The organism is Bifidobacterium mellis (assembly GCF_000967265.1).
Taxonomy (GTDB): Bacteria; Actinomycetota; Actinomycetes; order Actinomycetales; family Bifidobacteriaceae; genus Bombiscardovia; species Bombiscardovia mellis.
In genome coordinates this window covers 1,478,522-1,709,207 of the sequence record NZ_KQ033885.1, presented here as the reverse complement: position 1 = coordinate 1,709,207, position 230,686 = coordinate 1,478,522, and the positions used below count along the sequence as shown (strand labels likewise).

189 protein-coding genes, 9 tRNA genes, 3 pseudogenes and 1 CRISPR repeat array (2 of these 202 cut by a window edge) are annotated in these 230,686 nt (G+C 61.4%); of the genes and pseudogenes, 156 read left to right on the top strand and 45 right to left on the bottom strand.

From position 1 onward, the window contains the following. On the bottom strand, positions 1-314 hold the beginning of the coding sequence (locus JF70_RS07305) for an RCC1 domain-containing protein (protein WP_269420792.1). 3,370 nt of this gene lie to the left of the window's left edge; the window shows 314 of its 3,684 coding nt (coding positions 1-314); it begins with the start codon at positions 312-314; its stop codon lies off the left edge, out of view. A gap of 232 nt (positions 315-546) precedes the next feature. Between JF70_RS07305 and JF70_RS07300 the strand changes: the two genes are divergently transcribed. Then, a complete protein-coding gene (locus JF70_RS07300) occupies positions 547-903 on the top strand; it encodes a chorismate mutase (RefSeq protein ID WP_045935817.1) in 357 nt (118 codons plus the stop codon). 65 nt (positions 904-968) lie between these two features. Here JF70_RS07300 and JF70_RS07295 read toward each other — a convergent pair whose 3' ends face one another. The 5 genes from JF70_RS07295 to JF70_RS07270 all read right to left on the bottom strand — a co-directional run bounded on the left by JF70_RS07295 (position 969) and on the right by JF70_RS07270 (position 12,642). Beyond that, positions 969-6,455 (bottom strand): RCC1 domain-containing protein, encoded by a 5,487-nt coding sequence (locus JF70_RS07295; RefSeq protein ID WP_082069453.1) that lies wholly within the window; start codon positions 6,453-6,455, stop codon positions 969-971. Positions 6,456-6,773: 318 nt separating this feature from the next. Further along, positions 6,774-9,515 (bottom strand): valine--tRNA ligase, encoded by a 2,742-nt coding sequence (valS, locus tag JF70_RS07285; RefSeq protein ID WP_045935814.1) that lies wholly within the window; start codon positions 9,513-9,515, stop codon positions 6,774-6,776. A gap of 44 nt (positions 9,516-9,559) precedes the next feature. After that, positions 9,560-11,092: an ABC transporter substrate-binding protein gene (locus JF70_RS07280; protein ID WP_045935813.1), complete on the bottom strand. Its 1,533-nt coding sequence runs from the start codon at positions 11,090-11,092 to the stop codon at positions 9,560-9,562. Positions 11,093-11,102: 10 nt separating this feature from the next. Beyond that, positions 11,103-11,750: an endonuclease III gene (gene nth / locus JF70_RS07275; protein WP_045936220.1), complete on the bottom strand. Its 648-nt coding sequence runs from the start codon at positions 11,748-11,750 to the stop codon at positions 11,103-11,105. Between the two features lie 61 nt (positions 11,751-11,811). Then, positions 11,812-12,642, bottom strand: a complete 831-nt coding sequence (locus JF70_RS07270) for a winged helix-turn-helix transcriptional regulator (protein WP_045935812.1) — start codon at positions 12,640-12,642, stop codon at positions 11,812-11,814. A 163-nt stretch (positions 12,643-12,805) separates the two neighbouring features. On the opposite strand from JF70_RS07270, the gene JF70_RS07265 reads away from it, so the two are divergent. Next, entirely contained in the window at positions 12,806-13,468 is a 663-nt protein-coding gene (locus tag JF70_RS07265) for a hypothetical protein (RefSeq protein WP_045935811.1), read from the top strand. A gap of 1 nt (position 13,469) precedes the next feature. Here JF70_RS07265 and JF70_RS07260 read toward each other — a convergent pair whose 3' ends face one another. The 4 genes from JF70_RS07260 to JF70_RS07245 all read right to left on the bottom strand — a co-directional run bounded on the left by JF70_RS07260 (position 13,470) and on the right by JF70_RS07245 (position 16,037). After that, positions 13,470-14,033: a manganese efflux pump MntP gene (locus tag JF70_RS07260; protein WP_045935810.1), complete on the bottom strand. Its 564-nt coding sequence runs from the start codon at positions 14,031-14,033 to the stop codon at positions 13,470-13,472. 267 nt (positions 14,034-14,300) lie between these two features. Continuing rightward, the gene (locus JF70_RS07255; RefSeq protein WP_029678190.1) at positions 14,301-14,945 is read right to left on the bottom strand and encodes a DUF421 domain-containing protein; all 645 of its coding nucleotides are present in this window, start codon (positions 14,943-14,945) and stop codon (positions 14,301-14,303) included. 3 nt (positions 14,946-14,948) lie between these two features. Next, positions 14,949-15,395, bottom strand: coding sequence for a DUF3290 family protein (locus JF70_RS07250; RefSeq protein WP_015022498.1), 447 nt, complete (start codon positions 15,393-15,395; stop codon positions 14,949-14,951). A 150-nt stretch (positions 15,396-15,545) separates the two neighbouring features. After that, positions 15,546-16,037 (bottom strand): inorganic diphosphatase, encoded by a 492-nt coding sequence (locus JF70_RS07245; RefSeq protein ID WP_015022497.1) that lies wholly within the window; start codon positions 16,035-16,037, stop codon positions 15,546-15,548. A gap of 157 nt (positions 16,038-16,194) precedes the next feature. Between JF70_RS07245 and JF70_RS07240 the strand changes: the two genes are divergently transcribed. Next, entirely contained in the window at positions 16,195-20,100 is a 3,906-nt protein-coding gene (locus JF70_RS07240; RefSeq protein WP_045935809.1) for an LPXTG cell wall anchor domain-containing protein, read from the top strand. A 9-nt stretch (positions 20,101-20,109) separates the two neighbouring features. On the opposite strand, the gene JF70_RS07235 is transcribed toward JF70_RS07240, so the two are convergent. Further along, complete coding sequence (locus tag JF70_RS07235) at positions 20,110-23,898, bottom strand: glycosyl hydrolase 115 family protein (protein ID WP_156149641.1); 3,789 nt, start codon at positions 23,896-23,898, stop codon at positions 20,110-20,112. A gap of 166 nt (positions 23,899-24,064) precedes the next feature. Between JF70_RS07235 and JF70_RS07230 the strand changes: the two genes are divergently transcribed. Then, positions 24,065-25,069, top strand: coding sequence for a LacI family DNA-binding transcriptional regulator (locus JF70_RS07230; RefSeq protein ID WP_045935807.1), 1,005 nt, complete (start codon positions 24,065-24,067; stop codon positions 25,067-25,069). A 444-nt stretch (positions 25,070-25,513) separates the two neighbouring features. On the opposite strand, the pseudogene JF70_RS07225 reads toward JF70_RS07230, so the two are convergent. Both JF70_RS07225 and JF70_RS09015 read right to left on the bottom strand, forming a co-directional pair. Beyond that, positions 25,514-26,521 (bottom strand): annotated as a pseudogene (locus JF70_RS07225) (aldo/keto reductase). 321 nt (positions 26,522-26,842) lie between these two features. Next, complete coding sequence (locus JF70_RS09015; protein ID WP_156149640.1) at positions 26,843-27,370, bottom strand: hypothetical protein; 528 nt, start codon at positions 27,368-27,370, stop codon at positions 26,843-26,845. Between the two features lie 765 nt (positions 27,371-28,135). Here JF70_RS09015 and JF70_RS09010 point away from each other — a divergent pair. The 3 genes from JF70_RS09010 (at position 28,136) to JF70_RS07215 (ending at position 30,179) form a co-directional block, all read left to right on the top strand. Next, entirely contained in the window at positions 28,136-28,534 is a 399-nt protein-coding gene (locus JF70_RS09010) for a hypothetical protein (RefSeq protein WP_156149639.1), read from the top strand. A 118-nt stretch (positions 28,535-28,652) separates the two neighbouring features. After that, complete coding sequence (locus JF70_RS09210; protein WP_045935806.1) at positions 28,653-28,874, top strand: hypothetical protein; 222 nt, start codon at positions 28,653-28,655, stop codon at positions 28,872-28,874. Between the two features lie 42 nt (positions 28,875-28,916). After that, complete coding sequence (locus JF70_RS07215) at positions 28,917-30,179, top strand: DUF2130 domain-containing protein (protein ID WP_231578883.1); 1,263 nt, start codon at positions 28,917-28,919, stop codon at positions 30,177-30,179. A 173-nt stretch (positions 30,180-30,352) separates the two neighbouring features. Here JF70_RS07215 and JF70_RS07210 read toward each other — a convergent pair. Continuing rightward, positions 30,353-30,429: transfer RNA gene (locus JF70_RS07210), tRNA-Met, on the bottom strand. A gap of 95 nt (positions 30,430-30,524) precedes the next feature. Here JF70_RS07210 and JF70_RS07205 point away from each other — a divergent pair. The 15 genes from JF70_RS07205 (at position 30,525) to JF70_RS07135 (ending at position 43,923) form a co-directional block, all read left to right on the top strand. After that, entirely contained in the window at positions 30,525-31,571 is a 1,047-nt protein-coding gene (locus tag JF70_RS07205) for a homoserine O-succinyltransferase (RefSeq protein ID WP_045935804.1), read from the top strand. A 191-nt stretch (positions 31,572-31,762) separates the two neighbouring features. Beyond that, positions 31,763-32,578: a F0F1 ATP synthase subunit A gene (gene atpB / locus JF70_RS07200; protein ID WP_045935803.1), complete on the top strand. Its 816-nt coding sequence runs from the start codon at positions 31,763-31,765 to the stop codon at positions 32,576-32,578. 131 nt (positions 32,579-32,709) lie between these two features. Then, positions 32,710-32,937 (top strand): ATP synthase F0 subunit C, encoded by a 228-nt coding sequence (gene atpE / locus JF70_RS07195; protein WP_015022486.1) that lies wholly within the window; start codon positions 32,710-32,712, stop codon positions 32,935-32,937. Between the two features lie 50 nt (positions 32,938-32,987). Next, positions 32,988-33,524 (top strand): F0F1 ATP synthase subunit B, encoded by a 537-nt coding sequence (locus JF70_RS07190; RefSeq protein WP_045935802.1) that lies wholly within the window; start codon positions 32,988-32,990, stop codon positions 33,522-33,524. 48 nt (positions 33,525-33,572) lie between these two features. After that, entirely contained in the window at positions 33,573-34,400 is an 828-nt protein-coding gene (locus tag JF70_RS07185) for a F0F1 ATP synthase subunit delta (RefSeq protein WP_045935801.1), read from the top strand. Positions 34,401-34,446: 46 nt separating this feature from the next. After that, positions 34,447-36,105, top strand: coding sequence for a F0F1 ATP synthase subunit alpha (atpA, locus tag JF70_RS07180; RefSeq protein ID WP_045935800.1), 1,659 nt, complete (start codon positions 34,447-34,449; stop codon positions 36,103-36,105). A 3-nt stretch (positions 36,106-36,108) separates the two neighbouring features. Then, positions 36,109-37,059, top strand: a complete 951-nt coding sequence (locus tag JF70_RS07175; RefSeq protein ID WP_045935799.1) for a F0F1 ATP synthase subunit gamma — start codon at positions 36,109-36,111, stop codon at positions 37,057-37,059. An 8-nt stretch (positions 37,060-37,067) separates the two neighbouring features. Beyond that, positions 37,068-38,552, top strand: a complete 1,485-nt coding sequence (gene atpD / locus JF70_RS07170; protein WP_045935798.1) for a F0F1 ATP synthase subunit beta — start codon at positions 37,068-37,070, stop codon at positions 38,550-38,552. 2 nt (positions 38,553-38,554) lie between these two features. After that, positions 38,555-38,851, top strand: coding sequence for a F0F1 ATP synthase subunit epsilon (locus tag JF70_RS07165; protein WP_045935797.1), 297 nt, complete (start codon positions 38,555-38,557; stop codon positions 38,849-38,851). A gap of 88 nt (positions 38,852-38,939) precedes the next feature. Continuing rightward, on the top strand, positions 38,940-39,743 hold the full coding sequence (gene nucS / locus JF70_RS07160; RefSeq protein WP_045935796.1) for an endonuclease NucS: 804 nt from the start codon (positions 38,940-38,942) through the stop codon (positions 39,741-39,743). Between the two features lie 236 nt (positions 39,744-39,979). Beyond that, entirely contained in the window at positions 39,980-40,222 is a 243-nt protein-coding gene (gene nrdH, locus JF70_RS07155; RefSeq protein ID WP_015022478.1) for a glutaredoxin-like protein NrdH, read from the top strand. A 523-nt stretch (positions 40,223-40,745) separates the two neighbouring features. Next, positions 40,746-41,399, top strand: coding sequence for an amino acid ABC transporter permease (locus JF70_RS07150; RefSeq protein WP_045935795.1), 654 nt, complete (start codon positions 40,746-40,748; stop codon positions 41,397-41,399). Further along, positions 41,386-42,060: an amino acid ABC transporter permease gene (locus JF70_RS07145; protein WP_045935794.1), complete on the top strand. Its 675-nt coding sequence runs from the start codon at positions 41,386-41,388 to the stop codon at positions 42,058-42,060. The genes JF70_RS07150 and JF70_RS07145 overlap by 14 nt, the downstream gene beginning before the upstream one ends. Next, complete coding sequence (locus JF70_RS07140) at positions 42,053-42,928, top strand: amino acid ABC transporter ATP-binding protein (RefSeq protein ID WP_045935793.1); 876 nt, start codon at positions 42,053-42,055, stop codon at positions 42,926-42,928. The genes JF70_RS07145 and JF70_RS07140 overlap by 8 nt, the downstream gene beginning before the upstream one ends. Positions 42,929-43,011: 83 nt before the next feature. Further along, positions 43,012-43,923 (top strand): cysteine ABC transporter substrate-binding protein, encoded by a 912-nt coding sequence (locus tag JF70_RS07135; RefSeq protein WP_045935792.1) that lies wholly within the window; start codon positions 43,012-43,014, stop codon positions 43,921-43,923. A gap of 103 nt (positions 43,924-44,026) precedes the next feature. Here JF70_RS07135 and JF70_RS07130 read toward each other — a convergent pair whose 3' ends face one another. After that, positions 44,027-44,962, bottom strand: a complete 936-nt coding sequence (locus JF70_RS07130; RefSeq protein ID WP_197069113.1) for an FKBP-type peptidyl-prolyl cis-trans isomerase — start codon at positions 44,960-44,962, stop codon at positions 44,027-44,029. Positions 44,963-45,044: 82 nt separating this feature from the next. Here JF70_RS07130 and JF70_RS07125 point away from each other — a divergent pair, with 82 nt between their 5' ends. The 3 genes from JF70_RS07125 (at position 45,045) to JF70_RS07115 (ending at position 48,214) form a co-directional block, all read left to right on the top strand. Then, complete coding sequence (locus tag JF70_RS07125) at positions 45,045-46,103, top strand: hypothetical protein (RefSeq protein WP_045935791.1); 1,059 nt, start codon at positions 45,045-45,047, stop codon at positions 46,101-46,103. Further along, positions 46,100-47,131 (top strand): DUF8094 domain-containing protein, encoded by a 1,032-nt coding sequence (locus tag JF70_RS07120; protein WP_198178313.1) that lies wholly within the window; start codon positions 46,100-46,102, stop codon positions 47,129-47,131. Before JF70_RS07125 ends, JF70_RS07120 begins: the two co-directional genes overlap by 4 nt. 117 nt (positions 47,132-47,248) lie before the next feature. Further along, complete coding sequence (locus tag JF70_RS07115) at positions 47,249-48,214, top strand: tetratricopeptide repeat protein (RefSeq protein WP_045935789.1); 966 nt, start codon at positions 47,249-47,251, stop codon at positions 48,212-48,214. A 12-nt stretch (positions 48,215-48,226) separates the two neighbouring features. Here the strand turns inward: JF70_RS07115 and JF70_RS07110 are convergent, their stop codons facing one another. Continuing rightward, on the bottom strand, positions 48,227-48,856 hold the full coding sequence (locus tag JF70_RS07110) for a CYTH domain-containing protein (protein WP_045936218.1): 630 nt from the start codon (positions 48,854-48,856) through the stop codon (positions 48,227-48,229). A gap of 366 nt (positions 48,857-49,222) precedes the next feature. On the opposite strand from JF70_RS07110, the gene JF70_RS07105 reads away from it, so the two are divergent. From JF70_RS07105 to JF70_RS07065, 9 genes are all read left to right on the top strand, one after another. After that, positions 49,223-49,295 (top strand) — tRNA-Arg (locus tag JF70_RS07105). 420 nt (positions 49,296-49,715) lie between these two features. Further along, entirely contained in the window at positions 49,716-50,561 is an 846-nt protein-coding gene (locus tag JF70_RS07100) for a hypothetical protein (RefSeq protein WP_045935788.1), read from the top strand. Positions 50,562-51,742: 1,181 nt separating this feature from the next. Next, positions 51,743-53,497 (top strand): pyruvate oxidase, encoded by a 1,755-nt coding sequence (gene spxB, locus JF70_RS07095; protein WP_045935787.1) that lies wholly within the window; start codon positions 51,743-51,745, stop codon positions 53,495-53,497. A 103-nt stretch (positions 53,498-53,600) separates the two neighbouring features. Next, positions 53,601-53,990, top strand: coding sequence for a Rid family detoxifying hydrolase (locus JF70_RS07090; RefSeq protein WP_045935786.1), 390 nt, complete (start codon positions 53,601-53,603; stop codon positions 53,988-53,990). 43 nt (positions 53,991-54,033) lie between these two features. Then, the gene (gene argS / locus JF70_RS07085) at positions 54,034-55,791 is read left to right on the top strand and encodes an arginine--tRNA ligase (RefSeq protein ID WP_045935785.1); all 1,758 of its coding nucleotides are present in this window, start codon (positions 54,034-54,036) and stop codon (positions 55,789-55,791) included. Between the two features lie 27 nt (positions 55,792-55,818). Then, the gene (locus tag JF70_RS07080) at positions 55,819-57,390 is read left to right on the top strand and encodes a diaminopimelate decarboxylase family protein (protein WP_045935784.1); all 1,572 of its coding nucleotides are present in this window, start codon (positions 55,819-55,821) and stop codon (positions 57,388-57,390) included. 111 nt (positions 57,391-57,501) lie between these two features. Beyond that, the gene (locus JF70_RS07075) at positions 57,502-58,842 is read left to right on the top strand and encodes a homoserine dehydrogenase (RefSeq protein WP_045935783.1); all 1,341 of its coding nucleotides are present in this window, start codon (positions 57,502-57,504) and stop codon (positions 58,840-58,842) included. After that, on the top strand, positions 58,842-59,894 hold the full coding sequence (gene thrB, locus JF70_RS07070) for a homoserine kinase (protein ID WP_045936217.1): 1,053 nt from the start codon (positions 58,842-58,844) through the stop codon (positions 59,892-59,894). The genes JF70_RS07075 and thrB overlap by 1 nt, the downstream gene beginning before the upstream one ends. After that, a complete protein-coding gene (locus JF70_RS07065) occupies positions 59,884-61,233 on the top strand; it encodes a Maf family nucleotide pyrophosphatase (protein WP_082069451.1) in 1,350 nt (449 codons plus the stop codon). Before thrB ends, JF70_RS07065 begins: the two co-directional genes overlap by 11 nt. A gap of 23 nt (positions 61,234-61,256) precedes the next feature. On the opposite strand, the gene JF70_RS07060 is transcribed toward JF70_RS07065, so the two are convergent. Then, positions 61,257-62,201: an AEC family transporter gene (locus tag JF70_RS07060; RefSeq protein WP_045936215.1), complete on the bottom strand. Its 945-nt coding sequence runs from the start codon at positions 62,199-62,201 to the stop codon at positions 61,257-61,259. Between the two features lie 144 nt (positions 62,202-62,345). On the opposite strand from JF70_RS07060, the gene dapE reads away from it, so the two are divergent. From dapE to rplA, 12 genes are all read left to right on the top strand, one after another. Then, positions 62,346-63,575 (top strand): succinyl-diaminopimelate desuccinylase, encoded by a 1,230-nt coding sequence (gene dapE, locus JF70_RS07055; RefSeq protein ID WP_045935782.1) that lies wholly within the window; start codon positions 62,346-62,348, stop codon positions 63,573-63,575. 236 nt (positions 63,576-63,811) lie between these two features. Next, positions 63,812-66,487: an Rne/Rng family ribonuclease gene (locus JF70_RS07050; RefSeq protein WP_045935781.1), complete on the top strand. Its 2,676-nt coding sequence runs from the start codon at positions 63,812-63,814 to the stop codon at positions 66,485-66,487. 155 nt (positions 66,488-66,642) lie between these two features. Further along, positions 66,643-66,951 carry a 50S ribosomal protein L21 gene (gene rplU / locus JF70_RS07045; protein ID WP_024626855.1) on the top strand — a complete coding sequence of 103 codons (309 nt, stop codon included), beginning with the start codon at positions 66,643-66,645 and terminating at the stop codon, positions 66,949-66,951. Positions 66,952-66,983: 32 nt separating this feature from the next. Beyond that, on the top strand, positions 66,984-67,235 hold the full coding sequence (gene rpmA / locus JF70_RS07040) for a 50S ribosomal protein L27 (protein WP_015022457.1): 252 nt from the start codon (positions 66,984-66,986) through the stop codon (positions 67,233-67,235). Positions 67,236-67,376: 141 nt separating this feature from the next. Further along, on the top strand, positions 67,377-69,056 hold the full coding sequence (gene obgE, locus JF70_RS07035; protein WP_045935780.1) for a GTPase ObgE: 1,680 nt from the start codon (positions 67,377-67,379) through the stop codon (positions 69,054-69,056). Beyond that, positions 69,053-70,195 (top strand): glutamate 5-kinase, encoded by a 1,143-nt coding sequence (gene proB / locus JF70_RS07030; protein WP_045935779.1) that lies wholly within the window; start codon positions 69,053-69,055, stop codon positions 70,193-70,195. The genes obgE and proB overlap by 4 nt, the downstream gene beginning before the upstream one ends. 43 nt (positions 70,196-70,238) lie before the next feature. Next, on the top strand, positions 70,239-71,447 hold the full coding sequence (locus JF70_RS07025) for a pyridoxal phosphate-dependent aminotransferase (protein ID WP_045935778.1): 1,209 nt from the start codon (positions 70,239-70,241) through the stop codon (positions 71,445-71,447). Between the two features lie 120 nt (positions 71,448-71,567). After that, positions 71,568-71,643 (top strand) — tRNA-Trp (locus JF70_RS07020). Between the two features lie 44 nt (positions 71,644-71,687). Beyond that, positions 71,688-71,912: a preprotein translocase subunit SecE gene (secE, locus tag JF70_RS07015; protein ID WP_029678149.1), complete on the top strand. Its 225-nt coding sequence runs from the start codon at positions 71,688-71,690 to the stop codon at positions 71,910-71,912. A 30-nt stretch (positions 71,913-71,942) separates the two neighbouring features. Continuing rightward, positions 71,943-72,785, top strand: coding sequence for a transcription termination/antitermination protein NusG (nusG, locus tag JF70_RS07010; RefSeq protein ID WP_045935777.1), 843 nt, complete (start codon positions 71,943-71,945; stop codon positions 72,783-72,785). A gap of 138 nt (positions 72,786-72,923) precedes the next feature. Next, positions 72,924-73,355: a 50S ribosomal protein L11 gene (gene rplK / locus JF70_RS07005; RefSeq protein WP_045935776.1), complete on the top strand. Its 432-nt coding sequence runs from the start codon at positions 72,924-72,926 to the stop codon at positions 73,353-73,355. 64 nt (positions 73,356-73,419) lie between these two features. Further along, positions 73,420-74,109: a 50S ribosomal protein L1 gene (rplA, locus tag JF70_RS07000; protein WP_029678147.1), complete on the top strand. Its 690-nt coding sequence runs from the start codon at positions 73,420-73,422 to the stop codon at positions 74,107-74,109. Positions 74,110-74,183: 74 nt separating this feature from the next. Here rplA and JF70_RS08605 read toward each other — a convergent pair whose 3' ends face one another. Beyond that, positions 74,184-75,416: a PucR family transcriptional regulator gene (locus JF70_RS08605; protein WP_052690790.1), complete on the bottom strand. Its 1,233-nt coding sequence runs from the start codon at positions 75,414-75,416 to the stop codon at positions 74,184-74,186. Then, positions 75,413-77,305 (bottom strand): DUF6020 family protein, encoded by a 1,893-nt coding sequence (locus tag JF70_RS06990; RefSeq protein ID WP_156149637.1) that lies wholly within the window; start codon positions 77,303-77,305, stop codon positions 75,413-75,415. The genes JF70_RS08605 and JF70_RS06990 overlap by 4 nt, the downstream gene beginning before the upstream one ends. 522 nt (positions 77,306-77,827) lie before the next feature. Here JF70_RS06990 and JF70_RS06985 point away from each other — a divergent pair. From JF70_RS06985 to JF70_RS06945, 8 genes are all read left to right on the top strand, one after another. Next, positions 77,828-78,589 (top strand): biotin--[acetyl-CoA-carboxylase] ligase, encoded by a 762-nt coding sequence (locus tag JF70_RS06985; RefSeq protein WP_052690788.1) that lies wholly within the window; start codon positions 77,828-77,830, stop codon positions 78,587-78,589. Between the two features lie 66 nt (positions 78,590-78,655). Next, a complete protein-coding gene (locus JF70_RS06980; RefSeq protein ID WP_045935775.1) occupies positions 78,656-80,491 on the top strand; it encodes an acetyl/propionyl/methylcrotonyl-CoA carboxylase subunit alpha in 1,836 nt (611 codons plus the stop codon). Continuing rightward, the gene (locus JF70_RS06975) at positions 80,488-82,059 is read left to right on the top strand and encodes an acyl-CoA carboxylase subunit beta (protein ID WP_045935774.1); all 1,572 of its coding nucleotides are present in this window, start codon (positions 80,488-80,490) and stop codon (positions 82,057-82,059) included. The genes JF70_RS06980 and JF70_RS06975 overlap by 4 nt, the downstream gene beginning before the upstream one ends. A 51-nt stretch (positions 82,060-82,110) precedes the next feature. Beyond that, positions 82,111-91,515, top strand: coding sequence for a type I polyketide synthase (locus tag JF70_RS06970; RefSeq protein WP_045935773.1), 9,405 nt, complete (start codon positions 82,111-82,113; stop codon positions 91,513-91,515). A 931-nt stretch (positions 91,516-92,446) separates the two neighbouring features. Beyond that, a tRNA-Gly gene (locus JF70_RS06965) sits at positions 92,447-92,520 on the top strand. Positions 92,521-93,340: 820 nt separating this feature from the next. Beyond that, a complete protein-coding gene (locus tag JF70_RS09005) occupies positions 93,341-93,820 on the top strand; it encodes a hypothetical protein (RefSeq protein ID WP_156149636.1) in 480 nt (159 codons plus the stop codon). Then, the gene (locus tag JF70_RS08600; RefSeq protein ID WP_156149635.1) at positions 93,765-94,256 is read left to right on the top strand and encodes a hypothetical protein; all 492 of its coding nucleotides are present in this window, start codon (positions 93,765-93,767) and stop codon (positions 94,254-94,256) included. Before JF70_RS09005 ends, JF70_RS08600 begins: the two co-directional genes overlap by 56 nt. Positions 94,257-94,452: 196 nt before the next feature. Next, the gene (locus JF70_RS06945) at positions 94,453-94,704 is read left to right on the top strand and encodes a hypothetical protein (RefSeq protein ID WP_156149634.1); all 252 of its coding nucleotides are present in this window, start codon (positions 94,453-94,455) and stop codon (positions 94,702-94,704) included. Positions 94,705-96,474: 1,770 nt separating this feature from the next. On the opposite strand, the gene JF70_RS09205 is transcribed toward JF70_RS06945, so the two are convergent. Beyond that, entirely contained in the window at positions 96,475-96,729 is a 255-nt protein-coding gene (locus JF70_RS09205) for an RDD family protein (protein WP_269420743.1), read from the bottom strand. Between the two features lie 811 nt (positions 96,730-97,540). Here JF70_RS09205 and JF70_RS06935 point away from each other — a divergent pair. The 11 genes from JF70_RS06935 to JF70_RS06890 all read left to right on the top strand — a co-directional run bounded on the left by JF70_RS06935 (position 97,541) and on the right by JF70_RS06890 (position 114,780). Next, positions 97,541-98,011, top strand: a complete 471-nt coding sequence (locus JF70_RS06935) for a holo-ACP synthase (RefSeq protein WP_082069499.1) — start codon at positions 97,541-97,543, stop codon at positions 98,009-98,011. 417 nt (positions 98,012-98,428) lie between these two features. Next, entirely contained in the window at positions 98,429-101,596 is a 3,168-nt protein-coding gene (locus tag JF70_RS06930; RefSeq protein WP_045935767.1) for a CRISPR-associated helicase/endonuclease Cas3, read from the top strand. A gap of 66 nt (positions 101,597-101,662) precedes the next feature. After that, on the top strand, positions 101,663-103,426 hold the full coding sequence (gene casA, locus JF70_RS06925; protein WP_082069450.1) for a type I-E CRISPR-associated protein Cse1/CasA: 1,764 nt from the start codon (positions 101,663-101,665) through the stop codon (positions 103,424-103,426). Next, positions 103,423-104,178 (top strand): type I-E CRISPR-associated protein Cse2/CasB, encoded by a 756-nt coding sequence (casB, locus tag JF70_RS06920; RefSeq protein WP_045935765.1) that lies wholly within the window; start codon positions 103,423-103,425, stop codon positions 104,176-104,178. Before casA ends, casB begins: the two co-directional genes overlap by 4 nt. A gap of 90 nt (positions 104,179-104,268) precedes the next feature. Next, complete coding sequence (gene cas7e, locus JF70_RS06915; RefSeq protein ID WP_045935764.1) at positions 104,269-105,405, top strand: type I-E CRISPR-associated protein Cas7/Cse4/CasC; 1,137 nt, start codon at positions 104,269-104,271, stop codon at positions 105,403-105,405. A 2-nt stretch (positions 105,406-105,407) separates the two neighbouring features. Further along, entirely contained in the window at positions 105,408-106,121 is a 714-nt protein-coding gene (gene cas5e / locus JF70_RS06910) for a type I-E CRISPR-associated protein Cas5/CasD (protein ID WP_045935763.1), read from the top strand. 9 nt (positions 106,122-106,130) lie between these two features. After that, positions 106,131-106,820 carry a type I-E CRISPR-associated protein Cas6/Cse3/CasE gene (gene cas6e, locus JF70_RS06905; protein ID WP_045935762.1) on the top strand — a complete coding sequence of 230 codons (690 nt, stop codon included), beginning with the start codon at positions 106,131-106,133 and terminating at the stop codon, positions 106,818-106,820. 14 nt (positions 106,821-106,834) lie between these two features. Continuing rightward, complete coding sequence (cas1e, locus tag JF70_RS06900) at positions 106,835-107,803, top strand: type I-E CRISPR-associated endonuclease Cas1e (protein ID WP_082069449.1); 969 nt, start codon at positions 106,835-106,837, stop codon at positions 107,801-107,803. Further along, positions 107,803-108,186: a type I-E CRISPR-associated endoribonuclease Cas2e gene (gene cas2e, locus JF70_RS08830; protein ID WP_082069448.1), complete on the top strand. Its 384-nt coding sequence runs from the start codon at positions 107,803-107,805 to the stop codon at positions 108,184-108,186. Before cas1e ends, cas2e begins: the two co-directional genes overlap by 1 nt. A 205-nt stretch (positions 108,187-108,391) precedes the next feature. Continuing rightward, a CRISPR array of direct repeats spans positions 108,392-113,300; the repeat unit is 28 nt; unit sequence GTGCTCCCCGCATCCGCGGGGATGATCC. A gap of 124 nt (positions 113,301-113,424) precedes the next feature. Further along, positions 113,425-113,712, top strand: coding sequence for a hypothetical protein (locus JF70_RS08825; protein ID WP_231578882.1), 288 nt, complete (start codon positions 113,425-113,427; stop codon positions 113,710-113,712). Positions 113,713-114,063: 351 nt separating this feature from the next. After that, positions 114,064-114,780, top strand: coding sequence for a hypothetical protein (locus tag JF70_RS06890; RefSeq protein WP_156149633.1), 717 nt, complete (start codon positions 114,064-114,066; stop codon positions 114,778-114,780). A gap of 161 nt (positions 114,781-114,941) precedes the next feature. On the opposite strand, the gene JF70_RS06885 is transcribed toward JF70_RS06890, so the two are convergent. The 4 genes from JF70_RS06885 to JF70_RS06870 form a co-directional block, all read right to left on the bottom strand. Further along, a complete protein-coding gene (locus JF70_RS06885) occupies positions 114,942-116,168 on the bottom strand; it encodes a hypothetical protein (RefSeq protein ID WP_045935759.1) in 1,227 nt (408 codons plus the stop codon). A gap of 175 nt (positions 116,169-116,343) precedes the next feature. Then, positions 116,344-117,606, bottom strand: a complete 1,263-nt coding sequence (locus JF70_RS06880) for a hypothetical protein (RefSeq protein WP_045935758.1) — start codon at positions 117,604-117,606, stop codon at positions 116,344-116,346. Positions 117,607-117,667: 61 nt separating this feature from the next. Continuing rightward, positions 117,668-117,967, bottom strand: coding sequence for a hypothetical protein (locus JF70_RS06875; RefSeq protein WP_045935757.1), 300 nt, complete (start codon positions 117,965-117,967; stop codon positions 117,668-117,670). Positions 117,968-118,019: 52 nt separating this feature from the next. Next, positions 118,020-118,349, bottom strand: a complete 330-nt coding sequence (locus JF70_RS06870) for a DUF4176 domain-containing protein (RefSeq protein ID WP_045935756.1) — start codon at positions 118,347-118,349, stop codon at positions 118,020-118,022. A 324-nt stretch (positions 118,350-118,673) separates the two neighbouring features. Here JF70_RS06870 and rpsO point away from each other — a divergent pair, with 324 nt between their 5' ends. The 14 genes from rpsO to mtnN all read left to right on the top strand — a co-directional run bounded on the left by rpsO (position 118,674) and on the right by mtnN (position 136,420). Continuing rightward, positions 118,674-118,943, top strand: coding sequence for a 30S ribosomal protein S15 (gene rpsO, locus JF70_RS06865; protein WP_024626835.1), 270 nt, complete (start codon positions 118,674-118,676; stop codon positions 118,941-118,943). Positions 118,944-119,192: 249 nt separating this feature from the next. Continuing rightward, the gene (locus tag JF70_RS06860; RefSeq protein ID WP_045935755.1) at positions 119,193-121,973 is read left to right on the top strand and encodes a polyribonucleotide nucleotidyltransferase; all 2,781 of its coding nucleotides are present in this window, start codon (positions 119,193-119,195) and stop codon (positions 121,971-121,973) included. Positions 121,974-122,082: 109 nt separating this feature from the next. Further along, positions 122,083-122,667 (top strand): LemA family protein, encoded by a 585-nt coding sequence (locus JF70_RS06855; protein ID WP_045935754.1) that lies wholly within the window; start codon positions 122,083-122,085, stop codon positions 122,665-122,667. After that, a complete protein-coding gene (locus tag JF70_RS06850) occupies positions 122,664-124,931 on the top strand; it encodes a DUF2207 domain-containing protein (protein WP_045935753.1) in 2,268 nt (755 codons plus the stop codon). Before JF70_RS06855 ends, JF70_RS06850 begins: the two co-directional genes overlap by 4 nt. 78 nt (positions 124,932-125,009) lie before the next feature. Next, on the top strand, positions 125,010-125,891 hold the full coding sequence (locus tag JF70_RS06845) for an aldo/keto reductase (RefSeq protein WP_045935752.1): 882 nt from the start codon (positions 125,010-125,012) through the stop codon (positions 125,889-125,891). Continuing rightward, positions 125,888-126,868, top strand: coding sequence for a purine nucleoside phosphorylase YfiH/LACC1 family protein (locus JF70_RS06840; RefSeq protein ID WP_156149632.1), 981 nt, complete (start codon positions 125,888-125,890; stop codon positions 126,866-126,868). The genes JF70_RS06845 and JF70_RS06840 overlap by 4 nt, the downstream gene beginning before the upstream one ends. Positions 126,869-126,987: 119 nt before the next feature. Beyond that, entirely contained in the window at positions 126,988-127,779 is a 792-nt protein-coding gene (locus JF70_RS06835) for an IspD/TarI family cytidylyltransferase (RefSeq protein WP_045935751.1), read from the top strand. 22 nt (positions 127,780-127,801) lie between these two features. Continuing rightward, positions 127,802-128,521 carry a pyroglutamyl-peptidase I gene (locus JF70_RS06830; RefSeq protein WP_045935750.1) on the top strand — a complete coding sequence of 240 codons (720 nt, stop codon included), beginning with the start codon at positions 127,802-127,804 and terminating at the stop codon, positions 128,519-128,521. Positions 128,522-128,665: 144 nt separating this feature from the next. Next, a complete protein-coding gene (locus JF70_RS06825) occupies positions 128,666-130,411 on the top strand; it encodes a cell division protein (protein WP_045935749.1) in 1,746 nt (581 codons plus the stop codon). A 205-nt stretch (positions 130,412-130,616) separates the two neighbouring features. After that, the gene (locus tag JF70_RS06820; RefSeq protein ID WP_082069446.1) at positions 130,617-131,633 is read left to right on the top strand and encodes a CPBP family intramembrane glutamic endopeptidase; all 1,017 of its coding nucleotides are present in this window, start codon (positions 130,617-130,619) and stop codon (positions 131,631-131,633) included. A 112-nt stretch (positions 131,634-131,745) separates the two neighbouring features. Beyond that, positions 131,746-133,110 (top strand): C1 family peptidase, encoded by a 1,365-nt coding sequence (locus tag JF70_RS06815; RefSeq protein ID WP_045935747.1) that lies wholly within the window; start codon positions 131,746-131,748, stop codon positions 133,108-133,110. Between the two features lie 171 nt (positions 133,111-133,281). Beyond that, the gene (locus tag JF70_RS06810; RefSeq protein ID WP_420804946.1) at positions 133,282-134,403 is read left to right on the top strand and encodes a 3-deoxy-7-phosphoheptulonate synthase; all 1,122 of its coding nucleotides are present in this window, start codon (positions 133,282-133,284) and stop codon (positions 134,401-134,403) included. Further along, complete coding sequence (locus JF70_RS06805; RefSeq protein WP_082069445.1) at positions 134,400-135,620, top strand: 3-deoxy-7-phosphoheptulonate synthase; 1,221 nt, start codon at positions 134,400-134,402, stop codon at positions 135,618-135,620. The genes JF70_RS06810 and JF70_RS06805 overlap by 4 nt, the downstream gene beginning before the upstream one ends. A 65-nt stretch (positions 135,621-135,685) precedes the next feature. Further along, entirely contained in the window at positions 135,686-136,420 is a 735-nt protein-coding gene (gene mtnN, locus JF70_RS06800) for a 5'-methylthioadenosine/S-adenosylhomocysteine nucleosidase (protein WP_045935744.1), read from the top strand. A 198-nt stretch (positions 136,421-136,618) separates the two neighbouring features. Here the strand turns inward: mtnN and JF70_RS08820 are convergent, their stop codons facing one another. The 3 genes from JF70_RS08820 to JF70_RS08815 form a co-directional block, all read right to left on the bottom strand. After that, positions 136,619-136,933: a substrate-binding domain-containing protein gene (locus JF70_RS08820; RefSeq protein WP_197069112.1), complete on the bottom strand. Its 315-nt coding sequence runs from the start codon at positions 136,931-136,933 to the stop codon at positions 136,619-136,621. Positions 136,934-137,002: 69 nt separating this feature from the next. Next, positions 137,003-137,377, bottom strand: a complete 375-nt coding sequence (locus JF70_RS09000; RefSeq protein WP_156149631.1) for a LacI family DNA-binding transcriptional regulator — start codon at positions 137,375-137,377, stop codon at positions 137,003-137,005. A gap of 53 nt (positions 137,378-137,430) precedes the next feature. Next, positions 137,431-137,850 (bottom strand): DeoR family transcriptional regulator, encoded by a 420-nt coding sequence (locus JF70_RS08815; protein ID WP_269420790.1) that lies wholly within the window; start codon positions 137,848-137,850, stop codon positions 137,431-137,433. A 135-nt stretch (positions 137,851-137,985) separates the two neighbouring features. On the opposite strand from JF70_RS08815, the gene JF70_RS08810 reads away from it, so the two are divergent. From JF70_RS08810 to JF70_RS08805, 9 genes are all read left to right on the top strand, one after another. Further along, positions 137,986-138,309: a hypothetical protein gene (locus tag JF70_RS08810; RefSeq protein WP_082069442.1), complete on the top strand. Its 324-nt coding sequence runs from the start codon at positions 137,986-137,988 to the stop codon at positions 138,307-138,309. Between the two features lie 618 nt (positions 138,310-138,927). After that, positions 138,928-141,069: an alpha-L-rhamnosidase-related protein gene (locus JF70_RS06775; protein ID WP_045935739.1), complete on the top strand. Its 2,142-nt coding sequence runs from the start codon at positions 138,928-138,930 to the stop codon at positions 141,067-141,069. A gap of 225 nt (positions 141,070-141,294) precedes the next feature. Next, the gene (gene rplJ / locus JF70_RS06770) at positions 141,295-141,816 is read left to right on the top strand and encodes a 50S ribosomal protein L10 (protein WP_045935738.1); all 522 of its coding nucleotides are present in this window, start codon (positions 141,295-141,297) and stop codon (positions 141,814-141,816) included. Between the two features lie 103 nt (positions 141,817-141,919). Next, positions 141,920-142,300 carry a 50S ribosomal protein L7/L12 gene (gene rplL / locus JF70_RS06765; protein ID WP_045924837.1) on the top strand — a complete coding sequence of 127 codons (381 nt, stop codon included), beginning with the start codon at positions 141,920-141,922 and terminating at the stop codon, positions 142,298-142,300. Between the two features lie 266 nt (positions 142,301-142,566). Next, positions 142,567-144,138 carry a glycoside hydrolase family 30 protein gene (locus tag JF70_RS06760; RefSeq protein ID WP_231578879.1) on the top strand — a complete coding sequence of 524 codons (1,572 nt, stop codon included), beginning with the start codon at positions 142,567-142,569 and terminating at the stop codon, positions 144,136-144,138. A gap of 53 nt (positions 144,139-144,191) precedes the next feature. Continuing rightward, on the top strand, positions 144,192-145,727 hold the full coding sequence (locus JF70_RS06755; protein ID WP_045935737.1) for a glycoside hydrolase family 30 protein: 1,536 nt from the start codon (positions 144,192-144,194) through the stop codon (positions 145,725-145,727). 259 nt (positions 145,728-145,986) lie between these two features. Then, on the top strand, positions 145,987-147,597 hold the full coding sequence (locus tag JF70_RS06750; protein WP_052690785.1) for a variant leucine-rich repeat-containing protein: 1,611 nt from the start codon (positions 145,987-145,989) through the stop codon (positions 147,595-147,597). A gap of 8 nt (positions 147,598-147,605) precedes the next feature. Further along, positions 147,606-151,316, top strand: coding sequence for a helicase (locus JF70_RS06745; RefSeq protein WP_156149630.1), 3,711 nt, complete (start codon positions 147,606-147,608; stop codon positions 151,314-151,316). Beyond that, positions 151,316-151,549, top strand: a complete 234-nt coding sequence (locus JF70_RS08805; protein ID WP_082069440.1) for a hypothetical protein — start codon at positions 151,316-151,318, stop codon at positions 151,547-151,549. The genes JF70_RS06745 and JF70_RS08805 overlap by 1 nt, the downstream gene beginning before the upstream one ends. 9 nt (positions 151,550-151,558) lie before the next feature. Here the strand turns inward: JF70_RS08805 and JF70_RS06735 are convergent, their stop codons facing one another. The 4 genes and pseudogenes from JF70_RS06735 to JF70_RS06725 form a co-directional block, all read right to left on the bottom strand. Then, the gene (locus JF70_RS06735) at positions 151,559-151,969 is read right to left on the bottom strand and encodes an MscL family protein (protein WP_373564684.1); all 411 of its coding nucleotides are present in this window, start codon (positions 151,967-151,969) and stop codon (positions 151,559-151,561) included. A 718-nt stretch (positions 151,970-152,687) separates the two neighbouring features. Next, positions 152,688-153,026 (bottom strand): annotated as a pseudogene (locus JF70_RS09310) (SAF domain-containing protein); the annotation flags it as partial. A 76-nt stretch (positions 153,027-153,102) separates the two neighbouring features. After that, the gene (locus tag JF70_RS06730; RefSeq protein WP_045935733.1) at positions 153,103-153,315 is read right to left on the bottom strand and encodes an FmdB family zinc ribbon protein; all 213 of its coding nucleotides are present in this window, start codon (positions 153,313-153,315) and stop codon (positions 153,103-153,105) included. A 101-nt stretch (positions 153,316-153,416) separates the two neighbouring features. Next, positions 153,417-154,094, bottom strand: coding sequence for a 5-formyltetrahydrofolate cyclo-ligase (locus tag JF70_RS06725; RefSeq protein WP_082069439.1), 678 nt, complete (start codon positions 154,092-154,094; stop codon positions 153,417-153,419). A gap of 80 nt (positions 154,095-154,174) precedes the next feature. Between JF70_RS06725 and JF70_RS06720 the strand changes: the two genes are divergently transcribed. The 13 genes from JF70_RS06720 (at position 154,175) to rpmG (ending at position 164,400) form a co-directional block, all read left to right on the top strand. Then, complete coding sequence (locus JF70_RS06720; protein ID WP_045935732.1) at positions 154,175-154,828, top strand: GNAT family N-acetyltransferase; 654 nt, start codon at positions 154,175-154,177, stop codon at positions 154,826-154,828. 76 nt (positions 154,829-154,904) lie between these two features. Beyond that, on the top strand, positions 154,905-156,329 hold the full coding sequence (locus tag JF70_RS06715; RefSeq protein WP_045935731.1) for a hypothetical protein: 1,425 nt from the start codon (positions 154,905-154,907) through the stop codon (positions 156,327-156,329). A 178-nt stretch (positions 156,330-156,507) separates the two neighbouring features. Further along, complete coding sequence (groES, locus tag JF70_RS06710) at positions 156,508-156,801, top strand: co-chaperone GroES (RefSeq protein ID WP_015022393.1); 294 nt, start codon at positions 156,508-156,510, stop codon at positions 156,799-156,801. A gap of 120 nt (positions 156,802-156,921) precedes the next feature. Then, the gene (locus JF70_RS06705) at positions 156,922-158,022 is read left to right on the top strand and encodes a histidinol-phosphate transaminase (protein ID WP_045935730.1); all 1,101 of its coding nucleotides are present in this window, start codon (positions 156,922-156,924) and stop codon (positions 158,020-158,022) included. Between the two features lie 178 nt (positions 158,023-158,200). Then, positions 158,201-158,689, top strand: a complete 489-nt coding sequence (nrdI, locus tag JF70_RS06700; protein ID WP_045935729.1) for a class Ib ribonucleoside-diphosphate reductase assembly flavoprotein NrdI — start codon at positions 158,201-158,203, stop codon at positions 158,687-158,689. Positions 158,690-158,754: 65 nt separating this feature from the next. Beyond that, the gene (gene nrdF / locus JF70_RS06695) at positions 158,755-159,750 is read left to right on the top strand and encodes a class 1b ribonucleoside-diphosphate reductase subunit beta (RefSeq protein ID WP_045925134.1); all 996 of its coding nucleotides are present in this window, start codon (positions 158,755-158,757) and stop codon (positions 159,748-159,750) included. A gap of 175 nt (positions 159,751-159,925) precedes the next feature. Continuing rightward, on the top strand, positions 159,926-160,423 hold the full coding sequence (nrdI, locus tag JF70_RS06690; RefSeq protein ID WP_015022389.1) for a class Ib ribonucleoside-diphosphate reductase assembly flavoprotein NrdI: 498 nt from the start codon (positions 159,926-159,928) through the stop codon (positions 160,421-160,423). A 51-nt stretch (positions 160,424-160,474) separates the two neighbouring features. After that, positions 160,475-162,670 (top strand): class 1b ribonucleoside-diphosphate reductase subunit alpha, encoded by a 2,196-nt coding sequence (gene nrdE / locus JF70_RS06685; protein WP_045935728.1) that lies wholly within the window; start codon positions 160,475-160,477, stop codon positions 162,668-162,670. 171 nt (positions 162,671-162,841) lie between these two features. Then, positions 162,842-163,837, top strand: a complete 996-nt coding sequence (gene nrdF / locus JF70_RS06680; protein WP_015022387.1) for a class 1b ribonucleoside-diphosphate reductase subunit beta — start codon at positions 162,842-162,844, stop codon at positions 163,835-163,837. Positions 163,838-163,953: 116 nt separating this feature from the next. Further along, positions 163,954-164,035 (top strand) — tRNA-Tyr (locus JF70_RS06675). Between the two features lies 1 nt (position 164,036). Continuing rightward, positions 164,037-164,108: transfer RNA gene (locus JF70_RS06670), tRNA-Thr, on the top strand. Between the two features lie 4 nt (positions 164,109-164,112). Further along, positions 164,113-164,186: transfer RNA gene (locus JF70_RS06665), tRNA-Met, on the top strand. Positions 164,187-164,232: 46 nt separating this feature from the next. Further along, positions 164,233-164,400 carry a 50S ribosomal protein L33 gene (rpmG, locus tag JF70_RS08800; RefSeq protein ID WP_015022386.1) on the top strand — a complete coding sequence of 56 codons (168 nt, stop codon included), beginning with the start codon at positions 164,233-164,235 and terminating at the stop codon, positions 164,398-164,400. A 164-nt stretch (positions 164,401-164,564) separates the two neighbouring features. Here the strand turns inward: rpmG and JF70_RS06660 are convergent, their stop codons facing one another. Next, the gene (locus tag JF70_RS06660; protein WP_045935727.1) at positions 164,565-165,896 is read right to left on the bottom strand and encodes an O-acetylhomoserine aminocarboxypropyltransferase/cysteine synthase family protein; all 1,332 of its coding nucleotides are present in this window, start codon (positions 165,894-165,896) and stop codon (positions 164,565-164,567) included. 360 nt (positions 165,897-166,256) lie between these two features. Here JF70_RS06660 and JF70_RS06655 point away from each other — a divergent pair, with 360 nt between their 5' ends. Together JF70_RS06655 and JF70_RS06650 are read left to right on the top strand one after the other, a co-directional pair. Beyond that, the gene (locus JF70_RS06655) at positions 166,257-167,489 is read left to right on the top strand and encodes an FAD-binding protein (RefSeq protein ID WP_045935726.1); all 1,233 of its coding nucleotides are present in this window, start codon (positions 166,257-166,259) and stop codon (positions 167,487-167,489) included. Positions 167,490-167,788: 299 nt separating this feature from the next. Then, positions 167,789-169,234 (top strand): tagaturonate reductase, encoded by a 1,446-nt coding sequence (locus tag JF70_RS06650; RefSeq protein WP_082069437.1) that lies wholly within the window; start codon positions 167,789-167,791, stop codon positions 169,232-169,234. 331 nt (positions 169,235-169,565) lie between these two features. Here the strand turns inward: JF70_RS06650 and JF70_RS06645 are convergent, their stop codons facing one another. Next, positions 169,566-170,693, bottom strand: coding sequence for a mannonate dehydratase (locus tag JF70_RS06645; RefSeq protein WP_045935725.1), 1,128 nt, complete (start codon positions 170,691-170,693; stop codon positions 169,566-169,568). Positions 170,694-170,773: 80 nt separating this feature from the next. Next, positions 170,774-172,417, bottom strand: coding sequence for a mannitol dehydrogenase family protein (locus tag JF70_RS06640; protein ID WP_045935724.1), 1,644 nt, complete (start codon positions 172,415-172,417; stop codon positions 170,774-170,776). A 248-nt stretch (positions 172,418-172,665) separates the two neighbouring features. Between JF70_RS06640 and JF70_RS06635 the strand changes: the two genes are divergently transcribed. From JF70_RS06635 to dapC, 5 genes are all read left to right on the top strand, one after another. Beyond that, entirely contained in the window at positions 172,666-173,697 is a 1,032-nt protein-coding gene (locus JF70_RS06635) for a LacI family DNA-binding transcriptional regulator (RefSeq protein ID WP_045935723.1), read from the top strand. A 188-nt stretch (positions 173,698-173,885) separates the two neighbouring features. Next, a complete protein-coding gene (gene uxaC / locus JF70_RS06630) occupies positions 173,886-175,292 on the top strand; it encodes a glucuronate isomerase (RefSeq protein WP_082069436.1) in 1,407 nt (468 codons plus the stop codon). 425 nt (positions 175,293-175,717) lie between these two features. After that, positions 175,718-177,241 (top strand): amino acid permease, encoded by a 1,524-nt coding sequence (locus JF70_RS06625; RefSeq protein ID WP_045935721.1) that lies wholly within the window; start codon positions 175,718-175,720, stop codon positions 177,239-177,241. 57 nt (positions 177,242-177,298) lie between these two features. Then, positions 177,299-177,616, top strand: a complete 318-nt coding sequence (gene fdxA, locus JF70_RS06620) for a ferredoxin (protein ID WP_015022367.1) — start codon at positions 177,299-177,301, stop codon at positions 177,614-177,616. A 70-nt stretch (positions 177,617-177,686) separates the two neighbouring features. Further along, positions 177,687-178,841, top strand: a complete 1,155-nt coding sequence (dapC, locus tag JF70_RS06615; RefSeq protein WP_045935720.1) for a succinyldiaminopimelate transaminase — start codon at positions 177,687-177,689, stop codon at positions 178,839-178,841. Here the strand turns inward: dapC and dinB are convergent. Continuing rightward, positions 178,838-180,109: a DNA polymerase IV gene (gene dinB, locus JF70_RS06610; protein WP_045935719.1), complete on the bottom strand. Its 1,272-nt coding sequence runs from the start codon at positions 180,107-180,109 to the stop codon at positions 178,838-178,840. The two genes, dapC and dinB, sit on opposite strands and share 4 nt — an antisense overlap. A gap of 225 nt (positions 180,110-180,334) precedes the next feature. Between dinB and JF70_RS06605 the strand changes: the two genes are divergently transcribed. Then, positions 180,335-180,421: transfer RNA gene (locus JF70_RS06605), tRNA-Ser, on the top strand. A 139-nt stretch (positions 180,422-180,560) separates the two neighbouring features. Here JF70_RS06605 and JF70_RS06600 read toward each other — a convergent pair. Then, a complete protein-coding gene (locus tag JF70_RS06600) occupies positions 180,561-181,223 on the bottom strand; it encodes an IMPACT family protein (RefSeq protein WP_045935718.1) in 663 nt (220 codons plus the stop codon). A gap of 108 nt (positions 181,224-181,331) precedes the next feature. Here JF70_RS06600 and JF70_RS06595 point away from each other — a divergent pair, with 108 nt between their 5' ends. The 31 genes from JF70_RS06595 to JF70_RS06445 all read left to right on the top strand — a co-directional run bounded on the left by JF70_RS06595 (position 181,332) and on the right by JF70_RS06445 (position 208,968). Continuing rightward, a complete protein-coding gene (locus JF70_RS06595; protein ID WP_045935717.1) occupies positions 181,332-181,964 on the top strand; it encodes an AbrB family transcriptional regulator in 633 nt (210 codons plus the stop codon). A 203-nt stretch (positions 181,965-182,167) separates the two neighbouring features. Then, entirely contained in the window at positions 182,168-182,617 is a 450-nt protein-coding gene (gene rplM / locus JF70_RS06590; protein WP_045935716.1) for a 50S ribosomal protein L13, read from the top strand. Between the two features lie 20 nt (positions 182,618-182,637). Then, entirely contained in the window at positions 182,638-183,129 is a 492-nt protein-coding gene (gene rpsI, locus JF70_RS06585; RefSeq protein WP_015022361.1) for a 30S ribosomal protein S9, read from the top strand. A 309-nt stretch (positions 183,130-183,438) separates the two neighbouring features. Beyond that, a complete protein-coding gene (adhE, locus tag JF70_RS06580; RefSeq protein WP_156149628.1) occupies positions 183,439-186,222 on the top strand; it encodes a bifunctional acetaldehyde-CoA/alcohol dehydrogenase in 2,784 nt (927 codons plus the stop codon). Between the two features lie 286 nt (positions 186,223-186,508). Further along, positions 186,509-186,817 carry a 30S ribosomal protein S10 gene (gene rpsJ, locus JF70_RS06575; RefSeq protein ID WP_006295278.1) on the top strand — a complete coding sequence of 103 codons (309 nt, stop codon included), beginning with the start codon at positions 186,509-186,511 and terminating at the stop codon, positions 186,815-186,817. A gap of 16 nt (positions 186,818-186,833) precedes the next feature. After that, positions 186,834-187,487 (top strand): 50S ribosomal protein L3, encoded by a 654-nt coding sequence (rplC, locus tag JF70_RS06570; protein WP_015022359.1) that lies wholly within the window; start codon positions 186,834-186,836, stop codon positions 187,485-187,487. Between the two features lie 4 nt (positions 187,488-187,491). Continuing rightward, complete coding sequence (gene rplD, locus JF70_RS06565; RefSeq protein WP_045935715.1) at positions 187,492-188,166, top strand: 50S ribosomal protein L4; 675 nt, start codon at positions 187,492-187,494, stop codon at positions 188,164-188,166. A 5-nt stretch (positions 188,167-188,171) separates the two neighbouring features. After that, positions 188,172-188,474 (top strand): 50S ribosomal protein L23, encoded by a 303-nt coding sequence (gene rplW, locus JF70_RS06560; RefSeq protein WP_015022357.1) that lies wholly within the window; start codon positions 188,172-188,174, stop codon positions 188,472-188,474. A gap of 35 nt (positions 188,475-188,509) precedes the next feature. Then, positions 188,510-189,340: a 50S ribosomal protein L2 gene (rplB, locus tag JF70_RS06555; protein ID WP_015022356.1), complete on the top strand. Its 831-nt coding sequence runs from the start codon at positions 188,510-188,512 to the stop codon at positions 189,338-189,340. A 15-nt stretch (positions 189,341-189,355) separates the two neighbouring features. Next, the gene (gene rpsS, locus JF70_RS06550) at positions 189,356-189,634 is read left to right on the top strand and encodes a 30S ribosomal protein S19 (RefSeq protein WP_015022355.1); all 279 of its coding nucleotides are present in this window, start codon (positions 189,356-189,358) and stop codon (positions 189,632-189,634) included. A gap of 21 nt (positions 189,635-189,655) precedes the next feature. Beyond that, positions 189,656-190,015 (top strand): 50S ribosomal protein L22, encoded by a 360-nt coding sequence (rplV, locus tag JF70_RS06545; protein WP_024626790.1) that lies wholly within the window; start codon positions 189,656-189,658, stop codon positions 190,013-190,015. Continuing rightward, positions 190,015-190,860 (top strand): 30S ribosomal protein S3, encoded by an 846-nt coding sequence (rpsC, locus tag JF70_RS06540; protein WP_045935714.1) that lies wholly within the window; start codon positions 190,015-190,017, stop codon positions 190,858-190,860. Before rplV ends, rpsC begins: the two co-directional genes overlap by 1 nt. Positions 190,861-190,863: 3 nt before the next feature. After that, positions 190,864-191,283 carry a 50S ribosomal protein L16 gene (gene rplP, locus JF70_RS06535; protein ID WP_015022352.1) on the top strand — a complete coding sequence of 140 codons (420 nt, stop codon included), beginning with the start codon at positions 190,864-190,866 and terminating at the stop codon, positions 191,281-191,283. After that, positions 191,283-191,546, top strand: coding sequence for a 50S ribosomal protein L29 (gene rpmC / locus JF70_RS06530; protein WP_015022351.1), 264 nt, complete (start codon positions 191,283-191,285; stop codon positions 191,544-191,546). Before rplP ends, rpmC begins: the two co-directional genes overlap by 1 nt. 2 nt (positions 191,547-191,548) lie before the next feature. Further along, on the top strand, positions 191,549-191,815 hold the full coding sequence (gene rpsQ, locus JF70_RS06525) for a 30S ribosomal protein S17 (protein ID WP_015022350.1): 267 nt from the start codon (positions 191,549-191,551) through the stop codon (positions 191,813-191,815). Between the two features lie 78 nt (positions 191,816-191,893). Continuing rightward, the gene (gene rplN, locus JF70_RS06520; protein WP_015022349.1) at positions 191,894-192,262 is read left to right on the top strand and encodes a 50S ribosomal protein L14; all 369 of its coding nucleotides are present in this window, start codon (positions 191,894-191,896) and stop codon (positions 192,260-192,262) included. Between the two features lies 1 nt (position 192,263). Continuing rightward, positions 192,264-192,599: a 50S ribosomal protein L24 gene (gene rplX / locus JF70_RS06515; RefSeq protein ID WP_045935713.1), complete on the top strand. Its 336-nt coding sequence runs from the start codon at positions 192,264-192,266 to the stop codon at positions 192,597-192,599. After that, positions 192,596-193,168, top strand: coding sequence for a 50S ribosomal protein L5 (gene rplE, locus JF70_RS06510; protein ID WP_024626788.1), 573 nt, complete (start codon positions 192,596-192,598; stop codon positions 193,166-193,168). Before rplX ends, rplE begins: the two co-directional genes overlap by 4 nt. Position 193,169: 1 nt before the next feature. Then, complete coding sequence (locus JF70_RS06505; RefSeq protein WP_015022346.1) at positions 193,170-193,355, top strand: type Z 30S ribosomal protein S14; 186 nt, start codon at positions 193,170-193,172, stop codon at positions 193,353-193,355. Between the two features lie 80 nt (positions 193,356-193,435). Then, positions 193,436-193,834 carry a 30S ribosomal protein S8 gene (gene rpsH, locus JF70_RS06500; protein WP_024626787.1) on the top strand — a complete coding sequence of 133 codons (399 nt, stop codon included), beginning with the start codon at positions 193,436-193,438 and terminating at the stop codon, positions 193,832-193,834. A 16-nt stretch (positions 193,835-193,850) separates the two neighbouring features. Continuing rightward, entirely contained in the window at positions 193,851-194,390 is a 540-nt protein-coding gene (gene rplF / locus JF70_RS06495) for a 50S ribosomal protein L6 (RefSeq protein WP_045935712.1), read from the top strand. Between the two features lies 1 nt (position 194,391). Continuing rightward, a complete protein-coding gene (gene rplR, locus JF70_RS06490; RefSeq protein ID WP_015022343.1) occupies positions 194,392-194,763 on the top strand; it encodes a 50S ribosomal protein L18 in 372 nt (123 codons plus the stop codon). Beyond that, positions 194,760-195,521, top strand: a complete 762-nt coding sequence (gene rpsE / locus JF70_RS06485; protein WP_024626785.1) for a 30S ribosomal protein S5 — start codon at positions 194,760-194,762, stop codon at positions 195,519-195,521. The genes rplR and rpsE overlap by 4 nt, the downstream gene beginning before the upstream one ends. Continuing rightward, a complete protein-coding gene (gene rpmD, locus JF70_RS06480; protein ID WP_015022341.1) occupies positions 195,521-195,706 on the top strand; it encodes a 50S ribosomal protein L30 in 186 nt (61 codons plus the stop codon). The genes rpsE and rpmD overlap by 1 nt, the downstream gene beginning before the upstream one ends. A gap of 2 nt (positions 195,707-195,708) precedes the next feature. Beyond that, entirely contained in the window at positions 195,709-196,173 is a 465-nt protein-coding gene (gene rplO, locus JF70_RS06475; protein ID WP_045935711.1) for a 50S ribosomal protein L15, read from the top strand. 184 nt (positions 196,174-196,357) lie between these two features. Beyond that, entirely contained in the window at positions 196,358-197,686 is a 1,329-nt protein-coding gene (secY, locus tag JF70_RS06470; RefSeq protein WP_045935710.1) for a preprotein translocase subunit SecY, read from the top strand. A gap of 248 nt (positions 197,687-197,934) precedes the next feature. Further along, the gene (locus JF70_RS06465) at positions 197,935-198,507 is read left to right on the top strand and encodes an adenylate kinase (RefSeq protein ID WP_045935709.1); all 573 of its coding nucleotides are present in this window, start codon (positions 197,935-197,937) and stop codon (positions 198,505-198,507) included. A gap of 325 nt (positions 198,508-198,832) precedes the next feature. Continuing rightward, positions 198,833-200,638: an ABC transporter ATP-binding protein gene (locus JF70_RS06460; protein ID WP_231578876.1), complete on the top strand. Its 1,806-nt coding sequence runs from the start codon at positions 198,833-198,835 to the stop codon at positions 200,636-200,638. Next, complete coding sequence (locus tag JF70_RS06455) at positions 200,631-202,643, top strand: ABC transporter ATP-binding protein (RefSeq protein WP_045936203.1); 2,013 nt, start codon at positions 200,631-200,633, stop codon at positions 202,641-202,643. The genes JF70_RS06460 and JF70_RS06455 overlap by 8 nt, the downstream gene beginning before the upstream one ends. A 290-nt stretch (positions 202,644-202,933) precedes the next feature. Then, positions 202,934-206,293, top strand: coding sequence for a DUF5107 domain-containing protein (locus JF70_RS06450; protein ID WP_231578874.1), 3,360 nt, complete (start codon positions 202,934-202,936; stop codon positions 206,291-206,293). Next, positions 206,290-208,968: a glycoside hydrolase family 2 TIM barrel-domain containing protein gene (locus JF70_RS06445; RefSeq protein WP_045935706.1), complete on the top strand. Its 2,679-nt coding sequence runs from the start codon at positions 206,290-206,292 to the stop codon at positions 208,966-208,968. Before JF70_RS06450 ends, JF70_RS06445 begins: the two co-directional genes overlap by 4 nt. Before the next feature lie 90 nt (positions 208,969-209,058). Here JF70_RS06445 and gdhA read toward each other — a convergent pair whose 3' ends face one another. Then, on the bottom strand, positions 209,059-210,405 hold the full coding sequence (gene gdhA / locus JF70_RS06440; RefSeq protein ID WP_045935705.1) for an NADP-specific glutamate dehydrogenase: 1,347 nt from the start codon (positions 210,403-210,405) through the stop codon (positions 209,059-209,061). Positions 210,406-210,790: 385 nt separating this feature from the next. Between gdhA and JF70_RS06435 the strand changes: the two genes are divergently transcribed. From JF70_RS06435 to JF70_RS06400, 9 genes and pseudogenes are all read left to right on the top strand, one after another. Beyond that, complete coding sequence (locus JF70_RS06435) at positions 210,791-211,252, top strand: Hsp20/alpha crystallin family protein (RefSeq protein ID WP_045935704.1); 462 nt, start codon at positions 210,791-210,793, stop codon at positions 211,250-211,252. Positions 211,253-211,436: 184 nt separating this feature from the next. Continuing rightward, positions 211,437-211,655, top strand: coding sequence for a translation initiation factor IF-1 (gene infA, locus JF70_RS06430; protein WP_015022331.1), 219 nt, complete (start codon positions 211,437-211,439; stop codon positions 211,653-211,655). A 25-nt stretch (positions 211,656-211,680) separates the two neighbouring features. Further along, the gene (gene rpmJ / locus JF70_RS08795) at positions 211,681-211,794 is read left to right on the top strand and encodes a 50S ribosomal protein L36 (protein ID WP_015022330.1); all 114 of its coding nucleotides are present in this window, start codon (positions 211,681-211,683) and stop codon (positions 211,792-211,794) included. A gap of 132 nt (positions 211,795-211,926) precedes the next feature. Then, entirely contained in the window at positions 211,927-212,304 is a 378-nt protein-coding gene (gene rpsM, locus JF70_RS06425) for a 30S ribosomal protein S13 (RefSeq protein WP_015022329.1), read from the top strand. 86 nt (positions 212,305-212,390) lie between these two features. Continuing rightward, the gene (gene rpsK, locus JF70_RS06420) at positions 212,391-212,789 is read left to right on the top strand and encodes a 30S ribosomal protein S11 (RefSeq protein ID WP_015022328.1); all 399 of its coding nucleotides are present in this window, start codon (positions 212,391-212,393) and stop codon (positions 212,787-212,789) included. A gap of 75 nt (positions 212,790-212,864) precedes the next feature. Then, a complete protein-coding gene (locus JF70_RS06415; protein ID WP_015022327.1) occupies positions 212,865-213,860 on the top strand; it encodes a DNA-directed RNA polymerase subunit alpha in 996 nt (331 codons plus the stop codon). 126 nt (positions 213,861-213,986) lie between these two features. After that, positions 213,987-214,505, top strand: a pseudogene (gene rplQ, locus JF70_RS06410) (50S ribosomal protein L17); the annotation flags it as partial. A gap of 203 nt (positions 214,506-214,708) precedes the next feature. Then, entirely contained in the window at positions 214,709-215,674 is a 966-nt protein-coding gene (locus tag JF70_RS06405) for a tRNA pseudouridine synthase A (RefSeq protein WP_156149627.1), read from the top strand. Between the two features lie 110 nt (positions 215,675-215,784). Further along, positions 215,785-215,870 (top strand) — tRNA-Ser (locus JF70_RS06400). A gap of 180 nt (positions 215,871-216,050) precedes the next feature. Here the strand turns inward: JF70_RS06400 and JF70_RS08990 are convergent. Then, positions 216,051-216,200 (bottom strand): hypothetical protein, encoded by a 150-nt coding sequence (locus tag JF70_RS08990; protein ID WP_156149626.1) that lies wholly within the window; start codon positions 216,198-216,200, stop codon positions 216,051-216,053. Positions 216,201-216,449: 249 nt separating this feature from the next. Further along, the gene (locus JF70_RS08595) at positions 216,450-217,331 is read right to left on the bottom strand and encodes a hypothetical protein (protein ID WP_156149625.1); all 882 of its coding nucleotides are present in this window, start codon (positions 217,329-217,331) and stop codon (positions 216,450-216,452) included. Positions 217,332-217,402: 71 nt separating this feature from the next. On the opposite strand from JF70_RS08595, the gene nusA reads away from it, so the two are divergent. The 5 genes from nusA (at position 217,403) to ribF (ending at position 224,344) form a co-directional block, all read left to right on the top strand. Continuing rightward, a complete protein-coding gene (gene nusA / locus JF70_RS06390) occupies positions 217,403-218,461 on the top strand; it encodes a transcription termination factor NusA (RefSeq protein ID WP_045935701.1) in 1,059 nt (352 codons plus the stop codon). A 183-nt stretch (positions 218,462-218,644) separates the two neighbouring features. Next, on the top strand, positions 218,645-221,416 hold the full coding sequence (infB, locus tag JF70_RS06385; protein WP_045935700.1) for a translation initiation factor IF-2: 2,772 nt from the start codon (positions 218,645-218,647) through the stop codon (positions 221,414-221,416). A 129-nt stretch (positions 221,417-221,545) separates the two neighbouring features. Continuing rightward, positions 221,546-222,049, top strand: a complete 504-nt coding sequence (gene rbfA, locus JF70_RS06380; protein WP_045936201.1) for a 30S ribosome-binding factor RbfA — start codon at positions 221,546-221,548, stop codon at positions 222,047-222,049. Continuing rightward, positions 222,033-223,091, top strand: coding sequence for a tRNA pseudouridine(55) synthase TruB (gene truB / locus JF70_RS06375; protein ID WP_045935699.1), 1,059 nt, complete (start codon positions 222,033-222,035; stop codon positions 223,089-223,091). The genes rbfA and truB overlap by 17 nt, the downstream gene beginning before the upstream one ends. A 119-nt stretch (positions 223,092-223,210) precedes the next feature. After that, the gene (ribF, locus tag JF70_RS06370) at positions 223,211-224,344 is read left to right on the top strand and encodes a bifunctional riboflavin kinase/FMN adenylyltransferase (protein ID WP_045935698.1); all 1,134 of its coding nucleotides are present in this window, start codon (positions 223,211-223,213) and stop codon (positions 224,342-224,344) included. Between the two features lie 29 nt (positions 224,345-224,373). Here the strand turns inward: ribF and JF70_RS06365 are convergent, their stop codons facing one another. The 4 genes from JF70_RS06365 to radA form a co-directional block, all read right to left on the bottom strand. Continuing rightward, on the bottom strand, positions 224,374-225,141 hold the full coding sequence (locus JF70_RS06365) for an amino acid ABC transporter ATP-binding protein (RefSeq protein ID WP_045935697.1): 768 nt from the start codon (positions 225,139-225,141) through the stop codon (positions 224,374-224,376). Continuing rightward, a complete protein-coding gene (locus JF70_RS06360; RefSeq protein WP_045935696.1) occupies positions 225,138-225,995 on the bottom strand; it encodes an amino acid ABC transporter permease in 858 nt (285 codons plus the stop codon). Before JF70_RS06360 ends, JF70_RS06365 begins: the two co-directional genes overlap by 4 nt. A 25-nt stretch (positions 225,996-226,020) precedes the next feature. Further along, complete coding sequence (locus tag JF70_RS06355; protein ID WP_045935695.1) at positions 226,021-226,884, bottom strand: ABC transporter substrate-binding protein; 864 nt, start codon at positions 226,882-226,884, stop codon at positions 226,021-226,023. 125 nt (positions 226,885-227,009) lie between these two features. Then, entirely contained in the window at positions 227,010-228,419 is a 1,410-nt protein-coding gene (radA, locus tag JF70_RS06350; protein WP_045935694.1) for a DNA repair protein RadA, read from the bottom strand. A 90-nt stretch (positions 228,420-228,509) separates the two neighbouring features. On the opposite strand from radA, the gene JF70_RS06345 reads away from it, so the two are divergent. Both JF70_RS06345 and JF70_RS08790 read left to right on the top strand, forming a co-directional pair. Next, on the top strand, positions 228,510-229,163 hold the full coding sequence (locus tag JF70_RS06345) for a hypothetical protein (protein WP_082069435.1): 654 nt from the start codon (positions 228,510-228,512) through the stop codon (positions 229,161-229,163). Between the two features lie 67 nt (positions 229,164-229,230). Then, positions 229,231-229,320, top strand: a complete 90-nt coding sequence (locus tag JF70_RS08790; protein WP_004268639.1) for a 30S ribosomal protein bS22 — start codon at positions 229,231-229,233, stop codon at positions 229,318-229,320. Between the two features lie 135 nt (positions 229,321-229,455). Here the strand turns inward: JF70_RS08790 and rpiA are convergent, their stop codons facing one another. Together rpiA and JF70_RS06335 are read right to left on the bottom strand one after the other, a co-directional pair. Beyond that, entirely contained in the window at positions 229,456-230,154 is a 699-nt protein-coding gene (rpiA, locus tag JF70_RS06340) for a ribose-5-phosphate isomerase RpiA (protein WP_045935693.1), read from the bottom strand. 106 nt (positions 230,155-230,260) lie between these two features. Further along, on the bottom strand, positions 230,261-230,686 hold the 3' end of the coding sequence (locus JF70_RS06335) for a ribonuclease H family protein (protein WP_045935692.1). Its footprint extends 570 nt past the window's final position; only the last 426 of its 996 coding nucleotides appear in the window; its start codon lies beyond the right edge, outside the window; it ends in the stop codon at positions 230,261-230,263.

The window sequence follows — 230,686 nt, the reverse complement described above, 5'->3', positions numbered from 1 at the left end:
AAAGTGACTGTGTGGCTGGTGGTATTCGAGGGGGAAGAGGCGGTTGAGGTCGGCTCCGGGGAACCTGCTGTGCCGGGCGATGATGAGGACGGCGAGGTGGGCGATGTGCTGGCAGCAGGCGATTGTCCTGTTGCCGTCGCACGAGAGCCATTGGCCAGGGTGGGAATGCCGGATGGCGATGATGACGGACCGGGGGAAACCGAAGGAATCTGTCCGGGGGTATTGGCTCCAGTACCAATTGCCCCAGTTCCCTGAGTTGCGACTGCGGTCCCATTGGATTCCGGCGCTGCCTGGCCAAACTGCAGGCCGAGCATGCTGCAGGCGACCAGGACGCAGCATAGACTGACGAGCACTGTGACGCGACGACTACGTACCATCTTCATGTGAAGGCATCCTCCCCCATGCGTCCGGCACTTGTATAGGCAGGTGTAGGCGAACGAGACTCTCCCCAAGAGTCAATAATTCCATCCACTACAATAACACCAGTGTCAAAGTGGAGAGGGGCCTGGCATAGTCGCCTGGGGCGTTTGATTAGACTGGTATTTCATGAGCTCTGAGAAGATGGAAACAGTGATTGATGATCAGGCGCAGGGCGGGGGTCCACGGGCCCAGGCCGCCCGCCAGGTGGAGGAACTGCGTGCCGATGTGGACACCATCGATGCCGCCATTGTCGCCATGCTGGCCGAGCGGTTCAGGGTGACCCACCGCATTGGGTTGCTCAAGGCCCAGGCAGGATTCGCCTCGGCGGATATGCACCGGGAGAGCACACAGATAGCGGCCCTGCGAGACAAGGCTGATGATTACGGGCTGGATCCTGATCTGGCCGAGGCCTATTTGCATCTGGTGGCTGACGCCGCCAAGCGCGACCACGAACGGCTGGCCGGCCAGACCAATTCACGCTGAGGAAATCCGTCGTAGTTTCATGGCCGACGGCTTGGGTCAACTCCTATGCCGTCGGCCATGAAATTTCAGCGCGTGCTCGCTGGAGCCTGATGGGCTGTTTCCAGGTAATGTTGCCTCGCTGCCAGGACTGTCACCGTCACGAAAAGTCCTACAAGCAGTATGACGAGCAGACCCTGGCTGCCGGTCAGGGGCAGAATATCCCTGTAGGTAAAGGGCAGGTTCTCGGTATGAGGATTGCCCTGGCCCACATTCCAGGTGATGTTGACTGTTGTTTGGCCTGCCTTGAAGGCTGGGGTATAGAAGGTCCAGGTATTCCATGATCCCCATGTGTCGGCTGTGCTGCTCCGGGTCAGTTCAAGAACTGATGCAGTATGCGGATCCGTGCCGACTGTGGCCGAGCTGATGGTCAATTGCGGCGGGCAGACCAAGGTGGCCGCCTTGACTGAGTCGCTGTCCAAATTGGTGCCGAGCTGCTTGCCGCCATTGTCACCCCAACCGTAGGCCATGCCGTCGGAGTCGATGGCCAGGACTTGGCGCTCGCCTGCACTTATCTGTATGGTGCTACCGTCCTTGCTCACCAAAACGGGGGATGTGCTGATGGATCCTGAGATGGAGACATTGCCCAGGGCGTTTTGACCGTTGTTTCCCCAGGTGTAGATTCGCCCTTTGTCGTCGATTCCTGCGCAGAACCATCCTCCGGCGCTGATCTCGGTGGGTTTGAATCCATCGCTACCTCCGTCGGGATCGGCCACCGGGGTTGGTATTGCGGCATCATTGGTGTCTCCGGTACCCAGTCGCCCATCGGTATTCGCACCCCAAGCATAGGCTTTGCCGTCTCTGCCAATGGCCAGGGAGTGCGAGCCTCCTGCGCTGACCTGAGTGGCGAAGAATCCCATTGACCCGTCCTCATATTGCACGGGTGACGATACCGACACAGGAGTGGCCTGTGAGGATTTGGCATTGTTGCCCAGTCTACCGCTGTCGCCGTATCCCCAGGCGTAGGTTTGCCCGCTTATGCCGATAATCAGAGAGTGCTGATATCCCGCACTGACCTGTCTAGCCTGGAATCCAGGACTGGTGGCGCTTGCGTTGACAGCTACAGGGGCAGGGGCGTTCCCGCTCGTTTTGCCGTCGCCCACCTGTCCGCCGTTGCTCCTGTCTCCCCAGGCGTAGACCTGATGATCCTTGCCGATGGCCAGGGAATGATAGCCTCCTGCACTTACCTGGGTGTAGGCGAAGTCGGTACCTGCGTCGGATGGCTTCTTCACTTGGACGGGCGTCGTGTTGGTGCCGCCTGCGGTGCCCTTGCCGAGCTGCCCCCTGCCGTTGTCTCCCCAGGCGTAGGCATTGCCGTCACTGCCGAGGGCCAACGAGAATCCATATCCAGCACTTACCTGGGTGTAGGCGAAGTCGGTACCTGCGTCGGATGGCTTCTTCACTTGGACGGGCGTCTTGCTGCTGTCCTTGCTGCCGTTACCGAGCTGTCCCGTGCTGTTGTTTCCCCAGGCGTAGGCATTGCCGTCGCTGCCGACAGCCAAGGAATGGTTTTTGCCTGTGCTGACCTGGGCGAAGCGGATGCCGCGCTGCGAGGGCGGAGTGATGGTGACCTGGTATCCGCCAGTGGACGGACTGACGGTTGGGTCGACGGTCATTTGAGTCGAAAGCGTCCAGTGCGCGACCAGGGTCAACGGGTCCGTTACCGGCTTGCCGAAGTCGTAGGCAACATTTGAACTGCCGTCAGCCGCTTTGACGAACCACCCGTCGAACAGGAAGCCCGTCTTGGCCACGGTCTGTCGGGGTACCAATTCGCCTTCCTCGATGTCTTTGCTTGTCCATGCAGCTCCAGTACCTCCCTCAGGGTCAAGCGTTATGCGTTTCTTGGTCCGATCGAAGGTGTAGTCGAACTGCTGTGTCTGCCTTGAGTCCCCGGCATCGCCGGCAATGTTCCATGTGATGGTGAAACTGGACGGGCCGTACGGGTACGCGGGCGTCACGAAGGTCCAATCCCGGTTTTCATCCCAGGTGTCTTTGCTTGTCTGGGTCAGTTTCGTGGCTGGCTTGGTGCTGCTGGCCATGGTGCCGAAGGTCACCTTGGTCAGGGTGATCTGTGGTGGCTGTGTGGTGCCGGGCCTTGATGCCGATATGCTCTGCCCCAGCTGGTTGTAGTAGTTGTATCCCCAGGTGTAGAGCAATCCGTCAGACCCGATGGCCGTCTGGTGATGGCCGGAGGTGGCTACCGCGCAGGCCTTCACCGATTGGGCCAGAGTGATGGCTTTCGGATTGGTCTGCCATGCATCACTATTGCCGTTGCCTAGCTGGCCGTAACCCTGATTGCCCCAGGTGTAGAGCTTTCCGTTGTCGTCTATGGCTTCGGATCCATCGTCGCCCGCGCTGATGGCGGTGATGTTGACAGCGTCGTCTCCGAAGCTGATCTTAGTGGATCCTTTCGTGCTGACATTGGTATCAGTCGAGGAGCCGACGGCGGTGCTGGAACCCCATCCATAGACGTTATGATCCGTATCGAGCGCCAGCACATGCTGATAGCCCGCGCTGATGGCGATATAGAACCGCGTATCAGGCTGTCCGGTGTTCAGGTCTTGGACGCGTGCCGGTGTCGGATTGTCATTAAGGGTGCCGTTGCCGAGCTGTGCCTTGTCGTTGTGGCCCCAGGCCCAGGCGTGGCCTTGACTGTCCAGGGCAGTACCTGTAGTGAACCCTGCGCTGATGGCGGTGATCCCGGACAGCGTCGTGACCTTGGCAGGGGAGGAATGGCTGCTGTTGTCTGAGCCGCCGTTGCCCAGCTGACCGTACTGGTTGTTGCCCCAGGTGTAGACCGTGCCGTCCGATGCCAGGGCCATGGCGTATGACCGTCCGGCGCTGATGGCGGTGATTTTGGCATTGCCTGTCTGTGCCTTTACTGGTTCGGCTGAGTAGCCTCCTGTGGTGCCGTTGCCGAGCTGGCCTTTGTCGTTGTTGCCCCAGGTGTAGACGGTGCCGTCCGATGCCAGGGCCATGGAATAGGTGTCGCCGGCGCTGACGGCTATGAAGATCTTTCCTTTTATGGCGTCATTTTCAGTAATCCGTACTGGTGTAGTCGCCGTGCCTGAGTCTTTGCTGTTGCCCAGTCCGCCGCTGGCCTGATTTCCCCAAGCGTAGACGTGTCCGTCCGAACCCACAGCCAGGGTGTGGTAGCGCCCGGCGCTGGCCTGGGTGAACCTTACTGCTCTGGGTTTGGGAGGAGTCAGAGTAATCGTGGAGCCACCGGTGTCATCGCCATGGAGGGCATCCGAGGTCTTCCATTTCATGTCTGACGAAGACCAATGCGCTTTCAGATTCAGTGGCCCGGTGACCGGACTGCTGAAGTCGTAGGCCACATTGGAACTGCCGTCTGCCTCCTTGATGAACCAGCCGTCGAACAGGAAACCTGCCTTGGTGACGGTGGGAGGCGAAGCCTGCTTGCCTGCGGTGACGAACTGGTCCGAGGCTGATGAGCCTCCGTCCGAATCAAAGGTGATCTTCTGGGCAGTGGGTGTGAATGTATAGTTGCCAATGCTTTGCCCCTGTTGTGCAGCACCGCCAATGGACCATTGACCGTCGTTGATCCTGATCTTGGTGGTTCCGTAAGTGTGGTGTGGGGTAGTGACCTTCCATGGGGTATTCGCACTCCAAGCGTCGTCACCTGCTGAAGTTCGGCTGATCAGACTACCGCTGTCGGTCTTGGCAACATCAGTCTTGCCAAAGGTCACCTTGGCCAGATCTATCTGGGGTGGGCTGACCGCCGCAGGCTTGGTCTGTGAGCCGCTTTGAGGCCCGCTGCTGCCCTGTCCCAGCTTGCCGCTTTTCGCTTCCCCCCAGCTGTAGGGGAGCCCGTCCGAGCCGATGGCCAGACTGTGCCGGCAGACATCGAATGCGGCGACTGTGACGCCTGTCAGGCTCACCTTGGTCATGATTGATTTAGGATTTGTGGTTCCATCGCCCAGCTGGCCGCTGGAATTGCTGCCGAACATGTACAGGCTGCCCGCAGAGTCGACCACCGCAGAGGAGTAGTCCCCGGCGCTGACTGAAACAGGCGTCGCCGCTTCCGTGGGCCAGCTTAACAGACTGGGGTAGAAGGAGTGAACGCTGTCGGTATTGGCGTCATTGCCCTTGGTCAGGGGATAACCCCAGTAGTACACCTTGCCTGTATTGCTCAGTGCAAGGACGTGCAGGTACCCTGCATCGATGTCGGTGTAGACTGTGCTGTCTGGGTTGCCGGTCGAGTCGCCGTAAATGCGCGATGGAGTGTAGACGTTGGAACCACTGCTGGTGCCGTCCATGGTGCCGATGCTGAGCTGGCCGCCCTGGTTGCGTCCCCAGGCGTAGGCATGTCCTTGGCTGTCCAGCGCCGTTTGAAAATCGTATCCGGCACTGATGGTGGTGAAGGTGACGCCGGATGAAGAGACCGCTGCTGGTGAAGAGTTGACGTTGACGCCCGTGTGCCCGTTGCCGAGCTGGCCGTATTCGTTGTCTCCCCATGTGTAGATCGTCCCGCTGGAGGACAGGGCCATGGCATGCCAGTATCCGGCGCTGATGGCGGTGATGGTGGCATTAAGATTCGCCTTTACCGGTACTGAAGAATTCGTGGTGGACCCGTTGCCGAGTTCGCCGCGACTGTTGTCGCCCCAGGTGTAGACGGTGCCGTCCGAGGCTAGGGCCATGGAGAATGTGGTTCCCGCGCTGACGGATATGAAGGTCTTTCCCTTGATGGCCTCGTTTTCGGTAATCCGCACTGGCGTGTTTTTGTTGGTTGTGGTGCCGTCGCCAAGCTCGCCCTTGCTGTTGTCGCCCCAGGCATAAACGTGGCCATCCGAGCCTACGGCCAGGGTGTGGTCATGACCGGCGCTGACCTGTGCGAATCTCACCCCTCTGGGTTTGGGGGGTGTAAGTGTGATTGCAGAGCCCCCGGTGTCGTCGCCGCTGACGTCGGCCGTCGTCCACTGGGCGTCGTTGACCGATGACCAATGGGCCGTCAGCGACTGCGTGCTGGTGACCGGCTTGCCGAAGTCATAGGCCACGTCGGAGCCCTTCAGGAACCATCCGTCAAACAGGTAACCTGATTTGGCGACGGTGGGAGGTGATGCCAGATGGCCTGAGGTTACTGTCTGGCTCAAGGCCGGTGAGCCGGACGTCAGCGAGCCCCCGTCAGGCTCGAAGGTAAGGGTATATGAGGATGAATCCCTGGTCTGTGGCGACTTGGCTCTCGGTGAGCTGTTCCTGATGGGTTTGTCCGTCTTTTTCTCGTTGAACGGTAGGATGGACTTGAAAGGCGAGGGATTGTTGCTGGCCAGCGGTGATGGTGTGGCGGTCGGAGCAGCGGCCCCGGCCTCTGCCTCGCCGCCCGTCCTGAGCAATGGACTCACGCTGCTGTACGGGCTGGGAGAGGGCGTTTCCGTGGTAGGCGAAGGCGCCGTATCGCCTGTGGTTGCGTATGCTCCTGTTGATGCGCCGATCAGTGCCAACCCAACCATGGCTGTCAGTGTCATCAGTCTGCGGATGCCATGAGCATTCCCCATTCGATTCTTCCTCCCCAAGCGTGCCGATTCCCCAGGTCGTAGCCCCAAAATCTGCGTCGGTGCACACTAAAATAAAGTCCCTCTATAACTTCTACTGTAGCATTGCAATCTTCGAGCAGTTCATAGTGTCGTGATCAGGCCCTTGCAGGACAAATTCGTTGCAAGAGGCATGCCGTTGATTGTGGAAGCCGCACTTTTTGTATGAGCGACGGTGGTTCGATTGGCATTGCGGATTGCCGTTGTCACCAGTGACTCCGATAAAAAACCGGGGCGGTGCCTATGGCTGAACCGCGCCGGTTGCATTGGGAATTGTGAAGCCTACTTGCGAGGCTTCTTGGCGGGGGGCTCGCCCAGCTGGCTGGTGGTCACACGGATGCCCGCCTCATCCTCGCCGGCTCCCGTCGCTTCGGACTGAGCGGTCTCCTCGACCAGATCCAGATCTCCGGTGACCCTGCCCGCTTCGGCTATGTCGTCCAGGGCGGCCTTGACGGCTTCCAGGCCCTCCGGCGCCACGCTCAAGGAGGCTGAGAGGATGGGGGTCTTCATGGAGACCTTGGCCTCGGACTTGATCCGCCGCAGGGAGGCCAAGGCCGTACCTGCCCAGGCCAAAAGAGCCGGATCCTGGCCCTGGGCAGCTGCCCGGTAGGATTCCGGACGTGGCCAGGAGGCGCGGTGGACCGATCCGTCCCCCTGGTGCATCCACTGCCAGGCCTCTTCGGTGGCGAAGGGCAGGAAGGGTGCCAGGAGACGATCCAGAGCATCCAGGACCAGCCCCAGGGTTGTGCGGGCGCTCAGCACCTGGGCCTCGTCAGGGGTCCTGCCGGTGGCATCCGCGGTCCCATAGGCCCGGTTCTTGGCCAGCTCAATGTAGTTGTCGCAGAAGTCCCAGAAGAAGGATTCGGTCGCCTCCAGGGCCTTGGAGTGCTCATAGGCTTCGAGGGCCTTGGTGGCTTGGTCGATCACCTGGGCAAGGCCGGCCAGGACCGCGCGATCCAACGGGACCGTGACGTCAGCGGGGTTCCAGGTGACCTCCGCTGACCGGGTGACCTTATGGTTCTCATCCTCCCGACCGATGGCCAGGGCGAACTTGACGGCGTTGAGGAGCTTGACGGCCAGGCGGCGGCCGATCTTCATCTGCCCCTCATCGTAGGTGGCATCCAGGCCCAGCCGGGCGCAGGATGCCCAGTAGCGCACGGCATCGGCGCCATACTTCTTGATGGGTTCGTCCGGCACCACCACATTGCCCTTGGACTTGCTCATCTTCTTGTGGTCCGGATCCAGGATCCACCCCGACAGGGTGGTGTCGCTCCAGGGCAGGCAGCCGTTCTCCAGGTGGGCGCGGTCCATGGAGCTGAAGAGCCAGGTGCGGATGATGTCCTGGCCCTGGGGGCGCAGGTCCATGGGGAAGGTGGCCTTGAAGAGGGCCTGGTCCTGTTCGCCCGGCTCGGCCCAGTGGGTCACGATCTGGGGGGTCAGGGAGCTGGTGGCCCAGGTGTCCATGATGTCCTTCTCGGCCGTGAAGCCGCCAGGCTGGTCGCGCTGGGATTCCTCGAAGCCCTCGGGCACATCAGTGCTGGGATCGATGGGGAGCCTGTCCTCGGCCGGGGTGATGGGATGGGCGTAGTCGGTCTCGCCGTTCTCCTTGACCGGATACCAGAGGGGGAAGGGGACTCCGAAGAAGCGCTGCCGGGAGATCAGCCAGTCGCCGTTCAGGCCCTCGACCCAGTTGTTGTAGCGCACCCGCATGAAGTCCGGGTGGAAGTTGAGCTCCTTGCCGCGCTCCAGCAACTCCTGGTTCAGTTTCTGGTCGGTGCCGCCGTTGCGCAGGTACCACTGGCGGGAGGTGACGATCTCCAGGGGCTTGTCGCCCTTCTCGTAGAAGTTGGTCATGCGCTTGGTGGGCTTGGGCTCGCCGTCCAAGTCGCCGGACTCGCGCAGGGCATCCACGATGATCTTGCGGGCTGAGAAGGTGGTCTTGCCCTCGGTCTGCTCGAAAATGCGCCGTCCGCCCTCATCGGTGATCCAGTCCGGCACGTCCATGACGATTCGTCCGTTGCGCTGGATGATGGACCTGGTGGGCAGGTTCAGATCCCGCCACCACTGCACGTCGGTCACGTCGCCGAAGGTGCAGCACATGGCGATGCCGGCGCCCTTGTCCATCTCGGCGGCGGGATGGGCCAGGATGGGCACCTCCACCTTGAACAGGGGGGAGTAGACCTTCTGCCCGAAATACTTCTGGTAGCGCTTGTCATCCGGGTGGGCGATCAGGGCTCCACAGGCCGCCAGCAGCTCAGGCCTGGTGGTCTCGATGTATATCGGCGTGCCGTCCGCAAACCGGAAGGCCACCCTGTGGTAGAAGCCGTCGTACTCGCGCGACTCCAGCTCGGCCTGGGCCACGGCGGTCTGGAAGGTCACGTCCCAGAGCCCGGGGGCCTCCTTCTGGTAGGCTTCGCCCCTGGCCAGGTTCCGCAGGAAAGCCTTCTGTGCCACACGGCGGGGATGCTCGCCGATGGTGTGGTAGGTCTGCGACCAGTCCACCGACAGGCCCAGCGACCGCCAGAGCTGCTCGAAGAGCTTCTCGTCCTCGGCGGTCAGTTCCTCGCACAGTTCGATGAAGTTCTGACGGGAGACGGGCACCTGGTCCTTGGCGCTGATCTTCTTGCCCTTGGTCCCATGGAAGGGGGGTTTGAAGTCCGGATCGTACTTGAGCGAGGTGTCCACGCGGACACCGTAATAGTTCTGGACCCGCCGCTCGGTGGGCAGGCCGTTGTCGTCCCAGCCCATGGGGTAGAAGACGTCGTAGCCCTGCATCCGCTTGAACCGGGCGATCACGTCGGTATGGGTGTACGAGAAGACGTGTCCGACGTGCAAATGCCCCGAAACCGTGGGCGGCGGGGTGTCGATGGAGTAGACACCGGAGCGCTCGCGGGTGTTGCGGAAGCGGTAGACGCCGGACTCATCCCAGTCGCGGCACCACTTTTCCTCCAGGCCATCCACGCCCACCCTGTCGGGCAGGGGGGTCAGATGGGCATTGACGATTCCTTGGTGTTCAGCAGACATACCAGCATTTTATGGACGAACAGTGACAAGGGGTGCCGGCCTTTTCACCCTTGGATGCGCAGGTTCCACAGGGGCAGGTAGCGGTCCAACAGAGAGCTGGGCATGCCCTTCAGGCGGGGGGCGGTGAGGACCAGGGGCGTGCGCTGATACAGCCAGTCGCTGGGGGAGAGGTCGCTGACCTGTCGGGCAAAGGCCTTCAGTCGTTCGGCATAGGTGTTCTGGTCGGTGCAGTCCGTCACCTGCTTCCAGGAATTCTGAACATCGACATTGTCGAAGAGCATGGTTGAGTCGGGGTCGGCGAAGCGGTCGATTTCATCATTGTCCATGACCATCAGGGCCATGTCGTAGTCGCGGCGGTTGAGCACCTGGTCGCGGAAGGTGGGCTGATCCACCATGGAGACCTGGGTGGGGATGCCTGCTGCCTTGAGCTGTGTGCGCATCAGCTCGCCCACCTGGCTGCCGAATTCGCGGGGATAGACCAGACGCAGACCGTTCTTAAAGAAGGAGGGGCGGTAGTAGGAGGACCGATGAATCGCCTGGGCCCGGTCGAAGGGGAAGGCCTGCAGGTCAGGATCGTAGCCGGGGCTCAGCTGGTTGAGTGGTCCGCCCAGGGCCTTGGCTCCGCCTCCCTCCAGTTTGGCAATGGCTTCTCGATCCAGGGCGTAGCGGACGGCCTCGCGCATATGCTGGTCGGACAGCGGGCTGGTTGCTATGTTGTTGAAGGCCAGGACCACATTGTCTGTGCTGGGCGTGGCGGTCGGTGCCTTGTGGGCCTGTGCGGCGGTTGCGGAATCCATGTCCACTACAGCGTCCAGGTGTCCCTGGTCCAGATCCTTGATGGTCTCCTGCGGGCTGCCGGTATAGGTGAAGATCACCTTGCCGATGGCGGGCTTGTCCGGGCCTCGGTAGGATTTGTTGGCAGTCAGGGTCAGGCTTGTGCCCGGTTGCCAGTCATCCACCTGGTAGGGGCCTGAACCGGCTGATCGAGTCGAATAGTTGACCCGGGCCTGGCGGTCGTAGACTATGCCCGCCCGACCGCTCAGGGCGGTCAGCAGCCTGGCGTTCGGGCTCTTCAGGCCGATCACCAGTGTGGCATCATCGGGGTTGGTGACCCTGGCCAGTCCGTCCAGGTCCCGATGGCCCTGGTACTGGTGGTCGATGATCTGGTGCAGGGACCAGAGGGCATCCTCCGAGGTCAGGCGGCGTCCGTCGGCGAAGCGGGCGTCATCGCGCAGATGGAAGGTGTAGAGCAGGCCGTTTGCGGAGACCTCCCAGTTCTGGGCCAGGCCGGGCGTCGGCCGACCTTTGGCGTCGGGCCTGGTCAGGGTCTGGTAGACGTTGCCCATCAGGGCCTGGTCAGTGGCGCGTCCTGGCTCGGTGCGGATGTCCAGGGAGACGGGGGCCTGGCGGGCCCGGATGCGCACGATTCGGCCTGAACCCTCCTGGGCCCAGGGCAGCCGCCAGCCTCCTTGGCCCGTCACCAGCGGCCAGGCCATGTAGGTGCCTGCGGTCAGGACCGCCAGTACCAGGAAAAAGATGATTCCGGATCTGATTCGTTTGTGTCTGCCGCGTGCCATGGTCTTGATTCTACCGAGAGGACGGTCCGGCAAGGATCTCGGCGCTGGGACATGTTTCGGCCAACGGGCAGTGGAGGCAGTCGGGCTTGCGGGCGTGGCAGGTGGCCCGGCCGTGCAGAATCAGCCTATGCGACAGATTGGTCCAGTCCTCGGGCGGGAAGCAGTCGCAGATCTCATGCTCGATCTTCACCGGATCAGGGTGGACGCTGCGCCAGTCGGTCCGCCAGCGCAGACGGCCGGTGACCCGGGTGACGTGGGTGTCCACCGGGAATCCGGGGATGTTGAAGGCATTGCCCAGGACCACGTTGGCGGTCTTGCGCCCCACGCCGGGCAGGCTGGTCAGCTCCTCCATGGTCTGGGGGACCTTGCCGCCGTAGTCTTCGGTCAGCATGAGGGAGAGCCCCAAGAGGTGGCGGGCCTTGGCATGGTAGAAGCCCACCGGGTGGATGATGGCCTCCAGTTCGGCAGGCTGGGCCTGGGCCATGGTTGCGGGGTCGGGGTAGCGCTCGAAGAGTTCGGGGGTCACCGAGTTGACCCGCTTGTCGGTGGTCTGGGCGCTCAGGACCGTGGCCACCAGCAGTTCGAAGGGGTTGCGGAAGTGCAGGGCGCAGACCGCCTCGGGGAAGACCTGGCAGAGGATGCGGTATTCCTCGTGCATGCGGGCCAGGCGCCGGGCCTTGCTTTCCCTGCCCTGGGGGCGCTTTCGATTTGATGATGCATCAGTCACTATGATCGGTTTTCTTCTTCTTGGAATCCTGGGGTTGTTCGGTCCGGCTGTCCTTTTGCTCGGCTGGGTCTGGATTGGCCCCGGCATCCGGCTCCGGTTTGGGCACTGAGGTCGTCCTTGCCGAGGAGGGCGGGTCGAACCGGTAGCCCACATTGCGGACCGTGCCGATCAGGTGCTCGTACTCGCTGCCCAGCTTGGCCCTGAGCCGCCGCACGTGCACATCCACCGTTCTGGTGCCGCCGTAATAGTCATAGCCCCAGACCTCTTGGAGGAGCTGCGCCCTGGTGAAGACCCTGCCGGGATGCTGAACCAGGTATTTGAGCAGCTCGAACTCCTTGTAGGCCAGGTTGATGGGACGGCCGTGGATTCGGGCCGTGTAGCTCTCGGTGTCCACGACCAGATCGCCCGAGCGGACCTGACCGGTGGGCACCTGGTCTTCCGCCTCTTCCGGCTGGGCATCAGGCTTGCGTGTCGGGGTCACGCGCTGGCAGACCAGTCGCAGCCGGGCCTCGACCTCGGCCGGGGATGCGGACTGAATGATGACGTCGGCCACGCCCCAGCCGGCATTGACCACAGTGAAGCCGCCCTCGCTCAGAATCAGGATGATGGGCGTGGACAGACCCGAGGCCCGGGTCAGGTTGCAGAGGGTCTTGGCCTCGGCCAGGTCGTCGCTGGCGTCAATCAGCAGCACGGTGTCCTCGGGCATTCTTACCAGGGAGGCGGCATCCAGGGGCAGGACGCGCACTCGATGGGAGAGCAGCGCCAAGGCTGGCAGAACCGATGCCGGGTCCTCGGCGCAGGTCATCAAGGTCAGATCCGTCACGGGGGTACCTTCTTCCCTGTCCGTTCGTCCATAGCGGGGGTGGATTCGTTGAACAGTCGTCATCATTGTACAATCGGCCCGTCACAGGGGCTCCGAGTTCACAGGATGGCCTTGCCCTAGGATGTGACGTATGGCTCCCCGACGGGGACAGGCAGGAGGACCCATGGCGCAGACCGTAAAAGAAACCCGGGATGGACGCGCGCCCGCCCTGACGCAGTTGCTGGCTCTGGCGGCCCTGATTCTGCCGGCCGTGGCGACGGGCTTGTTGGCCGAGCCCCGGGTCGCTCGATGGGTGCAGACCGTTTTGGTTCTGGTGCTGGCATTGGCCATGCTGGTCTCTTGGCCCCTGGTTGGCCGGGGTATCCGACCCGGTCCTGACCGAGCCGTGTTCGGTCTGCTGGCCTTGGTCTCTTTGGTGCCGGCCCTGGTCGTGCAGGGGCCTGGTGCCCTCTGGGCCTGGCTGTCGACTGCGGCATTCCTGCTGGCCCTCCTGGCTGTATTTATGTTTGTTCGTCAGATGCTGCGTCGGGACCGGCGGATGGTCATCCGTGGCATTTCCGCAACCGCCATGGGCGGGGTGACCGCTGTGGCCGCCTCGGGGTGGGTCTTTCTGCCGGAGCTGGTCAGAAGCCTGTATCCTGACCTGATGCCGATTCTGGTGGTGCTTGTGGCCTTGCTGCTGCTGGTCGGGCTCATGACCTCGGGTTACCGTTGGGCCCAGGAGGCAGCTGATCGGCGTGGGGCCGTTGGTCTGGCGCTGATGTCGGTTCTTCTGGCCGGATCCATCATGGTTCTGGCCGCCATGGTTTTGCAGACGACATTCTGAGTCAGGCATTCATCAGGTGGTCCAGAAGGATCTGGATGCCCATGACAATCAGAATGATGCCGCCGGTGATTCTGGCAGGCTTGCGCCAGCGGGACCCGACCGCGTATCCGATGCGCAGCCCCAGAATGGAGGCCGCAGCCGTCACCAGCCCGATGACCAGTGCGGATAGCCAGATGTTGATGCCCAGCAAGGCCAGGCCTGCGCCCACGCCGAATGAGTCGATGCTGGTGGCGATGGCTGCGGGAAGCATCTGCCGCCAGGAGAAGCTCTCCTCGCCGTTCGCCCCCTCCTCTTCGCCATAGACGCCCTCGCGGATCATGTTGACCCCGATGGCCGAAAGGATGCCGAAGATAATCCAGTGATCCACCGCGGCCAGGGAGTCCTGCAGCATGGAGGCGGCGAAGTAGCCCAGCAGGGGCAGCAGCGTCTGGAATCCGCCGAACCAAAGTCCGACCAGCCAATGATGGCGGGCCCGCAGTCGGTCCACGGACAGTCCCTTGCTGATGGAGACGGCAAAAGCGTCAGAAGATACACCTAAAGCGATAAACAACAATCTCAAAAACACGGCATTCCTTGAAAGGGTTCATCCCCGCTGGGATGGGCCTCGACCAGGTCTCCTCAAACCCGCCTACGCCTCGGGAGCGTCGAGCGCGGAACTGCCGATTGGAGTCGGCTTTGAATTCGTTGAATGCCGTTCACATGCTACGCCAAAACAATATGGACATGGATTTTACCTGTCAGCGCTGGAACAATCAAGCATGACATGAAGCCGGATGACCCTGCTCAATGAGCCTTGGTCACCGTCAGGCTGTCTCCCGATGCGTGGATGGCGCTATTGGTCCTGGTAGGTGACGGCGTAGAACTCGCCGTTCTGGTATCGGGCCATGTACACATCGCTGACCTTGTGGATGCCCTGCTTGGCCAGTTGTTCGTCAAGCCAGTCCTCGTCCCGTCCCATGGTGTCAAGAACGTCGGGATTGACCCGCCCGTCCATGACCACCGGGTAGCGCACGTCCTTGTCGCCCTCGGAGATGATGGTCAGGCCGCCGTTCTGCTCGACGATGCCCCGCTTGACGTCGCGGATGTCATTGATGCCCTTGGTGCGCAGCTTGAAGTCCACCTCCTTGGCCGTCAGGTTGACTTTGAGACAGTTCTGGACCAGCAGTTTGCCGTTCTTGATGATGGTGACCGGTTCGCCGTCGATGTACTTGCCCACCGCGTGGATGTGGGTCTTGGCGTACCGGGTGATGAGAATCAGCGCCGCCCATATCAGCAGGATGACAATGTACTGGGCCATTGAGATGCTGTCGCTGTAGATGACCCCGCCGATGATGCCGCCCAGGACGTAGTTCTGCAGCTGGTCCATGGGCGAGGTGGGCGCCAGGTTCCCCTTACCGGTCACATTGATGAGCAGGGTGATGAAGAGCAGCCCGACAATCAGCTTCAGGGCCACGTTGACGTAGAAATTGATATCCATGGGTCACTCTCCGATCACGGTGATGTCTGGGTGGTACAGGTCGGCCCGCTGTAGCAGGAACTCGGAGCCGGAGCTGTTGAATACCAGGGTGTAGTAGCCTTTGGGGGTCTTGATGATCATGTCGTTGTTGCGCGAGGTGTCGTTGATGCTGATCTGCTCGGGATTGACCTTGAGCTTGGCTGCCGACTTGTCGATGACCGTGGTCAGCTGTCCGCTCTGCAGGCTGGCCGTGCGCAGATTGGTGTAGTCGCTGTACTGGATGGCCGCCGCCAGCAGGAGCAGGGTGGCCAGGATGATGGACAGATCTTTGTACTTATGGTTCCAGCGATGGCGGGAGTACATGAATAGGAAGAAGAGGAAGGCCAGGGCCAGAACGACAACCACGATGATCCTGATCATGGTCCAGTTGGTCTGCCCGCCCTTGAGGTATTGGTACGTATAGAAAGTCATAGCCGCTCCTGCCCTTGCGCGCGCACCCGCAATTCGCAATCGTAGACGGCCGGAGGCGTTTTGGGAGGATTTGGGCATGCAAAACCCCGGTTCGGGCGCTCGATTGGGCCCTTGCCGGGGTGGTTGAGACCGCTGGGCGGCCTTGAGAGGTCAGTGCTGGGCGGCCAGGCGCTCGCGTGCAGCCTTGATCTGGGTCTCGGCGGCCTCGGCGTTGGTCCAGTAGTCGCCGGGCATGACCTCCTTGCCCGGTTCCAGAGCCTTGTACTGCTCGAAGAAGTGCTTGATCTCCTGCTTGTGGAAGTCGGAGACGTCGTCGATGTCCTTGATGGCGTCGAAGCGGACGTCGGCGGGCACGCAGAGGACCTTGTCATCCCCACCGGCCTCGTCGACCATGTGGTAGAGACCTACGGCGCGGCATTCAACGATGCAACCCGGGAAGACCGAGTCGGGAATCATGACCAGGGCATCCAAGGGGTCCCCGTCCTCGCCCAGGGTGCCGTCGATGTACCCGTAGTCGTCGGGGTATCCCATGGAGGTGAAGAGGGTGCGGTCCAGCCTGATATGGCCGCTGTCGTGGTCCATCTCGTACTTGTTCCGGGAGCCCCGGGGGATCTCGACCAACACGTCGAATGTCTCTGCCATTGTCCTGTCTCCTTTTCGGTCTGGACGGCATAGGTATGTCTCATACACAGCATAACCGTCCCGCGGCACATTCGACCACAGTCTCCCGCTCACGCATCTATATGCCCGGCGGCCGCTCATACTCAAGGCATGGGGCGGGCGAAGAGTGAGGACGAGTATGAACAAGCATAGGTGGATCGGCCTCTTGGCGGCTCTGGCTGCCCTGGCGACCCTTGCCGGTCCGGTGGCCCCAGCCATGGCTGGCGGGGGATCGGGTCATGCCGGCGGCAGACCAGTGCCCCCCGGTGGCCAAAAGGTCCGGCTCTGGCAGGGCTGGGCCTACAAGGATGACGACCATGGTGCCTTTGGCGGCTATGAGATAGGCAGCGTAGACAGGGCGTTCTCCCAGATGGGGGTGGTGGACGGAGGCAATGCCACTACGGCCCGGGTCAAGCGGCAGGCTCTGGATGAGGCCAACGGCAACTGTCAGGCGCGCTTTAACGAGGCCCATGCCGACCAATCCGGACAGGGACACTGCCGGGTGACCGGCGTGGGCGTGGTTGCCGGCTACCGTGGGTCCCGGCGTATCTTTGACGGGATCTCCGTGGCTATCCACAAGCTTTGGATGGATAACTGGCGCAGCCAGGTGGCCAACAGCACCTTCAGCAACCGTGGGGTGACCTATCGGACCAGCGACTCCTTCTGGGATCAGTCCAACGACAATCTGGACAAATTCGCTGACGAGTATGCGGGCAACGAGAAGGGCATCTCCCTGGTGGTGATCATGCTCAATGACTACGAGCCCAAGCCGGCCGATCTGCCGCCGGATCCACCTGACAAGCAAGTGGATCGTGGCACCAGCGCGGATGGGATGACCAATCGCACCCATATCGTCACTGGAACCGGTCGGGGCGGTCGCGAACTGACCTTTACCGATGTCTTCAACCCTCAGGGCAAGCAGTACCGTATCAGCGGTCAGCATGTCAAAGACCAGACCAGCGGCGAAGACCTGACCGACAAATTCGTTTTCAACACGGCCGAAGGGACCAGACCGCCTGGAGACCGGGCCACAGCCGCCTGGAAGGGCGGTGCTCTGCCGGAGGAACACCGCTGGGCATGGCAGTTGGATGTGACTGTCGACCGGCCGGAGACCGGGGTGATCCTGGACCAGGGAGGAATCCATTGGGAGGGCGCCGCCCGGCAGGTTGACCAGTCGACCCCGGAGCGTCGGACACCCACCTGGAAGCCCAGGCCGGACAAATCCTGGATTCTGCGAGACACAGCCACGGGGGCGTGGAAGAGTGTCGTAGACCCCCAATGGAGTAACGGGACTGGTGCTGACGGACACGTCTTTCTGGACGGCGACCGGGTGGGGTCGGTGGTCAACGCCACTGTCGAAGCCCATCTGATCGAGGCCCCCAAGGTTTTCGCCCTGACCGACGACTGGAGCGCCGCCGACTATCTGGTTGATCAGGATGGGGCTCGGGCCATTCGTATCTTCGTGGCCAAGGCCAAGGCGGATGCAGACGGACACTATCGCCGCAGCAGCCTCGGAGACATCGTGGCCAAGGGCAGGGATGTGACTGACCGTTTCGAGATCAGCGTGACAGGCACTCGGGCGCGGGCCCAGGCCAAGAGCGGGTGGTTGAACGGTCTCAAGGGGATGGAGGAGCCTATGCAGGTCACCATGCTGGTTCCCTTCACGGTCCGATTCGCCAATGGCGGTGGCGCGGCCCAGGTTCGCAAGGATCTGGGCAGAACACCCGACCAGGAGCTGACCTTCTGCAAGGCGCCCGACGGCCATGGCAACCAGGGCGAGGCCCTGACCAACTCAGGCTCCCAAACTGTCAACAGGCAGAGCGTACAGACCAACAAGCCAGGCATCTGCGGGTATCTGCCTCCGGTGCGCAAGGATGTCATCTCGGAGGCCGGCCAGGGCGGTCAGCAGGCCAGTGTTGACGGTAAGGTGGTCTTCCCGGGTCAGCGGCTGGAGTATCAGCTGGATACCCAGCCCAGCCTGTCCGACAATCTTGCCTATCCTGTCAGATCAATCATCCTGACGGATGTATATGACCGCTGGTTTTTGCCCGACAAACAGACCCTTGAGTTGACTGACCTGCAGAGCGGCGATGTCATAGCCAAGACCGGATATGCCACAAAGTGGAAGGACAAGGACCATAGCCTGCGGGTGACCATTACCGACCCCGCCCGTATCAGCCAGTGGCGGGCCGGGGGCCATCCCAGAATCCGTCTGCGCTTCGAAGGCAGGGTTGACCCCAAGGCCCCGACGGACCATCGTGTGGGCAATCAGTGGGCGCTGACGCTGAACGACTCGCTGACTCCCTCCAACCAAGTGAGCAATCCGTCGGCTGACTTCCATCCTTCAAAGAGCGATGTCAGCGTGCACGATTCAGGCATCAGCATCGACGGCAAGGTGCTTTTTGTGGGCGACCGTGGTGTCTATCGGATCAGTCTGGACGCCCGCCGCAAGGACACTGCCTATCCGGTCTGGCGGTTGGGTATGACGGATGCCTACGACGCCCGTCACTTGGATATCGATCCCAAGGGCATCGAGGTTCTGGGTTCCGACGGTCGCGATTACACCAAGGCCTTCAACATTCAGGTGGCTGACGGCATGGTCCTGGTCTTCGCCAAAACCGTAGACACCTATGTTCCGGCCACCGGCGTGACCCTCAAAGGGAATCCCCAGCCAGCCGATCTGGCTGCCTATGCTGCTGCCCGAGGTCATAATCCCCTTAGAGAGCCTGCTATTGACCAAGGGCTGCTGGGGCGCACCTACAATCTGGTTCTGCCCTACACGGTCATCCGCGCGGAAACCGGTCACGTGGTTCGCAACCAGGCGGCCCAGATCGTCAACGACCTGCACAAAGCGACCAACGTGGTCACCAATCCGGTCAAGCCGCTCAATCCCGCCAAGGATGCAGTGGTCGCCGTGGGTGGAGGAAGCGTTCATGGTGGCAGTATCTACCGTGACCGACTCTTCCTCTACCGTCTGGACTCCAGTCTGCTGCCGGCCGGACGTGCCTATCCGCAGGTGAAAACCTGGCGGATTGAGGATCGGCTGGACCCAGCGGTGGATCGGTTCACCGGCCATTGGGCCGTCTACGCAACCCAGGACCTTTACGAGAATGGGCGCATCCTGATTCATCATGGACAGATCATGGCTGGTTCAGACATGTCCGCAGATATCCATGGCGGTCCTTTGTTTACGATGACCGCAGACCCTGCAGGTCTGATCAAAGTGGAGGCTACATCGCGGTATCTGGCCCTGGTCAGCGCTTCAGGCGACCGCCCGGTCGGTTGGAGGGTCTACCTGCAATGCAGGCGGTTGAAGAAGGTGGAGCGTCATGAGAACCGATTCACTGAGTTCTATCAGGACAAGACCCTGGTCTCCAACACGGTCTGGACCAGAACGCCCGATATGACACCGGCCCTGCATATTGAGAAGTTTGACCAGGCAGGCGGTATGCCCAAAGGGGATCGGGATCAGCCGGAACAGGCTCTCCGGACTCATGACGATGTCCCCATTGTCTTCCGAATCACCAATGATTCTCCTCGCGATCCCAGCGATGGGACCGGAGCAATCTTCCCTGCCCGACAGCTTCATCTTGAGGATCAGACAGTCGTGGGGCAGGGACGGGTGACCGGGATCCGCTATCCGGATAATTGGTCGACCCTTATGCTCCGTCCTGGCCAGTCAGTGGACGTGCATGCTAGGGTGACGGGCATATCAGGTCGGCACACCGACAGGGCCAGGGTGATCGGCAGTCCTCTTGTGCCTTGTCCTGTAGAAGCTGAGGCGTCCCTTCCTGAAAGGGAAGATACCGGCAAGGCTTCTCTACAGCCTGATTCCCGGGGCGTGAAGGTCGACGGACGTCTGCTGTGCTCGGATCGGGCCGTCCGTTCCAATAGCGACGATTGGAACGCCCTGGGGGAAGCACTGCCCAAGACCGGGGCAGCTGTGGCTCTTCCTCTGGCCATCGTTGCAGCGGCAGTCGTGACCGGCTCGCTCCTCACCGGCCTGGTCAGGCGGATGTCCAAGGGCCATAGGGGACGGCAGTGACCGCTGATTTCAGGCGTCCAGCCCATGTGCGCCCCCTGGTCTGTCATCTTGCTGACGGGGCCACTGCTCATCCAAGGGCGGCCGGGATTCGTCGCAGGCCAGGTAGATACGGGCGATGCGCATACCGGCCCGTTCCGGCTCCAAGGTCAGGACGTGCCGACCGCCGGTCAGCTGGACGGCGGTCACTTCCGACCATCCCCAGACATGCTCGGTGGCAAAGGTCATCAGTCTCCCTCCTCGGGGGAAGAGGTCGGTCCGGGCCAGCGGGTCGCCGTCCAAGATTACATGGCAGGAGTCCTCCAGGTCGGAGGCGAACTGGGCCAGCAGCCAGATCCGGTAATTGCCTGGCCTGCCAACCTGGAAGGACAGGTTCATGCCGGGAGCTCGACCGGCATCGGGCCAGAGCTGTTGTCTTGGCTCGGCCCGCATGGCCAGGCCCCGGCCCCTGTGAGTGGGGGCGTCGGTGGGAACCCAGCAGCCCTTCTGAGGCATGCCGTTTTGTGGCCCATCCTGTGACAGCCAGGCGTTTTCGTCCTGTCTCAGGCAGTCGGCGGCCTCAAGGTAGATGCGCTCTGGAGTCTTGTTGGTGTCCTTGTTCTGGCTGAGCTTTTGCTCATGCTGATGTCCGGCAGGCCAGACCAGCTTCGGCCGGGTATACAAACCGCCGTGCAGCCAGTAGTCCTGGTCGAAGTAGGGTACAGGTTCGTTCGGAGCGTGGTCCGGATCGGTTCCGTAGTCTCCAATAGCCAGATTCCGCAGGGGGCGGTCCAAGGCCTCGGCCGTGGGCGTTGGCTGATGGTCCGTAATCTGATTGCTGGTCTGAGCCCTGTCCATGTCAGATGAGTGAGAGCTCCCATTATCAGCCTGTTGGGAGGGCCGGCCGTCCGCCACCCAGGTACTGAAGGCCGGTCCCAACCGGCTGGTCCGTTCGCGACCGGTGTTGATCACGATTTTGTCGATGCCGAAGGAGTCGTCCACGGCGATCAGCTGCAGCCGGTGGGGTCCTGCCTTCAAATAGGGCAGGATCATGGTCAGTTGCTCGGCGTTGTATACGATGGTCTCCTGCCAATCGCCACGGAACTCGTCAGTGGTGGGCGATTCCAGGATTTCGCCCCGGGTGCCATCAAGGCTGACACGCAGTCGAATTCGCCCACGTGAGTTCAGGGTGGGCAGCCGGTGGGCCTCCAGACGATGGCGGCCGGGGGTCTTCAGCCAAAAGTCCAGACTCAGGCAAGCCCCGCTTCCTGATTCCGGGTCGCTCCATCCCCGGGTCTGCATCAGGTCCGGGCCGAAACGCCCCAGGTCTTGGGTCGCCAGCCAAGTAGTGGCCCCCGTGAGGTCGTGGTTGACGCGTCCGCGTGAAGGGTCCATGCTTATGTGGCCGTCCGCCTCGACGTAGCCAGTGAATCCTTGTTTGAGGCCAGGATTCTCACCTACCAGAACATCGACTCTGATTGGGTCCGACCAGGCTTTTTCGGTTGTCTCCGGGTTGCAGGGACGGGTGATGATGTTTAGCGTGCCCTGACGACCCGCATGGGTTGAGGCGTTATCGACCCGTACATGGATTCGCCACTCGTCCCCGACGATTCGCCGCTCCTCTGGCAGACGGATCCAGTCCTGATCGGCGCTGAGGTACACTTCCTGGGCAGGGCTGCCCATGAGGTCCAAGTCAATCCAACGGTCGGTGATGCCATAGGGATCAAAGACCAGCTTGACGCGATCGTTATCGCCGGGGACCATGGCACCCTCCTGTGCTCCTTGTGGCGTCAGGATCAGCCTCCGGTTCGGTTGGACCTTGACCGGTCTGCAAGCCGGGTACTGAGGCAGCGTGGGGGGAGGGAACCTGTTTGGAGTGAGGATGCCATCCCAGCAGCCCTGGGCAAGTTCCTTGTTGTACCAATGGAGCAGAGCCCGGATCATCCCCTGGAAGAGATGGAAGATCCTCATCTGCCTGTCGGCGGCCGGCAAGGCGCCCCGGGAGGCCTCAAGACGGCTGCGGTCCGCATGGTAGAACTGGGCGTTTACGTAGTAGACCATGGCGATCTTCAGATCCACCAGAGATCGGTAGGCTTCGCGAAACTCCGGCTTCATGCTCTTGCCAAGACTGTGCGAGCGCTCAGCCAGTTCCCGTAATGCTGCCAGGCGGCCGCCGGCCTCGTCGTCGTAGCCTGTCTGGGTAAAGGAGTCCTCGTGCAGGTGTTCGATTTTGCTTTGATTATTGATCCGGTAGTAGCTCATACACAGGTCGGCAGCCTCAGAGCCGCGATCGTCATCGAAGGTCTGGTCGAACCAGGCGGCCACGAAGTCCCGGGCCGACAGACTGCGGTGATCCTCGTCAGCATTCCAGGCCAGATGGAGGAAGTAGGATCCCTCCAGCTCCAGGCGTTTGATGGCTCCCAGATTATCCACCCATACCCGGCGGATGCCCCGATCCCAGCACTTGCCCAGCTGGTCGTTCATCAGAGCCAGGGGAGTGGATGAAGTACACCGGTAGCTGGTCCTCGGCGGCGCCCAGTAGGAGCTGTGGTAGTAGACTCCATTGCCTCCGCTGCGTGCCTGTTCGTCCTGATTGGGGAAGCGGCGCATATACCCGTAGTTGTCGTTGACCCACATGATGGTCACATCTTCGGGCAGGTCCAGGCCCGCGTCGTAGAGGGGCAGCACCTCCTTGTAAGGAATGAAGAGCTGTGGGACCTCTTGTGGTGATCGACCCAGGTGCTCACGCAGGATGTCCCTCTGGTCGTGAATGATCCGACCGAGCAGATCGACCCGCGCTCGCAGGCGGCCCTCCTGATCCAGGTTCGGATCCTCGTCGATGGCGCGCGTGGTCAGGCCCGTGTCGTGTATACCGCGCATGCCCAGGGTCCAGGTGACCTCGTAGTTCCGGTTCATGTCCACGCTCTGCGACCAGTAGCGCCGAATCATATCCCGGTTGCCTCCTGGCAGCGAATAGTCATAGTCCACATGCCTGCCCTGGGAGGCTACCCAGGGGTCCCACTCATGCTGGTTGCTCCGCAGGAGCATGTCGCAGTGGCTGCTCCCGATGACCACCCCCATGCTCTGGGCAAGCCTCCCGTTGCGCGGATCGGCGTTGAAGGCGTTGACGTGCATGGCCGGCCACAGATAGTTACCACCCAGTCGCAAGATAAGATCGAAGACTTTTTCGTAGGTCGTCGGTCCGATGGTTCCGTCCGGTGTGTGCAGGCGAGCCCAGTCGTCCAGCTCTTCCTCGTCGTTGATGAAGAAGCCCCGGTATCGGACCGAAGGCCAGTCGAAGACGCGCAGGTCGCTGGGCAGGCATATCCGCTCATGGCGGCGGGCCGGCACATTCCCCCACCAGTGCAAGGGTGAGATGCCGATGGCCCGGCTGAGGGCGTAGATTCCGTAGATGGTTCCGCGCCGGTCGGTCCCGACGACATAGAGTGTGCCGTCGACGACCTGCAAGGTGAAGCCTTCCCAGCGATACTCTCCTTGGGGATCCTTGAGTGGAGTCAAATCAAGCTGGTCGGAGCAGACAGCTGAATCGATCCAGCTGGAATGACCCAGAGTGCCCAAGCGGATGTTCGGGCTGCTTTCGTCGATCTGATTGGCCGATCTCTGGGCCCGGCCTGTCACGGTCGCAAAATCACGCATCAGGTTGCCGGCCGCAATTTGCACAGCCGAATCCTCACCATGATCCAGCAGCCAATTAGGTCGGACCCCTGAATCGGCCAGAACTGCGCCCGACACGGCGGTCACTGGGATGGTTCCGGGCTGGGGATGAAACAAGGTGACCATGGTGGCGCTCCCACTGTCCACTGATCAGGCGGATGCTCTGCCGCCCGTGTTCGGACACCCATAGGCTAACACCGGATTAGGAAAATTTTCAATGAGAAAAAATACGACTGTGAGGGTCTGATGACCGCTTCATTCCATTACCATGGTTGGAGACGCTTAGAGTCCAGCAGAGCCGGGAGGCGATCCGATGAGCAAGAAAGTGACGCTGGCCGACGTTGCCGCCAAGGCAGGGGTTGCGGTGTCCACGGCCTCCAAGGCGCTGCGCAACAGCGCACAGGTCAGCGGTCCGACAAGGGCCAAGGTGTTCAAGGCTGCGGCGGAGCTCTCCTTCTCGCTCAACGAGCGTCAGAAGCAGTCCCAGCCTCCCAGCCTGCCCAAGTCGGTGGGCCTGGTCACTTCGGACCTGGACGGCCAATTCTCCATGCCCATCCTGATCGGCGCGGAAAGCTACTTCGGGGTCGAGTCTATTCCTGTTTTTCTCTGCAACGCCGGCAGGGACCCGGCTCTTGAACAGCATCACATAGACAATCTGCTGGCCTATGGTGTCAAAGGTCTGCTGATGGTCGGCTGGCGTACCGATCCGCGGCCAGCGCTGACCGGTTGCCCGGTGCCGGTTGTCTATGCCAACCAGGCGTCCCTGGATCCTCATGACTGCTCGGTCGTCACTGACAACGAGGATATTGGGCGGCTGATGGTCCGGCATCTGGTCGAGGGTGGATCCAGAAAAATCGTGCTGATCGCTGGCGATCCGGCCTTCCAGTCCTCGGTCAGACGACTCAAGGGCGAGATGGCCGAATTGGATAGCCGTGGGTTGGCTGCCGTGCGTACGGTTCGATATGGAGGCTGGAACGAAGAGACTGGACGCCGCACCATGGTTGGCTTGCTGGATGAGGGCATCGACTTCGATGGGGTGGCTTGCGGCAACGACGAGATAGCCCGGGGGTGCCTGGAGATCCTGCATGACCGGCATGTTTCCGTGCCGGATAGGGTATCGGTGGTCGGGGTTGACAATCGGCAGGTCATTGTCGGCAACTCGCGTCCCCCGCTGACCAGCGTCGACCTGAATCTGAAGGCCATCGGCATCAGGGCAGCCAGCTGCCTGGCTGATATGCTGGACGGCCGAGGTCACCAGGGCACCGAATGTGTCAAGGGCACGCTAGTCCAGCGAGCCTCTACCAGAATGCCCTTGTAAGGCCGTTCGCCGGCAGATTTCAGAAGGTCATACAATCGCGATTTCACTGGCACAAGTGAATCTTGAGCCCTTTAATGTACAGAAACTTTTTACTCAACGAACTTTTATCTTCCGATAATGGCCAATGCTGGAGTTGCCGCAAGAAGTTAAGATCGCAGGTCGTCTAGTCTGGTTTCCAATGTGATTGAAATTGATTCCTTCGGTGTCTCGTATCCCGCTCGGTGAAGAAAGGACATACCATGACCTCACACCGCTCAGAGTCGCATTGGGCTTAGATTCCGGCTGATCGCGTTTCCTGCGAGATCGGACCCTTGATGGGATGTCCACCTCATGCTTGGCCTCACTGCTTTCTGTTCTGCACTGCGTCTGATCTCCGCGCGACTGGGGAAGTCGACCTTTGAGCGTCTACTGCAGAAGTCCGGACGCGGAGGGAGGTTGGCGGAATCAATTCTCCTCTGCGTCTAGCAATACCACGCCCTGGGGCGGATTGCTGTCTAAGGCTCCCACGGTCTCATGTGGCAGGTAGGGCTCCTCCATGGAGGCGATTTCTTCGGGTGTGAGTTCCAAATCCAGGGCAGCCGCCGCATCGTCAAGATGCCGGGCCTTTGTGGCACCGATGATCGGTGAAGCAACGCCTTTGGCCCACTGCCAGGCGATGGCTGCCTGGGCCATAGGTACCCCATGCTGCTCTGCCACTTTTTGTACGCGGTCAATGATGGCCAGGTCGTTGCCTTCGGCCCGGTCGTACTTGCCGCGCGAGACCTTGTCTGTGGCACTGCGCAGAGTGTCGGCGGTCCAGGTGGGCCTTGTCAGATGTCCGGCGGCCAGAGGGCTGTAGGGCATGAGCGAGACGTTCGTCTTTCTGCAGAAGGGTATCAGGTCCTTTTCGTCCTCCCGGTAGAGCAGGTTGTAATGGTTTTCCATGGCGCTGAAAGGGGTCCAGCCGTTGTCTTGGGCGACTTTCTGCATATCCTGAAACTGTCTGGCGTACATGGCCGAGGCGCCCAGCGCTCGCACCTTGCCAGCCTGGACCAGATCGCTCAGCGCCTCCATGGTCTCCTCGATGGGGGTTTCATAGTCGAACCTGTGGATGATGTAGAGGTCCAGGTAGTCGGTGCCCAGTCGCTTGAGCGTCCCATCGATCTCCCGATGATGGCCTTGGATGAAAGTCGGCCCTCATTTGAAATAGACCTTGGAGGCGATGACCACCTGGTCGCGGCCCGTATGCCTCCTAAGCGCCTTTCCCAGATAGTCCTCACTGGTCCCGGCGGAGTAGTCGTTGGCTGTATCGAAGAAGGTGATGCCCAGATCCAGTGCGTGCGCAACGACCGTGTCAGTCCCTTCCTCATCCAGTGTCCAGTCGTGCATGGTGCCTGGTTTGCCGAAGCTCATGCACCCCACGCAGATTTTCGATATGTTGATGCCCGTTTCGCCCAGTTGTGTGTACTGCATGATGAGCCGCCTTGGCCTTCCTTGGTGCTGGTGCAATCATGCTAGCAAGTTCGAGTCGGTGGAAGTCTATTTATAAGATAGATGTAGTGTTTAGTTCACTGAGTGGAAGATGATCTATGCTTGATGAACGCTGAAGCCTACTTTGGTGTGCTCCGAGCCAGTTCAATTTGAAAATTACAATGTTTGTGCGTTATCGATATCGACCGTGCAAGCATGCTAATGTACTTCCATTAAAGTCAAAGCGAGCTTTTCAAAATGCACGTTAAGAAGAGTAATGGAAGTACATCGTTTAACTTTTATAGTGTTTCAGTAATTGCTGCATCATTCAATCGCACTTGACCATAAAGACAGATATACGGGAATGTTCCCGCTTATGGGTAGCTTAGTTCCATTAAGCGAGGAAGTACTCTGGTCAATGGACAAAGTAGATTTGAATTCCTTCGCCAGGGTATAAATACCACGGTATAACCAATAAATATGATGATTTTTAGGACAGACGTAATAAGAGAATAAGTGCACTCTGCTTTCTGAAGTTGTATTCAAATAAGGAAGAGACTGACTTATGAAATAGCTGGTTTTAGGAGTATCGGGATTATTAGAAATAGAGGAACGAATTGTATTGTCCTTTCCTGGAAACAGTACAAAGCATGTCTCGTTTTTAGCCGGACCATGTATTCGCCAAGCTACATCACACATACCAGAATCATAAAGTGGTGATTCGTTCGTAATTAGCTTTTCGGCCTCTTTGTTTTCAGTCATGAAATCGATAGCAAGAGACGGCTTTGTGTAAGGCTGATTGACGGGTGGCACATTTATTTCCACTTGTGCATCGACGGAGAATAGTTGCATTGCTTTGCCCCTTTTTTACCATTATGATTTGCTGCATTCATTCGAGTGCTTTTGCAGCATCACTATGAATCGTTGTGATGGTGCAACTCTGCAAATTCAATTATATCGTATCTATATCGCTCGGAAACGCATAATAACCGTGTCTGAATATTTATATTATTAAGCTAAAATGAACTACTGCTGTTTTCGTCTATGGTTAATTATCCATGAACCATGGGTTCGAGACCTATTCCTCGCGCTCAGGCGATCTTAATAGCGCTTTAAGTAAAGATGTGCATCTATTAAGAAGGAGTTTAATAAGAAAGCCGCTTCGAAATTAAAGATCAGCTCAACAGTCATGCAATCAGTCAATATCAAAAGAGGCTAGAGCGAAGAAAATTTTTATAGCTCTATCTATGTAAATGGTCCAGCATGCCAGATTGGCGACTGCATATACCGTTTTACAGAATGCGCTTGTAGGTGCGATGCAGTGTGTAAGCCAAAGGGGCCTGTATCGATCAGATGCCTACAAGAGTCGTGGCAAGCGGGGTCCAGAGCACCCCCCCCCCTGCCCCTGCCTAGTTGTTTGAGGGTGACACTGATGAAAATGCTGGCGATTCCAGCGCACTCGGCCAGAAATCGGTAGCCAGCACAAACGCATTTGCCGGTCTCATAGATGTGACCTGAGCAATGCCATCAGACTAATTGCCAACGACACCTGCCATTATTTCCCGCTGATACAATCAAGATAAAAGTTGAAGTTAACCTTTAATGAGGAAGGCTCATGTGGCAAGTGGAAACGATATGAGCTGTGGTGCTTTTTCGCATTTGTTGCGTTTCAAGCGCTCGCATTACCCGTATTGCGATAAGTATCTCCAAGAGGTGGGCAATTCGCCGGATAGTCATGCAAGGACGGAAAAACAGCATATGGTGCAGTGGTTTACAGATAATGCAACGCATGGATCAGGCGCTTATTCCCGGCAGAAGCCAAATAACAGTGCAAAAAATTGTTATAACAAATTGGAGAATGCTGCATCGTTACTGTGGATTGCCGAGGCAGTTGGCATTGAAAAATCGATTGTAGCAGCAGCTTTCGAGGCTGCAAGACAGGCGGGAGACCATCGCCGAGCCTGCGGCGCAATCCGCAGGATCATCACTTGGTCCATGATTATTGAATCCTTGTAATGGCATCACCGTATATCAAATATAATTTTGATAAGCGTCGTAGATGCTCGGCTTTCAGCGCAGACTGCTTAGAGCAGGGGGTAGTTTTCGACATAGTTTCGGAAAGAAAAGGTCGCATATGCCTGAGATTGTTTGTCCCAAATGCGGAACCGCATTCACCATTGACGAGGCCGGATATGCCGATATCCTGAAGCAGGTTCGTGACAAGGATTTTGACAGGCAGCTTCATGAACGGCTTGAGCAGGCTGACCGTGAGAATAGCAAGATCCGCGAACTGGACCAGGCGCAGGCCGAGCAAACCTTGCAGAAGACCAAAAGCGCCAAGGATGCCCAGATATAGGAGCTGCAGGCAAAGCTGGAATCCGAGCAGGCTGCAAAGGAATTGGCTGTTTCGGAAGCCTTGAGGAAGGTCGAGAAGGAGAAAGACGATCTGAGCGCCAAACTGGACAAGGCCGAGTCGGAGAAGCAACAGACGCTCGATCTGGCAGAGGCCAATTCCAAGAACGAGTTGCAGAAGGCAGCTGCTGACAAAGAGGCCGAGATTGTCAAATTGCAGAATCAGCTTGATGCTTTTGAGTTGCAGAAGAGGCAGGAGCTTGCCCAGGCGCTGAGTCCGGTGGAGAAGGAGCGTGATGATTCCAGGGGCAGGCTTGAGAGGCTGCAGCTTGAGAAGGAGTCGGAGGAGAAGCTCTCCAAGGAGCAGCTGAAGTCGCAGCTGCAGGCGGTCGTCGCGGACAAGGATTCCAAGATAGCGGAACTGGAGAGCAGCCTTGACAAGGCGGAGCTGCAGAGCAAGGTCGAGGCCAGGTCCCTCAAGGAACGTTATGAGGTCCAGATCCAGGATCGCGACGAGCAGATTGAGCGGCTGCGTGATCTGAAGGCGAAGCTGTCCACCAAGATGGTGGGGGAGACACTTGAGCAGCATTGCCAGATCGAGTTCAACAAGCTGCGGTCCACGGCTTTCCCCAATGCCTACTTCGAGAAGGACAACGATGCCAGGACGGGCAGCAAGGGCGACTTCATCTTCCGCGACAAGGATGATTCCGGAACGGAGATTGTGTCTATCATGTTCGAGATGAAGAATGAGATGGACACCACCTCCACCAAGCACAAGAATGAGGACTTCTTCAGGGAGCTGGACAAGGACAGGCAGGAGAAGCATTGTGAGTACGCCATCATGGTCTCCCTGCTGGAACCTGACAGCGACCTGTACAACACGGGTATCGTGGACGTCTCCTATCGCTATCCGAAAATGTATGTCGTCCGTCCGCAGTTCTTCATTCCGATAATCACCCTGCTTCGTGATGCCGCCAAGAACTCTCTGCAATACAAGAATGAACTTGAAGAGGTGAAGGCACAGAACATCGATATAACGCATTTCGAGGAAGAGCTGGACTCCTTCAAGAGTGCTTTTGGACGCAACTACGATATCGCCTCAAAAAAGTTTAAGAATGCAGTAGAGGAGATCGACAAATCCATCAACCACCTGAACAAGATAAAGGACGCGCTGCTAGGTTCCGAGAACCAGCTTCGTCTGGCCAACAACAAGGCGCAGGATGTAACCATACGAAGACTGACCAGAAACAATGAGACGATGAAGGCCAGGTTCGACGAAGTAAAGAAGTCGAAGGCGATAGAATCCTGAGATCGTGAACGGTGCAGTCATGTGAAGGGATGGATATAGACGGCTTTCTTTGATTTTGTAGTCTGGCGGTCCATCCATATCTGACTGCGTCGTGGACCAGCGTGCTGATTTGCTGCAAGTACGCTGGGATAGAAAAAACAACGGCTCGGAATCCAAACGATTCCGAGCCTTACTGGTAGCGGGGTCAGGATTTGAACCTGAGACCTCTGGGTTATGAGCCCAGCGAGCTACCGAACTGCTCCACCCCGCGTCGGCTGTTCAACACAGCAGTTATCTATGTTACGGATTCCGGCGCACTTGTCAAGTCCGTGTGTGGGAAGGCCTGCGCTGGGTCATAATAGAGTCATGCCTATCACCATCCCCACCGGATTGCCGGCCAGATCCATCCTGGATTCGGAGCGCATCTTCGCCCTGGAAAGCCATGAGGCGGAGCGCCAGGAGATGCGTCCGCTCAGGCTGGTCATCCTCAACCTGATGCCTACCAAGGTGGAGACCGAGACCCAGCTGTTGCGACTGATTTCCAAGTCGCCGCTTCAGGTGGAGATCGACTTCATGAAGACTTCCACCCATCAGGCTGTGCATACCAGCATGGATCACCTGGTCAAGTTCTACGAGAATCTGGATTCCTTCCAGGACAACTGTTATGACGGTCTTGTCGTCACGGGCGCCCCAGTGGAGCAGATGGACTTCGAGCAAGTCGACTACTGGGATGAACTGACCCACATTCTGGACTGGGCCTCTACCCACGTCTTCTCCACTATGTATCTATGCTGGGGAGCCATGGCCGGGCTCTACTACCGCCACGGCATCGCCAAGCGCGACCTGGATCGCAAGGTCTTCGGGGTCTTTCCCCAGTATCTGCAGGACGAATACTGCTTCATCACCAATGGCTTCGATGAGATCGCCCTGCAGCCCCACTCCCGCTGGGCCGGGGTGGACGAGGACCAGGTGCGGGCCTGTCCGGATCTGCAGGTGCTGACCTGGGGTCCCCAGTCCGGCCCGGGGCTTATCAGCACCCAGGATTTCTCAGAGATCTTCGTGCTGGGCCACTGGGAGTACGACCGTGACACACTGGCCCACGAGTACCAGCGCGACATGGCCAAGGGCCTGGACCAGGTGCCTTTCCCGGTCAACTACTACCCTCACGACGATCCGACATTGGAGCCGGTCTTCTCCTGGCGGGCCCACGCCAACCTGCTCTGGCGCAACTGGCTGAACTGGGTATACGAGACCACCCCCTACGACTTGGACCAGGTGCCGACTCTGCGGGCTGCTGGCCGGCTAGGCACCGACCGATCCATCAGACACGTCCCTGGCTGCCCACGCACCGACGGTTATCGGCCCTTGACGGGTGACGGGTACGGGCTTATTCCGGGCGCTGTTAAGAGTTAATGACGATTGCATTAAGTTCATCATCGGCCTGTCCACGTCGCGGTGCGGATTGGACCTGCGGCCACTATTTGTGACACACTGGATGAATCTATGATTACCGTGGCTCGTGGTGTGGGCTACACTACCCATACGGTGCAGCCATGAGTCGCATGCGCGCTATAGTGTTCACTGTGTCGTTCAGGAGGCGATAGATGCTAGAGGCAATGGGAAGTGAAGCTTTCAGTCTGGCCATGGCCAAGCCGAGTGAGCTGCCTTCCATCGATGATTTCCTGCCTCCTGAGATTCTTTTCCAGGGAACGCCCTTTGCCATGAACCGGATCATCCTGATCAGATTCGTGGCCATGGTCATCATTCTTCTGGTGCTGGGGATCACTGCCGCAAGGGCCAAGCTGATTCCATCCCGCTGGCAGGGGGCAATTGAGTGGGTCATCGAGTTCATCCGTGACTCGGTCGTCTATGACACCTTGGGCGAGATTCGTGGCAAGCGCTACGTGCCCATGATCACGACCATCTTCCTGACCATCCTGGTCTTCAACCTCTGTGGCATCGTGCCAGGCATGAACATAGCTGCTACGGCCACTATCACCATGCCTCTGGTCTTCGCCATCTGGACTTTCTGCCAGTACATGGTAACGGGATTCCGGGAGCAGGGTGTCTGGGGCTACTTCAAGTCGGAGCTCTTTCCAGCTGGTGTGCCCTGGCCTCTCTATATTATTCTGACGCCCATCCAGCTTCTGGAGATGGTCATCGTCAAGCCGGCCTCTCTGACCATCCGACTCTTCGCCAACATGATCGCCGGCCATCTGCTGGTGGCGGTTACCCTGGCCTTTACCCAGTTCTACATCATCGAGGTCAGCAATAAGGCTTTGGCACTGGCTGGCGTCGGCTGGTTCGTTCTGGGCTTCGCCCTGACGGCCTTTGAAATCTTTGTGGCGGCCCTTCAGGCCTACATCTTCGCCATCCTGACCACGGTTTACATCTCCATGAGTTACCCTGAAGAAGGTTGAGCGAAAAGAACAAGCCGCGGTCGGCGTTTTAAGCGGTCGCAGCCCACATATTCGTTGGTTCCGACCAGTAGACGGGGGTCGGGGCCGAACCACAATCCAAGAACCGGCAACGGTGGAGGAAAGGAAAATAAATGGACATCATCACACTTGCTGAGGTCTCCGGCAATCTGAGCATCCTGGGATACGGCATTGCAGCTCTCGGCCCCGCGCTGGGTCTGGGCATCGCCGTCGGCAAGACCGTCGAGAGCATGGCTCGCCAGCCTGAGATCAGCGGACAGCTGCGCACCACCATGTTCATCGGCCTGGCTCTGATCGAGGTGCTGGCCCTGCTGGGCTTCGTGGCGCTCTTCATCGCCTGAGCCGTGTGATTCTTGCATGATCCGGCTTCGATAAAGGAAAGGAGGAGCCAATGTACGCTCTAGCGGTAGGCAAAGGGATCAAGCTGTTTATTCCTCCGATTTACGACATCTTCTGGTCGCTGGTCATCCTGGTCATCCTGGCCGTCTTCTTCTACAAGTTCTTCATGCCCAAGTTCCAGGCCATCTTCGATGAGCGCTCGTCCAAGATCGAGGGCAACATCCAGAAGGCCGCCAAGGCTCGTGAAGAGGCGGATCAGGCCCGTAAGCAGTATCAGGATCAGCTGGGCAAGGCTCGTGTTGAGGCTTCCCAGATCCGTGATGACGCCCGCGCCGAGGCCTCCAGGATCGTGGCGGATGCCAGGACCCGGGCCGAGACCGAGGCCAACCAGATCACCGAGAACGCCCAGCGATCCCTCAAGACCCAGCAGCAGCAGGCGCTGGTCTCGCTCAAGGGCGAGGTGGGCACGCTGGCTACGGCTCTTGCCGGCAAAATCCTGGGCTCGCAGCTTCAGGATGATGCCGTGCAGTCCTCCATGATCGACTCGATCATCGCGGACCAGGGCTCGGACAAGCGGCAGGCAGGATGACTGATTGGCGGACGATGGGAACGTTGATTCCGCGAAAGGGGAGGTGACATGCGAGGAGAGACTTCGCTGAGCTCCGACAAGGAGACCAGGGCCAAGTATGCCCCTTTGCTCAAGAGCAAGGGGAAGGATGCCCTCCGTGTGGCCATGGAGCTCTATACCTTCGTGACCCTGCTCGATGCCAACAGGCCCCTGGAGCGTGCGCTGACCGACCCCTCCCGTCCTGCTGAGGACAAGTGGCGGGTGATCGACACCATCCTGGCTGATAAGGCCGATCCGCTGACCGTGGATATCCTCCATGATCTGACCGATCATCAGTGGAGCCGTGTGGTGCACATCGCCAACGCGGCCGAGGACATGTCAGTGGATGCCACCGCCTATTACGCCGATGCTCTGGGCATCACCAACCAGGTGGCCGGCGAGCTGGCTGAGATCCATTCGGCCCTGCTCGGGATGCCTCTGGTGCTCTTCCGGCTCTCGGACGGGTACAGTGATTCCAAAGCCCGGGCCGACCTGCTCAGGGCGCTCCTTGACGGGCAGCATATGCATCCGGTCACCGAGCAGATGGCCCTGAACGCCACCATCGACCTGCGCGGACGGCGCTTCCCAGACACTATCGTTTGGTTGGTGGACCGCTTCTCCGAGCATATGGACCAGATCATGGTCACCGTCACCACGGCGGTCTCCATGAAGGACGAGCAGGTCAGCCGCCTTCAGGAGGTCTACGGGCGCAAGCTGGGCAAGCCGGTCCACATCAACTCGGTGGTCGATCCCTCGGTCCTAGGCGGCATGAAGGTCCAGTACGGCTCGGTCTCCACCGACGGCACGGTGGCCACCCAGCTCAAGCACCTGAAGCGGCGAATGGCCGTGGCAGGATAAGCAGGGGACCAACAGACTTGAACAAGAACAGAAATAAGGAGTGATCATGGCAGAAATGACCATTGATCCCGCCGTGGTGCGCAAGGCGCTCGACCAATTCGTCGAGTCCTACAAGCCGACGGACACCCCCACCCAGGAGGTGGGCTACGTCCGTACGGCCGGTGACGGCATTGCGCATGTGGAGGGACTGCCTGGTTGCATGGCCAACGAGCTGCTGACCTTCGAGGACGGCACGCTGGGTCTGGCTTTCAACCTGGACGCCCGAGAGATCGGCGTGGTCATCCTGGGCGACTTCGCAGGTGTCGAAGAGGGCCAGGAAGTCCACAGGACCGGTGAGGTGCTTTCGGTGCCCGTCGGCGACGGCTATCTGGGGCGTACGGTCAACCCCCTGGGCGAGCCCATCGACGGCCTGGGCGAAATCAAGAGCGAGGGCCGCAGAATCCTGGAGGCTCAGGCCCCCGACGTCATGCACCGGCATCCCGTCGACGAGCCCCTGGCCACCGGCATCAAGGCCATCGACGCCATGACACCCATCGGCCGCGGTCAGCGCCAGCTGATCATCGGCGACCGGCAGACCGGCAAGACGGCCATCGCCATCGACACCATCATCAACCAGAAACGCAACTGGGAGTCCGGAGACCCCAAGAAACAGGTGCGGTGCATCTACGTGGCCATCGGTCAGAAGGGCACCACCATCGCCTCGGTCCGCTCCTCCCTGGAAGAGGCCGGCGCCATGGAGTACACCACCATCGTGGCCTCCCCGGCTTCCGACTCCGCGGGCTTCAAGTACATAGCCCCCTACACCGGTTCGGCCATCGGCCAGCACTGGATGTATGGCGGCAAGCACGTCCTGATCGTCTTCGACGACCTGAGCAAGCAGGCTGAGGCCTACCGGTCCATCTCCCTGCTGCTGCGTCGTCCGCCGGGGCGCGAGGCTTATCCTGGCGATGTCTTCTACCTGCATTCGCGTCTGCTGGAGCGCTGCGCGAAGCTCTCCGATGACCTGGGCGGCGGATCCATGACCGGTCTGCCCATCATCGAGACCAAGGCCAACGACGTCTCGGCCTACATTCCGACCAACGTGATCTCCATCACCGATGGCCAGATCTTCCTGCAGTCCGATCTGTTCAATTCCAACCAGCGTCCCGCCGTGGACGTGGGCATCTCCGTCTCCCGTGTGGGCGGCGCCGCACAGACCAAGGCCCTGAAGAAGGTCTCCTCGACCCTGAAGATCTCCCTGGCCCAGTACCGCTCCCTGCAGTCCTTCGCCATGTTCGCCTCGGATCTGGATGCGGCCTCCAAGGCCCAGCTGACCCGCGGTGCCAGGCTGACCGAGCTGCTCAAGCAGCCTCAGTTCACCCCCTACTCCATGGAGAAGCAGGTTGTCTCCGTCTGGGTGGGTACCCACGGCAAGCTGGATGATTTGGACCTGGAGGACGTGCTGCCCTTCGAGTCCGGGCTCCTGGACTACCTGGACCACAACACCGACATCCTCAAAACCATCCGCGACACGGAGGACTTCACCGACGACACCGAAAAGGCCCTGGATAAGGCCGTGGACAAGTTCGCCAAGACCTTCGTGACCCACAAGGGCCAGACCCTGGATGGCCACAAGGCCGATCAGGACCAGGAGCAGCCTGTGGCCGTCCAGCAGGAGAAGCTGGTGGCCGACGGCAAGAGCGGCAGCAAGGCCGGGAAGCGGTAGACCATGGCCTCACAACTCGCATTCAAGTCAAGGATCGCCTCCACTTCGGCATTGGAGAAGATCTTCAATGCCCAGGAGATGATAGCCTCCTCGCATATCGCCAAGGCCAGGACTGTGGCCCTGGAAGCGAAGCCTTACTCCGATGCGATCTTCGATGCAGTCCAGGCCCTGGTGGCCCACACGGACGACATCCGCCATCCCATTGTCAGGAAGGACGAGAAGAACCCGCGCGTGGCTGTGCTGGCGCTGACCGCCGACCGTGGCATGGCCGGGGCCTACACCTCCTCGGTCATCCGCGAGACGGAGTCCCTGCTGGCCCGACTGGATCAGCAGGGCCGACAGCCCCAGCTCTTCGTCTACGGTCGTCGCGGCGTCTCTTACTACCGCTACCGCAACCGCAGCATCGTCAAGACCTGGGAGGGCGACAGCGATCGGCCCGGCGTGGATGTGGCCAGGGAGATCTCCCAGGCACTGCTGGAAACCTATATGACTCCAGCGGCCAAGGGGGGCGTCTCCGAGCTCTACATCGTCTACACCGAATTCATCAACATGGTGGTGCAGAAGGTCCGGGTGCTGCGTATGCTGCCTCTGGAGCTGATCAGGCCGGACCAGGAGCAGCCTGAGGAGGCCATTGATGCCCCCGTGCCGGACGACGAACATGGGCGCCAGGGTGACCGCTATGCGGCCCTCTACGACTTTGAGCCCAACTCCCAGGAGGTGCTGGATGCCGTCCTGCCCAAGTACATTCAGTCGCGCATCCATGAATGCCTGCTCACTTCGGCCGCCTCGGAGACAGCCAGCAGGCAGAACGCCATGCACACCGCCACTGATAACGCCAAGGGGCTGATCGATGACCTGACCCGCAGGCTCAATGCCAGCCGCCAGGCGGCCATCACGCAGGAACTTACCGAGATCGTCGGCAGCGCCGATGCGCTCAACAAAGAGGAAGAGTAGGAACGCCAATGGTTGCACAGCAAGAACAGCCGACCACAGCGAGCCGCAAGCCGGATTCGGCCTCCATGGGGCGCGTCACCCGAGTCCAGGGTTCGGTCATCGATGTGGAGTTCCCGGCAGGTCACCTGCCGGACATCTACAATGCCCTGACCGTGAATCTGAGCCAGTCCTCGAACACCGAGGGCGAGTCGCTGACCACCATCATGCTGGAGGTGGAGCAGCACCTGGGCGATTCCACGGTCCGCACCGTGGCCCTGAAGCCCACCGACGGCCTGGTCCGCGGCGCCACCGTCACCGATACGGGCGGGCCCATCATGGTGCCCGTGGGCGACGTGACCAAGGGGCACGTCTTCGACGTGGCCGGCAACATCCTCAACAAGAAGGAGGGTGAGCAGATCAAGGTCACCGAACGGTGGCCCATCCATCGCAACCCGCCCGCCTTCGATCAGCTGGAGTCCAAGACCCAGATGTTCGAAACCGGCATCAAGGTCATCGACCTGCTGACCCCTTACGTGGAGGGCGGCAAGATCGGCCTGTTCGGCGGCGCAGGCGTGGGCAAGACCGTGCTCATCCAGGAGATGATCCAGCGCGTGGCGCAGAACCACGGCGGCGTCTCCGTCTTCGCGGGCGTGGGAGAGCGTACCCGTGAGGGCAACGACCTGATCGGCGAGATGGACGAGGCCGGCGTGCTGGAGAAGACCGCACTGGTCTTCGGCCAGATGGACGAGCCCCCGGGGACCCGTCTGCGCGTGCCACTGACCGCCCTGACCATGTCGGAGTATTTCCGCGACGTGGAGAACCAGGATGTGCTGCTCTTCATCGACAACATCTTCCGGTTCACCCAGGCCGGCTCCGAGGTCTCCACCCTGCTGGGCCGCATGCCATCGGCCGTGGGCTACCAGCCCAACCTGGCCGACGAGATGGGTGCCCTGCAGGAGAGGATCACCTCGACTCGTGGCCATTCGATCACCTCCCTGCAGGCCATCTACGTGCCGGCCGATGATTACACCGACCCGGCGCCTGCGACCACCTTCGCCCACCTGGACGCAACCACCGAGCTCAGCCGTGACATCGCCTCCCAGGGCATCTACCCGGCTGTGGATCCGCTGGCATCCACCTCCAGGATTCTGGACCCGCGCTATGTGGGGCAGGCCCACTATGACTGCGCCAACCGGGTCAAGGCCATCCTGCAGAGGAACAAGGAGCTCCAGGACATCATCGCCCTGATTGGCATCGATGAGCTGGGCGAAGAGGACAAGACCACCGTCAACCGCGCCCGCAAGATCGAGCAGTTCCTGGGCCAGAACTTCTACGTGGCTGAGAAGTTCACCGGTCGCAAGGGCTCCTACGTGCCTGCGGACGAGACCATCGAGGCCTTCACCCGCATCTGCGACGGTGCCTATGACGACGTGCCCGAGCAGGCGTTCTCCGGCATCGGCGGCATCGACGACCTTGAGCACAAGTGGCACGATATGCAGAAGGAATACCGGTAGTCATGGCGGACACAGGCAAGGCTTCCATGCAGGTCAACATCGTCTCGGCGGACAGGCCCATCTGGTCGGGTCAGGCGCGGTCGGTCACCGTGCCCGGCACCAAGGGGTCCATGGGCATCATGCCCGACCACGAGCCGGTGCTGGCCCTGCTGCAGGAGGGCAACATCCGGGTTCAGGCCACCGATGGCAGTCGTCAGTCCTTCCATGTGGACAGCGGATTCGCCTCCTTCGACAGCAACAAGCTGACTGTGGCCGTGGACCACTACCTGGAGGACGTTGATCAGGGACAGCAGTCCTGACTTCCTTTCCTCTTCTGCCCGGCTGGTGCACTTGCATCGGCCGGGTTTTTCTTTTTCGCCTGGAACAACGACTGATATATTGGCACCTGTGCGAATCATTGTTGCCGACTGCTCCGCCGAATACTCCGGGCGTCTCAATGCCAGCCTGCCGCCGGCCAGGCGCGTTCTGCTGATCAAGGCCGACATGAGCTGTCTGATCTTTTCGGAGTTGGGCTCCTACAAGCCCCTGAACTGGATGTGCGCCCCCTGTACCATCAGGGAGATCGAACCCGAGGAGGCGAGCAGGGACGACGCAGATGCCAAGGCTGATCCCGCGGACGGGACCGGGCCGGATGAGGTAGTCGAAGCCGCCGCGCCCGATGCGCTGATCGCCCAGGAGCAGGATCAGGACCAGGCTCGGCCTGTCCGTAAGGTTCTGCGTGTCTCGGCCGTCAAATCCAGCGATGTACTCACCATCAGGCTCTACCAGGTCTATGCCGACGACAGCTATGACCTTGGCACGGATCCGGGATTGGTCAAGGACGGTGTGGAGGCGCATCTGCAGCGCTATCTGGCTGAACAGATCGACCGGATCGGTCCGGGGGCCACCCTGGTGCGCCGGGAGTATCCCACACCCATCGGCCCGGTGGACATCATGGCCGTGGATGGCCAGGGACGGCATGTGGCCATCGAGATCAAGCGGCATGGGGGCATCGACGGGGTGGAACAGCTGACCCGCTATTGCCGCCTGCTCAATCGCGACCCCCTGCTGGCCCCTGTTCGTGGGATCTTCGCGGCCCAGACCATTACACCCCAGGCCAGGGTTCTTGCCGAGGACAGGGGATTCGAGTGCCTGATCCTGGATTACGAGGCCATGAAGGGCGCTGATAGCGATGAACTGACCCTCTTTTGAGACGGTTTTCAGTCTTGCATGGACTTACATAGTCAATATGTCAGGCAGCTCACATAGATTCTCATTTGGCTCTATAAGACCCGAAAAGCTACTAGATATTGGGGTTTATGGCCTGACACGCCACTACAGGTGGTATTGTGCTTGCGTCTGGGATTGTGTAGAGTGCAAACGACAGGTTCCAAGCAGAGGGCTATAGGGCTTGGAACATAACGGCTACATGTAAGGGAGAGGCGGTCATGTCCATCACGGTCTACACCAAGGCGCACTGTCCCCAGTGTGATGCCACCAAGCGTCAGTTGACCAAGCAGGGGCTGGAGTTCGAGCAGGTGGATTTGACCGAGGATCAGACCTTGATCGACCAGTTTATCGCCCAGGGGTTCAAGCAGACCCCTATCGTAGTCACTGACCAGGAGACGTGGAGCGGGTATCGCCCCGATTTGATCAGGAAGGTAGCACAGAGCGCCAAGGTCTTTGCCTGATCAAAGCACTCGGAGCCCGGTTCACGAATATGTGGACCGGGCTTTTTTCATAGCCTGGCCAGCAGTCGGGTTAGTGCAAATCGCGTTGTGCGCCTACTTGGTTAGTAGATGGTCGGTAGGTAAGTAATTGGCTGATTTTTGTTCTGCAAGTGCTTAATCAGCTGGACTTGTTTGATTGGGCACTGCCTACTTGATAGGTGTTGCAATGACAGAGAGGCCATCTGTGGTTTTGGAGTGTATCCGACAGTTTCAGAAGGCATGATCTGCAGGTGTCGGTTGGCCTTTGCCGACCAGTGGTCATCTCATTGGTGCTCTTTGCTTGCGGCATGAATACGAATCGCCGTCGAAGTTGCTGTGAGAGCGGATGATAACGCGGTATCCGGTATTCGTATATCCAAAAGCAGAGGAAACCGGCTCGCGTTCCCTAGGATGGTCCACTATATGCCGCAGGCGGCAGGAAGCGGGCGAGAAGCAGTGAAGAGGAGACGATGAACAGGACTCAAGCAAGTAGGGGGGTGGGGGCATGAATTGGACCTTTATGGCGCAGAATCTGCACTTCTTCGTCAACGCGGCCTATGTCACGGTCTTCATCTCCTTCTTTGGCGTGGTGTTTTCCATGCTGATCGGGCTGGTCTGCGCCGGGCTGGAGGTCTTCAGGATCCCTCTGCTCTCGCAGGTGGCCAGGGTATACATCGAGCTGTCGAGAAACACCCCGCTCCTGGTTCAGCTCTACTTTCTGTATTTCGGGCTGCCCAAGCTTGGGGTCAATTGGAGCGCCCAGACCTGTGCCATCGTCGGGTTGGCCTTCCTGGGCGGCTCCTACATGGCCGAGGCCATGCGTGGTGGACTGGAGGCGGTGCCTCGGGTGCAGACCGAGTCAGCCCGCGTCCTGGGATTCACGCCAGCCCAGGCCCTGTCCAGAATCGTGCTGCCCCAGGCCCTGAGCAGTGCCATACCGGGCGTGGTGGCCAACATCATCTTCCTGATCAAGGAGTCTTCGGTGGTCTCGGCCATCGCTCTGGCCGACGTCATGTATGTCACCAAGGACCTGATGGGCACCTCCTATGACACCTACGAGTCCCTGACCCTGCTCATCGTCACCTATCTGATAATCCTGCTGCCCATCTCCGTCATCGGAACCGTTCTTGAGCGGAGGTTCGACTATGCACGGCGTTGAGGTGCTCTTCCAGCCAGGGGTCATGCCCAGGCTCTTCCAGGGGCTCTGGGTGACCGTCTGGATAGCCGGCGTTTCGGTCCTGCTCTCCCTGCCCTTGGGCTTGGTGGTCGGATGGCTGATGACACTGCGCAACCGTCTGGTTCGCTTCCTGATGAGGATCTATCTGGACTTCATTCGTATCATGCCCCAGCTGGCGCTGCTCTTCATCGCCTTCTACGGGCTGTCCAGGGCATGGAACCTGAATCTGGATGCCACCGGCGCCTGCCTGCTGGTCTTCGTGCTCTGGGGCGGGGCCGAGCTGGGCGACCTGGTCCGCGGGGCCCTGGAGTCCATTCCCCGTACCCAGGTGGAGTCGGCCTATGTGCTGGGACTGGGGTCCTGGCAGACCTTCTCCAGGATCATCCTTCCGCAGGCCCTGCGCCGACTGCTGCCGGCCAGTGTCAACCTGGCCACCAGGATCGTCAAGACCACCTCCCTTGCCGCACTGCTGGGAGTCATCGAGGTCATCAAGGTGGGTCAGCAGATCATCGATGCCAACCGTTTCGCCTATCCCCAGGCGACCCTGTGGATCTACGGGGTGATCTTCTTCATGTATTTCTTCATCTGCTGGCCCCTGTCCCTGGTGGCCCGGCATCTGGAAAAGAGGTGGGCCCATGACTGAGGGGCAGACGACGGCGAACCAGCCACAGGACGAACAGGAGGAGCGGGCGGTGCTGACCGTCGAGCATCTGGTCAAGCAGTATCCGCAGGCTCAGAGCCCTGTACTCAACGACATCTCCTTCCAGGTGCCCAAGGGCAAGGTCTTTGTGGTCCTGGGTCCTTCGGGCTCAGGCAAATCCACCCTGCTGCGGACCATAGCCGGGCTGGAGCCCATACAGGGTGGCAGGATTCTTCTGGACGGTCAAGTGGTGGAGACCGGTCATCCCCTGGGTAAGCACGGCGGAGGTCCTGGCGGCCTGATGTCGGGCAGCCGCAGCTCCGACCTGCGCACCAGGATCGGCATGGTCTTCCAGAGCTACGACCTCTTCCCCAACAGGACGGTGCTGGACAACGTGACCCTGGCGCCCGTCCTGGTCCAGAAGCGCAAGCGGGACCAGGCACGGCAGGAGGCTCTGGAGCTACTGGACCGGGTGGGTCTGGCCGACCGCCGGGATGCCTGGCCCAGCCAGCTCTCAGGCGGCCAGCGGCAAAGGGTGGCCATCTGCCGGGCGCTCATCCTCCATCCCGAAATCATGCTCTTCGACGAGGTGACCGCAGCTCTGGATCCTGAGATGGTCCGCGAGGTCCTCCAGGTCATTCTGGAGCTGGCCGACCAGGGGCTGACCATGATGATCGTCACCCACGAGATGGCCTTCGCCAGGGGCATCGCCGACCACATCGTCCTTCTGGATGGAGGCACCCTGGTCGAGCAGTCCGACGACCCGGAGGCCTTCTTCACCCACCCGGCCACTGACCGGGCGCAACGCTTCCTGTCCACCTTCACCTACGAGCGCAGGCGGGATCAGGACCAGGATCAGGAGTCCCGATGAGGACTCCGCATATTCGTCCGGCGGCATTCGCCGGAACCGTCCCCAGGGGCGGCCAAAGGAAAGAGAATAGGAAAAGAGGGATCATGACCGCAAGGGTAATGAACCGATTGATACGGGCGGCGCTGGCCACGGGGGCGACGATCGCAATGATGGCTTCCATGGCGGCCTGCGGCCCTTCGGCGGCCACCCCCAGTGAGGCTGGAAGCGGCTCGGGGAGCAACTCCGGCTCCTCGGCGGCATCCGGGTCTGCACGCACCCCGGAGCAGATCACCAAGTCCGGGAAGCTCAAGGTGGCGGTCTTCACCGACAAGGCCCCCTTCGGCTACGTGGACAAGGACGGCAAGAACCAAGGCTACGACGTGGTCCTGGCCGAGCGCCTGGCCAAGGATCTGGGCGTCAAGCCCGAATACACCTCGGTGGACCCGGCCGCCCGGGTGGACGTGCTGTCCAGCAACAAGGTGGACGTGGTCCTGGCCAACTTCACCGTCACCGATGATCGCGCTCGCAAGGTGGACTTCGCCAAGCCTTATATGAAGGTCTTCCTGGGCGTGGTTTCCCCGGATTCGGCGCCGATCAAAGATGTCAAGGAGCTGAACGGCAAGACCCTGATCATCGCCAAGGGGACCACGGCCGAGCCCTACTTCGAACAGCACTACCCGGAAGTCAAGCTACAGAAGTATGACCAGTACGCCGATGCCTACAACGCCTTGCTGGACCACCGTGGCGACGCCATGAGCACCGACAACACCGAGGTGCTGGCCTGGGCCAAGGCCAACAAGGGCTTCTCGGTGGGCATCACCAAGCTCGGGGACGAGGCGGTCATCGCTCCGGCCGTGCGCAAGGGGAACAAGCCCCTGTTGGACTACATCAACAAGGAGCTGGTCAAGCTGGGCCAGGAGCAGTTCTTCCATGAGGACTACCGCAAGACCCTGGAACCGGTCTACGGCAGCGCAGCCAACCCCGATGAGATCGTGGTCGAGGGTGGCAAGGACTGACCCGACCATCTGGTTTATGACAGGGGCCCGAACCCATCCGAATGCGACTGGATGGGTACGGGCCCCTGCTTGTCTGATCTGTCTGAGTTGGTGGATCGGCTGGTCAGTAGGCGGCCAGGATGTCGACCACGAAGATCAGGGTCGAATTGGCCGGGATCTTCTGCTGCTGTTGGCTGCCATAGCCCAAGTCGGGCGGAATGACCAAAAGAACCTGAGATCCCACCGTCTGGCCTGCCAGACCCTGTTGCCAGCCCTTGACCACCTGGTCCAGGCTGAAGTCGCTGGCCTCACCCCTGTCCCAGGAGGAGTCGAACTGCTTGCCGTCGGAGGCCAGCCAGCCGGTGTAGTTGGCGCTGACGCTCTGATGCTCGCCGACCTTGGCCCCCTCGCCCTTGATCAGGGGCTGGACGACCAATCCTCCCTTTGGTTTGTATCCGTTGAGATCCAGGGAGGGCTTGCCCTTGTCGTCCAGGCTGATCCTGGGCAGGTCGCTGGGCAGGTCGGTCACCTTCTGACCCTGGGCGCGGGTCAGGTTCTTGGACCGGGAGACGAAGGTCAGGGCCATAATATAGGAGTCGGTCGCCTGGCTGCTGCCGGAGCCTGACTCATCGATGCCCACGGCCACGGTGGAGTTGACCTTGAGGCCCTTGAAGGTGTCATAGTAGGCCGGGATGGATTTCCTGCTGATGACGATGGAGCACTCCGGGCTGCTCTTGTCCCAGGTGGAGTTGATCACCTTTCCGGTCTTGGCATCCAGGGCCAGACTCCTTGTGCATACGCGGTCCCCGTCGCGGATGACCTCGCCGTTGCCCTCCTGGATGACCTGGTGGGTCTGGTTCTCGACCTTGAAGGGGGTTTTGAAGCTGATGTCGGGCTTGCTGCCAGGTTTGCCGCTGGCTGATACGCCCTGCATGGTGTCGCCCGAGTGCCCGCCTCCGTCAGAGTTCCCGCTACAGGCTGACAGTCCGAGACATAGGGCAAGAGCGGTCATGGCGCCCAGTAGACGCTTGCTGCCTGATTTCCTTGCGATGATGGTCATAAATGACCAGTTTAGGGCTCATGGGTGATTTCCCGGTGCCGGAAACCATCTCATAGGGGGCCGACGGTAGAATGTGGATGATATGGAGCAAGTACCCGAGGAAAAAGATGAGATGACGCGGCCTGGCAAGCCCTCGCGTCACAGCATGATCATGCGCGGCATCGTCACCCCCATCTTCGGACTGCTGGCTGTAACGGCCATTGTGCTGGGTATTCTCAACGCCACGGTCTGGAAGCCTTCGGCTCATGTGGATGCACATGCGCGCACCAAGGCAGCCTATGTAGTGACCGATCCGGGTGTGCTTCCCCTGGTGGACAGCAAAGTGACCATGCGTGTGGATGCGACATCGGCTGGGGCTTCCGCGTCAGCAGATCAGGATTCACAGAAGCCCACCGTCTGTATGGCCCTGACCACGGCCAAGGATGCAGCCGGTTGGACGGCTGGACATGATGTGGCGCGGGTGCGCGGCCTGGATAATTGGCAGACCCTGTCCGTCGGCAGGGACACCAGTCCCGGCAAGTCCGTCAAAAATGATCAGGGCGTGGCCTTTCAGGATTCGGATATGTGGCAACAGGTCACCTGCTCCGACAGCAGCGTGTCAATGTCCCTGAAGACCGACGATCCGCAGGCCGTCCTGTTGGTGGCGGTTCCCCAGGGCGCTCATTCCCTGGGGCTGGAGATGCTCTGGCAGCGTGACAAACTGCCCAACTTCGCCATGCCCTTCTACTTTGCCGGCGGGCTGCTGGCCCTGCTGGCTGTCCTTTCGGCTACGGTCTTCGCCATGGATCCGGCCAAGCGCCGCAAGCAGACCGAATCTGAACAAGAGGATGAAGAGACTCCCGAGGTCAGTGTGGTCCAGGCCCTGGGCAGCGCCATTCTGCCTGGTCTCGGAAATCGGCATACCCCGGCTTCAGGCCGACGCCTGCGTCACGCTCGTGGCCAGGCGCGGCAGGGGGATCCAGGACCCCCGCCCAGGCCGCCTGTGGTGATTGATCCGCGCAATCGGAACCTGGTCGCTGACCAACAGGAGGGTGACGACCGGAGAGCCGACGATGTGTCGTCCACCAGGGTCATCAGCAGCCAGGAGATGGCCTCCTACCTGGCCAGGCTTGCCCACGAGGGGGAGGAGGAGCGCCAATGAGTATGAACAAACCGTTGAACGGGGTGGCGGCTGTAGCGGCGTTGGCTTTGTCCCTGGCCCTTCTGCCGGGTCTATCAGCCTGTGAGGGGCAGGTTCCCCAGGCCCGCCGGACAGAGCCTCAGAGCACTGCAACCACTGCTCCTGCGCCCAACCTGACCCCGGCCCAGGAGGCACGTATCCGCAAGAACATCGGGGCTGTTCTCGATCAGGCCAACGAGGCCAAAGACCCGGCCGGGCTGGACCAGCGGGTCAGCGGCCCCCAACTGGAGATCCGCACCAGCGAGCTGACCATAGCCCGGGCCACCGGGCAGTTGGATCCCAAGACGACCATCCCCACCACCATCGCCCAGACGGTCATTCCCGGTGATCCGGGCTGGCCGCGTTCGGTCTTCTCGATTACCACCACCACGCAGGATCAGCAGTCCAAGCGCCTCTTGGTTCTGGACCAGGAGTCCGCCCATGACAACTACAAGCTCTGGGGGGTGGCACGGCTCTTCCAAGGTGCCCAGCTGCCCAAGTTCCCGGTGGCCACGATCGGCGCCAGGATGGGGCAGGGCGACGATCAGGGGCTCAAGGCTACACCGGTGGAGGCCGTGCGCCGCTATGCCGACCTCCTGCAGAACCCCCAGGGCAGCAAGTATGTCAAGGAGTTCGCCCAGGATGACTTCCGCAACTCCCTGGGCACGCTGACTCAGGTTGTCCAGCAGGGAATCGAAGCCAACAAGGGCAGTCAGTCGCAGACCTTCACCCCGGCACAGGGGCAGCTGCGGGTCATGCACTCCTCCGATGGGGGCGACCTGGTCGTGGCCCGGATCGATTCGGTCTGGACCAGGCAGGCAGGTGAGGGCCGTGAATCCTCGCCGGCCTCGGATGCCGAGACGGCCCTCTTCGGGCAGGGCAAGCCCACCAGCACCATGAAGGTCACCTATGTCAACGTGATCGCCCTTTACGTGCCTTCGGCGGACTCGCATGAGCCCATCAGGGCTGTGGGCGCCGAGCGTGAGCCCATCAAGGTGGAAGCGGTCTGAGGGGCGGGATTGCGCTGGGTGAACGCCCGGGCCTTGGACTAGATTGGCTTTCAGGAGTTTGCAATCGAGGGCGGGCCGGGGCTGCAGTCGGCGACCGCGGGGTTAAGGAGGACTGACATGGCGAACAAGAACGGGCAGGGGCAGCCGGGCGTCTCACTGGCAGGAGCGGTCGACCTGGGTGCGCTCAAGCACCAGGTCGATGCCGAGCCAGGCCAGCAGGGGGGTGCGCCCGCAGCCGGCGGCTATGTGATCGATACCACCGAGGCCAGTTTCCAGGCCATGGTTCAGACCTCGACCACCTTCCCCATTCTGATCCTGCTCTGGGTGCCCACCGATGACCGCCTCTTCCCCCTGGCCACCCGTCTGGCCCAGGTCGTCAACGCCCAGGAGGGGCGCATTCAGCTCTCCCGCATCGACATCGCATCCAATCCGCAGATCGCCCAGACCTTCCAGGTGCAGGGCGCCCCGGCCCTCTTTGCCCTACTGGCCGGCAGGCCCATGCCCGTTCTGCAGGGACTGCCCACCGATGAGGAGATGAGCCAGATCACCGATCAGCTCATCCCCCAGGTGATTCAGATGGCGCAGAAGGCCGGCATCACCGGCAGCGCCCCCTACCAGGAGACCAGCGATCAGGAACAGGACGAGCAGGCCGGCCAGGCAGCGGCTGATGTTATTCCGCCTGCCCATCAAGAGGCCCACCGGCTGGCCCAGGAGGGCGACTATGCAGCCGCAGCCGAGGCCTATGGCAAGCTGGTCCAGGCCGATTCGACCGACGATCTGGCCAAGCGTGAACAGGCCAAGTGCCTGTTGATGGCACGTTCGGCCAAGGCCGATGTCCGCAAGGTCCGTCAGGCGGCTGCCGATGCCCCTGACGACCTGCAGGCCCAGTTGGATGTGGCCGATGTGGACATGATCGGTGGCCAGGTTCAGGATGCCTTCGATCGCCTGCTGGACTTCCTGGCCGGGCACCGGGATCAGACCGATCCCATCCGCCGCCGTCTGCTGGAGTACTTCGTCATTCCTGAATCGACCGATCCTCGGCTGGCCAAGGCCCGTCGCCGTCTGTCCACGCTGATGTACTGAACCGCTCTTGGGTCAGGACTCGCGGTTCCCGTCGAAGTTGGTCAGGAAGCGCGGTCCTTCGGTTTTCAGCTCCTGATCGAAGTCGGCTGACCAGTCGCCAAAGGGGCGGTTAGCCAGCCCATCGTTGGAGAACCGCGGATCGTCGGTGATCTCCGTGGCGCAGAAGTCGGGGATGGTCAGGTCGGTCACCGGCCCGGTCCGCTCCACCTCGGCCACCACCAGGGGGGCGTTGCCGTCCCCGAAGACATCCAGGTTCCACCAGTCCTCGTCCAGCCAGACCCCATACCGGTTCTTGACGATGGGAATGCCGCCGCGCAAAACCAGCTCCAGGGCGATTCCCGGGTCTATGGCCCGTTCGGCCTCGTAGCGGGTGCCGCCGACGGAGGGGCCCTTGGCCGTCATTGAGGCAGCCTCGAAGTGGTCGCCTTCCTCAAGCAGGGTGTGGAGGGCATCGGTCCGGGCCGTCATGGGCACCACCGGGTCCACCTGCCCCTGCAAGCGAACCCGCAGGGCGAAGTTGTCCTCATGCACGTAGTAGCTCTGCACAATCAGGGTCGGCCGACTCTCCCCGAGCAGCTCCCGGGGGAGGTCCCTGCAGAAGAATCTGCGCTCGAATTCGAAATCGTCCTCGTCCTCATTCATGGCCATGCTTTCCATGGTACGGTAGGCCGGTTGCGGCCACCATTTGCTGTCCACAGCCCATTCGAGTTGTCCAGGTATGTGAAGGCCGCTTGTGATGGCCGGGTGAAGGAACTACAGTGGAGACTATCCCGAGAGAAGATCATCCGGGAATGTTGGCGGCTTCGCGCCACCGCATGAGGATGCAATGGCGCAACCGGGGCGGTGGCACGAAGCCTTGCCATCACAATAACTACGAAACGCCTGGAATCCTGCGGCAACACGCCGAGAGTGACTGGAGTCAGACCGACACGGCAAGACGCGCTTAGATGCGTAAAGGCGCAAAGTGTCCTATTATTGTTTCTGGTGTCCACTGTAAGGTGGTTTCTCGGGTTCGTAGCTCAGCGGATAGAGCGTCTGTCTCCGGAACAGAAGGTCGAGGGTTCAAATCCCTTCGAGCCCACTTCGTGATTGTTATTAGGCACGTGACTTTATCAATAGTCTCTTCGCCGTCTTAAAGTAGGACAGTGTTTAGGGATATGTTCGAAACGAAAAGACTGACTGATCTGGCTTATGTCATAGTGGGTGCTCGAATTTGAATGTTTCCGTTGGCAGGATTAATCCACTTGATGGCCGAACGCGATCATTTCACATATACAGTTGGTACTTGTTTGAGCGTCGTCAAAACGGAGATTTGCTCTAGATATTCAGATCTTCTCAAGTTACGGACTTGCGCTTTCTAAAGCTGAGATCTTGCCATGAATTACTAACGAAATCACAGCGATTTATGCGAATGTGTGTATACACGAATATTGGTACCACAGTTGATGTAGTTATGTACTACAATGCGACATATTCGTAATGATGTGATACAATGTAGAGTATGACGACAAACACAGTTAATCTCAAGATGAGCGGTAAAATCACTTATGACGACTCGATTTCTGTTGACCAAGCGGCTAACATCATCCTATTGCTCAACTCTGAAGAGAACGAAGATAACGCTGAAACAAAAATGCCTGTAGCTATAGATAGCTACAGAACCTCAGCTTACAAGAATTCCGGAAGAATAGTCACCAGTGCACAAGATGCGCTTAACCGCTCTAATGCAAAGACAAACCCGGAAAAAATAGTTGCTCTTGGAAAATACATAATGCAGGATGGTGGGAACTCGTTTACGGCGCAGGAAATCAAAAGTCAGTTTCATCGCGCACGAGAGATAGCTCCTAAGAACTTCTCCCGCGACCTCAACTGTGCTATCAGAGAAGGTTGGATTGATGAAGCTACTCCTGGTAATTACTATATTACTAACAAAATTAATGGAATTTTCGACGGTAACTTCAAGTTCCCTAAGGCAGGGTCGCACGTTAGCAGAACAAGGAGCGCAAATAAAGCCACAAAAGAAAAGCCGGAAGTGTTTTCAGAGATAGACGAATTCTCACCTCAGATAGAAGGTATACCCGATTATGCGAAAATGAAAACTGAAGCAGATCGGGTGCTGTGGGCATTATATTTTGCAAAAAATAACAACATCAACGGGCTTAAAACCTCTGCAATTGCTTGGCTGACCAATGAACTAGGAAACGCTGTGGATAGCAAGAATATATCCAGAGCAGCACGTAGTCATCGAGCAGGCAACCGCATAAACCACTCGACAAACGATAAGACGTTACGTATAACAGAGAATGGTGAAGCCTTCCTGAAGGAGATGACCGTCGAAGGAGTATGAAGGAGAATCACACAGAATAGATTGCCCCATGCCTTCAACAATATGGTCTTCGGCTTTGGAGTTTGACACTGAGCAAGCTTTAGTATTGCGTTCTACCGATTGGGCATTCTTCAGTAGGTGTTGAAAATTCATTTTTATATCTAGCGTTGGCGACTCCTCAAAAGGTGAGAAGATTTTTACTCTATCGGCAAAGGAGTGTTTTGGCTAGGCGACCTGGATTGGCAAGTCCGACAGGTACAAAGCGACATCCGAAGGAAAAGATGGGGGTGCTTTCGAAACAACGCAACTAAATCTAGCTCAGTTTGTTTCAGTCTAGATGTGGGAATGTTATATTTCTCGGTCGTTCCAGACAGGCATGGGTTTCGTCGTAAATATCCCGTTCGCTCTGAACCAACTAATCTGCAGTTTCTTGACGATTATTCACTTGGTATCAATTTTATCGGCATGTCCTGTTTCCTGGTTGCAAAGGGGGGTAGGGGGCTGACAGAGATCTAATAAGTTCTGCCGTTGCTGCTGAGTGAAAAAGACTTAGTTCGTGATGCTATAAAATTCTATCTTGCCTCTGACCTGTAATCGTGGATGATTGGTCAGGAAAGCCATTACGCACATGAGGTCTTTAAAAGAAAGTATTGCTCTATTTGAGAATTGAGTGGATTAGAATCTAATTCTTAATCTATTTATTGACGTCTGCGCCCTCATTACAAGTAGTTATTGACTTTTAAAGATTGGTCCAATCAATAAAGATACCTATAGACCTCATGGGAGGGATTGTGTAGCGGACGGCAGGTCTGAGAAACAAAGCTCCTGTAAGAAAAGAAGCATGTCTGGGTTATCGGCGCTTTAAAGCGAGCAGCTTTTATTGTATTAGATAATTATTGAATAAAATAATATAGGCAAAGCATAAAGATAATTTTATGGACGATAAATGAAATTTTGAAGTATAGAAAGCTGGCAGCATTCCTTGATGGATTGAATGGATGCTTAACCATGCAAATTGTAGAAGCTCTTTACACACATCTTATGTGTGGTGAATCACTAAGCTTTTGAGGAACATGGCCCTTGGCCCGCTCGTGTCCTCGTTCTCAGGTGCCATAGTGAAAGGGTAAGACCGAACGTCGGGGAGGACCGACGCTTCCGCGTTGCGGCGGAGCCTCCTTTCCCGGTGAAGCAAAGGAGTTCACATGGCCAATCGAATCAATGCAGGGGATGCTGTCCTTCACGTCCTGGAGCAGTGGGGGGTGCCGCGCATCTATGGCCTGCCCGGCGGTTCCTTCGACTCAATGATGAACGCCATCCACAACGAGCGCGAGCGCATCGACTTCATCCAGGTCCGTCATGAGGAGGCCGGAGCCCTGGCTGCCGCCGGCGAGGCCAAGCTGACCGGCAGGATCGGTGTCTGCTTCGGCTCGTCGGGCCCAGGGGCTGTCCACCTGCTCAATGGCCTCTATGATGCCCGTGAGGACGGCGTGCCGGTGCTGGCCCTGGTGGGCGAGGTGCCCCAGGCCTTTATGAACATGGACTTCTTCCAGGCCATGGATGAGGTGCCTATCTTTACCGATGTGGCCGTATTCGCCCGGGCCGCCACCAATGCCCAGGGGCTGCCGGCCCTGGTGGACGAGGCCATCCGTCGCGCCTACGCCAGCCACGGGGTCTCCGTGGTCATCATTCCCAAGGATCTGGCCTGGGCCGAGATCGACGACCGCCCGGTGGCATCCGCGCCCAACTTCCGCAAGCCGGAGCCTCTGAAGCCTGCGGCAGACCAGGTCAGCAAGGCAGTTGAGATCATTCAGTCCGCCAAGGCGCCGCTGCTCTACTTCGGCCAGGGCGCTGCCGGGGCCCGCGATGAGCTGGTCGCCATGTCCGAGCGTTTCAAGATGCCCATGGTCTCCACCTTCCCGGCCAAGGGGATTGTGGAGGACACCTATCCTGCCTACCTGCAGTCGGCCGGCCGTGTGGCCACCAAGACCGCCACGGAGGCCATCTACACCTCGGATCTGACGGTCTGGGTGGGTTCGGACAACCCCTTCGGGTCCATGTTCGTCACCCCCAACACCAAGGTCATCCAGATCGACCTGAACCCGGTCAAGCTGGGCAAGCGCTTCCAGGCCAATGTGGTCCTGGCCATCCAGGCCGACGCCCGCGAGGCCCTCAAGGCCATAACCGCCGCCGGCCAGGACCAGGAGGAGTCCGTCTTCTACAGGGCCTGCCTGCGCAGCAAGGAGAACTGGGACCAGTGGGTGGCCTCCTTCAACGAAGACACCCGTACACCCCTGCGGCCCGAGCCCGTCTACCACATCATCGATCAGCAGCTTGAGGACAATGACATCGTCATCCCCGACGTGGGCAATGTGGATATTGACTTCCTGCGTCTGCTGCATCTGAAGCCCACCAACCGCTGGACCGTCTCCGGCAAGCATGCCACCATGGGCTACGCCGTGCCGGCCGCCTTGGCTGCCAAGCTGGAGCATCCGGAATCGACCGTCTACTCCCTGAGCGGCGACGGCGGGTTCGCCATGCTCGGTGAGGAGGTGCTGGCCCAGCTCAAGTACCATGCCCCGGTCATCAACGTGGTCTTCTCCAACCGCTCCTTGGGCTACATCGAGGCCGAGCAGCGCGACGACAGCCATCAGCCCCTGAGCGGAGTGGACCTGCCCGACACCGACTGGGCCAAGGTCGGCGAGGGCATGGGTGCCCTGGGCTTCACCGTGCGCACGGTGGCCGATGCCCGCCACGCCTTCTCCGAGGCCCGCAAGGCCGACAGGTCTTCGGTCATCGATGTCAAGCTGACAGGAGCCAGCCCTCTGGATACCCGCTACATGCGGTTCCCGGAGACCTGCTCGGATCCGGACCAGGTCGAGAAATTCGTCAAGACCTACGAGGCCGGAGATCTGCGCTCCCTGGCCTACTGGATGGGTCAGGAGGCTCGCAAGGGCTGAGACCGGTACCGCTTGCGCCGGGCGGGCACTCCTATAGTGGACGGTGTCCGCCCGGGGCTTCGGCCCGTCATGGGTGCGGCGGACCTGAAGAAAGGACGGACCCATGGAAGATGGACCGGAAGAGATCGGCACGCCATATGCGCCCCAGGCCTTGGGAGCCTACAGCCAGGCTGTCAAGGCCGGGGGCTTTGTCTTTGTCTCCGGACAGCTGGGCATCGACCCGGACACCGGTGAGCTGGTGGAGGGCACTGCGGCTGACCAGGCCACCCAGGCACTGAAGAACGTCAAGAATATCCTGGATGCAGCCGGCAGCGGCATGGAGAGGGTGGTCAAGGCCACCATTCTTATGCGGCGGGTGGAGGATTTCACCCAGGTGGACCAGGCTTACTCCCAGGTTTTCATCGGCTCGGTGCGGCCGGCCCGCGTGGCCTTCGGCGGCGCGGACATCCCCAAGGGGGCCCTGGTCGAGATCGAGGTCGTGGCCCTGGCCTGAGACGGGCCGGCTGCTGGTCCCCGCCGTCGCTAGACTTGAGGGCATGAGTCCTGAAGCACTTGCCCGTATCATCTCTTCGACCGCCGCCAAGATGGCCCAGTCAGGCCGCCTGGGAAGCCTGGAGCCAGACATGGTTCCTGACGCCGACCATCTGGCGGTCATGCGCCCCAAGGACCGCTCCCACGGGGACTGGTCCACCAACATCGCCATGCAGCTGGCCAAGAAGGCCGGCATGAGGCCTGCCGAACTGGGGCAGGCCTTGGCCGAGGCCCTGCGGGAGGCCGACGGGATCGCCCAGGTGGACGTGGCAGGTCCCGGCTTCATCAACATAACCCTGGATTCGGCCTCGGCGGCCGCTGTGGTCGATGCGGTCCTGGAGGCGGGAGCCGCCTTCGGGAGCAACGATCACCTGAGCGGGCGCACGCTCAATCTGGAATTCGTCTCCGCCAACCCCACGGGTCCCATCCACATCGGCGGCACACGGTGGGCGGCTGTAGGCGACTCCATGGCCCGCGTCCTGGAGGCCAACGGCGCCAAGGTGGTCAGGGAGTATTACTTCAACGACCACGGCACGCAGATCGACCGCTTCTCGCGTTCTTTGGTGGCGGCGGCCCACGGCGAACCTGTGCCTGCTGACGGCTACAAGGGCTCCTACATTGATGAGATTGCCTCTCGGGTGGTCAAGGAAGCGGCCGACCAGGGGCAGGATATCCTGGCCATGCCCAGGGTGCGCGACGAGGACGGCGCCGAGGGTGACAGCCCCCAGCGTGAGGCCTTCCGCACCCGGGCCGTGCCCATGATGTTCGCCGAGATCCAGCAGTCCATGCGTGACTTCCGGGTCAACTTCGATGTCTGGTTCCATGAGAACAGCCTGTACGAGTCCGGCCAGGTGGACCGGGCCATCGATGAGCTGCGGGCCAAGGGCGACATCTTCGAGAAGGACGGGGCTACCTGGTTCCGCTCCACCACCTACGGCGACGACAAGGACCGGGTGATCATCAAGTCCGACGGTAACGCAGCATACGTGGCGGCAGACATCGCCTATTACCTGAACAAGCGGCGCAGGGCCAAGGATCCCTGCGACGAGGCCATTTACATGCTGGGTGCCGACCATCATGGCTACATCGGCCGGATGATGGCCATCTGCGCGGCCTTCGGAGACACCCCCGGCGTGAACATGCAGATCCTGATCGGCCAGATGGTCAACGTCATCAAGGACGGCCAGGCCGTGCGCATGAGCAAGCGGGCAGGCAACGTGGTCACCATCGACGACCTGGTGGATGCCGTGGGTGTGGATGCCGCACGGTATTCCCTGGCCCGCACCGACTACAACCAGAGCGTGGACATCGACCTGGACCTGCTGGCCTCGCATACCAACGACAACCCCGTCTACTACGTGCAGTACGCACACGCCCGTTCCAAGAATGTGGATAGGAACGCAGCACAGGCGGGCATCGACCGGTCCGGGGCCGACCTGTCCCTGCTGGACACTGCCGCCGACAACGATGTTCTGGGCGTCCTGGCTCTTTACCCCAATGTTGTTCAGACTGCCGGCGACCAGAAGGCCCCCCACCGGGTGGCCCACTACCTGGAGCAGCTGGCTGGGGTATATCACCGCTGGTACAACCTGGAGCGCGTGGTGCCCATGGAGCCCACTGGCCGGGCGGATTTGGACCAGGACGAGGACAGGAATCCACAGCCGGCCCGTGCGGCGGCGCGTCTTCGGCTCAATGACGCCGTGCAGCAGGTCATCGCCAACGGTCTGGGTCTGTTGGGCGTCCAGGCCCCGGACCGTATGTAAACCCTCAAGGTCACCGGGAGGTCGTCGATGGAAACAGGGATGTGCGGGCTGGGGCCCGACGGGTTCTGGCCTGGAGCTCTGCAGCGGGACAGCGAGGGCATGCTGACCATGCACGGGTGCTCCATGGAGGATCTGGCCAAGCGTTACGGCACCCCCATGTATCTGATGGATACCGCGATGATGGCGGAACGGGCCTCGGCCTTCCGTCAGGCGGCCCTGCGGGATCTGGGTGGTGCGACCACCAGGGTCAGCTACGCCGGCAAGGCCTTCCTCAGCAAGGAGACCGTGCGGATCATGCTGCGCCAGGGGCTGGATATCGACACCTGCTCCCTGGGCGAGATGCTGATTGCCCAGGCCGCCGGCGCCCCTGGCCGCCGCCTGGTCCTGCACGGCAACAACAAGTCCGACCAGGAGATCGACCTGGCTGTGAAGGAGGGCTACAGGGCCATCGTCATCGATGCGCCTGACGAGCCTGCCCGAATCGCTGCTGCCGCAAGGGCGCAGGGACGTCGCGCCAAGGTCATGCTCCGGGTGACCGTGGGGGTGCACGCAGGCGGCCACGAGTACATCTCCACTGCCCACGAGGATCAGAAGTTCGGCATTCCCCTGCTGCCCCAGGGCACCGATGTGGGCCTGCTGGACCTTGGGCCTGAGCCTGGTACCTGCGAACAGACTGGGGCAGCGATTTCGGCGGCCACCAAGAACAACGGTTCCTCGACTCCTGTCGATTCCGTACTCTCACCTTCCTCTTCGGCCCTGTATTCCGCTGCCAACGGGCCCCTTGAACCGGCTGATCCCGCCCGGATCAAAGCCATGTCCGTCCTGGCCGACGGCCCGGCCATCGCCCTGCTTAAGGAAATTCGCTCCCACGAGAAGGAACTGGAGCTGGTGGGCATCCACACCCATATCGGCTCCCAGATCCATGACTCTTCGGCCTTCATCGAGGCCGCCCGGCGCATGATGCTGCTGCGGCACACCTTCTGGGCCACCGACGGATACCTGATGCCTGAGGTGGATCTGGGCGGCGGTTTCTCCGTGCCCTACACCCCGGATGAGGATCGGATGGACCTGGACCAGACCCTGACCAGTCTGGGGGCTGACATGGTCGCCATCAACCGTCGCTTGGGCATGCCCATGCCGGTCATCGCCTTCGAGCCCGGCCGCTGGATCGTGGCCCCCTGTGGCATGAGCCTGTACCGGGTGGGCACCGTCAAGCCCGTCCCCCTGTCCGACGGAAGCGTGCGTACCTATGTTTCGGTTGACGGCGGCATGAGCGACAACATCCGTCCGGCCCTCTACGGGGCCGAATACACCGCTGTTCTGGCCAACAGACATGGCAGCGGGGACCGGATCCAGGCCCGTGTGGTGGGCAAGCACTGTGAATCGGGGGATATCCTGGTGCAGGATGTGGCCCTGCCAGCGGACATCCGCCGGGGTGACCTGCTCCTGGTGCCGGTGACCGGCGCCTACGGGCGGACCATGGCCAGCAATTACAACCAGGCCCTGATCGCCGCCGTGGTAGGTCTGGACCAGTCCGGTGCCCATCTGATGCTGCGGCGGCAGACCATGGATGACCTGCTGGCCTTGGACCAGGGATGAGTCCCGTTCCGGATGGAAACGGCCGCCGGGGTGGATACGGGTGTCGGATTGGCTTTCTAAGATGGAGCAACACCCGGTGACAGGCCCCGTTGGGGCGGATGGAGGATCCATATGCCCACGAATACGCAGCAGCAGGAGGCCGTCAGGCCTATCCGCATAGCACTTCTAGGGGCAGGGACCGTGGGTTCCCAGACCGCTCGCCTCCTGGTGGAGCAGAGCCAGGATCTGGCCAGCCGAGTGGGTCGTCCCCTGCAGCTGGTGGGCATCGCCGTCCTCCACCCCGACAAGGTCAAGGCTGATTGGATCGATCCGTCCCTGCTGACCACAGACTCAGCCGGTCTGGTCACCCGGGCGGACATCGTCATCGAACTGATCGGCGGCATCGAGCCGGCCCGCACCCTGCTGCTCAAGGCCATTGAGTCCGGAGCCAGCGTGGTCACCGCCAACAAGGCCCTGCTGGCCCAGCACGGTCCCGAGCTCTACCGGGCTGCCGAAGAGCGGGGCGTCGATATCTACTTCGAGGCGGCCGTGGGCGGGGCCATCCCCATCGTGCGGCCCCTGCGCGAATCCCTGGTGGGTGACGGCATCACCAGCCTGGTGGGCATTGTCAACGGGACCACCAACTACATTCTGGATGAGATGACCACCAAGGGTCTTCAATTCGACCAGGCCCTGCGCGACGCCCAGGCCAAGGGTTTCGCCGAGGCGGACCCCACTGCCGATGTGGACGGGCTGGATGCAGCCGCCAAGGCCGCCATCATGGCCACGCTGGCCTTCCATACCGATGTGCGCCTGGATGATGTCCCCGTGGAGGGCATCCGCGCCATCACCGCTGACGATATTGCGGCAGCACAGACCGAACACCGGGTCATCAAGCTTCTGGCCGTGGCCGAACGTGGCGAACAGGGCATCTCCGCCCGGGTCTACCCGGCGCTGATTCCCGACAGCCACCCTCTGGCCTCGGTCCATGGCAGCTTCAATGCCGTCTTTGTCACCGCCAGGGCCGCCGACGACCTCATGTTCTACGGCCGGGGTGCCGGGGGAGCGCCCACAGCATCAGCCGTTGTGGGGGACGTGGTCACCGAGGCCCGCCACATCGTCCAGCATGGCATGGGTCCGGGGATCCCCATGTACGCCAACATCCCCATGGCTCCGCTGGATGCATCCCGGGCCGCCTTTGCCGTCCGTTTCCTCATTCACGACAAGCCTGGCGTGCTGGCGGCCATCGCCCAGGTCTTTTCCGAGGCGGGCATCTCCATCAACGGAGTCAACCAGGACATCAAGCCCACCCTGCATGACCCGGGCTACAGCGGCGAGATCCAGCAGCTGCGCGTGGTCACCCACCTGTGCGACGAGGTGACCCTGCGGCGGGTGGTCGAGCGGATTTCCACCTTCGATTCGGTCACCGGGCAGGCATCCATCCTGCGTGTCTTCGATCGGCAGGCCCAATGATGACCGCTGCTGCAGAGGGTCCATCCACTGTGCGGGTGCGTGTGCCGGCCACCAGCGCCAACCTGGGATCAGGTTTTGACGCGGTCGGCCTTGCGCTGGACTACCATGACGAGATCGTCTTCACCCGTTCCGTGGACCCGGGCGACACCACCGCCTACGTCGTTATCAAGGGTGAGGGCGAGCGGACCCTGCCCCGAGACGAGACACATCTGGTCGTCTCCGCCTTCCGGCGGGCCTGCCAGGTCTTCGGGCTGCCAAGGTTCGGCTTCATCATGCGCGCCGTCAACCGCATCCCCCAGGCCAGGGGGTTGGGATCCAGCGCCGAGGCCATCGTGGCCGGGATCGCGGCGGCTGCGGCCTTCGCCCACGCCGGTCCCCTGCGTCGTGATGCCGTCTTCGCACTGGCCGCCCAGATCGAGGGGCATCCCGACAACGTGGCGCCTGCCGTCTACGGGGGTCTGACCGTCTCCTACGATCTGGCCACCGGCGAGGGTGTGGGTTCCCTGCCCATAGCCGGGGGTGCGCCCTTGGAGGGCGGCTACCACACCCTGCGCTACAAGGTGGACCCGGCCATCAAAGCCACCATCTTCGTCCCTGGCGCCCATCTGTCCACGCAGAAGGCCCGGCAGGCCCTGCCCAACCGGGTGCCTTACGCGGATGCCGTCCACAACCTGTCGCGGGTGGCCCTGATCCCCGGCGCTCTGAACCCCGGGTCCCTGGATGACCTGACGACAGAGGCAGCCGAGCAGCCTGCCAGGGCCAACGCCCTGCTCTTCGTAGCCACCCAGGACCGGCTCCATCAGCCATACCGGGCCGGGCTCATGCCCTCCTCAACCAAGCTCCTGCAGCTCCTTCGCCGTCAGGGTTATGCGGCGGCAGTCTCCGGAGCCGGGCCCTGCATTATCGTCCTGCACTACGGGGATGCTGAAAACGAGCTGCGGATCCTTGCCAAGGACTATCTGGATTCCGGCCGCTGGCGGATCCTGTCCTTGGACGTGGATGGCAAGGGGGTCCAGGTGGAACGGGACCAGGAAGGCAATCGTGAACACTGAAGACAGGCATATCCCGCTCATCCTGGCATCGTCCTCCCCCTCAAGGCGTCGGCTTCTGGTCCAGGCGGGCATCGACCCCATCATCCGACCCTCAAAGGTGGATGAGCCGGCCGTCCTGGCGGAACGGGCCAGTGAACTGGGCTGTCATCTGGAAGACCTGGATGTGCGCGAACGGGTCAGCGTCCTGGCTGAGGCCAAGGCTTCGGCTGTCCAAACGACCATGGATGCCGTCAAGGATGCCGAAAGGCGCTCGCGGGGCGACCTGGTCACTTTTAGGCCTGTGAGCCAGGACGATTCGGATGCATCCTCCAGGGATCCCATGAGCCAGGTCATCGGGACCTGGGGCGGGATGCTCGGAGCCGGGCGCGGGCCCCTCCTGCTGGGGTGCGACTCGCTGTTCAGTGTGGACGGCGCCGTCATGGGCAAGCCCCATAAGCCGGGGCGTGCTTTGGAACGGCTGATGGCCATGCGCGGCCGAACAGGCACCCTGGTCACCGGCCACTGTCTGATTGATCTGGCCACCGGCCGACGGGTCCGGGCGGTCAGCAGCGCCCAAGTGACCTTCGGAGACTATGACCGGGCCTCCATGCAGGCCTATGTGGCCACCGGCGAACCCCTGGAGGTGGCCGGCTCCTTCACCCTGGAGGGGTTGGGCAGCGCTTTCATCCAGGGCATCCAGGGCGATCCCAGCGGAGTGATGGGATTGAGCATGCCCACCCTGCGCGCCCTGGCCCAGGAGCTGGGCGTCTCCTGGCCTGACCTGTGGGCCCAGCGGGTCCTGCCCGAGCGGCAGCAGGCAGACGGATCGACGCATGGCTCTGAGGGGCTGGTCGCCCCTGCGGAGAACGTCCACCAGCCTGGCGACGGGTGGGTGGACTGTGCCTGTGGCAGGCGGCACTGGGGGCTCAACGGGGCTGCCGGCGTCTTGCTGGCCAGGCGTGATGCCCGCACGGGCGCACCCGTCAGCGTGCTTCTGCAGCACCGGGCCCGCTGGAGCGCCGAGGGCGGCACCTGGGGCGTGCCGGGCGGCGCCATCTCCGACGGGGAGAATCCCCTGGAGGGCGGCCTGCGCGAGAGCTATGAGGAGGCCAACATCCGCCCGGAGGACATCCAGGTGGTGGGTTCCTACCTGGAGGACCACGGTCCCTGGGGTTACACGACCATCCTGGCCTTCGAGCGTCCCGGCCACCAGGTCGATCCCCGCATGAATGACGACGAGAGCATCGCCCTGGAATGGGTGGACCTGGACAAGGTCGTGGACCTGCCCCTGCTCAAGGCCTTCGGACAGGATTGGCCGCACTTCCGGCAACGCTTGGAGGCCCTGGCGGCCGAAGGCTGAGCAGGAGGCCTTGTTCAGGCGTATCAGCTCAGGAGCAGGGCGACCAGGGCGATGATCACGGGCGAGCTGATCGTGCTCAGCAGGATGCCATCCCTGGCGAAGGTGGTTCCCACCTCGTAGCGGGCCGCATAATTGTAGACGTTCTGGCCGGTGGGCAGGGCCGCCAGAACCACGCACCCGTACAGCTCAGCCCCGCTGAAGCCCATCATGAACCGGGCCAGCAGGTAGGCGATCATGGGCATGACCAGATTCTTCAGGATCACCGCGCACAGGGTGGCACGACGGTCGGTGCCCTGGCCCATGGGTCGCGAACCCCGCAGGGACATGCCGAAGGCCATGAGGATCATGGGCACGGCCGACTGCCCGATCATGTCGATGGGCTTGTAGACGAAGTCGGGGATGACGAAATGACCGACCTGGGCGCTGATGGCCGATATCACTATGCCGCCTATGGAGCCGATGAGGATGGGCTGCTTCAGAGGCTGTTTGAGGATGGTTTTGACCGAGAGCTTGCCGGAGGTGGTCGCGTCCAGAACGGTCAATCCGATGGGGGTGAACAGGGCCTGTTGCATGACCAGGATGGGTGCCACCAGTGTGGGATTGCCCAGAATATAGGTGGCTACAGGCAGCCCGATGTTGTTGGAGTTCAAATAGAGGGAGTCGAGAGCGCCGATGGTGGCTTCGGCGGCCGGCAGGTGGAAGCTGGTTGCGTTCAGGGCCACGAAGAGCAGACCCACGGCCGCCGCCGACAGGAAGGCCACGATGATGCTGGGGTGGAAGATGACCGACAGCTTCTGTTTGGAGAGGATGGCGAACATCAGGCAGGGCGTTGACACAAAGAAGGAGTATTTGTTGAGCACCAGCTGGGCCGTGGGACCGCCTACATGGAAGCGAGCGGCCACATAGCCCACGGCGATGACCACGCCGATGATGAAGAATCCTTCCATGGCACTGAGCAGTCCAGGCACTCCGGCATCCTCCTCGTCTCGCATGGTGGACGGCGGCCTCCCAGGCGGAGGGCCACCGCTTCCGTCGTCCCCATTGTGCCACCCGGAGCCCATGCTTGCGGCTGCAGGTCCATCCGCGCTCCTTCGGCCCGCTAGCATGGCATTATGGCCAAGAACACACAGACGGATATTGATCTTCTCGCCGGCGCCCGGGGGGCAGAACCAGCCCAGGCCCTGGCAAGCATACTGGAGGCCATGACCGCCCTGCCTTCGGTCAGTGGTCAGGAAACCGCCCTGGCCGATGCCGTCCAGAGGGCCCTGTCCTCACGCTCTGGTCTCTTGGTCCGACGGTTGGGCGACACGGTCGTGGCCTCCACCCAGCTGGGCCGTCCCCACCGCATCGTCCTTGCCGGGCATCTGGACACCGTGCCCGTGGATGGGAACCTGCCCCCGCGCTGGCTGGAGCCCGGCGATCCGCATATCCGCACCGATTCGGCCGCCGCCCACCCCGGATCCCGGGTGCTCTACGGCCGGGGTACCGCCGACATGAAGGCCTCGGATGCCGTCTTCCTCCATCTGGCGCTCACCCTGCAGGAGCCGGTCTATGACCTGACCTTCGTCTTCTACGACCATGAGGAGGTCCAGGCCGACCTGAACGGGCTGGGTCGGGTGGTGGCCGTCCACCCCGACTGGGTGCAGGGGGATTTCGCCATCATCGGCGAGCCCACCGACTGCGCCATCGAGGCCGGCTGTAACGGAACCATGCGATTCGACCTGATCACCCATGGTACGGCGGCCCACTCCGCCCGTTCCTGGATGGGCAGCAATGCCATCCACGCGGCCGCGCCCATTCTGGACCGGCTGGAGCAGTATCGTCCGGCCACGGTTCGGGTGGACGGCCTGGACTACCGGGAGGGGCTCAACGCCACCATGATCGAAGGCGGTCTGGGCACCAACGTCATTCCCGACCGCTGCCGGGTGCATGTCAACTACCGGTTCGCCCCCGACAAGAGCCTGGCCCAGGCCAAGGAGCTGATGATGGGCCAGGGGACAGGCGCCGAGCTGGGCAATGGCGAGCATATGGCCCGCGGCGGGGTCTTCCAGGGATTCTCGGTGCGCATGTGCGATGAATCTCCCGCGGCCCGTCCGGGTCTGGATTCGCCATGGGCGAGTTCGCTGGCGGACCTGGTTGCCCGGACCACGGGTCAGCAGCCTCGCGCCAAGCTGGGATGGACCGATGTAGCGCGGTTTTCAGCCCTCGGCCTACCAGCCGTCAATCTGGGCGCGGGGAACCCCCTGCTGGCCCACAAGGCCGACGAACAGGTGCCCCTGGATGACCTGGTCAGGCTGGAGGCGATACTGGTCGAGTGGCTCAATGGACCTGATGGCCGCTGAACTGTGCCATACTAGATGACGGTGGTTCTGCCTGACCACTTGCAGCGTAGGCGTTGATCCCCCCGGACGGAGACCCAGTGATCCGTACGGGCGTCGGTGTCCGCCTGCGTCAGGAAGACTTTTTGCCAAGGCGTTTCGAACGGGCGTACGTAGGTGCGCGGTTGCAGTGAGAGTGCAGCGTGAGGACGGATCGGAACCGTGAGAGCGGCGCGAGGCGGCGTGCCGCAAGGAGCATTGTGCCCGAAAAAACGAATAATGAGGATACCCAGGAGAATAGGCCCGCCATCAGTGATGGGCAGGGGCGGCAGGTCGACCAGACCACCGGTTCCGGCACTCGTCGCCGCTCTGGGCGGCGTGTGGTCAGGGTGGCCGGTGCCGCTGGTGCCGACGTGCCCGTGAAGGTCGAGGCCGAGAAGCACAAGACCTCCCGCAAGCCCAAGGAGGAGGACGAGTCCAAGCCCTCCGCCACCCGTCGTCGTCGCACCCGCAAGCCCAAGGAGGATCAGGCTGCCGATCAGAGTGTGCAGGAACACTCCAGCCAGGATGCCCAGGAGGACGAGAGCGAGTCCAAGCCGACTAGGACGACCACTCGTCGTCGCGCCCGAACCACTGCCCGTCGACGCACCGAAGAGCATGCCCCGGAGGGCGAACCTGATCAGGACCGTCAGGAACGTGCCCTCGAGGCTGTGGAGGCTCTGACATCGGGCCGCAGCCAGAGAACAGGCCGGAAAGCCGAGGAGCAGGATGAGCGTCCGCGCGCCGCCCGTGCCTCTCGTCCCCGCCCCATGACATCCCTGCTCTTCCAAGAGCCCGTCATACCCGCCTCCCGGCCTGAGCAGGATGAGCGCGAGGAACGGGATGAGGAGGACGAGGATACCGAGCAGTCATCCAAGACCTCCCGCCGGAGCAGGTCCAGGAACACTTCGGAGGGCGGCTCGCGCCGTTCCCGCAGGCTCAACGCCGAGGAGCGCAGGGCCGCCGACGAGGTGGAGCGCATCGAGGAGGATCTGGACCACGAGGGCATCACCTTCGTGGTCGACGGGGACCAGGAGCAGGACGAGGACCAGCAGGAGTCCGGCACCCATACCCGTCGCCGCCGCCGTTGCAAGAGCGATGACGAGGACTCCGAGAAGTCCGCTTCCACCCGTCGCCGCCGTCGCGGGCACGAGCAGGAGAAGGACAAGGATGACGAGGACGAGGCTCCGCTGACCCGTCGCCGTCGCCGTCGCAGGGGTTCCAAATCCGCTGAGGGCGAGTCCGAGGAGTCCGGCACCCGCCGTTCGCGCAAGCAGCAATATATCGACGAGATCACCGACGTGGAGGGCTCCACCCGCCTGGAGGCCAAGAAGCAGCGTCGGCGGGACAACCGCCGCGAGCGTTCCCGTCAGTCCCAGCTGGTCGAGCAGGACTTCCTGGCCCGCCGTGAAAACGTCAACCGTCTGATGGTGGTGCGCGAAAAGGAGCACCACACCCAGATCTCGGTCATCGAGGATGACATCCTGGTCGAGCACTATGTCTCCGACATCCAGGAGGTCTCCACTGTCGGCAACATCTACCTGGGCCGGGTCCAGAACGTCCTGCCCAGCATGGAGGCCGCCTTCGTGGACATCGGCCAGGCCCGCAACGGCGTGCTCTACGCCGGCGAGGTCAACTGGGACTCCACCCGTCTGGAGGGCCAGCCCCGGCGCATCGAGCTGGCCTTCAAGTCCGGCGACCCCGTGCTGGTCCAGGTCACCAAGGACCCCATCGGCCACAAGGGCGCCCGCCTGACCTCGCAGGTCACGCTGGCCGGCCGTTTCCTGGTCCTGGTCCCCTCGGGAGGCATGACGGGTGTCAGCCGCAAGCTGCCCGACCATGAGCGTTCCCGCCTCAAGAGCATCGTCTCCAGGGTGGCTCCCAAGGACATGGGCGTCATCATCCGAACCGCGGCCGAAGGGGCCAGCGAGGAGGCCCTGACCAAGGACTTGGAGAACCTGCAGCGTCAGTGGAGCAAGATCGAGGACAAGCGCAAGGAGTTCCTGCACGGCAAGCGCCCCAAGCTTCTGCAGGGTGAGCCGGACGTGGCCATCCGCGTGGTCCGCGACATCTTCAACGACGACTTCGCCAAGCTCGTGGTCCAGGGCCAGGGGGTCTACGAGAGGGTCCGCAACTACCTGGAGACCATGGCGCCCGACCTGGAGGAGAAGCTTGAGCACTGGGATCCGGCCGAACACCAGGGCAAGGATGTCTTCGACCGCTGGAGCATCGACAGCCAGCTGCGCAAGGGTATGGAGCGCCAGGTCTACCTGCCCTCCGGCGGCTCCCTGGTCATTGACCGCACCGAGGCCATGACCACCATCGATGTGAATACGGGCCGCTTCATCGGCAAGGGCAAGTCCCTGGAGGAGACGGTGACCCGCTGCAACCTGGAGGCCTCCGAGGAGATCGCCCGGCAGTTGCGCCTGCGCGACATCGGCGGCATGATCATGATCGACTATGTGGATATGGTCATGCCGGCCAACCGCGACCTGGTCCTGCGCCGCCTGGTGGAGTGCCTGGCCCGGGACCGCACCAAGCATCAGGTGGCCGAGGTCACCTCCCTGGGGCTGGTGCAGATGACGCGCAAGCGGGTGGGCCAGGGTCTGGTCGAGGCCTTCTCCGAGGAGTGCCCCACCTGCCATGGCCGAGGCTTCATCCTCCACGACAAGCCGACCATCTCCGCCTCCTATGCCGATCCATACGCGGTCAAGGGCGGCGATCCCTTCGTCAAGACCAACAAGCATGGGCATGGCTCCTCTGCCAAGGAGACCCTGTCCACAGGTTCGACTCCTGCCGTCAAGGCCAAGCTGGCCAGGATCGCTGCGGCGGCCCAGGCGGCGTCGGACGAGGACGATGCCCAGGCTGGGACGGCGGATGTCGCCAAGGAGTCATAAACTGAATTTCGTTTTGTCGGCGGGGCAGGCACATTTGACGACGCGGTGTGTTTGCTTCTATACTGGTTAGCTGGTGTCTGGACGGGTCCGTCAATCGCATGGCAGGACTCGGATGCCGGGCGCATACAGCTTTGGACAACAGGCAAGGTAGGGCTATGTACGCGATTGTGAAGGCCGGAGGCCATCAGGAGAAGGTCGAGGTCGGTGACCAGATCACGGTCAACCGTCTGGCTGCCAGGAAGGGCGAGTCGGTCGAATTTCCGGTCGCGCTGGTCGTCGATGGATCCAAGGTGACCATGGCCGCCAAGGATCTGGCCAAGATCTCCGTCAAGGGCGAGGTTGTGGACGACGAGGCCAAGGGCCCCAAGATCAACATCCAGAAGTTCAAGAACAAGACCGGCGTGGCGCGCCGCAAGGGCCACCGCCAGAAGCAGACCGTGGTCAAGATCACGGCCATCGCCTGAGGGCCTAGGTCGAGGTAGGAAAGGAACCAGACATGGCACATAAGAAGGGCGCGTCCAGCTCACGCAACGGGCGCGATTCGAATGCACAGTACCTGGGCGTCAAGAAGTTCGGCGGCGAGGCCGTAGTGGCCGGCAACATCATCGTTCGTCAGCGTGGCACCAAGTTCCATCCCGGCCAGAACGTCGGCCTGGGCAAGGACCACACCCTCTTCGCCCTGACGGACGGAACGGTTCGGTTCGCCAACCGGCGTGACCGCAAGGTCGTTGACGTGCTTACCGCCTGATTGCCCCTTATCGGCATCGGCCAGAGGCCATCCCTGTCATGGGGGTGGCCTTTTTGCATATGTTCTGCCTATGTATGGAGATGCCGGGCATTCAGCTCTCAGGGGCCGCATGTCAGGCCGGATTGAGTACCATGGGCCCCTATGAGTGCATTTGTGGATCAGGTCACCGTCCATGTCAAGGGTGGCGACGGCGGCAATGGGGCTTCCTCCATCCGCCGCGAGAAGTACAAGCCCCTGGCCGGGCCCGATGGGGGCGATGGCGGCCAGGGCGGCTCGGTCATTCTTCAGGCCGATGCCAACGCCACCAGTCTGCTGGACTACCGCTTCCTGCCGCATCGCCAGGCCGAATCAGGCACCATGGGTCTGGGCGGCGACAAGGACGGCAGCCGTGGCCAGGATCTGATTTTGCCGGTCCCTGTGGGCACTGTGGTCTTCACCGCCAAGGGCGGCCAGGGCGAGCGCAAGCATCCGGGTGAGCGCCTGGCCGATCTGGCTCATGCAGGGGACCGGTTCGTGGCGGCCCAGGGCGGCGTGGGAGGCCTGGGCAACCGCTCCCTGGCCACCAAGGCCAGACGTGCCCCCGGCTTCGCATTGCTGGGGGACCCCGGGCAGGAACGCGACCTGGTGCTGGAGCTCAAATCCATCGCCGATGTGGCCCTGGTCGGTTTCCCCAGCGCAGGCAAATCAAGCTTGGTGGCGGCCATGAGCGCGGCCCGGCCCAAGATCGCCGACTACCCATTCACTACCCTGGTACCCAACCTGGGCGTGGTCCAGGCAGGGGAGAGCCGTTTCACCATGGCCGATGTGCCAGGGCTGATTCCGGGGGCGTCCCAGGGCAAGGGCCTTGGGCTGGAGTTTCTGAGGCACATCGAGCGCACCGAGATCATCGCCCACGTCATTGATTGCGCCACCCTGGAGCCTGATCGGGACCCCATGAGCGACTATCGGGCCCTGGAGGAGGAGCTCTCCCGCTATGCCGACCGCCTGGAGCTTCCGCTGGGGGCCATCCCCATGGCCGAGCGGCCCAGGGTGATCATCCTCAACAAGGCCGACCTGCCGGAGGCCCGCGAACTGGCCGAATTCGTAAGGCCTGACTTCGAGGCCCTGGGTCTCAAGGTCTTCATAGTCTCCACAGCCTCGCATCAGGGGCTCAAGGAACTGGGTTACTACCTGGCCGGTCTGGTGGACCGTCTGCGCAGGCAGCTGCAGGAGCAGCAGGAAGCCAGGCAGCAGGAGCGCGTGGTCATCCACCCCCTGGAGCGGCGGCGCAGGAGTGGCGACCGGTCCGGCGATTTCACTCTTGAGCGGCATCAGACCCGGTCCGGACAGACCTGGTTCAGGGTCTGCGGAGCCAAGCCCGAGCGCTGGGTGCGCCAGACCAACTTCGACAACGAGGAGGCCGTGGGCTATCTGGCCGACTGCCTGGCCCGGATGGGTGTGGAGGATGCCCTGCGCAAGGCCGGAGCCAGACCCGGGGACGAGGTCCGCATCGGTCCTGGTGACAATGCGGTGGCCTTCGACTGGGATCCGAGCGTGGCGGCCGGCGCCGAAATGCTGGACGGCACCCCCCAGGTGGCCCGGGGCCGTGATCTGCGTCTGGAGGAGAGCCAGGGGCTCAACCGTCGTCGCACCAACAGCGAGCGCCGCCGCCAGTACCACCAGATGATGGATGCCCGGCAGGCGGTGCGTCAGGTCATGGAGCAGGAGCGGCGCCAGGGGCACTGGGCCGACCCCACCGTGGATGACGATCCCCACGACAGGCAGGGTCTGCTGGGGCGCGGGGACTCGGAGTCCGCCGGTTCGGAGGAGGCCGGGCAATGACCGGAGGGGAGGGATCCGACGAGGCAGCGGTCCGCTCCCGGGTGGCCCAGGCCCGCACCATGGTGGTCAAGGTGGGATCCAGTTCCCTGACCGATCCCCACGGGCACCTGGACCTTGGCCGCCTGCGCTCGCTGGTAGGGGCCCTGGCCTCGGCTGCTCTGGATGGCGCTCGCCTGGTCCTGGTCACCTCCGGGGCCATCGCCGCCGGCTTCGGCACCCTGGGGTTTGACCAACGCCCCGGTGACGTGGCCACCCAGCAGGCTACGGCCTCGGTGGGCCAGGGTCTGCTCATGGCCCAGTACGAGACCGCCTTCGCCCGCTATGGCCTTAGTGTTGGCCAGATTCTGATCACCGCCCGTGACACCACCCATGCCGTCCAGTACCGCAACGCCCGGCGCACCCTCTGCCGTCTGCTGGATCTGGGGGTCACCCCCATCGTCAACGAGAACGATGCCCTGGCCAGCAACGAGATTCGATTCGGCGACAACGACCATCTTTCGGCCTTGATTGCCAACATCGTCAGCGCCGATGCCCTGGTCCTGCTCACTGATGTGGATGCCCTCTACACCGAGCCCCCATCCAGGCCAGGGGCGCGCAGAATCGGCTTCGTGCCCGATGTGGCGGCCATCATGGACCAGGTGGATGCCCAGGGTTCCGTCTCCGGGCTGGGAACCGGGGGCATGTCCACCAAGCTGGAGGCGGCTCGGATTGCTGCGGCCTCCGGCATGCCCGTGGTCCTGACCCGCGCCGACCTTGCAGGTCCTGCCCTGGCCGGGGACCGGGTGGGCACCCTCTTCGCCCCCATCCGTCCGCGGGGCTCCTCGCACCGGCTCTGGATCAAGTTCGCCTCCCGGCCCCGGGGTGGCTATCTGGTGGATCAGGGGGCTGTCAAAGCCCTGCGCGGCGGAAGGGCCAGTCTGCTGGCAGCTGGTGCCAGATCGGTCCAGGGTGAGTTCTCGGCCGGGGACCCGGTCTGGATCCACGATGAGTCCGGTCACCAGGTGGCCAAGGGCCTGTCCGGCTACGACTCCGAGGAGGCCCAGGACATGCTGGGCCTGAACACCAAGGAGCTCCGCCGCCGGCTGGGTGCCCACTATGCCCACCCGCTGGTGCATCGGGACTCTCTGGTCCTGGTCTGAGCACAGCCCTGGGGGTGCTGGGCGGTAGCATGGCAGCATGACTATGGCGCAATGGCAGACCCTGAGCAGACGCATAGATGCGGTGGCCCCCAGTGCCACCCTGGCCGTGGATTCAAAAGCCAAGGCCATGAAGGCCCAGGGCATGAATGTGATCAGCTTCGGTGCCGGCGAACCCAACTTCCCCACGCCTGACCACATCGTGCAGGCGGCGGCCCGCGCCTGTCTGGATCCGCGCAACCACCGCTATACGCCTACGGCTGGTCTGCCCCAATTGAAGCAGGCTATCGCCGACAAGACCTTGCGCGACTCGGGCTACCGGATCGACCCGGATCAGGTGGTGGTCACCAACGGCGGCAAGCAGGCCGTCTACGAGACCTTCCAGATCCTCTTGAACCCTGGCGATGAGGTCATCATTCCCGCACCCTATTGGACCAGCTATCCCCAGATGGTCCTGCTGGCTGGCGGTCGGCCGGTCCCGGTGCTCAGCGGAGCCGACCAGGGCTATATCCCCAGGCTGGAACAGCTGGAGGCGGTCCGGACTGAGCGCACACGTGCCATCATCCTCAACCTGCCTGCCAATCCAACCGGGGCGATCTGGGACGACGACCTGGTGGCTGCCGTGGACCGCTGGGCCATGGAACACCAGATCTGGGTGATCAGCGACGAAATCTATGAGCACCTGACCTACCAGGGGGCGGGCACCCCCTATCCGGGCGCTCTGGTGCCGCAGGTGCGCGATCAGCTGATCGTGGTCAACGGCGTTGCCAAGACCTATGCCATGACCGGCTGGCGGGTGGGCTGGCTGGTTGCACCCCTGCCGGTGGCCCAGGCGGCCGCCAAGCTTCAGGGGCATATGACCTCCAACGTGGCCAACGTCTCCCAGCAGGCGGCTCTGGCTGCCCTGACCGGCGGTCTGGAGGACGTTGAGGCCATGCGGTCGGCCTTCGCACTGCGTCGACGGGCCATCGTGGATGCCCTGAATGCCATGGAGGGGGTGACCTGCCCTGAACCCCTGGGCGCTTTCTACGCTTTTGCCGACGTGACCGGTCTGCTGAATCGGCCAGTGGGTCCGCAGGGCACGGTCTGCGCCACTTCGGGCGAGCTGGCCGAGGTCATCCTGGAGCAGATCCAGGTGGCGGCCGTGCCTGGTGAGGCCTTTGGCGCGCCCGGCTGCCTGCGCTTCTCCTACGCGCTGGCCGACGACGACCTGGCCGAGGGCATGCGGCGACTTGGGGAATGGACCAGCGTCTGATCCGGCTCCTGGGCAAAATGCTATCGGGGCAACACGGTTGGACTCAATCCACCCTTTAGGCTAAACTAGCGATTTGGCGGTTTTTCCTCCCTGCCGAGTAGGCTGGTGGAAAGTTCCGATAGGGAAGTGGCGCAATTGGTAGCGCAACGGTCTCCAAAACCGTAGGTTGTGGGTTCGAGTCCCGCCTTCCCTGCCAAGGCTTGCAGCAGATGATGCAGAACAAACGAAGGACGGATGACCATGGCACAGAAGGATGGGGCTGAGGAAGCCAAGCCGAACTTCTTCATGCGTATCGGGCTCTTCATCAAGCAGGTCATCGATGAGATCCGCAAGGTCGTGACCCCCACGGGCAAGGAACTGGTGGGCTGGTCCGTGGCCGTCTTCATCTTTGTGCTGCTGCTGATGGTCTTCGTGACCGTGATGGACTTCGGGCTGGGCAAACTGGCCTTCCTGATATTTGGCTGAGCCGTGACAAGGTAGAAGGTGGAGTGATCCATGAGTGATGATCTGACCAGAGAGGGATTGGACCCCGATCAGGCCGCCGAGTCGGTCCCGTCGGCGTCCGACGATGCCCCCACGCAGGAGGATGCCCAGGTCCAGGATCAGTCTCTCGGGTCCCCTTCTGAACAGGCCGGGCAGGACGGCACACCCGCCGAATCCGCCCAGGCCAAGGACACCCAGGACGATTCTTCCGATTCCGACGACCAGGCCGACCAGGAGGATCCCGGTCAGCGTGCCGTGGACGAGTTCTCCAAGAAGCTGCGTACCCTTGAGGGCAAGTGGTACGTTCTGCACACCTACTCGGGCTACGAGAAGCGCGTCAAGGCCAATGTGGAGTCCCGCGTGGCCTCCTTCGGCCTGGAGGACAAGGTCTTCCAGGTGGAGATTCCCATGGAAGAGGTCGAGAAGCACACCGACAAGGGCAAGAAGGTCGTCACCCGGGTTCGTGTGCCGGGCTACGTGCTGATTCGCATGTGGCCAGACGAGAACGCCCGCCGCATCATTCGCGACACCGAGGGCGTCACCGGATTCGTCGGCCCCAGCAAGGAGCCGGCTCCGCTGACACGCAAGGAAGTCGTCCAGATGATGGCCCCAATGATTGCCTCCGAGGCCCTGAAGGCCGCTGGGGACAAGCCCGAGGCCGCCAAGAAGCGCACGGTGGAGGTCTCCTACGCCGTCGGCGATCAGGTCACCGTCACCGAAGGACCCTTCGCCACCATGGCCGCCGTGGTCTCCGACGTGGAGCCCACTACACAGAAGCTGACCGTTCTGGTCTCCATCTTCGGCAGGGACACCCCTGTGGAGCTGGGATTCGACCAGGTCGAGAAGATCGTCTGAGCGCCGTCGGCCGGTCCCCGGTCGATGCGATAATCGTTAGGCTTGCGTTCCCCTGTGGAGCGCATTTGGAAAGAACAGGTTGCGGGAGGGGACCCATGGTCTCCGACATCACCGCTTCGTAGAAAGAAGAACCAGCATATGGCTGCAAAGAAGAAAGTCACCGCGCTGATCAAGGTGCAGATAGAGGCCGGCAAGGCCAACCCCGCGCCCCCGTTGGGCCCGGCACTGGGTTCCCACGGCGTGAACATCATGGACTTCTGCAAGCAGTACAACGATGCCACCAAGGACAAGATGGGCCAGGTCATCCCCTGCATCATCACCGTCTACGAGGATCGTTCCTTCACCTTCGTCACCAAGACCCCGCCGGCAGCCGACCTGCTGCGCAAGGCGGCCGGTGTCTCCAAGGGTGCCGGCAACCCGCTGACCACCAAGGTGGGATCCGTCACCAAGGCCCAGGTCCGCGAGATCGCCCAGACTAAGATGGAGGATCTGTCGGCCCGTGACGTCGAGGCCGGAATGAAGATCATCGAAGGCACCGCCCGTTCCATGGGCATCACCGTCACCGACTGAAATTTTCGTTGTGAGCGGTAGGGCATACGCTTGCCCGCACCGCGACTGCTGATAGGAGAAGCAGATGACCAAGCGTTCCAAGAAGTACCGCGAGGCGGCCGAGAAGGTCGATCGCACCAACCTGTACACCCCTGAGGAGGGCATCGCCCTGCTCAAGAGCATGCCCAAGCGCGGGTTTGACGAGACCGTGGAGGCCGTCTACCGCCTGAACGTGGACCCCCGTAAGGCCGACCAGCTGGTCCGCGGCACCGTCAGCCTGCCCAACGGTACCGGCAAGACCGTGCGCGTTCTGGTCTTCGCCCGTGGCCCCCAGGCGACTGCAGCCGCCGAGGCCGGAGCCGACGAGGTGGGCGACGACGAGCTGGTGACCAGGGTCGCCGGCGGCTACCTGGACTTCGATGCCGTGGTGGCCACCCCCGACATGATGGGCAAGGTCGGCCGTCTGGGCCGCGTGCTTGGTCCCCGTGGCCTCATGCCCAACCCCAAGACCGGCACCGTGACCATGGATGTGGCCAAGGCGGTCACCGAGATCAAGGCCGGACGTATCGAGTTCCGTGTGGATAAGAACGGCAACCTGAGCTTCCCCGTGGGCAAGGTCTCCTTCGAGCAGCAGGCTCTGGAGGAGAACTTCCACGCGGTCGACGAGGAGATCAAGCGCCTGAAGCCGGCCACGGTCAAGGGCCGTTACATCACCAAGGCCACTGTCACCACCACCATGGGCCCGGGCGTTCCTCTGGACATCGCGGTGCTCTGAGCCGGTTCGGCTGATACTTCCAGGGCGGGAGACCTTCGGGTCCCCGCTCTTTTTATATCTTGGCCAGGTGCCAGTCAGTCGGCGCCCGGATGCGACCTGCGGATTCTGCCGATGATCAGGGCTGCCTGGAGGACGAAGGACTCTCGCGGGTCCATGGCGTCCCAGCCAGTTACTTCCACACAGCGCCTGAGCCGGTAGCGCACGGTGTTGGGATGGATTCCCAGCTTCTTGGCGGTGACCTCCAGCGAGTTGCCCGAGCGCAGGAAGGTGAGCAGGGTGGTCGGCAGGGGCCCGTCCGGATCCTGTCCGGCCAGGCTCAGATAGACCTCCTGGTAGAGCTGGTCGGCAGCGTCCCTGTCCCCGTTCAGGGCTCGTTCAGGCAGCAGGTCGTCGGCGTGCAGTGGTCTGGGCAGGGCGGCGGTGATGGGGTCGGCCACTGCTGGAGCCGCCGCATGGGTGCTCAGTGCGGCTCCGATGGAGGCTTCCGCACCGGAGATTCCATGGCGGAGAGGTCCCAGGCAGACGGCTGATCCGTCAGCGTAGAAGCGCAGGATGGAGGCACAGAAGTCTGCCGGGGTGCCCGACCGGTCGGGATTGATCAGGACCGTCATGAGCCCATCGCTCTCGCCCACCAAGGCCCTGCCGCCTTCATGAGCCACCGTGGTATGGATGGGCTGGCGGGCGTTCTCCATGCCCTGTCCGTCATCGTTGCCCCGGGCCTCGCCAACGACAGCAAAGCAGTCGAACTCGGTCGGCCAGCCCAGCCGGGCCAAATCGTCAACGGTCCGTGTGTCTGCTGTTTTCTCGATCAGATGCCGAATGATCCTGGATTCCGTGACGGCTTTACGCCCGCTCCGCGCCTCGGCCAGGTCGGCGTAGAGACCGGCTGCTGCGGTGGCGGCATGACGGGCGTAGACCAGCGTGGACCGTTCCCCTTCGGCCTCCATGGTCCGGCCAGCCTCCTCAAGCATGTCCAGAATGACCCGGGTCAGCTCCATGGCCCGGTGCGGGCCCAGGCTCCTGGAGAGTTCGGCTGGCACGGGGGAGGGGACTTCGCCCTCTTCTTTGCCTTGGGAGTCGAGTCGGGCCAGCAGGTCGTCCAGAGCTGTTCGGATGGCCCCCTCCAAGGTTCTGCGCCCGTCGGCGGGCAGGGACCTGGCCCAGGGCAGCGCCTCCTCCAGATGGTCCAGCGTCTTCCGGAGGATCCGCTCCATGGCGGCATCGGAGGCGGCAGGTACCTGGCGAGCTTGCTGCGCCTCGGCAGGGTCGTCGTCCTTCGGTCTGGACCGCTTCGGCTTGCCGATCATGTCGGCCGATCCATCAGGTTTTCGGTACGGGCACGGCGGCTCTCTCGGACCATGTCCAGGATCAGGAAGGGCACCACCATGTCCACCGGCAGCATGTGCCGTTCGAAGTTGTTGGCTGGGGCCGTGATCATGACCCCCATGATCAGCAGGAGGGGGAACCAGCGGAGGGCCCCGCGCCAGTGACCGGCTGCCAGGCGGGCGACGATCAGCAGCAGGGCGGCCACCACCCAGAAGTTGGCACGCGCCACCAGGCCCAGCAGGGGGGTGTCGGCCCAAGTTCTGACGAATCCGGTCACCCCGTTGCGCCAGTCGTGGCACCAGGCCGCCAGCCAGGAGCCCGAGTTCTGCACGTAGCCGTTGTTCAGGTAGTAGGACATGGCTACGTATGCAGGGTCGCCGGGGTCGAAGTAGCCGTAGGACTCGGCCATGAAGGCATCTAGGTAGATCACCGGGTTGCGCAGTCCCACCTGGAGCCAGGCCCGATTCAGCCGGGACAGCTGCTCAGGCGTGACGGTCCTCCAGCGATAGACGATCAGTTTGGGCTGGTTGCCCGAGGACTTGACCCGGTCGGCCTCCCAGGGGGTGTATTGGATGGCGGCATTGTCCAGGTCCATGATGGGCTCGAGGTCGGCCCTCGCCTGGGCCGGAATTCCCTGGGGGTTGCGCTGGGCCACCCGGGCGATCTGCTGCAGCTGGATACTGCGGCTCTCCACAGGGTCACCCTGGATGACCGTCCCCGTAGCCGTCAGAGCCCCGGTCACCCCCGTGAACAGGACCAGGGGCAGCAGAAGCCCTATCAGGATGGTGGCCCATTGGCGACGGTGGACGATCAGGGCCAGGACCAGCTGGGCCAGGACGATGTAGAGGGCGTACTTGGCGCTGATCAGCATGATCAGGGTGCTCAAGGCGAGGGCGGGCCGCAGTCGGACCGTTTGGCTGGCGTAGAGCGGTGAGTTCTTGTCCACAGACTCCAGCTGGTGCCAGATGCCGAACCACCAGATGAAGGCGAAGGCGAAGAGGGGGGACTTGGTCAGGCTGAAGGTACTGAAGACCACGAAGGGGGAGAGGAGGAAGAAGAGCATGACCAGGGTGCGGGCCAGTGCCCCGACATGTTCGGTTCCGCTCCCGCGCAGGAAGCGGTCGGCAGTGACGGCGCAGCAGAAAGCGGCGAAGATCACCTGCAGCCCTGCCAGGAGCACGATGCCCGCATCATAGGATCCGGTCAGATGGTTGGAGGCCATGATGGTCATCCCGTAGAACAAGGTCAGCACCATGTTGTGCTGGTCGGTCAGGAAGGTGGGGTGCCCCGGCCACAGGTAGTGGCCTATGGGGTAGACGTCCATCTGGGTGAAGGCATTGCCGCCGTAGGGAGGCTGATCGCCCTGCAGCTGGGCCAGGAAGTTGGCGCATTCCTGGGCCTGTGCGTACAGGTCGGCCCCGTAGGCGGCCAGCAGGGTAAGAAAGGCCCAGGCCCATCCCAGCAGGAGCAGACGCATGATGGGCCGCCAGCCGCTGGTTTGTCTGGTGATGAAGGCCGCGTAGGCACGCATCCGCGGGCGCTGTGCCAGGACGGTCAATCGCTGTGGCATCCTGATAGGCCCGCGACCCAGCAGAATCCGGCGGCAGACCAGCACTGCAGCCAGGCAGACGGCCAGGGTGCCCAGCATGATAAGCACCTGGGGCAAGCCCACCTGTGTCAGCGAACCCTGCTGACGGTAGATGGGGCCCAGACCGGTGCAGAAGGCAACCCAGAGGCAGGCCAGCAGGGCCAGGACCAGGCCGACGGTCCGGGATGCACGGGAACCAGGCCTCCCGGTCTGCAAGGCGGATGTCTGCACAGGTTGTTCGCCCGCCTCTCTCGCTTGCGCCCTTCCGCTGTCTGCGCTCAAAAGAACCCCTTTCGCGGGTCGTGCCTGGTCTACGGCTTCCCCATTTTATCCAGTGCCCATCCGAGGATGCGCTCAGGGCCATCCAGGGGTCCCCTGTGAAAAGATACAAAAACCGGCCGCCGCTTTTGTGGGTGGCTCGCTACCAGGGCTGACCCCTTGTGCCGTATAGTGGAACGCGTGCCTCATCAGAATATCAAGTGGCAGCCATCGGCATCGCTGGACAGTGGCGTAATCTCCTCGATCGTGGTGCTCGACACCGTCGATTCGACCAATACGCTCGTGGCTCATGCTCTGGAAGCCTCGACGTATTCGGATGCGCGCGACCGGGTCGAGCGGCTGTTTGGGGGCGGTGAATCGACGACGAGCACGGGGACCGTGAAGGGACTGGCCTCTGGCACAAGGGGAAAAGCCGAAGATAGGCCTCGAAAAAATGCCCTCCAGGGTGTTTCTACGACTACACGATACGAGGGAAGAGTCGCAAGTAAAGGTATTCGGCGATGGCCGGGCGCCGGGGGGAGCACCATGCCGCTGAGCGTAGCGGTTGCGGATGCGCAGTCCCGGTGCCGCGGTCGTCTTGCCCGAACCTGGGTCAATCAGCCCCGACGCTCCCTGCTGGCCACTTGGGCCCTGCCGCTGCCCACCAGCCTGCTGACCGGACCCTTTGGCGGATGGATGCCCATGGTGGCGGGACTGGCCGCTCTGGAAGGCCTCCAGGACGTGCTTGAGCACCACGGCTGCCCGCTGGCCGACGGCGGCGACCCTGAACGGGTCCTGACCCTCAAGTGGCCCAATGATCTGTTCTGCCGCGGGGCCAAGCTGGGGGGCATCCTCTGCGAACTGGTCCGGGTGGATCAGGACTGGTCGGCCCTGGCTGTCGGCATCGGCATCAACCTCCTTCTGCCCCGGCAGGCGCTGCCCATTGCGCAGTCAACATCCCTGCAGCTGCATTACCAGGGCCTGCCCGACTACCAGACCCTGCGCGACGATCTGGTCGACGCCATCAGCTGGCACCTGAGCGGGGAGATGGCCCCCTTCGGCATTGACGGGGCGTTGGACAGGACCTTGAACGGGCCGCAGGGACTGCGCTCGCGGATTGCCGCACTCAGCTGGACGCTGGGCAGGCGGGTCAGGGTCGTTCCTGTGGCCGGTGAGCACGTGGAGGGCCGTGCCCTGCAGATCAATCCGGACGCCTCCCTGCGGGTGCGGTTGCCCGACGGCGGCCAGGTTGACGTGTCCACGGCAGACGTGGGCATCCTGCCCGAAGTGGCCGCTGTGGGGGCCTAAATCCCCATCCTGCTCATACTTTTCGTCAGTCCAAATCACCCTTGAACAACCAGTGAGGAGAGGGGAATGAAAAAACTGCTGATCGCAAACCGCGGCGAGATAGCCCTGCGGGTTGTACGCACCGCCCAGGAAATGGGCATCGCCACCGTGGCCGTCTATGCCGACCAGGATCGGGATGCCCCCTATGCCCAGATGGCGGACGAGGCCTACCTCTTGCCTGGGGACACCAACCTGGAGACCTATCTGAACGAGGATCTGATCGTCTCCATCGCCCGCCGGGCCGGCGCTGATGCCCTCCACCCGGGGTATGGCTTCCTGTCCGAGTTTTCCTCCTTCGCACGGAAGGTGATCGAGGCGGGCATCACCTGGGTGGGGCCTGATCCGGAGGTCCTGGACGAGCTGGGCGACAAGATCACCGCCTGCAAGGTGGCCGAGCGGGCCCGGGTGCCGGTGGTGCCAGGCCTGAGCCAGCCCGTCACCGACATGCGTCCCCTGCTGGACTTCGCCGACGAGCACGGCTATCCGGTCATGATGAAGAAGGCCGACGGCGGCGGCGGCCGTGGGATCACACTGATCAACGACAGCGACGAGCTGCGCACCTTCTACATGAACCACGATGCCCTTCAGGGCGGCGACCTGGGCGACTACTTCATCGAGAAGTTCGTGGACCGGGCCCGGCACGTGGAGACCCAGTCCGGCAGGGACAGCCATGGCCAGTTCACCGTCTACTCCACCAGGGACTGCTCGGTCCAGCGCCGCAACCAGAAGCTGGTGGAGGAGGCCCCGGCCCCCTTCCTGTCCGACGACGTGATCGCCCAACTGGAGGGATTCTCCCGCCGCCTGTTCGACACGGTGGGCTACGTGGGCCTGGGCACCTGCGAGTTTCTGGTCACCCCCAGGGACGACGTCTACTTCATGGAGGTCAACCCCCGGCTGCAGGTGGAGCATACGGTCAGCGAACAGGTCTGCGGGCTGGACCTGGTCCGCGAGCAGCTGCGGATAGCCGATGGCGGCTCCCTGAACGTGGCGCCTCCACCACGCGGCCACAGCTTCGAGCTGCGCATCACCAGCGAGGATCCGGCCACCAACCTGACCCCCAGCTCAGGGACCATCGAGTCGATTCAGTGGCCCTCCGGCCCCGGCATCCGCGTGGACTCGGGCGTCGAGGTGGGCGACACGGTCTCGCCCAGGGACGACTCCATGATGGGCAAGCTGATCGTGACCGCCCAGGATCGTCCGGCGGCCGTGGCCAGGGTCCGTCGGGCCCTGCGCGAGATGAGCATCAGTGGGGTTCCCACCCCGGCCGGCCTCTTCCAGAAGATTTTCACCAACCCCGAGTTCACCGCCGAGGACGGTCACTCCTTCGACGTGTCCACCAAGTGGCTCGAACGGGTCTACCTGAACGTGGAGCCAGCCTCCAACGGCAGCGGCCAGCCCGCCTCGGTCTCCGGCGCCTCCGCCCAGGAACAGGACCGGGACAGCGATCCCATGGAGACCTACAACGTGGAGATCGACGACAAGCGGGTCAGGCTGGCCCTGCCCCAGTCGCTGCTGGGAGGCATGGGCGGCGTCGGCGGCCACGGTGGCATCTCCAGGCCCCGGCAGCCCCTGCGCGGGCGCGGGTTGCGCGATCAGGAGCCCGGCGCCCCCCGGCAGGATGCGGCCCGGTCCGGCGTCATCGTGGCCACCATGCAGGCGGTGGTCACCCGCATCAACGTGGCCCCCGACCAGGAGGTGGACAAGGGCGACCTGTTGGTGGTTCTGGAGTCCATGAAGATGGAGAACTACGTCTATGCCCCGGCCAAGGGCCGTGTGAAGACCATCGAAGTGTCCGTGGCACAGGGGGTGGATCCGGGCCAGACCCTGGTCACCCTGGATCTGGGCGGGGAGGAGCAGGCATGAGCGTCACCGAATCCACCCTGGGCTCCCAGCCGGTGCGCCAGGGCATCCATCGGGCCGCCGCCCTGGCCAAACAGGCCGAGGAGCACGCCCGCGACCGTCAGCACGCCAAGGGCAAGCAGACCGCCCGTGAGCGCCTGGACCTGCTCTTCGACAAGGACACCTTCGAGGAGGTGGGCCGCTTCGCCGGCGGCGACATCGCCGGGGACCGGGCGGGATCCGCCGTCATCACCGGCTTCGGCCTGGTCTATGGGCGCAAGGTCGGCGTCTATGCCCAGGACTTCTCCGTCAGGGGCGGCACCTTGGGCCGGGCCGAGGGCGAGAAGATATGCCGGCTCATGGACATGGCCCTGCGGATCAAGGTTCCCATCGTGGCCATGATCGACTCGGGAGGCGCCCGTATCCAGGAGGGTGTGGCCGCCCTGACCCAGTATGGCCGCATCTTCCGTAAGACCTGCCAGGCCAGTGGCTTCGTCCCGCAGATCTCCCTGATCCTGGGACCCTGCGCAGGCGGTGCTGTCTACTGCCCGGCCCTGACCGACCTGATCATCATGACCAAGGAGAACTCGGACATGTTCGTCACCGGTCCCGACGTGGTCAAGGCAGCCACCGGCGAGACCATCAGCATGGACCAGCTGGGTGGCGGCTACGTGCACAACACCCGTTCCGGCGTGGCCCACTACCTGGGTGAGGACGAGGCCGACGCCATCGACTACGCCCGGACCGTGCTGGCCTACCTGCCTGCCAACAGCGGCCAGAAGCCTCCCCGGTACGCCTTCATCTCCGGCCATGCCGAGCGCCAGGCCGCCAAGCGACTGGCCACGGTCATCCCCGAGAACGACCGGCAGCCATACGATGTGCTGGACGTCATCCACGCCATCGTCGACTACGGCGAGTTGGTTCAGGTCCAGGAGCTCTACGCCAGGTCCATCGTGGTGGGCTTCGCCTGCCTGGAGGGCCGACCGGTGGGAATCGTGGCCAACCAGCCCATGGTGGACGCGGGCAGCCTGGATGTGGAATCCTCCGAGAAGCTGGCCCGCTTCGTCCGCCTCTGCGATGCCTTCAACCTGCCGGTCATCACCCTGGTGGACACCCCCGGCTACAAGCCGGGATCGGACCAGGAGCACGCCGGCATCATCCGTCGTGGGGCCAAGGTCATCTACGCCTATGCCAACGCCCAGGTGCCCATGGTCACCATTGTGCTGCGCAAGGCCTTCGGCGGCTCCTACATCGTCATGGGCTCCAAGGCCATCGGCGCGGACCTCAACTATGCCTGGCCCTCCTCGCAGATAGCCGTGCTGGGGGCCCAGGGCGCGGTCAACATCATCCACCGGCGCGACCTGCAGGAGGCCAAGGAGGCCGGCCGTGACGTGGATGAGCTGCGAAACAAGCTGGCCCGGGAGTACGAGACCAGCACCGTCAACGCCAATCTCTCCCTGGAGATGGGCGAGCTGGATGCCATGATCGACCCGGAGCAGACCCGACCGGTCCTGGTCCAGGCCATGGACCTCCTGGCAGACAAGCAACGCGTCAGGGTCAACGACAAGCACCACGGCAACCAGCCTCTATGAGCTTCCCCTCGTCATTATCAGCAATCCCCAACTCTCTATGAATAGGACATCATGACCAGTACATTCTTCATCAACCGTCTCGCCGAGCAGCCGCACGCACTCATGTTCGCCGGCCAGTCCAACCCCTGGACCGTGGCCCTGGACGATCTGCAGGGCGATCCCGATATAGACAAGGCTCTGAGGGAGCGGATGGCGGCGGCCACCGACCTGCTCAGGGCGGTCAAGCCCGACCTGCTGGCCACCAACGGCCGTCAGCTGGATCTGTTTGGCTACAGGCCTGACCCGGTCAGGCTGGGGCCGGCCGCCGACGCGGCGGTCAGTGTGCCCGGCATCGCCCTGGTGCAGCTGGGCGCCCTCATGGACATGGACCAGCTGGGCTACGACGCAGCCCAGGCCCGTCCGGTGGCCCTGCTGGGGCACTCCCAGGGCATCATCGGCGTCCACATGGTCCAGGAAATCCAGGCTGCAGGGTCCCTCAAGGCAGCCCAGGGTGCCATCGACCAGATCCTGGCCACCGCCATGCTGATCGGCACGGCTGGCACCCGTCAGGCCCGTCGTCTGGGCATCCACCGCCAGGGTGAGGCCACCCCTATGCTTTCGGTGCGCGGCGCCACCCGCCATCAGGTGGAGGTCCTGATCGACCGGGTGCCTGGCGCTCGCGGCCCCATCAGCGTGGCCGTGACCAATTCGGATCGCAATCTGGTCCTGTCCGGGTATCCGGAGGATCTGGCAGCCTTCGCCATCGAGGCGGGCAAGGAGAGCGAGCATCAGCGCCAACTGCGCGAGGACAAGGTCCGTGGCGGAACCGCCTTCTCGCCGGTTCTGGAGTACCTGGATGTGACCCTGCCCTTCCACTCGCCGCTCATGAAGGAGGCCGTGGATCTGAGCGTGGACTGGGCCTCCCGCTGCGGTCTGGACACCGGGCGTGCCCGGGTTCTGGCTGAAGAGGTCCTGCTCAACCATGCCGACTGGGCCGGCCGGATCGCCGAGGTCATGGACCAGCAGGATGCCGCCTCCCTCTGGCTGGTGGATCTGGGCCCGGGCGAGACCCTGGGCAAGCTGGTGGACAACCTGGTCCAGGGCACCGGCGTGGGCGTGGTCGAGGCCTCCAACCAGGCCCGGCGCGCGCAGCTGTCCACCATGGAGGAGGATCCGGCCCGCACCCAGGACTGGTCCAAGCTGGCTCCCCGTCTGCTTGAGACACCGGCCGGTCCCCGGGTGGAGACGGCCTTCAGCAGGTTGACCGGCAAGCCTCCGGTCATGTTGGCCGGTATGACCCCGACCACCGTGGAGCCCGAGATCGTGGCTGCGGCCGCCAACGCCGGCTACTGGGCCGAGCTGGCGGGTGGTGGCCAGGTGACCGCCGAGGTCTTCGACCGCCATGTGTCCCAGCTGGAGGACCAGCTGCAGGAGGGCCGCACGGTCGAGTTCAACGCCATGTTCATGGACCGCTACCTGTGGAACCTCCAGTTCGGCAGCCAGCACATCGTGCCTAAGAAGCGCGCCTCCGGCACCCCCATCGACGGGGTGGTCATCTCTGCCGGCATCCCCGAGCTGGACGAGGCCGTGACCCTGATCCGTCAGCTCAACGAGGAGGGCTTCCCCTACGTGGCCTTCAAGCCCGGCACGGTGGACCAGATCCGCCAGGTCGTGGCCATTGCCCGCAAGGTCGCCCCCACCCACATTCTCATGGAGGTCGAAGGCGGGGCCGCCGGCGGCCACCACTCCTGGGAATCCCTGGACGACCTGCTCTCGACCACCTACGCCGAGGTCCGCGCCTGCCCCAACATCGTTCTGGTGGCCGGCGGCGGTATCGGCACCCCTGAGCGTGCTGCCGACTACATCAGCGGCCAGTGGTCCCGCGCCTACAACCTGCCGGACATGCCCGTGGACGGCGTCATGATCGGCACGGCTGCCATGACCGCCAAGGAGGCCCACACCAATCCCGAGATCAAGCGGGCTCTGGTGGCCACTCCCGGCATCGACACCTCCACCCCCGATCCGGACCCCTTCGCCCCCATGGGAGAGAAGTGGGTGCCCAGCGGCAAGTCCGTGGGGGGCGTGGGCTCCGGCCTGAGCCATTTGCACGCCGACATCTACGAGATGGAGAACTCCTCCGCCGAGTGCGGCCGTCTGCTGGTCCGGGTCATGAAGCATCCCGAGGAGTTGGAGACCCGCCGCGGGGAGATCATCGAGGCCCTGAACAAGACCGCCAAGCCCTACTTCGGCGATCTGGAGACCATGACCTACCAGGACTGGGCCCAGCGCTTCGCCGACCTGGCCTACCCCTGGGCCGACGACACCTACATCGACCGCTTCCTGCACCTACTACGGCGCATCGAGGCCCGTGTCTGCGAGCGTCAGAGCGGCGAGTTCGACTCCATCTTCGCCTCCAGGCAGGATGTTGCCGAGCCGGAGCAGGCGCTTCGCCGGCTGCATGAGGCCTATCCCCAGGCTGCCGAACTCAAGGTGGTGCCCACCGATGTGGCCTGGTTCCCTGTTCTGGTGCGCGAGTATCCCAAGCCCATGCCCTTCGTGCCGGTCATCGACAACGATCTGCTGCGCTGGTGGGGCCAGGATCAGCTCTGGCAGTCCGAGGACCCCCGCTACGGCGCCGACTCGGTCAGGGCCATCCCCGGACCCATCTCCGTGGCGGGCATCACCACGGTGGACGAGCCGGTGGCCTCCATTCTGGGACGATTCGAGCAGGCGGCCATAGACCGGGTGCGCGGCCTGGACAACGGTCCCGCCAAGGCCTACAGCCAGCTGGCAGGCGCCGCTGACGCGCAGGAGTTCATCCGCCGCAGCCCCAACATCTCCTGGGTGGGCCACTTGATGGCCAATCCGGCATACGGGACGGCCATGGACGACCCAAACTACGCCATCACCCCCATCGGCCAGGACGACCAGGGCGAGCACTACGACCTGGACATCCATCTGGACACCTACTGGGACGACGACCCCGACGGCGGCCTGGACCGGCATGCGGTGCGCGACATCGTCGTGCCGCTGACCCTCAAGAGCGACCAGGTCGGCCTCTTCCCGGTGGTCGACCGCAGCCGCCTGCCCAAGGACGTCTACGCCCTGCTGGCCGATACAGCCGGCATCGGCAACACCTCCGTCACCGGCGACAAGCTGGAGGCCATGCCTGTCATAGAGAAGGACGATGATGACCATGAGCATCCCTTCGGCCTGGCCCACAGCGGTTACACCCTGGCAGCCAACCTGGGCTTCGACCATGAGGCGGCCACCGGAGGCGCCCTACCCGATGCGCTGATTCCCTCCGGCTTCGCCCCGGACGCCCTGGTGGGTCCGGCCTGGCCGGCCATCTACGCAGCCCTGGGATCCGTCTATGTGAATGGCTTCCCCATCATCGAGGGACTGCTCAATGCGGTCCATCTGGACCACCTGATCGAGCTGGAGGTCAGCGAGAAGCGCCTGCTGGAACACACCGGCCAGCGGATTGAGCTGACCAGCTGGGCCGAGCCCTATCAGGAATCTTCCTCCGGGCGGGTGGTGACCATCCACGTGGTCCACGCCGCCCAGGACGGGACCGTGCTGGCCCGCGAGGTCGAGCGTTTCGCCATCCGTGGCCGCGCCTACAGCGACCAGCTGCCCCAGGAGGCTCCCGAGTACGGCGGCATCCGCGCCGACACGGTGGACACACCACGCAGGCTGCTGCGCCGCGTCACCGTCACCGCCCCCAAGGACATGACCGCCTTCGCACGTACCTCCGGGGACTTCAATCCCATCCATACCTCCAAGCGAGGAGCGGCCGTCTCCGGCCTGTCTGCGCCGCTGGTGCACGGCATGTGGCTGTCGGCCACCGCCCAGTACGCGGCCCAGGCCACCGACGAGCAGGGCGTCCACTATGAGATCGCCGGCTGGACCTACAACATGTACGGCATGGTCCAGCTGGGCGACAAGGTGGAGATCAGCCTGGAGCGCGTGGGCAAGGTACGCCATGGCGGCCTGGTTCTGGAGGTCACCTGCAGGATCGACGGCCAGCTGGTCTCCCGCGGCACGGCGATCGCCCGCGCCCCCAGGACCGCCTACGTCTACCCCGGCCAGGGAATCCAGCAGCAGGGCATGGTCCTGGACGAGCGGGCCAAGTCCCCGGCCGCCCGCGAGACCTGGGAACGGGCCGATGCCCTGACCCGCAGCAAGCTTGGGTTCTCCATCCTGGCCGTGGTGCGTGACAACCCCCACACCCTGACGGCCAAGGGGGTCACCTACCACCATCCGGAGGGTCTGCTCAACCTGACCCAGTTCACCCAGGTGGCCCTGGCCACCGTGGCCTTCGCCCAGACCGCCCGCCTGCGCGAGTCCGGCATGGACATCTGGCCCGCCTACTTCGCCGGCCACTCCCTGGGCGAGTACAACGCCCTGAGCTCCTTCGCCGGGGTCATGTCCCTGGAGACGGTCCTGGAGCTGGTCTTCCACCGCGGTTCCACCATGCACTCCCTGATCGAACGTGACGAGCAGGGGCGCAGCAACTACCGGATGGGCGCCCTGCGCCCCAACCAGTTCGGCGTGGGGGACTCCGGCGTCAAGCAGTATGTGGAGTCCGTGTCCAAGGAGTGCGGCGAATTCCTGGAGATCGTCAACTACAACCTGGCCGGCCAGCAGTACGCCGTGGCGGGGACCATCGCCGGTCTGGAGTACCTGCGAGCCGATGCCAACCGTCGGGCCAAGGAGGCGGGCGGCAAGCCGGCCTTCATGTACGTGCCCGGCATCGACGTGCCCTTCCACTCCACACTGCTGCGCAAGGGGGTGCCCGAGTTCCGCGACACCCTGGATGCCCTGCTGCCCGAGCACATCGACTACTCCCGCCTGGAGGGTCGCTACATACCCAACCTGGTTGCACGACCCTTCCAGATGACCAAGGAGTTCGCGGCCTCCATCCTGGAGGTGGTTCCTTCCGAACGCATCAAGCAGGCGCTGGACGATCCCCGGGTCTGGGACCGGTATGCGGCCGACGACCAGAAACTGGGTCGTCTGCTGCTGACCGAGCTGCTCTCCTGGCAGTTCGCCTCTCCTGTGCGCTGGATCGAGACCCAGGCACTCATGTTCGATGCCCCCGAGCAGGGCGGCCTGGGCGTGGAGCAGCTGATCGAGGTAGGGCTGGGACATTCGCCCACCTTGGCCAACCTGGGCACCAAGACCCTGAAACTGCCAGACTTCCGCGAGCGTCACGTGAGCGTCTACAACCTGGGCAGGGACGAGAGCCGGGTCTATCTGACCGACACCGATCCCATGGCCCCGGTGGAGGAGGAGCCCGCAGTTCCGGTCCAGGATTCCAGTCCTGAACCTGCTCAGGCTCAGGCTGCTGCGCCTGCACCGGCATCGGAGCCAACTCCAGCCCCTGCCTCTGCCCCTGCGGTAGCCGAGGATTCGGCTCCTGCTCCGGCCCCGACCGCCGGTGGCCCATCAGGTGCCGATGTGGCCGACCTGCCTTTCAAGGCCTCGGATGCCATCGCCGTTCTGCTGGCCTACTCCACCAAGATCCGCCCCGAACAGATTGGACAGACCGACACCACCGACACCCTGACCAACGGCGTCTCCTCCAGGCGCAACCAGCTGCTGATGGACATCAGCTCCGAGCTGGGTGTGGCCAGCGTGGACGGTGCCGCCGAGGCCAGCATGACCGACCTGAGTGCCCTGGTGAACAAGGTGGCCCCCAACTATCGGCCCTTCGGTCCGGTACTCTCCGACATCGTGCGTGAGCGTATCCGCGACCTCTTCGGCCCCTCCGGCCTCAAGCTGCAGCAGGTTGAGCAACGGGTCTCCGACGTCTGGCAGCTGGGTGCGGGCTGGGTCTCGGCCACCGTGGCCAGCTTGGTCCTGGACACCCGCGAGGGTGCCTCCTCGCGCGGCGGCGACCTGGCCTTCCTGCCCACCGAGGCCGTCTCCACCGTGCCTGCGGCCAATGCGCTGATTGATCAGGCTGTTCAGCAGGTGGCCCAGCGTCACGGCGTCACGGTCTCCATGCCTTCTGCAGGCGGTGCTGCTGGCGGTGCCGTGGTTGACTCCGCCGCCCTGGATGCCTTCGCGGCCCAGGTGACCGGCTCCGAGGGTGTGTTGGCCTCCACCGCCCGCTTCCTCCTGGACAAGTTGGGGCTTAAGCCTCCGGTCGTCCAGCCTGGTGAGAATGAGGATGCTGCCGTTGTGGCCGCCGTCGATGCCGAGCTGGGCAGCGACTGGCCCGAGCAGGTGGCGCCAAGGTTCGAGGCTTCGCGCGCCGTCCTCTTCGACGACCGCTGGGCCAGCGCCCGTGAGGATCTGGCTCACATCTACCACGAGCATGATGATGACCGCAGCCGTCTGAGCTTCGTGGGAGCCGGACGCGAGGTGCACGATCAGGCCGTCTGGTATGCCGAGCAGGCGGGCAAACGTGGGGAGCAGGATCTGGCCCGGGTCTTCAGCGGCATCGCCGACCAGGCCATGACCCCTGCCGACTCGGACCAGACCGCAGCACGATTCGCCAAGGACGTGGCCGTGGTCACCGGCGTGGCCCCCAAGTCCATCGCCGGATCGCTGACTGCGGGCCTCCTGGAGGGCGGGGCGACGGTCATCGCCGTCTGCCATTCCCTGAAGCCGCAGACCGTCATCTGGGCTCGCGACCTCTACCGTCGCCATGCCGTGGGCGGTGCCCGTCTCTGGATCGTGTCCGCCAACCTGTCCAGCTACCGGGATGTGGATGCCCTGGTGGACTGGGTCGGCAACGAGCAGCGCAAGACCACGGGGGCTACGACCACCGTGCTCAAGCCCGCCTACGAGCCCACCCTGCTGTTGCCCTTCGCAGCCCCAGCCATGCACGGGACCATGGCCGACTCGGGCCGGCTCTTCGAGTCCCAGGCCCGGCTCATGCTCTGGAGCCTGGAACGCCAGATCGCCGGGTTCGCCGCCATCGGGGCGGACACCGACGTCGACCACCGTCTGCATGTGGTCCTGCCCGGTTCGCCCAACCGCGGCATGTTCGGCGGCGACGGAGCCTACGGGGAGGTCAAGGCCGCCCTGGACGCCATCGTCAACCGGTCCCGCCCTGAGCAGGACTGGTCCGGCCGGGTCACCTTCGCTCACCCGCTGATCGGCTGGGTCCGCGGCACCGGACTCATGGGCGGCAACGATCCGCTGGTCAAGGTGGTGGAGCGCCACGGCATCCACACCTACTCCACCGAGCAGATGGCTGATTCACTGTTGGAGCTCTGCACTGTAGAGGCTCGCCAGGAGGCTCTCCAGGCCCCGCTTAAGGCCGACCTGACCGGTGGACTGGGTTCCAGTCCTCTGGACCTCAAGGCCCTGAAGGCCGAGGCTGCCCAGAACGACGATCCGTCGACACCGGCCCCAGCCGGAAAGTCCGGTGATGCGCCCGCAGATGCCGGCAAGGATCCGGACCGGGTCATCAAGGCCCTGCCCACACCCCGGGTGCCCGCCCAGGCCCCGGTGGATCTGCAGGATTGGCAGGGCGTGACCGCTCGGCCCGAGGATCAGATCGTCATCGTCTCCATCGGCGAGATGGGTCCCTGGGGTTCCGGCCGCACCCGCTTCGAGGCCGAGATGGGCATCCACTCGGATGGCCAGGTCGATCTGAGCGCCGCTGCCGTCCTCGAACTGGCCTGGAACATGGGTCTGGTCGAGTGGCAGGACAGCCCCAAGCCGGGCTGGTACGACACCGACGGTGAGCTGGTCCCCGAGCAGGACATCGCCGAGCGCTACCACGACCAGGTGGTGGCCCGCTCCGGCATCCGTCCCTTCGACGACGGCATGGGCTCCGACTACCGTCAGGGCACCAACGAGGAGGAGGTGGACGTCTTCCTGGATCACGACGTGGCCTTCTCGGTGCCCACCAAGGACATGGCTGAGGAGTACGTGGCCCAGGATTCGGACCACACCAGCATCGCCCGCGACGAGCAGTCCGGCGAGTGGACCGTCACCCGCCTGCCTGGCTCCCGCATCCGCGTGCCGCGCCGGGCCACCATGTCCAGGACCGTAGGCGGCCAGTTCCCCAAGGGCTTCGACCCGGTCAAGTGGGGCATTCCCGCCTCCATGGTCGGGGACGTGGATCCGATCGCCCTCTGGAATATCGTGACCACCGTGGACGCCTACCTGTCGGCCGGATTCACCCCGGTGGAAATCCTCCAGGCCGTGCACCCATCCAAGGTGGCCTCCACCCAGGGGACCGGCTTCGGTGGCATGGCCTCCATGCGCAAGCTCTACCTGGACCGTTTCCTGGGCAAGGAGATTCCCACGGATATCCTCCAGGAGGCCCTGCCCAACGTGGTGGCCGCGCACGTCATGCAGTCCTACATCGGCGGATACGGCAACATGGTCCAGCCGGTCTCGGCCTGCGCCACGGCTGCGGTCTCTCTTGAGGAGGGCGCGGACAAGATCGCCCTGGGCAAGGCGGACTTCGTAGTCACGGGCGCCATTGACGACATCGGTGTGGAATCGGTCATCGGCTTCGGCAACATGAACGCCACCGCCGATTCCGCTGAGATGTATGCCAAGGGCATCCAGCCCCGGTTCTTCTCCCGGGCCAACGATCGTCGGCGCGGGGGCTTCCTGGAGTCCCAGGGCGGCGGGACCATCCTGCTGACCCGAGGCGACATCGCTCTGCGCATGGGCCTGCCCGTGGCTGGCGTGGTCGGGTACATCCACTCCTTCGCAGACGGCGCCCATACCTCCATCCCCGCACCCGGGCTGGGGGCTCTGGCTGCCGGCATGGGCGGCAGGGACTCGGACCTGGTGCGCTCGCTGGCCAAGCTGGGCGTGGACCCCGACGACATCGCCGTGGTCTCCAAGCATGACACCTCCACCAATGCCAACGACCCCAACGAGTCCGAGCTGCACAACACCCTGGCCCACGCCATCGGGCGGACGGACGGCAACCCGCTCTACGTCATCTCCCAGAAGAGCCTGACCGGCCATGCCAAGGGTGGCGCCTGCATCTTCCAGATCAACGGGCTCACCCAGCTCTTCCGGTCCGGGGTGATCCCGGCCAATGCCTCCCTGGACTGCGTGGATCCGGTCCTGAGACGCGACGACCATCTGGTCTGGCTGGAACAGCCCCTGAAGGTGGGCAGGATCAAGGCCGGACTGGTTACCTCCCTAGGCTTTGGCCATGTCTCCGGCATCGGGGTCATTGTCAGCCCCGGAGCCTTCGAAGCAGCCGTGCTCAAGACCTCCGGCCAGGAGGCCTTGGATCAGTGGCGTCGCCGGGCCAACGACCGCCTGGCCGCTGGTCAGCGCCACCTGGAGGAGGGCCGCATGGGTCGGGCCCCGCTCTATGAGCCTATCGACAACCGCCGCTTCCATGAGGACGGCCATGGGTATGTGGGCCACGAGATTGAGAAGGCTATGCTGCTGGATCCCCAGGCTCGCCTGGGTGCCGACGGCTACTACGACCTGAGCTGGAAGCATCCTGAGTTGGTAGATTCCCCATCTTTGCAGTGATGGATGGGAATTCGGTGAGCGTTCAATCACTGCGCTGATCAGGGAGGTGGGCCAGACGGCTCACCTCCCCTTTTTAATTGTGGCTATCTGTGCCTTATCTTCCTTTTGCTATGGATAGATGCTTTCAGCTGCTCGTACTAGGGCGGTCGCTTCCTCCGCGGGAGCATGGATTGAAATAAAACCAAGTCTGAACCCGACAACATGTCTTGTGTTGCTTCCTTCACGGGAACGCGGATGAAATGTCCCTGGGTACGTCAGACTTGGCTATGACGATCACCCGTTTTGCCTCATGTCTCAAGCGTAGAGAGTCATACATAGGTATACGGGTTATATCCGGCATCAGAGCGATTAAGAAGAGCGGGTTTTGGTATCTTTCCCTGCTGCCTATGGATTGGGTTGCTTCAGTGCTGCTTGATTGTGATTGGACCCCGTTCATGAAAAGGTATAAAAAGTAGATGGGTGGCCCAGGTTTTACTTGGGATTATTGCTGGGCCACCCGAGTGACCGGACTTGTCTTGGGGGAGTTGTCCGGCCTCTTACTCGTGCGAAGTGTTAGTGTTAGTAGTCGCTGTTACGGAATTCCTGCGGCTGAGGTTCGTTGCCATAATACTCATGGCGAGAAGCTCGATTACCATAGCCACGCCGATATTCTCCCCTTATGCTGTGGGCGGGACTCCTGCAGGCAGGAAGGTGCTGATTGTTGATGTCGTCGGATTGGGCGATCAAATCGAGCGGTTAGCAGATAGTGGCCTTTACAAAAACCGGAGTGTGCGGGGGGGGGGGATAATCAGCCTATGTTTCCAGGCCACCCAGGGGGTACTGCCTGGTGATGTCTACATAGGTTTATTGTCGAGTTAAACCGTGCGATGACCAATTTGCTGCATGTTCCGGTGGGCCCGTGTGCTATGCTCTGTACCGAGCCAACGGCTTTGCGGGCGTAGCTCAATGGTAGAGCCTCAGTCTTCCAAACTGATTACGCGGGTTCGATTCCCGTCGCCCGCTCCACGATTATCGTAAGTATTCCGTCATTCTCGGCGGGTTTTCCAACAACTTGGAGCGGTCAGGATTGGGCCTGACTGAGCGAAATCTTCCCCAGGATTCGGCACTTTACGGGCTGGATGGGTACACGATGGGGTACGCATCGAAGATGCTCGGATGACTACAACGACAAGGGCTTCCAGACCTCGCACAGGTATCGTAATCGCACATGGCAGGAGAGAGGCTACTGGCATTCCTCCGCGACCTGGGCACCGGTCATGCCGGAGGTGGTGGATATGACGGTATGACGCGGAGGCATGTTCTTCAGTAACGCCACCAGGCTCGGCATTCCCTAAAGCCAGCTTCTCGGCTGCCGGTCCGGAAATTCCAACTGAATCTATGTCAACGAGATTCTCAGCTACTAAGGAGGTGGATACTCATGGACCGATACCATGTCGAAGGAGGACAAGCATTATTGGCTCCACGAGATACTCAAATGGGCGGGACTCCTGTTTCTTCCAACCCTGACCATTCTCACCAACCAGGCTGGACCCTGTTGGGGCCTGCTTCCATACGGACACTATCGTGACTCAATATACGTGCTGGGAATACTCATTGCCGGCTGCATCGGGGCAAGCCAGACTAAAGCCGCACTCAGCAAATGGCCGACCCGCACATAGAATAATGCCCTCGTCTCGGGAGACCGGAGCGGGGCGGTTTTGTTTGATGTTTTATTAGTCCGGTGTTTCTTAAAACGGCGGCGTATTGTTTGCTGAATTATGTACAAACAAAATGCAGATTTCAAGTCAAAGCTGTCGCATGGCATGTCGTGCTGTAGCATAGTTGTATGTTGCAAGGGGATGCGCTAGTACAGCACGAGCCGGATTTTGTCCCGGCTCCAGAAGACCAATGTGATACAAAACGTTGGTATAACGACATTGATGATTTGTATGGCAATCCGATGAAGGATGCGCGGCGCATCACTAAGACATGGAAGCGCGGTCCTCATCTGCAAAAGTTCTACACTGCAATTTTGCTGAAAAAACAGGGCAAAGATGAATGGTCTGCTCCGGAAGCGGATTGTAATCATGGAGTGTGTCACCTGCATCCGAATGGGCATCATCCGCCCAGCGGCGTAAAAAAGCGATATGTTGAGATCATGCAGTTACACTGTTGTGACGATGTCCGGAAGGCTAGGTCGAAGACTGAACGCGTGTTCGCGCTCGTCGAATTGGATTTATTGCAGGCAAGGGAAAATGGAGGTGATTGGGATGAGCAAAGAATTGCAGAATTCGCAGTACGAGCAGTTGATAAAGCGTCACATTAAGCTGTTGAGCTTTCAGAGTGCGATTAACGACAGTATTGCAGAAGGCTATTTGGACGATTCACTCAAGGTTCAAGATGACAATGGCGATTATCCCATTGTCACCGCTTTGGGTGAGGAGCCGCTGTCTCTTCTGGTCAAACGGTGCCGAGCCATAGGCGGCAATGCGAACATTTTTGTGCTGACGGATAAGGGTACCCGTTATATCACGGCTCAAACAGATGGCTCAGGGTCGTCCGAGGAGGAAGTCTTAGACCTCAGCGATTCTGGACAATGGTCGAATGGCAATGCTGAAATTTCATTCTTTGTCGACTGGCTACTACGGCAGGAAAAGCCCGTCAAGCTGCCCGGTAGATTGCCGTGTTCACTGGATATGTATAATTCCGATGTAAAGCTTAAGGATGATGTTGACGAAGACAATCTAGTATCCATTCTATAAACTATAAATCGATAGAAATATCCCATCATCCCCTTCTATATAAGAAACAGGTTAGAGAGGGATGCTTTGTAAGCTATTTTGTCATGCCGTTCCGCTCTTCCGAATAATGCGGACGGCATGACTTTTTTTATTCAAGGTATTGGCTAAGGACGGTGGTTGCCTTGCCTTGGATTGCGTGGTGATGCAGGCCATAGTAGTGAGCATCTCTTTCCGCATTACCCAGCAGAGACCGGCCTGTTATCCATGTATAGCCTATACCCCTGATGGCATCTCACGGATTCCCGACAACCAACCCGGCTACACACCCGACTTGGAAGACTGGCGGGATCGGCTGACCATCCTTCTGCACAAGAGGCTCGACCGGCTCATCGAGCAGGAGCAGCAGGCCGGCCTAAGCAGGCATGGCCACGAGCGTCTGAAACTCATCTCCACCAGCAGACAGAGCTGACCTCGCCGCCATCCGGTACGGGCGCCTGAGAGGATCGTCGCGGAGATCAAGCGTAAATACAGGTAGGAGTATTTGGGGTACATGACCACGTGTGAGGATTTGCTTTGCAGTACGTGAGGTCCTATACGCAGTTAATCTTCCAAACTGATTACGTGGGTTCGATTTCCGTCGCCTTGTCCACTTGGACGTAGGATTCGATAAGTCGACGTTTGCGTTAACGAATACGCCGAAAGAGGTGTAGAAAATCTACTTCGTTAGCGTGTTCGAATTTTACGTTAGCCTGTATTGTATTTCCTCTTGCGAAATTGCGTGTTCTGTATTGAGTGTGCTAACGAGCGTTAAATCAAGGCTGCTTCACAAGAAGGTGTGGTGAAGTCGTATGAATCGGGGATGAACACGCTGTAGAGATTACTGTGGGAGATGGTCAGTTCATTGGACAAGTTCCACACCCTCGGTTTGCTTATGGTCCTAATATGGCGTGCCAGTCGTTCTTCTTCCAGTCATACAGCGCTGGCTCGAGACCCTATCTGGTATGGCGAGCATCCCAGTACGAGGGAGCTTTTGACCCAAGCATAAGACCCAGATAAGAAGGAACCGGTATCTTGAAAGGTGCGGGTAAAAGTCTCATTTGATATGCTACTAAGCAAGCCGCCGTATTGACAGATAATCGTCGCTCCTTTCATGGGGGCGTGGATTGAAATGGTCTCAAGTGCATATAGAGTACACAGTCGCCGTATTCAAATAGCACGCCTAGTGATAAGTCTCTGTGTGTAAATGAAATATAGAAAAACCCCCGCGAGATTACCTTCTTCGGGTGCATGGCAGATTCTAGACGACTTTTAGAAGCTTTGTACGATTGCGGTTTCGTGTCCCGCATTGCTTCCCAGGTTTCCTTGCCTTACCGGCGTACGAACGAGCGGCAGATAGTCCGACGCAATGGCGATTTGACGATCATATTCACTGTCCAAGGCGATGGAGTGCCTTATGAAGCAAGTGGCTGCGCTCGTTTAACGCTTACCTTGCGACGATGGTCACTTTCCAGGATTGAAGCTTTGACCCGTCCCTCCGCCGTCTCCATCTCAGTGGTACGTGACGCAGCTTCATGAAGCGTCTGGGCGCAAACGCCGCCGGTTCTCGGTTCAAGGTCGTTAAACGGCGGATGAGAAATTCGTTGAGTTGTTATATCCAGTCAAGTATGCTTGGTGCATTACGAGGTATGAAGCTTGGCAAGAAAGTTGCCGCTTCCTTAAGGATTGAAAGAATTTCGAGAACACTTTAGGAAAGACACTGCTGGCAGCCCTCGGTGTTGATGGTTGTTGGGCATTGTTCAAGGGATTGGCAAGGTGATGATAGTGAGTATTGTGGCATCCGTCGGTTTTGCGCTGTCAATTATCTGCCTGGTCGAGTGTGTGACTCGTCTATTCCCCAAAGGAGTGACCACTGGCCGGGCAGTCTTTGTTGTTCTGCTATGCCTGGCGTTGATAATTCTGGGGTTTGTCTCCCTGCATTTCATGGGTGGCCCTAAGGGTTCGATTCCCATGACTAACTGGATTATCGCTATAGCACTGCTGGTGATATACGTGGCTATACGGTCGGCGTTCGCCATTGTCGAGCAGATACATAGCGGCCAGCAGTATACGGATGAAACCCAGCTATAGTTTGCTGCGCCATGCGCACTAATTCCCATGGTTTGATTGCTGCTGGAAGCCGTATCTTTTTCGCATGCCTGCACGATGGGTACAGGGCGTCGTCGCGGCATTGCAGGCATGCCTATTGTTTTCTGGTCACTGTTGTTCCCATGATCTTATCGGCGAAGGTCTGCCCTCTGCCATCCCATAAAGGCCAAAGAAAACCAATGAAGAGCGATGCGAAATCAGCAAGATGCGCTATCTCCCGCACGCCCATTCTCAGACCGGATATGGGCAGGTTGGAATCCTGATCGCATACCTGAAGCTTGAGGAGACGGTGCGCCCAGGATTGCCCATTGCGCGCGGACCATGCGGAAATCACGCAGGCAACAGCCACAGAAGCGCAATCGATCCAGGATTGAGCAGATCCGCCTGGCGAAGATCTTCCAAATGCAATGGTCCCCACCAACTGCGATAGCAACGATGCAGGCAATACTATGCGAAGCAGTTACGACGCCACTCTGCGCCACCATAAAGCTGACATTATTACCCTTCTCTCAACACCACTCTCTTGCTTTTATTGTCGGTACGATAAGCGTAACCCTGCATTGTCTATGATGACGTTCTCTGGGCTGCGCATCGAGAGCGAAGGACTCAAGCAACTCCACTCCGAGCTGGAAAAGGTCGCAGTGCTTCCCGAACAAACAAACAGGCGTGAACCACTCTAGCTGAGATTCACGCATAGGCATAAGAGCATGACCGAGTGATTTGAACTCCTGATCAATGTCTAGCTGCTCATGATTCTTTTGCCACTGGTTTCTGTACCTCCGTTCGCAGGTACGTGGCAAGCTAAGGACAATGTATGCTCATCGCCGCTTGGATTGGATTCCTGTAGCTTCAAGCCCTGCGAAGAGCCTCTGAGTTGCTGCGCTGAATGTTCCTAAATGATTTGTGTGCGGTTGTCCCAGCCCGCTGACTTCCGAGTAGGTTGCCGACTGCGCTCTATGAGATGCGGCAAACTCTCACTCTATCTATTCTTATCCATACCTTCCTTTCTTGCTAACCTCTTAATCCTTGTGGTTTATCCCTTCCTAGGGCCATTTGTGCAAGATTGCAGTGATGGCTGATTAGGGCCATAGGTTGTGCGGTTTTCGAGTTTCTTATCGGATGATTTGCTGCAGTGGCCGATGAGGGGCATACTCAGGCCTATGGAAGATGCCGGGTTTGGACAGGTGCTGGGGTTGGGTCATGATCTGGTCGATGTGAAGGAGTTCGGCCGGCTGCTGGCCATGCCAGGCACGCGTATGACAAGCTTGTTCTCACCACGGGAGCGGCGGCAGGCCGAGCAGCGGGCCCTGCTCAAGCGTGACGATATAACGGCGCACTTGGCCGTGCGCTGGGCCGGTAAGGAGTCGGTGCTCAAGGCTTGGTCGCAGGCGCTGGGGTCTGAGCCATCGCCCTATGATCTGGATGATTTCCCCTGGAGCGGGGTGGAAATCTTGGACGACGGCCGGGGTCGGCCGAGCGTAAATCTAGAGTCCTCCGTGGAAGCCAGGCTTTACCATTCCTTGCCTCTACCCGGTGGTCAGGTCGATCGAGTGCAGTTGTGCTGGCACATCGCTCTCAGCCATGATGGACCGGTGGCTTCGGCGGTTGTACTTTTGTGCAGGCGTGTCTGAAATCAGGTTATGCCATGTGACGCATGTGGCGTTGATTCCTGGTTATCGCGTTAGGCAGCCAAATGGAAGTCCTCGGCAGGTGGAGCGATATTCTGACTGTGGTGAAATCGAATTCAGTGCCCAAGGTTTCACATGTAGTCAGCACTATGTATTACATGCGTCGTTCTAAGGGTTGACTGTGGCCCCCGTGTAGACTTTATACAGCCTCTTCTTGAGGCTTGTTCCCTGCTTCCGTGGGGATGATCCTTTGTGTCATTAGGATTTTATGTGCTCCCTGAGTAGTCAGGGTAAACAGAGTAACTTGTGTCATTAAGAAATTATGAATTTGGTAAATCTGACTTCTACGTGCTATGCTTAAAAATTGTTACAACGAAGTTGTCCAACTGACAGAGTCACTGAGCTGAGAACGGGGAAACAATGAGCGGAGCGATACCAACGGATTTGGGCTTGAATGCTAAAGTCATGGCCCTGTGGGGGAAGACGAATCTGCTTAATGAGGATGACTGGCTACAGGTTTTCGCGCATTTGAGCGATTCCGCTGCAGTGGCTAGGTATCTTTGGCGTGACTGGGTGCCCCGGGGCACCCGAGAGATCATCATCCGCGATGTTGGTGATCCGGAATTGGCTCGCAAAGTCTGCATGTTTATCACCGGTGTCCATGATATCGGTAAGGCAACCCCGGTTTTCCAAAGCAAGCCGTTGACGCATGCGCCTGGTATGCAGGATCTCTCCCTGCGGTGGAAGCCCAGACAGGCTGGTCTGCGGTTCCCTGATGTTCCGATTACGGATACCAATTATCCTACCCATCCCATAGCGGGCCAAAGGATTCTGGAGTCGTATCTGACGCAGGTACGGAATTGGAGCAAGTCAGTGGCCGAATCCTATGCCTGTGTCGTTGGAGGGCATCATGGTCAGCCTCCTACGCGTCAGGCTCTATGCAAGTCCGACATGGATGTGCGGATGGGCACTGCTCAGGGTTATGAGGACTGGGCTGAAGTCCAGCGCCAACTGATTGAATTCGTGGCCAAGCAGTGTGAGCTCAGTGATGATGACTTCGCTCGGCTGAGCAGAAGGCGTCTAAACATATATGCCGAATCTGTGCTGGAGGGGCTGGTCATTATGGCCGACTGGATCGCCAGCAACAGCGACGATGCTCTATTTCCCTTGGTGCCGCTCAACCCTAAGAGCTATGACGAACAGACCTGGGACCGGATGAATTCAGTACGTACAAGAGCTGGTCTTAAGGCACGTCAGGAGCGCGGATGGCGTAACCTCGATCTGCCTCCTAAGTGGCAACCGATTCACGAGCAGATCAGCATAGGGGAGCGCTTCGCCTCCAGGTTTGATCTGCCGGCAGGTGCCAATCCCAGACCAGTCCAGGAGCAGGCCGCACATTTGGCGGAAACGACCAAGGATCCAGGCATTATGGTCATCGAAGCGCCCATGGGCGAAGGCAAGACCGAAGCAGCCCTGGCCTGTGCGGAAATCCTGGCGGAACGAACAGGCCGGGGAGGAGTCTGCGTGGCCCTGCCGACAATGGCCACCACCGATGCCATGTTCTCGCGTTGCAAGAGCTGGATCGATAGATTGCCTCAGCCTGAGGGACGCTCTGAGAAATCCACCTCGCTCAGACATGGCAAAGCTGCTCTCAACAGGGAATTCATGTCAATGGCGACTTCAGCCGAGGGTTCGGCCACATCATCAGTCTTCGATGAGGATGTCCTCCAAGGCTCTGGTGCAAAAAAGGCCGTCTATCCCGAGGCAGTGGTGAATGACTGGCTGAGAGGCAGGAAGAAAGGGGTGCTGGCTAACTTCCTGATCTGCACTATCGATCAGGTGCTCATGGCCGCCCTGCAGATGAAGCACGTCAGTCTGCGGCAGCTGGCTCTAGCCAACAAAGTTGTCATCATCGACGAATGCCACGCTTACGACACCTACATGCGTGAATACCTCAAGAGGACCCTGGAATGGTTGGGAGGATTCCACAACCCAGTCATCCTTCTGTCGGCAACCCTGCCTGCATCGCTGCGACGTGAGCTGGTGGACGCTTATATTAAGGGGTATGCCTCGGTGCTCGGCGGGTCGAGTAACCATGCGGAGCAGTCCCCCCAAGTTGCACCGCGTTGTTTTGCAAGCATGGAGGCATTTGCTGACCGCTACTCCAAGCAACGTAATGATAAGGCTTCTGACTCTTCACAGCCGGGTGACAGGCAGCCCTTTAATGAGGGAAAGGACCCTGACGACCTGCATGCTTATCCGCTGATTACCTACACATCTGGAACGACCTGCCGGACCAGCTCGGTGCGACCTTCAGGTCGTGCGGTAGACATCGATTGTCATGTCATTGATGACGATCTTGAACATTTGTCAGACTTGCTGCAAGAGCGTCTGGCTGAAGGTGGCTGCGCCGCTGTGATTTGCGACACCGTAGACCGTGCCCAGCAAACTGCAGCAGCTTTGACCAATGTATTTGGCCCGGACCAGGTCAGACTGACGCATTCACGCTTCATCGACCGGGATCGTATGGACAACGAACGAGAACTCCGAGAACGCCTTGGCCCGGATGCAACCCTAGCCAATGGAGGACGTCCTCACCGGTTGATTGTTGTGGGCACGCAGGTTCTGGAGCAATCCCTGGACATCGACTTCGATCTTATGGTCACCGATATAGCTCCGGTCGATCTGTTGTTACAGCGCATGGGTCGTTTGCATCGCCATCGCCGTGGACAAGGTGGGCGTAACCGTCCAGCTGGTCTGCGGAAGGCCTTCTGCTATCTGCGGGGCATAGCCTCTTGGAACGCGGATGGCCCGGAATTTCCTGACTATATAGACAGGGTCTATCCACCGGCATCCCTGCTTGAAGCCCTTGCTGTGCTTGGACTGCAGGGGGACAGCGCCCACCGCTTGCTGCAGCTTCCTGATGATATCGCTCCGCTGGTTCGCACAGCTTATGATTCTGATGCAGTTGCACAGCTGATACCCAAAGCTTGGCAAGAACGGTATCGGCTGGATGTACACAAGCGTGCCCAAAAGGATGCGGAAGAGATCGATAAGGCCCAAGTCTATTTGATGAAAGATTCGGCCCGTCTGCTGCACCAGTCTCACACCTTGGTGGACCTGTTTACAGGCACTGTGGACTCCAGGTCTGAAGCCAAAGCCAGACAGGTTGTCAGAGACACTCATGATTCGGTGGAGGTGGTGCTTCTGCGCCGGTGCGGTGATGAGTATGCGCTTCTGCCATGGATCGGAAGCGATACAGTACCTTGCGGGGCTCCTGTGCCCACAAAAACCGAACCTGAAAACCGGCTGGCGCAAGTGGTGTTGCGTTGCTCGGTAAATCTGCCGGATCGCATCTGTCACGACATTGATGCGCTGATCAATGAACTAGAGCTCCGAGCCAGTGACTGTGTTGATGCATGGCATCAATCTCCTTGGCTGGATGGCTGTTTACCTTTGGTCTTGGAAGAGGAAAAATCCGATTCGGGTCGCCGGAGATTTGTCACCACTGTACATGGTTACCTTATCGGATACACCCGTGAGGATGGGCTTACTTGTGTGAAAGCCGATGAGGACGAAAAGAGCTGAACTTTGCAATGCCTCGCTAGTGTAGGCATTTTCCACTTATGAATAATCGAATAAGCAGAAAGGACAATGATAATGAATGATGTTGGAGCGACCGGCGGAGGTCGGCCGTCGTTCAATCTCTTGGAGCAACCCTGGATCAGGGTTACATACTTGAAAGGACGCGTCGGCCTGGTCTCCCTGCGTGACCTTTTGGTCGAGGCCCATCGAATCCGTGAGATTTCAAGTGACATGCCTCAGCAGACCTTGCCTCTCCTGAGAACCGTCGAAGCCGTGCTCTACCAGGCATATGCCCAGCGGTATCAACCCATGATCGGGGATGATAATCCGACGGCTTTGCTGCAGCTGTGGTGGACGCTTTGGCAGGCTGGGCAGTTCGACCCTCAAGTAATTGACGATTACCTTGAGCGCTATCACGACCGGTTTGATTTGTTCAACCCGGAGCATCCTTTTTATCAGACGCCGGGATTGACCTACTCGTCCGATGATAAAGAGTATGACAGCATTGGCGAACTTCAGGCTGACGTGCCTAAGCCCAAGAAGTTTCTCTTTTCCATGCGTGCCAAGAACGACCTGGACTCGCTTACATTGCCTGAGGCCGCCCGATGGCTGGTCTTTCTCCAGGCCTATGACCCTGCAGGCATCAAATCGCCGGTAGATGGGGAGACCCATATTCTGCGCAACAGGGTTTATCCACCCAAATCCAAGGTGGGAACCGGCTGGCTGGGCGCCTTGGGCAATGTTTATTTGGAACAGGACAACTTGTTCGCCACTCTGATGCTCAACTGGTGCTTGATCAATCCCCGAGGCCGTGGGGATGATGATATCTGGTTCGGCAAGCCTGGTGATTTGGCGCCCTGGGAGCGCGAGCCGGCCGGCCCTGACATGGATCCTGACTATCAACCCACGGGCATTGTGGACATGCTCACTCTGCAATCACGCAGGGTAAGGCTGGTGCCTGACGACTCAGGTTCCCGTGTGGTCGGCATCGTCGTCTGCTATGGCGATGTCATCAGCGCTGACAACATGGACGCTTATGAGCCTATGACGGCCTGGCGTTACGGCAGCGAGAACCTGCGGAAGAAATTGGGACTGCCGACAGCGCCTCGCATGCCAGTCACATTCACTTCCGACAAGGCCATTTGGCGGCAGCTGCAACCTTTGATCAGCGCGGGAAGCAACGGAGCAGGTCAGACTGATGACACCCGTCCTGGTGTTATTCGGTGGGTTGAAACTCTGTTGAATTGGAATCGGGATGATGCAGGGTCCGGAAAAGTGATGCAAATGGCTCGCATCCATACACAGAGCATGATCTATGGTCCGCAGAACAGCTTCTTCTCGGATGCTATCGATGATTCACTCGATGCAAACCTTCAACTGCTTCATTTGGATGCTCCTGCCGTGGATGTGGTGGTTCAGGTTGTTGAGCATACTGAGGATTCCGTCAAGGCGTTGGACTCCATGGTTGCCCAGTTGAACCAATCCGCAGGCGACAAAGCGCAGAAGGACCGCTTCTACGCCGCAGTAGCCCGCGTCAAGGAACGTGCATATGCTTCCCTTGATCAGCTGTTCAGACAGCGGATTGCGGAGTTCGATCCTTCAGAAGACATCGAACGCTACCGGAATGACTGGTTCCAGGCCATTCATCGGGATCTGATTGCGGTGGCTAGTGAGTACCGCGATCAATCTCCGGCGCCGTCTTTCCTGCCCAAGGCCAATGGTGCCCGATCTTCTGAGCAGATCTTCGATAGATTCCTAAGCCAATTGAATAAATATCTAGGTCCTCTTCCCTCGCGTGAGGGCGAGACCGCAAATGAAAAGGAGGTTCAATGATGACTGCAGCCACCATGACGAACGAGCATGTTTTGTCCGTCGACGACCGCAAACAGGCCGTCGGGCGGTATGCCAACTACCGGATCGGGAAATTGCAGTACGCCTACACGGTTCAGGCCAGCAGCGTGGCCAGGGCTCATCTGGCTTTGCTGCGCCGAGGCATTGACGATGGCAGAGTGCGGTGGATGAATGTCGGGTTTGATCTATATGAGGATTGGCCACAGGATACCCTGGGAAACCCAGCCCTTGACAACGACCCCAATATCGTCACTGAAACGCGGGCTATTGCTGTTGCCTTGCAGATGTATGCGCTTCATCAGCAGTCGAAATCTCAGGGTATGGCCTGGATGCCTGATCATAAGGGCACAGGGAATAGCGCCGATGCTGAGCAGGGGGCGCGATCCGAGCGCTTCCGCTACAGTTTCGGCCACGTATGCCGCATGATTGACACCGACCAGGACGGTTCCAAGGCCACCCCGGTTCTTCGAAGGCTGCAAATCATGGAGGATGCTCCTGATTTCGACGGCATCCGGCATCAGCTGTATTCGCTGATAAGGATGATGAGGAATCAGGATGTGAAGCTGGACTATCAGGCTTTCGCTCAGGATCTTTATCTGTTGCAGCTGCCTGGTCGGAGGGCCTCTGTCTTTCACCGTTGGGCTCGTCAGTATTACGCCGTGCACAAGACCGCGGAGACGAAAGAGGGTGAGAAGGCCAAGAGAACAGCTGAGGTCCAGCAGCACGGTCAATGATGACAGGTCGTCTCGAATGATTCGCCATCTAGCAGATACACATGTACAAGATCACCGATCTTTTTATAAAGAATATTAAGGAGAAAAGCCATGTTTATGGATATTTATGCAGTTCAGAACGTCCCGCCGAGCAACATCAATCGTGACGAGACAGGTAATCCCAAGACCGCCCAGTATGGCGGTGTCTTGCGCTCACGAGTCTCCAGCCAGGCCTGGAAGCGGGCCATGCGCGAGACCTTCAAGTCTTTGCTGGAGAAGAAACAGTTGGGGGTGCGGACGAAGAATGCAGTCGAGCTGATCGTGAAAGCCATGGTTAACCAACGGCCTGAATCGGCGGACCGGGCTGAAAACTACGCTTCCATGGTCTTGCAGGCCACCGGCGTTAAGGTCGTCGCTTCCACTCGTGCAGGAGCAGCCAGTGGCAAGCCGGTCACTCAATATCTGATCTTCATCGGCAACACCGAAATCGGCAAGCTGGCTACTATCGCACTGGAGTGGATGGATCAGGGAAAGGACCTGGCCAAGGCTCCGGATTCGGCTATGAAGAAGGAAGTATCGGCGGTCTTCCACGGTGAGCAGGCGGTCGACATCGCCCTGTTCGGCCGTATGCTGGCTGATGCCCCTGACCTGAATACGGATGCCAGCGCTCAGGTGGCTCACGCCATCTCCGTGGATGCCATCAAGCCTGAGTACGACTATTTCACCGCCGCTGACGACTTCACGGAAGCAGACAATGCCGGTGCAGCCATGATCGACTCCGTAGGTTTCAACTCATCCACGCTCTATCGCTACGCGACCGTGAACCTGGATGCCCTGCAGGAGCAGATCGGCAATGCGGAGGCCACTGCGAGAGTGGCTTCGGTCTTCGTAGAGGCTTTCATCCGATCCATGCCGACCGGCAAGCAGAATTCCTACGCCAATAGGACACTGCCCGAGACCTGCATTGTGGCCTTCCGTGACAGCCAGCCAATTAATGCCGTGGAAGCCTTTGAACGTCCGGTTACGGCCGAGCATGACCAGCCTATCTCGCAAGTCGCTGGCCGCAGGCTGGTTGAGGAGTTGCGCAGGATTCAGGATGCCTATGATGAGCAGCCTGTGCAGGCCTGGGCGATCAGCACGGATTTGTCAGCGCAGGACTTGGCTCCTGTGGCTGAGTCTGTTGGTCTCAAGGATCTGACCAGCCAGGTGAATGCTGAGACTATGCGCGTGCTGGGTCAGCAGGAGTAACTATGAGCATACTGCTGTTGCGATTGTCAGGGCCTTTGCAGTCCTGGGGGAGCTCTTCGCGTTTTACGATTCGCACCACACAACGGGAGCCCACCAAGAGCGCGGTGATTGGTCTGCTTGCTTCGGCGCAAGGGCGTCAACGCGGTGACGACATCGAGGACCTGCTGCATCTAAGCTTTGGTGTCCGCATTGATCAACCGGGCATCTTGGTCAATGACATGCAAACAGAGCATGGTGCCAATGTCAAAGCCATGCCATTGACCACACGGTACTACTTATCCGATGCGAAATTCCTGGTGGCTTTAGGCGCTGATTCTGCACTTCTGGAAGGTTTGGACCAGGCTCTGCGTCATCCCCGGTGGCCATTATATTTGGGTCGCCGGGCTTGCCCGCCGGATTACCCGGTCTCGCTTGGGTTGGTCCAGGAGGACCGTGTGGACCAGGCGCTGCGCACCCATCCCTGGATGGCTGCTTCTTGGTACAAGAGGCGCCATCAGGGCAGCCGACTGGAGGTGGTCTGTGATGCGGACTGCGCCAAGGACGAAGACAATGGGATTGTCTCTTCCCAGGCAGATGCTCCGCTGAGTTTCGGTGCAGCTCGCAGATATGCGGTCAGAACGGTTTGCCGATACAGAATCCCCAATCCGGATGGTCCTGGCCCAGACGAGCAGCGGACTAAAGCCGTTCCGGATCATGATCCAATGTCGTTTTTCTAGGAGGCAGGCATGTATATATCCAGAATGCCGTTGAACACTGCGCGGTATGCGGCCAAGCAACTGATCGCCTCGCCTTACCGTCTTCATGCCGCCGTGGAGAAGTCCTTCCCGCCGGGTGCTGTACGCAGTGGCGATGGCGGACGTATCTTGTGGAGATTGGATTTCTCCCGTGAAGGAGACTCGACCTGGTTGTATGTGGTGAGTCCCGAGCGTCCTGACTTCACCCATATTGTTGAGCAGGCTGGTTGGCCGACTCATGCTGAGTGGGAGGTGAAGGACTACGAGCCCTTGATCACGCATATAGCCAAGGGGCAGGAGTGGGCCTTCAGACTTCGGGCCAATCCTGCCAGACAGGTTCATATGGACAAGGGGCGACGGTCCAATCATGCAGTAGTCGGCAAGGTGATGGGGCATGTCACTGCGGATTATCAGCTGTCTTGGCTGGAGAAGCACAGTGAACGCAACGGATTCGCCCTCCTAGGCAGTTCGGATGAGGGTTATGGGCCATCCTGCCTTGTTTCCCAGCGCCGCAAGGAGCAGTTCGACCACGGGGGCGGCAAGGTCACCTTGGTTACAGCCCAGTTCGATGGACAGCTTCGTGTAACCGATGCGCAAGCTTTTCAGCGTTGCCTACGGCAGGGCATCGGCAGGGCCAAGAGCTTCGGCTGTGGGTTGCTGACGGTGGCTCCGATCCGATGACTGGGGATCAGCCTATGGGGTCTGCCGGGAGAACCGAGATTCCCGGCAGCCCCCCTCCTGAATTGGGTGATCTGGTGCGGGCCGAGGATAGGCTCTCGTTCGCTTATTTTGAGCACTGTGTTATCACTCGCGAGGACAATGCCATCGCGATTACCAGAGATACCGGGACTATACGGCTGCCTGCCGCCAATCTAGGTGTGCTCATGCTGGGTCCCGGCACCACCGTCAGTCATCAGGCCATGGTGGTCATCGGCGACAACGGTGCTAGCGTGGTATGGGTGGGGGAGCGCGGTGTGAGGATGTACGCGTTCGGCCGTCCTCTGACGCATTCGGCTGCCCTTCTACAAAGGCAGGCGGCTTTGGTCTCCAACACCCGTAAGCGTTTGGCTGTGGCGAGGGCCATGTATCAGATGCGCTTCCTTAACGAAGATGTCAGCTCTTGTACCATGCAGCAGCTGCGTGGGCGTGAAGGCGCCCGAGTTCGACAGGTCTATCGTCACTGGTCGGAACTGACCGGCGTAGCTTGGGATAAGCGAACCTATGATCATGAGGATTTCGATGCCGGCAACGAGATCAACAAGGCCCTGTCGGCTGCTCATACGTGCTTGTACGGAATCGCTCACTCGGTGATCGTGGCGCTTGGGTGTTCACCGGGCTTGGGATTCGTCCATGTCGGCCATGAGCGCTCCTTTGTCTATGATGTGGCTGATCTGTACAAGGCCGAGATATCGATTCCTGTAGCTTTCAAGACTGCTGCAAAGCAGCCCGACGACATCGGATCAGCCACCCGGCATGCCATGCGTGATGCTGTCTATGACCTCTCGCTCATGCGACGGATGGCTCGCGATATTCCACGACTGCTTGGAGCCCCTGTTTCTTCCTCTTCTGATGAAGAGGGCGGGACCTTGGAGCTCTGGGATGAGAAGGTCGGCGCGGTTCCAGCTGGGAGATCCTATGCAGATGAAGAGGAGGGGATGAGCTGATGGTGGTCGTTGTTTTGACGGCATGCCCACTGGGCCTGCGCGGGGATTTGACCCGATGGCTCCTAGAGATAGCCTCTGGAGTTTTCGTCGGCCACATCACCGCTAGGGTCCGGGACCGGCTTTGGGAACGCATCACAGGGCAGATCCGAACCGGAAAGGCCATCATGGTCTATTCTGCCCGCAATGAGCAGCATCTGAGTTTCAAGGTGCATCGCTCAGATTGGAACCCGGTAGACTGTGAAGGATTGACTCTTATGGAGAGGCCTACGGATGGCGGCGATGGCAGATCTGCGGGTGGTGGAAACCGATACCGCCGGACTGGTTGGAGCAATGCCAGCAAGTACAGACGAGCGGCGAGGTTCCGGCGCTCGCGATCCAGCTGAGTCCAAGCGGGGCTCACTTTTCAGATGAGTTTTGCCGATGAGTGCCAGGTACTGATTACTGGGCCAGTGCATTGATAAGGATCTCAGTGTAGATGGTCTGAATCGCAGTGGCTGAGACGGGGAATGGAAGGGGCTCGAAATGCAAACTCATTAAAAATCAGAGATCTAGTCTATTGTATTGTTGGGATTGCAAGGATTTCTAAGTGTGCTCCCCGCATCCGCGGGGATGATCCCTCCTTATCACCGGTTTGCGGATAGAGGATGACGTGCTCCCCGCATCCGCGGGGATGATCCCAGTTCGAAATCAGGCCTGCATAGGGTGAGTGTGTGCTCCCCGCATCCGCGGGGATGATCCCTGCGGTCACATCAGCATTGGACTCTACGTTTAGTGCTCCCCGCATCCGCGGGGATGATCCCCCCCTTTACGCGAGTGTCCTCGGCTTGTGCAAGTGCTCCCCGCATCCGCGGGGATGATCCCAGCATGGCCGTGCCGGTCATGGCCTGGATCGGGTGCTCCCCGCATCCGCGGGGATGATCCCCCGATACCGCCGGTCCGACCCACTGCCGTCCCGTGCTCCCCGCATCCGCGGGGATGATCCGGACAAGGCTGATGCGGCCAGGATACTGCAGGAGTGCTCCCCGCATCCGCGGGGATGATCCTGCCGACTGCGCGTAAGGATCCTGCACCACATGGTGCTCCCCGCATCCGCGGGGATGATCCTCCACGTCCCCATACTCCATGGCCGACGCGGTGGTGCTCCCCGCATCCGCGGGGATGATCCCTGGTAGCCGGGGATGGTGCTGCCGTTTACCGGGTGCTCCCCGCATCCGCGGGGATGATCCCCAGTTATCCGGTGCCTTATCATAGGGGAGCTGGTGCTCCCCGCATCCGCGGGGATGATCCCTACTTCTTGCAAGACCAATTGCTCGGTTAATAGTGCTCCCCGCATCCGCGGGGATGATCCTTCCGGCCCGCCGATAACGTTGCTCAGCTCCTGGTGCTCCCCGCATCCGCGGGGATGATCCCGCACAGTGACCAGCCGGTCCGTGGGCATCATCGTGCTCCCCGCATCCGCGGGGATGATCCCGTGGAGGAGATACCCGAGCAATCCGAGGAGGAGTGCTCCCCGCATCCGCGGGGATGATCCTGATGAGCTGAACACTCGAGGCTCTGGGCTGTGGTGCTCCCCGCATCCGCGGGGATGATCCCCCGGTGTAACTCAGACTGTACGTTATCTAAGGGTGCTCCCCGCATCCGCGGGGATGATCCCTTGAGGACGATGAAGGCAAGGCATACGAGGAAGTGCTCCCCGCATCCGCGGGGATGATCCTGGGCCTCTTCACCCCAGAAAATGTTTACATCCGTGCTCCCCGCATCCGCGGGGATGATCCCGGTCTGCTTATGCACGTCATAGTAGTCGGCAAGTGCTCCCCGCATCCGCGGGGATGATCCCGCTCTCCGGCATTTTGTTGCTCGCATGCCAGAGTGCTCCCCGCATCCGCGGGGATGATCCGCGCAGGCACATGCCCCTTATCCAAGGGAATGTGTGCTCCCCGCATCCGCGGGGATGATCCTGCCACCTTGCTCGGCCATAGTAAGTAGCTGCTGGTGCTCCCCGCATCCGCGGGGATGATCCTCAGTTCGCGCTGACCCGTCAGGCCAAGGCTGGGTGCTCCCCGCATCCGCGGGGATGATCCTCCTCGAGGGCGCATGGTATGACGACTGACGCAGTGCTCCCCGCATCCGCGGGGATGATCCCCACCTTTGTCAAACGACAAACCCGGTAGGTAGGTGCTCCCCGCATCCGCGGGGATGATCCGCCACAGGCGCCCGACGATCTGCATATCGCCACGTGCTCCCCGCATCCGCGGGGATGATCCGCCAGATAGCCAAGCTGACATGGAACCCATTCCGTGCTCCCCGCATCCGCGGGGATGATCCTGGTTGCGCCAATACCCATGGTCTGGTAATTAGGTGCTCCCCGCATCCGCGGGGATGATCCCCGATGGCGACGACGACACCAACGATGAGGACAGTGCTCCCCGCATCCGCGGGGATGATCCCTGGTGTGTTCACTGGTAGAGGGTTGGCCGGTGGTGCTCCCCGCATCCGCGGGGATGATCCTGGTTGCGCCAATACCCATGGTCTGGTAATTAGGTGCTCCCCGCATCCGCGGGGATGATCCTGGCTTGCTCGAGATTCCCGGCAGTGGGATCGAGTGCTCCCCGCATCCGCGGGGATGATCCTACGGATTGAATAGACTTGATGAAGCGCTGACAGTGCTCCCCGCATCCGCGGGGATGATCCCGACCGTACAGCCTTGGCGATTGTCCATGGGCGGTGCTCCCCGCATCCGCGGGGATGATCCCGGCTGCCATGGGTGGCTTGCCGTCCAGTCCTCGTGCTCCCCGCATCCGCGGGGATGATCCCGTCATGGGCGCCCGGGAACTCATCAATGAAGTGTGCTCCCCGCATCCGCGGGGATGATCCCGGTCTCATGGCTGTTCACGCGAATTACATGGAGTGCTCCCCGCATCCGCGGGGATGATCCCATATCCGGTGTTATCACCTCGATAGGTACCGGGTGCTCCCCGCATCCGCGGGGATGATCCGGGACGGTGGCAGAAGCGAAGCGCCGAGCTGTGGTGCTCCCCGCATCCGCGGGGATGATCCGCGCCCAATACAACATGGCCCATGTGACGACCAGTGCTCCCCGCATCCGCGGGGATGATCCTGATACAGACACTGGCAAAGACAGGCGGATAGCGTGCTCCCCGCATCCGCGGGGATGATCCCGGTTGAGATCATACCATGGGTACCATTTGTGAGTGCTCCCCGCATCCGCGGGGATGACCCCGTCCCGGGAGCGTTGTCAAGCTCGCACGGGGAGTGCTCCCCGCATCCGCGGGGATGATCCCGGAAAGAGCTCCCCCCTTCGAAGCAGAGTCTGGTGCTCCCCGCATCCGCGGGGATGATCCCTCAGGCTTGATGCTTCTGATCCGCATTTTCCCGTGCTCCCCGCATCCGCGGGGATGATCCGGACTATGAGTAAAGGACACCAAAGACCATGAGGTGCTCCCCGCATCCGCGGGGATGATCCTCGGCTCTGCGCTGGGCATCGGCCTGAATTTGGGTGCTCCCCGCATCCGCGGGGATGATCCTTGTATCCGGTATTCGAGATGGCTTATCTCACTGTGCTCCCCGCATCCGCGGGGATGATCCCCCATCGGCATCAACCTGTGGAAGACCGGCATGGTGCTCCCCGCATCCGCGGGGATGATCCTACAGATCAAACAACCGGCCATCAGCCATCACAGTGCTCCCCGCATCCGCGGGGATGATCCTTGCCAAGAGCGTCCGTAATCTCATCGCAGCCTGTGCTCCCCGCATCCGCGGGGATGATCCTCTGGTTCGGTGTCAGCCCTGAACGACCTACCAGTGCTCCCCGCATCCGCGGGGATGATCCCGTCCACTACACATAACCTCTTCCTTTCTATCCGTGCTCCCCGCATCCGCGGGGATGATCCCAAACCCAAACCGCGAGCGCGCCAACCAGGACAGTGCTCCCCGCATCCGCGGGGATGATCCGTACTGCAGGGACTGGATGGGTCTGAAAATGGTGTGCTCCCCGCATCCGCGGGGATGATCCTTGGCACACAAGCCGTAGGTTGTCTATTGACCAGTGCTCCCCGCATCCGCGGGGATGATCCTGAAAACGACGGGCTTATCGTCTCCATGCTGCCGTGCTCCCCGCATCCGCGGGGATGATCCTTTGCTGGATATTACTTCGGATAAGATTGTTGAGTGCTCCCCGCATCCGCGGGGATGATCCGGACCTTTGTGGCGGCGACGGGTCGGGTGAGACGTGCTCCCTGCATCCGCGGGGATGGTCCCCGGGAGGACCTGCGCATCGGCTGGCGGTACGTGTGCTCCCCGCGTCCGCGGGGATGATACTTATGGCGGCCGGTTTCTCCTTCACTGCAGGGTGTGCTCCTCGCGTCCGCGGGGATGATCCTTCCGCTCGTTCCGACCGTCTGGGACGGTCTTCGTGCTCCCCGCATCCGCGGGGATGATCCGGTAGACACGGCTGCGTCGCTGGGCCACTCCGTGTGCTCCCCGCATCCGCGGGGATGATCCCATAGCCAACGCGCTCCCCAATGAAATAAACCCGTGCTCCCCGCATCCGCGGGGATGATCCTTGTTCTACACCGGCAACGTAATTGTTCTACCCGTGCTCCCCGCGTCCGCGGGGATGATCCTGGTCGTTTTAAGACTCTTGAAGCGGCCGAAAAGTGCTCCCCGCATCCGCGGGGATTATCCTCACGAAGAGGGGACGCGCCAATGCCTGATAAAGTGCTCCCCGCATCCGCGGGGATGATCCCTGACTGGTGGCTATGGTGCCAGTGCCATTGGTGTGCTCCCCGCATCCGCGGGGATGATTCTGTGACCACCACCGGGGCTGATATCGTCGTCGCGTGCTTCCCGCATCCGCGGGGATGATCCGGCGTGAAAGGCGACAAGGGCGACAAGGGCGAGGTGCTCCCCGCATCCGCGGGGATGATCCCCTTCAGGCGACGGATGGAAACGATTCAGGGTCGTGCTCCCCGCGTCCGCGGGGATGATCGTTGTGTATAGGTCGTGAAACTGTGGACCTATACGTGCTCCCCGCATCCGCGGGGATGATCCCCTGTAGTCCCCGTCGGAGAACAGCGGGTCGCTGTGCTCCCCGCATCCGCGGGGATGATCCTACCTTGTGGCGACCACTCTATGAGCTGTACACGTGCTCCCCGCATCCGCTGGGATGATCCGTTGGCTGGCTGGCTTTAGCCATTGTCCCTAGTGTGCTCCCCGCATCTGCGGGGATGATCCGGGCATGCGGGTGAACCCGTCGCCCTCCAGGACGTGCTCCCCGCATCCGCGGGGATGATCCTGTGGCCGCCAAAAACAGTATTCGGGTGAGTGAGTGCTCCCCGTATCCGCGGGGATGATCCCTGGTTTTACGAGTCGCTGCCTACCTATCCCATGTGCTCCTCGCATCCGCGGGGATGATCCTGACTCGAAGGCTGCCAAGGCCGGAGCCGACCAGTGCTTCCTGCGTCCGCGAGGATGATCCCAAGCAGTGGACCATGGCTTCTTAAGAGTATACAAATACTATCGGTGTTCCCAGCATCTGCAGGAATGATTCCACAGGCTATCTGATGGATGCCCTGCAGGTTCACAAATATGAGAGGAGACGAATGACTATGGATGAGGATTTCATGAGAAAAATGGCATCCAAGGATAAGGCCTGCACCACTACTCATGATCATATTCCTGATGACCGGATCAACAGTCACGCGTCATGCTATCCCATCACTGATGATATGGATGAGACCGAACGCCGGGTCTGGGATTCGCTGGATGATGAGGACAGGAAAATGATCCAGTCGGATCGGACATACTATGGGACGAACTATGGTGCTGGCTTCGGTGGCAATAGCAAGGTGAGTTTCTACGATGTGCTCGGCATTAGGCAGTTCGCCTGACTCATTCCGGGGCTCGTATATGTTGTTGCAATCAGTAAAGGGATCGCTATAGGAGCGTCGGGGAGAATCCATGACCGCTTCATAGTTCGAACATGAGTGTTTGATTCTCCTTCAGCCCCAGCAATCGCATTGGTGCGCCCTGATTGAAGGTTGCTTCTGCCTTCAAGGCATCCATTGCCGCTTAGCAGATGACTAGCGGGGTGTTTGAACACGGATTGTCATGGTTTTCAGATGCGCATGATTGGTTGGGCAGAAGACGCGGCCCGGGTGTTCCTGGGTGCGGATGCGCCTACCGGTATAAGCTTGTAGGCGATGTGTCCACGAGTAGCGGACTTGGAGGTGTGGTCGCCGATGGAGCAATTCGACGATGCGGATGGCGCGGAACCCGGCAGAAGCGATTCAGCTGGTTCCACAGCCGTACCATTGCACCCGGATGAGGCGACTGCGGTGAATAAGGTTTCGGCTCATCCTGAGGCGACTATTCCGGATTCGGAATACTCGTTGGCTGAGATCGAGCAGCGCCGTGCCCGCCCGGTCCGCTGGGTCGTCTTCGCGCTGGCGGTCCTCCTGGCCATTGTCATTCCTTATGGATATGGCCGCTCGCTGGCCATCAACCACACCCAGGGCGTGCTCCACTATGCCTCGGTCCTGGACCCGCGCGGCATAGCGCTGATCGCCTGGACGGTGACCGTGCTGACCTTTATGGGCATCGGCATGTCCATCATCGAGTCGTCCTCCTGGTTCTGGCGGGTGGTGTTTGTGCTGGGCCTGGCCGCCGAACAGCTGATTGCCGGCCTCTGCCTGCTCAAGATGAACTTCTGGTACAGCACGTTCGTCGTCTACCAGCATCAGGCCATCCTGGCCAACGCGGCCAATCTGGGCATCATCGCGGCCGGGCTGGGCGTAGCGGTCTTTGCGGTCGTTTTCGTCGCCATCCTGGTATGCGTACGCAAGGATTCCCCCTGGAACACGCTGACCCACAGCTGGTCGGCTCTCTCATTATTCTTCATCATCGAGCTGGCGGCCATCGCCATCGTCCTCTTCGGAGGCCTCATCACTGCGGTTTGAATCATAGGATTGCTGAATTTACTAGAATGTGCTGCGCGATGGGTGTCAGTAACTGGCCAGTTGTGGTTTTGGGTTGATCCCTGTCTGCACACTGTCAAGAGGTGCGAACGTAAGACCAAAGCGCAATTGACCTCGGGGGTTGGGGCCGATGGATATAGGCTTTACTCCGCTAATTCCCGATTTAGGCGCTTGGCTATCGAACCACCGTAGAAGATATCTATGAGGGGTAGGTCCATGCAGGTTATAAGCAGAGCTAAGAATGGCCAGCTCAGGTAGGTATGGACCCATTCGGGAAGGGTGAAGAAATCAATGATGAACATGAGCGGCAGCAGAACGAATGCGGTGTAGCCGAGGACGTGGATGGTGTAGGGGATAGTGGTTCCGGTGATGTATCGCATGCCGATCCAGTAGTTGTCAAGGGCGGTTTGGAGTTCGCGGCTGCTGGCCGGGGTCATATGGTGTTGGGGGAATTGCCGGTGTGTGGCCCAGGCCCATGTGCCGATGCCTATGGCGAGGCCCAGGACGCAGCTGACGATCGCCGAGGTCCGTGGGGGCATGCCCAGGAGGACATCGCCTCCCTGAAGGGGACGGTGCGGTCTGGAGCGGTGCCATGCGCGGGCTATGTTGAAGGCGGCCAGGAGGATGCTGACGATCAGTACGATGGTGTATATGGGGACAGAGTAGTGTCGTCTGTTGTATTCCCTGGCTTCCGGGGTCCGGTAGAGCATGGGGGCCTTGACGGGCTGGTTGCGGACGCGGTCCCAGTAGACGCGGGTGAACCGGTCGGGCAGGAAGCCGATGGCTTCGTAGCGCCACCATGCGGGGCGGCTGGCGCGCCAGTGCAGCGTCGGCCGTGTCCGGTGGCGGACCGGGTCCTCCCGCCGGTGGTCGCGGGCGAGGGCGCGGACCTGGCGGGCGCGTAGGAGCCTGGTGACGGGGTTGTCGGGTCCCTTCCAAGCCAGAAGGCTGACCTGGTCCTGGGTGAAGATGACCAGGTCGGGGTCGGGGGCGTGCCCGACGCCGGTCTCGGGCAGGGGGGCGTCGCCGCCGGGGACCACGCCGGGTCCGCAGGCAACGCCGCCCACGGAGCAGATTCTGCCCGCATACCATGGACCGGATGACTCGGTGGCCTGTTCGGGTGGCTGCACGTACTGGCCGACCAGACGAACCACCAGCCCATCCTTTCCCAGCCCGTCAAACCATCCGGTGCCTCTGTAGGCCCCGGATACGGTGGCGGGCCCGTCGGCCAGGACGACCAGCGATCCCAGGGGCAGGACCTGCCCGGGCCGGGGGCGGCCGATCCTGCCGCGCCGCCTCCACACATGCCCTTGGAAGGTCTGCAGGCACAGGCCCCGCGCCAGAAGGTAGGGTGCCAGGACACGGTCCATCAGCCGCCTCGACCTCCACGCATTGAACGACACCACCGCAAGCAACCAGACCAGCAACACCGGAGCGCCTAATAGGACATCCATCAATAGGTACAGCATCGGTATGCACCCCCTAATATCATTCCTGGTTTCAGTCCGAGCCGCGCACATGGCAATGCAGGAGACAGCAGGAAAGCTACCATAGATTGTCCTTAATGTGGCCCCGCAGGTCATCTCCGTTCCCGCGATTGACGGAATCGTCGTAAACAGCGTTGCCGGCTGCTGCACCGAGATATCCTACGACTAAACCAATTCCAGCTCCCACAATCGTACCTAGTCCAGGGGCGATTGAGCCTACAATTGCTCCAGCGGCGGCTCCTGCTGCAGCACCTGCAAAACCACCAGAGGCAGTGATCAGGCCATGAGCTACAGCATCTTGGGTAGCTGCCTGTTCTCCGTAGGCTTCCTTGCGTGCATAGTATGTGCCTACGGAATCAGCAATGCCGCCGACTATGGAGCCGAAGGCACCAACTTTTGTAGCCGTGCCGGCAGCCTTGCCGGCAGCTTGAACTAAACTCCCCGTGGTTTTGGTTGCCGGTGCAACCAGGTTTCCCCCCTCAATAAGCCCGCCAACTATCGGTCCCAGCCAGTCGCCCGCCAACTCATCCCCAATGAGGCCTGCTGTCTTCAACCCCTCAATAAGGGCAGGATCGGCTTTCATGAGTTCAGCGATGCCGCTCAATGATTCAAAACCGCCAGAAAGAAAATCGCCGACTGTGAAAGAGTGGTTCAATGTATTGAGTTGCATAGCCTTGGCGGTTGCTTCATCAATGCATCCATCAAGGTCGTTTTTGGTTGTCTTGGCAGCGTCCTTATATTGTTCCCTAACCCAGCTGACTTCACCCTTCAACCGCTTGATTTCGGCCTTGTCGTCAGCAACGAGCCCTTGGTATTGAGTTATGCTCTCGTTTGTCGCATCAATGACATCAAGCAGACGATTGGTCTCCCGCGACATGCTATCCCCGTTGGTTTGCCTGACCCTTTTCAGGTTGTCGCTGTTTGTTTGCAACGTCTGTTTCGCTTGGTCGAGTTTCTTCTGATTCTGCGCGATTGAGTCGCGAAGGTTCATTGCCTTTCGGCAATCTTCGTATGCGGTATCTTGGCTCGCGTCAACTGCAGACCCCCAGCTTCTTAATGCTTGATCGATGTCCGCGCAGACATCCGAAAGGCGTCCGGCAAACTGTGCCACCTGAGAAAGAGACTGCTGGAGCTGTTTCGCTGAATCGCCTTTGAAATCAGGTGCCTTTCCGCAAGCGCTGGTAATGGAGTGACTCACTTCCTTGCAACGGTCACCGTTCTCGGCAAACTGTGAGGCCAGTCTGTCAATTGTGTTCTTCCCTCCTGGTACAGGGTTCTTTGATAGGCCAAGAGCCGACCAATCCAAATCTGAAGCGCTCATGATGTCGTATCCTTAAATAGTGTCATCCCCGTCGATGCAAATACTAAAAGTTGTGATTTTTTTATTTGCGTTTTTTGATTGCGATGCTCAGCTTGTCATCGACATTGCTTGTCTGCATGGTTACCGACTTAATGAACTGATTAAGAACGTGAACAGATTGCTGAAGGTTCAACAAACGCTGTTTTAGGTTGTCATTGACCCGATTCGTGCTGTCGGCTACTGAGTCGTCCCCTAATCCGTTTTCACCCTGAGCGCTATCGACGTCAATCTTGTGTACTTCGGACTCCCAGTTTTCGTCGGCCTGGTTCAAGGTTCTGCTCATGTCGCCAAGCTGGCCGTAATCCACGGAAAAGTCCACCATGGTCTTCTCCTGTTCCTTTTATCGAGTTTGTCCTATGTGGCCGGTAACTGACTCAGAGATGAAGATGGGGGTAGTCGGTTGATTTGGTGACTTCATCAAATGTTCGTTCATAGGATTGTTCCTCGGCGTTGATATATCCCATGAACACTATTTCCGTGACGTCTGGACGGTTGAAGAAAATGGTCTTGGCCGGATCGGTCATGCCATACGGGAATTGTACGGCACCATAGTCAAAGTAACCTGTTGTTCCATTCATGACTGTCAACGGTGCGCGGGCGATGATAACCAGCAGGGTACCCGGGTCTCTTCCGGTTTTCACCACGGATCCCAAAGGAAGAATGGTGTCTTCTGTTTTGATGGAGTTCTGCTCGGATCGTTTCATTAGGTGCCCCTCTTTTCTTTGATGGATGAATGAAGTTGCATTCCTTCAACTTCTCTAACAACCTACAATGGTACTACACGGTAAATCACAGTCGGTTCGTGCAACATAGTGCGACATTTTCGCACATCGGAGTGAGATGGCTGATTCCTCATTGGCGCTAATCCAATTTTCGCCGTGCTCTCCTTCATTTTGTTGATTCCGTCATTGTTCATTTGGTCCGCAAAATGTGTATAATTGACTTTTGGCGTGTTTCGCCCGCGGATCGAGAGCGCTTCAGCATAGGGCTGGTGCACCGCGTAACGGAAGAATGCAAGAGGAGGAGCCGTGGCTCTTACGAGTGAGCAGAAGCAGGCAATCGTCAAGGAATACGCGACCCACGAGGGCGACACCGGTTCCCCCGAGGTCCAGGTGGCTCTGCTGAGCAAGCGCATCTCCGACCTGACCGAGCACCTCAAGCAGCACCAGCACGACCACCATTCGCGTCGTGGCCTGCTGCTCATGGTCGGCCATCGTCGCCGGTTGCTGGATTACCTCAAGAAGGTGGATATCAACCGCTACCGTTCCCTGGTGGAGCGTCTTGGACTGCGCCACTGATATGCATGCTTTCGCCCGGGCCTAGCGCTCGGGCGCTTTTGCATGACTGAACCAGGCACTGTCGATCCCGGGACGGGATTGTAGAAGATGGTGCCGGACTGAAAAGCAAGGCTGGTCCGCAAGGCATGAAGATAGCCGGACATGGGGTTCGGCAGGACCAGACCGAAGTAGAAGGATATCCGGCAGTAAGTTGATGCCGAGCATCCTGACATCAGGTAGTAAACAAGCAGTAAACAAAGGAGGAACCCTATGGAGGGTCCCGAAATCACGGCTGTAGAAGCCACGATCGATAACGGATCATATGGCAAGCGCACGGTGCGCTTCGAGACGGGTCGTCTCGCCCAGCAGGCGGATGGGGCAGTAGCCGCCTATCTTGATGACGATTCCATGGTGCTGTCCACCACCACCGCTGGATCCAGCCCCAAGGAGAACTACGACTTCTTCCCGCTGACCGTCGATGTGGAAGAGAAGATGTACGCCGCGGGCAAGATCCCCGGCTCCTTCTTCCGCCGCGAGGGTCGGCCCTCCAACGAAGCCATCCTGGCCTGCCGGCTGATTGACCGTCCCCTGCGTCCCCTCTTCCCGCACACCCTGCGCAACGAGGTCCAGGTTGTGGAGACCATCCTGGCTGTCAATCCTGAGGATGCCTACGACGTGCTGGCCCTGAACGCGGCCTCCGCCTCCACCCTGATCTCCGGTCTGCCCTTCGAGGGCCCGGTCTCGGGTCTGCGCCTGGCCCTGATCGATGGCCAGTGGGTGGCCTTCCCCCGTTGGAGCGAGCGCGAGCGTGCCGTCTTCGAGCTGGTCGTGGCCGGTCGTGTGGTCGAGGGCGGTGACGTCGCCATCGCCATGATCGAGGCAGGCGCCGGCAAGAACGCCTGGAGCCTTATTTATGACGAGGGCCAGATCAAGCCCGACGAAGAGGTGGTCGCCCAGGGTCTTGAGGCCGCCAAGCCCTTCATCAAGGTTCTGTGCGAGGCCCAGAGCGAGCTCAAGGCCAAGGCCGCCAAGCCCACCAAGGACTTCCAGCTCTTCCCCGAGTACACCGACGAGCTCTACGCGCGCATCGACCAGGTGGCTCATGCCGACCTGGACCAGGCCCTGTCCATCGCGGAGAAGCTGCCCCGCCAGGAGCGCATCCACGAGATCAAGGAGAAGGTCCGCGAGGCTCTGGCTGACGAGTTCACCGACATGGACGAGGCCGAGAAGGACAAGGAACTGGGCAACGCCTTCAAGGAGCTCCAGCGCCAGATTGTCCGTCGCCGCATCCTGACCCAGGACTACCGCATCGACGGCCGTGGCCTGCGCGACATCCGCACCCTGTCCGCCGAGGTGGACGTGGTGCCCCGCGTGCACGGCTCCGCCCTCTTCCAGCGCGGCGAGACCCAGGTGCTGGGTGTCACCACCCTGAACATGCTGAAGATGGAGCAGACCATCGACGCCCTGTCCGGCCCCACCACCAAGCGTTACATGCACAACTACGAGATGCCGCCCTATTCGACCGGCGAGACCGGCCGCGTGGGTTCGCCCAAGCGCCGCGAGGTGGGCCATGGCAACCTGGCCGAGCGTGCTCTGATCCCGGTTCTGCCCAGCCGTGAGGAGTTCCCCTACGCCATCCGTCAGGTCTCCGAGGCCATCGGTTCCAACGGGTCCACCTCCATGGGCTCCGTCTGTGCCTCCACCCTGTCCCTGCTTGCTGCCGGCGTGCCCCTGAAGGCACCTGTGGCGGGCATTGCCATGGGTCTGGTCACAGGCGAGGTCGACGGTCGGCCCACCTACAAGACCCTGACCGACATTCTGGGCGCCGAGGATGCCTTCGGCGACATGGACTTCAAGGTGGCCGGCACCTCCGAGTTCATCACCTCCCTGCAGCTGGACACCAAGCTTGACGGCATTCCCGCCGACATCCTGGCCGCCGCCCTGCAGCAGGCCAAGGAAGCCCGGGCCACCATCCTGGACGTTATCAACGAGTGCATCGACGGACCTGCCGAGATGAGCCCCTATGCGCCGCGCATCATCACCACCAAGGTCCCTGTCGACAAGATCGGCGAGGTCATCGGCCCCAAGGGCAAGATGATCAACCAGATCCAGGAGGACACCGGCGCCGATGTCTCCATTGAGGACGACGGCACGGTCTACATCGCCTCCGAGGGCGGCGAGGCTGCGGCCAAGGCCAAGGAGGTCATCGACCAGATCGCCAACCCGCACGTGCCAGAGGCGGGGGAGACCTTCAATGGCAAGGTGGTCAAGATCACCAGCTTCGGCGCCTTCGTCAACCTGACCCCCGGCACCGACGGACTTCTGCACATCTCGCAGATCCGCAACCTGGCCAACGGCGAGCGCATCGACTCCGTGGAGGACGTCCTCAAGGAGGGCGACACCGTCGAGGTCATCGTCCAGGGTGTGGACGACCGAGGCAAGATCTCCCTGGCCATCCCCGGCTTCGAGGACCAAGAGTCCGCAGGAGGTCGCGATCGCGGAGGCCGTGGTGACCGTCGGGACCGTGGCGGTGATCGTCGTGAGCGCAGCGGTCGTGGTGACCGTGATCGTCGCGATCGCCGCAGCCGTTCCTCCGAACGCGAGGATCGGTATGAGGCCCCGCGTCGCTCCCGTTCCGATCGTGATGACCGCTACTACGACGACGAGGACCAGGAGGACCGTCCCCGGCACCGTCGCCAGAGCCGCGACCGCGACTTTGAGGATGGCGGTGACTGGTTCGAGGACGAGGACCGTGGCTCCCGTCGTGATCGGCGTCGGGTCTCCCGCGACGATGACGAGGATCGTGGCGGCCGTGGTCGTGGCGAGCGTCGTGGCCGTAGCAGCCGTGCCGAGCGTGATGACCGCAGTGATCGTGGCGGTCATCATGAGCGTCGCTCTTCTGGACGTGGCGGTTACCGTGGTCGCAGGGAGAACCCGCGCTATGCCGCCGACGAGCACTATGACGAGTACCGGGCCGACCGGGAGGAGCGCTCCGAACGCCCCCGTCGCCGCGTGCGCAGGGACTTCGATCCCTTCGACAGTGAGGACTGATTCCCACTGATGCCGGATGTTGATTGATTCGGTATTTTCCGACAGGACCCCGTTCCAATGGGCGGGGTCCTGTTTTGTATGCAGACCCTTCCGTGAGAGAATTGGGAACATGTCCGTATCACTGATTGTGCTTATCGTCATTGTCCTGCTGGTCGTGCTGCTGGTCATCTGGGGCATCGGGGCTTACAACGGCTTGGTCAATCTGCGCAACCGCGTGGCCAATGGCTGGGCCCAGATCGACGTCCAGCTCAAGCAGCGTGCCGACCTGGTGCCCAACCTGGTCCAGACGGTCAAGGGCTACGCCTCACACGAGTCCACCGTCCTGGAGGAGGTGACCAAAGCCCGCGCCGATGTGGCCCAGGCCCAGGCGGCTGGCGGGGACCGGATGCAGGCCCGTGCCGATGCCGAGCAGCGGCTGGGTCAATCCCTGGTCACCCTGATGGCCCGGGCGGAGGCCTACCCTGAGCTCAAGGCCAACCAGAACTTCCTGGATCTGCAGCGTCAGCTCAAGGACCTGGAGGACAAGATCGCCTACGCCAGGCAGTTCTACAATGACGTGGTCCAGAAGTTCAACACCCGCATCGAGACAGTCCCCTCCAACATCATCGCATCCCTTTTCCACTTCCGTCAGGCCCAGTATTTCCAGGCTGACGAGGGTAGCCGCCAGGCGCCCGTTGTGGACTTCGGACAGTGAACGCCCCAGCGGCCTCCTCCGGGAAGACGGGCTCGAAACACCCCTCCTCGGGTCATCCCTCCTGGAGCACCTCCCGTTTCTTCCGAGCTCTGGTCCTGGCTCTGGTGGCAGGCTTGGTGACGTGCTTGGTTGCTGCCCTGCTGGTCTTCAATAGGAATCGGCCCGACCTGGTATATGATTCAGTCGATTACGATGTCCAGGTCCTTGATAATGGCGATTTGCATATCAGTCAGAACCTGACCGTCACCATGAATTCCCGAGAGGATGACAACGGCGACGAACGTCCTTGGCGGGAGCTCTACCAGCGCTATCAGATCAAGCCTGATCGACTGACCGGTATAAGCGACATAAGCGTGACTGACCTGACTAATGGCTCCACATATAGGCAGGCCGACCCACCGAAGGATCCTGATAACCTCGATCAAGTTCCCGACTGGGACAAGACCATGGCTGGCACCTGGTATATGGGCACGGTCTCGGATTCGGGGCTGGAATCCTACAATCCGGGCGATACGGGTCAGGGTTCCGCCTGTGGCAATCAAGGAAACCAGTGCCAGGTGGAGTTGGGCTGGAACATTCCACAGACTGCCAAGGATTCAGGACGGCGCTTCCGCATCGACATGACCTTCCACGGGGTCACCACTGCCCATCCCGATGTGGCCGAATTCCAATGGGAGCCCGTGGGCGACACCAACCAGATTCCCATTGAGCATATGAGCGCCGACGTCAAGCTTCCCAAGCAGATAGGAACAGAGAAGGACAAGGATGCCAAGGCCTGGCTGCACTTCGCTGGCAGAGGCTCCTACCAGGTGGGCGATGATAGCCGTATCCAATTCTCCGCAGATCACATCGAGCCTGGTCAGCATCTGGATTTGGTGGTGCTCTTCGATGCGGGGAGGACTTCTTCGGTGGTCAGGACCGACTCTCAGCCGGCCCGTGACCGTATCGTCCAGCAAGAGCGCCAGCAGTATGAGCGCTGGCATACCGAGCAGACCAGACGGGCGCGGATTGGACTCTTGACGGGCATCTTGGCACTCTTGGCTGCTATCGCGCTGATTGCGGTCATGCTCTGGCAGACCTTCCGCACCTATGGAGACTCCCAGTACCGAGGCGATATTATCTACTACCGTCAGCCTCCTGATCTGTCACCGGCCGTGGCCGCTGTTATCAACGATCTGATGCTGAGCCGAGAATCCCCTATTGGCAGGCAATTGTCAGCAACAATTCTCTCCTTGGCCTCCAAGCGGGCCATCGCTCTGATTCCGGTCAAGTATGAGGACCGGGCGAATTCCGGCGGAGGTTCCCTGACTAAGGTGATGCGCTCGCTGCTCCACAAAGGCAAACGGCAGTCCATGGAGGTGGTCATTAATCCGGTCTGCAGTCAGGATCGAGCCTCCCTGGCCCTGTCCTTAAGCGAGGAAGCCTGCCTGACCATGCTGGAAGGTGCTTCCGCTCTGATGGGCTCCAAGGATGAACGTTTCGACCTGTACGAGATGATTGCTCTCTTCTCCAGCACCGAAGCTAATCATGGCAAGGTCTATCTGGAGGCTTTCGACAAGGCCGTCAAGTATGAGACCAACAATGCTGACCTGCGTGCCTATCGTCATGGTATAGAGGTCTTGCCCTTCCTGGCCGTGCTCTTGGCCGCTTTCATCCTGCTGGCTGGATTCCTGCCGGGCACCGTGCTGGTACGTGCGCCATTGGCCGTGCTTCTGGTGGCTGTTGCAGCATTCTCCATTCGTTATGGTAGTTCGCAAGTGCTCAGCAGGAATGGACAGCTCATGGCTGGTCAGGTGTCAGGGCTTCGGCGCTATCTGCTGGACTTCAGCGATTTTAGCCACCGGGGCGTGGAGGATTTGGTGCTCTGGGACCGCTACCTGGTTTACGCTGCGGCCTTCGGTATAAGTGACCGGGTTGTCGCTCAGCTGGCACAGGCCAGCCCTGAACTGACCGACTCCGACTGGCTGAATGACAATGCGCGCGGGAGCCTGCTCTACTGTACCTTCCTGCCTTACAGCCAGAATGTTCCGGTGGCTTCCTCCGTGAGTGGCCCTGAAACATTGGCTGCAAATTCAATGCTTGGCCAAGGCGGGGTGGTTGATCTGGGTACTCAGTTGACCCAGGGACTCGACCAGATCGGCGGCCTGATCGGCCAGGCCAGCGGCAACAGTTCCGGCAGTGGTATTGGTGGGTTTGGCTCCGGTGGTGGTTCCTTCGGCGGCTCCGGTGGCGGCTCCGGTGGTGGTTCCTTCGGCGGTCGTTGATACTGGGCCACAAGCTAAGCTCGATAGGAAGCCGGCGGCATTGAAGCTGGCATCAATCTACAAGACGGGAGTACATGTATGACATCGTCGATGCGGGCTTTGGGGCCCTTTACTACGACAGCGGTCGGACTGGGTTGCATGGGATTGTCCATTGAGGGCAAGCCGGACCAGGGAACGGCCATCGACGTCATCCATCAGGCTTTGGATGCCGGTTGCCGACATCTGGATACCGCCTGGTCCTACTACGAGTCAGGTGGTCCTGAGCAGACCAATGAACGACTGGTTCGCCAGGCTTTGGACTCCTGGAAGGGACCCCGTCAGGATGTGCTGGTGGCCACCAAGGTTGGACACTACCGCAACTTCACCGATGGTCGGCCAACCTGGGCTGTGGACGGTCGACCGGAAAGCCTGATCCGGCACGCCAAGGAGTCCGCTCAGGCCCTGGGCGTGGACACCATTGACTTGCTCTATATGCACCGTCCTGACCCGCAGGTGCCCTACCAGGAGTCGCTGGAGGCCATGGCTGAACTGGCCAAGCAGGGCGTGGCCCGGACCCTGGGCGTCTCCAACGTAGACATCGAGCGGATGGACCTGGCTCGCCAGGTTCTGGGCGACGACCTCGTAGCCGTGCAGAACCAGTTCTCGCCCACCTTCACCAGCTCCCGCCAGGAGTTGGACCATGCGGCCGGGCTGGGTCTGGCCTTCGTCTGCTGGAGCCCCCTGGGAGGTTTCCGAGCGCCCAAAGACGAAACCCGTTATGACCCTTTCCGCCAGGTGGCCCAGGAGCGCGGCGTCTCCTACCAGCGTGTGGTCCTGGCCTGGGAGCTGTCCCAGAACAGCAACGTCTTTGTGGTCCCCGGGGCTCACAGGGCGGCCACCATTCTGGACTCCCTGCAGGCGGCCGATATGGAGCTGAGCGAGGAGGAGATGGAGCGTCTGAACCGGGCGGCGACTGCATGAGTCGCAAGCCCCAACCAAGCGAGCAGGACGCCCAGAGCCTTCAGGGCGAAGCCTGGGATCGGGAACGAACCCTGCTGGACAGCAGCCCACTGTCGACGTTGGACGAACAGGGTCGGCCCATCCCAGTCACCATTCCCATAGCCCTGGCGCCAGGGATCAAGGTGGTCTACACCACCAGGTTGGGCGGGGTCTCCTCAGGCGATTATGCCCAGCTGAATCTAGGTGGCAAAGGGGGTGACGACCCGCAGGCGGTGGCTGCCAACCGTCAGGCCTTGGGCCGCCAGCTGGACCGTCCCATAGTTCTGGTGGACCAGGTTCACTCAGCCCGGGTCTGGGATGCCGACCAGGGTCAGCCCCAGGGACGCTGCGAGGCCGATGCTCAGGTGACCACCCGGCGTGACCTGGCCCTGGGCATCTTCGCCGCCGACTGCCTTCCTGTGCTTCTGGCCGACCCCCGGACCGGCGTGATGGGGGTGGCCCACTGCGGCCGTCGTGGTCTGGTGGCCGGAGTCATTCCGGCCACAGTCAAGGCCATGACTGACAGGGGTGCTGACCCGTCCAGGATCGTGGCAACCCTGGGACCCCGGATCTGTGCAGATTGCTATCAGGTGGGTTCTGATCTGGCCCATGACTTCGAGAAGCGTTTCCCCGGCGCATCCGGACCGTGCCGGTTCGGCGGAATCGCCATCGACATAGCCGCTGCAGCCATAATGGAACTGAAGGCGGCAGGAGTGACCCACATTGTGGACTCCGCCCCCAGGGTCGGTGCCGCCACCAGCTACCTGCGTCAGGACCCGGACCTGGAAGAGCTGTGCAGCCAGGATAGCGAGGGTCCCTCCCTGTCGAAGCGTCTCGAGGAGTTGCGGCGACCACTGTGTACGCTGGAGAATCCGCTTTGGTACTCCCACCGCCGGGCCTCGCTGGCCAGCAAGACGGGGGAGGGTCGCATGCTGGCCCTCATTCTGGCCGATGACTGACGTTGTGTGCTGATTGATCCTGCCCCTGGCAGCAGGAGCAGGCCTCGGGTGCAGATGTTCGGTGCAGATAGCGCCGGGTCTGCACCTATCTGTGTTTTCGTATGGGTACCGTTGAGTCTATGAGTGAGAGCAGAGCATCGGCAGCCCCGTCCGAGGTCAGTCAGGGTAACGCAGAGTCGGAGGAGCAGATTCAGCCGGTTGTGGCGGTGATTCTGGCGGCCGGGCTGGGCGTTCGATTCGACGAGAGCAACCCCAAGCAGCTGGTGCAGGTGGGTGGCAAACCCATCATCACCTGGTCAATCGACGCCTTCCAGTCCAATGCCCGAGTCACCGACATCCTGGTCGTGGTCAACGATCGGGTGCGGGAGGCCGTCGAGGCCATTGTGGCAGATGACACCTACGACAAGGTCCGCACGGTCATCCAGGGCGGTGTCGAGCGCATGGACAGCACCGAGGCGGCCCTGCAGACCCTGGCTGATGCGGAGATCCCCCAGGATGCCAAGCTGCTCATCCACGACGCAGTACGTCCCTTCGTCAGCCAGGAGTCCATCAATGGCTGCATCGATGCATTGGATACCTTCAACGCCGCAACCGTGGCCGTGGCCTCGACCGACACCATGCTGATGGCCGGCGACCTGGGCGAACGCAAGGTGGTGCGCCAGGTGCCCGACCGCGACAACATGTTCAGGGCTCAGACCCCACAGGCCTTCCGTTTCAGCACCCTCCGCAAGGCCTACGACCTGGCCGCCGCGGACCCCGACTTCCATCCCACCGATGACACCCGGGTTGTGGTGGATCGCCTGCCCGAGGAGCCGGTGGCCATCGTGGCCGGCAGTGTGACCAACATGAAGATCACCCTGCCCTCGGACATGCCCATGGCTGAATGGATAGCGCGCTCCTTGGCCGGGTGAAGCCCTGTGTACCATGGGGCACATGGAGCAGATCAAGGTCATCGTAGCCGGATACGACCATTACCAGGGTGTTGACGTCAACCCCTCCTATGAAGTCTCACAGGCTCTGGCCGAGCATGGCATGGAGGGCATGCGCCCTGTCGGCCCCACCGAGGAGGACCCTTTGGAGGGCGTGGACCTGGCTATTTCCTCCGTCACCATGCCTGTCAGCTTCGCCAAGGCCTGGCCCATACTGCATGAGGCCATAGAGCGGGTGCACCCCGATATCATCATCGCCACAGGTCTCAAGCGTCGGGCTCGCGGCATCGCCATGGAGCGTTGTGCCGTCAACCTCAAGGAGGACGACGCTGACGACCGTGAGAACTTAGGGGAGCAGGAGCCTCAGGATACTGCCCGCGAGAACAGCCGCCAGCCCATCGACCCCCGGGGTCCGGCCGCCTACTGGACCCGTCTGCCCTTGAGGGCCATCCTGCATGACTTCGGTACCTGTGGCATTCCCGCCACGCTGAGCTCGGACGCGGGCACCTATGTCTGCAACGCGCTCTTCTACAACCTGCTGGCATGGGCGGCGGGACACAAGGATGTCCTGGCCGGGTTCGTCAGCCTTCCCCTGGTCAACGAAAGCGGCGGTCAGGAGTGCGGCCTGCCCCTGGATCAGCAGATACAGGCTGTGCGCGAGGTGGTCAATGAGACCATTCGCTACTACCGCAGGCCCTCCTCCAGCCCTATTCTTATTGCCTGAGACCGGTATGTAAGGCCAATGTGTCGGCGGCAGGTCAGACGGCGAATTTTTGCCTGCCATGGGGTAGAGTCGAGGTAAATCCACCGGACCGAAGACAACCTTGTCGCGGGCCGGCATGTCCTGGTGGCGAAGAGGAGTGTTTCCATGGCCGAAGATCAGTTTCCCGTTGTCCTGCGAGGCTATGACAAGGAGCGGGTCGACCAGACCCTGGCGGCCTCGCGGAGCAATCTGGCCCGGTTGCGTCAGCAGATCAAGGCTGATGATGATCGCATTCTGAAGCTGGAGGCTGAGCTCCAGGAGGCCAAGTCACGCAAGGTCGAACAGCCGCGCAACTCCTTCGCCTCCCTTGGAGCCAATGCCCAGCAGCTGTTGGCTTCGGCCGAGCAGACCAGCACCGAGCTGCTCAACCGCGCCAAGCAGGATGCGGCGTCCACCAAGACCTCCGCCCAGGAGAAGGCGACGACCCTGGTCAACGAGGCCCAGCTTGAAGCCAAGCACATCGTGGACGAGGCCAACGCCAAGGCCAAGTCCATCGTCGAGGCAGCCAACGACGAAGCCAGGACCGTCACCACCACCGCCAAGCAGCAGAGCGAGCAGAGCAAGTCCGCAGCAGACAAGGTCGTGGCGGAACGCCGTCAGGCCCTGGATCTGGAGCTGCAGAACTCCCGCGAGGAGCATGAGAAACGACTGGCCACCAGCAAGGCCACCCAGGACAAGGAGCTGTCCGAGCAGAAGGCCAAGGCCGCCAAGGAGATCGCCGACAAGCGGCGCAAGAGCGACGAGGAGATCGCCAAGCTCAAGAAGGATGCCAACGATCAGATTCAGAAGGCCCTGGCCGAGGCCAACAAGAAGCTGGCCGACGTGCGCGAGCAGGTCTCCAAGAGCCTGAATGATGCCCGCAGGCAGGCCTCGGAGATCACCGACAAGGCCAAGTCCGAGGCCCAGCAGATCGTGGACGAGTCCAAGGTCACCAGCGCCGAGACCATGGCCAAGGTGAACGCCGAGGCCGAGCAGGTCCGCTCCGACATCGCCGCCCAGCAGGAGGATGCCACCAAGAAGGTGGGCGAGCTGCTCAAGAGCCTTGAGGAACGGCGGGTCAAGACCGAGAAGGAGTCCCAGGAGCTGATTGAACAGGCCAAGGCCACCCGCAAGGATGCCGATTCGTTCGCCTCCTTCAAGCGCGAGGAGTCCGAACGCAAGGCCAGCCAGCTGCTGGAGGAGGCCAAGCAGCGCGCACAGGACGAGGTCGAAGCCCATCGCAAGGCCGCACAGGCTGAGCTGGACGGGCTCAAGGACCACATCACCAAGCTGCAGCACCGGGAAGCCACCATCACTTCCCGGGTCGACGAACTGCGGAACATCTTCTCCAAGTCCTTCGGCAACTTCGACGGCTTCCACGATGAGGCTGTGGTCAATGACCAGGACGATGGCCAGGCTCCCTGCGTACCCGTGGTCAACGCTGTGCCTGCCGCGGACCCCCTGCCGACCCCCTCTTCACCGGTTTCGGTGACATCCTCGAAGACTGAAGTGGAGGATAAGGGAGGCGCCCAGCCCCTGGCCGTCCCTCAAGAAGAAGCTACTCAGACATCGGACGATTCTGTCGCAGCGGGCCAACCGGCCGGTGACCTGGCAGCTGATGACGCGGCAACTGATTCCGTCGGCAATCCCGAAGATAAGGCCAGCGCGGCCGTGACTGTCCGGTCCTCGGCCAATATGCCCACTCAGGTTCTGCCCTCCCCGGCTCCGAGCGTCCTGCCCGATGCATCCGGCCAGGCCGATGATGCGCCGGTCCAGGCCAGGGATGGACAGCCGCAGAAGGCGGTCACTGACCAGGAGACTACAGTCATTCCGCCCATCAAGGATGACGTGGCCCCGACCGACCGAGACTGATCAAGGGACGTCGGTCAAGGGACGTCGATAATTCATCAGGGCCGGATTGCAGGCATGATCTGCGACCCGGCCTCTATCTTGCCTGGAAGTTGCCTGACCGCATGCCGAACCGGCGTGGGCGTCAATCTCGATTCCGACCCTTGCTCTGGCCTAGAGTCGATGGTGTAGAGGTGCAGACCAAGGGTCACAGGGTTGGGAGAGCATCATGCAGCAGCCAAATCACTCATCATCAGATTCGTCCGCCACAGGTTCGATCGAGGCGGATGCGGGCAGACGGGGAGGATCGGGCGCATCTCCAGGACCCGCACGCTCATGGAGCGCCCAGGTTCGTCGTGGGGTGGATCTGCAATCCCTCTATGCCCTGGTGTATCTTGTGGTGGCCAACCTGATTGCGGGAGTTCTGAATCTGCCCTCGGTGGCCGCAGCCCTGGGCATTGCCCGTCAGCCAGGGATGGCCGATCTGCTGGGCGATCTGGTCATGCTGGTCTTCCTCTTCGGCACCCGTGGCCAGGACCTGCTCGGCCGCGGATCCAACCCTGTACGGTACAAGGCTCAGACCAATCCCGGCCCGGCCGTGCTGATCGGGGCCATCTTGCTGATCATGCTGGCCAGCAGCATCGAGACGGGATTCACCTGGGTGGTCAACCAGGGGTCCCAGGCCCTTGGGCTGGTCTACCATTCAACAACTTCCCAGATCGCGGCGGGCCAGCATGGGTTCCTGTCGCCCCTGGACACGGCCATCCTGGTCCCCGTCGTCGAGGAGTTCCTGCTGCGCGGCGTGGTCATGGGCAGGCTCAGACCCTACGGTCGGACCTTCGCCATCGTCACCTCCTCCCTTATCTTCGCCTGCCTGCACGGAGACATCACCCAGAGCCTGTTCACCTTCCTGCTGGGTCTGGTCCTGGGTTTCATCGCCATGGAATACTCGATCATCTGGTCCATGGCGCTGCATATTTTCAACAATCTGGTCCTGGCTGACGCCATGATGTGGCTGACCCAGACGGTGCCGGCCCGCACCGGCACGATGATCAACCAAGGAATGACCATTCTGGGCCTGGTTGGGGTACTGGTCGTCCTCTGGCTGATTCGGGGACAGCTGGCAGACTACCTGCGTGCCAACCGCTCACGCCACGGAACCTATAAGGGTTGGATCTCTCTTGGGTTGGCCGTCCTGGTGGTCCTGGCAGTGGTCAATGCAGCCCAGCGCTTCTCCCTGGCTTGATAGATACAGTTGTCCACATCCTCCTCCAGGCGAACCCTCGGTGACTGATTCCCGCTATGCTGGATGCAGGGATGCAGATACATCCGCATGAAAGGAAACAAGGACAGACCGTATGACATCAGCACTGACACCACTGGATCAGACCCGTTTGGAGGGCCTGCGCACCGCCTTCGACGAGCGCGAGGCCAACCACGTCGCCATGAACGCCGTCACTCAGGTAGGCATTGACGAAGTGGCCCACAACTATAATCGCTCCCGCCTGCTCCAGCACCGATTTTCGGTCAGCATCGACAATGGCACGGTCACCTCGCAGGCGCACTCCGGCCGTTGCTGGCTCTTCAGCTCGCTGAATGTAGCCCGATTCGTGGCCCGCAAGGCTCTGAACATTGACGGCGAAAGCACCGCCAACCCGATGGGCGATTTCGAGCTGTCCCAGAACTACGCCATGTACTACGACAAGCTTGAGCGCGTCAACTACTTCCTGCGCGACGTGGCGGCTCTGGTGCGTGCCGGCGAGCCCGTCGACTCCCAGCTCATGCGCTTCCTGATGGGCGATGTCATGGGCGATGGCGGCCAGTGGATCATGGCCATGAACATCTATAAGAAGTACGGCGCAGTGCCCAAGCAGTACTATCCCGAGACCGCTTCCTCCCAGAACACCAGCCAGATGAACGATCAGCTGCGTCGCCTGCTCCATCAGGCCACGGCTCACATGGTGGCCAATCCGGACGGCATCGACGAGATCATCGACCGGACCCTGGAGGCCGGTCACCGTATCCTGACCATTCATCTGGGCACTCCTCCCACAAGCTTCGACTGGGAGTGGACCGACAAGGACGGCGTCTTCCACCGGGATGGGCGGATCACCCCGCAGGAGTTCTGGAAGCGCTATGTGAATGCCGGGCTTGAGGACTATGTCTGCCTGGTCGACGATCCGCGCCCCGAGCACCCCAAGGGCCGCAAGATCGGCATTGAGCATCTGGGCAACGTGGCCGGCGGCGATCCCACCGAGTACCTGAACGTCCCTGTGGAGGTCATGAAGGACTGTGCCCGTCGTCTGATGAGTGAGCAGGGTCTGCCGGTCTGGTTCGGTGCCGACTGCCACCCCATGATGGACCGCAAGGCCGGTCAGTGGGCCACCGACCTGTTCGAGTACGGCCGGGTCTACGGTGTGGACTTCGACATGGACAAGGAGCAGCGGGTGCGCTTCGGCGATTCGGCCCAGAACCACGCCATGGCATTCGTGGGCGTGGATGTGGCCGATGACGGCCGGACCACCAACCGCTGGCGGGTGGAGAACTCCTGGGGCGGGGACATCGCCAACAAGGGCTACTTCACCATGAGCGACGACTGGTTCAGCCAGTATGTCTACGAGGTGGCCGTGCCCAAGTCCATGCTGTCCGAGGAGTATCGCCAGGCCTTCGACCAGGAGGCCATCATGCTGCCCGCCTGGGACCCCATGGGTGCCTTGGCCTGAGCTTACCTATCTAAGCTTACCTATCTAACTGTTCGCTCCCGTGGCCTATAAGGGTCGCGGGAACGGACCGTCCACATTGACCCGGATGTGGGCGGTCATAAGAAATTCGGGCATGATCGTCGTAGCGCGACAGAGAGGAGAGCGACCGTGGCATTCGTCAAGGAACCGGATATCATCCCGGAAGAGGAGCGGCAGTATTTTGCCGATACGGCCGTCTTTCCCGAAACAGTGGATGTCAACATCCGTCAGCTGGATCCCATCCCGGCACCCAGGGTCTTTCTGCGCTCGCGGCCCCTGGATTCGAAGCGTATGGAGCTGGTCCGGGACTCCCGCCAGGCCATTCGCGATGTTCTGCATGGACGGGACGACCGGTTGCTGGTCATCACCGGCCCTTGCTCCATCCACGACCCGGAGGCTGCTCTGGAGTACGCCCGTCGTCTGTCGGCCGTCAATCAGCGGTTGAAGGATCGGCTGCTGATCGTCATGCGGGTCTACTTCGAGAAGCCCCGGACCACAGTCGGCTGGAAGGGGCTGATCAACGACCCCGATTTGGATGGAACATTCAACATTCGCAAGGGGATTCGCCTGGCACGTCAGGTGCTCTGGCAGGTCCTGGGCCAGGGGATTCCGGCAGCCACGGAATGGCTGGATCCCATCACCCCACAGTATCTTTCCGACGCGGTCAGCTGGGGGGCCATCGGCGCTCGGAACACGGAGAGTCAGGTCCACAGGGAGCTGGCCAGCGGCATGTCCATGCCCATGGGCTTCAAGAACTCGACCGAGGGCAGTGTAGAGGCTGCGGTCGATTCCTGTCTGGCTGCGGCATCCGAGCATCACTTCCTGTCCATCAACCTGGACGGCCATGTCATCGCCGCCGAGACCAGGGGCAACCCCGACTGCCACATTATTCTGCGCGGTTCCAGCCATGGCCCCAATTACGATGCGGAATCCGTCAGGTCCGCCCTGGAGGTCATGCATCAGGCGCCGCTGGGTCCTGGTGCCTGCCGGGGTCTGATTGTGGATGCAGCCCACGGTAACTGCGGAAAGGACCCAGTACGTGAGGCCCAGGTGGTCGAGGAGCTGGCAGACCGTCTCGCCAAGGGCGAGCAGGGTCTGTCGGGCATCATGATGGAGAGTTTTCTTGAGGGCGGTCACCAGAAACCGGCTCCACTGGATCAGCTGGTCTTCGGCCGGTCCGTCACCGATGCCTGCATTGCCTGGGATAGGACCGAGGAACTGCTGCAGATCCTGGCCGATGCCGTGCAAGCCCGTCGGGAAAGGAAGAAGGCATGAGTGGGATGAAGGATGAGCCTCAGGAGCCTCTGCCCCGACCCAGCAAGGCCTACGAGGTTGAACTGGTGCACAAGGCGCTGGCGGCCGGCGTCAACCCCTTGCAGACCGGGAACGTGCCCAGGTGGGAGGACGAGGTAGGCATAGGCCGGATCGTCAACAGGCGGGTCTTTGAGCTTGACCGCCTGCCTTCGCCCGCGCAGATGCTGACCCGATACCCCTTGGATGGACCGGCCAAGGACCTGGTCATCCGCTCCCGGCAGGAGATTGTGGACTGTCTGCATGGGCGGGACGACCGGTTGCTGGTCATTGTGGGCCCCTGCTCCATCCACGATCCCGATGCCGCGTTGGACTATGCCCGTCGTCTGTCGGCCGTCAATGAGCGGTTGAAGGATCGGCTGCTGATCGTCATGCGGGTCTACTTCGAGAAGCCCCGGACCACGGTCGGCTGGAAGGGTCTGATCAACGACCCCGACCTGGATGGCAGCCACAACATTCAGAAGGGCCTGGTCCTGGCACGGCGCATCCTGCTGGGTGTGCTGGACACCGGGCTTCCGGCGGCCACGGAATTCCTTGAGCCCACATCGCCCCAGTACATTTCTGATGCGGTCAGCTGGGGGGCCATCGGTGCTCGGAACACGGAGAGCCAGGTCCATCGGCAGCTGGCCAGCGGCATGTCCATGCCCATTGGCTTCAAGAACGCTACGGACGGCAGCGTGGATGTGGCCATTGACTCCTGCTATGCGGCCTCTCAGCGCCACACCTTCTTTGGAATAGACCACGAGGGTCAGGCCGCAGCCGTAGCGACCATGGGCAACCCCGACTGCCATCTGGTTCTTCGCGGCTCCAAGTCCGGTCCCAACTACGATCAGGACTCGGTGCGGGCGGCGCTCGCCGTGCTTCGCCAGCGCATGCCCAAGGACAGCGCGGCTGCCCACGGACTGCTCATCGATGCCTCCCACGGCAATTCCGGCAAGGACGAGCGGCGCCAGATCCAGGTAGTCCATGAGTTGGCCCAGCGGATAGGCGACGGCGAGGAGGGCTTTACCGGGCTGATGATGGAGAGTTTCATACGTGGCGGCAATCAGAAGCCGGCCCCGCTGGACCAGCTGGTCTACGGGTGTTCGATCACCGACCGCTGCATCTCCTGGCCCGATACCCAGGATCTGCTGGAGGAGCTGGCACAGGCAGTGGACCGTCGTCGCAGCACGGCTCGTTGACCTACGGCCTGCAGTAGGCTGGTCGGGCCGCATTCGCGGGTGAAATTATGGATAAGGAGTCAGGCATGAGTGAAACAGACGGTTCCCTGGAGGGCGAAGATCGACGGCCGGTTGCCGTCATAGGAGCCATGGACGAGGAGGTGGCCCTGATTGGCCAAGGCCTGAAGCAGGCGGATCAGGATCCGCACGCCAGCGATGCCGGGTTGAAAGTCATATGCGGCACCCTTGATGGGTCGCAGGGCCCGGTTCGATTGGCTGCCACCGTGGGCGGCATGGGCACCGTCAACATCGCCGCCACCACACAGTATCTGATTGATGCCTTCCATCCCAGGGCCGTCATCTTCTCCGGCATTGCAGGCAACCTGAACAAGGAGCTGCACATCAACGACGTGGTTCTTGGAGGCACCCTGCGCTATCTGGACACGGACATGCGGTTGGTGGCCCAGTCAGCCCCAGGAACCGAGGAGTTCCACTCGGACCCCCACCTGCTGGATCTGGCAAGCCGGACTCTGGATACTATGGGAATCAAGCACATCGTCGGCACCATTGCCACAGGCAACTACTTTGTGGACAGCCCGGAGAAGATCGCCCAGGTCAAGGAGCAGACAGGGGCTGATGCGGTCGAGATGGAGGGGGCGGCCGTCTGCCATGTGGCGGCCCGCAACAAGGTCCCGGCTCTGGTCATCCGTGCTCTCAGTGACAACGCCGATACCGACTATGAGGTTTTTCGCGAGTTCGACATCTCCGAATATGCCGACACGGCCGCCAGGCTGGTGCTGGGCATCGTGCGCGAACTTTAATTGCCGACCAACAGGGATTCCCTGTTTGAGGGGCTTTTGCCTGTTGGAGGCTGTTGGCTGTGGGTTGACGGACTTTGCTTGCGCATTCATTGGCTGGTTATTCATCAATTACATGGTTATTGCGGCCACTCTGGCCTTGACCGGTTTTTGGGGCAGCTGGTTGCCAGTTGCTCCATGCAGGCCCTAGGGAGACGCTATCTACTTGTCGGCCATGTCGGCAACTGATCCCCTGTCGATGAGTGTGGGTTCTATGTAGACGTGCTCAATGCGCTGGTCCGGGTCTTGTATCCGCCTGACCTGGAGGCGCAGGGCGGCGGACGCCAGGTCCTGGGCCGAGGATCGCAGGACGGTCAGGCGCTTGGTGTAGCCATCGATGGTGATCATGGATAGATCGTCGGGAATACGGCACCCCCGTTTTTCCAGTGCCGGGACCAGAGCGATGGACAGGTAATCCGGATGGACCAGGACAGCCGTTGTGTGTGTCGAGAATCGTCTGGACGATCTGCTCGACATCCTCGGCTGCATATGGCTGCTTGTCCTTGAGCAGGAAGGTCTGCTCAAGCCCGTCTCCTTCTCGCATCATCAGCTGCCAGCCCAGCTTGATATCGCCTGCGGTGGGGGTGCCACCCAGAGCCAGTCCCCCCCCCCCCGATGGTGGCCGTGCTGACGGAAGTGTTGCAGTCCCCGGCGGACTCCGGCTGGATGGTCGGTATGAACCGAGTCGAAGGATCCGGGCAGCCACTGTGGCGGATGACGTTCCAGAACGGTTACCGGCAGTTGGCACTCGGTCAGCCATTGCCAGGTTTCCGGTGCGATATCCGGTTCGATGCTTGGGGCCACGATCAGTCCGAGCATCTGTGGATCAGTGGCCAGATCTTCCAGGATGTCTACCTCAGGAAAAGTCTCATAGGAGGTTTCCTTGGCCACGATCTCCAGTCCGTATTGTTCAGCCGCCACGCGTCTGATGGCATCGTTCACTGAGGGTCAGATGAAGCTGGGCTCGGGCAGAGCTACCCCGATTCGGTTTCCACGAACGACAGCTGCTCTATCCTGTCTGGAGGTTTTATCCATGGTGGGGCTTGACAGGCCGGCACTGGTTTTGCCGTCGGTGCTTCCACTGTTGCTGGCTTGATTTGGATTGCTCTTTCTTCTGTCTTTCTTTTCGAGGCGGCTTTCGTTCCGACTGATGATTTTGGTATTCCAACCAAGGTTGGATCAGAATCATTGGAGGAAGAAATCGTGAACGATTCAACAGATTGGCCTTGGGAATCCAGCGATTTGAAGGCCAGTGCACCTCCACGCACCCTTCTGACGAGACCAGCTCTGGCCAGATTATTCAAAATCCTTCGGACGGTTATGTCAGTGGTGCCCATCATCCGCGCCAGGTAGGGTACTCTGACTACGCTCTCTCTAAGAAGTGCGTTGAGGATCAGCTCTCGTCTCTGAGGCGGGAACCATCCTGCCGCCGGGGGAGCTTTGGGAAGGACTTATCAGCGGGGTTCTTCCCTGTCCTGCTATGCTCGCCGCTCCTGGTGCAGACCGCTTTGGTCTCTATGGTACTGCCAGTGGAATATCCTCGGGCGCGCATCCGCAAGGTCCTGGTCAATGGCCTCCTCCTGTCGGTGCGCCGCTGGTACATGTTGGTTCTGTCACTGGCGGTTCTGGCTGGGTATTCCTGGGGGCTGATGCGCTCGCCCATCCTAGTGGCTCTTCTGGCCACTGGACTGATCTGGTATATGGCCTGGGCCGCTGTGAGGTGGCAGGTCGAACCTTTCGTCCGGCAGATGGCCCGTGAGAGTGGGGACCCAGGTGTCCAGGCCACGTATGGACTGCCTGACGATGGAGCCAAAGGCTCTTCCTTTACCGCGCTGCAAGACTACCGTCAATAGCGGTTCACGAAGAAAAGTTGCATTTGAGAGCAGGCTCAAGGAGGATTTGCTGGAATGTGTTGTGGGCCTTTGCAGGTGTTGATCGAGGACAGGGACCGTCCTGTGGATATCGAGCCGGGGACCAGGCCCAAGGTCAGGTGGAGGCTGGACCCTTTGCCGACTTGGGTGGATAGGGTCCGTTTTGCTAGGGTACGAGTCTTCGAACAGCCTAAGGGGCGGGTACTTGTAGATACCGGTATCCACCCTGCGGACGAACTCAATGGCAGCCGTCTGCCTGGACCTGATATGGATCCCTCGCGACGGTATTGGCTGACCGTTCTTCTGCTGGATGCGCAGGGCCGTCGGTTGATAGGGTCTGAACCTATCACCTTTGGCACAGGGCCTGGCCTGCTCTGGCACGCTCAGGCCATTTGGTCCACGGAGAGCGAAAGGAGCTCCTCAGAATCCCAGGGCAATGCCAAAGGTTGGGCACTGATGCGTGGTGTGGTCCGGTTGCCCCCGGGGCCGATCCCCTGGGCTAGTCTGTATGCGACCGCTGACAGCACCGTACCTGCGCGTCAGTTTGTGTACCGCCTATGGCTCAATGGGAGCTTTCTGGGCTGCGGACCGGTATTCCCCTTGGATGGCGAGGATCGCTACAGGGGCTACGAGGTCACCGGCCTCTTGCGTCCGGGGGCTCAGAATGTTCTGGGCGTGGTGGCCTATGCCATGGAAGGCCAACGCTTCCAGGCCCAGTTGGATGTGGGTCGACCTGATGGCAGGGTGGAACACTACGGCACGGATGCCGAATGGAGAGCCATTAACGGTGTTGAGGCCTTTCCAGACAGCGCCTCCATCGGTACGACCTACTATCAGGCTCCGGCTGAGGACATCGATCTGTCCCGATATCCCTGGGGCTTTCCCGGCCCGGGCTTTGATGACTCTGCCTGGCCCAAGGTCCGGATTCGGCCCCCATTCTCCAAGTGCCTGGCAGCTCCTGCAGATGGCACCAGACTGACCCGAGTGGATGTTCGTCGGGTTTTGGATGCTGCTCCTGGTCATCTTCTGCTGGATTTCGGCTCCGTACGGCTGGGTGGCATCGGTCTGCGGGTAGATCTGTCGCAACATTTGGACTTGACCGTCCGCTACGGGGAGGTCCTGGACGGCCAAGGTGGCGTTCGCTACCACCTGGCCACCTCCAACGTCTATCAGGATCGCTGGCGGCTGCAACCTGGCCGCAACCGGGCACAGACTTGGGGGATCCGGGTCTTCCGATATCTGGAGCTGATATGGTCGGCGGAATCCGACCCTGAAGGGCTGCTGGCGAGCCTGTCTGACGGGGGCCTGTGGGCGGAGTGCCTTGAGGCTCCCGTATATGATGACCATGCAAGGTTTCATTGCGACAAGCCTCTGCTGGATAAGGTCTGGCAGCTGGGGCGGAACACCATCAGGGGACTCAACGCCGATATCTATGTCGATTCCTGGACCAGGGAGCGGGCCCCCTATGAGGCTGATGCCTGGATTCAACAGCGGGCTCATATGGTGCTGGATGATGCGCCTGCTCTGGGCCGTTACAGTGTGGACTATCTGATCGCCAACAGGACCTGGCCCACCGAGTGGCCCCTCTACAGCATTCTGGCTGTGTACGATGCCTGGATGCACACCGGAGATCTGACTCAGGCGGCGACCCAGTATGAACGGCTGATGGGACTGCTGCCAGATAGATACCTGGATCGGGACAGCTGGTTGATTGTCAAGGACCCCGGCGCTTCCAGCCAGATGGATGGCGATCTGGTTGACTGGCCGCCCGTTGAACGCGATGGATATGTCTTCGGTCGTGTCAACACGGTCATCAATGCACTGGCCAGTGCCGCCTATAAAGCCATGGCTCGTCTGTCGCGGGCGTTAGGCCGGCGTAGCAGAGCTGCCCGTCTGGCAGAGGTGTCCCGGAAAATACAAGAGGCCTTGGATGAGCGGCTCTACGATCCAGCGGTCGGCGCCTACCGGGATGGTCTGCTAGACGGTCCCGACGGCCCGGCCATCGATCACTGTGCCATGCATGCTTCGGCCTTTGTTCTGGCTTTTGCGCCTCCTTCGGATCCCGCACGTCTGGAAGCGGTTGGTACCTATCTGCGTCGTCGGGGGATGGTCTGCAGCGCCTATGCGGCCGCCGTGCTTCTGGATGGACTGTATCGTTCAGGTCTAGGTGCTGATGCTCTGGCTTTGCTCTCGGCAGGGGAGGGTATGCGCACCTGGAAGCACATGCTGGACCAGGGTGCTGGAGGCACCATGGAGGCCTGGGATCCATCGATCAAATCCAACACCACCTATTCGCACCCTTGGGGGGCCTCGCCTGTCTGGCTGATCTCCAGCGGGCTGATGGGGCTTCGGCCTTTGAAGCCCGGGTATCGTGAATTCGTTGCCGCCCTCCAGCCTGGGGGTCTGGACAGGGCCGAGCTGACCATGCCCGTGCCCACTGGGGACATCCATATCTCCTATAGGATTACAGGAAAAGTGGATTGCAGGCCAGGGTTTGTCCTCCTGCCGGATATCAATCTGGACTTGGTGGTGCCACAGGGCTGTCGGGGTCACTTGGTCCTCCCGCCTATGCGTGGCGTCAGACCAGGAGGTCAGGTCGAGGCCTCACTGGACGGATCGCCAATCATGCTGAAATCCTTGGATGCCGAGAGCCGGGTGGTCGGCATCCGTTGCAGAGCAGGATCTCTGGTTATGGATGTGCTGCCCTGCGGCCATCACCATTTGATGGTGCCGCATCTATAGACTTGACGGTCGTCGTTAATTTGTGTACTATCGGCCCTTGCATACCAAAGACCGTTGGTCGGGACCCTTGGGTCTCCTAAGTTCGGTTGATCGAGCCAGCACAGGTTGAGTTTCAAATCGGTCCTCGCGGCCTGTTTTCCGCTCTGCCTGTCGGCAGGGCTTTCTTTTTGCCTGTCAAGCTCGGTCGTCCGGCTCCCTCCAGAGGTCTGTCTAGGAAGGAACGCCATGAAAAGGCCCGAAAAGGAAGAGGCTGTCGCCAGGCTGACGGACAAGTTCCGTGACGCCGATGCCATCATCCTCACCGAGTACCGCGGGCTCAGTGTTCCGCAGGTCGCCGATCTGCGAAACAAGCTAGGCCGCGATACTTCCTACAACGTGGCGAAGAACACGCTAGCCCGGATTGCGGCCAAAGAGGCTGGGATCGAGGGTCTCGATGAGATGCTTGCCGGCCCCTGCGCCATCACCTTCGTCAAGGGTGATTACGTCAATGCCGCCAAGGCGCTGCGTGATTTCGCCAAGGACAACCCGGCACTGATCGTCAAGGGCGGCTTCATCGATGGAGCTGTTGCTGACGCGGATGCCATGGAGAAGATCGCGGATCTGGAATCCCGCGATGTTCTGCTCTCCCGGATGGCCGGCGCGCTCAAGGGCACCATGTCCAAGGCCGCCAACCTGTTCGTCGCTGTGCCTACCAAGGCCGTGCGCACGTTCGACGCCCTGCGCGAGAAGCAGGAAAAGGCCGCCTGAGTCCACGGCCATCGGCCCGGATTCATACGGCAAATACAAGAAAAGATGTTCGGTGATCGGCCTACCAGTCAATGCCGGTCGCCACAAATGAAAGGAAGCCATTATGGCCAAGCTCTCCGCTGACGAGCTCATCGACGCGTTCAAGGAAATGACCCTGGTCGAGCTGTCCGACTTCGTCAAGAAGTTCGAGGACGAGTTCGATGTTGAGGCCTCCGCCCCTGTGGCCGTGGCCGCTGCCGCCCCCGGTGCTGCTGCTCCGGCTGAGGAGGAGAAGACCGAGTTCGACGTCGTCCTCTCCGCCATCGGCGACAAGAAGATCCAGGTCATCAAGGCCGTCAAGGCCATCACCAACCTGGGCCTGGCCGATGCCAAGGCTCTGGTTGACGGTGCCCCCAAGGCCGTCCTGGAAGGCGCCAAGAAGGAAGACGCCGACAAGGCCAAGGCCCAGCTAGAAGAGGCCGGCGCCACCGTCGAGCTCAAGTAGTCATCGGCTCTTTCCGAGCCCTTGCATCTTGCAAAGCCCTGTGCTGTCAACGACAGCGCGGGGCTTTTTCCATATCCTGTCCGACCGCGCGCAGGGGATGGTTGCGCCGGGACGTAGGTTCGCCCCTGCTGTTGTGGACGCAGTTTCGGCCACTCAGGGGCATGGGGACGACCATATAGTCGGAACGATTGAAATAGATTGCAACAATTTTTTCATGCTGAGAACCGCAACTAAGCTAAGGCTCTGTCCCATCGACCGTGACGCCGATGCCCAGATATGACAACGAGAGAGCAATCATGACCATCACCTTCACCAACCAGTTCTGGACCGTGACCTCCGGAGATCTGACCGATCGGCGAAGGCCCATGCAAGCCCCTGCAATGGGGGAGAAGCCCAAGGACGCCAAGTCCATCGTCATTGATCCCTGCCAGCGCCATCAGCCCTGGATCGGGGCCGGAGCCGCCATCACCGATGCTGCGGCCTCGTTGATCTGGGGCAGCCAAACAGCACAGCAAAGGCATGCCCTTCTGGACGACATGTTCAACCCTGACAAGAGCGGCTTTTCGGTCATCCGTATCCCGCTGGGCTCCTGCGAGCCGTCCTCCCAGCCCTACTACACCTACGACGACATTCCCTACGGCGAGCATGACAGGGACCTGACCAGGTTCTCCCTGGGCGAGGGCGAGCCGGGCGCTCCTGACGCCACCAAGGACTACAAGTACATCATCCCCGTCGTCCAGGAAATTCTGTCCATCAATCCTGCGGTGAAAATCATCGCCTCGCCCTGGAGTGCCCCGCCTTGGATGAAGAACACCGGCCACCTGTGCATGGGCGGCCACCTGCGCTTCAACGAGTGGACCGGCAACGGCTATGATCCGCTTGAGGACTCCATAGAGGGGGTCTATGCCCGTTACTTCGCCCGCTATATCGACGAGATGGAAGCCATAGGCATCCCTATTTGGGCGGTCACGGTGCAGAATGAACCCTCCAACGCCGCCCCTTGGCCGGCCATGACCTGGACTCTGGCCCAGCAGGCCGACTTCGCCCACCGCTTCCTGCGGCCTGCGCTGGACCGTCGGCACCCCCAGGTGCGCATCTTCATCAACGATGACTCGGCACACTGCCTGACCGGACCGGTCGACAAGGATGTCACCGCCGAGCAGGCCCGTTCCATCGATGGTCTGACCCTGCACACCTACGACAACGACTATCCGAATCTGGACTATGCCAACCGGGTCTATCCACAGTGGATCTATGGCATGACCGAACGTCGCTGCATGCTGGACCAGACCCCAGCGGATGCTGCTCACATCATGTCCGGTGTCATCGGCAACTGGCTGGTCCGCCATGGCTCTTCCTTCATCACACTGTGGAACATGGCCCTGGACGAGCGGGGGCTGCCCAACCAGATCGGCGCCGACGGCAGACGCGGGGTGGTCACCATCGACCATGGCAGCGGCAAGGTCCGCAGGAACCTGGAGTATTTCATGCTCCGCAGCTTCGGACAGGACGTGGAGCCCGGTTCGGTAGTGATCGACTCAAGCAACTACACCCCCGACGGTTGGAGCGGCTCCCTAGGCTCCGTGGCCTTCCTGGGGCCGGACGGATCCATCGCCGCCCACATCTACAACCCCACGGGCAAGCCTGTCAAGGCGGCTGTCACCGTCAACGGCTGGGGGGACCGCTGGCAGAGTGTGACCGTGCCCGCCTGGGGGACCGTGACCATGCACGCGACGACCAGCGAGCGGATCAACGATTCTGCCGTGCCCGAGGATGAGGACTTCGCCCTGCAACTGCCCGAGCACACCGTGGACGACAAGGTTCCCGGGCAGGACTGAGGACCGGATTGGCGAGGCCGGGAAAGAGCCCGGAGCAAGGAGACGCACGGAATATGAAGGAGATCTGGACCGCGACGGCAGGGGATCTGTCCCAGCGGCGAGAACCGATAGCGACCCCGGAGACGACGAATGGGCCAGGTGCTGCCGTCCCCATAGTCATCGATCCAACCAGGCGCTACCAGTACTGGGAGGGGGCCGGCGCTGCTCTGACGGATTCCAGCGCCTATCTGTTCATGACGGCCATGGACGCCGACCAACGTCATCGGATTCTGACCGAGCTCTTCGATCCGGCTCAGGCGGGCCTGTCCACCTTGAGGATCTCCATGGGGTCCTGCGACTTCTCCAGCCAGCGCTACTACTCCTATGATGCTTTGCCCGAGGGGGTGATGTCGGATTCGGGCATGACCTACTTCTCCATTGGACAAGGGAAGCCGGGTTCGCCCGAGGCCACCAAGGACATGAAGTACGTGGTCCCCGTCCTTCAGGAGATCATGGCCATCAACCCGGGCGTGCGGATTCTGGCCTCTCCTTGGAGTGCACCTGCATGGATGAAGGACAGCGGTCGGCTGGACGGGGCCGGGCATCTGCGGCTGGGGCAATACTGCGGCAACGGCTACCGCCCACGTGACACGGTCGATGCCGCCTATGCCCGCTATTTCGTACGGTTCATCGAGGCCTACCAGAAGCTGGGGATTCCCATCTCGGCAGTGACCATGCAGAACGAGCCCTCCAATAATCCGCCCTGGCCCATGACGATCTGGACCCCTGAGCAGCTGGTGCGCTGGGGCGTGGACTACCTGCGTCCGGCACTGGACCGCAGCTTCCCCGAGGTGGAGATCTTCTTCGGCGATGACGGCCTGAGGTTCTTCAGCCGACCGGTCAGCGACTATATGACCCCTGTCGAGGCCCTGAGCTTCGCCGGGACTGCCATGCATACATACTCCGGCCTGCCCAAGTGGGTCGTGAACGCCACCCGACAGTTCCCCGGATGGCGCTCGGTCATGAGCGAGCGGCGCTGCATGCTGGACGAGCGTGTGGACGAGGCCAGCCATATCATGTTCGGGGAGATCGGCATCGGACTGGTCCGCCAGGGCGTGGGCATGATCGACCTGTGGAATCTGGCCCTGGATGAGCAGGGTCTGCCCAGCTGGGCGCGGACCATGGGCCGGCGTGGTGTCATCACCGTCGATTCCCGAACTGGCGGGATCAAACGCAATCTGGAATACTTCATGCTTCGTAATTTCGGACAGGATGTGCCGGTCGGCGCTCGCAGGGTGGCCTCCACCAGTCACACCCTTGATGGCCGGACCGGCGGTCTGGGTTCGGTAGCCTTCGTCCGCGACGACGGCGAGCTCAGTGTCATCCTCTACAATCCGACCGGAGTGCCCATCCGGGCTGCCCTGACCGTCAATGGCTGGGGCGCCGACTGGCGACCGGTAAGTGTACCGGCTTTCGGGACGGTCTCCTGCCATATGTCAGACTCCGAGCGCCTCAATCGCAGCACGGTGCCCGAGGATGACCAATTCGTCGTCCATATGACTCCGCACCCAGCCGACGACCACGACGAGGGAGAGGACGACCAGGACTAAACCGATGACGGCGGCCGCTGATTGACTCTGGTGGTTGTATCCAGAGCGAGAGCGGCCGCCGTTTCCTATCGATCGAGTCGATTGCTTCGTTGCCAAAGCCTTGCCTGCAGGGAGAGTTCGTCGCACTGGCATGCCTGCCAGTCTTTCATGTGTCCTTTATCAGTTAATTCGGCACGCAATCAATCCTATCTCTGGGTTTCATGACAGAATAGGCGATAGTACCGAGTGAAGGCGGCTGCAGATTTGGGAGGTCGAAAACGTGAGTGACGATCGGCGACCGGGGCAGGTGTGGATAATCAAGCTCAATGGGGCGGAAGAGACCCGGCTCAAGCCTGGCGAGACCGTCGAGATCGGCCGCAAGCCCCTGCGTCCGCTGGCCGATGACGGTCGGCGTCGTCTGGAGGTGTCCGATAAGACTAAATCCATGTCCAAAAGGCATGCCATTTTCGCCGTCGACCAGGACGGTCTGGCCACCCTGCGCGACATGGGTTCCACCAACGGGTCATATCTGATCCAGTCCGACGGATCGCTGGTCAGGCTGCCTGTGGACGCCGCCTTCCCCCTGTCCAGCAGCTCGGCTCGTTTCCAATTCGGTGATGTCCCCGTCGACTTCGTGCGCATCAACAATCCCGAAGACGATAAGACCGACCCTTCGACCCGGGTGCCCGACCTCTTCTCATACTCCACACAGCCCCGGGGCATGGTGGAGCCTGATGCAGCTGAAATGTCCGTCGACGACATTCTTGACATGCGCGCTGGCGAGCCCACTGGCATCTTCAAGGCCGACGGGGTCCGCAACCGTGTCACTGCCCTTCATGATATGGCCCTGGGTGCCGCCAAGGCAGCCGATTCCTCCCAAGAGGCCGACGGTGCTTCACAGGATCGTCCCAGGTCTGCCCCAGTCGCTCGCGACTCGCCGGACAATCCGTCGCGGCCTTTCGCCGATGGGGCCGCGTCCGCAGAGTCGCGAGGCTCGCAAGCCCGGTATTCTGACGATTATGATTCAGCCGAGCGTGGCCGGGCTGACATGGGGCCGGCCGACGCAGGCTCAGCGGATGGTCAGGGATCTGACCGTCGCAGAGGCTATGCGGACCAGCCGGATGACAGGGCATCCGAAGGCCGCCAGGGTGACCAGCGTGCAGGTGACTTCCAGGCCCAGGATGCTCGTGGCGAAGCCCATCGGCCTCTGCCATGGCAGGAGCACGAATCCGAGCAGGGCCTGCCGTTGGTTGGCACGCAGGAGGAGGACAGCCAGCCTGTCGACCGTGACCTTTTCGCTGATGCTCGTCGTTCCCGTTCCGCTGAATCTGCTCCTGATCAGAATCGCTCCGACCAGGATGTTCGCGATGTTCGTGATGCCCGTGACGGCCGTGGTCATCGTGATGATCGTCCAGCTTCCGGCCGCAGGGGCTACGCGGACGGCCAGTCCCGGCAAGGCCAGGGGAGCAAGGCGGACTCGGCCCAGGGGTTCACCCCGCTGGGAGCTGTAGAGCTGGCCCGCCTGTCCAAGAAGGAATCGGACCAGGCCCGACATCCCCAACCAGCGGATGAGCAGGGTGATGACCAGCGTTATCAGCCGGCCTTCGAGCCCGGATCCGTCTTCGAGCGGGTCTCCAAAGGGGACTATGACCGTGGCCATGAGGCCATCGTGGTGGATGGGATGAGCTCCGATGATGCCAAACGCACCGGGGACTTCGCCCTGCAGTTCGCCATGGCCAAGCATCGGCAGCTGCTGCCTTTCCTGGCGATGAACCCGGCCCTCTATGATGATCTGTACGCCTGGTTGGAGGCTCAGGGCGACCAGGACATCGACGCGGCCCTGCGCAACAATGACGGGTATCACGAATATCTGAACGCCGTGCGGAAGTGAGTGGACGGATGAGCGAGACGGTAATGAGCACCGGGGGATCGGAAGAGGAGAAACGGGCTGAAGATGCACAGGCATCAACGGCCGGCTCCTCCTCCGACCGCGCAGCAGAAGAGGTCAAGGCCCCGTTGACTCCACTGGAGCGAATCCGGGGATGGCGCCAGGATTACCAGAACCAGGTGGGCCTGACCCCCTTGGAGAATGTGTCGCAGCTGGCGGCGCAGATGGATCTGACGCATGCGCATCCTTCAGGCATCGCCCAGCTCTTCGCCAGTGGCCAGGTTCATCTGGATGCGCTCTTCCGAGACCGTGGTATGCTACGCGCGGCTCACCGGCGCATGGAGCGGGTTCTGGACGATCAGGCCGCCAAGGAGCGTGCCAGCGGTTTCGCCCAGCTTTCCATGGTTGTGGGAGTGGCTGCCTGGCAGGGGCGCGACATGCCCGTACTGCTCTATCCTGTGCGTATCGACGAGAGCACCCAGGGGGCCTCCAGGGCATCCATCAGGTTCACAGGCAAGGTGGACCTTAATCCTGCCTTGATCTCGGCCATGCGTGAGCGGGGCATCACCCTGGATCCGGACCGTCTGTTTTCCGCCTCCCACTATCAGGGCGGCACCCCCGAAACTTCATCCCTGTTCAAGGACATGACGGCCCTGATCACACCGCATATCAGTGACTTCACCATCGAACGGAAAATCGTTCTGGGATGCTTCATTGAGCCATCGGCCCAATTGCTGGGCGAGAGCCTTCGGATTCTGGACCGGATGACCGCCGGGTCCACCGGCAACGATCTGCTGGATGCCTTGGCTGGCGACCAGGCTGCCTCCGAGCGGCTCAGGGGCGGACCTGTGCCCGACTACAGCCCCTTTGATGCTGACCCTCACAGCGAGTTTGAGGCCGGAGATGTGGACAACCGGGTCCGTTATGCCGCCCAGCTGGTGGCGACCGGGCACAGCGTGCTTGTGGATGAACAGACCGGCCGCCACAGCGCCGACGATGCTCTGGCTATCGCCTCGCGCTGCGTCACCGCTGGAAGAACCGTACTCTATGTGCCCTGCGTGGTGGAGGAGAAGCGGCGCTTCCAGCATCGTCTGGATGCCGCCGGGATGGCGGACATGGCTCTTGACCTGACCGACGATCAGCTTGGTCGGGTCCTGGATCAGCGGCTGATCGATGCAGTGGGGTTCAAACCCGGCAAGGCCAGTGAACACTTCGATCAGGTGGCTGACGAGCTTGTGGGTGTCCGCTCCCGGCTGACCCGCTATTTGGGTGATCTTCATGGGGTGGATTCCAGCTGGGGGGTTTCGGCCTACCAGACCATTCAGAATCTGGCCAACATCGCCAATATGCCTACGCACCCTGCCACCCGTGTCCGTCTGGGCGCGGCCACAGCCCACAACCTGCAGCCTGAGCTGGATGCCTGGGCAGACAAGCTGGAGAGGGCTGCCGAGCTGGGTGAATTCGTCATCGGCCCCCAGGACACGCCTTGGTTCGGTGCCACCCTGGTCAACGAGAACGAGGCTGTGGACGCTTACTCCCGCGTGGTTCGTCTCCTGCAACGGCTTCTGCCGGACACCCGCGAACAGGTCAAATCAACTGTGGAGACCTGCGGATTCCCCGTGCCGGCCACCGTCAAGAATTGGGGACGGCAGGTGGTGGTCCTCAAGAATCTGCGCCGGGTTCTGGATGTCTTCCAGCCCTCCATCTTCGAGCGTGATATTCCCGCCATGATCGAGGCCACCAAGTCCAAGGCCGATCGCAAGGCCAATGGGACCAATCTGGGATTCTGGGAACGCCGACGTCTGGTCAAGGAGGCCAAGAGCCTGCTCAGACCCGGTGCCCAGGTCGAGGATCTGCATGAGTCGCTGGTGGTGGTCTCCAAGCAGGCCGAGCAATGGCGGACCTTCGTCCCCCACGGCGGTTGGCCGGTCCTGCCGCCCAAACTGGACGTCATCATCGACACTCAGGAATCCCTGATCCGCGACATGACGGCTCTGGACACCGTTCTGGCCACGACTCCGGCTGGCGGCGATTTGGAGACCATGGACTTGAACAAGGTGGAGGAACGGCTCAAGGCCCTCTTTGACGACCACACAGCCCTGGATACCTTGCCCGAGCGCTGCGCCCTGGAAGGCGAATTCAACAAGGCGGGGCTGCAGGACCTGGTCCAGGACCTGCGCAACCGCCAGGTTGAAGGCAAGGCGGTACGGGCCGAGCTGCAGCTGGCCTGGTGGACCACGGTCTTCGACGACATCATGCGCTCCTCGCAGATCATCTCCAACCAGGACGGCTCCGCCCTGTCCAACGCAGCCGACCGCTTCAGCCAGGTCGATGCCCAGCACGTGGCCAGCGTAGGGCCCATGGTTGCCCAGGAGAGCGAAAAGCGCCTGTCCGAGCTGCTCTTCTCCCGCACCCAGGAGGCCAATCAGCTGCACACCATGCTGGCCGGCAACCCTGGTGCCTCCCTTGCGGTCTTCCAGCAGGCCCACCCCGGCATCCTGTCGGCGGCCAAACCCATCATCATCGCAACTCCGGCCACACTGGCGACCAGGACCAATCCGACACAGCTGGCCGACACGGTCATCATCGATGCCGGAGCCCATATGCCTTCCATCCAGGTGCTGACCGTGCTGGCTCGTGCCCGGCAGGTGGCCGTCATCGCCCACCGGTCTACCATCACCTCGGATGGCCTCTTGCAGCTGGTCGACCAACTGGTCCCGGTCACTGTCAAAGCCCGCCCCTCGCGCCGCTCAATTCGGCTGGATGCCTTCCTGAAGGATCATGGATATGGGGATCTGTCGGCGCCTGTGCCCGATTGCCGGGAGCCTGGCAGGGTAACCCTGACCAGGGTGGAGGGCGCTGGGGTCCCTGTCATGGCCACCGGGTTGGTCGAGTCCAGCCAACAGGAGGTGGCCGCCGTTGTCAACATGCTCAAACGCAAGGCCGGATCCTTCTCCCTGGTGCCGAATAGTTATCTGCTGACTGTGGTCACCCTGTCGGCAACCCACCGCTCCAGGTTGGGTGCCGAGCTCAAGTCGGCAGCAGCCAAGGACAGGGTTTTTGCCAAGTTCCTGCGGCATGTACGCATCGTCGGCATTGACGAGGTCTGCGGTGCCCGGGCCACGGACGTGATCCTTACTCTGGGCTTTGCCAAGACCACCCACGGCCGTCTTCTGCAGCAGTTCGGCGATCTGGAGGGCGAAGGGGGTAAGGGCATGTTGCTGGATGCTCTGGTCCTGCCGGATCGGAATCTGGACATCGTCGCGGCATTCTCGGCTGATGATTTGGAGGACGACCGCATTCACCAGCCCGGGCCGCGTCTGCTCAAGGATCTGTTGACCTGGGTCGAGCATCCCGACGTTGAACCCGCCCGGCCTGAGCAAGCGGAGCAGTCCACCAATGTGCTCTTCCGGGATCTGGCCCAGCGGCTGCGGACCCGGGGGCTGGATGTGGCCCTGGATTACGGGTACGATCAGGCGCCCCGAATTCCGCTGGTGGTGGGGCTCAAGAACAAGCCCTATGCTTTGGCCGTACTGACCGACGATGCAGAGTTCATGCACACCCAGTCCACCCGGGAGCGTCACCGGTTCACCACCGAGGATTTGCAGTATCTTGGTTGGTCGGTCATGACCGTCTGGAGCGTTTCGGCCTTTGTCAACCCCGACAAGGAAGCCGACAGGATCGTTGCCCGTCTTGCCGATATCTACCAGCAGGCGCGTTGATGGCGGATAATCAGCTAGACCGTGGAAGTCAGTCTGGTGAGCCTGCGGCTCCGCGTCGGCGTCGCCATCGGCGGGTGGTTCGTCCAGGCAGGGAACGGTTCGATGTTGATGGCACCGAGGAGGATCCCCAGGATCGGGTCTGTGAGCACGATCGTCTTGCCGGGGATGACCGGCGGATCCTGGGCGAGCTGCCGCCCCATTGGGGGCTCTTCCCCAATGAGCGCGGCGACTGACTGTCGGTCCTAGTCCTGGCCCTTGGGCAGTCCGGTCCCAGCCTGTTGGCTGTCTGCGCTCGTTGACTGATGGATGTCGTCGGCAATCTGCCGTAGCAGCTGCAGGCTCTGGTCCTGGGGGCTGGGAGCGTTGGGCTGGTCCTTGATGCCCGAGGCCGCCCGGCTCAGCTGCCGCAGCTTGTTGATGGGCATGATGATGCAGAAGTAGACGGCGATGGCGATCAAGAGGAAGTTGAGCAGAGCCGTCAGAATGGCACCGAAGGAGATGGTGGCGTTCCGGTAGCTGATGGTCAGGAGTCCCGACAGGTCCGGTTTGCCGAAGATCATGGCGATCAGTGGGCTGATCAGATTGTTGACGATGGCGTTGACCACGCTGGTCACCGCCGAGCCCATGACCACGCCCACGGCCATATCCACCATGGATCCACGCGAGATGAACTGCTTGAATTCGCCCAGCACACCCTTGTTGCTGATTTGTGAGATTTTGTGGACTGCTTCGGCGGTATCCTTGGCCGCCACCTGATTGATCGAGGCCATCCTGCATCCTTCCGTAGCTGATAAGAGACATGGAGCGCCCACGTCTGCTTCTTCCTCCATTATCGCGGGCCCAGGATGGTTTCGGTTTTCCGACATGAATGGAGGGTGTCGGTGCAGAAGTTCTGTCGGGGCGGATGGCAATGACAGGTGTAGATGGATCCAGCGATAGCAAGAGCAGAGCCTGACTGGCATCAAGGGCGAAGACCGCCTGGGACGCTTGCCGGACCTGGTTGCCCTCCCGTCCTTCCAGATCGGATCGATCTTTGGCTATGGTCTGTGCCGGTTGTAGCGCCAGTGCCTGCTCGGCTATCATGCATTGTCCGCCGTCTGAGGTCTGACCGGGAGCTGACGTTTGCAGGCCGCTGACCTGCAGGATGTGAGGAAACTCTGGTTTTCTGTCAGCGCCAGGCTGGTCTCTCGCGGAGGTGGGTGGCAGGGAACTTGGCTGGACAGGATGCGGGCCGGCACCGGCTGGGCAGTCTCCAGAGGCCAGCAAATTCACCTTGTCGCCGGCCTGCAGGTCTGCTGGATCGTCAGCCAGACGTACGGTCACCGGGGTGGTTCCGGGTGGCTGTGCCGGTCTGCTGCTGATCATGGCCGTGGTCAGCGGTTGCCCTGTGTGGAGGCTGATCATCAGCCGCCGTCCACGTACTTGCCCAAATGAGGCTATCAGGCCGGGCAGCCGTTCCCTGCCATGCAGGATCCGCGTTTCAACCATGCCAGGCTCGATGGCTGATCCGCGTGCAATGGGCCGCGCGGCGACCAATATAGACAGGCGACCCTGGGCTTGGACCAGGATCTGCAGGGTGCAGAAGACCACCAGCCCCAATGCCAGGGCGGCTCCCGCACGTCGCAGCTTAAATAGCCGCCGTCTGCGGGTCAGGGATCCGGCGGCGGCTGAAGGCTTGTCTTTATTGCTGAAGATGGAAAAATCGACCATGCCCCCAGCCTGCCAGGATTTTGGCAGGCATATGGGTCTGCATGGCCGATGTGGTCGAATGTGCCTTCCGGTCTACTTACTTGCTGCTTGTGGAGCTTGAAGAGGAGGATGAGGCTCCGTCGGTCCGGTAGAAACCATGGCCCTTGAACTCGATGGGCACTGCGGAGAAGACCTTGCGGACCTGCTGCTGCCCGCACTTGGGGCAGATGGTGATGGGCTCGTCGTTGAAAGACTGCTCCCTGGTAAAGTCGTATCCGCAGTTCTTGCAACGATAATGATAGGTGGGCACCGTTCTTTCCCTCCGCTGATGGTCGGTTCGCGCGACGATTGGTTCAACACCCAATATCCTAGTGGTGGCTTCGACCAGAAGAATCGGCACCGGGCCTCTCGTCAGTCTTGTTCATCACCATTATGGTCCGCTCCGGGCCTTCGTGACTGACCTGCGGCTGTGGGCGTGAAACCTTCGGGCGTCAGGACGGCATCCACAGGAAGATCGTGGTCCAGATGGGGCAGAGGGTCTTCCACGAATTCGCCAGGCCAGCAGATGCCCACCACTGAAGTCTGTTCTGCCCGCAGGGCCAGAGCCCGGTCATACCAGCCGCCGCCCCGACCCAGACGAATGCCGGCGTGGTCGATGGCCAGTGCGGGCACCAGGATCAGATCGGCCTGATTCAAGGCCTGCGGTGGCAGGGCCGGCATATCGGGTTCATCCGGCCGCCAGCCGGGAATCCGCTTCATGTCCTCCAGATCCTGCTCTGATTGCAGGCGTCCCCAACCTACTTGGATGCCCGTGCCCAGCATGGGGATGAGCACCTGATAGCCCCGGCCCACCAGAAGGTCCAGGCTGGGGTCCATGGCTATCTCCCCCCGAATGGAGGAAAAGGCAGCCACGGTCAGGCTCTGGTCGCCTCGTGAGTGCCCGAGCTTGGCAAGCACCTGGCCGGCCAGCAGATCGGCGAGCCTGCGGCCTGCGTCCAGGCATTGAGCCGGGTCGATGCGCCGTCTGGCTTCAAGCAGCCGGCCGCGCCGATCCTGCTTTTCCGCATTGATGCGTTCCTGCTCGTCCATGTCCTCAGTTCTACCAGCAGGAGTTCTCCCCGGGTGGACGCATGCCCGCCTCGGCTGCCGTTCGGTGGGAATATGGAGTCATGTCGGTTCTGCATACCTTCCGCCAGGTCTGGCAGGGTTCCCGAGCCCGGTCGTACCATGCCCTGGATCTGCCTGATCGTCTGACTCCGCCTCCAGGCCACGGGGACTTCCTGCTGAGGCCCATCCGCGAGGGTGACCAGGCAGCCTGGAATGCGGTCCGGTGGAGGAATCGTGATTGGCTGGCCCCATGGGAATCAGGGGATCCCCGCCACGGACCCGGCATGACCTATGCCCAGTGGATGCAGGAGTTGGAGCGTTCCCGGCAGGAGGGCACTTCAGCGGTCTTCCTCATGGAGTTTCATCAGAGCATTGTCGGGCAGATTTCCCTGGGTGCCATCCGATACGGGTCCATGTGCACGGCGGTAGCGGGCTACTGGGTGGATCAGGATTGGATTGGTCACGGATTCGCGCCGCTGGCCTTGGCCATGTTGGCGAATTGGGCCTTCAGGGACAGGAAGGGGCCTCATCTACACCGTCTGGAGGTTGCGATTCTGCCTGAAAACCAGCGCTCCCTGCGTGTAGTCCAAAAGCTGGGCATGGAGCCGGAGGGGCTGCGCCATAGCTACATGTATGTAAACGGACAGTGGCGGGACCACCTGACCTTCGCCTGGATCAGCGACCGATTCGATCCCGATCTGCTGGCTCGTCTATGAGCCCCTTGGGCGGACATGGTCGACACGCTGGGTTTGACTTGCCGCTTGGGGCATACCGTCAACTAACGTAGTACCTATGGTTTATGAATCACTCAGCAGCATCGTGGTTTTGGTGATTGCAGTGATTCTGGTGCTGGGTTGGCTGCCGTTTCGCACCGTCAAGGGCATGAAGCGGGCCTCGGAGCATCGCCAGGACAGGCTTTCCACCTCCCTGCACATGGTGGGGCGGGAAGACGGCATGAGGTTCTGCGACAGGCAGTCGAGGACGGTGAAAGGGTTGGTCATGCAGCAAGGGCAGCAGGATGGCAACCGGCGCAGTCAGGCCCAGCGCATCAAGCAGATCAGACAGTTGCGCCGCGCGGCCATACGCCGTCGTCGCATCCTGGTCCTTGTCCTCTTGGTCGTCACCCTGCTGGTGGCTGGGCTCTCTTTCCCCTTGGGCTACAGCCCATGGTTCACTTTGATTCCTCTGGCCTTGGTGATGGTGGTGTTGGCGGCAGGCGCGCATGCTTCAGCCCAGGCTCGGGCCTGGGAGCGCAATTTGGCCCAGCGGCGTGCCCGGCAGCGTCGTCAGCAGGCGGCCAGTCTGACCAAGAGCAGGACCTCCGGCAGGCCTGGGCAGACCAAGAATGAGGGCCGCACGGACACTGCCACGGATGTGCTTGACCAGGGTGAGATTCGTCGAACGCTGGCCCAGGCCAAGGCTGATCAGCAGGCAGCCCTCAAGGCCAGGCGGCACAATTCGGCCAAGCCTGCGAAGTCGACGGTCAACAGCAGCAAGGCCAAGGGTTCGGCCGGGTCCGTCCAGTCGACGAAGAAGACCGCTGTGCAGACCGGACATGCGTCGAATGGTCCGTCCGTCGCCAAGAAGGCCTCTGAACGGACCCCAGCCAAACAAACGGCTTCTGGGCCGACGGCTTCCAAACCGGCAACCACCAAATCTTCAAAGGCTCAAAAGACTGCTTCTAAAACTGCTCCGCCTAAATCGTCAGTGAACAAGTCTGCTGCCTCCAAGTCTGCAGCCCGGCCGACTGCGCCGGAGTCCGTACCTGCCCAATCCACCGCTGCCCATTCAGACCAGCCCGGATCGGTCTCTGCGTCTGCTGGCAAAGAGCGCCCAGCTTCATCGTCCTTGGCGAAGGCCCAGGACGATGCCACCAATGAGCTCGAGCGCATCAGTCCTTCTCCGGCCTTGGACGCCTTCGGCATGGCGGCGGGCCAGGATCTGATCTCCTTCTCCCTGGGATCAGCCCGTGGCGAGGGATCAGGCAAGGATGGCAAGAGCAGCGAAGACGAAGGTCCCCAAAGCCTGGAGATCAAGTCCACTCGTCAGGTTTCCGTGGCCCGTCCCCCCGAAAAGAAAAAGGCCGATGGTCGGCCCGACGACTTTCACAAGCGGGAGATGCAGGCCCAGGTCGAGGTGCCCGATCGCAGCGAGGACTCCCTGTCCATCGGCGTGGAGGCCATATTGGCCCGGCGTCGTCCGGCAGCCAAGTCCTGAGCGACCAGTCGGCGACCTTTCTTTCACCACCAGCGTTAGCACTCAAGTTGGCAGAGTGCTAATTTCGCGCTACTATAACTTGTAGCGCAAAGGAATGCGTGGTGAGTGTTCGTCAGCCTCTCATCGACGTTCCGGCGTGGGTTCATTGGCTGTTCTCACAAGATGTAGGAGGTCCACAGTGTCGATTTCACTCACACCGTTGGAAGACAAGATCGTCATCAAGCAGGCTGAGGCGGAGACCAAGACCGCTTCCGGGCTGGTCATCCCCGATACCGCCAAGGAGAAGCCCCAGCAGGGCGAGGTGCTGGCGGCAGGCCCCGGCCGTCGTGACGACAAGGGCGAGCGCATCCCCATGGATGTCAAGGTTGGCGACAAGGTTCTGTACTCCAAGTACGGCGGCACCGAGGTCAACTACGGCGGCGAGGACTACCTGATTGTGTCCGCGCGCGACGTTCTGGCCATCCTCAAGTAAAGAGGCGGGAGATAGTGGCCCCTGGTCCTGCGGAAGGACCAGGGGCCATTTGCATCCCGGGAGGGCCGTGCAGCGGAACAGACACCGCAGGGACATTTGGGGGCCGCTAGCATGGTGCCCATGTATTATCGTCATCGCGCCAGCATCGATGCCCTTCCCGGATACCGGCAGGGCAGCCCTGCACCAGCCGTTCCCGGATTGAACAGTTACAAGATCTCCAGCAACGAGAACCCCTACCCGCCCCTGCCCGGCGTGCTTCAGACCGTCTCCGAGCAGGCCCTGGGCCATCTGAACCGCTATCCGGACATGCGCGGCACCCGTCTGGTGGAGCGGCTGGCCCGGCTGCACGGGGTGGACCCGGCATGCATTCAGCTGGGATGTGGATCCACTGAGGTCATCACCCAGCTGGTTGACCTGGTGGCCGGTCAGGGCGATCAGGTGGTCTATCCCTGGCGCAGTTTCGAGGCCTATCCCATCATCGTCACCATGGCTGGCGCCACTGGGGTGCCCGTGCCTCTGGATAAGCAGGGGCGGCATGACATCGAGTCCATGATCGCTGCGGTCAATGACCACACCAGATTGGTCATTGTCAACAACCCCAACAACCCGACTGCGACCAATGTCGATCGCAGCCAGGCCGAACGGCTGCTGCAAGCCCTGCCTGCGGACCTGCCGGTGCTCTTCGACGAGGCCTACATACAGTTCAACGACGACCCTGATCGAGCCGACGGATTGTCGCTCATGCGCGAGCATCCCAATGTGATAGTGGCCCGGACCTTCTCCAAGGCCTACGGACTGGCGGGTCTGCGGATCGGATACGCCGTGGCTGCCGAGCCGATCATCGCCGGCATGAACAAGGTGGCCCTGCCCTTCGGCGTCACCGATGTGGCCCAGACGGCGGCAATGGCCAGCCTGGACGCACAGGACCGCCTGGCCGAACGGGTCCAGGCACTCAAGCAGGAACGGGCCAGAATCCTGGCTGGTTTGAAGGGGCAGGGGTGGAAGATTCCTGAACCTCGGGCCAACTACTACTGGCTGCCTCTGGGCCAGGCCGCGTCGCAGGCTGATCAGCGTTTCCGCGATGCCGGCCTGTCGGTCAGAACCTTCCCCGGCGAGGGCATCCGCATCACTGTGGGGGAGCGGGAGGCCAACGACCGGGTCCTGGAGGTTTGCGCCGACCTGCGTCGACAGGGTTTGCCGCAGGACCCGATTCCTGACTAAAGGTCGTAAGGGCGCCAGCGTAAATGTAAATGATGGCCGTCTCCGTTCTTGTATGGAATCTCACAGCGGGGGTGGTTTTGCTCCTGTGAACTTGTGTCGCCCTGGATAAACCTATATATTGTGGTTGGCTGGACAATTTTATCCAATATATAGTGTTTATCAAGGAGCAGCAGTCACTATGTCCTCAGCAGATGTGGATCGGCACGATCCTCCCGATGGCGCCTCCAGGCTGGTGTATTTCTCCAGCGTCTCCAACAACACCCACCGCTTTGTACAGCGGCTGGGCGTGGAGGGGCCCATCCGCATCCCCCTGTATGAGCGGCGCCAGCCCATGCCCGTTATGGATACGCCCTACCTTCTGCTGGTGCCCACCTATGGCGGCGGGTCAGCCAAGGGAGCCGTGCCCAAGCAGGTCATCCACTTCCTGAACAATCCGGTCAACCGCGGGCTGATTCGCGGGGTCATCACCTCGGGCAACCGAAACTTCGGCAGCGCCTATTGCGCAGCCGGCCCGTTGATAGCCCGCCGGTGCGGCGTCCCTGAGCTCTATCGCTTCGAGCTGCTGGGCACCTCGGAGGATGTTCAAGCGGTCAGGGCCATCCTGGCCGGAATGGGAGTGCAGCTCCAGCAGCAGTCGACTGATTCACGAAAGGCGGTTTTGTCATGAGCCAGCAGGAAAGCACCAAAGAGAGCGCCAAGTCAGAGGCCGGCGTCTATGCCGACGACGAGATGATGCGCCAATCCATCACCCCGCCCCAGTACCGGGTCACCCCTGAGGCCAGGATTCGCCCGGTCAACTGGAACAAGATCACCGACGAGAAGGATCTGGAAGTTTGGAACCGCCTGGTCTCCAACTTCTGGCTGCCCGAGAAGGTGCCCCTGTCCAATGACATACCCTCCTGGAACACCCTGACCGATCACGAGCGCCAGACCACGGTCCGCGTCTTCACCGGACTGACCATGCTGGACACCACCCAGGCCACCATCGGCGAGCTGGTACAGATCGATCACGCCCGGACCGAGCAGGAGCAGGCCATCTATACCAATATCGCCTTCATGCAGTCGGTCCACGCCCGCTCCTACTCCTCGGTCTTCTCCACCCTCTGCTCCAGCGAGGAGATCGACAAGGCCTACCGCTGGGCCGTGGCCAACGACGTCCTCCAGGAGCGCGTCCACACGGTCCTGCACGAGTATGTCAGCGAGGATCCCCTGAAGCGCAAGGTGGCCTCCACCATGCTCTCCTCCCTCATGCTCTATGCCGGCTTCTACCTGCCCCTCTACTTCTCCAGCCATGCCAAGCTGATGAACACGGCCGACATGATCCGGCTGATCCTGCGCGACAAGGCCATCCACGGCTATTACTCGGGCTACAAGTATCAGCGGGGTCTGGAGGAGAGGACCCAGGCCGACCAGGCCATGCTGGAGAAGTTCACCAATGATTTGCTGGACAAGCTCTACGATCTGGAGATGGTCTACTCCGGGCAGATCTATGAGGGCTTCCCCTTCGTCGAGGACGTCTTCGCCTTCGTTCGCTACAATGCCAACAAGGCGCTGATGAACCTGGGCTACCCGGCCAGGTTCGCAGCCGACCAGACCGATGTCAGCTCGGAGATCCTGGCGGCCCTGTCGCCATCGGCCAACGAGAACCATGATTTCTTCTCGGGTTCGGGCTCCTCCTACGTCATGGGGCACTCCGAGTCCACGGACGATGACGACTGGGACTTCTAGGCCAGTTGGAACCGGTGTGATATTGGGCACAGAAAACCCTATATATGCTCACCGTTTTTGATATCGATAGCACATATAGTAGTTCAGGCTCGCGCTGGGCGGGTTCTGATCGGTCCGTCCTCAGGGCGGGCATCACCGTCAAGACAGGCTCTGGATGGCCTGATCAGGAGGAAGCATGGAGCAACAGCAGACCGCCGGGACAGATTCGGAGCTCAGCGCTCCCGAGTTCGCCGCCCAGGGCCAGCGCCTGGGGGCCGTGGTCTACTTCTCTTCGGCCTCGCGCAACACCGCCCGGTTCATCGCCAACTGCCATTTGGACGACGAGGGGATTGACGTCTTCCGCATCCCTCTGAGGCCCAAGGATCCGCCGCTCAACATTCGGCAGCCCTACATCCTGATCGTCCCCACATATGGGGGAGGATCGGCCAAGAAGGCGGTCATGCCGCAGATCAAGCGTTTTCTGAACGACCCGGCCAACCGGGCCGGCATCCGCGGGGTCATCGCCTCGGGCAACACCAACTTCGGGGAGGCCTTCTGCATGGCGGGGGACATCATCTCCCGCAAGTGCAATGTGCCCTTCCTCTACTATTTCGAGCTCATGGGCACCAAGGAGGACCAGGAGAAGGTCCGCCGCGGGGTTGTGGATTTCTTCCGCAACCACCCCGAGTCCTGAGCCGATTTCATTACACGTATCATCACTGCCATATTCATGAAAGGACACCCGATGGGAGCAAACGAGGACACGTCCCTGGCCCTGGACAGGACCGCATCCGAGGATGAGGAGACCTTCGATCCGGCTCACGACTACCATGCTCTGAATGCCATGCTGAACCTGTATGACAAGGACGGCAGGATCCAGTTCGACAAGGACCACGAGGCCGAGCGCCAATACATGGACCGGCACGTGGGGCCCAACACCATGACCTTCCCCTCCACGGCCGAGCGGATCGCCTACCTCCTGGATCACGAGTACTACGACCGGAAGGTCTTCGATCGCTACACCCCTGAGTTCCTGGACAGGATCTACAGGCATGCGGCCGAGAGCGGCTTCGAATTCGAGACCTTCCTGGGCGCCTTCAAGTTCTACACCTCCTACGCGCTGAAGACCTTCGATGGCAAGCGCTACCTGGAGGACTTCCCCCAGCGCTGCGTGGCCGTGGCCCTGGAGCTGGCCGACGGGGATGAGCAGGCAGCCATGAAGTACACGGATGAGATCATCTCCGGCCGCTTCCAGCCCGCCACCCCGACCTTCCTGAACCTGGGCAAGGCCCAGCGCGGCGAGCCGGTCTCCTGCTTCCTGGTGCGCATCGAGGACAACATGGAGTCCATCTCCCGCGGCGTCAACGCCGCCCTGCAGCTGTCCAAGAGGGGCGGCGGCGTGGCCCTGCTGCTCAGCAACCTGCGCGAGATGGGCGCACCCATCAAGCACATCGAGAACCAGTCCAGCGGCGTGGTCCCGGTCATGAAGCTCCTGGAGGATTCCTTCTCCTACGCCAACCAGCTGGGTGCCCGCCAGGGTGCCGGCGCCGTCTACCTGTCGGCCCACCACCCCGATATCATGCGCTTCCTGGACACCAAGCGGGAGAACGCGGACGAGAAGATCCGCATCAAGTCCCTGGCCCTGGGCGTGGTCATCCCCGACATCACCTTCGAGCTGGCCAAGCGCAAGGAGCCCATGGCCCTCTTCTCGCCCTACGACGTGGAGCGGGTCTACGGCAAGCCCTTCGCCGACATCTCCATCACCGAGCACTATGAGGAGATGGTCAAGGACAAGCGAATCCACAAGAAGTACATCGATGCCCGTGACTTCTTCATGACCCTGGCCGAGATCCAGTTCGAGTCCGGCTACCCCTACATCCTCTTCGAGGATACGGTCAACAAGGCCAATCCCATCGACGGCCGGATCACCATGTCCAACCTCTGCTCGGAGATCCTGCAGGTCCAGGAGCCCAGCACCTACTCCGAGAACCTGAACTACGAGCATATCGGCCGCGACATCTCATGCAACCTGGGGTCCCTGAACATCGCCAAGGCCATGGACGGCGGCCTGGCCGACACGGTCGAGACCTCGGTGCGGGCCCTGACCTCCGTCTCCGACCACACCAACATCGAGGCCGTCCCCTCAATCAAGCGGGGCAACGACGAGGGCCATGCCATCGGTCTGGGCCAGATGAACCTCCATGGCTTCCTGGCCCGCGAGGGCATCCACTATGGGTCCGAGGAGGGGCTGGACTTCACGGACATGTACTTCATGACCGTGGCCTACCACGCCTACAGGGCCTCCCATGCCCTGGCCGTGGAGCGGGGGAAGGCCTTCGCCTCCTTCGCCAAGTCCGACTACGCCAAGCCGGCAGGGCAGGGGAACTACTTCGACAAGTACACCGAGGGCAGCCGTTCCCTGGAGCCCAGGACCCAGCGGATCAAGGACCTCTTCGACCAGTATCAGGTCCACATCCCCACCGTGGAGGACTGGAAGGAACTCCAGGCGGCCATCCTCAAGGACGGCATCTACAACCAGAACCTCCAGGCCGTCCCCCCGACCGGGTCCATCTCCTACATCAACCACTCCACCAGCTCCATCCATCCGATCGCATCCAAGATCGAGATCCGCAAGGAGGGCAAGATCGGGCGCGTCTACTACCCGGCCCCCTACATGACCAACGAGAACCTGGACTACTTCGAGGATGCCTACGAGATCGGCTGGAAGAAGATCGTGGACACCTACGCCGAGGCCACCCAGCATGTGGATCAGGGGCTCTCGCTGACCCTCTTCTTCCCCGACACGGCCACCACACGCGACCTGAACAAGGCTCAGATCTACGCCTGGCGCAAGGGGATCAAGACCCTCTACTACATCAGGATCCGCCAGCAGGCGCTGGAGGGCACCGAGGTCGAGGGCTGCGTCAGCTGCATGCTCTAAGGCACCTGTCCTCAGGCATGTGCAATCGATGGCCGGTGCCGTCTTTGAGGGCGGCGCCGGCCCTTTGGTATCCCGCATACACAGGTCGGGTCCATCCATGCGGTAGACTGGCGGTCCTGTCATGATCCGGGTCGCACCGTCGAACACCCATCCAACAAGGAGCAATCAACCATGGTCCCACCCATTTCCATACCCCGGCAGCCACTGAAGCTGATCGACCGGGTCTCCGCCATCAACTGGAACCGTCTGGAGGACGAGAAGGACCTGGAGGTCTGGGACCGTCTGACCGGCAACTTCTGGCTGCCCGAGAAGGTTCCCGTCAGCAATGATCTGCCCTCCTGGCAGGCCATGAGCGAGGAGGAGCACACCCTGACCATGCGTGTCTTCACCGGTCTGACCCTTCTGGACACCATCCAGGGGACCGTGGGCGCCGTCAGCCTGATCCCGGACGCGCTGACCCCCCATGAGGAGGCGGTCTACACCAACATCGCCTTCATGGAGTCGGTCCATGCCAAGTCCTACTCCTCCATCTTCTCCACCCTGGCCTCCACGCCGCAGATTGACGCCGCCTTTGAGTGGAGCGAACATAACGAGTTCCTCCAGCGCAAGGCCCAGATCGTCCTGGACTACTACGAGGGCGACAACCCACTGAAGCGCAAGGTGGCCTCCACCCTCTTGGAGTCCTTCCTCTTCTACTCGGGCTTCTACCTGCCCATGTACTTCTCCAGCCATGCCAAGCTGACCAACACGGCCGACCTGATCCGTCTGATCATCCGGGACGAGGCCGTGCACGGCTACTACATCGGCTACAAGTACCAGAAGGGGCTGGCCAAGGTCTCCGACTCCGAGCGTCAGGCCATGAGCGACTATACCTATGAGCTCCTGGGCGACCTGTACGACAACGAGGTGGAATATACCGAGAGCCTGTACTCCGGGGTGGGCCTGGTGGAGGACGTCACCAAGTTCCTGCGCTACAACGGCAACAAGGCCCTGATGAACCTGGGCTATCCCGCCCTCTTCCCATCGGACAGCACCGACGTGAATCCCGCCATCATCGCCTCGCTGAGCCCCAATGCCGACGAAAATCACGACTTCTTCTCCGGCTCGGGCTCCTCCTATGTCATGGGCAAGGCTGTGGAGACGGACGACGACGACTGGGATTTCTGACCTGTCTGTCCCGCTCTGACACGGAAGACACGACGTTGGAGCGGGACTTGCGGAAAATGGAAAAACATGTCATTATAGGCAAGTTGCCGTACGGAGCTCCGGTTCTAGTGCGGCATGGCGGATTTCCCAAGCGGTCAAAGGGAGCTGACTGTAAATCAGCCGCGTAATGCTTCAGAGGTTCGAATCCTCTATCCGCCACGCCTCGGTAGCTCAGTGGCAGAGCACTTCCTTGGTAAGGAAGAGGTCGTGAGTCCGATTCTCACCCGAGGCTCTCTGGCGGGGTAGCTCAGCTGGCTAGAGCGTACGACTCATAATCGTAAGGTCAAGAGTTCGAGTCTCTTCCTCGCTACTGTGGCCGACATACGTCGGTCGTGCAACGACTATAGAGGTGAACCATGGCAAAAGCCGCAGATATCCGTCCTGGCATTACGCTGGCGTGCACCGTGTGCAAGGAGCGTAATTACATTACGACCAAGAACCGTCGTAACACTCCTGACCGTCTGGAGCTCAAGAAGTTCTGCCCCCGTTGCGGCAAGCATACCCTGCATCGGGAGACCCGCTGAGTTCTTCCCGTCTTTTGGCTTCATCGGAACCCGACCATTCGGTCGGGTTCTTTTTTGTACAACGGTTCTTCTGTATGTAAATCCGTGCATATGCCTGCCCCGCGCTACCTGGGGATAGCGTTGGGGCGGAATAGGTTTTGTGCTGTAGGGGAGGGGCGCAGTCTCTAGAGATTGCTCTGGTAGGCGGCTGCAAAGGCTTGATCCAGGTCGTCGATCAGGTCGCCCGGGTTCTCCAGGCCCACGGAGATTCGAATCAGATCGTCGCCCACACCGGCGCTGAGGCGGTAGGGGCCTGGAACCTCCCTGTGGGTGATCCTGGCCGGGTCCACAATCAGGGTGCGGCAGTCGCCGATGTTGGGCATGTAGCTCATGAGACGCACCGAGTCCACGATGCGCTTGACCTGCCCGTAGCCTTCCTGGACCTTGAAGGAGAGGATGGTGCCGACACCCTTGGGCAGCAGGGTCGAGGCCAGGCGGTCCTGCTGGTCGCCATCGCCCTGGTGCCGGCACTCGGGAATGCCTGAATAGTTGACCTGCTCCACCTGGGGAACGGTCAGCAGGTGGCGGGCCAGGGCTTCTGCCGTCTTCACCTCGGTGGCGATCCGCTGGGCCAGAGTCTCAAGTCCGGTCAGCTGCAGGTAGGCGGTGAAGGGGCTCATGACCGCCCCGAAGGTGTGCAGGTACTTGGTATGGACCCTGTGCAGGAAGGCCATCCTGCCGAAGGCATCCAGAAAGCTGACCATGGACCCGTGCCGCTCGTCGCTGATGATCAGTTCGGGCTGGCTCATCTGCGGGAAGCGGCCGTTGCCCCAGTCGAACCGTCCCGCGTCCACGATGGCCCCGCCCAGGGCATTGCCATGGCCGCTGATCCCCTTGGTGGTCGAATGCACGACGATGTCGGCGCCGAAGTCGATCGGGTTGAGCAGGTATGGCGTGGGCACCGTATTGTCGATGATCAGGGCCAGTCCATGCCGGTGGGCCAGTTCGGCCAGGCCAGGGATGTCGGCTATGGCTGTGGACGGATTGGCCACGGATTCGGCGAAGATGGCCCTGGTGCTGTCCTGGATCAGGGATTCCACCGCGTCAAGATCGTTGATGTCGTCCACAAAATCCGTTTCGATGCCGAAGCTGGGGAAGAAGGTCTTCATGGCGTCCACCGAGGTTCCATAAAGATTGACAGGGGCAATCAGCCTCCCGCCACCTTCGGCTGCGCACATGAGGGCGGACGAGACGGCGGCCATCCCCGAGGCCATGGCTACAGCCCCCTTGCCCCCCTCCAGACTGGCCAGGCGGTCCTCCAGGACCTTGACCGTGGGGTTGGCCAGGCGGGAGTATGAGAATCCTTGAATTTCGCCGGCGGCCAGGGCATCTCCCCGGTCGGCGGTGACCATGTCAAAGGCGGCTGACTGGTAGATGGGGACGCTGGCTGCGCCCCCACCCTGGCTTTGACAGTCATAGCCGTCATGGACGGCTCTTGTTGCGAATCCTTTGCTCATGAGCCCGCTCCTCTGAATGTGGCCTAGATGCTCGCGTGCTTCACGGATCATCAAACCCGTTTTCAGATGCCGAGACAACGGTGCCTCTATAGGCGTTCCTTATAAGAGGTTATTCATCCTCCGCCGTCCTTGTCGGTATGCATCTCGGCTGACCGGGGTTCAATCAAGAGAACACACCCATGGGTGGCTGTATTTTGCTTTTGTCTGCTGTTTGCAGGCTGAGGACACATGGTGTGCCTGCCGTAATTCACCGAATCGAGCCAGTGGGTCGAGAAAGCGATAAAGACAGCAGATCCGAGGGCCGGCAGAGAAGAGGGGCTTCGGACCAGCCCTGTCACCTGCGATGATACAGTGAAAGACATGCCAGAAGCAGCCACCTCCAGTATCTCGACTCCGACATTTGCTGATATCACCACTGTGGGTGTGGGAGGACGCATTGCAGCCTTTGTTCAGCCACACGACAGGGTCGGGCTGATCGAGGCCGTTGAGGGCGCGGATTCCAAGGGGCTGCCCCTCTGCCTGATCGGTGGGGGATCCAACCTGCTTGCCTCTGACCAGGACTTTCCCGGCGTGGTTGTACGTGATACCCGTCAGGACATCAGCGTGCCTGACGAGGTGGCCCCGCCTGAGGGCGGAGTTCCCGTCGTCCATATCAACGCCACGGCTGGGACCAACTGGGATGACCTGGTCTCCTACTGCGTGCGCATGCACCTGATCGGGCTGGAGGGCCTATCCGGCATCCCAGGGACTGTCGGGGCCTCGGTGGTCCAGAACATCGGCGCCTACGGCCAGGAGGTCGGACGCCTTGTCGACTCGGTCGAGGTATGGGACCGCCAGAACAAGGTCACCGCCTATCTGCGGGCCTCGGATCTGGATTTTGGATACAGGACCTCCCTGCTCAAGCAGACCATGTACCAGGCGCCGGCTGTGCCCGACGCACGGTTCTTTCCCACGCCCCGCTATGTGGTCCTTTCGGTCACCTTGGTCCTGCGACATGGGTCCGCCGCTCGGGTGGATTCGGCCCAGCTTGCCAAGGCCCTGGGTGTGCAGGTCGGGGCAACACTTCCCCTGGAGCGGATCCGACAGGCGGTTCTGACCGTCAGGGCAGGCAAGGGGATGCTGGAGGATCCCTACCGGTACCTGACCGATTGGATGGGATCATGTCGTCGGACCTCCGACCTGGAAGAGGCTCTGGAGGCAGTCCAGGGTGACCTTCATGGCCCCAGGGGCGAGCGGGTGCTGCTTGACCGCCATAGCTGCGGCAGTTTCTTCACCAATCCGATCATCAGTCGTGAGGCCGCGAATGCCCTGCCGGCTGATGCCCCGCGCTATCCTGTCGAGGGCTCGGCATTGGTCAAGACCTCGGCGGCTTGGCTGATTGATCATTCAGGCTTCCACAAGGGCTTCTCCTTGGAGGAGGGGTCGGCTGCAGCCCTGTCCGACGTGCACACGCTGGCCTTGACCAACCGCGGAGGCGCCGGCTCCGACGACATGGTGGTCTTGGCCCGTGCCATACAGAAAGGCGTGGATTCCACCTTCGGCATCCGCCTGATTCCCGAACCTGTCACCCCGGGTATCGACTTGGCCTGGTAGCCCTGCTCGAGGATTCCTTTCTCCCGACCCTCAGATCGAGGCAAGGATCTGAGGGTCTGTTTTATACAAAGTACACATCAACAATGCCGGGACAAGCAACAGCTGGCAACATATTCCTCCGCCATCCCTCTATCGCATAGCTTGAAAACAGCAAAGGACAATCGGACGGTCACCCGCCTTGTCGTGGGTTGAGACAGGTCTGTCGGATCCATCAGTCCTGGTCATGGAAGGAATGGCATGGCGGTTCCCATGACATAGCGGTCGGCGGGCGGGAGGCAGACGGACGGAAAGGAAGCATCGTGGAGAGGCTGCAGGAAGCAGTGGCCGTGCATCTGGGGCTGACCAATCCAGAGGCAGCTCGACGGCCCATCAGAATCATCCAGTTCGGAGAGGGCAATTTCCTCAGAGGATTTGTTGAGTGGATAGTCCAGCAGCTCAACAACAAGGGCGTGTTTGGGGGGAACGTAGCAGTGGTCCAACCCCGAGAAAACGGCAGAGTCCAAGTCTTGGAGGACCAGGAAGAGCTTTACACCGTCATTTTGGAAGGTCTCAAGGACGGACAGCCGGTCCGCAGCCATGAGCTGATTGACTCTATCGGCAAGACAGTCAACCCTTACCAGGACTGGGAGGGGTTTCTGGCTCTGGCGGATGATCCTGATACGCAGATCATCGTCTCCAACACGACCGAGGCAGGCATTGCCGTCAACGACGGGGATAAGGTCACGGACCAGCCACCAGCGGGGTATCCGGCGAAGTTGGCTCATCTGCTCAAGCGTAGGTTCGACAGGTCCATGCCAGGCTTCCTGATTATGCCCTGCGAGCTTATCGCCGACAACGGTCCGGCCCTGTATCGTGCCCTGATAAAGGTCGCCGAACGGTTCGGATGGGGTAAGGACTTCATCGACTGGCTTGATCGGGAGAACACGTTCGTATCCACCCTCGTGGATCGGATAGTCCCTGGCTACCCGTGCGAAGATGCCCAGGAGCTTTGGGGGAAGCTGGGCTACGAGGACCAGAACATGGTCAAGGCCGAGCCCTTCCTGCTCTGGGTCGTGGCCGGCGACCAGACCGCCCAGCGCAAGGTTGATGAGCTGCTTCCCGCGCGGAAGGCCGGAATCGACCTGGTGACCTGCGATGCTGTACAGCCCTACCGTGATCGCAAGGTCTATCTGCTCAATGGTCCTCATACCACCATGGCCCAGGTGGCTCGGCTGGCTGGATTCGAGACTGTAGGACAGGTCATGGGCGATAAGACCATGCGCTCATTCATCACCCGTGAGATGGAGGAGGAGATCATCCCCGTCCAGAGCCTGCCCAAGGAGGAGCTGGAGAACTTCGCTGATGCGGTTCGTGAGCGGTTCGACAACCCCTTTGTCCAGCATTCCTTGGATTCCATAGGGCTGAACTCGGTCTCCAAATTCATCTCCCGCCTTCTCCCGCTGGTTACGGCCAACGTAGAGCAGGGGTGTGGGCTTCCGGAGCGGATCGTCCTGGCGCTGTCCTGCCTGTTGTGGATTTATGGTGGCAAGGCCGGTGATGTTGTGAAGATTCAGGATGATCAAAAGGTCGTCGATGCCTTTCGCGTGGCTGCCGGTCAGGATGATTTTGTCGACCGGATTCTTGCTGATGCTGCCATTTGGGGCCGTGACCTGACCAGGATTGCTGGACTCACGGAAGCTGTACAGAAGAACCTGGACGATTTGGCCGACCGGGGTGTCCAGCCCCTGATTGACCGATTGGCATGAGCCAACAGTGCAAACGAGTGGTCAGTCGCTTCGGGGCAATTTGATTCTCGCGTTTGCAATATGTCGGCTTTCCAAGGTTGAAAACTTCCCACCGGGCGTGGTCCTGACGGGAACACTGAATAAGTGTCTGATGCCAGGTCGGGTTTGCGATTGACCCAGACCGGCATCAGACACTTCCTTATTGTTTGGGATTCCTTCTGCTTCACCTTCAGGTTAGGTTCGTCTTGACCGATGAGACCAAGCAATAAGCTACGAAAATGGCGGCAATGACAGAATAAAGGGTCCCCTTGCCAAAGAGCATGACAAGGGGACCATACTTGATTTTGCTTCATCAACGGTTGTAGCGGTAAGCGTCCCAGACTCCAAGCAGATACTGGATGCCCATGGCGCGGTCATAGAGGCCGTAGCCTGGCCGTGGTCTGCCGGCTTCCGTGTTCTCGCTCCATAAATGCCGTCCGTGGTCGGGGCGGATGTAGCCCTGGTAATTGGCCTCGGCGTAGGCCTTCATGATGCCGACGGTGTCCACGTTGCCCTCGCTTGCGCGGTGACCTACCTCGTAGAATGAGCCCTGCTCGTCGGTGAAACGGATGTTGCGCACGTGGCTGAAGTAGATCCTGTCCATGAAGGTTTTGACTGCATCCACAGCATCGTTACCCCGTCTGGATGAGAAGGATCCCAGGCACAGGCACAGTCCGTTGCAGGGGCTGGGATTCAGGTCCAGCACTCGTTGGATCCCCTCCTTGCTGGAGACCACGCGCGGCCAGCCGAACAGGTCGAAGGCAGGGTCGTCGGGGTGGACGGCCAGCTTGACCCCGTAGCGCTCGCAGGTGGGGATCACGGCATCCAGGAAGTATTTGTAGTTGGCGTACATCTGCTCGTGGTCCATTCCCTGATAAGCTTCCATCAGTTCAGGCAGGTGGGCAAGCCGTTCAGGTTCCCAGCCGGGCACAGTCAGGGATCCGGCCCCCTTCAGGGTTTCGTCGATGATTCCCTGCGGACTGAGCTGGTCCACCTGGTGCTGGTTGTAGTAGAGGGCGGTGGACCCGTCTGGGCAGGGGTGGAACATCTCCGTGCGCAGCCAGTCGAAGACCGGCATGAAATTGTAGGTGACGACTTTGACCCCGGCCTTGCCCAGGTTGGCTACGGTCTCGATGTAGGCGTCAATGGCCTGGTCACGGCTGATCCCGAGGACTGTCGAACCGGTCTTGATGGACTCATGAACGTTGACCGACTCAACCACGTCGGCATTGAAGGTCTTGGTTATGCCTGCCGCCCGATCCCTGGCAGACAACCCGGTGATTGTCGCCATGGCATCTTCGATTTCGTCCGGCTGCCAAACCTCGCCCGCCTGTTTATGGTGCAGGGACCAGACAATGGTCTCCACTCCCGGAATCTGACGAATATCATCCAGGCTGATGGTGTCATTGCCCTGGCCGTACCAGCGGAATCCCATGTGCATAATGCTCTCTCCTTATATTCGATATTCGAATCGGGCGGACCCGGTTGTTGCCTGCCTTGTCCAGTCGGTAGATACCGATGTCACCAGGCGCTTGCAGCCTTGTGAAGGGTGCTCGCTACAGCCCCATTGCCCTGGCACATGGCGGTCAGGAAGGTCTCGATTTTGTCGGCCAGCGGGGTGGCGTTCAGATTGGTTCCGAAGATGGAGGTATCGGCCAGGATGGACTTGATGGTTGTCGTCAGAGTCTTCTTCTTGGCTGACCCATTGAGTGGGATGTCGACCAGAATCCTTTGAAGTTCCTCCAGGCGCGGGTCCGGGCTCAGCTTGACCGGCCGTCCGGCATCGTCGGTTCCATTGCCGTCCGAACCGATCAGCAGCCGCAGCCAGGCGGCGATGATCAGCGGGATGGCTTCCAGATCGGCTGTGTCAAGGTCCTTGGCTCGGATGTACTTGCTGATGGTGATTCCGTATCTGACCGGAATCTTCTGGGAGGTGTCGGCGCAGATGCGCGCCGGCGTATCGGGCAGGCCGGGATTGGGAACCCTGATCTCGATGACTTGGCGGAGGAACTCCTTGGGGGAGAAGATGCCCGGGTCCTCGACCACAGGCAGTCCTTCCACATACCCCAGGCGGGTGACCAAGGCCTTGAGGTCCGGGTCGGCGATGGTTTTCGACATGGTCGGATACCCCAGAAGCATCCCGAAGACGGCCAGGGCTGTGTGCAGGGGGTTCAGGCAGGTGGTGACCTTCATCTGGTCGGCGGCGTTGACCGTATCCTTGTCGGCCATGTAGACCCCTGCTTTCTCCAGAGGCGGGCGGCCTGCAGGGAAGTCGTCCTCAACCACCCAATACCAGGTCTCCTCGGTGTTGGCATAGGGGGCCATGGCGGTTCCGCCCCTGGTACGGAAGGGTTCCGCATCGGCGATGCCCAGAGCCTTGAGTCGGCGACCCACTTCCGCGTCTGGGTTGGGAGTGATTCTGTCGATCATGGTCAGTGGGAAGGTGATCTTGTTCTTGTCCCTGAGGTAGTCGCCGAAGCCTTTTTCGGCCAGGCCTCTCTTTATCCACTCTTCGGCCATCCGCCTGACGACCTGACCGAACCGCTCCCCGTTTCGTGAGAAGTTGTCGGTGCTGACCAGGGCCAGGGGAAGGGCACCGGCCTGGTAGCGCTCCAGCAGGAGGGCCGTGATGGCTGCGATGGCACTCTTGGCCTTGTCGGGTCCGCCCTCGAATTCCGGAGCGATCCATGACAGCGGCCGGCCTTGGGAGTCGACCAGGGCGTAGCCTTTCTCGGTGATGGTTGTGGTGACCATCTGCAGGCTGGGATTGCGGAAGACCAGCCTCAGATCACGCAGGGGCTTCGGGTCTTCGCCCAGCGGATAGGCACCTGCGATCGAGGCGACCAACGAGGTTTTCATGGATCCGTCCGCTTTCAGGATGACCTGAAGATAGCGGTCGTCAAAGGGGGTATAGGCCTGGTCGATGATGGCCGGGTCGAAGGATTCGACCACCGATATGCCTCGGTCGGTGGCGCCTGAATCCAGAAGTTTTTGGGCAATGGGGGCATGAACTGCCCTGAAGAGGTTGCCTGCCCCGAAGTGGACCCAGGTAGGCGAGCGCTTGGTGGCCTGGCGCATGGCCTCGATGTCGTAGGTTGGCAGGGTGACACCGGCCTTCTGCCAGGCAGCAGTCTGATTATGTATATCGTCGCTCAGGTGAAGCATCAGTGTCTTCCTTTATCAAAAGAGCCATTCCGCGGAGACCAGGCGTACGCACTTGCCCCACTTGTTTTCGAACCTACTCAAGTGGGAGCTTGCCTGCCTTCGGAGTTGCCGTTTGTTTCTCACCAGACTGCTGTCGGCTGTTATGGACATTGTGGAATTACTTATACTTGGACACTAAGAGGTACTCGGCTTTGTTGGCGTATGTTCCATGCGCTATGGGGCTGCAGAGGGAAGGCTGATACGGCTAGATGAAGACCGAAGCAGATTCGGGCGGCGATTCCTCCAAGGGCAACCGCCGCATCACCATATATGATGTGGCCCGCCAGGCCGGCGTCTCTCCTTCAACGGTCTCGCGCACCTTTTCACGCCCGGATCGGGTCAGCATTTCGACCGCTCGGATGGTTCAGAAGGTCGCTGATTCGCTGGGCTATCACAGCGACATGGTCGACAGCAGGTCAGACTCCCAAGGCAGGGGACTGGTGGCGGTCATTGTGCCCGACCTGGGTAATCAGTTTTTCACCGGGGTCATCCGCAATATCCAGGACGAATGCGAGCGTTTCCATTTCGAAACCCTGATTCTTGATACCCGGGAGTCCATTACCCGGGAGCGCAGGATCGTCGATGCGGTCGCCCCCGTGGTCTCGGGGATCATTCTGGTCTCCCCTAGGATGCCCGATGCCATGATCCGCAAGTGCGCCCAGCTGCGTCCTCTTGTCAGCGTCAACCGTGATGTTCGGGGCGTCTCCAGCATCAGCATCGACTCGTCCAAGGGGGCATGCCAGGCGGTCGACTACCTGCACTCATTGGGTTGCCGGAGTCTTACTTATTTGGACGGGCCGGCGGCCTCCTGGTCAAGTGGCATACGGTGGCGGCACATCCTCGATGAGTGCGACGCCAGGGGGATGAGCGTCAAGCGCTCGCTGCCTTGCGCCCCCACCTTTTACGGGGGCTATTCCTTTGCAGAGAAATATCTGGCAAATCCTACGGGAGCGGTCATTGCCCACAACGATCTGATGGCGATCGGTCTGATCGTGGCCTTACGACGGCTTGGTTGCCAGTGCCCTCGTGATGTCTCGGTCATCGGGTTCGACAACGACATCATGTCCATGGTGAGCAGTCCGCCTCTGACAACCATTCATATGTCCCTTTCGGCCCTTGGACGTGGGGCTGCCGATCTCCTTATGCAGCGTCTTTCCGGAGCCTCCCTGTCTGTAGCCCCGACGGTTCCGGCCCGTCTGGTCATCAGACAGAGTACGGGAAAGGCTGCGTCAGGTTCCTGATCAGGGAGGTTTCCGACAAGTCATGGCAACATCATGTTGTGCCTTTTCGGGCGCGCATAGGCTGAGCAAGAGCACGTGTGAGTTCCGATTGTCTGACTGCCTTACCTGTCCGTTGGTCTGTACAGGAGGATTTGAGCATCGCGGAAATTCGGATGCCGGACTTGCTGTTTTCGACTAAGGAGTTTGTAGTGGCTTTCCTGGATGACGATTTTCTTCTCGGAACGCAGTTGTCTCGAGAGTTGTTCCATGACGTGGCTGAGAATCTTCCCCTGGTGGATTATCACTGCCATCTGCACGCCAAGGAGATCTATGAGGACCCCAACTTCGATAATATTGTCGATGCCTGGCTGACAGATGGACGCAATTATGGAGACCACTATAAATGGCGACTGGAGAGGGCCAATGGTGTTCCGGAACGGCTGATCACCGGGGACGGGGACCCTTGGGACAAATTCATGGCTTACGCCCGGACCATGGAACAGGCTGTGGGCAGCCCGGTCTATCTATGGACGCACATGGAGCTGCGGAGGTACTTCGGCATCTGCGAACCCCTGACCACCAAGACCGCCAAGTCCATCTTTGATCAGACCAACGAGCTGCTGGCCACCCCGGACTTCTCGCGAAGAGCGCTTCTGCGTCGCATGAACGTCAAAGTGGTCTGCACCACGGATTCCCCTGAGGACAGTCTGGAGTACCACGATCGGTTCGCCAAGGAGGGGGAGCCCTTCAGGATGGTCCCCGCCTTCCGCCCGGATGCGGCCCTGAATCCGACAGCCAAGGGGTATGGCGGGTGGATCGCCACAATGGAGTCGGTCTGCGGCAAGCCGATCAATGACTTCAGCGATCTGGTCGAAGCTCTGCGCAATCGTGTGGATTACTTCCATCAGCATGGTTCCAGACTCTCCGACCATGCTGTCGATGTGGTGGAGTTCGCTCCGGCGACTGCCGAGCAGCTGGATGCCATCTTCAGCAAGGCCAGGGCCGGACTGGGCCTTGGCAGGCAGGAGCAGGCCCAATACCGTGCAGGCCTCCTCCTTGAGCTCATGCGGATCTACAAGGATAAGGGCTGGACCATGCAGCTCCACCTCCATGCCAGTCGCAACAACAATTCGACAGCCTTCCAGCGGTTGGGAGCGGACACGGGTTACGATGCCCTGGCGGACGGTTCGGTGGCCGCCCCCCTTGCGGCCCTTCTTGACCAGGCGCAAAGCTCGAACATCCTGCCCAGGACCATCGTCTATTCCCTCAATCCCAACGACTACATGGCCATAGCCACTGACCTGGGCTGCTTCGGCGGCGATGATCGGGGCCAGCTTCAACTGGGCAACGCCTGGTGGTTCAACGACACCATCACCGGGATGCGCCGCCAGCTTGAGGTTCTGGCAGAAACTTCTCTCTTGGGCAATGCGGTAGGAATGACCACGGACTCCCGCAGCTTCCTGTCCTTCCCCAGGCACGAGCTCTTCCGGAGGGTGCTCTGCGGGCTCCTGGGGGACTGGGCGAGCCAAGGCGTCATTCCTGATGACGAGGAGTATCTTGCCCCTCTGGTCCGCGCGGTCTCCTATGAGAACGCCCTGGCCCTTTTTAAGAGCTGATGTGCAGGTTGGCTGACCCCCATGGCCAGAAAGTCGCTTCGTGCGACAGCTCTGACGGCGCAAAAAGCTGCCACCTATACGACCCAGCGTTCTTTGTACTTTCTGCAGGCACCAATGTGGCCGACTACTTGAGAACTCATACGGATAGTCCAGTCTGTACCTGGGGGCCACCGAGCACGACATTACGTTGAACACGATTCCGATGCCCTACGGTCAGAGCGAGGATGAGGCACCCGGACCACAAAGGTCTGGGTGTCTTGTCCTGTTTCAGGGAGGTTTCGATCCCTGTGTGATTTGACGGTTCCGGTCGTGCTCCCCAGCGGGTAGTATCCCGAAATGGGCAAAGTCCGGATTTGTGTATTCCCATCTCCTATAGTGATGGGCCGGAGGAGCTTACGGCACAATAAGTCACGATTGGGAGCAGAATGGAATTATTCAGGAAGAAATCGGTTGAACAGACCCTGGCAGAGACCGGGGAGGAAGGCAGGTCGCTCAAGCGGACGCTGACCACCTGGGACCTGGCCATCATGGCCGTCGCAGTGGCCGTGGGCGCCGGTATTTTCTCGGTGGGTGCCCAGGCTGCGGCCTTCCATGCGGGCCCGGCCGTCATCATCTCCTTCGTCATTGCAGGCATCGTCTGCGCGGCAGCCGTCATGTGCTACGCGGAGTTTGCCTCCATGATCCCTGTTTCAGGCTCGGCCTACACTTTCACCTACAACACCATGGGCGAACTGGTGGCCTGGATCATCGGCTGGGACCTGATTCTGGAGATGCTCATGGCCGCCTCGGTCATCTCCAAGTACTGGGGCGTCTACCTGAATGACTTCATCCATCTGATGGGGGGCACCTCGTTCAGCTCCAGCTTCCATGTGGGCGGCCTGGACGTGGACCTGGCCCCGCTGGCGGTCGTCACCCTCTTCACGGTCCTGCTGGTCCTGGGCACCAAGCTCTCGGCCCGGTTCGACGGCGCCTTGACCGTCCTCAAAATCGGCATCGTGGTCTTCGTCATCGTGGTGGGTTTCTTCTACGTCAAGTTGGACAACTACCGGCCCTTCATCCCGCCTTCCGAGCCGGCTTCGGCCGTTCCGGGCGCCAGCGTACCGGGAATCATGGGCCAGCCGCTCTGGCAGTGGGTCTCAGGCATGCAGCCCACCATCTACGGTGTCCCCGGCATCCTCTCAGGCGCTGCCCTGGTCTTCTTCGCCTTCGTAGGCTTCGATATCGTCGCCACCACCTCCGAAGAGGCCAAGGAGCCCCACAAGACCATTCCCCGCGGAATCGGCCTGGGCATGCTGATCGTCATCACCCTGTACATCCTGGTCGCCATCGTCACCACCGGCATGGTCTCCTACAAGGACCTGGCCAAGGCCAAGAACCCCTCCCTGGCCACCGGCTTCGAGATGGTCGGCGCTCCCTGGGCCGCCAAGATCATCTCCTTCGGCATCGTGGTGGGGCTGACCACCGTGGTCATGGTGCTCCTGCTGGGGCTGACCCGCATTGTCTTCGCCATGAGCCGCGACGGGCTTCTTCCCCGTGCCCTGTCCCGCACCGGCCGTCATGGCACGCCTGCCCGCATCCAGATCCTGGGCGGCATCGTGGTGGCCGTGGTGGCCTCCTGCTTCCCCATAGACGTCCTGTCCGACATGGTCAACATCGGCACGCTCTCGGCCTTCCTGCTGGTGGCCATCTCCCTGCCCATCATGCGCAAGCGCCGGCCGGATCTGCCCCGGTCCTTCAAGATGCCCGGCAACCCCTGGGTTCCCATTCTGATCGCCCTGGCCTGCCTCTGGCTCATGCTCAATCTGACCGTGCTGACCTGGATTCGATTCGTGGTCTGGTTGGCAGCAGGCCTGGCCATCTACTTCTGCTATTCCTACCGGCACTCCCTGCTCGGTCGACATCAGCTCAGCGGGAAGATATCCGAGGCCACCCAGGCCGGTCTGGACTGACCTGGAGCGTCGGCGCTGCAGTGTAGAGTGAATACTCGCATACTCAGGAGGTAACCCATGACCTACGTCATCGCTCAGCCTTGCGTGGACGTCAAGGACAAGGCCTGCGTGGACGAATGCCCGGTGGACTGCATCTACGAGGGCGTCCGTTCGCTCTACATCAACCCCAACGAGTGCGTGGACTGCGGCGCCTGCGAGCCGGTCTGCCCGGTGGAGGCCATCTTCTACGAGGACGACCTGCCCGAGGAATGGACCTGGTACAAGGACGCGGCGACTGATTTCTTCGCCCAGGTGGGGGATGCCGGCGGCGCTGCTGCGGTCGGCCCCTACGATCACGATCCGGAGGGTGTGGCAGCACTGCCGCCCAACAAGTAGTCGATTAAGGCTGACGAGCCGCGGATGGGAGCCAACCCACCGCGGCTTATTCATAAGAGAAAGGCGGGCCATGGGTTTTCACTCTTTCCGATCCCCCTACGACTGGTCAAGGATTGACCCCTACCGGCGGGGTGCTGAGCAGTGCCCCGGCGGTCTGGTTGACCTCTCGGTGGGTTCGCCGGTGGATCCTGTGCCCAGGTCGGTCAAGGAGGCCTTGGCTGCGGCTGCGGATGATGGCCAGGCACGAGGATATCCAAAAACTACCGGTGACGGCCTTCTGAGGCAGGCCGCGACCGACTGGTTCCGTCGTCGCCGCGGGGTCGATCCGGATGCCATTGGCGCGGATCTGGTGCCCACGGTCGGGTCCAAGGAGGCGGTGGCACTCATGGCCTCCCTCCTGCATCTGGGACCGGGGGACCGGGTGGTGCAGCCGAGGGTATCCTATCCCACCTATGCCATCGGAACCCAGCTGGCCGGGGCCCAGGTGACGACCGTGGACGATCCTGCTGATACGGATTCATGGATGAATCTGCCTGGTGTGCGAGCAATATGGATCAATTCGCCAGGCAACCCCAGTGGGCGGATCATCGACCGAGCCGGGTTGGCCAAGATCGTGCGGGCGGCCCGTTCGATAGGGGCCACGGTCCTGAGCGACGAGTGCTATGCCCTGCTGGATTGGTCAGAGCCGGATCAAGTCGGGCGGAATGCGCAGATTCCCGCCTCGCCCTGCATCCTGGAATCGGAAGTTTGTGGCGGCGATGCCAGCGGGATACTCTGTCTGTACTCAATGAGCAAGCAGTCCAACATGGCCGGGTATAGGGCGGCCCTGGTGGCTGGCGATGCCCAACTGGTGAAGGCCATGACCGCCTACCGCAAGCAAGTGGGATTGATTGTGCCAGGCCCGGTGCAACGGGCCATGCGGGCCGCGCTGGAGGATGGCGAGGCTGTGAGGGTCCAGCGCAATATCTACGCCCGTCGCCTGCATGCCCTGGATGAAGCCCTCAGTTCTTACGGATACGATGCCGTCATGCCCCAGGGCGGCCTGTATATCTGGGCACCGGCCCGCTCGGGCGACTGTTGGGCCGATATGGCGGACCTGTCCCGCCTGGGTATTCTGGCCAGTCCAGGGGAGTTCTACGGGGATGGCCACTATCTACGATTTTCGTCAACCATCACTGACGAGCAGCTGGAGCTGGCCCTGGGGCGTCTGCGGAGCGCCGCTTAGAGGCCCATGCTGACTGAGCCCTTGCCGTAGCGGCTTCTGATGGAGTCCATGGTGGCCTCTGCCTGATCCAGGCGCTGGGACTCGCTGCCGGTGCGACGTTTGCTCTCGTGGATGATGTCTTCCAAGGAAGGCTGGATGGGAGTGTCCTCCACCCGGCTCAGACCGGATGCGCTGACACCGGCCAGACGGATCAGCCTGGGCAGGGGTGTGTCCATAGGCACGCCGTCGGGCAATCCCAGCATGGCCTTGAGCAGACCGACCGCTTGCGGATAGATGCGGTTGGCTGAGTTGACCGGGGTCTCCAGGGTGTGGGCCTTGGTCATATAGCGCAGATCATCGAAGCGCAGTTTGACGGTGATGGTCCGGGCGATCAGGTCGTGCGATCGCAGTCCGGTGGCGACCTCGTTGCTGCACACGCGCAGGAGGTCGCAGACCTGCTTCATGCTGGTGGTGTCGTGTAGAAAGGTGCGTTCCGCACCCAGGGACTTCTCCGGTGCCCGCGGTTGGACCGGATCGTCGTCCAGTCCGTGGGAGGCCTGTGCCAGTTTCCTGGCTGTAAGGTTCGAGCCCGTGGCCCGAGTCAGATCCCGCTCGCTCATGGTGGCCAGGTCGACCACGTCCTTGATGGCCCAGGCGTTGAGCCGCTTCTCCAGGGACGGTCCGATGCCGGGAATGCCACGCAGGGGCATCAGCTGGACGAACTCGGCCTGCCGGGCCCTGGGAATCAGCAGCATACCGTCGGGTTTGGCGTTGGTGGAGGCCATCTTGGCCACCAGCTTGTTGGTGGCGACGCCTACCGAGCAGGTTACGTGGAATTGACGTGCCACGCTGGCCCGGATCCACCGGGCGATGGCCGTGGGCATGCCCCAGCGGATGAGCGCCCCGGACACGTCCATGTAGCATTCGTCCACAGAGACCTGCTCGATCTGATCGGTGATTCGTGAGAAAACCGTATCAAATATCCGTCGTGAGATGCCTCGGTAATAGGCCATGTCAACCGGGAGGAAGACCCCTTGAGGGCACAGTCGTCTGGCGCGTGCCAGGGGCATGGCCGAGTTGATGCCGAAGGCCCTGGCCTCGTAGCTGGCCGCGGAGACCACAGAACGCCGTCCGGTGCCGATGATGACCGGCCGGCCTTGCAATTGCGGGTGTCGAGCGACTTCGCAGGAGGCGTAGAAGGCGTCCATGTCAATGTGCAGCACCGTGCAGCCGGTCTCGTCATGTCCCCAGTCCTTCTTGGCGGCTGCAAGCCTTGGTGCGGTACTCATGGCTCCATGATAGAAGGGGGTCCCGGAGGAAAATACGATAAATTATTCTCAGGCATCGATTCTTGGAGAAGGTTCGTTTTTATGGTTTTATCCATAAAAGTGAACAGTTCCGTGCCCTGCCTTGCCGCTTCCTGTCGCCCCGGCGAGTCAGGTCGGTCAATCATGGTATTCTATTGTTTTGTTCTCGAAACTCTGGGGCTAAGGTCCTGGTTCGGGAGCCTGCATGGAGACGTGCCTGAGTGGCCGAAAGGGGCACCCTGCTAAGGTGTTGACTGCGCAAGCGGTCCAGGAGTTCGAATCTCCTCGTCTCCGCCTGATGACCGGTGATCGTTGATCCTGCTCGATTGCCGGTCTTATTCATTATCAGTTCATTATCAGTCGGTGCTTGGCATGAGCCTGTCCGGCAGGGTGGACCAGGGCCAGGCAATGGCTGTATGGCTTGTCTTGGCTGTTATGAGGCAGACGAAGCCTTGTTGCCGGACAGAGGAATCAGCCTGCGGCCTTCGCCCAGTGTGCTGGGCTGGGCCCGGCCCTGCAGAAGATCATCCAGTCGGCCGTGAAAGGCCGGTACCGCTGCGGGCTCCAGGTCGTAGGTCAATCGGACCCTATCGGTGAACTCTTCGGTCTCCACGTGTCCTCCCGAGTTGCGGATCAGACGGCGGAGGGGTTCGTACTCTGGATAGTCCACAGCGATCGTGAAGCGCTGCGTCGGGAGCACGCGTGCCGATCTGGCCGCCTTGAGCGCCAGGGAGGCTGCCGAGGAGTAGGCGCGGATCAGTCCACCTGACCCTAGAAGAATCCCTCCGAAGTATCGGGTCACCGTCAGGACGCAGTCGGTCAGCCCCTGCCGGCGCATGACCTCAAGTATGGGCTTGCCGGCCGTTCCGGAGGGCTCCCCGTCATCGCTCATACGCTCGCTGGTGCGCCCCTCGGGTCCCCAGATCGCACAGTGGCACACGTGTCGGGCCTTGGGGTGTTGCAAGCGGACCTCCTGGACGAAGGCCATGGCCGCCTCCTGGTCCTCTACATGGCAGGCCTGGCCGATGAACTCGGACCTGCGCTCGGTCAGGGAGCCTGTGGCCGGTTTCTGCGGCGTATCCAGTATGGTGAGCAAATCGGCTTGCCTCCTATGACTATCGTCTCCTCGGTTCCTGCGTTATCTCCATGCTAGAGGGGATCCCGGGTCGAGCCCGTTATCAAGGAGACGACCTAAGCTGGCCCCATGACCAATCCCCAGGACCAACCGGAAACCGAATCACCGTCAGCCGGCAAGCCCCACGAGGCCCTGACCGTTTTCTACGAAAGGCTCAGGCACTCTACGGATACGGCCGAGCTGCATGAATTCGCCCGCAGTCCCCTGCCCGACAAGTCCGATCAGGCCGCCTTCTCCCGCTTTACGGCACTGCTGGAGGCCGTGGCCGGCAATGAGCACACGCCGGTGGAGGACAGGATCTACCTGGCACGGACCATGCCCTTCCCCAACATCCTGGTCAAGCTCTCCCAGGATTCCAGCGTGGAGGTCCGTCGGGCGGTGGCCGCCAACAAGGACGACAAGAACTGGTTGGCCGGTCTGCTCACCAAGGACGAGGATGCCGGAGTCAGGGCTGCAGCGTTGACCAATCCCATGACCTCCTGGAAGATGCGCCTGGAGGGCGCCCAGGACGAGCGTACCGATGCTGATACCTTGGACTTTCTGGGAGCTCTCGGCACTCGCGAGGAGCAAAATGCCCCCCATGTGCTGGCTGCCATGGTGCGCCGGGCCGTGGCCCTGAACCCCAACACCGGGCAGGCCACCCTTGATGCCCTGCGCAAGGACCCGGACGGGCAGGTGGCACGGGCGGCGGCCTCCCGCTGAGACCGGGGCCGACGCGAATTTTGACGAATGGCACTCAGGCGTTACAATAATGGATTGTTGTGTTTCCCTAAGGGGTCCTCAAAGCGCTTTTCCCACTCGCCGTCTAGGACTTTAAGGGAGCCCACGGAATACATGGCTTTCGGCCGGCATGGCAGCATGCGGCGCGGAGAGCCCGAAACACAATGCAAGGAAAAGGTTGAATCGTGAAGACTTTCACCCCGAAACCAGCCGATCTGACACATGACTGGTATATCGTCGACGCCTCCGGTGTGGTGCTGGGGCGTCTGGCAGCCCAGGTGGCCGATCTGCTGCGTGGCAAGAACAAGCCCACCTATGCGCCCTACGCCGACTCCGGCAACAACGTCATCGTCATCAACGCCTCCAAGATGGTGCTGACAGGCAACAAGAGCGACAAGGTGCTCTACACCCACTCCGGTCGCCCCGGCGGTCTGCGTCGCGACTCCTACGGGCAGTTGATGGAGCACAATCCCGAGCGCATCATCATGACGGCGGTCAAGGGCATGCTGCCCAAGAACAAACTGGCCAAGGTCCAGCTGACCAGGCTGCGGGTCTTCGCAGGCGAGGAGCATCCTCACACCTCCCAGCAGCCCATTGAGTACAAGATCCATCAGGTCGCCCAGCAGGCCAAGTAGGACCAGAGGAGATAATCATCATGGCTGACAACAACAACAGCTCCGCGGTTCTTGAGGCCGAGGAGACCAGCGCTTCCTACACTTCCGAGACCAACGCCGGTGCAGGCACCGGCACCTCCGCCATCGAGCCGGGCTATGGCACCGGCCGCCGCAAGGAGGCAGTCGCCCGCGTCCGTCTGATTCCGGGCTCCGGCAAGTGGAGCATCAACGGGCACACCCTGGAGGAGTACTTCCCCAGCAAGCTGCACCAGCGCGAGGTCAACTCGCCTATCGTGCTGCTCAAGCTCGAGAACAAGTTCGACGTGGTTGTGCGCGTCGAGGGCGGCGGTGTGACCGGCCAGGCCGGCGCAGTCCGTCTGGGCGTCGCACGCGCCCTGAACGCCATCGATCGGGACGCCAACCGTCCTGCCCTGAAGAAGGCCGGGTTCCTGACCCGTGACGCCCGCGTGGTGGAGCGCAAGAAGGCCGGTCTGCACAAGGCCCGTCGCGCCCCGCAGTTCTCCAAGCGCTGACGTTCGCGGTTTCCTTCATCCCCGAGGTTCTCATGGACCTTGGGGATTTTTCATGCTTGGATCCATGCCTGGACAGCCCAGTTCCAAGCGAACGACAAAGCGCACGTTGGGGTGCGGAAAATGACCAGGAAAACCACGAATTCCCACACGACACGCTTCAAGCGAACGTTCGCTCATCCTGGGGCTCAATGGTGCCCCCTTGGGTCTATATTGTGATTTTCGTCACGTTATGACGGATGTCTTTCGTGGACCGCCACGGTCTGGGACTGTATTAGACCTTCTGCCGGCCCTCATCGGCATCCGCGGAACATGAGGAGGGCCAATACCTTGGCTGGAACGCAGAAGCATAAGCATGACCATCAAGTGAAGGAGCCGACAGCTGGCAGGGAAGGCGGCCAGGCCGACGGCAGTGAGCTGGCCCGCATGGAGGTGGATGCCCTGGTCGTCCGCGCGCAGGCGGCTTTACGCGCTTTTGAGGAGCTCGACCAGAGCCAAGTGGATCGGATTGTGGCCAAGGCCTCGATTGCGGCCCTGAACAAGCATCTGTCCCTGGCTCAGATGGCCGTGGAGGAGACCGGACGCGGCCTGGTGGAAGACAAGGCCACCAAGAACATCTTCGCCTGCGAGCACGTGACCAACTACCTGGCCAGGCAGCGCACCGTGGGCATCATCAACGAGAACGATGTGGACGGCATCATCGAGGTGGCCGAGCCGGTGGGAGTCGTGGCCGGCGTGACTCCGGTCACCAACCCCACCTCGACTGCCATTTTCAAGTCGCTGCTGGCCCTGAAGACCCGCTGCCCCATCGTCTTCGGATTCCACCCCTACGCCCAGCGCTGTTCGGTGGAGGCGGCCCGGATCGTCCGTGATGCCGCCATCGAGGCAGGTGCTCCACAGGATTGCATCCAATGGATCGAGCACCCCTCAGTCGAAGCCACCGGCGCCCTGATGCAGCACCCCGGCGTGGCCACCATTCTGGCCACAGGAGGCACCGGCATGGTCAAGGCCGCCTACTCCTCGGGCAAGCCTGCCCTGGGCGTAGGAGCCGGCAATGCACCGGCATATGTGGACCGCAGGGTCAACGTTTCCCGGGCCGTCAACGACCTGATCCTGTCCAAGCATTTCGACTACGGCATGATCTGCGCCACAGAGCAGGCCATCATCGCCCATCAGGATGTGCATGACCGGGTGATCGAGGAGATGAAGCGGCGCAAGGCTTACTTCGTCAACCCTGAGGAGAAGGCCAAGCTGGAGGAGTACATGTTCGGCGTGCGGGCCCATGCCGGTGCCGAAGCACCCGCTCCCAGGCTCAACTCCGAGGTTCCGGGCAAGTCCCCCCAGTTCATCGCCAGTCAGGCTGGCTTCGAGATCCCCGAGGATGCGACCATCCTGGCCGCCGAATGCGACCGGGTCGGCCCCATGGAACCCCTGACCCTGGAGAAGCTGGCTCCGGTTCAGGCCGTGCTCAAGGCCAGCAACAAGGAGGAGGGCTTCACCCTCTGCGAGCAGATGCTGCGCTACGGCGCCGGGCACACAGCTGCCATCCACACCGACGATGAGAGGCTGGTGCGCGAGTACGGACAGCGTATGCACGCCTGCCGGATCGTCTGGAACCAGCCCAGCTCCCTGGGTGGCATCGGCGACATCTACAACGCCATCGCCCCCTCCCTGACCCTGGGTTGCGGCTCCTACGGCGGCAACTCGGTCTCGGGCAACGTCCAGGCGGTCAATCTGATCAACATCAAACGGATCGCGCGGAGGAACAACAACATGCAGTGGTTCAAGGTACCCCCCAAGACCTACTTCGAACCCAACTCCGTCCGCTACCTGCGTGACATGTTCGGCATCCGCCGGGCCGTCATCGTCTGCGACAAGGTCATGGAGCAGCTGGGGATCGTCGACAAGATCATCGATCAGCTGCGGGCCCGGCCCGAGCCGGTCACCTTCCGCATCATCGACTACGTGGAGCCGGAGCCCAGCGTTGAGACGGTGGAGCGCGGTGCGGCCATGATGCGCGATGAGTTCGGCCCCGACACCATCATCGCTGTGGGCGGCGGCAGCCCCATGGACGCAGCCAAGATCATGTGGCTGCTCTATGAGCACCCGGAGATCTCCTTTGCCGATGTTCGGGAGAAGTTCTTCGACATCCGCAAGCGGGCCTTCAAGATTCCGCCCCTGGGCACCAAGGCCAGGCTGGTCTGCATTCCCACCTCCTCGGGCACGGGTTCGGAGGTCACCCCATTCGCGGTCATCACCGACCACAGGACCGGATACAAGTACCCCATCACCGACTACGCCCTGACCCCCAGCGTGGCCATCGTGGATCCGGTTCTGGCCCGCACCCAGCCCAAGCAGCTGGCCTGCGACTCGGGCTTCGATGCCCTGACCCACTGCATGGAGGCCTTCGTCTCGGTCTACGCCAATGACTACACCGACGCCATGGCCCTGCATGCGGCCAAGCTGATCTGGGACAACCTGGAGCCTGCCGTGGGCACCGCCGGCGGCGAGACCAAGACCCGCGCCCAGGAGAAGATGCACAATGCGGCGACCATGGCAGGCATGGCCTTCGGTTCGGCCTTCCTGGGCATGTGCCACGGCATGGCGCATACCATCGGAGCCCTCTGTCATGTGGCCCATGGGCGCGCCAACTCCATCCTCCTGCCCTATGTGATTCGTTACAACGGACGGGTCCCGGACGAGCCGACCAGCTGGCCCAAGTACAGCGAGTATGTGGCCCCGGATCGCTACAGGCAGATGGCCCATGTACTGGGCATCGAATCCGCTACCCCCGAGGAGGGCGTGGAGCTCTTGGCCCGTGCCGTGGAATCCTACAGGGATGAGCGCCTGGGCATGGATGCCTCCTTCCAGGCTGCCGGAGTGGACGAGGACCTCTACTGGCGGTCCCTGGATCAGATCGGCATGCGCGCCTATGAGGACCAGTGCACGCCGGCCAACCCCCGCATTCCGCTGATTGAGGACATGAAGGACATCGCCGTGGCCGCCTACTATGGGGTCAGCCAGGAGGAGGGTCACCGGATGAGGGTTGCCCGCCAGGGCGAGGATGTGCTCCAGGAGGCCTCCCGCCGGTCCTGACAGGGCCGGAATTGAGCCGGGGGTTCCCCTGGAAGCGGCGCGACACGCCCGGATTCTTCTAGGGGAACCCTCGTGGTTTAATAAGAAAGTTGCCTGTTTTGGGCTCGCATTTTGTCAATCACAATAGCGGGTGCAGCGAGGAGTCCCATCCCCACGGGATTCTCCACGGCTGCGCATGGATCCGGCTGAGGCCTGTCGGGAGGAATGTCTCCTTGCGGCCGTCGTTCCGTGCCCTCGAAACAGACTGGGTAATCAGTTCATAGATCGCTAGAAAGGGCGGACGGCAATGGCGGGACAGAAAATCCGCATCAGGCTAAAGTCCTATGACCATGAGGTCATCGACCAATCGGCGAAGAAGATCGTCGAGACGGTGACGAACGCGGGCGCAACTGTGGTTGGCCCCGTTCCGCTGCCGACTGAGAAGAACGTGTATGTCGTCATCCGTTCTCCTCATAAGTACAAGGACTCCCGCGAGCACTTCGAGATGCGCACCCACAAGCGCCTGATCGACATCGTGGATCCCACGCCCAAGGCTGTGGATTCGCTGATGCACATCGATCTGCCGGCGGACGTCAACATTGAGATCAAGCTGTAGGGGAGGAGGAAACCGCATGGCTGAAGAGCAGAGGAACCGCAAGGCTCTCCTGGGCCGCAAGCTGGGCATGTCCCAGGTCTGGGACGAGAACGGCTTCTTCGTCCCGGTGACCCTGGTGGACGTGTCCACCAACGTGGTGACCGCGGTCAAGAACCAGGAGAAGGACGGCTACCAGGCCATCCAGATCGGCTACGGGCAGATCGACCCCACCAAGGTGACCAAGCCGCTGGCTGGACACTTCGCCAAGGCCGGAGTGACCCCGCGTCGTCACCTGGTCGAGGTCCGCACCGCCGATGCCGACAGCTATCAGCCCGGCCAGGAGCTGGGCCTGGACCTGCTGCCCGAGGGCAGCGAGGTCGATGTGACCGGCACCACCAAGGGCAAGGGCTTTGCCGGCACCATCAAGCGCTGGGGCTTCAAGTCCTACCGCCGCACCCACGGTTCGCACAAGAACGAGCGTCGTCCCGGTTCAGTGGGCGCCTGCGCAACCCCCAGCCGCATCCTCAAGGGCAAGCGGATGGCCGGCCGAATGGGTCACGACACCTCGACCGTCCAGAACCTGACCATCGTCTCCGCAGATGCCGAGAAGGGCGTCATCGCCATCAAGGGTGCCCTGCCCGGGCCCCGCGGCGCCATCGTCCTGGTTCGTTCGGCAGTGAAGGGAGCCTGAAACCATGGCTAAGTTGACTCTGAACATCACCGACGCCCAGGGCAAGAACACCGGGACCGTGGATGCACCCGAGCAGATCTTCGGCATTGCCGAGGAGGATGTCCGTTCACACGTGCCGCTGATCCACCAGGTGGTTGTCGCCCAGCTGGCTGCAGCCCGCCAGGGCACACACTCGGTCAAGACCCGGTCCACCGTCTCAGGCGGCGGCCGCAAGCCTTGGAAGCAGAAGGGCACTGGACGTGCCCGTCAGGGTTCCATCCGCGCTCCCCAGTGGACCGGTGGCGCCATTGTCCACGGCCCGCAGCCGCGCGATTACTCCCAGCGCACCCCCAAGAAGATGAAGGCCGCAGCCCTGCGCTACGTCCTGTCCGACCGGGTCAACGCCGGACGCGTGCACGTGGTCGACTTCGGCATTGGCGAGACTCCGTCCACCAAGGCAGCCAAGGCAGCCCTGCTGCCCCTTGTCGACAACAGATTCACCACCGTCGTGCTGTCCCGTGAGAACATCAACGAGTGGCTCTCCGTGAGGAACCTGCCCACCGTCCATGTCCTCTTCGCCGATCAGCTCAACACCTACGATGTGGTCACGGCCGAGGATGTCGTCTTCAGCAAGGATGGCTTCGATGCCTTCCTGGCTGCCAAGAGCGGCGTCAAGTCCGAGACCGTCAAGGAGGCCTGATTTTCATGGCAGCTATTCACAAGCCAGCACACGACATCATTCTGCGCCCGGTCGTCTCCGAGAAGAGCTACGCCAACTCGGACCGCGGCCAGTACACATTCGTGGTTGACCCTGATGCCAACAAGGTCGCCATCAAGCAGGCCATCGAGCAGATCTTCAACGTGAAGGTCACATCGGTAAACACCCTCAACCGCCAGGGCAAGCGGACCCGGACCCGTACGGGCTGGGGTCGTCGCGCCGCCGAGAAGCGCGCCATCGTCAAGGTGGCCGAGGGCCAGTCGATCGATGTCTTCGGTACCAACAACTGAAGGCTAGCCGAGAAAAGTTAAGGAAGAACTAGATTATGGCTATCCGTACATACAAGCCGACGACCGCGGGCCGTCGCAACGCCTCGGTTTCGGACTTCGCCGAAATCACGCGCTCCAAGCCCGAGAAGTCGCTGGTTCGCAAGCTGAGCAAGACCGGCGGACGCAACTCCTATGGCCGCGTCACCAGCCGCCACCGCGGCGGCGGACACAAGCGCCAGTACCGCCTCATCGACTTCCGTCGCTGGGACAAGGACGGCGTGCCCGCCAAGGTCGCTGAGATCGAATACGATCCCAACCGCTCGGCCCGTATCGCCCTTCTGCACTTTGCAGACGGCGAGAAGCGCTACATCATCGCCCCGCAGGGCATCAAGCAGGGTGACGTCATCGAGACCGGTCCCCAGGCCGACATCAAGCCCGGCAACAACCTGCCCCTGCGCAACATCCCCACCGGCACCATCGTCCACGCCATTGAGCTGCGGCCCCTGGGCGGCGCCAAGATCGCCCGCTCGGCCGGTGCTGCCGTCCAGTTGGTGGCCAAGGACGGGGCCTACGCCCAGCTGCGTATGCCCTCCGGCGAAATTCGTAACGTCGACTCCCGTTGCCGCGCAACGGTGGGCGAGGTCGGCAACAACGACCACGCCAACGTCCAGCTCGGCAAGGCGGGACGTGCCCGCTGGATGGGACGCAGGCCCATCACCCGTGGTGAATCCATGAACCCGGTCGACCACCCGCATGGTGGACGCACTCGTGGCGGCAAGCCGCCAGTGTCCCCCTGGGGCAAGGGCGAGGTCCGCACCCGCAGGCCCAAGAAGGCCTCCAACAAGATGATCGTGCGTCGTCGTCCAAATGGTAAGAACCGCAAGTAAGGGAGTGTCGGAAAGATGACTCGTAGCATCAAGAAGGGCCCATTCGTCGACGCCCACTTGCAGAAGAAAGTCGACGAGCAGAACGAGAAGGGTACCAAGAACGTCATCAAGACCTGGTCCCGTCGTTCCATGATCACCCCGGACTTCATCGGGCACACTTTCGCTGTGCACGATGGCCGCAAGCATGTCCCGGTCTTCGTAACCGAGGCCATGGTCGGCCACAAGCTCGGCGAATTCGCCCCCACCCGGACCTTCAGGGGTCACGTGAAGGACGACAAGAAAGCACGCCGCTGAGGCGAGGGAGAGTAGAGACACATGGAAGCTAAGGCAATTGCACGTCACGTTCGCGTGACGCCTCGCAAGGCTCGCCGCGTCGTCGACCTCATCCGAGGCAAGCAGGCGACCGAGGCCGTGACCATTCTGAAGTTCGCCCCCCAGGACGCGGCCGTTCCGGTCCGCAAGTGCCTGGAGAGCGCCATCGCCAACGCGCGCGTCAAGGCGGACAAGGCCAACCAGCCCTTCCGCGAGAACGAGCTGATGGTCCGAGAGACCTACGTGGACGAGGGAACCACCCTGAAGCGGTTCCGCGCCCGCGCCCAGGGTCGTGCGGCCCGCATCAACAAGCGGACCAGCCACATCACCGTCGTGGTGGCCGACAAGGAAGGAGCCCGATAATGGGGCAGAAGATCAACCCGTTTGGGTACCGACTCGGCATCACCGAGGAGCACCGCAGCAAGTGGTACTCCGATTCCAACAAGGCGGGGGAGCGCTACAGCGACTTCGTGCTTGAGGACGACAAGATCCGCAAGGAGATGAACAAGGACCTGGAGCGCGCAGGCGTCTCCAAGATCGTCATCGAGCGGACCCGCGACCGTGTGCGCGTCGACATTCACACCGCCCGGCCGGGTATCGTCATCGGCCGTCGCGGAGCCGAGGCCGAGCGCGTGCGCGCCAAGCTGGAGAAGATCACCGGCAAGCAGGTCCAGCTGAACATCTTCGAGGTCAAGAACGCCTCCATCGATGCCCAGCTTGTTGCTCAGGGCATCGCCGAGCAGCTGACCAACCGCGTCACCTTCCGCCGGGCCATGCGCAAGGCTCAGCAGGATGCCATGCGGGCCGGCGCCAAGGGCATCAGAATCAAGCTGTCCGGTCGTCTGGGCGGAGCCGAGATGAGCCGTTCGGAGTTCTACCGTGAGGGCCGTGTGCCCCTGCAGACTCTGCGCGCCCTGATTGACTACGGCTTCTTCGAGGCCAGGACCACCTACGGCCGCATCGGCGTCAAGGTCTGGATCTACAAGGGCGACATGACCGAGCGCCAGTTCGAGGAGCAGCAGGCTCAGCAGAACAACCGCCCCGGTCGGCGCGGCGATCGTCGTCCCCGTCGTGGCGTCCGTCCTTCCGAGGGACGCACCCGCCGCGAGCAGGATGCAGCCAAGCAGAACAGCGGTGTGGCCGCGCCGCCGGCGGCGGCCCAGGAGCATACCGCCTCGGCACCCGTCGCAACCGAAGCAAAGGAGTGAGCCGTGCTTATCCCAAAGAGGACTAAATACCGCAAGCAGCATCGTCCGGGTCGTTCGGGCATGTCCAAGGGCGGCAACGAGATCGCTTTCGGCGATTACGGCATTCAGGCCCTGGCTCCGGCTTACCTGACCAACCGTCAGATCGAGGCGGCCCGTATCGCCATGACCCGGTACATCAAGCGTGGTGGCCGCGTCTGGATCACGGTCTTCCCGGATCGTCCCCTGACCAAGCATGCCCTGGGATCCCGAATGGGTTCCGGCAAGGGTGCGCCCGAGTTCTGGGTGGCCAATGTCCGTCCCGGCCGGGTGCTTTTCGAGATCGGCGGCGTGAGCGAGGATGTGGCCCGCGAGGCCCTTCGCCGCGCCACTGACAAGCTTCCCATGAAGTGCCGGATTATTGCACGTGAAGGCGGTGACATCTGATGTCAGTCGGAACAGCCGAGTATTCCATCAAGAATCTGAATGAAAAGACCAATGCGGAGATCGAGGATTTCCTGAAGAAGTCCAAGGAAGAGCTGTTCAACCTGCGCTTCCAGTCGGCCACCGGTCAGCTGGAGAACACCTCCCGCCTCAAGGCCGTCAAGCACGACATCGCCAGGATGTACACCGTCCTGCGTGAGCGCGAGCTGGGCATCAGCCAGGAGCCCGCCGAAGCAAAGGCCGAGAGCAAAGCTGAGGAGAAGTAAGCATGGCTGACAAGCAGGAGCGCAACTTCCGCAAGGTTCGCAGCGGCTACGTCGTGTCCGACAAGATGGACAAGACCATCACCGTTGAGCTGGAGCAGCGTTCGACCCACCCCCTGTACGGCAAGGTCGTCCGCAGCAACCGCAAGGTCAAGGCCCATGATGAGAAGAACGAGGCCCATGTGGGCGACTTCGTGAGTATCATGGAGACCCGTCCTCTGAGCAAGACCAAGCGCTGGCGTCTCGACTCCATCGTCGAGCGCGCCAAGTAACAAGTTCGGCCAGGCTCCGCATTTCATCCCGCCTGGTGCGGGGTGTCTGCGGAGAACCAGCGCGGCTAAGGAGAATCAATGATTCAGCAGGAATCGCGGCTTCAGGTCGCCGACAACACGGGTGCCAAGGAGATCCTGGCCATCCGCGTGCTCGGCGGGTCGAAGCGACGCTATGCCGGCATTGGCGACGTGATCGTCGCCACCGTCAAGGATGCCATTCCCGGCGGGTCGGTCAAGAAGGGCGAGGTCGTCAAGGCGGTCGTCGTCCGTACGGTCAAGGAGCATCGTCGTCACGACGGCTCCTACATCAAGTTCGACGAGAACGCGGCGGTCATCCTCGGCACCGGTCGTGAGCCCCGCGGCACTCGTATCTTCGGACCGGTCGGTCGTGAGCTGCGCGACAAGCGCTTCATGAAGATCGTGTCCCTGGCACCGGAGGTGATCTGAAGTGGTAGCCAAGATCAAGACAGGCGACCAGGTCAAGGTCATCCGCGGCAAGGATCGCGGCAAGGAGGGCAAGGTCCTGCGGATTCTGCCCAACGACCGCCTGATCGTCGAGGGTATCCAGATCGTCAAGAAGCATGTGCGGGCCACCCAGCAGGGTCAGGAGTCGGGCATCGTCCCGACCGAGGCGCCCATCCATCGCTCCAACGTGATGGTCATCGACCCGGAGACCAAGAAGCCGACCCGCATCGGCGTGAACATCAAGGAGGAGGCGCGTAACGGCAAAGTCAAGGTCGTGCGCACCCGCTTCGCCAAGAAGTCAGGCAAGGAGCTGTCATGAGCGATACCACCGTTGAAGCACCGGCAGTCCCTCGTTTGCTGCAGCAGTACCGCGAGAGCATCGTGCCCGAGCTGGAGAAGGAGTTCAAGTTCTCCAACCCCATGCAGGTGCCCAGGATCGAAAAGGTCGTGGTCTCCATGGGCGTGGGTGCCGCGGCACGCGACTCCAAGCTGATCGAGGGCGCGGTCAAGGACCTGACGGCCATCACCGGCCAGAAGCCCAAGATCACCAAGGCCAAGAAGTCCGTGGCGCAGTTCCACCTGCGTGAGGGACAGGCCATCGGCGCCTTCGCCACCCTGCGCGGCGTGCGTATGTGGGAGTTCCTGGATCGTCTGCTGACCCTGGCTCTGCCCCGCATCCGCGACTTCCGCGGCATCAGCGACCGTCAGTTCGACGGCCAGGGCAACTACAACTTCGGTCTCACGGAGCAGTCCATGTTCCACGAGATCGATCCTGATCAGATCGATCACCAGCGTGGTATGGATATCACCGTGGTGACCTCCACCAAGAACGATCAGGAGGCCCGGGCGCTGCTCAAGCAGCTGGGCTTCCCCTTCAAGGAGAACTGATATGGCAAAAACCGCTCTGAGAAACAAGGCGGCACGCAAGCCGAAGTTCAAGGTGCGTGGATACACGCGCTGCCAGGTCTGCGGTCGTCCTCATTCCGTCTATCGCAAGTTCGGCCTGTGCCGCATCTGCCTTCGCGAGAAGGCCCATCGCGGCGAGCTGCCGGGTGTGACGAAGTCCAGTTGGTAAAGATCGACGCTGAAGGTCCGCGGTCGCGGCAGATTGCTGCCCGGCGGCGGAAACCACGGCGAGGAAGGGCATAAGCCCACATGACAATGACAGATCCCATCGCAGACATGCTGACACGTCTGCGTAATGCGAGTGCGGCCAAGCATGAAACAGTCGACATGCCGTACTCCAAGTTCAAGGCGAACATCGCGCAGATCCTCAAGCGCGAAGGTTTCATCGCCGATTACCGCGCCAAGGAGGCGCGGGTCGGGCAGGATCTGGAGATCACGCTCAAGTACGGCCCCGATGGACGCCAGTCCATTCAGGGAATCAAGCGCGTCTCCAAGCCCGGTCTGCGCCGGTACGCCAAGTCGGATTCCCTGCCCATGCCCTTGGGCGGGCTGGGAATCGCCATCATCTCGACCAGCTCGGGACTGATGACCCAGAAGGAATGCCTCGACAGGGGCATCGGCGGCGAAATCGTCGCCTACGTATGGTGAGAAAGGAGAGCTGAACATGGCATCGCATATCGGTAAGCTCCCCATCGCTGTTCCGGCAGGTGTGGAGGTGGCCTTCAAGGGCCAGGAATTCACCGCCAAGGGCCCCAAGGGCTCTGACGGATACACGCTGCCTGAAGGCATCACCGGCAAGGTCGAGGGCAATCAGATCATCATGACCCCCGCCGACGAGGACCGCACCACCAAGGCCAAGCATGGACTGAGCCGCTCCATCGTGGCTTCCATGGTCGAAGGCGTCTCCAAGGGCTACAGCAAGCACCTGCAGATTGTCGGCACCGGCTACCGCGTGGTCGCCAAAGGCAAGTCCCTGGAGTTCTCGCTGGGCTATTCGCACACCATCACTGTCGACCCCCCGGAGGGCATCACCTTCGAGACGCCGAACGCCAATGAAGTGGTCGTCACCGGCATCGACAAGCAGGCCGTCGGCCAGGCTGCGGCCAACATCCGCGCCCTGCGTGCTCCCGAGCCCTACAAGGGCAAGGGCATCAAGTACACCGACGAGCACATCCTGCGCAAGGCTGGAAAGGCTGGTAAGTGATATGACGGTCTCGATACTAGGCAAAGGCAAGAAGATCGCCCGTCTGCGCCGCCATGCCCGTTTGCGCAAGCACGTCTCCGGCACGGCAGAGCGTCCCCGTCTGGTGGTTACACGGACCAACCGCAACATGATCGCCCAGATCGTCGACGACACCAGGGGCGTCACCCTGGTCAGCGAGTCGACCATGGCTTCGGACTATGGCTCCTTCAAGGGCACCAAGACCGAGGCCGCCCGCAAGGTGGGCGAGCAGATTGCGGCCAAGGCCAAGAAGGCCGGCATCACCACCGTGGTCTTCGACCGTGGTGGCAACAAGTACCACGGAAGGGTCGCAGCGGTTGCGGAAGGCGCCCGTGAGGGAGGTTTGGCACTGTGAGCGACAACGAAACGACAAAGGAAACAACCCAGGTGACTGAAGATTCCACAAACGCTCAGTCCAGCCAGGGTGGCAGAAGGGACCGGAACGACCGGAACGATGATCGCCGCGGAGGTCGTCGGGGCGGTTCCCGTGACGGTCGCAGGGATGGCCGTCGTGGCCGTCGCGACCGCGACGAGCGTGACGACATGCTCGACAGGGTCGTGACCATCAATCGAGTCTCCAAGGTCCACAAGGGAGGCCGGACCTTCAGCTTCGCGGCCCTGGTGGTCGTAGGCGATGGCAAGGGCACTGTGGGCGTTGGCTACGGCAAGTCCCGTGAGGTCCCTGCAGCCATCTCCAAGGGCCAGCTGGATGCCAAGAAGCACATGTTCACCGTCCCCCGCATCCGCGGCACCGTCACCCACCCGGTGATTGGCCACGATGCGGCCGGCACGGTTCTTTTGAGGCCTGCAGCCCCGGGAACCGGCGTCATCGCCGGTGGTCCGGTCCGCGCCGTCCTGGAGTGCGCCGGCATCACCGATATTCTGAGCAAGTCCATGGGATCGGCCACCGCCGTCAACATGGTCCGGGCCACTGTAGCTGCTTTGAAGCAGCTGGAGGAGCCCGAGGAGATCGCGGCACGCCGCGGTCTGCCTCTGGAGGAGGTCGCCCCTGACTCCCTCCTGCGTGCACGTGCCGCCGGTATCGCCGACGAGCGCAAGGAGCGCGAAGAGGCCAAGGCCAAGGCTGACGAGCAGTCGAAGGCAGGTGAGTGATGACCAAGCAGATCAAGATCACCCTGGTCAAGGGCGTGGCTCATGCCACAGACCGCCAGAAGGAGAACGTCAGGTCTCTGGGCCTTCACAAGATCGGCCAGTCGGTCCTGCGTGAGGACACCCCCGTTTACCGGGGGATGGCCGACAAGGTCCGCCACCTGGTGAACGTAGAGGAGGCAGACTGATCATGGCTAGCGACAAGCAAGAGCCCACTATCCTGCAGATGCATGACCTGCGTCCGGCTCCGGGCGCCAAGCGCGACCGCATCCGTGTGGGTCGTGGCGAGGGGTCCAAGGGTAAGACCTCCGGTCGTGGCACCAAGGGCACCAAGGCCCGCTACCAGGTCCGTCCGGGCTTTGAAGGCGGCCAGCTGCCCCTGTACATGCGGCTGCCCAAGCTTCGCGGGTTCAGGAGCCCCTTCAAGAAGGAGTACCAGGTGGTCAACCTGGGGGCTCTGGAAGGGCTCTTCCCCAAGGGCGGCGAGGTCACCGTCGAGGATCTGGTCAACAAGGGAGCGGTCCGTAAGGGCCATCCCGTCAAGGTCCTGGGTGATGGTGACGTCAAGGCTGCTTTCACCCTCAAGGGCGTCAAGGCCTCGGCCTCGGCCAGGAGCAAGATAGAAGCCGCAGGCGGGTCCGTCTCCGAGGACTGACACTCACAGGGGACAGACCGCAAGGCAGATGATTCCGGCCCTCCCCGCTCCAAGCGGGCGGGGGCCGGAACTCGTTTCCGGCCTGGTTGCCGTCGGGTTTGACGGAGCCATCGGCTAAGCTGGTCGGAGCAAGAAGGTGCGATGCACCGGGACCAACGCGCGGGCGCGTAGGGAGGGAACTTAGGTGAGGACGTTAATCCAGGCCTTCAGGACCAAGGAGTTGAGGAAGAAAATCTTCTTCGTTCTTGGCATCATCATCATCTATCGCATCGGGTCGTTCATACCTACCCCAGGCGTGGATTATCCCGCCGTGCAGAAGTGCATCACCACGGCCGGCAACGAGGACTTCATCGGCCTGGTAAACCTTTTCTCGGGCGGAGCACTGCTGCAGCTGTCCATCTTTGCACTGGGCATCATGCCATACATCACTGCATCCATTGTGGTGCAGCTGCTGCGCGTGGTCATCCCTCGCTTCGAGGCCCTGCACAAGGAGGGCCAGTCAGGCGAGGCCAAGTTGACCGAGTACACCAGGTATCTGACCATGGGTCTGGCGGTGCTGCAGTCCACGACCATTCTGGTCACGGCCAGCAAGGGTGCGCTCTTCGGTGGCGCCTGCCAACAGAATGTCATCCCCGACAGCTCCTGGTGGAATATGGCGGTCATGGTTCTGATCATGACCGGCGGCACCGGTCTGATTATGTGGATGGCCGAACTGATCACCGACAAGGGCATCGGTAACGGCATGTCCGTCCTGATCTTCATCTCCATCTGCTCCGGCTTCCTGCCCCAGCTCTGGAACATCGGTTGGGGGACCAACGGCAAGGACGGCGACTGGGTCAAGTTCGGCATTGTCGTGACCGTCCTGCTGGTTATTCTGATTCTGGTCGACTACGTGGAGCTGGCACAGCGCCGTATCCCCGTCCAGTACACCCGCAGGATGATCGGCCGCAAGATGTACGGGGGATCCTCCACCTATCTGCCGCTCAAAATCAATATGTCCGGCGTGATTCCTCCCATCTTCGCCTCCTCCATTTTGGCTATCCCTACTCTTATCGCCCAGTTCGGCAACTCCGATCAGAGCTGGGTCAAGTGGATCAATGCCAACATGGCCAACACGACCTCGGTCTGGTACATCGTGCTTTACTCGGTCATGATCGTCTTCTTCTGCTTCTTCTACACTTCCATCACCTTCAACCCTGATGAGACGGCCGACAACATGAAAGAGTATGGCGGCTTTATCCCGGGCATCAGGGCCGGACGGGCCACCAGCCGGTACTTGTCATATGTGATGAATCGACTGAACACGGTGGGTGCCATCTATCTGCTCTTCGTGGCTCTGATTCCCACGGTGCTGATCATGATGCTGAAGATCAACTCCAAGCTGCCCTTCGGCGGCACCACCATTCTGATTATCGCCGGCGTCGGCCTGGACACCCTGCGTCAGGCCAGAGCGCAGACCGAGCAGTTCCAGTACACGGGCTTCCTGCTGGAGGGCGAACACAAGGAGGGTTGATCTTTCGGTAAGGCACTTGCAGGTGGTGTCCAACTAAAACAGTTGAAGGTCCGACCCTGGCCCTTGGTGGCTTGGGGCCGGACCCTGTTATATCCGGAAGACTGTTTGCATGGGTTTGGTGAGTGGAACCCGTATTGGGCCAGGTAGCCGCTAGCATACGTAAATGGTGGTTCTGCGCGGCCAAGACAGCTGAAACCGTCTGGGGCCTGAGAGCTAAGAGCAAGAGAACATCGAACAAAGGATAGGGAATGGCACAGCGACTGTTGATCATGGGACCTCAAGGTGTCGGCAAGGGCACGCAGGCGGCTTTGCTCAGCAAGCATTATGGGATTCCGGCCATCTCCACCGGCGACATCTTCCGCTACAACCTGAAGAATGGAACCGAGTTGGGCAAGCAGGCCAAGGCTTACACCGACAAGGGTGAGCTGGTTCCGGACGAGCTGACCAACAAGATCGTCAAGGATCGTCTGGGCATGGATGACGCAGCCCAGGGCTGGATTCTGGACGGCTACCCCCGTTCGGCCTCCCAGGTCGAGGCGCTGGACAAGATGCTCAAAGAGCTGGATACTCCACTGACGGCTGTGGTGGCCCTGGATGCCGACCATGATGTGCTCATGCAGCGCATCGCCAAGCGGGCCAAGGAAGAGGGGCGGGCAGACGATACCCCCGAGGCCATCGCCAAGCGTCTGGATATCTATGCCAAGGAGACCGCCCCCCTGCTGGACATCTATAAGTCCCGTGGCCTTCTGGTCGCAGTGGATGGCCAGGGCGAGGTCGACCAGATCTGCAAGGAGATCATCACCAAGTTGGACGAGCGCTGATTCACACCCTGTTGGGCAAGAGGCCTGTCGTCAGCTGAATCAACCGTAAGAAGGCCTTGTTCCGAATACGCTGCCAAGACTGGTTGACAAGACTGACTGAAGCATAGAAGCTGCATGACCCCAAGTGATCCCAAGGGGCGTGACAGCCTCTTTTTGTGGAGGGCGGAAATCCCCGTGCATCCGCCCGGCCCTCGTCGACAGGATGATAGCCTAGGTGCATTCAGACCCTCTTTCGAGGGGTGCTGTATGTCGGTGATTGGCCGCAAAAGATAGAGAAATCGGTACAGAAACAGAAGAGGTCCATTTGAAGGGGTCTACGGCATCCGTGGTCAGATCGGATAAACAGGAACCAGCGCGTCCGAAGCACACCATCCGAACCATCCTGCGCTCCCTGCGCGAATACCGGAAGGCCAGTTTTCTGGCTCCGGCCTTCGTCTTTCTTGAGAGCGTCCTTGAGATTGTGATCCCGACCATCATGGCCTCCCTGATCGATCAGGGGGTCTCGGGGAGGTCCATGCCGGCCATCTTCAAGTTCGGGCTGATATTGCTGGCCTGCTCGGCCGTCTCCCTATTCTCCGGGTTCATGTCCGGGCGGTATGCGGCCATCGCCTCATCCGGCCTGGCCAAGAATGTCCGCAGCGACCTCTTCGCCAAGGTGCAGTCCTTCAGCTTCACCAACATCGACCGCTTCTCCACCGGATCCATCATCACCAGGCTGACCACCGATGTGACCAATCTGCAGAACGCCTATCAGATGGTCATCAGGGTCGGGGTCAGGGCGCCGATCATGGTCATCGTGGCCTGGCTCTTTTCTTATAAGATCTCCAGGCCCATATCCCTGGTCTTCCTGATTGCCATCCCCATCCTGGGCTTCGGGTTGATTGGCCTGTCCCTGCTCGTTCACCCCATCTTCGAGCGGGTCTTCCACACCTACGACCACCTCAACAACGTGGTGGACGAGAATCTTCAGGGCATCAGGGTGGTCAAGTCCTACAACCGGGAGGACTACGAGGAGCGCAAATTCAACAGTATCTCTTTGGCCATCTACCGGGCCTTCTGCAAGGCCGAGCGGATCATGAGCCTGAACCCGGCGCTGTTGAACTTCTGCATCTACGCCTCTCTGCTGGTCATATCCTGGATGGGCGCCTCCCAGATTGTGGCCTCTGGGAACAACGCCGCCCTGGGGCTGACCACGGGCGATCTGACCGCCCTGGTCACCTATGCCATCCAGATCATGATGGCCATGAACATGGTCTCCATGATCGTGGTCATGGTCGTCATCTCCCAGGCCTCGGCGGAGCGCATCTGCCAGGTGTTGAACGAGGTCAGTACCGTACATGATCCCGCCAAGCCGGTCATGAAGGTGGCCGACGGATCCATCAGCTTGCGTGATGTGACCTTCCGTTACTCGGACCGGTCCGAACGCCCTGTCCTGAGCCACATCAATCTGGACGTTCCCTCGGGCTCCACCCTTGGCATTGTGGGCGGGACCGGCTCCTCCAAATCCAGCCTGGTTCAGCTCATTCCCCGTCTCTATGACGTGACCGAGGGGTCCCTCCAGGTGGGCGGAGTGGACGTGCGCCAGTACGACCTGACCGTCCTGCGCGACCAGGTGGCCATGGTGCTCCAGAAGAATGTCCTCTTCACCGGGACCATCGCCGAGAACCTGCGCTGGGGCAATCCCAAAGCCACGGACGAAGAGCTGGTGCGCGCCTGTACCCTGGCCCAGGCTGACGGTTTTGTGCGGGAGTTTCCCGATGGCTATCAGACCTACCTGGACGAGGGCGGCACCAACCTCTCCGGCGGCCAGCGACAGCGTCTGTGCATAGCACGGGCCCTGCTGAAGAAGCCTGACATCCTGATTCTGGATGACTCAACCAGCGCCGTGGACACCAAGACCGACCAGCTGATCCGCCGCGCCTTCAGCCAGGAGATTCCCGACACCACCAAGATCATCATCTCCCAGCGTCTGGCATCAGTGGAGGACGCCGACATGATCGTAGTCCTGGAGGAGGGCAGGATTCTCGACAAGGGCACCCACCAGGAGCTACTGCGAACGTGTCAGGAGTACCGATCCATCTACGAATCACAGACCAGGAACCAGAGCGAGGAGGCCAATGACCATGAGTGACGGATCATTCAAGGACCGCAAGCCCCGCCTGGACAAGGCCGCGCCGGGAACGACCCGTCGTATCCTGAGCTACTTGTTCGCCTACCGCTGGCAGCTGGCGGTGATCGTGGTCTGCATTATCATCAGCGCCGGGGCCCAGGCGGCATCGGCCTTCTTCCTCCAGCCGCTGATCGACCACTACATCCTGCCGCTGGTCGGGGCCTCCGACCCTGACTGGGGACCGCTGATGAGGACCCTGATACTGATGGGCTGCCTCTATGCGGTGGGGACCTTCTGCTCCTGGTTCTGGAACTGGCTGATCGTCAAGGTGGAACAGGGCACCCTGAAGACCATCCGCGACCAGATGTTCGCCCACCAGCAGGAGCTGCCCATCGGTTTCTTCGACACCCATGAGCATGGCGACACCATGAGCCGCTACACCAACGACACGGATACACTCCGTCAGGCCATCTCCCAGTCCTTCCCGCAGATGGTCTCCTCGGTCCTGTCCGCCCTGGCGGCCCTGATCTCCATGCTCTGGCTCTCCATCCCCTTCACCGTCCTGACCCTGGTCTTCGCAGCGGTCCTGATTGTAGTGGTCCGGGTTCTGGTCACCCGAAGCGGCCGTTACTTCGTTCGCCAGCAGCGCTATCTGGGCCAGGTGAACGCCTTCGTTGAAGAGGCCGTCAACGGGCAGAAGGTCATCAAGGTCTTCAACCACGAGGATGCCACCGCCAGGGTCTTCGAGGAGAGGAACGAGGAGCTCTTCCAGGCCTCGGCCCAGGCCAACACCTACGGCAACGTCACCATGCCGGTCGTGGGCAACATGGGCTACCTGCTCTATGTCATCCTGGCCATAGTCGGCGGGCTGGCCGGCATCGCGGGCATGGGCAATGTGGGACTGACCGGGGCGGGGCCACTGACCCTGGGAACCATCGTCTCCCTTCTGACCCTCTCCCGCTCCTTCATCAACCCCATCGGCCAGGTCTCCATGCAGTTCAACATGGTCATGATGGCACTGGCCGGCGCCTCCCGGATCTTCGACCTGATGGACCAGCCTGTCGAGTCCGACCAGGGTACGGTCAGATTGGTCAGCGTCGAACTGGCCTCGGACGGCCGGACCATGACCCCCGTCGATCACGAAACAGGGCACTGGGCCTGGAAGCGCGAGGCCGACGACGACGGCAGGCGCTCGCTGGAGGCCGCCATGAAGCTTCCCGGCGATGCCCGCGATGTGGCCCTGAAGGCCAAGGATCAGGCCATCACCTCCCCTGAAGGGCGATACACCCTCCTCCAGGGGGATGTGCGATTCACCGACGTCAGCTTCGGGTATGACCCGAGTAAGCCTGTCCTGCATGACATCACCTGGTTCGCCCAGCCCGGGCAGAAGGTGGCGCTGGTCGGTGCCACCGGTGCCGGCAAGACAACGATCACCAACCTGATCAACCGCTTCTACGACATCCAGCAGGGCCAGATCCTCTATGACGGGATCGATGTGAAGAACATCCGCAAGCCTGACCTCCGTCGCTCCCTGGGCATCGTCCTTCAGGATGTCAATCTCTTCACGGGCACCGTCCTGGACAACATCCGCTACGGGCGCTTGGATGCCACGGACGAGGAGTGCATCGAAGCTGCCAGGATGACCAACGCCGACAGCTTCATCCGCATGCTTCCACAGGGCTACCGGACCGTGCTCGAGGGGGATGGAAGCGGACTGTCCCAGGGTCAGCGTCAGCTGATCTCCATTGCCAGGGCGGCTGTGGCCGATCCTCCGGCCATGATCCTGGACGAAGCCACTTCCTCGATCGACACCAGGACCGAGGAGGTGGTCCAGCAGGGCATGGACGCACTGATGCGCGGCCGTACTGTCTTCGTCATCGCCCATAGGCTCTCCACGGTCCGCAACTCAGATGTGATCATGGTCCTGGACCATGGGCGAATCATCGAGCGCGGCAACCACGATGAGCTGATAGCCAAACATGGCGAGTACTACCAGCTCTACACCGGAGCCCTGGAACTGGAGTAGGGCTCTCCGGGATCGCCGAAGCCGGAGGAGGATGCCGAAAGGCTTGATCCGGCATTAAGTGAGCGTCGGCCTAGGGGGTTGGTCCTTGATGGGCCGACCCCCTTTCATGTGTGTGCATCCTTCCATTTCCAGCAGTTGTCCCGAGCGCAGCAAGTGCTTATCAATTAAGCCGATATGGTAGCAATTTTTTAATATTTTCAAACAATTTATGCAGTTCTGAGGGCCGATTCCGACTATAGACTGAGAGCAAATATATACAGTTTTGTTGAGCAGACAAGGGGCTGATGACCATGGGCGTCACAGTGAAGGTCACAGAGCTTACGATTCCCACCTACGGGATCGGAAAACCGGACAAAAATCCGCAATTTATTGAAAATCGAGTCTACCAGGGCTCTTCGGGACGGGTCTATCCTTACCCGGTCATCGAGACCATCTCGGACGAGTGCAAGGATCGGGACTACAAGGCGGTCATTCTGGAGAACGAATACCTGGAGGTGACCGTCCTGCCTGAGCTGGGCGGACGCATCCAGTATGCCCGGGACAAGACCAACGACTACGACTTCGTCTACCGCAACCGGGTCATCAAACCTGCCCTGGTAGGCCTGACCGGTCCTTGGATCTCCGGGGGCATCGAGTTCAACTGGCCGCAGCACCACCGGCCCAGTACCTTCCTTCCGGTGGACTGCACGCTCAAGGACCTGCCGGACGGTGGCAAGGCTGTGGTCTGCCATGATACCGACCGCATCTACGGCACCCAGGTCACCACCACCATCGCCCTGCATCCCGGAGTCAGCGTCATCGAAATCTCGGCCCGGCTCTACAACGGCACGCCCCTGCCCCAGTCCTTCCTCTGGTGGGCCAACCCGGCCGTGGCGGTCAACGAGCACACCAGGACCGTCATGCCACCCGATGTCACTGCGGTCATGGACCACGGCAAGCGCGACGTCTCCCGCTATCCCATCGCCACGGGAACCTACTACAAGCACGACTACTCCCAGGGAGTGGACATCAGCCGTTATAAGAACGTGCCGGTGCCCACCTCCTATATGGCCGCCCATTCGGACTATGACTTCGTCGGCGGCTACGATTTTTCCCGGCAGGCAGGCATTCTGCATGTGGCTGACCATCACATCTCCCCGGGCAAGAAGCAGTGGACCTGGGGATGCGGGGACTTCGGCCATGCCTGGGATCGCAATCTGACCGATGCCGATGGCCCCTACGTGGAGTTGATGACCGGCGTCTTCACCGACAACCAGCCTGACTTCACCTGGCTCAAGCCCTACGAAGGCAAGACCTTCACCCAGTACTTCATGCCCTACAAGCAGGTGGGTCTGGTCAAGAACGCCAGCGTTGATGCGGCCCTCAACCTGGAGGTTGGCCCCGAGCAGACCTTCGGGGCTGCCGGCGAGCATGAGGGGATCGAGGCCCAGGGGCTGAAGGCCGGACAAGGGCGGGTCACCGTCTACGCCACACGGGTTCAAAAGGACGCACGCGTCCAGGTCGCGGCAGATGACGGATCCATCCTCTACCAGTGGCAGGGCACCCTCGGCCCCGACAATCAGGTCAGGGCCGAATTCGGGACAGGCGACCGTCCGGCCACTGCACTGACAGCCCGGGTGGAGGACGCTCAAGGACGGCTCCTGGTCAGCTATCGTCCCCAGCCGCCCGCCGGGGGCAAGATTCCCGAGCCGGCACAGGCCGCCGATCGGCCGGAACGTATCGCCACCAACGAGGAACTGCTGCTGACCGGTCTGCACCTGGAACAGTACCGCCACGCCACCTACCGGCCTGATCCCTACTACCTGGAGGGGCTCAAGCGTGACCCGGGCGATGCGCGCATCAACAACGCCTACGGCCGACTCCTGCTTCGACGCGGCGACTTCGCCGGAGCCGAGCAGCACTTCCGCACGGCCATCAAGCGGCTGACCTGGCGCAACAGCCAACCCTATGATTCCGAGGCTCATTACAATCTGGGTCTCGCCTTGGGCTATCAGGGACGAATGGACGAGGCCTACGACGCCTTCTACAAGGCCACCTGGGATGATGCCCAAAAGGAACGGGCCTTCTTCTGCCTGGCCTGTATCGCGGCATGTCGCGGCCAGCTGGAGCAGGCTTTGGATTTCGTCCAGCGTGCCCTGACCCGCAACACCGACAACATCAGGGCCCGCGGGTTCAAGGCCTATCTGCTGCGTCGGCTGGGCAGGCAGGATCAGGCGGACCAAGCGGTCCGCGAGAACCTGGCCCTGGATCGTTTCGACTTCATATCCGGCTACGAGCGGGTCCTGGCAGGCGGTGATCCGGACGAGCTGTCCGGACTGATGCGCGGGGATTACCTCAACCTGCTGCGGACGGCACGAGACTATGCCGCATTCGGCGCCTATCAGGAGGCGCTGCAACTGCTGGGCCAGGCCGATCAGCATCAACCCATGGTCCGGTATTATCAAGGCTGGTATCTGCACCTGCTGGGTCGGAAGGATCAGGCCTTGCAGGCCTTCCAGGCGGCCGAGGCGGCACCTTCGGACTATTGCTTCCCCAATTCCCTCGATGATATCGCCCCACTGCGAATGGCCATGGACATGGTCGATGGTCCCAAGGCAGCCTATTATCTGGGCTGCCTCTACTACGACAAGTCGCTGACGGACCGGGCCATCAAGCTTTGGGAGCACTCGCGGCAATTGGACCCCGACTTCGCCACTGTCCACCGCAACCTGGCCATCGCCTACGGCAACAAGAGACACGATTGGCAGGTCGCGGATCAGGAAATCGAGACCGCCTGCCGGTTGGATCCCGAAGACGCCCGGGTCTTTTTGGAGCGGGATCAGCTCCATAGGCTGATGGGCTGGAGCTTTGCCCGTCGGCTGACGGAATTTGAAAAGCATCCAGCGGTTGTGGCCCGCAGGGACGATCTCTATATCGAATACCTGAGTCTGCTCAACCAGACCGGCAGCTACGAACGGGCCTATCGGCTGATGAGTGGTCGGCACTTCCACCCATGGGAGGGTGGTGAGGGCAAGATCACCGCCCAATACCGAATATCCCTGACGCTGATGGCCAAGGACGCCATGGCGGTCCAGGACTGGGATCGTGCTGCGGACCTGCTGGAGCGAGCCATGACCTATCCGGAGAACCTGGGCGAAGGCAAACTGGAAGGTCAGAAGGACAACGATCTGCACTACTACCTGGGGCTGGTCAGACGATCAGCAGGTGACCAGGAAGCCGCGGATCAGGAGTTCCGCCTGGCCTGCCTGGGCTCAGGGCATGTGGGGGAGTCGCTCTATTACAACGATCAGCCCGCCGAGATGGTCCTCTTCCAGGGGCTGGCCCACCAGGCCCTGGGCGAGCAGGGTCCGGCCAACGCCTGCTATTACCGGCTGCTGGACTTCGGCGAGCAGCACTTGGACGACCATGTGGAAAAGGACTATTTCGCAGTCTCCCTGCCCGATTTCCTGACCTTCGATGCGGACTATACCCGCATGAACCGGGTCCACTGCCTCTACCTGATGGGCCTGGCACGCATCGGTACAGGGCAGATCGATCAGGCTCGGGAGTGCCTGAAGCAGGTGCTGGAACTGGATGCCGGCCATATTCAGGCCGGGTTGTTCACTGATGAATTGGACCACAGGGCGATTCTTACCGGGAGGAAGGCATGACCAAGGTGGCATTGACCGGAGCCTGGCGGGTTGAGTCCCCGTCTGAACTGCAGGGAACCGTCCTGATGCCAGGCACACTGGACACCAACGGACTCGGACATGATGATCAGGAGCTGTCTGCTGACTATGGCAGTGGCAAGCCCGGCCCCATCGGCTCTCGGCTGACCAGGCGGCACACCTTCGAGGGGACTGTCAGGCTGTCCCGGCAGATTCGATGGACCCCGCAGCCGGGGCGGAGGATCTTCTTCGAAGTGGAGCGTGCTCGCCGCCTGGAGGTCAGGGTGGGCGAACGTCTGGTTGAGCCCTACCGTCCGCAGACCTTGATCACGCCGCATGTCTTCGAGCTGACCGGGCTGCTGACGGGCGATGACCTGCTGCAGGTGGATTCCGACAACGCATATCAGGGCATGCCCCACGACGCCATTCTGGATTCCTCGACCGCCACTGACCACACCCAGACCAACTGGAACGGGCTTCTGGGAGAGATTGGCCTGCGTGTGGAGGAGGACACCTTCCTGGATGGGGTTCGTGTCTACCCCCATGGCGATGTGCTGAGCGTAGAGGCTGATGTGGATTCGCGCCAAGGATTCCATGGTCGCCTGAGGCTCTCTTCCGATGCACTGGCCCAGCCTCTGGAGGTCACTGCAGACCTGGAACCTGGGCGGCGAACACTGACCTGGTCCGATCTGCCGCTTGGTGCCCGAGCGGATCGCTGGGACGAATACCAGGGCTGTCTGCATGGCATGACAATCGAGCTCCTGACACCGGACAGTTCCATGGTGCTCTCGCGGGTCAGCACCGACTTCGGCATCCGTGACTTCGCCGCCGATGAGCGGGGGAGACTGGCGCTGAACGGCAGGGCCTTCTTCCTGCGTGGCGAGGCCAATTGCGCTGAGTTTCCGCAGACCGGCTTCCCGCCCATGGACGTGGGCTCCTGGATTCGTATTCTGGAGGCCTACCGGTCATACGGAGTGAATGTGGTCCGCTTCCATTCGCACTGCCCGCCCGAGGCGGCCTTCATCGCGGCGGATCGGATGGGGATGATGATGCAGCCCGAGCTCTCCCACTGGGACCACCAACATGCCTTCCAGGAGGATGTCAGCTACCGCTACTATCGCACCGAACTGGAGCAGACACTGCTCTTCCTGGCCAACCACCCCTCCTTTGTCATGCTCACCCTGGGCAACGAGCTGTCTGCGGATGCGACCGGTCACCAGCGCATGGCTCAGCTCATCGAGGATGCCCGTAGCGTTGACGATACCCGGCTCTATGCCAACTCCTCCAACCCGCACTATGGTCAGCTGGGCAGCGATGACTGCAACGAGGTCTACACCTCCGAGTCCTACAAGGGCCACGACCTGCGTTGCTGCTTTGCCAACATGCGTGGGTCCACCAATGCGGTGCATCCGGGCACTGCACACAATTTCGAGGACTCCATGCAGGCAGTCCGCAAAGAGTGCACAGTTCCGGTCTATGGATTCGAGGTCGGCCAGTATGAGGTGCTGCCGGACTTCCGGGAGATCGAGGAGTTCACCGGGGTCACCCGTCCCGACAATTACACAATGATTCGTGACAGGGTCCGTGAGTCTGGCCTGGACCAGCGCACCTGGCAGGACTGGGTGGCCGCTACAGGCGAACTGTCGCGGATCTGCTACCGGGAGGAGGTGGAGTCCGTCCTGCGAACTCCCTCCATGTCCGGGCTATCGCTGCTGGGTCTTCAGGACTTCCCCGGACAAGGCACGGCTTTGGTGGGCATGATGGATGCCCATCTACACCCCAAGCGCTTCCCCTTCGCCCGCCCTGAACGCTTCCGGTCCTTCTTCACCGACCAGTTGCCGCTGGCAGTCATGGACCGCTATGCCTACACCAGCCGGGAGAAGCTCTCAGGGACGGTCAAGGTGGCCAACTACGGTCGACGTACACTGCAGGGTGATCTGCGGCTGCGGTTGCAGGGCCAGGGGGTTGATCTGGAACATGTCTTCCGTCAGGTCACCTGTCCGGTGGGCAAGTTGACCGATCTGGGAACCTTCGAACTGCCTCTGGACGGCATTCATGGCAACCAACGTTGCCGTCTGAGTCTTGAGATCGACGGTGTGACCAACGCCTATCCGGTCTGGGTCTACCAGGACAGCCAGCCAGAACGGCCAGACGGTCTGTACGAGGCCAGGAGATTCGACCAGCAGGCGCGTCGGGTCCTGGACCAGGGGGGCACAGTCTATCTGAGCCCCGACTCCACGGCCCAGTCCCTGCCCAGATCCGTTCAGGCCCACTTCTCCACGGACTTCTGGTCAGTGGGGACATTCAAGGACCAGAGCGGCACCATGGGGCAGTTCATTCAGGCCGACCACCCTGTTTTCGCAGATTTCCCGACCGACTCGCACACTGACTGGCAGTGGTGGCCCATGGCCACCCAGCGGGCCATCATCCTGCCCGAGCGCTACCAGTCCATCATCACCGAGATGGACAGCTACGCCTACCTGCGACCCATGACGCAGCTACTGGAATGCCGCTGCGGGAAGGGCCGGCTTCTGCTCTCCTCCATGGGTCTGCAGAATCTGACCGAATATCCCGAGGCGCGGGCTCTTCAGACCAGCATCTACCGGTATCTGGGCTCCAAGGACTTCGACCCGCATCAGCTGATTGATCCCGAGGTCATCGATCAGCTGGTCGCATGAGTCCGTCAGCCCGCTAAAGCGCAATAAGGGGTCCGATCTACAAATTCTGCAGGTCGAACCCCTATTTGTTCGGATGGGCTAAGTCCTGGCTCAGAGGATGCCCTGGGCGACCATGGCATCGGCCACCTTGGTGAAGCCGGCCACGTTGGCGCCCAGCATCAGGTCGCCCTCATGCCCGTATTCCTTGGAGGCCTGGTAGGACTTCTGGAAGATTCCAGTCATAATGTCCTTGAGCCGCTGGTCCACCTCATCGAAGGTCCACTGCAGTCGCAGCGAGTTCTGGCTCATCTCCAGACCGGAGACTGCCACGCCGCCGGCATTGGCGGCCTTGGCGGGCCCGTAGAGCACCTTGTTGTCCTGATAGACCTGGATGGCCTCGGGGGTGGAGGGCATGTTGGCGCCCTCGCAGACCACGGTGCATCCGTTGGCCATCAGGGTCTTTGCGGATTCCCCGTCGATTTCGTTCTGTGTGGCGCAGGGCAGGGCGATGTCGCAGGGCACAGTCCAAACGCCCTTGCAGCCCTCGTGGTACTCAGCGGAGTCCACGCGGTCCGCATACTCGCGAATTCGGCCGCGGTGACCCAGCTTGATGTCCTTGACGACGTCGAGATCAATCCCGTTGGGATCGTAGACGTATCCGTTGGAGTCGGATGCCGTCACCACCTTGGCGCCCAACTGCTGGGCCTTTTCGGTGGCGAAGATGGCCACGTTGCCCGAACCGGAGATGACGACGGTCTTGCCCTGGAAGGAATCCTTGCGCAGCGTCTGCAGGGCTTCCTGGGTGTAGTAGCACAGGCCGTATCCCGTGGCCTCGGTCCTGGCCAGGGAGCCGCCGAAGGTCAGGTCCTTGCCGGTCAGCACGCCCGAGTACTCGTCGCGTATTCTCTTGTACTGGCCGAACAGGTAGCCGATCTCGCGCGATCCCACGTTGATGTCGCCGGCCGGCACATCGGTGAATTGCCCGATGTGGCGCTGCAGCTCGGTCATGAAGGCCTGGCAGAAACGCATGACCTCGGCATCCGAACGGCCCTTGGGGTCGAAGTCGGACCCGCCCTTGGCGCCGCCCATGGGCAGCCCGGTCAGCGAATTCTTCAGAATCTGTTCGAAGCCCAGGAACTTGATGACCGACTCGGTCACGGTCGGGTGGAAGCGCAGGCCGCCCTTGTATGGGCCGATGGCCGAATTGAATTGGATCCGGTAGCCGCGGTTGACCTGGACATGGCCCTGGTCATCGGTCCAGGCCACGCGGAACTTGACCGCACGCTCGGGCTCGACCAGGCGCTCCAGCACGCCGTTGGCCTCATACTCGGGATGCCGCTCCACCACGGGCTCCAGGCTGGAGAAAACTTCACGCACAGCCTGCAGGAATTCCGGCTGGTCGCCGTCGCGCTTCTCGACCTGCTGGTAGACGCGCTTGATGTATTCGTTGGTGAGCATCTGAGCTCCTTTGACTAGGAATGGCCGGTCCGTCCGGTCCACACACGATTGGGTCCGCCCTCAAGAGCCTACGGGGGCTGGCGGAATCTTATCCCATGGTAAATGCCTCAAAGTTACGTCACAAGAATTTTGGCCCGTAATGTCTGACATGTGGTCGTTCAAGGCCCGAAGAATGAGAGACCAAGGATGCGCAATCAAGGCTGCTAGCGAAAGTTGAGTCTCTATGACTCAACTTTTTATTCCTTGGGTGAACATCGGGCATGGAACCCGCAGCCCGCGGTTTGGACAAAGTGAAGGGCAGGGAGCCCGGGAGGACAGGTCAGAATGTCCGCCTGGGGTTCCGGTCTGCGAAAACTATTGACTTACAGAATCAGGAGATGCGATTATGGCTATGTTTCCCGCATTGATGAACAATTCGATCTTCGGCGACTTCTTCGATGATCCCTTCTTCAACAACTGGCGTGACGGGCGTCGGCAGGGTCAGGGCGCCAAGAACGCGCTGAACAGCCCCCTGATGAACACGGATGTACGTGAGAAGGATGGACAGTACCAGCTCTCCATCGACATGCCCGGCTTCGACAAGAAGGACATCGGTCTGCGTCTGGAGGATGGCTACCTGATTGTCTCCGCCCAGAAGAACAGTGACCAGGGCGACAAGGATGACCAGGGCCGGTGGATCCGGCGTGAGCGCTACACCGGGTCCTGCTCCCGCAGCTTCTATGTAGGCGACAAGGTCCGCCAGGAGGACATTCATGCCCACTATGCCAACGGCACCCTGGAGGTGACCCTGCCCAAGACCAGCATCGAGCCGGCTGACAACACGCAGAACATCGCCATCGAGGACTGAGGGATTCAGGTCCCTATCGGACCGCCTGCACGACTGCTATACTGATTGGGCGACAGCCGTTCAGACGGTCCTTTAGTCGTGTCAACACGCTATTGCCCAATTTTGGGCCCATTAATGCTATACTTACCATTTGGCGTGTCTTTCGGCGCGCTGTGTAACCGGCCGAGGATCGGATAGAAGGCTTATGGCAAAAGATGGTGTGATCGAGGTGGAAGGGCGTGTGGTCGAGGCCCTCCCGAATGCGATGTTCCGCGTCGAGCTCGAGAACAAGCACCTGGTGCTGGCCACCATTTCCGGCAAAATGCGCAAGAACTACATCCGCATTCTGCCCCAGGATCGGGTGGTGCTCGAAATGAGTCCCTACGATCTGAACCGCGGACGGATTACGTACCGGTACAAGTAACAAGGTACACAAGCAAAGGAAAACCATGAAGGTCAGCCCTAGTGTGAAGAGAATCTGCGAGAACTGCCGCGTGATTCGTCGTCACGGCCGCGTCATGGTGATCTGCAAAAACCCACGCCACAAGCAGCGCCAGGGCTGAGCGGATTCCCAGCGGCAACGAACACCAAAGGCGCTGAGTCACAGCCAACAGGCTGAACCCCGGGTGCGCAGGCCCGGGCCGGGAGACCGGAAGACTCGGTGCACGACCTGCGTAGAGCAAAAAGGAATCGCAATGGCACGTCTTGCCGGAGTCGACATCCCCAACGAGAAGCGCATAGAGATAGCCCTCACCTACATCTTCGGTGTGGGGCGTACTCGCGCCAAGGAAACACTTGCCGCGACCGGAGTGAATCCGGACACCCGCGTCAAGGATCTCACGGACGAGCAGCTCATTACGCTGCGTGATTACCTCGAGGGAAACTACAAGATCGAGGGTGATCTGCGTCGTGAGATCGACGCCGATATTCGCCGTAAGATCCAGATCAATTGCTATCAGGGCCAGCGCCACCGCCGGGGCCTGCCCGTGCGCGGCCAGCGGACCAAGACCAACGCCCGCACCCGCAAGGGACCCAAGCGCACCGTCGCCGGAAAGAAGAAGGCGACCAAGTAAGGCCGAATGCGAAGCGGGGATGAGGGTCCCCGATGGTTCGCACAGCAATCAGTTATTCGTTATTCGTGACAAGGAAACGAGGATCAATGGCAGCAGCAAAGCAGGCCGCGCGCAAGCCTCGTCGTCGGGATCGCAAGTCGGTTCCGGTCGGGCAGGCGCATATCAAGTCAACATTTAACAACACCATCATCTCCATCACCGATCCTTCCGGTGCTGTAGTGGCCTGGGCCTCGGGCGGCGATGTAGGCTTCAAGGGCTCCCGCAAGTCCACCCCCTACGCAGCGGGCATGGCTGCCGAATCCGCCGCCCGCAAGGCCATGGAGCATGGGGTCAAGAAGGTGGATGTCTTCGTCAAGGGCCCGGGTTCGGGCCGTGAGACCGCCATCCGCTCCCTGCAGTCCGCAGGCCTGGAGGTCGGTTCCATCTCCGATGTGACCCCACAGGCACACAATGGCGTTCGTCCTCCCAAGCGCCGTCGCGTCTGAGCACTAGAAAACCCATGAATCCACCCGCGAAGACCGGTGAGTGCACCACCGGTCGGAGCTGAAAGGATAGCAACAGTGCTTATTGCACAGCGTCCGACTCTTACTGAAGAAGTCGTCAATGCCCAGCGCTCCCGTTTCACCATCGAGCCCTTGGAGCCCGGATTCGGGTACACCCTGGGCAACTCCCTGCGTCGTACCCTGCTGAGCTCCATACCCGGTGCGGCTGTGACCTCGGTCCGCATCTCGGGTGCCCTGCACGAGTTCACCACGCTGCCAGGTGTGGAGGAGGACGTCACTGAGATCCTGCTCAACATCAAAGGCATCGTGCTGACCAGCGAGTACGACGAGCCCGTGGTCATGTATTTGCGCAAGAGCGGCAAGGGCGAGGCCACCGCCGGAGATATTACTCCGCCGGCCGGCGTCACCGTGGCCAATCCTGATCTGCATATCGCGACCCTTGCCGAGGATGGCGAGCTGGAGATCGAGTTTACGGTGGAGCGTGGGCGTGGATACGTCCAGGCCCAGCTCAACAAGCAGGACAACGATGAGATCGGCCGCATCCCGGTCGATTCCATTTACTCTCCTGTGCTCAAGGTCAGCTACAAGGTCGAGGCCACCCGTGTCGAGCAGCGCACGGATTTCGACAAGCTGATCCTGGACGTGGAGACCAAGCCCGCCATCTCGCCGCGTGACGCGGTGGCGTCCGCCGGGTCGACCCTGGTCGAGCTCTTCGGCCTCTGCCGCGAGCTCAACACCCAGGCCGAGGGCGTGGAAGTCGGACCCGAGCCTGTGGTGGAAGAGGCGGATCCGCAGATGTCCGTGCCGATTGAGGACCTGAACCTGACGCAGCGTTCCTACAACTGCCTCAAGCGCGAAGGAATCCATACCATCGGCGAGCTGGTTTCGCATACCGAGCAGGATCTGCTGGACATCCGCAACTTCGGCATGAAGTCCATCGACGAGGTCAAGGAGAAGCTTGAGGGCATGGGGCTGTCGCTGAAGGCCTCCCCGCTGGGCTTCGACACCAATAATCTCGAGGGGGGCACCTTCTTCTCGCCTGATGACGAGTGAAGGGTAGCAGCCTTCGTATGAGCGGGCGAGGGGGAAGGGTTCCGTCGCCTGCTGACAGTAATTCCGGGAAGTCGGATGTTCGGGCGTATGCCCACCTGTCCTCCCGGGCCGTAAGGAGATAATCCAATGCCAAAACCTAGCAAGGGCCCACGTCTGGCCTCCAGCCCCGCACACGAGCGGCTGATGCTGGCCAACATGGCCACCAGCCTCTTCGCCAACGGCCGTATCACGACCACCCTGCCCAAGGCCAAGCGCCTGCGTCCGCTGGCTGAGCGGCTGATCACCTTCGCCAAGCGTGGGGATCTGCCCGCCCGTCGCCGCGTCATGCGTGTCATCCGCGACAAGTCTGTGGTCCACATCCTGTTCACGCAGATTGCCGAGCAGATGCAGCAGCGTGAGGGTGGCTACACCCGCATCACCAAGATTGCGCCCCGCCGTGGAGACAACTCCCCGCAGGCCGTGATTGAGCTGGTCACTGAGCCTCTATCGGCCAAGAAGGCCGTCGTCAAGGAGGCCGAGTCCGCAGCCAAGGTGGCTGCCAAGGACGACAACGCCGAGGTGGCTGCAGCCACTGATGCGGCCGTCGCCGAAGGCGCAGCCAAGGACGCTGTCGATCAGGCCGTCGAGGCCAATGAGTCCGATCAGGACGTGGCCCAGGCGGACAAGGCCGCCGAGGATCTGGAGCAGACCGCTGCCAAGGCGGATCAGACTGAAGCCCAGGCCGAGGAGGATGCCGACGTGGCTGAGGATGCCGAGAAGGCCGCTGAGTAATCGGTCTTTGTTCTGGTGACGGGGTCGGGGAGCATGGCTCTCCGGCCCCGTTTGTCATTGGTGCCAGGGAGGTCTTGATGGAGGATCGACAGGAAGGGAAGATGTCCCTTGTCAGGCTGCGCATGGATCTGGCCTACGACGGCGGCGGTTTCCATGGCTGGGCCCGTCAGCCTGGGCTTCGTACGGTCCAGGGTTGCATTGAGCATGCCCTGTCTGTGATCACTGGAGTACACAGATCAAAGGACGGGATCGCCCATAGACGAGTTGTCTGGGAGCCAAGACTGGTCGTGGCAGGAAGGACCGACACCGGGGTCCACGCATCTCATCAGGTGGCGCACCTGGACATTCCAGCAGCTGTGCTTCAGGCTTGCAGGGGGCATATGGGGGTCGATGGGGTTTTGGCCCTGGAACGCCGTCTCAGGCACCTGTTGCCTGCTGACATCGTTCTGCTCGGTCTCAGTATGGCCCCTACCGGCTTCGATGCCCGCTTCTCTGCCCTGGAACGCACCTACCTGTACCGTGTCAGCCAGGGCGGTCAGCCAGGGGATCCACGCATGCGGGGCTATGTGCTGGACCTGGAGGGGAGCCTGGATCTGCAAGCCATGAACGAGGCTGTAGCGGTGTGTATCGGGCTGCATGACTTCGGGTCCTTCGCCAGGCCAAACCCCGGCGGTACGACCATCCGCAAGGTCCTGGCCGCACACTGGGATCTGGTTCCCAACGTGAATCTGTTCGAGACCGCTCCGGGACAGAGCGCCGTCGGATACCTTCCTCCCTTCATGGAATCCGGGCTTACCGTCTTTCGGATCGTAGCCGATGCATTTGCCCATAACATGGTCCGCTCGTTGGTCGCGGCCTGTATTCAGGTGGGCCAGGGACGCCGGTCCGTGCAATGGTTTGCCGACAAGGTAGCCCATCCCCTGCGTGAAGGTTCCACCGGTCCCATAGACGCTCGGGGTCTGACCCTGGAACATGTGGCCTACCCGCCTGATGACCAGCTTGCTGAACGCGCACAGGCCATCCGAGCCCGCCGGACGCTTTGACATCAGGGTTGTGTCCATAGTGACGGTCGACTGCGCCACGCCGCTTGCCAGGTAGGGACTCTGTGGCATAATGGAAAAGTTGTTGTTCGGCAGTGTCGGGCAACGACCATGGTTGAGTGTCCGAGCGGTCTAAGGAGCACGCCTCGAAAGCGTGTGAGGGCAACTCCCTCCGCGAGTTCGAATCTCGCCTCAACCGCCCCCATTGGCCCTGGCCTTACGGTCGGGGCCTTTTATGGTTAATCCTGTTGCCGCATTGCACTGTTGTGGTGGCTCACTTGGAGCATCAAGTTCGTAATTGCTGCTGATATGCAGTCCATAGAAGACCGGCTCTTTACGTGGTAACCGAAAGAATGACACCCGATTTATTTACGGATTGTCAGACGTGACGAGTCTTCAGCATGCCCTCGCCGGCTACATAGTCCGGCATGGCCATGAGCCGCCATGCCGAGCAAAGAAAAAGACCGTCCAATGCAGAAGGCGATGTGGTGGCCAGCACCAGGTCGCCTCCTACACTGCACGGGTTCATACCCCCCTGCGTTCCTATGGAATACTCCTGTGGAACACGTTCTATAATATCACCACCCGAGCCTTTGACGCCACCCGCAAGGTTTCGTTAAATCTGCAGTAAGCAATAATTGATTTGTGCGCCTGATGATTGATCTTCACGATGAATCAGGTTTTAAGCATGAATGGCCTGGGTTGCTTGTATATACGTATGGGAGAACTCGCGAGTGCGATCAACGCAACCTACGGGTGGCCTGGCCTGGCCTGGACGTCAGCGCTTTGGTGTCTGCAGCAGGGTTGACGATGTGGCCGGGTAGCCGAGGTTCATGGCCATGGACATGTGGGCTACGATCATGTCGACAAGGGCCGATGTGGCCTGCTGGTGGCTTTTCGCGTTCTGGCTGGCGTCAGTTCGTATGGTGCCTGAGGAGCCGTTCAGTTTTCTCCCCACGGCCAGCAGGGTCCGGGCCGTATCCATCTCGATCAGGGCAGGGGTAGGGGTCTGTATTCCGTTGGCGGGGTCGGTGCACTCGTCGGGGTGCGCCAGTAGATCAGTGGTGGGATAGACCCCCTGCCGGGGATCGTGCTTGGCGTGACCGACCAGAATCTGCGCGGCAGCAGTGTGTGCATCGGCTAGGGTGAGCATCCAGGCGGCATCCGTCCTGCGTGCTGCGAGCACCGAGAGTGCGAATCCGGAACGGTCTTCGCCTGTGATGGCCTGATCGGCCAATTCAACGGGCAGCGCCTTGGCCAGGGGGTCCAACCGCTGTGCAGCCTGGACCAGCCTCAACGTAGCTGTTTGACGACTGGCCTGCCCGCCTTGGGACGCCGCCAAAGCCTGGGCTGCGTGTACCGTGGCTTCGTCCAGGCGAGCAGGGCACTCACGGGCCGCTTGGACCCAGGCTTGGGCCCGGGTATCTGCCTGATCTTTTTGAAGCCGTTCCGACTGCCGGGCTCGGGTCCATGCCTGCTCACAGGCTGTGGGACGGAGATTGTCGGGGTCGTGCTGGCTGACATGCACCGCTGAGGGTGCACATCCTGAGATGGTGACAGCCAGCAGAAGAACTGCGATACCGGCCCTCATTCGTCGTGCCAGGATGGTTGGCCGACGACTCGCCCACCCTTGGTGTTCGGGAACCGGCTGTGTCTGCATGAAAGGCTAGAATAGTAGGCATTGCAGACTAAAAGAAGCACGGTCTGAATAACTTCATAGGAGGTCTTGACATGGAACTGGACCTGGCTGAAATTCATCAGCTGGCACACGAACAAGGGATTGATGCCGAGACCTTGGATCAAGCATTGAGCGAGGCCCTTCTTCTGGCCTACCAGAAGTCGCCTCATGCAGCCAAACACGCACGTGTGGAGCTGGACGAACGTGCGGGGACTTTTACCATCTGGGCACAGGACGAGATTGCTCGCGAACCCACCCCCGAAGAGCCTGAACCTGGATACGATCTGGGCGAGGAATACGACGACACACCGAAGGACTTCGATCGGCTGGCGGCCTCCACGGCCCGCCAGGTCATCCGCCAGCTCTTCCGCCAGGCCGATGACGAGCGTGTGTTCGGAGCCTTCTCGGGTCAGAAGGGCCATCTGATTACTGGAATCGTGCAGCAGGATGCCAGCGATCCCGGCAATGTGCATGTGGCCGTAGATAATGTCGAGGCCATTCTGCCCCGCCGCGAGCAGGTGCCTGGAGAGCATTACCGGCACGGCCAGCGGATCCGTGTCTACGTGGTCAATGTCTCCCGTGGGCTCAAGGGGCCGGAAATCATCGTGTCGCGTTCCCATCCGGAGCTGGTTCGCCGCCTCTTCGAACGGGAGGTGCCCGAGCTGGTCTCCGGCGCAGTCTCCATCATGGCCATTGCCCGTGAGGCCGGGGCCAGAACCAAGATCGCGGTCCGTGCCAACACCAAGGGGGTCAATCCCAAGGGTGCGCTGATCGGCCCGGGGGGCGCTCGCGTCCGTGCAGTCATGGAGAACCTGGGACCTGAGAAGATCGACATTGTCGACTGGTCCAAGAATCCTGCCGAGTTTGTGGCTGCGGCCCTGTCTCCGGCCGTGGTCCGCCAGGTGCAGATCGTCAGCGAGTCCAACCGCACGGCCATTGCTTTCATCAAGGACGCCCAGCTCTCCCTGGCCATCGGTAAAGAGGGCCAGAACGCCCGTCTTGCCGCCAAGCTGACCGGCTGGAAGATCGGCATCGAGTCCGAGGAGGCACACCAGCAAAAACTGCGTGAGCTGCAGGCGCAATCGGCTTCGGCTGCCGGTGAAGACGCCTGAGAGCAAACATCCGACGACGCGAGTATGCTGGACCCGGTATCCCGAGTCCGGTGGTTCATGCCGTCGGCCCCGGCACAGAGACGAGGTAACACGATCATGGTCGCACGATGAGACAGGATATGTTCGCCGTCATGAAAGAGTGATCGCGCCGGTCATATGCGCGGTCCGGTAAGGAGAAAGTAAGTGCCCAAAGCACGCGTGTATGAGCTGGCCAAGGAATTTGGCGTAGACAGCAAGACTGTTCTGGCGAAATTGAAGGACATGGGCGAGTTCGTCAAGTCCGCATCCTCCACTGTCGAGGCCCCTGTGGTTCGTCGACTCAAGAACGCTTTCCCGCAGAAGGGACAGGGCGACGCTGGTCAGGCCGCTGCACGAAATGCCCGCCCCGGCAGCCCTAATCATGGAAGCGGCCAGGGTCAGCATGGCCGCCCGCAGTCCGGTGGCACCCAGCAGTCCACACCTGGGCCCAAGCCCGGACAGAACCGTCGGCCCTCGGCCGGCGGTGATGCGCCGCGGGGTCAGCAGCGTCCCGGTGGCCACTTCCCCAAGCCCGGTGCCCCCCAGGGCAACCGCAACGAGCACGAGCAGCGCAACCAGTCCCGTGGCCCCAAGCCTTCAGCCATGGGCAGGCCCGGCCCCCAGGGCTCGCGCAACAACGGTCGTCCCGGTGGCTCCAACGCTGCGGCGGCACGTCATGGCGCACGGCCGGGAGCATCCGCGCCTCGTCCAGGCAACAATCCTTTCAGCCGCAAGCAGGGGATGAAGGCCCCTATGCCTTCGGACATCCCCAGGCCGCACCCCATGGCCAGACCCACCGTCAACGACTCCCGCAGGGGTCGGGGCGGATTCCGCAACGGTCGCGGCGGTCGCACCGGACAGGGCGCCCGCCCAGGGCAGTGGGGCCATAGCCGTCCCGGACAGCAGACGCATCAGGGCGGCGGCAGTCGTTTCGGCGGTGCTTCATCGGCGCCCTCAGGTGGCTTCCGCGGCGGTTCAGGCCGTGGTGGTCGCGGTCGCGGCGGCGCTGCTGGAGCATTCGGTCGCCAGGGAGGCAAGTCCTCCAAGGCCCGCAAGAATCGGATGGCCAAGAGGCATGAATTCCAGGAGATGAAGGCACCCGTCATTGGCGGCGTGCGCATCCCTGCCGGCAATGGCCGTACCGTCAAGCTGCGCCAGGGCGCCACCCTGGCCGACCTGGCTGACAAGATCAACGTCAACCCCGCCGCCCTGGTCACGGTCCTCTTCCACCTGGGCGAGATGGCCACGGCCACCCAGTCCCTGGATGAGGCCACCTTCCAGATCCTGGGCGATGAGATCGGGTGGAAGATCCGCATCGTCTCCGCCGAGGAGGAGGACAAGGAGCTTCTTCAGCAGTTCGACATCAACCTGGACGAAGAACGTGAGGACCAGGACGACAAGAACCTGCAGCCCAGGCCTCCGGTGGTCACGGTCATGGGCCATGTCGACCACGGCAAGACCCGGTTGCTGGACACCATCCGCAAGACCAACACGACCACCCAGGAGGCTGGCGGCATCACCCAGCGCATCGGGGCCTACCAGGCCACGGTCACCCTGGACGGGGAGGATCGCAAGATCACCTTCCTGGACACCCCCGGCCACGAGGCCTTTACGGCCATGCGTGCCCGTGGTGCCGAGCTGACCGATGTGGCTGTCCTGGTGGTGGCCGCGGACGACGGCGTCATGCCGCAGACCGTGGAGGCCATCAACCATGCGCAGGCCGCCCATGTACCCATCGTGGTGGCTGTCAACAAGATTGATGTCGAGGGAGCCAACCCCCAGAAGGTGCGCGGCCAGCTGACCGAGTTCGGTCTGGTATCCGAAGAGTACGGCGGCGACACCATGTTCGTCGACATCTCCGCCAAGCTGGGCACCAACGTGGACAAGCTCCTGGAGGCCGTCCTGCTGACTGCCGACGCCGACCTTGACCTTCGGGCCAACCCCGACATGGACGCTCGCGGCGCCACGGTCGAGGCCCGTCTGGACAAGGGACGCGGGGCTGTGGCCACTGTGTTGGTCCAGCAGGGGACCCTGCATGTGGGCGATGCCATTGTGGCTGGATCGGCCTATGGCCGTGTGCGCGCCATGCTGGACGAGAACGGTCGGCAGATGGATGCTGCCGGTCCTTCCACACCTGTCCAGGTGCTTGGTCTTACCTCGGTGCCCACCGCCGGTGACCTCTTCCTGGTCGCACCCGACGATCGCACCGCTCGTCAGATCGCCGAGAAGCGCGAGGCTTCGGCCCGCGCCGCGCAGCTGGCCAAGCGTCGCAAGGTGGTCTCCCTGGAGAGCCTGAAGGAGCAGTTCGCCAAGTCCGAGGTGGACATGCTCAACATTGTCATCAAGGGCGACTCCTCCGGTTCGGTCGAGGCCCTGGAGGACTCCCTGATGAAGATCGAGGTCTCCGACGAGGTCGGGATCCAGGTCATCCACCGGGGTGTGGGCGCCATCACCCAGAACGACGTCAACCTGGCCACGGTCGACAAGGCCGTCATCATCGGCTTCAATGTCCGTCCCAACAGGCAGGTCCAGGATCTGGCCGACCGCGAGGGTGTGGAGATCAAGTACTACTCGGTCATCTACAACGCCATCGAGGACATCGAGGCTGCACTCAAGGGTATGCTCAAGCCGGAGTACGAGGAGGTCACCACCTCCCACTCCGAGATCCGCGAGATCTTCCGCTCCTCCAAGTTCGGCAACATCGCCGGCGTCATGGTCCAGGACGGCACCGTCAAGCGGGGCACCAAGGCTCGCATCGCCCGCAACGGGGTGGTCACCATCAACGACCTGGAGATCTCCTCCCTGCGCCGGTTCAAGGACGACGTCAACGAGGTGTCCGAAGGCTACGAGGCTGGCATCAACCTGGGCTCCTTCAACGACATCGAGGTGGGCGATATCATCGAGACCTACGAGATGCGGGAAGTGGAACGCAAGTAGGGCCTGTCGGCCATCCGACCGCGCGTCGGATGGCCCGTGGCGATCCGCCCCGGTCTGGGTACTGCCCGGCCGGGGCGGATGTCCATGAATGCGACGATTGGTCATGGACGGTTCGAGAAAGGAATCATGATGGCTGGAAATCCCCGCGCTGTACGCATAGCGGCCCTGATACAACGGGTCGTGGCCTCTGCGCTGGAGTCCCAGATGCACGACAAGCGCCTGGCAGGGGTCACCGTCACTGAGGTCCGGGTCACCAACGACCTGCAGATAGCCAAGATCTACTGGACCCAGCTGGGTCGGTCCGGTCACGAGGCCGGGGAACGCAAGCGTGCCCAGCAGGCCCTGCGGCAGGCCTCCGGCAGGCTGCGCACCCTGGTCGGTGCCCGGGCTGGTCTGCGGCTGACACCTACGCTGCGCTTCATCTACGATGAGGTGCCTGCCGAGGCGACCGAAATTGAGGATGTGCTGACCGCGGCCCGTCACCGGGATGAGGCCATGGCCAAGGCCCGGGTCAATGCCAGCTATGCCGGTGACCCCGATCCATATCGGCATGACGACGAGGAAGAGACCGATGGGTCGGACTCCGTCCCTGATGAACCTGCGGCGGAGGATGCGGATGAAGCCGACCGCTGAGCCGTCGGACGGCATAAAGTCCGGCGCCGGTGAACCGACCTCGGGCATCATCCTTGTTGACAAGCCGAGCGGTGTGACCAGCCATGACGTGGTGGCAGCCGTTCGATCCAGCGTCGGCATGCGTCGTGTAGGTCATGCCGGGACCCTGGATCCCATGGCCACCGGCCTGCTGGTCCTTGGATTCGGCCAGGCCACGCGGTTGCTGACGGTCATCGTCGGCCATGACAAAACCTACCGGGCCACCATGCGCCTGGGACTGGGCACGACGACGGACGATGCGGACGGGGATTTGCTGCCGGTGCGCCCTGGAGCTGCGCAGAGGGTGGACGAGCTGACAGCCCAGGGTCTGCAGGATCTGATTGATCGCTGCTTCACCGGCTGGATCGACCAGGTGCCCGATGCCTTCTCCGCCATCAAGGTCAAGGGCAGGCGGGCCTATGATCTGGCTCGCGCAGGCCAGGAGGTCAGGCTGGAACCTCGCCGCATTCGGATTGCATCCTTCCGTGTGCTCGACTTTCGCCGTGTGGATCTGCCCGACCAGGGCGCCAGGGTGGTCGATGCGGATGTGGAGGTGACCTGCTCCAGCGGCACCTACATCAGGGCGCTGGCTCGCGACCTGGGCGAGCGGCTGGATTTTGGCGGCCACCTGACCGCCCTAAGAAGGATTCGTGTGGGTCCGTTCGACCTGGAGGATCCCGACCTCAAATCTAAGGTTGTGGGCGGTCAGGTGGTCCCTCACACCTACCGGAACCGACAGGGTCAGACGATTGTCCGAAGTCGTATGGTCCCTGACCGCGACAGGAGGGGGATGTTGGATGGTTCCCTAGGTCTGGCGCAGGCGGCACGCATGAGCATGCCTGCCCTGAACCTGGATGCCGATCAGTCCGCCAGAGTCGCTAACGGAGGATTCTTGGATCTGCCTGTCGCCGGGCCCACGGCCGCCCTGGCCGGACCTGAGGACAGGCAGCGGCTGGCTGCTATCCTGGTGCCCGGTCCACGAGGCGGGGCCAAGCCGGACGTGGTCTTCCACCCCGAGGCCTGAGTGGGCAGGTTCGGGTTCAGCCTCAGGGTCTTGCCAGGGGGCGACGGTGGGAATACAGTGCTTAAGGAATTTTCGGCGCCCGGGTTCGGGGGCCGTCATGACTAAGTGATGGGAAGCGGATGAAGGTCAGCCAGGTCAGCCCGGATGAGTCGGGCATTGTCAGGTGGCCGGGAACCTTGGGGGCCCGGTCCAGCGTGATTACCATCGGTGTCTTCGATGGTATGCATCGGGGTCATCAGGCCCTCCTGCGCCGGGTGGTAGAGCTGGCTGCCAAGGGCCAGGACCGGCCTATGGCTCTAGTCTTTGACCCCAGTCCCAAACTGGTCCATAGCTATGCTGACAGCCATGACATGACTGAGCCCTCCCTGGACCTGATCCGCCATGACCCTGATCAGATCATGCCTCTGGAGGAGCGCCTGCGGCTGATGGCCCAGCTGGGGCTGGATCAGGCTGTGGTGGTGCGATATACGCTGGCCTTTGCAGCCAAGTCCTACAGGTTCTTCCTCAAGCAGCTTACCGAACAGTTGGCCATGCGGACGCTGGTCCTGGGCCGTGATGCGCAGATGGGTGCAGGGCGGGTCGGTGACATCGAGGCCATAGGTGACCTGGCGGACACAGGACTGTTCAACCTGGAAGTCGTGGACGACCAGGGACCCGGCGACTGCACCCTGCCTGACGCTGACGGCCTGGAGCGACGCCGGGTAAGAGCCTGGAGCAGCTCCCACCTTCGGCAGTTGATCCTGGATGGCGATGTGGATACGGCACTGGATATTCTGGGCCGACCGCACATGGTTCAAGGCACAGTGGTCCATGGGGAGCAGCGGGGCCGCCGCTTGGGATTTCCGACTGCCAATCTTGCTCCCGACAGTCAGGGGATGATGCCTGCAGATGGAGTCTATGCAGGCTGGCTGGTTGACCTGGGACTGCCTACGGATCCGATGGCGACGTCGGAGGGCCGGGAGGGTCGGCTGGCTCAGGGTTCGCCCTGGCGGATGCCTGCCGCCATCTCCATCGGCACCAAGGAGACCTTCCTGGCCCCGGGGGAGCGGATGCCGAGAATCCTGGAGGCCAATGCCGTCCGGCCGGATTGGGTGGACCTCTACGGCCACCGGGTCCGGGTGGAGTTCCTCAGCCGTCTGCGCGGTCAGAAGCGGTATGCGGGCGAGGAGCCCCTCAAACGACAGCTGGCCTTGGACGCCGATCGCACCCTGGAGCTGACTAAGGCCACAGGAAGAGTGTTCTCCGCCAACTGAAGGCTGTAAGGCCGTGGGTACCCTGGAACTCACAGCCCTCTGAAGTGGCTGAAGAACTCCCTGGTGCGTGGATTCTCCGACTCGTCCATGACCTCTTCCGGAGTTCCGTTCTCGGCGATGACACCGTCCAGCAGAAGAACCACCCGGTTGGCTGCGTGATGGGCGAAACTCATCTCGTGGGTGGCCATGAGGATGGTGGTGCCGCCGGCGGTCAGCTCCGAGACCATGGCCAGTACCTCGCCCACCAGCATGGGGTCCAGGGCTGAGGTGATCTCATCCAGCAGGAGCAGTTCCGGATCGGTCATCAGGGCTCGGACGATGGCCACCCGCTGCTGCTGGCCGCCGGAGAGCTGGTCGGGGTATGCTCCGGCCTTCTTCCTCATACCGATCCGGTCCAGCAGTTCCAGGGCCCGCTCCCTGGCCTGGTCCTTGGGCATGCCGTGGACTTTGATGGCCCCCAGGGTCACGTTTTTCAGGACGTTCATGTGGGGGAAGAGGTTGAATTGCTGGAAGACCACGCCGATTCTGGCCCGGCAGGCATCCTGGTTGATCCTGGGGTCGGTGATGTCGGTGCCGCCCAGCCAGATTCTGCCGTCGTTGACGGTCTCCAGCAGATTGATGCACTTCATCAGGGTGGACTTGCCCGACCCGGATGGGCCCAGCAGTGCCACGGTCTCATGAGGCATGATGGTCATGGAGATGCCGCGCAGGACCTTGTTGCCGCCAGGATAGGTCTTTCGCACATCCTCCAGACGGAGCACCGGCTGGTCCTGATCGGCGCCTGCCTGTTCGCTCATACCATGCCTCCGCTCTGTTCGCGCTTGCGCAGCCGGTTGGAATACCAGTCATTGAGAAGAATAAAGGGGACCGAGGTGGCGATGAAGAGCACCGAGGCCACCACGTAGGGGGTGAAGTTGTAGGAGGTGGCCACGATGATCTGGGCCGCCCTTACCGCGTCGACGGCTCCGAGAACCGAGATCAGCCCCACGTCCTTCTGCATGGAGATGAAGTCGTTCATCAGTGCCGGAGCCACCTTGCGCAGGGCCTGGGGGATGACTACCAGACGCATGGTTTGCCCCGAGGTCAGGCCCAGTGAGCGTGCAGACGCCCTCTGGGAGGGGCCGACGTCCTGGAAGCCGGCCCGCAGCACCTCGGCGATGTAGGCCGAATAGGAGAGGATGACCGCCACGGTTCCCAGCAGGGCTGCCGGAATCCGGTTGAAGATGGCCAGTCCGGGGATGCCGAAACCGATCAGGTAGAGGACCACGATCATGGGGATGCCCCTCATGATCGTGGTGTAGACCTGGGCCAGCACCCGCAGGGGAAAGAGCAGCGGGTTCCGGCTGGTGCGGATCATGGCCAGCAGGGTGCCGAGCAGGGCCACACCGATGACCGCGAAGAAGAGGACCTCCAGATTGAGCCAGAGCCCCTGGAGGACCTTGGGAAAGGCTTGGGCGAAGTAGGCGCCGGAGAAAAACGACTGCTTGACTCGCGGCCAGCCGGGTGAGGCGTGCAGCCCCAGAGCGATCAGCAGGGCCAACACCAGGGTACTGGCGATGCTGATCCCCACTGAGCGCAGATTCTGTCGACGGCCGTAGCGTTCCCGTTCCCGTTGAATATCGCTGACCGCGTCCTGTGCCGAGGTGGCCATGAACGACAAGGTTTCCTTTCTTCCCTCAGCCCAGGGTAGGCAGGGAGGTGTAGACGTGCAGCCACTGCTTCTGCAGCTTGTCCAAGGTCCCATCCTTCTTCAGGGCGGTGACGGCCTTGGAGGCGGCCGGGGTCAGCTTGGAGCCCTTGGGCAGGACTATGCCCATGCCCTCAGGATCCTGCGAGCCCTTGATCTGCCCGAGGATCTTGGCGTCCTTGACCTGCCCGGAATCGACCATGGTCACGGCCGAGGGGGTGTCCACGACAAGCGCGTCGATCTGATTGGCGTCCAAGGCCTGGGATGAGGCCACGTCGTCGTTGAAGGTGTCGATGTCGGGCTTGACCAGCTTGTGGGCCATCTCGTAGGAGGTGGAGCCGACCATGGCTCCTATCTTGGCGTCCCTGATCTGGGCGAGGGAGGTGGCGGAAGCGTATGGAGAGTTGTTTCTGACCACCAGCGACTGGGTGGAGTTGTAGTAGCTGGGAGTGAAGTCCACAGCCTGCCGGCGTTCCGGGGTGATGGAGAACTGCTGGATGTTCAGGTCGTAATCCTTGCTTCCCGGGGCGATGGCGGCGTCGAAGGTGGTCCTGGTCCAGGTGACGTGCGCCTTGTCGAAGCCCATTTTCCCTGCTACTGCGTAGGCCACGGCCGCCTCGTAGCCCTTGCCGGATTCGGGCTTGTTGTCCTGCACGTAGGGGGCGTAGGCCGGGTCCCCGGTGGCGATGGTCAGGGTGCCGGGGTTGATGGTCTGCTGGGTGATGTCCTGCTTGTCCGCCGACTGCCCGCTGCTGCTCGATGAGGAGCCACAGGCCGCGCCGGCCATGAGCGTGACTGTCGTAAGTGCGGCCGCCGCCAGCCTGCGTATGGTTTTCCTGGTGAAGATGGTCATGCTGATCTGCTCCTCGCGATGATGATGGGTGTCGGTCTTCCAGCGACTCCATCCTAGTCCGGCAGGGTAACGAGTCGGCAGGTGAGCGCCATAGGGCGCGATAGGGGGACCAGCTGCCACCGGGTTCAGACCAGTCCCAGAGCCTCCAGGGCCTCGGCCAGACAGGTGACTTCGACCACCTCCAGTCCCTGAATGGGCTTTCGGCCGCCTGAATGCAGGTCTGGCGGGACCAGCGCCCGGGTGAATCCCAGACGGGCGGCCTCCTGCAGCCGGTGGTTGAGCTGAGGCACCGGCCTGACCTGCCCGGTCAGGGATATCTCGCCCATGGCACAGGTGGTGCGCAGGATTGGCCGGGACTTGGCTGCACTGGCCAGCGCGGCCACGATGGCCAGGTCACATCCGGGTTCCTTGGCCAGTCCGCCGGCAATGGTGGACACATACAGGTCCCGTGTCAGCAGGTTGACGCGGCCGTGACGGTAGAGCACCGCGGCCAGCATGGCCAGACGGTTGGCGTCGATCCCGTTGGTGTTGCGTCTGGGCGTGGGCAGAACAGATGACGTGACCAGGGCTTGGATTTCGATGGGCAGACTGCGGTGGCCGTCCAAGGTGAAGGTCACGCAGGTGCCCTCCACCTCCTGCCCGGTCGTGGACAGGAAGAGCCCCGTGGGATCACTGACCTCCTCGATGCCCTGCTCGCCCATGTCGAAGCAGCCCACCTCGTCGGTGGGGCCGAAACGGTTCTTGACGGCCCTCAGCAGGCGCAGGGCGGTCTGGGAGTCGCCCTCGAACTGGCAGACCACATCGACCAGATGCTCCAGGGTCCGCGGTCCGGCGATGGAGCCGTCCTTGGTCACATGGCCGACCAGGAGGATGGGGATGTCGTGCGATTTGGCCATGTCGATCAGGCTGATGGCCACTTCGCGCACCTGCGTTGAGCCCCCGGAGATGCCGTCGACCTGGCTGGAGACGATGGTCTGGGCGGAGTCCACAATGGCCAGTGCCGGCTTCTCGCGCTCGATCAGCCCCAGCACCGTGGCCAGGTCGGTGGTCGAAGCCAGCAGCAGCGAATCCTTGAGCGCTCCCACCCGACTGGCTCGCATCCGCACCTGGGCCTGGGACTCCTCGCCCGATATGTAGAGCACCTTGCCTCCCTGGCCGCCCCGGTCGGCCACTCGGCCGGCGGTCTCCAGCAGGAGGGTGGACTTGCCTATGCCCGGCTCGCCGGCCAAGAGGATGACCGACCCGGGTACGATGCCCCCGCCCAGGACCCGGTCGAACTCCTCGAATCCTGTGGGAATGCGCTTTACCTGGTCCGTGCCTACCCGGGTGATGGGCCGGGCCAGGCCGTTCTTCGGGGGCGCAGGTGCCGTATGGCTGCCGCCGGATGCGGACAGCCCCCCGCCTGCACCTACGACACGGGCTTCGTGGAATTCCTCGATGGTTCCCCACTGGCCGCATTCCGGGCAGCGTCCGAACCACTTGCCGCCGGTCCACCCGCACTCCGTGCACACGTATTGCGTCGTCGTCTTGGCCATACCTGCACGCTATCGGGATTCAGGGACGAGGAGCTGGGCTTTTACGGCATCTTCGCAGTGCCGACACCCTGCCCATGAGAGAATGGAGGCATGGCTGACAATCCTTCTGCACCCGTGTCCTCTTCCTCTGACTCCTCCGCGCACGCCAGGCAGCGTCGTCGACGGATCGGTCTGGTCATCGCCCTGGCGGCGGTGGTGGTCCTGGTGCTCCTGTCGGCCTTTGTCTGGCCTCATTGGGCGGTGCGCAGCCCAGAACCCGTCGCCCAGGCCACGGCCTCCGCCTCCTCACAACCCTCGCAGGCCAGCAGCCCCAAGGCCACGGCGGTGCCCCTGCCTGATTCGGCTTCCGAGCTGCTCAAGGCCATGCCCGATACGGTCGGCGAGTTCGCCCGCGTCAAAGCGGATTCCGACAGCGAATGGAGCACCCGTACGCCTATCGAGGAGTACAACCTGGTCTACTCCACCGGCAAATCGGGCGGGGATGTGACCCTCCATCTGGCTCAGTGGTCCAGGAGCGAGGATGCCAAGGCGCTCTATGACAGCCAGTCCACGGGCATGTCCGGCAAGGAGCTGGCCTCGGGCAATGTTCGCAGCGGCGGTACAGTCACCGGATCCTATCTGGAGAAGTCGGATGGCGGCGACGAGCACAAGGCGCTGGTCATTTGGCAGAATGATACCGTGGTCTTCCGCGCTCAGGGCCAGCGGACAGCGCTGGAGGCTTTCTATAAGGCCTTCCCGCTTTAGTCGTCCCGTAAGCGGTGTACGATAAGCAAGTTGGACACTTCCAGGTAACTAAGGATCGGAGGCTCGGATGGGTTCTGTCATCAAGAAGCGCCGCAAGCGGATGAGCAAGAAGAAGCACCGCAAACTGCTGCGCAAGACTCGTCACCAGCGCAAGTAGCTTTATGACTTATGGCCCATCAGGGCCGACGAAGCCCCCCGCATCGAATGGACGCGGGGGGCTTCATGTATATTATCGCCGGTCATCGTGGCCAGTCGGATGCCTCCGGCCAGGAGGCGGGATGATTGCTGACGCTCACTTGTTGGCGTTGGTCATGACCCGGGGTCCGTTGGGATCGCCCACGATGACCGTGTCGACCATGTTGAGGAAGAGGCCATGTTCCACGACGCCCACGGTGGTGATCAGATCCTGGGCCAGATCCTGCGGGTGCTCGATCCGCTCCAGGTGCAGATCGATGATGTGGTTGTGCTCGTCGGTCAGAACCGGTTGCCCCTGGCCGTCCAGACGCAGGACCGGGTTATAGCCGCGCTCCTTGAAACGATCCAGGACGTGGCGCTCGCCGAAGGGGATGACCTCCACTGGCAGGGGGAAGCGGCCAATGGTGTCGACCACCTTGGACTCATCCACAATCCAGACGATCCTTCGGGAGTTGACGGCCACGATCTTCTCCCAGAGCAGGGCTGCGCCGCCGCCCTTGATGCCGTTGAAGTCCTTGTCGACCTCGTCGGCCCCGTCAATGGTGACATCGATGTGATCCACCTGGTCGATGTCGACGATACGGATTCCGTAGCCTTCAGCCTGCTCCTTGGTCCGCCGGGAGGTGGTCACGCCGGTGAACTCCAATCCCTCTTCCTTGACGCGCCGTCCCAGTTCATCCACGAAGAACCGGACCGTGGACCCGGTGCCCAACCCGGCGGTCATGCCGTTCTCGACCAGCTTGGCTGCCTCGATGCCGGCGGCCTTTTTCAGTCTGTCCTGCTCGGTCTTGTCCATACACGCTCCTTCATGCCCGCATGCGCTCAACGGCTGGTGTCTGCGGGTCTTGTTGGTTCAGGTTCACTCCAGTGTAGACGATGGCCCCTGACGGTCCAGGAGCCGTTCAATCCTCCACTTCGATGGCATGCAGGCGGAAAGGCGCCTCCTTGATGGTCACGTAGCCGTCAGGGTCGATGTCCGCATCTATATCGATGCTGCCGACGATATGCAGATCGTGCCCGGTGAACATGCTGCTGCCGGATGGGGGCGGCGTGATGCGGATGCGGCCGCTGGCTCTCAGCCCCCGAGCGCCGGAATTCTTGGTATCTTGGTCAACCGTGTCGGTGTCCGAGGTGTCCTTGAGGTCCCGTGAGGGTTCATCTTCCTGGCCGTCGGCCATGCCAGGGTCAGGTGTGCCATTGTCTGCGTCAGCTGTTGTTTCCACTGATTCGGCCTGCTCGGCATCCACAGCCTCGGACTCGACGGCGGTTTCGGCCAGATCTTTCTGCTCCTCCTGGTCCAGGCGATCCTTCTTGCGGCCCAGCTCGTC

Bases quoted from the DNA above. Each gene is read 5' to 3' on its own strand.
- JF70_RS07300 (WP_045935817.1), top strand. From the start codon at position 547: ATGAGCTCTGAGAAGATGGAAACAGTGATTGATGATCAGGCGCAGGGC.
- JF70_RS07295 (WP_082069453.1), bottom strand. From the start codon at position 6,455: ATGGGGAATGCTCATGGCATCCGCAGACTGATGACACTGACAGCCATG.
- valS (WP_045935814.1), bottom strand. From the start codon at position 9,515: ATGTCTGCTGAACACCAAGGAATCGTCAATGCCCATCTGACCCCCCTG.
- JF70_RS07280 (WP_045935813.1), bottom strand. From the start codon at position 11,092: ATGGCACGCGGCAGACACAAACGAATCAGATCCGGAATCATCTTTTTC.
- nth (WP_045936220.1), bottom strand. From the start codon at position 11,750: ATGCACGAGGAATACCGCATCCTCTGCCAGGTCTTCCCCGAGGCGGTC.
- JF70_RS07265 (WP_045935811.1), top strand. From the start codon at position 12,806: ATGGCGCAGACCGTAAAAGAAACCCGGGATGGACGCGCGCCCGCCCTG.
- JF70_RS07255 (WP_029678190.1), bottom strand. From the start codon at position 14,945: ATGGATATCAATTTCTACGTCAACGTGGCCCTGAAGCTGATTGTCGGG.
- JF70_RS07250 (WP_015022498.1), bottom strand. From the start codon at position 15,395: ATGACTTTCTATACGTACCAATACCTCAAGGGCGGGCAGACCAACTGG.
- JF70_RS07245 (WP_015022497.1), bottom strand. From the start codon at position 16,037: ATGGCAGAGACATTCGACGTGTTGGTCGAGATCCCCCGGGGCTCCCGG.
- JF70_RS07240 (WP_045935809.1), top strand. From the start codon at position 16,195: ATGAACAAGCATAGGTGGATCGGCCTCTTGGCGGCTCTGGCTGCCCTG.
- JF70_RS07230 (WP_045935807.1), top strand. From the start codon at position 24,065: ATGAGCAAGAAAGTGACGCTGGCCGACGTTGCCGCCAAGGCAGGGGTT.
- JF70_RS09015 (WP_156149640.1), bottom strand. From the start codon at position 27,370: ATGCAACTATTCTCCGTCGATGCACAAGTGGAAATAAATGTGCCACCC.
- JF70_RS09210 (WP_045935806.1), top strand. From the start codon at position 28,653: ATGCCTGAGATTGTTTGTCCCAAATGCGGAACCGCATTCACCATTGAC.
- JF70_RS07205 (WP_045935804.1), top strand. From the start codon at position 30,525: ATGCCTATCACCATCCCCACCGGATTGCCGGCCAGATCCATCCTGGAT.
- atpB (WP_045935803.1), top strand. From the start codon at position 31,763: ATGCTAGAGGCAATGGGAAGTGAAGCTTTCAGTCTGGCCATGGCCAAG.
- atpE (WP_015022486.1), top strand. From the start codon at position 32,710: ATGGACATCATCACACTTGCTGAGGTCTCCGGCAATCTGAGCATCCTG.
- JF70_RS07190 (WP_045935802.1), top strand. From the start codon at position 32,988: ATGTACGCTCTAGCGGTAGGCAAAGGGATCAAGCTGTTTATTCCTCCG.
- JF70_RS07185 (WP_045935801.1), top strand. From the start codon at position 33,573: ATGCGAGGAGAGACTTCGCTGAGCTCCGACAAGGAGACCAGGGCCAAG.
- atpA (WP_045935800.1), top strand. From the start codon at position 34,447: ATGGCAGAAATGACCATTGATCCCGCCGTGGTGCGCAAGGCGCTCGAC.
- JF70_RS07175 (WP_045935799.1), top strand. From the start codon at position 36,109: ATGGCCTCACAACTCGCATTCAAGTCAAGGATCGCCTCCACTTCGGCA.
- atpD (WP_045935798.1), top strand. From the start codon at position 37,068: ATGGTTGCACAGCAAGAACAGCCGACCACAGCGAGCCGCAAGCCGGAT.
- JF70_RS07165 (WP_045935797.1), top strand. From the start codon at position 38,555: ATGGCGGACACAGGCAAGGCTTCCATGCAGGTCAACATCGTCTCGGCG.
- nrdH (WP_015022478.1), top strand. From the start codon at position 39,980: ATGTCCATCACGGTCTACACCAAGGCGCACTGTCCCCAGTGTGATGCC.
- JF70_RS07150 (WP_045935795.1), top strand. From the start codon at position 40,746: ATGAATTGGACCTTTATGGCGCAGAATCTGCACTTCTTCGTCAACGCG.
- JF70_RS07145 (WP_045935794.1), top strand. From the start codon at position 41,386: ATGCACGGCGTTGAGGTGCTCTTCCAGCCAGGGGTCATGCCCAGGCTC.
- JF70_RS07140 (WP_045935793.1), top strand. From the start codon at position 42,053: ATGACTGAGGGGCAGACGACGGCGAACCAGCCACAGGACGAACAGGAG.
- JF70_RS07135 (WP_045935792.1), top strand. From the start codon at position 43,012: ATGACCGCAAGGGTAATGAACCGATTGATACGGGCGGCGCTGGCCACG.
- JF70_RS07130 (WP_197069113.1), bottom strand. From the start codon at position 44,962: ATGACCATCATCGCAAGGAAATCAGGCAGCAAGCGTCTACTGGGCGCC.
- JF70_RS07125 (WP_045935791.1), top strand. From the start codon at position 45,045: ATGGAGCAAGTACCCGAGGAAAAAGATGAGATGACGCGGCCTGGCAAG.
- JF70_RS07120 (WP_198178313.1), top strand. From the start codon at position 46,100: ATGAGTATGAACAAACCGTTGAACGGGGTGGCGGCTGTAGCGGCGTTG.
- JF70_RS07115 (WP_045935789.1), top strand. From the start codon at position 47,249: ATGGCGAACAAGAACGGGCAGGGGCAGCCGGGCGTCTCACTGGCAGGA.
- JF70_RS07110 (WP_045936218.1), bottom strand. From the start codon at position 48,856: ATGAATGAGGACGAGGACGATTTCGAATTCGAGCGCAGATTCTTCTGC.
- JF70_RS07100 (WP_045935788.1), top strand. From the start codon at position 49,716: ATGACGACAAACACAGTTAATCTCAAGATGAGCGGTAAAATCACTTAT.
- spxB (WP_045935787.1), top strand. From the start codon at position 51,743: ATGGCCAATCGAATCAATGCAGGGGATGCTGTCCTTCACGTCCTGGAG.
- JF70_RS07090 (WP_045935786.1), top strand. From the start codon at position 53,601: ATGGAAGATGGACCGGAAGAGATCGGCACGCCATATGCGCCCCAGGCC.
- argS (WP_045935785.1), top strand. From the start codon at position 54,034: ATGAGTCCTGAAGCACTTGCCCGTATCATCTCTTCGACCGCCGCCAAG.
- JF70_RS07080 (WP_045935784.1), top strand. From the start codon at position 55,819: ATGGAAACAGGGATGTGCGGGCTGGGGCCCGACGGGTTCTGGCCTGGA.
- JF70_RS07075 (WP_045935783.1), top strand. From the start codon at position 57,502: ATGCCCACGAATACGCAGCAGCAGGAGGCCGTCAGGCCTATCCGCATA.
- thrB (WP_045936217.1), top strand. From the start codon at position 58,842: ATGACCGCTGCTGCAGAGGGTCCATCCACTGTGCGGGTGCGTGTGCCG.
- dapE (WP_045935782.1), top strand. From the start codon at position 62,346: ATGGCCAAGAACACACAGACGGATATTGATCTTCTCGCCGGCGCCCGG.
- rplU (WP_024626855.1), top strand. From the start codon at position 66,643: ATGTACGCGATTGTGAAGGCCGGAGGCCATCAGGAGAAGGTCGAGGTC.
- rpmA (WP_015022457.1), top strand. From the start codon at position 66,984: ATGGCACATAAGAAGGGCGCGTCCAGCTCACGCAACGGGCGCGATTCG.
- obgE (WP_045935780.1), top strand. From the start codon at position 67,377: ATGAGTGCATTTGTGGATCAGGTCACCGTCCATGTCAAGGGTGGCGAC.
- proB (WP_045935779.1), top strand. From the start codon at position 69,053: ATGACCGGAGGGGAGGGATCCGACGAGGCAGCGGTCCGCTCCCGGGTG.
- JF70_RS07025 (WP_045935778.1), top strand. From the start codon at position 70,239: ATGGCGCAATGGCAGACCCTGAGCAGACGCATAGATGCGGTGGCCCCC.
- secE (WP_029678149.1), top strand. From the start codon at position 71,688: ATGGCACAGAAGGATGGGGCTGAGGAAGCCAAGCCGAACTTCTTCATG.
- nusG (WP_045935777.1), top strand. From the start codon at position 71,943: ATGAGTGATGATCTGACCAGAGAGGGATTGGACCCCGATCAGGCCGCC.
- rplK (WP_045935776.1), top strand. From the start codon at position 72,924: ATGGCTGCAAAGAAGAAAGTCACCGCGCTGATCAAGGTGCAGATAGAG.
- rplA (WP_029678147.1), top strand. From the start codon at position 73,420: ATGACCAAGCGTTCCAAGAAGTACCGCGAGGCGGCCGAGAAGGTCGAT.
- JF70_RS08605 (WP_052690790.1), bottom strand. From the start codon at position 75,416: ATGATCGGCAAGCCGAAGCGGTCCAGACCGAAGGACGACGACCCTGCC.
- JF70_RS06985 (WP_052690788.1), top strand. From the start codon at position 77,828: ATGCCGCTGAGCGTAGCGGTTGCGGATGCGCAGTCCCGGTGCCGCGGT.
- JF70_RS06980 (WP_045935775.1), top strand. From the start codon at position 78,656: ATGAAAAAACTGCTGATCGCAAACCGCGGCGAGATAGCCCTGCGGGTT.
- JF70_RS06975 (WP_045935774.1), top strand. From the start codon at position 80,488: ATGAGCGTCACCGAATCCACCCTGGGCTCCCAGCCGGTGCGCCAGGGC.
- JF70_RS06970 (WP_045935773.1), top strand. From the start codon at position 82,111: ATGACCAGTACATTCTTCATCAACCGTCTCGCCGAGCAGCCGCACGCA.
- JF70_RS09005 (WP_156149636.1), top strand. From the start codon at position 93,341: ATGTTGCAAGGGGATGCGCTAGTACAGCACGAGCCGGATTTTGTCCCG.
- JF70_RS08600 (WP_156149635.1), top strand. From the start codon at position 93,765: ATGAGCAAAGAATTGCAGAATTCGCAGTACGAGCAGTTGATAAAGCGT.
- JF70_RS06935 (WP_082069499.1), top strand. From the start codon at position 97,541: ATGGAAGATGCCGGGTTTGGACAGGTGCTGGGGTTGGGTCATGATCTG.
- JF70_RS06930 (WP_045935767.1), top strand. From the start codon at position 98,429: ATGAGCGGAGCGATACCAACGGATTTGGGCTTGAATGCTAAAGTCATG.
- casA (WP_082069450.1), top strand. From the start codon at position 101,663: ATGATAATGAATGATGTTGGAGCGACCGGCGGAGGTCGGCCGTCGTTC.
- casB (WP_045935765.1), top strand. From the start codon at position 103,423: ATGATGACTGCAGCCACCATGACGAACGAGCATGTTTTGTCCGTCGAC.
- cas7e (WP_045935764.1), top strand. From the start codon at position 104,269: ATGTTTATGGATATTTATGCAGTTCAGAACGTCCCGCCGAGCAACATC.
- cas5e (WP_045935763.1), top strand. From the start codon at position 105,408: ATGAGCATACTGCTGTTGCGATTGTCAGGGCCTTTGCAGTCCTGGGGG.
- cas6e (WP_045935762.1), top strand. From the start codon at position 106,131: ATGTATATATCCAGAATGCCGTTGAACACTGCGCGGTATGCGGCCAAG.
- cas1e (WP_082069449.1), top strand. From the start codon at position 106,835: ATGGGGTCTGCCGGGAGAACCGAGATTCCCGGCAGCCCCCCTCCTGAA.
- cas2e (WP_082069448.1), top strand. From the start codon at position 107,803: ATGGTGGTCGTTGTTTTGACGGCATGCCCACTGGGCCTGCGCGGGGAT.
- JF70_RS08825 (WP_231578882.1), top strand. From the start codon at position 113,425: ATGACTATGGATGAGGATTTCATGAGAAAAATGGCATCCAAGGATAAG.
- JF70_RS06890 (WP_156149633.1), top strand. From the start codon at position 114,064: ATGGAGCAATTCGACGATGCGGATGGCGCGGAACCCGGCAGAAGCGAT.
- JF70_RS06885 (WP_045935759.1), bottom strand. From the start codon at position 116,168: ATGGACCGTGTCCTGGCACCCTACCTTCTGGCGCGGGGCCTGTGCCTG.
- JF70_RS06880 (WP_045935758.1), bottom strand. From the start codon at position 117,606: ATGAGCGCTTCAGATTTGGATTGGTCGGCTCTTGGCCTATCAAAGAAC.
- JF70_RS06875 (WP_045935757.1), bottom strand. From the start codon at position 117,967: ATGGTGGACTTTTCCGTGGATTACGGCCAGCTTGGCGACATGAGCAGA.
- JF70_RS06870 (WP_045935756.1), bottom strand. From the start codon at position 118,349: ATGAAACGATCCGAGCAGAACTCCATCAAAACAGAAGACACCATTCTT.
- JF70_RS06860 (WP_045935755.1), top strand. From the start codon at position 119,193: ATGGAGGGTCCCGAAATCACGGCTGTAGAAGCCACGATCGATAACGGA.
- JF70_RS06855 (WP_045935754.1), top strand. From the start codon at position 122,083: ATGTCCGTATCACTGATTGTGCTTATCGTCATTGTCCTGCTGGTCGTG.
- JF70_RS06845 (WP_045935752.1), top strand. From the start codon at position 125,010: ATGACATCGTCGATGCGGGCTTTGGGGCCCTTTACTACGACAGCGGTC.
- JF70_RS06840 (WP_156149632.1), top strand. From the start codon at position 125,888: ATGAGTCGCAAGCCCCAACCAAGCGAGCAGGACGCCCAGAGCCTTCAG.
- JF70_RS06835 (WP_045935751.1), top strand. From the start codon at position 126,988: ATGAGTGAGAGCAGAGCATCGGCAGCCCCGTCCGAGGTCAGTCAGGGT.
- JF70_RS06830 (WP_045935750.1), top strand. From the start codon at position 127,802: ATGGAGCAGATCAAGGTCATCGTAGCCGGATACGACCATTACCAGGGT.
- JF70_RS06825 (WP_045935749.1), top strand. From the start codon at position 128,666: ATGGCCGAAGATCAGTTTCCCGTTGTCCTGCGAGGCTATGACAAGGAG.
- JF70_RS06820 (WP_082069446.1), top strand. From the start codon at position 130,617: ATGCAGCAGCCAAATCACTCATCATCAGATTCGTCCGCCACAGGTTCG.
- JF70_RS06815 (WP_045935747.1), top strand. From the start codon at position 131,746: ATGACATCAGCACTGACACCACTGGATCAGACCCGTTTGGAGGGCCTG.
- JF70_RS06805 (WP_082069445.1), top strand. From the start codon at position 134,400: ATGAGTGGGATGAAGGATGAGCCTCAGGAGCCTCTGCCCCGACCCAGC.
- mtnN (WP_045935744.1), top strand. From the start codon at position 135,686: ATGAGTGAAACAGACGGTTCCCTGGAGGGCGAAGATCGACGGCCGGTT.
- JF70_RS08820 (WP_197069112.1), bottom strand. From the start codon at position 136,933: ATGTCGAGCAGATCGTCCAGACGATTCTCGACACACACAACGGCTGTC.
- rplJ (WP_045935738.1), top strand. From the start codon at position 141,295: ATGAAAAGGCCCGAAAAGGAAGAGGCTGTCGCCAGGCTGACGGACAAG.
- rplL (WP_045924837.1), top strand. From the start codon at position 141,920: ATGGCCAAGCTCTCCGCTGACGAGCTCATCGACGCGTTCAAGGAAATG.
- JF70_RS06760 (WP_231578879.1), top strand. From the start codon at position 142,567: ATGCCCAGATATGACAACGAGAGAGCAATCATGACCATCACCTTCACC.
- JF70_RS06755 (WP_045935737.1), top strand. From the start codon at position 144,192: ATGAAGGAGATCTGGACCGCGACGGCAGGGGATCTGTCCCAGCGGCGA.
- JF70_RS06745 (WP_156149630.1), top strand. From the start codon at position 147,606: ATGAGCGAGACGGTAATGAGCACCGGGGGATCGGAAGAGGAGAAACGG.
- JF70_RS08805 (WP_082069440.1), top strand. From the start codon at position 151,316: ATGGCGGATAATCAGCTAGACCGTGGAAGTCAGTCTGGTGAGCCTGCG.
- JF70_RS06735 (WP_373564684.1), bottom strand. From the start codon at position 151,969: ATGGTGGATATGGCCGTGGGCGTGGTCATGGGCTCGGCGGTGACCAGC.
- JF70_RS06725 (WP_082069439.1), bottom strand. From the start codon at position 154,094: ATGGACGAGCAGGAACGCATCAATGCGGAAAAGCAGGATCGGCGCGGC.
- JF70_RS06720 (WP_045935732.1), top strand. From the start codon at position 154,175: ATGTCGGTTCTGCATACCTTCCGCCAGGTCTGGCAGGGTTCCCGAGCC.
- JF70_RS06715 (WP_045935731.1), top strand. From the start codon at position 154,905: ATGGTTTATGAATCACTCAGCAGCATCGTGGTTTTGGTGATTGCAGTG.
- JF70_RS06705 (WP_045935730.1), top strand. From the start codon at position 156,922: ATGTATTATCGTCATCGCGCCAGCATCGATGCCCTTCCCGGATACCGG.
- nrdI (WP_045935729.1), top strand. From the start codon at position 158,201: ATGTCCTCAGCAGATGTGGATCGGCACGATCCTCCCGATGGCGCCTCC.
- nrdF (WP_045925134.1), top strand. From the start codon at position 158,755: ATGCGCCAATCCATCACCCCGCCCCAGTACCGGGTCACCCCTGAGGCC.
- nrdI (WP_015022389.1), top strand. From the start codon at position 159,926: ATGGAGCAACAGCAGACCGCCGGGACAGATTCGGAGCTCAGCGCTCCC.
- nrdE (WP_045935728.1), top strand. From the start codon at position 160,475: ATGGGAGCAAACGAGGACACGTCCCTGGCCCTGGACAGGACCGCATCC.
- nrdF (WP_015022387.1), top strand. From the start codon at position 162,842: ATGGTCCCACCCATTTCCATACCCCGGCAGCCACTGAAGCTGATCGAC.
- rpmG (WP_015022386.1), top strand. From the start codon at position 164,233: ATGGCAAAAGCCGCAGATATCCGTCCTGGCATTACGCTGGCGTGCACC.
- JF70_RS06660 (WP_045935727.1), bottom strand. From the start codon at position 165,896: ATGAGCAAAGGATTCGCAACAAGAGCCGTCCATGACGGCTATGACTGT.
- JF70_RS06655 (WP_045935726.1), top strand. From the start codon at position 166,257: ATGCCAGAAGCAGCCACCTCCAGTATCTCGACTCCGACATTTGCTGAT.
- JF70_RS06645 (WP_045935725.1), bottom strand. From the start codon at position 170,693: ATGCACATGGGATTCCGCTGGTACGGCCAGGGCAATGACACCATCAGC.
- JF70_RS06640 (WP_045935724.1), bottom strand. From the start codon at position 172,417: ATGCTTCACCTGAGCGACGATATACATAATCAGACTGCTGCCTGGCAG.
- JF70_RS06635 (WP_045935723.1), top strand. From the start codon at position 172,666: ATGAAGACCGAAGCAGATTCGGGCGGCGATTCCTCCAAGGGCAACCGC.
- JF70_RS06625 (WP_045935721.1), top strand. From the start codon at position 175,718: ATGGAATTATTCAGGAAGAAATCGGTTGAACAGACCCTGGCAGAGACC.
- fdxA (WP_015022367.1), top strand. From the start codon at position 177,299: ATGACCTACGTCATCGCTCAGCCTTGCGTGGACGTCAAGGACAAGGCC.
- dapC (WP_045935720.1), top strand. From the start codon at position 177,687: ATGGGTTTTCACTCTTTCCGATCCCCCTACGACTGGTCAAGGATTGAC.
- dinB (WP_045935719.1), bottom strand. From the start codon at position 180,109: ATGAGTACCGCACCAAGGCTTGCAGCCGCCAAGAAGGACTGGGGACAT.
- JF70_RS06595 (WP_045935717.1), top strand. From the start codon at position 181,332: ATGACCAATCCCCAGGACCAACCGGAAACCGAATCACCGTCAGCCGGC.
- rpsI (WP_015022361.1), top strand. From the start codon at position 182,638: ATGGCTGACAACAACAACAGCTCCGCGGTTCTTGAGGCCGAGGAGACC.
- adhE (WP_156149628.1), top strand. From the start codon at position 183,439: ATGAGGAGGGCCAATACCTTGGCTGGAACGCAGAAGCATAAGCATGAC.
- rpsJ (WP_006295278.1), top strand. From the start codon at position 186,509: ATGGCGGGACAGAAAATCCGCATCAGGCTAAAGTCCTATGACCATGAG.
- rplC (WP_015022359.1), top strand. From the start codon at position 186,834: ATGGCTGAAGAGCAGAGGAACCGCAAGGCTCTCCTGGGCCGCAAGCTG.
- rplD (WP_045935715.1), top strand. From the start codon at position 187,492: ATGGCTAAGTTGACTCTGAACATCACCGACGCCCAGGGCAAGAACACC.
- rplW (WP_015022357.1), top strand. From the start codon at position 188,172: ATGGCAGCTATTCACAAGCCAGCACACGACATCATTCTGCGCCCGGTC.
- rplB (WP_015022356.1), top strand. From the start codon at position 188,510: ATGGCTATCCGTACATACAAGCCGACGACCGCGGGCCGTCGCAACGCC.
- rpsS (WP_015022355.1), top strand. From the start codon at position 189,356: ATGACTCGTAGCATCAAGAAGGGCCCATTCGTCGACGCCCACTTGCAG.
- rplV (WP_024626790.1), top strand. From the start codon at position 189,656: ATGGAAGCTAAGGCAATTGCACGTCACGTTCGCGTGACGCCTCGCAAG.
- rpsC (WP_045935714.1), top strand. From the start codon at position 190,015: ATGGGGCAGAAGATCAACCCGTTTGGGTACCGACTCGGCATCACCGAG.
- rpmC (WP_015022351.1), top strand. From the start codon at position 191,283: ATGTCAGTCGGAACAGCCGAGTATTCCATCAAGAATCTGAATGAAAAG.
- rpsQ (WP_015022350.1), top strand. From the start codon at position 191,549: ATGGCTGACAAGCAGGAGCGCAACTTCCGCAAGGTTCGCAGCGGCTAC.
- rplN (WP_015022349.1), top strand. From the start codon at position 191,894: ATGATTCAGCAGGAATCGCGGCTTCAGGTCGCCGACAACACGGGTGCC.
- rplE (WP_024626788.1), top strand. From the start codon at position 192,596: ATGAGCGATACCACCGTTGAAGCACCGGCAGTCCCTCGTTTGCTGCAG.
- JF70_RS06505 (WP_015022346.1), top strand. From the start codon at position 193,170: ATGGCAAAAACCGCTCTGAGAAACAAGGCGGCACGCAAGCCGAAGTTC.
- rpsH (WP_024626787.1), top strand. From the start codon at position 193,436: ATGACAATGACAGATCCCATCGCAGACATGCTGACACGTCTGCGTAAT.
- rplF (WP_045935712.1), top strand. From the start codon at position 193,851: ATGGCATCGCATATCGGTAAGCTCCCCATCGCTGTTCCGGCAGGTGTG.
- rplR (WP_015022343.1), top strand. From the start codon at position 194,392: ATGACGGTCTCGATACTAGGCAAAGGCAAGAAGATCGCCCGTCTGCGC.
- rpmD (WP_015022341.1), top strand. From the start codon at position 195,521: ATGACCAAGCAGATCAAGATCACCCTGGTCAAGGGCGTGGCTCATGCC.
- rplO (WP_045935711.1), top strand. From the start codon at position 195,709: ATGGCTAGCGACAAGCAAGAGCCCACTATCCTGCAGATGCATGACCTG.
- JF70_RS06465 (WP_045935709.1), top strand. From the start codon at position 197,935: ATGGCACAGCGACTGTTGATCATGGGACCTCAAGGTGTCGGCAAGGGC.
- JF70_RS06455 (WP_045936203.1), top strand. From the start codon at position 200,631: ATGAGTGACGGATCATTCAAGGACCGCAAGCCCCGCCTGGACAAGGCC.
- JF70_RS06450 (WP_231578874.1), top strand. From the start codon at position 202,934: ATGGGCGTCACAGTGAAGGTCACAGAGCTTACGATTCCCACCTACGGG.
- JF70_RS06445 (WP_045935706.1), top strand. From the start codon at position 206,290: ATGACCAAGGTGGCATTGACCGGAGCCTGGCGGGTTGAGTCCCCGTCT.
- gdhA (WP_045935705.1), bottom strand. From the start codon at position 210,405: ATGCTCACCAACGAATACATCAAGCGCGTCTACCAGCAGGTCGAGAAG.
- JF70_RS06435 (WP_045935704.1), top strand. From the start codon at position 210,791: ATGGCTATGTTTCCCGCATTGATGAACAATTCGATCTTCGGCGACTTC.
- infA (WP_015022331.1), top strand. From the start codon at position 211,437: ATGGCAAAAGATGGTGTGATCGAGGTGGAAGGGCGTGTGGTCGAGGCC.
- rpmJ (WP_015022330.1), top strand. From the start codon at position 211,681: ATGAAGGTCAGCCCTAGTGTGAAGAGAATCTGCGAGAACTGCCGCGTG.
- rpsM (WP_015022329.1), top strand. From the start codon at position 211,927: ATGGCACGTCTTGCCGGAGTCGACATCCCCAACGAGAAGCGCATAGAG.
- rpsK (WP_015022328.1), top strand. From the start codon at position 212,391: ATGGCAGCAGCAAAGCAGGCCGCGCGCAAGCCTCGTCGTCGGGATCGC.
- JF70_RS06405 (WP_156149627.1), top strand. From the start codon at position 214,709: ATGGAGGATCGACAGGAAGGGAAGATGTCCCTTGTCAGGCTGCGCATG.
- JF70_RS08990 (WP_156149626.1), bottom strand. From the start codon at position 216,200: ATGAACCCGTGCAGTGTAGGAGGCGACCTGGTGCTGGCCACCACATCG.
- JF70_RS08595 (WP_156149625.1), bottom strand. From the start codon at position 217,331: ATGCAGACACAGCCGGTTCCCGAACACCAAGGGTGGGCGAGTCGTCGG.
- nusA (WP_045935701.1), top strand. From the start codon at position 217,403: ATGGAACTGGACCTGGCTGAAATTCATCAGCTGGCACACGAACAAGGG.
- rbfA (WP_045936201.1), top strand. From the start codon at position 221,546: ATGGCTGGAAATCCCCGCGCTGTACGCATAGCGGCCCTGATACAACGG.
- truB (WP_045935699.1), top strand. From the start codon at position 222,033: ATGAAGCCGACCGCTGAGCCGTCGGACGGCATAAAGTCCGGCGCCGGT.
- ribF (WP_045935698.1), top strand. From the start codon at position 223,211: ATGAAGGTCAGCCAGGTCAGCCCGGATGAGTCGGGCATTGTCAGGTGG.
- JF70_RS06365 (WP_045935697.1), bottom strand. From the start codon at position 225,141: ATGAGCGAACAGGCAGGCGCCGATCAGGACCAGCCGGTGCTCCGTCTG.
- JF70_RS06360 (WP_045935696.1), bottom strand. From the start codon at position 225,995: ATGGCCACCTCGGCACAGGACGCGGTCAGCGATATTCAACGGGAACGG.
- JF70_RS06355 (WP_045935695.1), bottom strand. From the start codon at position 226,884: ATGACCATCTTCACCAGGAAAACCATACGCAGGCTGGCGGCGGCCGCA.
- radA (WP_045935694.1), bottom strand. From the start codon at position 228,419: ATGGCCAAGACGACGACGCAATACGTGTGCACGGAGTGCGGGTGGACC.
- JF70_RS06345 (WP_082069435.1), top strand. From the start codon at position 228,510: ATGGCTGACAATCCTTCTGCACCCGTGTCCTCTTCCTCTGACTCCTCC.
- JF70_RS08790 (WP_004268639.1), top strand. From the start codon at position 229,231: ATGGGTTCTGTCATCAAGAAGCGCCGCAAGCGGATGAGCAAGAAGAAG.
- rpiA (WP_045935693.1), bottom strand. From the start codon at position 230,154: ATGGACAAGACCGAGCAGGACAGACTGAAAAAGGCCGCCGGCATCGAG.